221 protein-coding genes and 4 pseudogenes (2 of these 225 cut by a window edge) are annotated in these 224,060 nt (G+C 64.6%); 133 read left to right on the forward strand and 92 right to left on the reverse strand.

Going from position 1 to position 224,060, the window contains the following annotated elements; all coding sequences use genetic code 11:
• The 4 genes in view from QCE83_RS17770 to QCE83_RS17785 are tightly spaced (at most 52 nt apart) and all read left to right on the forward strand, a layout consistent with a single transcriptional unit that may run on beyond the window.
• Positions 1–369: the final stretch of an ABC transporter ATP-binding protein gene (locus QCE83_RS17770; RefSeq protein ID WP_309813530.1), read on the forward strand. 441 nt of this gene lie to the left of the window's left edge; the window shows 369 of its 810 coding nt (coding positions 442–810); the start codon falls outside the window, past its left edge; its stop codon occupies positions 367–369.
• On the forward strand, positions 366–1,436 hold the full coding sequence (locus tag QCE83_RS17775; protein ID WP_309813533.1) for an NAD(P)-dependent oxidoreductase: 1,071 nt from the start codon (positions 366–368) through the stop codon (positions 1,434–1,436). Before QCE83_RS17770 ends, QCE83_RS17775 begins: the two co-directional genes overlap by 4 nt.
• A 37-nt stretch (positions 1,437–1,473) precedes the next feature.
• On the forward strand, positions 1,474–2,949 hold the full coding sequence (locus tag QCE83_RS17780; protein WP_309813536.1) for an aldehyde dehydrogenase: 1,476 nt from the start codon (positions 1,474–1,476) through the stop codon (positions 2,947–2,949).
• A gap of 52 nt (positions 2,950–3,001) precedes the next feature.
• Entirely contained in the window at positions 3,002–4,603 is a 1,602-nt protein-coding gene (locus QCE83_RS17785) for an FAD-dependent oxidoreductase (RefSeq protein WP_309813538.1), read from the forward strand.
• 47 nt (positions 4,604–4,650) lie between these two features.
• Here the strand turns inward: QCE83_RS17785 and QCE83_RS17790 are convergent, their stop codons facing one another.
• The 13 genes from QCE83_RS17790 to QCE83_RS17850 all read right to left on the reverse strand — a co-directional run bounded on the left by QCE83_RS17790 (position 4,651) and on the right by QCE83_RS17850 (position 17,197).
• On the reverse strand, positions 4,651–5,847 hold the full coding sequence (locus QCE83_RS17790) for an ABC transporter substrate-binding protein (RefSeq protein WP_309813541.1): 1,197 nt from the start codon (positions 5,845–5,847) through the stop codon (positions 4,651–4,653).
• A 113-nt stretch (positions 5,848–5,960) separates the two neighbouring features.
• Positions 5,961–6,599 (reverse strand): peroxiredoxin, encoded by a 639-nt coding sequence (locus tag QCE83_RS17795; protein WP_309813543.1) that lies wholly within the window; start codon positions 6,597–6,599, stop codon positions 5,961–5,963.
• A 59-nt stretch (positions 6,600–6,658) separates the two neighbouring features.
• Positions 6,659–7,735 (reverse strand): porin, encoded by a 1,077-nt coding sequence (locus tag QCE83_RS17800; protein ID WP_309813547.1) that lies wholly within the window; start codon positions 7,733–7,735, stop codon positions 6,659–6,661.
• 62 nt (positions 7,736–7,797) lie between these two features.
• Complete coding sequence (locus tag QCE83_RS17805; RefSeq protein ID WP_309813551.1) at positions 7,798–8,625, reverse strand: ATP-binding cassette domain-containing protein; 828 nt, start codon at positions 8,623–8,625, stop codon at positions 7,798–7,800.
• Complete coding sequence (locus QCE83_RS17810) at positions 8,612–9,385, reverse strand: ATP-binding cassette domain-containing protein (RefSeq protein ID WP_309813554.1); 774 nt, start codon at positions 9,383–9,385, stop codon at positions 8,612–8,614. Before QCE83_RS17810 ends, QCE83_RS17805 begins: the two co-directional genes overlap by 14 nt.
• Complete coding sequence (locus tag QCE83_RS17815) at positions 9,382–10,455, reverse strand: branched-chain amino acid ABC transporter permease (RefSeq protein ID WP_309813557.1); 1,074 nt, start codon at positions 10,453–10,455, stop codon at positions 9,382–9,384. Before QCE83_RS17815 ends, QCE83_RS17810 begins: the two co-directional genes overlap by 4 nt.
• 2 nt (positions 10,456–10,457) lie before the next feature.
• Entirely contained in the window at positions 10,458–11,333 is an 876-nt protein-coding gene (locus tag QCE83_RS17820) for a branched-chain amino acid ABC transporter permease (protein WP_309813559.1), read from the reverse strand.
• A gap of 7 nt (positions 11,334–11,340) precedes the next feature.
• Entirely contained in the window at positions 11,341–12,549 is a 1,209-nt protein-coding gene (locus tag QCE83_RS17825) for an ABC transporter substrate-binding protein (protein ID WP_309813561.1), read from the reverse strand.
• A gap of 55 nt (positions 12,550–12,604) precedes the next feature.
• Positions 12,605–13,306, reverse strand: coding sequence for an enoyl-CoA hydratase/isomerase family protein (locus tag QCE83_RS17830; RefSeq protein ID WP_309813564.1), 702 nt, complete (start codon positions 13,304–13,306; stop codon positions 12,605–12,607).
• Positions 13,307–13,314: 8 nt separating this feature from the next.
• Positions 13,315–14,604: an LLM class flavin-dependent oxidoreductase gene (locus tag QCE83_RS17835; protein ID WP_309813566.1), complete on the reverse strand. Its 1,290-nt coding sequence runs from the start codon at positions 14,602–14,604 to the stop codon at positions 13,315–13,317.
• An 8-nt stretch (positions 14,605–14,612) separates the two neighbouring features.
• On the reverse strand, positions 14,613–15,803 hold the full coding sequence (locus QCE83_RS17840; protein ID WP_309813569.1) for an LLM class flavin-dependent oxidoreductase: 1,191 nt from the start codon (positions 15,801–15,803) through the stop codon (positions 14,613–14,615).
• A 46-nt stretch (positions 15,804–15,849) separates the two neighbouring features.
• Positions 15,850–16,332, reverse strand: a complete 483-nt coding sequence (locus QCE83_RS17845) for a heme-binding protein (RefSeq protein ID WP_309813571.1) — start codon at positions 16,330–16,332, stop codon at positions 15,850–15,852.
• Entirely contained in the window at positions 16,277–17,197 is a 921-nt protein-coding gene (locus QCE83_RS17850; RefSeq protein WP_309815468.1) for a dihydrodipicolinate synthase family protein, read from the reverse strand. The genes QCE83_RS17845 and QCE83_RS17850 overlap by 56 nt, the downstream gene beginning before the upstream one ends.
• 174 nt (positions 17,198–17,371) lie before the next feature.
• On the opposite strand from QCE83_RS17850, the gene QCE83_RS17855 reads away from it, so the two are divergent.
• Complete coding sequence (locus tag QCE83_RS17855; RefSeq protein WP_309813574.1) at positions 17,372–18,088, forward strand: peroxiredoxin; 717 nt, start codon at positions 17,372–17,374, stop codon at positions 18,086–18,088.
• On the forward strand, positions 18,085–18,528 hold the full coding sequence (locus QCE83_RS17860; protein ID WP_309813577.1) for a metalloregulator ArsR/SmtB family transcription factor: 444 nt from the start codon (positions 18,085–18,087) through the stop codon (positions 18,526–18,528). Before QCE83_RS17855 ends, QCE83_RS17860 begins: the two co-directional genes overlap by 4 nt.
• A gap of 231 nt (positions 18,529–18,759) precedes the next feature.
• On the opposite strand, the gene QCE83_RS17865 is transcribed toward QCE83_RS17860, so the two are convergent.
• On the reverse strand, positions 18,760–19,338 hold the full coding sequence (locus QCE83_RS17865; RefSeq protein WP_309813579.1) for a DUF4865 family protein: 579 nt from the start codon (positions 19,336–19,338) through the stop codon (positions 18,760–18,762).
• A gap of 116 nt (positions 19,339–19,454) precedes the next feature.
• On the opposite strand from QCE83_RS17865, the gene QCE83_RS17870 reads away from it, so the two are divergent.
• The 7 genes from QCE83_RS17870 to QCE83_RS17900 all read left to right on the forward strand — a co-directional run bounded on the left by QCE83_RS17870 (position 19,455) and on the right by QCE83_RS17900 (position 27,093).
• Positions 19,455–20,300, forward strand: coding sequence for a LysR family transcriptional regulator (locus QCE83_RS17870; RefSeq protein WP_309813583.1), 846 nt, complete (start codon positions 19,455–19,457; stop codon positions 20,298–20,300).
• 322 nt (positions 20,301–20,622) lie between these two features.
• Entirely contained in the window at positions 20,623–21,279 is a 657-nt protein-coding gene (locus QCE83_RS17875) for a peroxiredoxin (RefSeq protein WP_309813586.1), read from the forward strand.
• A 546-nt stretch (positions 21,280–21,825) separates the two neighbouring features.
• Positions 21,826–22,833 (forward strand): methionine ABC transporter ATP-binding protein, encoded by a 1,008-nt coding sequence (locus QCE83_RS17880; protein WP_309813589.1) that lies wholly within the window; start codon positions 21,826–21,828, stop codon positions 22,831–22,833.
• Positions 22,833–23,498, forward strand: coding sequence for a methionine ABC transporter permease (locus QCE83_RS17885; RefSeq protein ID WP_309813592.1), 666 nt, complete (start codon positions 22,833–22,835; stop codon positions 23,496–23,498). The genes QCE83_RS17880 and QCE83_RS17885 overlap by 1 nt, the downstream gene beginning before the upstream one ends.
• A gap of 46 nt (positions 23,499–23,544) precedes the next feature.
• Positions 23,545–24,429, forward strand: a complete 885-nt coding sequence (locus QCE83_RS17890; RefSeq protein ID WP_309813594.1) for a MetQ/NlpA family ABC transporter substrate-binding protein — start codon at positions 23,545–23,547, stop codon at positions 24,427–24,429.
• Positions 24,430–24,436: 7 nt separating this feature from the next.
• Positions 24,437–25,777, forward strand: a complete 1,341-nt coding sequence (locus QCE83_RS17895; protein ID WP_309813600.1) for an LLM class flavin-dependent oxidoreductase — start codon at positions 24,437–24,439, stop codon at positions 25,775–25,777.
• A 38-nt stretch (positions 25,778–25,815) separates the two neighbouring features.
• Complete coding sequence (locus QCE83_RS17900; RefSeq protein ID WP_309813603.1) at positions 25,816–27,093, forward strand: acyl-CoA dehydrogenase family protein; 1,278 nt, start codon at positions 25,816–25,818, stop codon at positions 27,091–27,093.
• Here the strand turns inward: QCE83_RS17900 and QCE83_RS17905 are convergent.
• The 3 genes from QCE83_RS17905 to QCE83_RS17915 all read right to left on the reverse strand — a co-directional run bounded on the left by QCE83_RS17905 (position 27,063) and on the right by QCE83_RS17915 (position 28,429).
• The gene (locus QCE83_RS17905) at positions 27,063–27,230 is read right to left on the reverse strand and encodes a hypothetical protein (RefSeq protein ID WP_404985006.1); all 168 of its coding nucleotides are present in this window, start codon (positions 27,228–27,230) and stop codon (positions 27,063–27,065) included. The genes QCE83_RS17900 and QCE83_RS17905 overlap by 31 nt on opposite strands.
• A gap of 68 nt (positions 27,231–27,298) precedes the next feature.
• Positions 27,299–28,141, reverse strand: a complete 843-nt coding sequence (locus tag QCE83_RS17910) for a CmcJ/NvfI family oxidoreductase (protein WP_309813604.1) — start codon at positions 28,139–28,141, stop codon at positions 27,299–27,301.
• A 51-nt stretch (positions 28,142–28,192) separates the two neighbouring features.
• A complete protein-coding gene (locus QCE83_RS17915; protein ID WP_309813607.1) occupies positions 28,193–28,429 on the reverse strand; it encodes a hypothetical protein in 237 nt (78 codons plus the stop codon).
• An 88-nt stretch (positions 28,430–28,517) separates the two neighbouring features.
• Here QCE83_RS17915 and QCE83_RS17920 point away from each other — a divergent pair.
• A pseudogene (locus tag QCE83_RS17920) lies at positions 28,518–28,721 on the forward strand (metal ABC transporter substrate-binding protein); the annotation flags it as partial.
• 308 nt (positions 28,722–29,029) lie between these two features.
• Here QCE83_RS17920 and QCE83_RS17925 read toward each other — a convergent pair.
• Positions 29,030–29,671 (reverse strand): peroxidase-related enzyme, encoded by a 642-nt coding sequence (locus tag QCE83_RS17925; protein WP_309813611.1) that lies wholly within the window; start codon positions 29,669–29,671, stop codon positions 29,030–29,032.
• 209 nt (positions 29,672–29,880) lie between these two features.
• On the opposite strand from QCE83_RS17925, the gene QCE83_RS17930 reads away from it, so the two are divergent.
• From QCE83_RS17930 to QCE83_RS17950, 5 genes are all read left to right on the forward strand, one after another.
• A complete protein-coding gene (locus QCE83_RS17930; protein WP_309813613.1) occupies positions 29,881–30,468 on the forward strand; it encodes a peroxidase-related enzyme in 588 nt (195 codons plus the stop codon).
• 12 nt (positions 30,469–30,480) lie between these two features.
• Entirely contained in the window at positions 30,481–31,680 is a 1,200-nt protein-coding gene (locus tag QCE83_RS17935; RefSeq protein WP_309813615.1) for an acyl-CoA dehydrogenase family protein, read from the forward strand.
• Positions 31,681–32,054: 374 nt separating this feature from the next.
• On the forward strand, positions 32,055–32,939 hold the full coding sequence (locus tag QCE83_RS17940; RefSeq protein ID WP_309813619.1) for an NAD(P)-dependent oxidoreductase: 885 nt from the start codon (positions 32,055–32,057) through the stop codon (positions 32,937–32,939).
• 170 nt (positions 32,940–33,109) lie between these two features.
• Positions 33,110–35,152 carry a bifunctional 2',3'-cyclic-nucleotide 2'-phosphodiesterase/3'-nucleotidase gene (locus tag QCE83_RS17945; RefSeq protein ID WP_309813624.1) on the forward strand — a complete coding sequence of 681 codons (2,043 nt, stop codon included), beginning with the start codon at positions 33,110–33,112 and terminating at the stop codon, positions 35,150–35,152.
• Positions 35,149–35,964, forward strand: coding sequence for a tetratricopeptide repeat protein (locus tag QCE83_RS17950; RefSeq protein ID WP_309813625.1), 816 nt, complete (start codon positions 35,149–35,151; stop codon positions 35,962–35,964). The genes QCE83_RS17945 and QCE83_RS17950 overlap by 4 nt, the downstream gene beginning before the upstream one ends.
• Before the next feature lie 24 nt (positions 35,965–35,988).
• On the opposite strand, the gene QCE83_RS17955 is transcribed toward QCE83_RS17950, so the two are convergent.
• From QCE83_RS17955 to QCE83_RS17965, 3 genes are all read right to left on the reverse strand, one after another.
• Positions 35,989–36,879: an NAD(P)H-binding protein gene (locus QCE83_RS17955; protein WP_309813628.1), complete on the reverse strand. Its 891-nt coding sequence runs from the start codon at positions 36,877–36,879 to the stop codon at positions 35,989–35,991.
• A 96-nt stretch (positions 36,880–36,975) separates the two neighbouring features.
• Positions 36,976–37,836 (reverse strand): AraC family transcriptional regulator, encoded by an 861-nt coding sequence (locus tag QCE83_RS17960; protein ID WP_309813630.1) that lies wholly within the window; start codon positions 37,834–37,836, stop codon positions 36,976–36,978.
• Positions 37,833–38,777 (reverse strand): LysR family transcriptional regulator, encoded by a 945-nt coding sequence (locus QCE83_RS17965; RefSeq protein ID WP_309813633.1) that lies wholly within the window; start codon positions 38,775–38,777, stop codon positions 37,833–37,835. Before QCE83_RS17965 ends, QCE83_RS17960 begins: the two co-directional genes overlap by 4 nt.
• Before the next feature lie 104 nt (positions 38,778–38,881).
• On the opposite strand from QCE83_RS17965, the gene QCE83_RS17970 reads away from it, so the two are divergent.
• The 5 genes from QCE83_RS17970 to QCE83_RS17990 all read left to right on the forward strand — a co-directional run bounded on the left by QCE83_RS17970 (position 38,882) and on the right by QCE83_RS17990 (position 43,231).
• Positions 38,882–39,616, forward strand: coding sequence for an SDR family oxidoreductase (locus QCE83_RS17970; protein WP_309813637.1), 735 nt, complete (start codon positions 38,882–38,884; stop codon positions 39,614–39,616).
• 23 nt (positions 39,617–39,639) lie between these two features.
• Positions 39,640–40,242 (forward strand): NAD(P)-binding domain-containing protein, encoded by a 603-nt coding sequence (locus QCE83_RS17975; RefSeq protein WP_309813640.1) that lies wholly within the window; start codon positions 39,640–39,642, stop codon positions 40,240–40,242.
• 263 nt (positions 40,243–40,505) lie between these two features.
• A complete protein-coding gene (locus QCE83_RS17980) occupies positions 40,506–41,993 on the forward strand; it encodes an MFS transporter (RefSeq protein ID WP_309813644.1) in 1,488 nt (495 codons plus the stop codon).
• Positions 41,994–42,018: 25 nt separating this feature from the next.
• Positions 42,019–42,342, forward strand: coding sequence for a substrate-binding domain-containing protein (locus QCE83_RS17985; protein WP_309813647.1), 324 nt, complete (start codon positions 42,019–42,021; stop codon positions 42,340–42,342).
• Positions 42,343–42,853: 511 nt separating this feature from the next.
• Positions 42,854–43,231 carry an NUDIX domain-containing protein gene (locus QCE83_RS17990; protein WP_309813651.1) on the forward strand — a complete coding sequence of 126 codons (378 nt, stop codon included), beginning with the start codon at positions 42,854–42,856 and terminating at the stop codon, positions 43,229–43,231.
• Between the two features lie 298 nt (positions 43,232–43,529).
• Here QCE83_RS17990 and QCE83_RS17995 read toward each other — a convergent pair whose 3' ends face one another.
• On the reverse strand, positions 43,530–44,942 hold the full coding sequence (locus tag QCE83_RS17995) for a PLP-dependent aminotransferase family protein (RefSeq protein ID WP_309813653.1): 1,413 nt from the start codon (positions 44,940–44,942) through the stop codon (positions 43,530–43,532).
• Positions 44,943–45,180: 238 nt separating this feature from the next.
• On the opposite strand from QCE83_RS17995, the gene QCE83_RS18000 reads away from it, so the two are divergent.
• From QCE83_RS18000 to QCE83_RS18030, 7 genes and pseudogenes are all read left to right on the forward strand, one after another.
• A complete protein-coding gene (locus QCE83_RS18000; RefSeq protein WP_309815471.1) occupies positions 45,181–45,822 on the forward strand; it encodes an NAD(P)H-dependent oxidoreductase in 642 nt (213 codons plus the stop codon).
• A gap of 12 nt (positions 45,823–45,834) precedes the next feature.
• Positions 45,835–46,107: a DUF3331 domain-containing protein gene (locus tag QCE83_RS18005; RefSeq protein WP_309813655.1), complete on the forward strand. Its 273-nt coding sequence runs from the start codon at positions 45,835–45,837 to the stop codon at positions 46,105–46,107.
• A gap of 124 nt (positions 46,108–46,231) precedes the next feature.
• Positions 46,232–46,420 (forward strand): annotated as a pseudogene (locus QCE83_RS35145) (cupin domain-containing protein); the annotation flags it as partial.
• Between the two features lie 15 nt (positions 46,421–46,435).
• Positions 46,436–46,894 carry a carboxymuconolactone decarboxylase family protein gene (locus QCE83_RS18015; RefSeq protein ID WP_404985223.1) on the forward strand — a complete coding sequence of 153 codons (459 nt, stop codon included), beginning with the start codon at positions 46,436–46,438 and terminating at the stop codon, positions 46,892–46,894.
• A gap of 89 nt (positions 46,895–46,983) precedes the next feature.
• Entirely contained in the window at positions 46,984–47,433 is a 450-nt protein-coding gene (locus tag QCE83_RS18020) for a GNAT family N-acetyltransferase (RefSeq protein WP_309813657.1), read from the forward strand.
• A gap of 22 nt (positions 47,434–47,455) precedes the next feature.
• On the forward strand, positions 47,456–47,977 hold the full coding sequence (locus tag QCE83_RS18025) for a DUF417 family protein (RefSeq protein WP_309813658.1): 522 nt from the start codon (positions 47,456–47,458) through the stop codon (positions 47,975–47,977).
• Positions 47,974–48,429, forward strand: a complete 456-nt coding sequence (locus QCE83_RS18030; protein ID WP_309813660.1) for a DUF3788 domain-containing protein — start codon at positions 47,974–47,976, stop codon at positions 48,427–48,429. Before QCE83_RS18025 ends, QCE83_RS18030 begins: the two co-directional genes overlap by 4 nt.
• Here the strand turns inward: QCE83_RS18030 and QCE83_RS18035 are convergent.
• Positions 48,418–48,897 (reverse strand): hypothetical protein, encoded by a 480-nt coding sequence (locus QCE83_RS18035; protein ID WP_309813662.1) that lies wholly within the window; start codon positions 48,895–48,897, stop codon positions 48,418–48,420. The two genes, QCE83_RS18030 and QCE83_RS18035, sit on opposite strands and share 12 nt — an antisense overlap.
• 272 nt (positions 48,898–49,169) lie before the next feature.
• On the opposite strand from QCE83_RS18035, the gene QCE83_RS18040 reads away from it, so the two are divergent.
• Both QCE83_RS18040 and QCE83_RS18045 read left to right on the forward strand, forming a co-directional pair.
• Positions 49,170–49,505 carry an HdeA/HdeB family chaperone gene (locus QCE83_RS18040; protein WP_309813665.1) on the forward strand — a complete coding sequence of 112 codons (336 nt, stop codon included), beginning with the start codon at positions 49,170–49,172 and terminating at the stop codon, positions 49,503–49,505.
• Positions 49,506–49,536: 31 nt separating this feature from the next.
• A complete protein-coding gene (locus tag QCE83_RS18045; RefSeq protein ID WP_309813668.1) occupies positions 49,537–50,013 on the forward strand; it encodes a cupin domain-containing protein in 477 nt (158 codons plus the stop codon).
• Positions 50,014–50,070: 57 nt separating this feature from the next.
• Here the strand turns inward: QCE83_RS18045 and QCE83_RS18050 are convergent, their stop codons facing one another.
• Together QCE83_RS18050 and QCE83_RS18055 are read right to left on the reverse strand one after the other, a co-directional pair.
• Positions 50,071–51,507 (reverse strand): MFS transporter, encoded by a 1,437-nt coding sequence (locus QCE83_RS18050; protein ID WP_309813671.1) that lies wholly within the window; start codon positions 51,505–51,507, stop codon positions 50,071–50,073.
• Between the two features lie 229 nt (positions 51,508–51,736).
• A complete protein-coding gene (locus QCE83_RS18055; RefSeq protein ID WP_309813674.1) occupies positions 51,737–52,633 on the reverse strand; it encodes a LysR family transcriptional regulator in 897 nt (298 codons plus the stop codon).
• A gap of 105 nt (positions 52,634–52,738) precedes the next feature.
• Here QCE83_RS18055 and QCE83_RS18060 point away from each other — a divergent pair, with 105 nt between their 5' ends.
• Both QCE83_RS18060 and QCE83_RS18065 read left to right on the forward strand, forming a co-directional pair.
• Entirely contained in the window at positions 52,739–53,884 is a 1,146-nt protein-coding gene (locus QCE83_RS18060) for a TauD/TfdA family dioxygenase (protein WP_309813677.1), read from the forward strand.
• Positions 53,871–54,755 (forward strand): isocitrate lyase/phosphoenolpyruvate mutase family protein, encoded by an 885-nt coding sequence (locus tag QCE83_RS18065; RefSeq protein ID WP_309813679.1) that lies wholly within the window; start codon positions 53,871–53,873, stop codon positions 54,753–54,755. The genes QCE83_RS18060 and QCE83_RS18065 overlap by 14 nt, the downstream gene beginning before the upstream one ends.
• Positions 54,756–54,791: 36 nt before the next feature.
• Here the strand turns inward: QCE83_RS18065 and QCE83_RS18070 are convergent, their stop codons facing one another.
• From QCE83_RS18070 to QCE83_RS18100, 7 genes are all read right to left on the reverse strand, one after another.
• On the reverse strand, positions 54,792–55,205 hold the full coding sequence (locus QCE83_RS18070; protein WP_309813682.1) for a VOC family protein: 414 nt from the start codon (positions 55,203–55,205) through the stop codon (positions 54,792–54,794).
• Between the two features lie 28 nt (positions 55,206–55,233).
• Entirely contained in the window at positions 55,234–56,556 is a 1,323-nt protein-coding gene (locus QCE83_RS18075) for a dihydroorotase family protein (protein ID WP_309813686.1), read from the reverse strand.
• A gap of 2 nt (positions 56,557–56,558) precedes the next feature.
• Positions 56,559–57,599 (reverse strand): alpha-hydroxy acid oxidase, encoded by a 1,041-nt coding sequence (locus QCE83_RS18080; RefSeq protein WP_309813689.1) that lies wholly within the window; start codon positions 57,597–57,599, stop codon positions 56,559–56,561.
• Positions 57,596–59,143, reverse strand: a complete 1,548-nt coding sequence (locus QCE83_RS18085) for an amino acid ABC transporter permease/ATP-binding protein (protein WP_309813690.1) — start codon at positions 59,141–59,143, stop codon at positions 57,596–57,598. The genes QCE83_RS18080 and QCE83_RS18085 overlap by 4 nt, the downstream gene beginning before the upstream one ends.
• A gap of 78 nt (positions 59,144–59,221) precedes the next feature.
• Positions 59,222–60,106, reverse strand: coding sequence for a transporter substrate-binding domain-containing protein (locus tag QCE83_RS18090; protein ID WP_309813692.1), 885 nt, complete (start codon positions 60,104–60,106; stop codon positions 59,222–59,224).
• A 2-nt stretch (positions 60,107–60,108) separates the two neighbouring features.
• Complete coding sequence (locus QCE83_RS18095) at positions 60,109–61,218, reverse strand: hypothetical protein (protein WP_309813695.1); 1,110 nt, start codon at positions 61,216–61,218, stop codon at positions 60,109–60,111.
• Positions 61,219–61,284: 66 nt separating this feature from the next.
• Positions 61,285–62,430 (reverse strand): porin, encoded by a 1,146-nt coding sequence (locus tag QCE83_RS18100; protein ID WP_309813698.1) that lies wholly within the window; start codon positions 62,428–62,430, stop codon positions 61,285–61,287.
• Between the two features lie 228 nt (positions 62,431–62,658).
• Between QCE83_RS18100 and QCE83_RS18105 the strand changes: the two genes are divergently transcribed.
• Positions 62,659–63,588, forward strand: a complete 930-nt coding sequence (locus tag QCE83_RS18105) for a glyoxylate/hydroxypyruvate reductase A (RefSeq protein ID WP_309813700.1) — start codon at positions 62,659–62,661, stop codon at positions 63,586–63,588.
• 5 nt (positions 63,589–63,593) lie between these two features.
• Here QCE83_RS18105 and QCE83_RS18110 read toward each other — a convergent pair whose 3' ends face one another.
• Positions 63,594–64,358 (reverse strand): alpha/beta hydrolase, encoded by a 765-nt coding sequence (locus QCE83_RS18110; RefSeq protein WP_309813704.1) that lies wholly within the window; start codon positions 64,356–64,358, stop codon positions 63,594–63,596.
• Between the two features lie 197 nt (positions 64,359–64,555).
• On the opposite strand from QCE83_RS18110, the gene QCE83_RS18115 reads away from it, so the two are divergent.
• Positions 64,556–65,380 carry an aspartate dehydrogenase gene (locus tag QCE83_RS18115; RefSeq protein ID WP_309813706.1) on the forward strand — a complete coding sequence of 275 codons (825 nt, stop codon included), beginning with the start codon at positions 64,556–64,558 and terminating at the stop codon, positions 65,378–65,380.
• A 25-nt stretch (positions 65,381–65,405) separates the two neighbouring features.
• Complete coding sequence (locus QCE83_RS18120) at positions 65,406–66,353, forward strand: VOC family protein (RefSeq protein WP_309813708.1); 948 nt, start codon at positions 65,406–65,408, stop codon at positions 66,351–66,353.
• Between the two features lie 8 nt (positions 66,354–66,361).
• Here QCE83_RS18120 and QCE83_RS18125 read toward each other — a convergent pair whose 3' ends face one another.
• Positions 66,362–67,354 carry a LysR substrate-binding domain-containing protein gene (locus QCE83_RS18125; protein ID WP_309813711.1) on the reverse strand — a complete coding sequence of 331 codons (993 nt, stop codon included), beginning with the start codon at positions 67,352–67,354 and terminating at the stop codon, positions 66,362–66,364.
• A 193-nt stretch (positions 67,355–67,547) separates the two neighbouring features.
• Here QCE83_RS18125 and QCE83_RS18130 point away from each other — a divergent pair, with 193 nt between their 5' ends.
• A complete protein-coding gene (locus tag QCE83_RS18130) occupies positions 67,548–68,168 on the forward strand; it encodes an NAD(P)-binding domain-containing protein (RefSeq protein ID WP_309813713.1) in 621 nt (206 codons plus the stop codon).
• A 61-nt stretch (positions 68,169–68,229) separates the two neighbouring features.
• Here QCE83_RS18130 and QCE83_RS18135 read toward each other — a convergent pair whose 3' ends face one another.
• The 11 genes from QCE83_RS18135 to QCE83_RS18185 all read right to left on the reverse strand — a co-directional run bounded on the left by QCE83_RS18135 (position 68,230) and on the right by QCE83_RS18185 (position 81,059).
• Positions 68,230–69,189, reverse strand: coding sequence for a helix-turn-helix domain-containing protein (locus QCE83_RS18135; protein WP_309813715.1), 960 nt, complete (start codon positions 69,187–69,189; stop codon positions 68,230–68,232).
• Between the two features lie 162 nt (positions 69,190–69,351).
• A complete protein-coding gene (locus tag QCE83_RS18140; RefSeq protein ID WP_309813718.1) occupies positions 69,352–70,275 on the reverse strand; it encodes a LysR family transcriptional regulator in 924 nt (307 codons plus the stop codon).
• Positions 70,272–71,351 carry an acetamidase/formamidase family protein gene (locus QCE83_RS18145; RefSeq protein WP_309813720.1) on the reverse strand — a complete coding sequence of 360 codons (1,080 nt, stop codon included), beginning with the start codon at positions 71,349–71,351 and terminating at the stop codon, positions 70,272–70,274. The genes QCE83_RS18140 and QCE83_RS18145 overlap by 4 nt, the downstream gene beginning before the upstream one ends.
• 18 nt (positions 71,352–71,369) lie before the next feature.
• A complete protein-coding gene (locus tag QCE83_RS18150) occupies positions 71,370–72,359 on the reverse strand; it encodes a PDR/VanB family oxidoreductase (RefSeq protein WP_309813722.1) in 990 nt (329 codons plus the stop codon).
• Positions 72,356–73,174, reverse strand: coding sequence for a 4,5-DOPA dioxygenase extradiol (gene ygiD / locus QCE83_RS18155; RefSeq protein ID WP_309813725.1), 819 nt, complete (start codon positions 73,172–73,174; stop codon positions 72,356–72,358). Before ygiD ends, QCE83_RS18150 begins: the two co-directional genes overlap by 4 nt.
• Before the next feature lie 3 nt (positions 73,175–73,177).
• Complete coding sequence (locus tag QCE83_RS18160) at positions 73,178–75,019, reverse strand: ABC transporter ATP-binding protein (protein WP_309813728.1); 1,842 nt, start codon at positions 75,017–75,019, stop codon at positions 73,178–73,180.
• Positions 75,016–75,912: an ABC transporter permease gene (locus tag QCE83_RS18165; protein ID WP_309813731.1), complete on the reverse strand. Its 897-nt coding sequence runs from the start codon at positions 75,910–75,912 to the stop codon at positions 75,016–75,018. The genes QCE83_RS18160 and QCE83_RS18165 overlap by 4 nt, the downstream gene beginning before the upstream one ends.
• Complete coding sequence (locus QCE83_RS18170; protein ID WP_309813734.1) at positions 75,909–76,958, reverse strand: ABC transporter permease; 1,050 nt, start codon at positions 76,956–76,958, stop codon at positions 75,909–75,911. The genes QCE83_RS18165 and QCE83_RS18170 overlap by 4 nt, the downstream gene beginning before the upstream one ends.
• A 5-nt stretch (positions 76,959–76,963) precedes the next feature.
• Positions 76,964–78,211, reverse strand: coding sequence for an SRPBCC family protein (locus QCE83_RS18175; RefSeq protein WP_309813736.1), 1,248 nt, complete (start codon positions 78,209–78,211; stop codon positions 76,964–76,966).
• Between the two features lie 46 nt (positions 78,212–78,257).
• Positions 78,258–79,814 carry an ABC transporter substrate-binding protein gene (locus tag QCE83_RS18180; protein WP_309813738.1) on the reverse strand — a complete coding sequence of 519 codons (1,557 nt, stop codon included), beginning with the start codon at positions 79,812–79,814 and terminating at the stop codon, positions 78,258–78,260.
• Positions 79,815–79,943: 129 nt separating this feature from the next.
• A complete protein-coding gene (locus tag QCE83_RS18185; protein ID WP_309813740.1) occupies positions 79,944–81,059 on the reverse strand; it encodes a porin in 1,116 nt (371 codons plus the stop codon).
• Between the two features lie 279 nt (positions 81,060–81,338).
• On the opposite strand from QCE83_RS18185, the gene QCE83_RS18190 reads away from it, so the two are divergent.
• The 17 genes from QCE83_RS18190 (at position 81,339) to QCE83_RS18270 (ending at position 99,189) form a co-directional block, all read left to right on the forward strand.
• A complete protein-coding gene (locus QCE83_RS18190; RefSeq protein ID WP_309813743.1) occupies positions 81,339–82,064 on the forward strand; it encodes an SDR family oxidoreductase in 726 nt (241 codons plus the stop codon).
• Positions 82,064–83,266 carry a multidrug effflux MFS transporter gene (locus QCE83_RS18195; protein ID WP_309813747.1) on the forward strand — a complete coding sequence of 401 codons (1,203 nt, stop codon included), beginning with the start codon at positions 82,064–82,066 and terminating at the stop codon, positions 83,264–83,266. The genes QCE83_RS18190 and QCE83_RS18195 overlap by 1 nt, the downstream gene beginning before the upstream one ends.
• Positions 83,267–83,375: 109 nt before the next feature.
• Positions 83,376–84,449 carry a TauD/TfdA family dioxygenase gene (locus tag QCE83_RS18200; protein WP_309813751.1) on the forward strand — a complete coding sequence of 358 codons (1,074 nt, stop codon included), beginning with the start codon at positions 83,376–83,378 and terminating at the stop codon, positions 84,447–84,449.
• Positions 84,449–85,396: a ribokinase gene (gene rbsK / locus QCE83_RS18205; RefSeq protein ID WP_309813753.1), complete on the forward strand. Its 948-nt coding sequence runs from the start codon at positions 84,449–84,451 to the stop codon at positions 85,394–85,396. Before QCE83_RS18200 ends, rbsK begins: the two co-directional genes overlap by 1 nt.
• A gap of 125 nt (positions 85,397–85,521) precedes the next feature.
• Entirely contained in the window at positions 85,522–86,868 is a 1,347-nt protein-coding gene (locus QCE83_RS18210; protein ID WP_309813756.1) for an MFS transporter, read from the forward strand.
• 27 nt (positions 86,869–86,895) lie between these two features.
• The gene (locus QCE83_RS18215) at positions 86,896–87,498 is read left to right on the forward strand and encodes a carboxymuconolactone decarboxylase family protein (protein WP_309813759.1); all 603 of its coding nucleotides are present in this window, start codon (positions 86,896–86,898) and stop codon (positions 87,496–87,498) included.
• Between the two features lie 416 nt (positions 87,499–87,914).
• Positions 87,915–89,006, forward strand: coding sequence for an ABC transporter ATP-binding protein (locus QCE83_RS18220; protein WP_309813761.1), 1,092 nt, complete (start codon positions 87,915–87,917; stop codon positions 89,004–89,006).
• Complete coding sequence (locus tag QCE83_RS18225) at positions 88,993–90,117, forward strand: ABC transporter ATP-binding protein (protein WP_309813765.1); 1,125 nt, start codon at positions 88,993–88,995, stop codon at positions 90,115–90,117. Before QCE83_RS18220 ends, QCE83_RS18225 begins: the two co-directional genes overlap by 14 nt.
• Positions 90,114–91,010, forward strand: a complete 897-nt coding sequence (locus QCE83_RS18230; protein WP_309813770.1) for a sugar ABC transporter permease — start codon at positions 90,114–90,116, stop codon at positions 91,008–91,010. The genes QCE83_RS18225 and QCE83_RS18230 overlap by 4 nt, the downstream gene beginning before the upstream one ends.
• A complete protein-coding gene (locus tag QCE83_RS18235) occupies positions 91,000–91,812 on the forward strand; it encodes a carbohydrate ABC transporter permease (protein ID WP_309813773.1) in 813 nt (270 codons plus the stop codon). The genes QCE83_RS18230 and QCE83_RS18235 overlap by 11 nt, the downstream gene beginning before the upstream one ends.
• Entirely contained in the window at positions 91,812–92,093 is a 282-nt protein-coding gene (locus QCE83_RS18240; protein ID WP_309813777.1) for a DUF2160 domain-containing protein, read from the forward strand. Before QCE83_RS18235 ends, QCE83_RS18240 begins: the two co-directional genes overlap by 1 nt.
• A gap of 100 nt (positions 92,094–92,193) precedes the next feature.
• The gene (locus tag QCE83_RS18245) at positions 92,194–93,933 is read left to right on the forward strand and encodes an ABC transporter substrate-binding protein (protein ID WP_309815474.1); all 1,740 of its coding nucleotides are present in this window, start codon (positions 92,194–92,196) and stop codon (positions 93,931–93,933) included.
• Positions 93,934–94,274: 341 nt separating this feature from the next.
• The gene (locus QCE83_RS18250) at positions 94,275–95,252 is read left to right on the forward strand and encodes a LysR family transcriptional regulator (protein WP_309813779.1); all 978 of its coding nucleotides are present in this window, start codon (positions 94,275–94,277) and stop codon (positions 95,250–95,252) included.
• Positions 95,252–96,724, forward strand: coding sequence for an NAD(P)/FAD-dependent oxidoreductase (locus QCE83_RS18255; RefSeq protein ID WP_309813782.1), 1,473 nt, complete (start codon positions 95,252–95,254; stop codon positions 96,722–96,724). Before QCE83_RS18250 ends, QCE83_RS18255 begins: the two co-directional genes overlap by 1 nt.
• A 2-nt stretch (positions 96,725–96,726) precedes the next feature.
• On the forward strand, positions 96,727–97,242 hold the full coding sequence (locus tag QCE83_RS18260; RefSeq protein WP_309813786.1) for a CMD domain protein: 516 nt from the start codon (positions 96,727–96,729) through the stop codon (positions 97,240–97,242).
• The gene (locus tag QCE83_RS18265; RefSeq protein ID WP_309813790.1) at positions 97,239–97,838 is read left to right on the forward strand and encodes a peroxidase-related enzyme; all 600 of its coding nucleotides are present in this window, start codon (positions 97,239–97,241) and stop codon (positions 97,836–97,838) included. The genes QCE83_RS18260 and QCE83_RS18265 overlap by 4 nt, the downstream gene beginning before the upstream one ends.
• A 46-nt stretch (positions 97,839–97,884) precedes the next feature.
• Complete coding sequence (locus QCE83_RS18270) at positions 97,885–99,189, forward strand: MFS transporter (protein ID WP_309813793.1); 1,305 nt, start codon at positions 97,885–97,887, stop codon at positions 99,187–99,189.
• A 33-nt stretch (positions 99,190–99,222) separates the two neighbouring features.
• On the opposite strand, the gene QCE83_RS18275 is transcribed toward QCE83_RS18270, so the two are convergent.
• The 3 genes from QCE83_RS18275 to QCE83_RS18285 form a co-directional block, all read right to left on the reverse strand.
• Positions 99,223–100,452 carry a multidrug effflux MFS transporter gene (locus tag QCE83_RS18275; protein ID WP_309813796.1) on the reverse strand — a complete coding sequence of 410 codons (1,230 nt, stop codon included), beginning with the start codon at positions 100,450–100,452 and terminating at the stop codon, positions 99,223–99,225.
• 173 nt (positions 100,453–100,625) lie between these two features.
• Positions 100,626–103,796, reverse strand: a complete 3,171-nt coding sequence (locus QCE83_RS18280; RefSeq protein WP_309813798.1) for a PAS domain S-box protein — start codon at positions 103,794–103,796, stop codon at positions 100,626–100,628.
• 176 nt (positions 103,797–103,972) lie between these two features.
• Entirely contained in the window at positions 103,973–104,467 is a 495-nt protein-coding gene (locus QCE83_RS18285) for a VOC family protein (RefSeq protein ID WP_309813800.1), read from the reverse strand.
• On the opposite strand from QCE83_RS18285, the gene QCE83_RS18290 reads away from it, so the two are divergent.
• Positions 104,466–105,167 carry a YafY family protein gene (locus QCE83_RS18290; protein ID WP_309813803.1) on the forward strand — a complete coding sequence of 234 codons (702 nt, stop codon included), beginning with the start codon at positions 104,466–104,468 and terminating at the stop codon, positions 105,165–105,167. The two genes, QCE83_RS18285 and QCE83_RS18290, sit on opposite strands and share 2 nt — an antisense overlap.
• An 86-nt stretch (positions 105,168–105,253) precedes the next feature.
• Here the strand turns inward: QCE83_RS18290 and catA are convergent, their stop codons facing one another.
• Genes catA through QCE83_RS18305 form a run of 3 tightly spaced genes read right to left on the reverse strand, consistent with a single transcriptional unit; the run spans position 105,254 to position 107,718 of the window.
• Positions 105,254–106,207 carry a catechol 1,2-dioxygenase gene (gene catA / locus QCE83_RS18295; protein ID WP_309813807.1) on the reverse strand — a complete coding sequence of 318 codons (954 nt, stop codon included), beginning with the start codon at positions 106,205–106,207 and terminating at the stop codon, positions 105,254–105,256.
• A 55-nt stretch (positions 106,208–106,262) separates the two neighbouring features.
• A complete protein-coding gene (gene catC / locus QCE83_RS18300) occupies positions 106,263–106,553 on the reverse strand; it encodes a muconolactone Delta-isomerase (RefSeq protein ID WP_309813810.1) in 291 nt (96 codons plus the stop codon).
• Between the two features lie 19 nt (positions 106,554–106,572).
• Positions 106,573–107,718, reverse strand: coding sequence for a muconate/chloromuconate family cycloisomerase (locus tag QCE83_RS18305; RefSeq protein WP_309813812.1), 1,146 nt, complete (start codon positions 107,716–107,718; stop codon positions 106,573–106,575).
• A gap of 250 nt (positions 107,719–107,968) precedes the next feature.
• On the opposite strand from QCE83_RS18305, the gene QCE83_RS18310 reads away from it, so the two are divergent.
• The 5 genes from QCE83_RS18310 (at position 107,969) to QCE83_RS18330 (ending at position 113,255) form a co-directional block, all read left to right on the forward strand.
• Complete coding sequence (locus QCE83_RS18310) at positions 107,969–109,159, forward strand: acyl-CoA dehydrogenase family protein (RefSeq protein WP_309813815.1); 1,191 nt, start codon at positions 107,969–107,971, stop codon at positions 109,157–109,159.
• A gap of 21 nt (positions 109,160–109,180) precedes the next feature.
• Positions 109,181–109,684 carry a flavin reductase gene (locus tag QCE83_RS18315; protein WP_309813818.1) on the forward strand — a complete coding sequence of 168 codons (504 nt, stop codon included), beginning with the start codon at positions 109,181–109,183 and terminating at the stop codon, positions 109,682–109,684.
• A 107-nt stretch (positions 109,685–109,791) separates the two neighbouring features.
• A complete protein-coding gene (locus tag QCE83_RS18320) occupies positions 109,792–110,712 on the forward strand; it encodes a LysR family transcriptional regulator (protein ID WP_309813821.1) in 921 nt (306 codons plus the stop codon).
• A 163-nt stretch (positions 110,713–110,875) separates the two neighbouring features.
• Positions 110,876–112,186 carry an MFS transporter gene (locus QCE83_RS18325; RefSeq protein WP_309813823.1) on the forward strand — a complete coding sequence of 437 codons (1,311 nt, stop codon included), beginning with the start codon at positions 110,876–110,878 and terminating at the stop codon, positions 112,184–112,186.
• Between the two features lie 100 nt (positions 112,187–112,286).
• Entirely contained in the window at positions 112,287–113,255 is a 969-nt protein-coding gene (locus QCE83_RS18330; protein ID WP_309813826.1) for a PDR/VanB family oxidoreductase, read from the forward strand.
• Between the two features lie 3 nt (positions 113,256–113,258).
• On the opposite strand, the gene QCE83_RS18335 is transcribed toward QCE83_RS18330, so the two are convergent.
• Positions 113,259–114,179 (reverse strand): LysR family transcriptional regulator, encoded by a 921-nt coding sequence (locus tag QCE83_RS18335; protein WP_309813829.1) that lies wholly within the window; start codon positions 114,177–114,179, stop codon positions 113,259–113,261.
• Positions 114,180–114,334: 155 nt separating this feature from the next.
• On the opposite strand from QCE83_RS18335, the gene QCE83_RS18340 reads away from it, so the two are divergent.
• The 8 genes from QCE83_RS18340 (at position 114,335) to QCE83_RS18375 (ending at position 120,310) form a co-directional block, all read left to right on the forward strand.
• Positions 114,335–115,618 (forward strand): aromatic ring-hydroxylating dioxygenase subunit alpha, encoded by a 1,284-nt coding sequence (locus QCE83_RS18340; RefSeq protein ID WP_309813831.1) that lies wholly within the window; start codon positions 114,335–114,337, stop codon positions 115,616–115,618.
• Positions 115,615–116,115: an aromatic-ring-hydroxylating dioxygenase subunit beta gene (locus QCE83_RS18345; RefSeq protein ID WP_309813834.1), complete on the forward strand. Its 501-nt coding sequence runs from the start codon at positions 115,615–115,617 to the stop codon at positions 116,113–116,115. Before QCE83_RS18340 ends, QCE83_RS18345 begins: the two co-directional genes overlap by 4 nt.
• A gap of 55 nt (positions 116,116–116,170) precedes the next feature.
• Positions 116,171–116,545: a tautomerase family protein gene (locus QCE83_RS18350; protein ID WP_309813836.1), complete on the forward strand. Its 375-nt coding sequence runs from the start codon at positions 116,171–116,173 to the stop codon at positions 116,543–116,545.
• Between the two features lie 73 nt (positions 116,546–116,618).
• Positions 116,619–116,996 (forward strand): hypothetical protein, encoded by a 378-nt coding sequence (locus QCE83_RS18355; protein WP_309813838.1) that lies wholly within the window; start codon positions 116,619–116,621, stop codon positions 116,994–116,996.
• Between the two features lie 4 nt (positions 116,997–117,000).
• Entirely contained in the window at positions 117,001–117,516 is a 516-nt protein-coding gene (locus QCE83_RS18360) for a nuclear transport factor 2 family protein (protein ID WP_309813841.1), read from the forward strand.
• The gene (locus tag QCE83_RS18365; protein ID WP_309813844.1) at positions 117,513–118,664 is read left to right on the forward strand and encodes an amidase; all 1,152 of its coding nucleotides are present in this window, start codon (positions 117,513–117,515) and stop codon (positions 118,662–118,664) included. The genes QCE83_RS18360 and QCE83_RS18365 overlap by 4 nt, the downstream gene beginning before the upstream one ends.
• Positions 118,665–118,677: 13 nt before the next feature.
• A complete protein-coding gene (locus QCE83_RS18370; protein WP_309813847.1) occupies positions 118,678–119,421 on the forward strand; it encodes an SDR family NAD(P)-dependent oxidoreductase in 744 nt (247 codons plus the stop codon).
• Positions 119,422–119,530: 109 nt separating this feature from the next.
• On the forward strand, positions 119,531–120,310 hold the full coding sequence (locus QCE83_RS18375) for a class II aldolase/adducin family protein (protein WP_309813850.1): 780 nt from the start codon (positions 119,531–119,533) through the stop codon (positions 120,308–120,310).
• 17 nt (positions 120,311–120,327) lie between these two features.
• Here the strand turns inward: QCE83_RS18375 and QCE83_RS18380 are convergent, their stop codons facing one another.
• The 3 genes from QCE83_RS18380 to QCE83_RS18390 all read right to left on the reverse strand — a co-directional run bounded on the left by QCE83_RS18380 (position 120,328) and on the right by QCE83_RS18390 (position 123,790).
• Positions 120,328–121,065, reverse strand: coding sequence for an ethyl tert-butyl ether degradation protein EthD (locus QCE83_RS18380; RefSeq protein WP_309813853.1), 738 nt, complete (start codon positions 121,063–121,065; stop codon positions 120,328–120,330).
• A gap of 102 nt (positions 121,066–121,167) precedes the next feature.
• Positions 121,168–122,511: an MFS transporter gene (locus QCE83_RS18385; protein ID WP_309813856.1), complete on the reverse strand. Its 1,344-nt coding sequence runs from the start codon at positions 122,509–122,511 to the stop codon at positions 121,168–121,170.
• A gap of 97 nt (positions 122,512–122,608) precedes the next feature.
• Positions 122,609–123,790 (reverse strand): porin, encoded by a 1,182-nt coding sequence (locus QCE83_RS18390; protein ID WP_309813859.1) that lies wholly within the window; start codon positions 123,788–123,790, stop codon positions 122,609–122,611.
• A gap of 178 nt (positions 123,791–123,968) precedes the next feature.
• Between QCE83_RS18390 and QCE83_RS18395 the strand changes: the two genes are divergently transcribed.
• From QCE83_RS18395 to QCE83_RS18410, 4 genes are all read left to right on the forward strand, one after another.
• Positions 123,969–125,027: a ketopantoate reductase family protein gene (locus tag QCE83_RS18395; protein WP_309813860.1), complete on the forward strand. Its 1,059-nt coding sequence runs from the start codon at positions 123,969–123,971 to the stop codon at positions 125,025–125,027.
• 417 nt (positions 125,028–125,444) lie between these two features.
• A complete protein-coding gene (locus QCE83_RS18400; protein WP_309813861.1) occupies positions 125,445–126,461 on the forward strand; it encodes a porin in 1,017 nt (338 codons plus the stop codon).
• A gap of 27 nt (positions 126,462–126,488) precedes the next feature.
• Positions 126,489–127,814, forward strand: a complete 1,326-nt coding sequence (locus QCE83_RS18405) for an MFS transporter (RefSeq protein WP_309813864.1) — start codon at positions 126,489–126,491, stop codon at positions 127,812–127,814.
• Positions 127,815–127,817: 3 nt separating this feature from the next.
• The gene (locus QCE83_RS18410) at positions 127,818–128,687 is read left to right on the forward strand and encodes an amidohydrolase family protein (RefSeq protein ID WP_309813866.1); all 870 of its coding nucleotides are present in this window, start codon (positions 127,818–127,820) and stop codon (positions 128,685–128,687) included.
• A gap of 19 nt (positions 128,688–128,706) precedes the next feature.
• Here the strand turns inward: QCE83_RS18410 and QCE83_RS18415 are convergent, their stop codons facing one another.
• A complete protein-coding gene (locus QCE83_RS18415; protein WP_309813868.1) occupies positions 128,707–130,518 on the reverse strand; it encodes a diguanylate cyclase in 1,812 nt (603 codons plus the stop codon).
• Between the two features lie 327 nt (positions 130,519–130,845).
• On the opposite strand from QCE83_RS18415, the gene QCE83_RS18420 reads away from it, so the two are divergent.
• The 4 genes from QCE83_RS18420 to QCE83_RS18435 are packed head-to-tail and all read left to right on the forward strand — an operon-like array spanning position 130,846 to position 134,299.
• Positions 130,846–131,661, forward strand: coding sequence for an ABC transporter ATP-binding protein (locus QCE83_RS18420; protein WP_309813870.1), 816 nt, complete (start codon positions 130,846–130,848; stop codon positions 131,659–131,661).
• A complete protein-coding gene (locus QCE83_RS18425; protein ID WP_309813872.1) occupies positions 131,658–132,494 on the forward strand; it encodes an ABC transporter permease in 837 nt (278 codons plus the stop codon). Before QCE83_RS18420 ends, QCE83_RS18425 begins: the two co-directional genes overlap by 4 nt.
• Positions 132,495–132,532: 38 nt before the next feature.
• Complete coding sequence (locus QCE83_RS18430) at positions 132,533–133,408, forward strand: TauD/TfdA family dioxygenase (protein ID WP_309813875.1); 876 nt, start codon at positions 132,533–132,535, stop codon at positions 133,406–133,408.
• A 3-nt stretch (positions 133,409–133,411) separates the two neighbouring features.
• Complete coding sequence (locus QCE83_RS18435; RefSeq protein ID WP_309813878.1) at positions 133,412–134,299, forward strand: MaoC/PaaZ C-terminal domain-containing protein; 888 nt, start codon at positions 133,412–133,414, stop codon at positions 134,297–134,299.
• Positions 134,300–134,309: 10 nt separating this feature from the next.
• On the opposite strand, the gene fabG is transcribed toward QCE83_RS18435, so the two are convergent.
• From fabG to QCE83_RS18470, 7 genes are read right to left on the reverse strand one after another with little or no spacing between them, the layout of a single operon-like run.
• Positions 134,310–135,062: a 3-oxoacyl-ACP reductase FabG gene (gene fabG, locus QCE83_RS18440; RefSeq protein WP_309813881.1), complete on the reverse strand. Its 753-nt coding sequence runs from the start codon at positions 135,060–135,062 to the stop codon at positions 134,310–134,312.
• A gap of 26 nt (positions 135,063–135,088) precedes the next feature.
• The gene (locus tag QCE83_RS18445; RefSeq protein ID WP_309813884.1) at positions 135,089–136,246 is read right to left on the reverse strand and encodes an acyl-CoA dehydrogenase family protein; all 1,158 of its coding nucleotides are present in this window, start codon (positions 136,244–136,246) and stop codon (positions 135,089–135,091) included.
• A gap of 2 nt (positions 136,247–136,248) precedes the next feature.
• Positions 136,249–137,457 carry an acetyl-CoA acetyltransferase gene (locus tag QCE83_RS18450; RefSeq protein ID WP_309813888.1) on the reverse strand — a complete coding sequence of 403 codons (1,209 nt, stop codon included), beginning with the start codon at positions 137,455–137,457 and terminating at the stop codon, positions 136,249–136,251.
• Positions 137,458–137,473: 16 nt separating this feature from the next.
• Positions 137,474–138,925 carry an OB-fold domain-containing protein gene (locus QCE83_RS18455; RefSeq protein WP_309813891.1) on the reverse strand — a complete coding sequence of 484 codons (1,452 nt, stop codon included), beginning with the start codon at positions 138,923–138,925 and terminating at the stop codon, positions 137,474–137,476.
• Positions 138,926–138,950: 25 nt separating this feature from the next.
• Positions 138,951–139,829, reverse strand: coding sequence for a MaoC/PaaZ C-terminal domain-containing protein (locus tag QCE83_RS18460; protein ID WP_309813895.1), 879 nt, complete (start codon positions 139,827–139,829; stop codon positions 138,951–138,953).
• Complete coding sequence (locus tag QCE83_RS18465; protein WP_309813897.1) at positions 139,826–140,725, reverse strand: SDR family NAD(P)-dependent oxidoreductase; 900 nt, start codon at positions 140,723–140,725, stop codon at positions 139,826–139,828. Before QCE83_RS18465 ends, QCE83_RS18460 begins: the two co-directional genes overlap by 4 nt.
• A 22-nt stretch (positions 140,726–140,747) precedes the next feature.
• Entirely contained in the window at positions 140,748–141,530 is a 783-nt protein-coding gene (locus tag QCE83_RS18470; protein ID WP_309813899.1) for a glutaredoxin domain-containing protein, read from the reverse strand.
• A 160-nt stretch (positions 141,531–141,690) separates the two neighbouring features.
• Here QCE83_RS18470 and QCE83_RS18475 point away from each other — a divergent pair, with 160 nt between their 5' ends.
• The 9 genes from QCE83_RS18475 to QCE83_RS18515 are packed head-to-tail and all read left to right on the forward strand — an operon-like array spanning position 141,691 to position 150,390.
• Positions 141,691–142,953 (forward strand): acyl-CoA dehydrogenase family protein, encoded by a 1,263-nt coding sequence (locus QCE83_RS18475; RefSeq protein ID WP_309813902.1) that lies wholly within the window; start codon positions 141,691–141,693, stop codon positions 142,951–142,953.
• Positions 142,950–143,636, forward strand: coding sequence for a TetR/AcrR family transcriptional regulator (locus tag QCE83_RS18480; protein WP_309813904.1), 687 nt, complete (start codon positions 142,950–142,952; stop codon positions 143,634–143,636). Before QCE83_RS18475 ends, QCE83_RS18480 begins: the two co-directional genes overlap by 4 nt.
• On the forward strand, positions 143,626–144,969 hold the full coding sequence (locus QCE83_RS18485; RefSeq protein ID WP_309813905.1) for an AMP-binding protein: 1,344 nt from the start codon (positions 143,626–143,628) through the stop codon (positions 144,967–144,969). Before QCE83_RS18480 ends, QCE83_RS18485 begins: the two co-directional genes overlap by 11 nt.
• Positions 144,966–145,772 carry an SDR family oxidoreductase gene (locus tag QCE83_RS18490; RefSeq protein ID WP_309813907.1) on the forward strand — a complete coding sequence of 269 codons (807 nt, stop codon included), beginning with the start codon at positions 144,966–144,968 and terminating at the stop codon, positions 145,770–145,772. The genes QCE83_RS18485 and QCE83_RS18490 overlap by 4 nt, the downstream gene beginning before the upstream one ends.
• On the forward strand, positions 145,769–146,566 hold the full coding sequence (locus tag QCE83_RS18495) for an enoyl-CoA hydratase-related protein (protein WP_309813912.1): 798 nt from the start codon (positions 145,769–145,771) through the stop codon (positions 146,564–146,566). Before QCE83_RS18490 ends, QCE83_RS18495 begins: the two co-directional genes overlap by 4 nt.
• A gap of 44 nt (positions 146,567–146,610) precedes the next feature.
• Complete coding sequence (locus tag QCE83_RS18500) at positions 146,611–147,696, forward strand: ABC transporter substrate-binding protein (RefSeq protein ID WP_309813914.1); 1,086 nt, start codon at positions 146,611–146,613, stop codon at positions 147,694–147,696.
• Between the two features lie 10 nt (positions 147,697–147,706).
• A complete protein-coding gene (locus QCE83_RS18505) occupies positions 147,707–148,594 on the forward strand; it encodes an isocitrate lyase/phosphoenolpyruvate mutase family protein (protein ID WP_309813918.1) in 888 nt (295 codons plus the stop codon).
• A gap of 3 nt (positions 148,595–148,597) precedes the next feature.
• Positions 148,598–149,863, forward strand: a complete 1,266-nt coding sequence (locus QCE83_RS18510; RefSeq protein WP_309813920.1) for an aconitase/3-isopropylmalate dehydratase large subunit family protein — start codon at positions 148,598–148,600, stop codon at positions 149,861–149,863.
• A complete protein-coding gene (locus tag QCE83_RS18515) occupies positions 149,860–150,390 on the forward strand; it encodes a 3-isopropylmalate dehydratase (protein WP_309813922.1) in 531 nt (176 codons plus the stop codon). The genes QCE83_RS18510 and QCE83_RS18515 overlap by 4 nt, the downstream gene beginning before the upstream one ends.
• A gap of 319 nt (positions 150,391–150,709) precedes the next feature.
• Here the strand turns inward: QCE83_RS18515 and QCE83_RS18520 are convergent.
• Positions 150,710–150,833: pseudogene (locus QCE83_RS18520) on the reverse strand (histone deacetylase family protein); the annotation flags it as partial.
• Positions 150,834–150,946: 113 nt separating this feature from the next.
• Here QCE83_RS18520 and QCE83_RS18525 point away from each other — a divergent pair.
• Both QCE83_RS18525 and QCE83_RS18530 read left to right on the forward strand, forming a co-directional pair.
• Positions 150,947–151,437: pseudogene (locus QCE83_RS18525) on the forward strand (Lrp/AsnC family transcriptional regulator).
• Positions 151,438–151,464: 27 nt separating this feature from the next.
• Positions 151,465–152,205, forward strand: coding sequence for a dienelactone hydrolase family protein (locus tag QCE83_RS18530; RefSeq protein WP_309813926.1), 741 nt, complete (start codon positions 151,465–151,467; stop codon positions 152,203–152,205).
• Positions 152,206–152,212: 7 nt separating this feature from the next.
• Here QCE83_RS18530 and QCE83_RS18535 read toward each other — a convergent pair whose 3' ends face one another.
• The gene (locus QCE83_RS18535) at positions 152,213–153,694 is read right to left on the reverse strand and encodes an HD domain-containing phosphohydrolase (RefSeq protein ID WP_309813929.1); all 1,482 of its coding nucleotides are present in this window, start codon (positions 153,692–153,694) and stop codon (positions 152,213–152,215) included.
• Positions 153,695–153,833: 139 nt separating this feature from the next.
• Here QCE83_RS18535 and QCE83_RS18540 point away from each other — a divergent pair, with 139 nt between their 5' ends.
• The 4 genes from QCE83_RS18540 to QCE83_RS18555 all read left to right on the forward strand — a co-directional run bounded on the left by QCE83_RS18540 (position 153,834) and on the right by QCE83_RS18555 (position 156,134).
• The gene (locus QCE83_RS18540; RefSeq protein ID WP_309813933.1) at positions 153,834–154,421 is read left to right on the forward strand and encodes a DUF308 domain-containing protein; all 588 of its coding nucleotides are present in this window, start codon (positions 153,834–153,836) and stop codon (positions 154,419–154,421) included.
• A complete protein-coding gene (locus tag QCE83_RS18545; protein WP_309813935.1) occupies positions 154,333–155,238 on the forward strand; it encodes an N-acyl homoserine lactonase family protein in 906 nt (301 codons plus the stop codon). Before QCE83_RS18540 ends, QCE83_RS18545 begins: the two co-directional genes overlap by 89 nt.
• Before the next feature lie 152 nt (positions 155,239–155,390).
• A complete protein-coding gene (locus QCE83_RS18550; RefSeq protein WP_309813939.1) occupies positions 155,391–155,708 on the forward strand; it encodes a hypothetical protein in 318 nt (105 codons plus the stop codon).
• A gap of 45 nt (positions 155,709–155,753) precedes the next feature.
• Positions 155,754–156,134, forward strand: coding sequence for a hypothetical protein (locus tag QCE83_RS18555; protein ID WP_309813942.1), 381 nt, complete (start codon positions 155,754–155,756; stop codon positions 156,132–156,134).
• Positions 156,135–156,167: 33 nt separating this feature from the next.
• On the opposite strand, the gene QCE83_RS18560 is transcribed toward QCE83_RS18555, so the two are convergent.
• Both QCE83_RS18560 and QCE83_RS18565 read right to left on the reverse strand, forming a co-directional pair.
• Positions 156,168–156,560 (reverse strand): hypothetical protein, encoded by a 393-nt coding sequence (locus QCE83_RS18560; protein ID WP_309813945.1) that lies wholly within the window; start codon positions 156,558–156,560, stop codon positions 156,168–156,170.
• A gap of 86 nt (positions 156,561–156,646) precedes the next feature.
• Positions 156,647–157,531, reverse strand: a complete 885-nt coding sequence (locus tag QCE83_RS18565; protein ID WP_309813948.1) for a LysR family transcriptional regulator — start codon at positions 157,529–157,531, stop codon at positions 156,647–156,649.
• 123 nt (positions 157,532–157,654) lie between these two features.
• Between QCE83_RS18565 and argC the strand changes: the two genes are divergently transcribed.
• From argC to QCE83_RS18590, 5 genes are all read left to right on the forward strand, one after another.
• Positions 157,655–158,584, forward strand: coding sequence for an N-acetyl-gamma-glutamyl-phosphate reductase (gene argC, locus QCE83_RS18570; protein WP_309813951.1), 930 nt, complete (start codon positions 157,655–157,657; stop codon positions 158,582–158,584).
• A 288-nt stretch (positions 158,585–158,872) separates the two neighbouring features.
• The gene (locus QCE83_RS18575) at positions 158,873–159,433 is read left to right on the forward strand and encodes a hypothetical protein (protein WP_309813954.1); all 561 of its coding nucleotides are present in this window, start codon (positions 158,873–158,875) and stop codon (positions 159,431–159,433) included.
• A 34-nt stretch (positions 159,434–159,467) separates the two neighbouring features.
• Positions 159,468–160,010 carry a hypothetical protein gene (locus QCE83_RS18580; RefSeq protein WP_309813958.1) on the forward strand — a complete coding sequence of 181 codons (543 nt, stop codon included), beginning with the start codon at positions 159,468–159,470 and terminating at the stop codon, positions 160,008–160,010.
• A 38-nt stretch (positions 160,011–160,048) separates the two neighbouring features.
• Positions 160,049–160,627, forward strand: coding sequence for a hypothetical protein (locus QCE83_RS18585; protein WP_309813961.1), 579 nt, complete (start codon positions 160,049–160,051; stop codon positions 160,625–160,627).
• A 69-nt stretch (positions 160,628–160,696) separates the two neighbouring features.
• Positions 160,697–161,260: a hypothetical protein gene (locus tag QCE83_RS18590; protein WP_309813964.1), complete on the forward strand. Its 564-nt coding sequence runs from the start codon at positions 160,697–160,699 to the stop codon at positions 161,258–161,260.
• Between the two features lie 9 nt (positions 161,261–161,269).
• Here the strand turns inward: QCE83_RS18590 and QCE83_RS18595 are convergent, their stop codons facing one another.
• From QCE83_RS18595 to QCE83_RS18620, 6 genes are all read right to left on the reverse strand, one after another.
• Positions 161,270–162,712 (reverse strand): FAD-dependent oxidoreductase, encoded by a 1,443-nt coding sequence (locus QCE83_RS18595; protein WP_309813965.1) that lies wholly within the window; start codon positions 162,710–162,712, stop codon positions 161,270–161,272.
• A 3-nt stretch (positions 162,713–162,715) separates the two neighbouring features.
• Complete coding sequence (locus QCE83_RS18600; protein WP_309813969.1) at positions 162,716–163,585, reverse strand: transporter substrate-binding domain-containing protein; 870 nt, start codon at positions 163,583–163,585, stop codon at positions 162,716–162,718.
• Positions 163,586–163,652: 67 nt separating this feature from the next.
• On the reverse strand, positions 163,653–164,843 hold the full coding sequence (metC, locus tag QCE83_RS18605; RefSeq protein ID WP_309813972.1) for a cystathionine beta-lyase: 1,191 nt from the start codon (positions 164,841–164,843) through the stop codon (positions 163,653–163,655).
• Positions 164,843–165,457 carry a cysteine dioxygenase family protein gene (locus tag QCE83_RS18610; protein ID WP_309813977.1) on the reverse strand — a complete coding sequence of 205 codons (615 nt, stop codon included), beginning with the start codon at positions 165,455–165,457 and terminating at the stop codon, positions 164,843–164,845. Before QCE83_RS18610 ends, metC begins: the two co-directional genes overlap by 1 nt.
• Before the next feature lie 17 nt (positions 165,458–165,474).
• Entirely contained in the window at positions 165,475–166,308 is an 834-nt protein-coding gene (locus QCE83_RS18615) for an amino acid ABC transporter ATP-binding protein (protein ID WP_309813979.1), read from the reverse strand.
• Positions 166,305–167,546, reverse strand: coding sequence for an aminotransferase class I/II-fold pyridoxal phosphate-dependent enzyme (locus tag QCE83_RS18620; RefSeq protein WP_309813981.1), 1,242 nt, complete (start codon positions 167,544–167,546; stop codon positions 166,305–166,307). The genes QCE83_RS18615 and QCE83_RS18620 overlap by 4 nt, the downstream gene beginning before the upstream one ends.
• Positions 167,547–167,751: 205 nt before the next feature.
• Between QCE83_RS18620 and QCE83_RS18625 the strand changes: the two genes are divergently transcribed.
• From QCE83_RS18625 to QCE83_RS18635, 3 genes are read left to right on the forward strand one after another with little or no spacing between them, the layout of a single operon-like run.
• Complete coding sequence (locus tag QCE83_RS18625) at positions 167,752–168,597, forward strand: transporter substrate-binding domain-containing protein (protein ID WP_309813984.1); 846 nt, start codon at positions 167,752–167,754, stop codon at positions 168,595–168,597.
• A gap of 1 nt (position 168,598) precedes the next feature.
• Entirely contained in the window at positions 168,599–169,342 is a 744-nt protein-coding gene (locus QCE83_RS18630) for an amino acid ABC transporter permease (RefSeq protein WP_309813986.1), read from the forward strand.
• Complete coding sequence (locus QCE83_RS18635) at positions 169,332–170,150, forward strand: amino acid ABC transporter permease (RefSeq protein ID WP_309813988.1); 819 nt, start codon at positions 169,332–169,334, stop codon at positions 170,148–170,150. The genes QCE83_RS18630 and QCE83_RS18635 overlap by 11 nt, the downstream gene beginning before the upstream one ends.
• A 36-nt stretch (positions 170,151–170,186) precedes the next feature.
• Here QCE83_RS18635 and QCE83_RS18640 read toward each other — a convergent pair whose 3' ends face one another.
• From QCE83_RS18640 to QCE83_RS18655, 4 genes are all read right to left on the reverse strand, one after another.
• Positions 170,187–171,119 carry an ornithine cyclodeaminase gene (locus QCE83_RS18640; RefSeq protein WP_309813990.1) on the reverse strand — a complete coding sequence of 311 codons (933 nt, stop codon included), beginning with the start codon at positions 171,117–171,119 and terminating at the stop codon, positions 170,187–170,189.
• A 2-nt stretch (positions 171,120–171,121) separates the two neighbouring features.
• Positions 171,122–172,189 (reverse strand): proline racemase family protein, encoded by a 1,068-nt coding sequence (locus QCE83_RS18645; protein ID WP_309813993.1) that lies wholly within the window; start codon positions 172,187–172,189, stop codon positions 171,122–171,124.
• 99 nt (positions 172,190–172,288) lie between these two features.
• A complete protein-coding gene (locus tag QCE83_RS18650; RefSeq protein ID WP_309813996.1) occupies positions 172,289–173,281 on the reverse strand; it encodes a LysR substrate-binding domain-containing protein in 993 nt (330 codons plus the stop codon).
• A gap of 14 nt (positions 173,282–173,295) precedes the next feature.
• Positions 173,296–175,332 carry an NADH:flavin oxidoreductase gene (locus tag QCE83_RS18655; RefSeq protein ID WP_309813999.1) on the reverse strand — a complete coding sequence of 679 codons (2,037 nt, stop codon included), beginning with the start codon at positions 175,330–175,332 and terminating at the stop codon, positions 173,296–173,298.
• Between the two features lie 141 nt (positions 175,333–175,473).
• Here QCE83_RS18655 and QCE83_RS18660 point away from each other — a divergent pair, with 141 nt between their 5' ends.
• The 3 genes from QCE83_RS18660 to QCE83_RS18670 all read left to right on the forward strand — a co-directional run bounded on the left by QCE83_RS18660 (position 175,474) and on the right by QCE83_RS18670 (position 178,085).
• Positions 175,474–176,094 (forward strand): TetR/AcrR family transcriptional regulator, encoded by a 621-nt coding sequence (locus QCE83_RS18660; RefSeq protein ID WP_309814004.1) that lies wholly within the window; start codon positions 175,474–175,476, stop codon positions 176,092–176,094.
• A gap of 196 nt (positions 176,095–176,290) precedes the next feature.
• Positions 176,291–177,166 carry a glycine betaine ABC transporter substrate-binding protein gene (locus tag QCE83_RS18665; RefSeq protein WP_309814007.1) on the forward strand — a complete coding sequence of 292 codons (876 nt, stop codon included), beginning with the start codon at positions 176,291–176,293 and terminating at the stop codon, positions 177,164–177,166.
• A 22-nt stretch (positions 177,167–177,188) separates the two neighbouring features.
• Positions 177,189–178,085, forward strand: coding sequence for a DMT family transporter (locus QCE83_RS18670; protein ID WP_309814009.1), 897 nt, complete (start codon positions 177,189–177,191; stop codon positions 178,083–178,085).
• Here the strand turns inward: QCE83_RS18670 and QCE83_RS18675 are convergent.
• The 3 genes from QCE83_RS18675 to QCE83_RS18685 all read right to left on the reverse strand — a co-directional run bounded on the left by QCE83_RS18675 (position 178,067) and on the right by QCE83_RS18685 (position 181,475).
• On the reverse strand, positions 178,067–179,296 hold the full coding sequence (locus QCE83_RS18675; RefSeq protein ID WP_309814012.1) for an alpha-hydroxy acid oxidase: 1,230 nt from the start codon (positions 179,294–179,296) through the stop codon (positions 178,067–178,069). The two genes, QCE83_RS18670 and QCE83_RS18675, sit on opposite strands and share 19 nt — an antisense overlap.
• Positions 179,297–179,387: 91 nt before the next feature.
• Entirely contained in the window at positions 179,388–180,752 is a 1,365-nt protein-coding gene (locus QCE83_RS18680; protein WP_309814015.1) for an MFS transporter, read from the reverse strand.
• A 72-nt stretch (positions 180,753–180,824) separates the two neighbouring features.
• On the reverse strand, positions 180,825–181,475 hold the full coding sequence (locus tag QCE83_RS18685; protein ID WP_309814018.1) for a 4-carboxy-4-hydroxy-2-oxoadipate aldolase/oxaloacetate decarboxylase: 651 nt from the start codon (positions 181,473–181,475) through the stop codon (positions 180,825–180,827).
• Positions 181,476–181,574: 99 nt separating this feature from the next.
• On the opposite strand from QCE83_RS18685, the gene QCE83_RS18690 reads away from it, so the two are divergent.
• Both QCE83_RS18690 and QCE83_RS18695 read left to right on the forward strand, forming a co-directional pair.
• Complete coding sequence (locus QCE83_RS18690; protein ID WP_309814021.1) at positions 181,575–182,471, forward strand: LysR family transcriptional regulator; 897 nt, start codon at positions 181,575–181,577, stop codon at positions 182,469–182,471.
• A gap of 94 nt (positions 182,472–182,565) precedes the next feature.
• Positions 182,566–183,693, forward strand: coding sequence for an aminotransferase class V-fold PLP-dependent enzyme (locus QCE83_RS18695; protein ID WP_309814026.1), 1,128 nt, complete (start codon positions 182,566–182,568; stop codon positions 183,691–183,693).
• A gap of 32 nt (positions 183,694–183,725) precedes the next feature.
• Here QCE83_RS18695 and QCE83_RS18700 read toward each other — a convergent pair whose 3' ends face one another.
• Positions 183,726–184,442, reverse strand: a complete 717-nt coding sequence (locus QCE83_RS18700; protein ID WP_309814030.1) for a GntR family transcriptional regulator — start codon at positions 184,440–184,442, stop codon at positions 183,726–183,728.
• A gap of 449 nt (positions 184,443–184,891) precedes the next feature.
• On the opposite strand from QCE83_RS18700, the gene QCE83_RS18705 reads away from it, so the two are divergent.
• The 5 genes from QCE83_RS18705 to QCE83_RS18725 are packed head-to-tail and all read left to right on the forward strand — an operon-like array spanning position 184,892 to position 190,787.
• Positions 184,892–186,259, forward strand: coding sequence for a homoserine dehydrogenase (locus QCE83_RS18705; RefSeq protein ID WP_309814032.1), 1,368 nt, complete (start codon positions 184,892–184,894; stop codon positions 186,257–186,259).
• A 38-nt stretch (positions 186,260–186,297) separates the two neighbouring features.
• Positions 186,298–187,599: an MFS transporter gene (locus QCE83_RS18710; RefSeq protein ID WP_309814034.1), complete on the forward strand. Its 1,302-nt coding sequence runs from the start codon at positions 186,298–186,300 to the stop codon at positions 187,597–187,599.
• Positions 187,596–188,501 carry an amidohydrolase family protein gene (locus tag QCE83_RS18715; protein WP_309814037.1) on the forward strand — a complete coding sequence of 302 codons (906 nt, stop codon included), beginning with the start codon at positions 187,596–187,598 and terminating at the stop codon, positions 188,499–188,501. The genes QCE83_RS18710 and QCE83_RS18715 overlap by 4 nt, the downstream gene beginning before the upstream one ends.
• A gap of 19 nt (positions 188,502–188,520) precedes the next feature.
• The gene (locus tag QCE83_RS18720; protein ID WP_309814040.1) at positions 188,521–189,450 is read left to right on the forward strand and encodes an amidohydrolase family protein; all 930 of its coding nucleotides are present in this window, start codon (positions 188,521–188,523) and stop codon (positions 189,448–189,450) included.
• A gap of 38 nt (positions 189,451–189,488) precedes the next feature.
• Entirely contained in the window at positions 189,489–190,787 is a 1,299-nt protein-coding gene (locus QCE83_RS18725) for an MFS transporter (protein ID WP_309814042.1), read from the forward strand.
• A 39-nt stretch (positions 190,788–190,826) separates the two neighbouring features.
• Here QCE83_RS18725 and QCE83_RS18730 read toward each other — a convergent pair whose 3' ends face one another.
• Complete coding sequence (locus QCE83_RS18730; protein WP_309814045.1) at positions 190,827–191,501, reverse strand: GntR family transcriptional regulator; 675 nt, start codon at positions 191,499–191,501, stop codon at positions 190,827–190,829.
• 213 nt (positions 191,502–191,714) lie between these two features.
• Here QCE83_RS18730 and QCE83_RS18735 point away from each other — a divergent pair, with 213 nt between their 5' ends.
• The 14 genes from QCE83_RS18735 (at position 191,715) to QCE83_RS18800 (ending at position 206,938) form a co-directional block, all read left to right on the forward strand.
• Complete coding sequence (locus QCE83_RS18735; protein WP_309814046.1) at positions 191,715–192,467, forward strand: ABC transporter substrate-binding protein; 753 nt, start codon at positions 191,715–191,717, stop codon at positions 192,465–192,467.
• Positions 192,468–192,559: 92 nt separating this feature from the next.
• Positions 192,560–193,219: an amino acid ABC transporter permease gene (locus tag QCE83_RS18740; protein WP_309814048.1), complete on the forward strand. Its 660-nt coding sequence runs from the start codon at positions 192,560–192,562 to the stop codon at positions 193,217–193,219.
• Positions 193,216–193,947: an amino acid ABC transporter ATP-binding protein gene (locus QCE83_RS18745; RefSeq protein ID WP_309814050.1), complete on the forward strand. Its 732-nt coding sequence runs from the start codon at positions 193,216–193,218 to the stop codon at positions 193,945–193,947. The genes QCE83_RS18740 and QCE83_RS18745 overlap by 4 nt, the downstream gene beginning before the upstream one ends.
• Positions 193,940–195,280: an FAD-binding oxidoreductase gene (locus tag QCE83_RS18750; RefSeq protein ID WP_309814053.1), complete on the forward strand. Its 1,341-nt coding sequence runs from the start codon at positions 193,940–193,942 to the stop codon at positions 195,278–195,280. The genes QCE83_RS18745 and QCE83_RS18750 overlap by 8 nt, the downstream gene beginning before the upstream one ends.
• 58 nt (positions 195,281–195,338) lie before the next feature.
• Positions 195,339–195,692, forward strand: a complete 354-nt coding sequence (locus QCE83_RS18755; protein WP_309814059.1) for a cupin domain-containing protein — start codon at positions 195,339–195,341, stop codon at positions 195,690–195,692.
• 166 nt (positions 195,693–195,858) lie between these two features.
• On the forward strand, positions 195,859–197,202 hold the full coding sequence (locus tag QCE83_RS18760; protein WP_309814063.1) for an LLM class flavin-dependent oxidoreductase: 1,344 nt from the start codon (positions 195,859–195,861) through the stop codon (positions 197,200–197,202).
• Positions 197,202–197,744 (forward strand): flavin reductase family protein, encoded by a 543-nt coding sequence (locus QCE83_RS18765; RefSeq protein ID WP_309814066.1) that lies wholly within the window; start codon positions 197,202–197,204, stop codon positions 197,742–197,744. The genes QCE83_RS18760 and QCE83_RS18765 overlap by 1 nt, the downstream gene beginning before the upstream one ends.
• 72 nt (positions 197,745–197,816) lie before the next feature.
• Complete coding sequence (locus QCE83_RS18770) at positions 197,817–199,112, forward strand: MFS transporter (protein ID WP_309814068.1); 1,296 nt, start codon at positions 197,817–197,819, stop codon at positions 199,110–199,112.
• A gap of 40 nt (positions 199,113–199,152) precedes the next feature.
• Positions 199,153–200,418, forward strand: coding sequence for an FAD-binding oxidoreductase (locus QCE83_RS18775; RefSeq protein ID WP_309814072.1), 1,266 nt, complete (start codon positions 199,153–199,155; stop codon positions 200,416–200,418).
• 42 nt (positions 200,419–200,460) lie between these two features.
• A complete protein-coding gene (locus tag QCE83_RS18780) occupies positions 200,461–201,378 on the forward strand; it encodes a LysR substrate-binding domain-containing protein (protein WP_309814076.1) in 918 nt (305 codons plus the stop codon).
• A gap of 52 nt (positions 201,379–201,430) precedes the next feature.
• Entirely contained in the window at positions 201,431–202,369 is a 939-nt protein-coding gene (locus QCE83_RS18785; protein ID WP_309814078.1) for a glyoxylate/hydroxypyruvate reductase A, read from the forward strand.
• Positions 202,370–202,665: 296 nt separating this feature from the next.
• Positions 202,666–205,455: a molybdopterin cofactor-binding domain-containing protein gene (locus QCE83_RS18790; RefSeq protein WP_309814081.1), complete on the forward strand. Its 2,790-nt coding sequence runs from the start codon at positions 202,666–202,668 to the stop codon at positions 205,453–205,455.
• Entirely contained in the window at positions 205,452–205,979 is a 528-nt protein-coding gene (locus QCE83_RS18795; RefSeq protein ID WP_309814085.1) for a 2Fe-2S iron-sulfur cluster-binding protein, read from the forward strand. The genes QCE83_RS18790 and QCE83_RS18795 overlap by 4 nt, the downstream gene beginning before the upstream one ends.
• On the forward strand, positions 205,976–206,938 hold the full coding sequence (locus QCE83_RS18800; RefSeq protein ID WP_309814088.1) for a hypothetical protein: 963 nt from the start codon (positions 205,976–205,978) through the stop codon (positions 206,936–206,938). The genes QCE83_RS18795 and QCE83_RS18800 overlap by 4 nt, the downstream gene beginning before the upstream one ends.
• Positions 206,939–206,956: 18 nt before the next feature.
• On the opposite strand, the gene QCE83_RS18805 is transcribed toward QCE83_RS18800, so the two are convergent.
• From QCE83_RS18805 to QCE83_RS18840, 8 genes are all read right to left on the reverse strand, one after another.
• Entirely contained in the window at positions 206,957–208,114 is a 1,158-nt protein-coding gene (locus QCE83_RS18805) for an epoxide hydrolase (RefSeq protein WP_309814092.1), read from the reverse strand.
• Between the two features lie 196 nt (positions 208,115–208,310).
• Complete coding sequence (locus QCE83_RS18810) at positions 208,311–209,732, reverse strand: M81 family metallopeptidase (protein ID WP_309814095.1); 1,422 nt, start codon at positions 209,730–209,732, stop codon at positions 208,311–208,313.
• An 8-nt stretch (positions 209,733–209,740) separates the two neighbouring features.
• Positions 209,741–210,880 (reverse strand): Xaa-Pro peptidase family protein, encoded by a 1,140-nt coding sequence (locus QCE83_RS18815; RefSeq protein WP_309814098.1) that lies wholly within the window; start codon positions 210,878–210,880, stop codon positions 209,741–209,743.
• 44 nt (positions 210,881–210,924) lie between these two features.
• On the reverse strand, positions 210,925–211,704 hold the full coding sequence (locus tag QCE83_RS18820) for an ABC transporter permease (protein WP_309814100.1): 780 nt from the start codon (positions 211,702–211,704) through the stop codon (positions 210,925–210,927).
• Positions 211,701–212,555, reverse strand: a complete 855-nt coding sequence (locus QCE83_RS18825; protein WP_309814103.1) for an ABC transporter permease — start codon at positions 212,553–212,555, stop codon at positions 211,701–211,703. The genes QCE83_RS18820 and QCE83_RS18825 overlap by 4 nt, the downstream gene beginning before the upstream one ends.
• Positions 212,552–213,691: an ABC transporter ATP-binding protein gene (locus QCE83_RS18830; protein WP_309814106.1), complete on the reverse strand. Its 1,140-nt coding sequence runs from the start codon at positions 213,689–213,691 to the stop codon at positions 212,552–212,554. The genes QCE83_RS18825 and QCE83_RS18830 overlap by 4 nt, the downstream gene beginning before the upstream one ends.
• A 2-nt stretch (positions 213,692–213,693) precedes the next feature.
• A complete protein-coding gene (locus tag QCE83_RS18835) occupies positions 213,694–214,812 on the reverse strand; it encodes an ABC transporter substrate-binding protein (RefSeq protein WP_309814109.1) in 1,119 nt (372 codons plus the stop codon).
• Entirely contained in the window at positions 214,772–215,806 is a 1,035-nt protein-coding gene (locus QCE83_RS18840; RefSeq protein ID WP_309814113.1) for a MurR/RpiR family transcriptional regulator, read from the reverse strand. The genes QCE83_RS18835 and QCE83_RS18840 overlap by 41 nt, the downstream gene beginning before the upstream one ends.
• A 265-nt stretch (positions 215,807–216,071) precedes the next feature.
• Here QCE83_RS18840 and QCE83_RS18845 point away from each other — a divergent pair, with 265 nt between their 5' ends.
• Together QCE83_RS18845 and QCE83_RS18850 are read left to right on the forward strand one after the other, a co-directional pair.
• Positions 216,072–216,881 carry a class II aldolase/adducin family protein gene (locus tag QCE83_RS18845; protein ID WP_309814116.1) on the forward strand — a complete coding sequence of 270 codons (810 nt, stop codon included), beginning with the start codon at positions 216,072–216,074 and terminating at the stop codon, positions 216,879–216,881.
• A 98-nt stretch (positions 216,882–216,979) separates the two neighbouring features.
• Entirely contained in the window at positions 216,980–218,284 is a 1,305-nt protein-coding gene (locus tag QCE83_RS18850) for an MFS transporter (RefSeq protein ID WP_309814122.1), read from the forward strand.
• A gap of 20 nt (positions 218,285–218,304) precedes the next feature.
• Here the strand turns inward: QCE83_RS18850 and QCE83_RS18855 are convergent, their stop codons facing one another.
• Positions 218,305–219,216, reverse strand: a complete 912-nt coding sequence (locus tag QCE83_RS18855; protein ID WP_309814124.1) for a LysR family transcriptional regulator — start codon at positions 219,214–219,216, stop codon at positions 218,305–218,307.
• Positions 219,217–219,346: 130 nt separating this feature from the next.
• Here QCE83_RS18855 and QCE83_RS18860 point away from each other — a divergent pair, with 130 nt between their 5' ends.
• The 6 genes from QCE83_RS18860 to QCE83_RS18885 all read left to right on the forward strand — a co-directional run bounded on the left by QCE83_RS18860 (position 219,347) and on the right by QCE83_RS18885 (position 223,104).
• Positions 219,347–219,568, forward strand: coding sequence for a ParD-like family protein (locus tag QCE83_RS18860; protein ID WP_309814127.1), 222 nt, complete (start codon positions 219,347–219,349; stop codon positions 219,566–219,568).
• Complete coding sequence (gene map / locus QCE83_RS18865) at positions 219,565–220,332, forward strand: type I methionyl aminopeptidase (RefSeq protein WP_309814129.1); 768 nt, start codon at positions 219,565–219,567, stop codon at positions 220,330–220,332. Before QCE83_RS18860 ends, map begins: the two co-directional genes overlap by 4 nt.
• Positions 220,333–220,512: 180 nt before the next feature.
• Entirely contained in the window at positions 220,513–221,181 is a 669-nt protein-coding gene (locus QCE83_RS18870) for an arylsulfatase (RefSeq protein ID WP_309814133.1), read from the forward strand.
• Positions 221,181–221,885, forward strand: a complete 705-nt coding sequence (locus QCE83_RS18875) for a substrate-binding domain-containing protein (protein ID WP_309814136.1) — start codon at positions 221,181–221,183, stop codon at positions 221,883–221,885. The genes QCE83_RS18870 and QCE83_RS18875 overlap by 1 nt, the downstream gene beginning before the upstream one ends.
• Positions 221,886–221,902: 17 nt before the next feature.
• Complete coding sequence (locus tag QCE83_RS18880) at positions 221,903–222,325, forward strand: RidA family protein (RefSeq protein ID WP_309814139.1); 423 nt, start codon at positions 221,903–221,905, stop codon at positions 222,323–222,325.
• Positions 222,322–223,104: a TIM barrel protein gene (locus QCE83_RS18885; protein WP_309814142.1), complete on the forward strand. Its 783-nt coding sequence runs from the start codon at positions 222,322–222,324 to the stop codon at positions 223,102–223,104. Before QCE83_RS18880 ends, QCE83_RS18885 begins: the two co-directional genes overlap by 4 nt.
• A gap of 12 nt (positions 223,105–223,116) precedes the next feature.
• On the opposite strand, the gene QCE83_RS18890 is transcribed toward QCE83_RS18885, so the two are convergent.
• Positions 223,117–224,060: the 3' portion of a LysR substrate-binding domain-containing protein gene (locus QCE83_RS18890; protein ID WP_309814145.1), read on the reverse strand. It continues 19 nt past the right edge of the window; 944 of the gene's 963 nt are visible here — the last part of the coding sequence; its start codon lies beyond the right edge, outside the window; it ends in the stop codon at positions 223,117–223,119.

Here is a 224,060-nt window from a genome sequence, read left to right on the forward strand (position 1 = left end):
GGCGGCATGCGCCAGCGCGTGAACCTCGCGCGAGCGCTCGCCGTCGATCCGGCCGTGCTGCTGATGGACGAACCCTTCTCCGCACTCGACGCGCAGACACGCGAAATCATGCAGCGCGAACTGCTCGCGATCTGGGCGCTGCGACGTCAGACCGTGCTGTTCATCACGCATCAGATCGACGAGGCGCTGTATCTCGCCGATCGCATCATCGTGCTCGGGGCGAACGGCCGCGGCGTGGTGGCGGACCTGCGGGTCGACTTTCCGCGCCCCCGCGCGCTGACCGTCAAGCGCAGCGCGCCCTTTCTCGCGTTCGTCGACCGGCTGTGGAACCTGATCGAAGCGGACGTGGTTCGCGCGGCGAGCCTATGACGCGCGCCGTCGTCTTCATGCACGACGATCCCGTGCTGACCGCGCTCTTCGACGCGCTCGAACATGGGTTGCGCACCCACGGCGTCGAGGTCCGGCGCGACACGCTGGACACGGCGCAACTGGCCGACGCTTGCACCTTGCGGACGATCTTCGCCGATGTGGACGTCGCCGTGTTCTCCTCGCGCTCGCGCTGCCCGCGCGCGCTGATCGATGCCGCGCCGCGTCTGCGCGGCATCGTTGCGCCCACTGTCGGCACCGAGACCATCGATGTCGCCGCCGCAAGCGCGCGCGGCGTGCTCGTCGGACATGGCGCGACGCAGGAAAACGTCGTGTCGATGGCCGAGGCCACCGTCATGCTGATGCTCTCGATGCTGTATCGGCCCGACCACACGCAGCAGGTGCTACGCGGCGAACGGCAACGGCCTGATGGCAAGACGCGCCCGCGCTGGGCGCGCACGCTCGCCGGGCGCACTGTCGGTCTGGTCGGCTTCGGACGCATCGGCCGCGCCGTCGCCGCGCGGCTGCAACCGTTCGGCGCAACGATCCTGGCCGCGCGCCGGTCGCACGCGCCCGATGCACCCGACGCGCCCTACGCGCCCTACGCGCCCTGCGTGGAGTTCGTGCCCCTCGACGTCCTGCTCGAACGCAGCGATGTCGTAAGCCTGCATGCGGACGCGCGCGCGGGCGAGCCGCCGCTCATCGATGCCGCCGCGCTCGCGCGCCTGAAACCGGGCGCCATCATGATCAACACCGCGCGAGGCAGCCTGATCGACGAGAAAGCGCTGCATCGCGCACTGCTGGACGGGCCGCTGGGCGCCGCCGCGCTCGATACCTTCGCCGTCGAACCGCTTCCCGCCGACAGCCCGTTACGCCAACTCGACAACGTCTGGCTCACGCCGCATCTCGTCGGCCACACGGAAGAGATGTTCGCTTCTTTTCTGCCGGTCGCGCTTGACAACGTGCTGCGGCTCATCGCCGGCGATCCACCGTCGATGTGCCGCAATCCGGAGGCGTCGACGGCGTTTTACGCACGGCTCGCCACGCTGCGACGCGCACCTGCCGGCTGACCTTTCGATCTCGTTTCTTCAACTCCCGCCCATCACCATGTCCGATACCTTGCAGCGCTTTCGTCTCTACATCGACGGCCAGTTCACCGACGGATCCGGCACCGAACGCCTGACGAGCCTGAATCCCTATCGCGGCGTGCCGTGGGCCAGCGTGCCCGACGCCACCGATGCCGACGTCGACGCCGCCGTGTCCGCGGCCCGACGCGCTTTCGAGAGCGGCCCGTGGTCGCGCACCACGCCGCAGAAGCGCGCGGCCGTGCTGCGCCGTCTTGCCGCGCTGATCGAGCGCGATGCGGAGAAATTCGCGCGCCTCGAAAGCACCGACAACGGCAAGCTGTATCGCGAGATGCTCGGGCAGTGGCGCTATCTGCCCGAATGGCTTTACTACTACGCAGGCCTCGCGGTGAGCGACATCGGCGCGGTGCTGCCGAGCGACAAACCCAATTTCACCGCAGTAACCCGGCGCGAGCCGATCGGCGTCGTCGCGGCCATCACGCCGTGGAACTCGCCGGGCCTGCTGATGCTGTGGAAGCTCGCACCCGCGCTCGCCGCGGGCTGCACGTTCGTCGTGAAGCCCTCGGAACACACGCCCGTCTCGACGGCCGCCTTCGCCGAACTCGTGCACGAGGCCGGCCTGCCGCCGGGCGTCTTCAATGTCGTCACGGGCGGCAGGCGGGTCGGCGAACGGCTGGCCGGCCATCCGGATATCGACAAGATCGCCTTCACCGGCTCGGACGGCGTGGGGCGCGCGATCGCGCAGAGCGCCGCTCAGCACTTCACGCGCGTTTCGCTGGAGCTCGGCGGCAAGTCGCCGCAGATCGTCTTCGCCGACGCCGACATCGGACTCGCCGCGAATGGCGTGATCTCCGGCATCTTCGCCGCCACCGGCCAGACCTGCATGGCCGGTTCGCGCCTGCTGGTGCAGCGCGAGATCGCAGACACCCTGGTCGATGCGATCGTCGAGCGGGCGCGCGGCATCCGCCTGGGCGACCCGACCGACCCGGACACGCAGATGGGCCCGGTGGCCACGCGTCCGCAGTACGACAAGATTCTGTCGCTGGTCGCCGACGCGACCGCACAGGGCGCGCGCATTGCCCATGGCGGCAAGCCCGCCGCGCTGGGCGGCCTGTTCGTCGAGCCGACTGTGCTGACCGGTGTGGACAACCGCATGCGGATCGCGCAGGAGGAAGTGTTCGGGCCCGTGCTCAGCGTGATCCCGTTCGACGATGAGAAAGAAGCCATCGCGCTCGCCAACGACACGCGTTATGGCCTGGCCGCGGGCATCTGGACCGACGACGTGCGCCGCGCGAACCGCGTCGCGCTCAAGGTGCGGGCCGGCAGCGTGTGGATCAATGCGTACCGGACCGTCGGGCCGTTCGCGCCGTTCGGCGGCTTCGGGCACAGCGGTATCGGACGCGAAAACGGGCTCGCGGGACTGGCCGAGTTCCAGGAAGTCAAGACCATCTGGACCGAACTCGAGGGGCAAGCCCGCGACCCATTCACGCTCGGCTGAACGCGGAACGCCGGCCATCCCCTTCCCGCCCATCGACAGGAACCGTTTCATCTTGCAAGACCACTACGACTACATCATCGTCGGCGCAGGCACGGCGGGCTGCGTGCTGGCCGACCGCCTGAGCGCCGACGGCCGCCACGACGTGCTGCTCGTCGAAGACGGACCCCGCGATTCCCTGCCGCTGCTGCACGTGCCGGCCGGCTTCAATTCGGTGGCGTTCGATCCGCGCGTGATCCATGACTACAAGACCTTGCCTGAACCTGGCCTCGACGGCCGCGTGATCGACTACGTGCGCGGCCGCGTGCTGGGCGGTTCGAGCAGCGTCAACGCGATGGTGCATGTGCGCGGCCATCGCGACGACTACGACGGCTGGGAGGCGTCTGGCTGCGCGGGCTGGGGCTGGAACGACGTGCTGCCCTACTTTCGCCGCAGTGAAACACATCCCGACGGCGGCAGCGCCTGGCGCGGCGACGCGGGTCCGCTGCGGCTATCGCGCGCGCAGCGGCATGCGGCGTCAGATGCGTTCCTGCGCGCGATGGCCGAAACCGGTAGCCCGCTGATCGACGACTTCGACGCCGGCGCGCAGGAAGGCGCCGGCTACTACTTCCAGGCGGTCCATCGCGGCAGACGTCAGAGCGCGGCGACCGCCTATCTGCGGCGCGCCCGGTCGCGCGGCAATCTGCATGTGACGACGGCGACGACCGTGCGGCAACTGAGTTTCGACGGGACCCGCGTGGACGGCATCGTGACGGCCACACGCGACGCGGGCGTGCGGACCGTGCGAGCACGGCGCGAAGTGGTGTTGTGCGCCGGTACGGTGGGCAACGTGCTGGTGCTGGAACGCAGTGGCATCGGCGATGCGAAGCGGCTCGCGCGTCTGGGAATCTCCGCCCGCGTCGACGCGCCGGATGTCGGCGAAAACGTGCAGGATCACTACCAGTCGCCGGTCGTCATGCGCGTGCGGCACGGCAATACCCTGAACCCCCTGGGTCGCGGCTGGCGTCTGCCGCTGCAGATCCTGCGCTATGCGCTGCTGCGTGACGGGCTGCTGTCATTCAATGCGATGCAGGCAGGCGGCTTTGTGCGCTCGTCACCGTCGCTCGCGCGTCCTGATCTGCAGATCCTGTTCGCACCGGGTGCGCTCGACCCCGCCACGCATCCACGCCGCTTCACGCGCGAACCGGGGGTGACGGCGATCGTGTATCCGGTGCAGCCGCAATCGCTCGGCAGCATTCACGCGGGCGGCCTGGGCTTGCAGGACGCGCCGGAGATCGTCGGCAATTATCTGACGCACGAGGACGACCGGCGCACGCTGCTGGCGGGCATTGCTCGCCTGCGGCGCATCTTCGCCTCGCCGGCGCTCGCGTCCTACGGGCTCAGCGAACTCGCGCCCGGTCCGGACCTGCGCGACGACGATGCCGTCCTCGCCTTCTGCAAACGCAAGGGTGACTCAGTGCATCATCCGGTCGGCTCGTGCCGGATGGGCGGCGATGCGCGCTCCGTGGTCGATCCTGCGCTGCGCGTCCGAGGCGTGCCCGGACTGCGTATCGCCGATGCGTCGGTGATGCCGCGCATCGTTTCGGCCAACACCAATCCGGCCACGCTGATGATCGCCGAGAAAGGCGCGGACCTCATCCTCGCCGACGCCCGCTGACGCCCTGAAGCGCAGACATGTTTGCGCGCTTCAGGGCACTCAGGGCGTCACTGCGCGAGACGGCCGTCGCTGCCGATGCGAGTCCAGTCGCCGACGCTCGAAAACCTCCGCGCCACGGCGTCGTAGCGATACAGACGATAGGCGCTCGGCCCGTAGTGATCCGTCGGAGTGAAGCGCACCCGTTCGGCGGTCAGGCCACCCGTGTCTACATCGACTGAGTCGAGCGCCGCGTTGAATTGCTGGCGCGTGCAGTCGCCCGGGCAGCGCCGGAGCGCGTCGCCCAGCACCATGCCCATCACCCAGCCAGCAGCGAGGCTGGAGGTCGGCTGCGGAAAATTCGCGGCCGCGACGGCGCGGCGGTATGCATCGACCTGCGGACCGCTGCCGTCGCCGCCGCTCACGTAGCGGCTGTAGCTGTACACGGTCGTGCCCGATCCGGCCGGCGTGGCGTCGCGCAGCACGTCGTCGCCGATGGCCGAATCCATCGAGAGGAAGATGCCGTGGTAATCCGAATGCGTCAGCGCGGGCAGCAGCGCGGCCACTTGCGCACGCCCGAGGCAGTCGGTCACGACGTCCGGGGACGACGCCCTGATGCGCTCGACGATCGCGCGAAAGTCGTGATGTCCGACCGGTACCGTCAGGGTCTCGACGTCGGTGAACCCTTCAGCGCGCGCGACCTTGCCGAGTGTCGAGCAGGCGAGCATCGAGCCCGCCGATTCGAAGCCGACGCACACGAGCCGCTTTCCCGTGGGACTCACCTTGCGCGCGAGATGACCGGCCACTACCGCCGTGACATTGAACGCGAGTCCGACGCCATATGCGTTGGGCTTCGCGGGCGGCAGCACCACGGGCGTGGTCGCGGGGAACGCGGCGATCACCGGCAGCCCGGCCCGCTGGGCAGCCGCGTAAACCGGACCATGCGTGCTCGACATGCCCATGCCTGCAATTCCCGACACGCCGTCATGCGCAAGACTGACGACGGCATCGAGAGACTGCTGCAGATCGCTGCGCGTGTCGCGCACGACGATCTCGACGGGCCGGCCATTTACGCCGCCTGCACGGTTCAGCTGAGCGATGTAGAGATTCAGGCCGTCGAGCGAAGGCTTGATGGTCTGCTGCTCCGATCCCGAAGCATCGACGAGATAGCCGATCCGGTATGGCGCCGGCGCGGCATGCGCGCACGATACGCCGAGCGCGAACACGAGCGCCGGTAGGGCGGGCAGTGAAAAGCCAGGAAGTTTCATGATGGTGGGGCGGGCCTCAGGTCCCGGCAGGCTGGCACGCGTTGCGAGCCATGCAGAGCGCGACGATGGATCGAAAGCACACTGCGCCGCTCGCGGCGGCGCAGAGCCACGTATTATTTGTTCGGCTGCGGCGTGATGCGCAGATACGGCCGCACCGCCTTGTAACCCTTAGGGAATTTCTGCTTGATGACGGCTTCGTCCTGCAGCGACGGCACGATCACCACATCGTCACCCTGCTTCCAGTTGCCCGGCGTCGCCACCGAGTGGTGATCGGTGAGTTGCAGCGAGTCGATCACGCGCAGCACTTCGTCGAAGTTGCGGCCCGTGCTCGCCGGATACGTGATGATGAGGCGCACTTTCCTCTTCGGATCGATGATGAAGAGCGAGCGCACGGTCAAGGTCTCGTTCGCGTTCGGATGGATCATGTCGTAGAGCGTCGCCACCTTGCGATCGCCATCCGCGAGAATCGGGAAACCGACGCTGGCGGCCTGCGTATCGTTGATGTCCTCGATCCAGGCCTTGTGCGACTCCGCGTCGTCGACCGACAGCGCGATGGTCTTCACCTGGCGCTTCTCGAACTCGCCCGCGAGCTTCGCCGTGAGGCCGAGTTCGGTCGTGCAGACCGGCGTGAAGTCGGCCGGATGCGAGAACAGCACACCCCATTTGTCGCCGAGCCACTCATGGAAGCGGATGCGGCCAATGCTTGAATCCTGTTCGAAATCCGGCGCGGTGTCGCCAAGTCGAAGCGTCATGTCAGTTCCTTGCGTGGTGTGGAGGCGAGCGTCGTCGCCCCGGTGTTGAAATGGGAAGATCAGAAGAAGTGATGCACGCCGATGCGCAGGGCTGTCTGGTTCTGGCTGTCCGATGGCGCCAGCAGCGCCAGCGCCGCATGACCGTTGCCGTCCGCATGCTGATAGACGGCCTGGGCATAGACGATGGTGCGCGGCGACAGCGCGTAGATGTCACCCACGCCGAACGCTGCGTAGCGCGTGCCCGTGAGCCACGATGCGTAACCGCCCAGCGTCACGGTATTGGCCGGCGTGAAGTGGATATCCGCGCCGCCTTCCACATTGCGCATGCGTCCTGCCTGCGTCACGGAACTGAGATTCACCTGGGTCAGTACGGCGTGCACGTCGAGATGCCGGTCGATTGCGTACGACGCCGACAAGCCCGCGATCTTCTGGGTCTTCGCGTTGAAGACCGCCCCGCCCGTGAGCGACGTGCCGAGGAAGCTGCCATAGCCGAGTTGCGAGCCGATATCGATCGCGTGGTTGCGCCAGCTGCTGTACACCGCAGACGCCCGCAGCGGACCGTGCATATACGTCACGTTCGCGGACACCACGTGGCCCGGCTGTGTCGTCGTGTCGTCGAGACCGTACAGCACCGCGCCCTTCAGACCCCGGAAATCCGGCGTCGCGTACTTGATCGAATTGTTGATCGAATCGCCGCGAATGCCGATGTTGTCGAGATTCGCCGGGTGGAACAGATAGAACGTGTATTGCAGCGCGCCGTCGGAGCTGAGGCGCAGGGTTTCGGTCGTGAGATCGAGCTGGCGGCCGAGCGTCAGCGCGCCGTAGGGGCTGGCCAGTCCCACCCAGGCAAAGTGACTGAACGCCTCGCCCGCAATCGTCGTGGCGCCGGTGCTGGAGAGAAAACCGTTCTGCAGCGCGAAGATCGCCTTCCAGTTGCCGCCCAGGTCTTCGGTCCCGCGCAGGCCGAAGAAGTCGGGCACGGCCACCGGGCCGACCGACGCCGTGCCATGCCCCTTGATATTGCTCGTGTAGGTCACGCCTTCGTCGAGGCTGCCGTACAGCGTGACACTGCTTTGCGCGTGGGCGGCGGCCGACAGGAGCGTCAACGCGCCGCAGAACAACTTGGTCTTTTTCATCGTTGGTATGGGCAATCGAAAAGAAGGAACGCTCGGTGCACCGGCGCTCCGGAGTCTTCCGGTCAGGCGGGCCGAGGTGCTTCCCGTCCTGGCCGGGCGTGTGCCGCGCCCAGCCGGTACGCATCAAGCAGCCGGGCGCGGCCGCTTGGCTGCTGCGGATCGTCTATCGCGGCCACGGCGCCGTGATGCAGCACCACGGCGCGTTCCGCCTGCGAGAGCACGAGATCCAGGTCATGCTCGATCCACAGCACCGAGAGTCCCTTGCGGCTGCGCGCGATCCGCACCATCTCGCCGATCAGCGGCCGCTCGTCGTGGCTCAGGCCGGAAGCGGGTTCGTCGAGCAACAGGATGTGCGGCTCGCGGATCAGCGCGCGCGCCAGATCGACACGGCGCAGCACGCCGAGCGGCAAGTCGGCGACCGGCGCGGCGAGCACGTCGGTCAGGCCGCACAACTCGGCCATGGCGTGTGCCCGTTCGCGTGCTTCCCGCTCCTCTCGCCGCACGCGCACCGGTAACAGCAGACTGCCCAGCGCATTGACGCTGAAGCGCGGCGTCCAGCCGAGCAGGATGTTGTCGAGCACGCTTCGTTCGCGCACCAGCTTGAGTCCCTGAAACGTACGCCCTACGCCAAGCTGCGCGATGCGATGCGGCGCGAGTCCGTCGATACGCGTAGCGCCGAGGCTGATCGTGCTGCCGGGTTTCGCCGTGTAGATGCCGCCGATGCAGTTGAGAAGCGCCGATTTGCCGGCCCCGTTCGGTCCGATCAGCGCAAGCACTTCGTCTTCATGCAGGTTCAGCGTGACGTCGCGCAGCACCTCGAGGCCGCCGAACGCCAGATTCACGTCCTCGAGATGCAGCGCCGCGCGCGCCTGCGTGTCATTGCGCGGCATGAGCGCCCTCCTTAGGTTGCGCCGGCGCCGCATCTGGGTCGAGGCCGAGCATCAGGTCGTGAATGGTGTCGAGATCGCCTGAACTCAGCGCGTCGAAGCGGCGCATCAGGCGGCCGCGATCGAGCACCACGGCCCGCCCGGCCAGCGCCGCGAGCCACTGCGAGTCGGACTCCGCGACGATCATCGACAAACTGGTTTCGCTGCGCAGCCGCGCGAGCCGGACGCACAAGTCCTCGATCACCGGCACGGCGAGGCCGAGCGTCGGTTCGTCGAGCAGCAGCAGTTGCGGCGAGGCGAGCAGCGCCATGCCGATGCCGAGCATCTGCTGCTCGCCGCCCGACAGGTTGCCCGCGAGCGAGCGGCTCCGTTCGCCGAGCCGCGGGAACCAGCCGAGCACGTCGTCGAGCTTGATGTCGCGATTGCGCGCACGGGCCGCGCCGATGCGCAAGTTTTCCGCCACCGTCAGCAGCGCAAACACCTTGTCACGGTCAGGCACGAGCCGCACACCCTGCGCGATGCGCGTGCCGATCGCACCCGCCGTCAAGGGGATGCCGCCCAGCACGATATCGCCGGACAAGCGCTGCCGGCCCGGCCGGAGTCCCGCCACGGCGGCGAGCACCGAAGTCTTGCCCGCGCCGTTGCTGCCGGCCAGCACCATGCTGTCGCCTCGCTGCAGGTCGAACGAGACTTCGTGCACCGCAAGATCGACGCCGTACGCGACCGACAGCGCCTTCACCTGAAACCATTCAGGGGCGTTCATGCGTCACTCCCGTTCCGATCGGCAGTCGTAGCGGGTTCCGTGGCCGGAATGGCGGCGGGTCCGCGACGACGTAGCAGCGCACCGCGCACGCGCGCCGGTCCATCGAGCAGCGCGAACACCAGGATGCTGCCGAGCAGCATGTTGTCGATACCGGCGAGACGCGACGTGGCATCGATACCGGCCACGCGCAGCAGCGCGGCGATCGCGTCGGGCAACATCACCACCACGTACGACGCGACGATCGCGCCAATCAGGCGTCCCGCGCCGCCCAGGGCCACCACGGTCAGATAAGTGACGGCGAGATGCAGCGTATAACCCGTCGCTTGTACGTTGCCGAGCCGGTAACCATCCACGGCGCCGGAAGCGGCGATGACGGCGGACGTCAAAGCGAACACCGTCAGGCGCGCCCGTACTGCCGAGATGCCGAGCGCGGCGGCGGCTGTCGGCTCCGCGCGCAGCAGGGCCCACTCGCGTCCCACGTGACCGCGCTGCAGCCACGCGAACAGCATCAGGACCACGGCGATCAGCGCGACCGTGAGCGCCCACCAGCGCCACGGCGAATCGATGGCGATGCCGAAGAGATGCGGCGAATCGAGCATGAAACCGCTTGCGTAAGTCAGCTTCAGGTCGAGATCGGTGGCGACGATGGACACCACATGCTGCAGGGCCAGCGTGCCGACCGCGAGATACAGGCCCGACACGCGCAGCGTCAGCAGCGCGACTCCCGCGCCGGACGCGAAACCGAGCACGATCGCCACGCCGATGGCCGGCAGGATCCCGAGCCCCATTTGAGTGGCCAGGATGCCGGACGAGAACGCCCCGATCGCGAGAAACGCCGCCGTGCCCAGCGACGGCAGACCGGCCGATCCCGACAGCACGGTCAGCGCCATTGCGCCGACGGCCATCAGGCCGCCGCTTGCCGCGACATACAGCCCATAGCCGCCGAAGCCGAACGGCGCGGCCAGTGCGAGCAGCACCAGCGAGGTCCACGCCGCGAGGCGCAGCGGCGAGCGCTGCCCTGCCGCGGGCCTGCTGACAGGCGCGAGGGTCCGCAAAGAGGAACTCGACATGATCAGGTCCTTGAAATGCGCTCGATGCGCCCGCTCAATCCGGCGGGCCGCAGTGCGAGCAGCAGCACCAGTAGCAGCACCGGCACGGCGACGCTGTAGCGAGCGTCGAAATACAGGCTCGTGAGGTTCTCGCCGATGGCGAGCACCAAAGCGCCGGCGAGCGCGCCGAGCGGACTGGTCAGCCCGCCCATGATCGCGGCGACGATGCCGGAGAAGCCCACTTCCGCGCCGGTGATCGACACGGCCGAAATCGCGCCCGAAAAGATCCCGGCTACGGCGCTCAGCATGGCCGCGACGATCCATACCGCCGACAGACGGCTCGACGCGGGAATGCCATTGAGCACCGCGAGTTGCCAGTTGCCCGCGATCGCCTGCAATTCGATACCGATGCGCGAGCGGTAGAACACGAGCAACAGTGCCGCGATCAGCACGCCGCCGGTCACGATGATGCCGATACTCACCTGGGAAATCGACGCACCGGCAAATGCGACGCTGCCATGCGCGAACGGCAGTTGCACCGTCTCGCCCGACCAGACCGCCGACATCAGCCCCTGCAGGAAAATGGACACGGCGATCGTCACCACCGTGCCGATGAAGAAGTCGCCGCTCGCCGACACCTGCCGCAGCAGCGCATACAGCACCCAGCCGAGCAACGCGGCCGCGGCCAGCGCCGCCGCGACCGCCAGAGCGAATCCGGCCGGCGTGCTGCCCGCCCATTGCCAGACATAGCGCAGCACGTAGGCGCTCGTCATGCCGATTTCGCCGACGCAAAACATCAGTACGCGGCTGGTGCGATACGCCAGCACGACCGCCAGCGCGAAAAGCGCATAGGTGATCGCGCTGCTCAACAGATCGACGGAGAAAGACAGGCCGTTCATCGCGGATTCATTTCGCCAGTTCGCCGTTGCTGGCGATGCGCTGCCAGCCGCCGACCGGCACGAACTGCCGCTTGCCGGCATCCACGCGATAGAGGCGGTACGCGGACGGTCCGTAGTGATCGGTCGGCGAGAGCGTGAAACGCGTGCCCGTGAGCCCGCCGCTGTCGATGTCCACCTTCTCCAGCGCGGCGCGCAGCGCATCCGGCGCGCAGGCGCCCGCGCACTGCTTGAGCGCTGCCGTCACGACGAGCCCGAGCGCCCAGCCGCCGGCATGACTGGCGTCGTCGTCGGCAAGCTGCGCGGCTTTGAGCGCATTGCGCAACGCGTCGAGCTGCGGGCCGGCGCCGTCACCCGCCGTAACGAACCGCGTGTAGCTGTACACCTCGAGCTTCGAATCGGCCGGCAGCGCGTTGATCACCGTCTTGTCGCCGATCCCGGTATCCATCGACAGGAACACGCCGCGATACGGCGAACGCGCGAGTACCGGCAGCAACGCGGCGAGATGTTCGCGCCCCAGGCAGTCGGTGATCACGTCGGGATTCAGTGCGACCAGCTTGTCGGCGACCGCGCGGAAATCGCGCTGGCCGATGGGCACGGTGAACAGCTCGCCGCGCTGGTAGCCCTCGGCCTTCGCTTGCGCGAGGATCTTGTTGCAGCTCAGGATCGAGCCGGGCACCTCGAACGCGACACACGCGACAGTCTTGCCTTGAGGCCGCACCTGATGCGCGAAGTGACCGCCCACAGTACCCGCCAGGCTCAGTTCCTGACCCAGCCCGAAAGCGTACGGACGGACCGGCGGCAAGACCAGCGGGATGTTGATGGGCGGCGCGGCCAGCACGGGCAGGCCGAGTTTCTGCGCCGCGGCGTAGACCGCCGCATGGGTGTTGCTCGCGCCGAGGCCGAGGATGCCCGAGACGCCTTCGCCCCTCAGCTGTTCGAGCGCCGTCAGCGAACGCTGTGTGTCGCTCTGGATATCGCGCGTGACGATTTCCACCGGACGGCCATTGATGCCGCCCGCGCGATTGAGTTGCGTCACGTATAACTGGAACGCGTCGTAGGTCGGCTTGATCGTGGTCGCCTGCGGCCCCGATGCGTCGACCAGATAGCCGAGCTTGTAGGGCGCCTCAGCGGCGTGCGCGGCGGGTGCGCCGTGAATCAGGCCCGAGAGCAGCGCCAGGCCCGCGAGCGCCGCTCCAATGTGTTGTTTGAGCTGCATGGTCTTTCGTTATGTGATGTTGTTGTGCGAGAGGCGGTCGATGAATGCCGAATCCTTACGGCTTGCCCTGTTCGATCCACGTGGCGAGTTGCCGGACGGCATCGGCGAGCACGGCGTCCTCCGGATAACGAGCCTGCCTTTCGTGATAGCGACGCAGAAGGCGGAGCGCGGACGGCAGATGCCCCGACAGCCTGTCGATCGCTTCGAGGCCGGCTTTTGCCAGTTCGGCGCGCGGCACGACGCGGCTCAGCAATCCGATCGAGCGCGCTTCTTCAGCCGGCACCGGCCGGCCGGTGATGACGAGCTCCTGCGCGATGCGCGGCGCGATGTAGTACGGCGCATAGGCGGCCACGACCAGCGGCGCGAGACCATGATCGATCTCGTCGAAACCGAGCACGGCATCGTCCGCGCCGATCGAAATCGTGCTGTGCAGCGCGATGCCCGAACCGAATCCAAGCGCACGGCCATTGATGAGCGCAATGCTGACGCCGTCGAACGCGCGCAGCGCGGCGTTGGCCTTCAGGATCAGCGTGAGGCTTTGCTCGCGCGTCAGATTCGGCACGCGCTCCTTCTGGTCGCGGCCCACCGTGAAATCAGCGCCATTCGCGTCGATCAGCAGGAAGCGCGCGCGGCTTTCCTGCGCCGCCTGCAATGCCGCGATGTAGTCGGTCATGATCTGGAACGTGATCGCGTTCGAGGTCGCCGGGCTGTCGAACGTGATCCGCGCGACGTCTTCTGTTTTCGTGTACTTCAGCATGATTGGCCTCACAAACCGAGATTGGATCGCAGCGTCGGGCCGTTCGGCTCGCTGCGAAAAAGATTGCGCCGTTGCAGTAGCGGCACCAGTTGGGCGGTCACGGCGCTCAGGCCTTCGGGCAACACGTCGACCATCAGATTGAAGCCGTCGCACGCGCCTTCCGCATGCCACTGTTGCATCGTGTCCGCGACCTGCTCCGGGCTGCCCACGACTTGCAGGTGCCCGCCGCCATTGCGATAGAGAATCTCCCGCACCGTCAGGTCGGCGCGGATGCCCAGTTCAAGGGCCGCGTTGCGGAATCCTTCGGCGCCCCTGAAGGCGCTGTTCGCGCGAATCCGCTCCACCGGCAGTGGCGCATCGAGGTCGAGTTCGCTGACCGGCACGCCGACACGTAGCGCAAGCTTCTTCAGTTCCGCGTCGCCGCCGAGTTCGTCGAGCGCTTGCTTGCGCGCCCGCGCTTCGGCCTCGCTGCCGCCGATGATCGGCAGCAGGCCCGGCAGCACCTTGATGCTGTCCGGATTGCGCCCGAAGGCCTGCGCGCGTGCCCGGATGTCCGCGCGAAACGCTTTCGCGCCGGCCAGCGTGTTCTGCGCGGTAAACACCACGTCGGCGGTACGGGCGGCGAGCGCACGTCCCGCTTCGGAGGAGCCGGCCTGGAACAGCACCGGTGCGCCCTGCGCGGAGCGCGGCAGGGTCGCCGGCCCGCGTACGTCGAAATGCGCGCCGTGATGGTCGATCGCACGCACCTTGGAACCATCGACGTACACGCCGCTTGCCTTGTTGCCGATCAACGCTTCGGGCGACCAGCTGTGCCACAGCGCGCGCACCACGTCGACGAATTCTTCCGCGCGGGCATAGCGTTCGTGGGCCGGCGGCAGCGGCGCGCGACCGAAGTTCGCCGCGACGTCCGGCACGAAGGTCGTGACGACGTTCCAGCCTGCGCGTCCCGCGCTCAACTGGTCGAGCGTCGACACGCGCCGTGCCAGCGAGAACGGATCGCTGAAGGTGGTCGAAGCGGTCGCCACCAGACCCAGATGCGAAGTTGCGCCCGCTATCGAGGCGAGCGCGAGCAGCGGATCCATGGCGCCGAGGTTCGGGCGCTCGAAGTTCTCCTCGCCCACGGACAGCGTATCCGCGAGAAACAGCGCATGCAGGCAGGCCGCTTCGGCGTCGCGTGCGATCTGTTGATAGAACGGCAGGCCGAGCGACGAGAACGCGGCGTCGCGGCGCAAACGCCAGGCCGCCGGATGCATGCCGACGCCCAGCACGACGGCGTTGAGGATGAGACCGGCCGGCATCGCAAGTCTCAAGCCGCCGGCGCCGGTACCGGCGTGCGCAGACCGCGCGCTTCGAGCAACGGCAACACGTTCCCGGCGAAAAATTCGAGTTCCGGCGCGTAGTCGTAGAAGCCGATCTGCACGCCATCGAAGCCGGCTTCATGCAGACGTTGCAAGGCGTCGGCCACGTCGTTCGGGTCACCCACGATCTGGATATGACCGCCGAGCACGCGATCGGCCGGCACGTGCTGCTTCCAGCCTTGGGCGTCGCCGCCGCTGTGGCGCGCGGTGTACGCGTTGATCGACGCGAGGTCCGCCTGGGCGACGATGGCGTCGCGGTAGGCGAGCGCTTCCTCGCGGGTCGGCTTGCAGATGATCAGCGGGAAGATGATGACCTTGGGCGAACGGCCCGTGCCCGCGTAAGGCGCCCGAATCTTCCGCACGTGCTCGGGCAAGGCCTCGATCGCGCGCTCGAATACCGCGCCCGCGGGGCTCGAGGTGAACACGATGTCCGAGTGTTTCGACGCATACTCGAAACCCGCCTGCGACGCGCTCGCCGACACCATGATGGGTCGCCCGTAGCGGGGACGCGGCGACACATAGGCGCCTTCGAGCTGATAGAAACGGCCTTCGTGCGTGAGATTGTCCTGCCCGTCCCACAACCGTTCCATCACGGCGGAGAACTCGTCCGCGCGCTGATAGCGTTCATCATGGGCGATGCGCTTCATGCCGAACATCAGCGGCTCGGCGGCGTCATAGCCCGTCACGATGTTCAGGCCGAACTTGCCGCCGGAAATGTGGTCGGCGGTGGCCGCGAAACGCGCGAGATACAGCGGATGCAGATCGCCGTACAGCACGTGCACGGTCGAGATGGTGATGAGCCGCCGCGTGAGCGCACTCAGTGCAACCGTCGACATGAACGGGTCGAGAAAATTCTCGCGATATCGGGACTCGCCGCCGAAGCCGCCTTTCGGAATCCATTGCTGCAGGCCGAAGACAAACTCGAAACCATGCGCTTCGGCGCGCAAGGAGAGCGTGCGGTTATAGTCGAACGACCAGTCCGTGCCGCGCGGATAGGTTGATTGCGAAAAGCCTCCCGTCTGCGTCGGCAGGAACAGGCCCAGCATCAGCGGCTGACGCGCGGCCTGGGAGAGCGGGCTATCGGGGAAATCGAGCGGGCCGCGCTGAACGGTGCCCGGTGCATCGGAAACGGTCGACATGGCCGTACGCCTTGAAACGGAATAAGTCATCAGCGAGCCGCGTGGCTCACTCCTTGAACCCGGTCTTTTCCCGGAAAAATTCGATCGCTGCCTGGGCAACCACGAGGTCCTCGTCGGCGGTTCCCGAACTCACGCCGACGCCGCCGACGATCACGCCATCCACCGTCACCGGCAGACCGCCGCCGATGATGCTGAAATGGCCGCCATTGGTGATGTGAATGCCGAACGTGCCCTTGCCCGGCTGACACAGCTGGTTGTAGACGTGGGTGCCCTTGCGCGCGGTGGCCGCTGTGAAGGCTTTATCGACCGCGATGCTGATGCTGCTGACCTTGCCGCCATCCATCCGCTCGAATGTGATGAGATGACCTGCCTCGTCGGTCACGGCGGTGCACATCGGCACGCCCAGTTCGCCGGACTTGAGGCGTGAGCCTTCGATGAGAATGGCCGCTTCGGCAACGGAAAGTCGTTTGATTTCAAGCATGGTGTGAAGTCGCGTGGCTGAGATCGGTGGAAGAAAGGTGGCCGGCAAGTTGCGCGGCTTCGTCGGCGGTGAACGTGCCGAATGGCGGATGCGGCTCGCCGATTCCTCGTCCGAGGGCGGCGAGCGCCGCCTTCATCGTGGGACCGAGGCCGCGATGCATCCAGAGTGCGGGGAACAGCGATAGCTGCTGCTGCAATCGCGCAGCCTCGGGCAAATCGCCCCTGGAAAACGCCGCGATGATCTTGCCGCCCAGCTCCGCCACCGGCGGCGGCATCGTGGCGCCGCTGCCACCGAGTTGAAGCGAGATCAGCAGCATCTGCGCGGTGGTCAGATACTGCGCGTGACCGGCCTTGTCGATCTGCTCGATCAGCCGGCCCACGCGCGCCAGATCCCGCGAGCTCTCCTTCAGGTATTTCACGCGTTCGAGCTTCGCGAGTTCGAGCGTCGCATCGGGAGACAGATCGGCGCCCGGACCGGCGTTCAGATACAGCATCACCGGCAAGCGCGTTTCCTTGCCGATGAGTTCGACGTAACGCACCAGTTCGGCCGTGGTCGGCGCGCCGCCGAACGGCCGCAGCGGTGCGAGCAGCTGGATAGCCGCGGCGCCGATCGACTCCGCCAGCTGAGCGAGTTCGACGGCCGTCCGAAACGACGGATGCGAGACGCCGACCACCACCGGCAGGCGGCCCTCGACGGCATCGGCGGTCGCGCGTATCAACGCCTTGCGCTCGTCGAACGGCAAATAGTGATACTCCTGCGTCTCGACGCCCGCAGCGACGATCATCGTGGCGCCGGTGTACTTCACGACATAGTCGACGTGCTTGCCGAGAAGCGCATGATCTACCTCGAGCGAAGCACTGAACGGAGTGAGCGGCGGAACGACAAGAGCGCGAGGCTGCGGCGGCTTGACCATATTCACTTGCAATAGTTCGTAACTGTAGTTAGATTAGCGACGGCTTCCGCTTGAGAGCGAAGCATGAAGCGGGTATGCGCCGCAGTATCGATTTAACATTTTCGCAAGTCAACGAACGAAAAACACTTTCGTTATTCTTTAAACAGCGTCCTGGCGCTATGACCGAGCATCTGCATGGAAAGCAACGCGGAAGGATTGTCGGGATCACGCCCCCCGTTTCTGTACGAAGCGGCGCCTGACTTCGAAGCGCGCTCGACGATGGGCATGATTTCGTCGGCGTCGTACCGGGGTAAATGGCTTCTGTTCTTCTCACATCCGGCTGATTTCACGCCGGTGTGCACGAGCGAACTGATTGCCTTCGCCCGCATTGCGCCGCAATTCAAGGCGCTCGATTGCGAACTGCTCGCGCTTTCGATCGACGGTCTTTACTCGCATCTCGCCTGGCTGCGCAGCATCCAGGACAACTTCGAGATCGACATACCGTTTCCGGTGATCGAGGACCCGTCGATGGCAGTGGCGAAGGCGTACGGCATGTTGCCGCCGAAGGCCGTGTCGTCGAGTACGGTGCGCGGCATGTTCCTGATCGACCCCGAAGGCATCATCAAGGCCATCAGCTGGTATCCGATCTCGACGGGGCGTTCGGTCGAGGAAGCGTTCCGCCTGTTTCAGGCCGTGCGCATGACCTATCTGGAAAACCTCTACGCGCCCGCGGACTGGCAACCGGGTCTGCCATGCGTGGTGCCTCCGCCGAAGACCATTGGCGACGCCTCCGCGCGACTGTCAGAGGACAACGTTTCTGACTGGTATTACCAGACGCGAACGAGCACGCGCAGCGGCGAGAAGCCGGTCCGCGCAAGAACGCGAAGCGGACGCAAGGAGCCGCGGCGATGAGCATCATCGATCCGAACAACGCTGAACTCGGGGCGGTAGCGAACTGGTTGCGCCTCATCAGTCATCCGAGCCGTCTGGCGATCGTGCTTCTTTTACGGGATGGACCGCGCGCTGTGTCAGAGATCGAGACAATGTTGAATCTGCGTCAGCCGAATCTGTCGCAGCATCTCGGCGTGTTGCGCGACTCGCACATGCTGGCCGCTACCCGGCAAGCAAAATCGGTCGTGTACGAACTGGGCGACGGGCCATCGCTGGCGCTGATCAAGGCTATCGAGACGGCGCTGCAGGCTTCGCAAGAGGCGCCAGCGGACTCGCCCCCTTCGATCGTGGAGCCCGGGCGCGACGCAGCCGCGCAGAGAGTGGACACGCGCAGCGGATCGGCCGAAACCGATGATGCCGCGATGTTTGCGCATGTCGTCATACGGCGCGATAACGCCTGAAGTCGTGCCGGCCTCACCCTGCGCCACTCCGGGTCGCGCGCGCCGTCGAGGCGCGCGGTCTCGTCAAATCGAGTGTGCGTCATCGGCTTGCAACTAGCCCAAGCCGAACGATGGCCGCGACTATCGTGGTCAGGGCAACGAGCAGGCCGATGCCGAGACCAAGCCCGAGCAGGTGCGCCACGCAAGCCTGACGAGCGGATATCCCGCGCCGTCGCCCTTTTAACGCAGACATCATTCGTCACTCCGTGCGAGCAGATGCAGAAGCGGCCGCGAGAGGTAAAGAACGCGATAGGTCGTGCCCGACGCCCGCTCCTCAGGTTCGCGCTCCGTCAGCACGTGGCGCGTCAGCCGCCACGCTGCCGTGTCCACGCTGAGCGTCGCGGCGACGACTCCCGGTTGCGCCGCATAGTCGCGATTACGCGCCACCTCTTCCGTGATGAATGTATCGACGTCGCCGTTGGACGGAAAATCAGACGCTTCGACGCGCGCGAACCCCGCGTGAGTGCCATCGCCTTGGCGTGCATCGAGTGCGATCTGCGTCTGAATGGCCGCGCGACCGAACGTCTTCGTCACGTGCCGATAACGCCCTTCGACCAGAAAGTTGCGAAACGCCGCATCATGGCGCCATAAATACAAGGACGCATAGCGATTGTCGGTCGCGCCATGCTCACCATCCTTGCGAAACAGAAATGCCTTGAAGTGCAATTCGGCCACCTCGTCCCAGAACTTGCCGCGCGCCTGCGCACGTGCGGCGAGTCCATCGGTGTCGTAATCGGCCGGCAGACGATGTTGATAAAGGACCGTGAGCATCGACGCGTTCTCCATGAAGATTGAGTGGACACAGCGTACGGGCAACGCCATCATCGTGGAATGCTACGTTTGCAGTTTCAGTGATTGACGATCTGAATGATTCGCGACGCCCACTCATGAGAACGCTGGATATCGATGCAGTACATGCCTTCGTCCTGACGGCCGATCTGAAAAGTTTCACGCGCGCCGCCGAAGCGCTTGACACCACACAAGCCACGGTCAGTCTGAAGATCGGACGTCTGGAAAAAACGCTCGAACGCCGGCTGCTCGAACGTACACCGCGGCAGGTGCGCCTGTCGGCGGACGGGTCGGCGTTCATTGACCATGCGCGCGCGTTGATCGCCGCACATCAGAGCGCGCTGAATGCGTTCGTGTCGGGGCGTCGGCGGCTGGCGATCGGCGTCAGTCATCACGTCATCGGCAGCGAACTCCCCGCCCTCATCAGGCAACTCAGCGACGAAGATGCGGGCTTGCTGCTGGAAGTCCGCGTCGCCGCTTCACGCGATCTTCTCGATGCCTTCGATCAAGGAACGCTCGATGCCGCCGTGATCCTGCAACATGACAGCCGCCGGCTCGACTGCGAAACGATCGCCACACAATCGTTCGGCTGGATGGGCGCGCCGGACTTCTCGCAGCGACCGCGGGAGCCGCTCCGCGTCGCCACTCAGGCAGCACCTTGCAGTGTGCGCAGCATGGCCGTCGATGCGCTCGACGCCGCAGGCATTGCGTGGACAGAAGTGTTCGTTGGCGGTGGCGTATCGACCATCGGCGCGGCCGTGTCCGCGGGACTCGCCGTCGCGGCGCTGGGCACGCGCGTGTCTCCGGCAGGAACCGTTGATCTCGGGCCGCAATGGGGTCTGCCCGCTCTTCCCGCACGCGACATCGTGCTTTATTCAAATCACACCGATGGTCAGGCGCGTCAGGCGTTGCGCCGCCTGGCGTCGGCCATCCGTGCCGTCTGAGTCCGGTCCATTCTTCCTGCGCCCGCTTCCGCAGTAACAAGATACCGGGCCACCGTCCGAGAAGAGTCAGCCCTCGACACATCCGTAGAAGCGTCGATTGTTGTCATTCGTGTGCGCCGTGTGCCGCGCACGGGAACAGCAAAGCAAATGCTTCGCTCGCATTGCAAAGCATGCTTTCATGAGCATGAAAATCGAGTAGCATCGAACACAACGCTCTTTCCACTGAAAGACGTTGTCGTCAGCAACGCTCGCAGTCACCGCACGCCGAAGCACGCGATATTCCCTGGAAGACTTTGTTTATCTGAAAACGTGGAGAGCACCCATGTCCATCCGTATTGGCGATGAAGCGCCCGATTTCACTGCAGAAACGACCGAAGGCACGATTCACTTTCATGAGTGGATCGGCGATCAATGGGCGATCCTGTTCTCCCATCCGAAGGACTTCACACCCGTCTGCACCACCGAGCTCGGCTATCTCGCGAAGCTCAAGCCCGAGTTCGACAAACGCAACGCGAAGGTGATTGGCTTGTCTGTCGATCCGGTCACGAATCATGCGCAATGGGCGAAGGACATCGAGGAAACGCAGGGCGCCGCGGTCAATTACCCGCTGATCGGCGACGCTGATCTGAACGTGGCGAAGCTCTACGACATGATCCATCCGAACGCGAGCGGCGGCAGCCCGCGCACGGCCAATGACAACGCGACCATCCGCGCGGTCTTCCTCGTCGGGCCGGACAAGAAGGTCAAGGCCACGTTCACTTATCCGATGAGCGCGGGCCGCAACTTCGACGAAGTGCTGCGTCTGCTCGACAGCCTGCAACTGAATGCGAAGCATACGGTTGCGACGCCGGTGAACTGGAAACCCGGCGAGGACGTCATCATTCCAACCTCAGTCTCGGATGAAGACGCAAAGAAGAAATATCCGGAAGGCTTCAAGACACTCAAGCCTTATCTGCGCACAGTGGCACAGCCAAAATAAGTCGAGCCTGGTGGCGCGCCGGAGCGCGGGCCGCATCGCCGGTCAGCGACTCCGCCGCCAATCGGCCCACCCGTCTCGCGCGGCAAATCAACTCGCACATCAAACAAGCCGGCACTGTTGGGGGGCGCAAGGGCGGAAAGGCTGCCCGGCACCGCATCGAGCTTCCGTCTCATTCTCCTTAAGCAATCGCACGCGGCGTTCATATCGATCTCGCAAAAGATTGGTTGTGTACGGCCCGCCGCAAATCTAGGCTCTTCCCGTTTGCGGCTTTCGACGGCACCCGCGTCGCGCGCCATTCAGCTCCTTCCATCCTTCTTCGTATCGATGCCGGGCACTCCATCTGGTTCGCCTCAGCGACGCCGGTAGGGCGAGTTCGTCGACCACGTGGCGCTCGTGCTGCGCGAACGCGGATCTGATGCTGAGGGACAAACGGCTCGGGCGCGGCCCCGCCCTTCCCGATCATCATCCGGGGCGCATGCTGCGGCATCGCGCCCCGGCAATACGTTAGTGAGACGTCCCTTCAACCATCAACACATTTCAGCCCAGATGAGCCACGTATTCCGGCTGGAGCACGTCAGCAAGACCTTCAGCCGCTCCGGTCAAACCTTTCACGCGCTCGACGACGTCACGCTCGACATTCCCGCAGGCTCGTTCTACGGCATCGTCGGCACCTCGGGCGCGGGCAAGAGCACGCTGCTGCGGCTCCTGAACCGGCTCGACACGCCGAGCGCCGGCGAGATCCACTTCCATGACACGCCGCTGTCGACGCTGCAGGGCGCCGCGCTGCGCGACTATCTCAGCAAGGTCGCGACCGTGTTCCAGCACTTCAACCTGTTCCACGGCAAGACCGTCCTGGAGAACATCGAGCTGCCGCTCGCGGTGCGCGGCGTGCCGCGGCAGACACGCCGCAGGAAAGCCGAGGAGCTCGTGCAACTGGTCGGCCTGCAGGGCAAGGAGCACGCCTATCCGTCGCAACTGTCGGGGGGACAGAAGCAGCGTGTCGGCATCGCGCGCGCACTCGTCGCGGACGCGGAGGTATTGCTCTGCGACGAAGCCACCAGTGCCCTCGACTCGGACACCACCACGCTGATCCTCGATCTGCTGCTGGACCTGAGGCAGCGCTTCAACCTCACCATCGTGCTGATCACCCATTCCTGGGAAGTCGTGCGTTATGCCGCCGATTCCGTGACGCTGATCCAGCACGGCAGGATCGTCGAGACGGGCGCGGTGCGCGAACTGCTTCACGACGCCGACTCATGGCTCGGACGCCAGCTCCTGCCGGCGCCCGATCTCGGCCATGCGCCGCCGCATGGCTGGCTGCGCTACGAGCTGATCCTCGCCGATGTGCGCCGGCAGAGCACCTTCTTCTCCGACGTCGCGCGCCGTCTGGGCGTAACCGCCGCGGTCGTGTCGGGCGGCGTCGAGCGGCTCGGCGGCGCGGACGCCGCCCGCTTCAAGGTGGACTTCGATCTGCGCGGCCACGCGCCGTCGATCCGCGAAGCACTCTCCGCACTGTTGCGTCAACAGAGCATCGTGCTCGGCAAGGTGGCCTGATGACGCGCAACTGGGCCCAATACATTCCGGATTTCTGGGAAGCGCTCGGACAGACGCTGTATATGGCGTCGCTCTCGGGCGTGCTGGTGATCACCCTCGGCATCGCAATCGGACTGCTGCTCTATCTGAGCGCGCCCGACTCGTGGCGGCCGCGGCCGGTGCTCTATCACATCGTCAACGGCATCGTGAATGCCGGCCGGTCGATTCCGTTCATCATCATGATCGTGATCCTGATTCCGGTGACGCGCGTGGTGGTCGGCACGCCGCTCGGACCGGTCGCCGCCCTGTTTCCGCTGACGGTCGGCTTCACGCCGTTCTTCTCGCGGCTCATCGAAGCAAACCTGCGCGAGCTCGACCAGGGACGTATCGAAGCGGCCCGCGTGATCGGCGTGACGACCTTCCAGTTCGTGTTCTGGATCCTGTTGCCCGAGTCGCTCTCGGCCATCATCGGCTCGGCCACCATCATCCTCGTCGGTCTCGTGGAGGGCACCGCGGTGGCGGGCGCGATCGGCGCGGGCGGCGTCGGCGATTTCGCGTTGACCTATGGCTATCAGCGCTGGTTCACCCAGTTGATCGTGCTCGCTGTCGTCTCGATGGTCCTGATCGTGCAGTTCATCCAGATCAGCGGCGATACCTGGATCCGCCTGCGCAAGCACAAACGCTAGAAGGCTTCCGGGCCCCGCTTCACTCAATCCCATAAGGAAAACGTTCATGTCTTACGCACCTGATCGCGCCCGTCGGAAGCGCCTGCATGCCGCGCTGGCGCTCGCCCTCGGCATCGTCTTCAGCGGTTTCGCCACGCATGGCGCGCACGCGGCCACCGTATCCGGCGAGCCGCTCAAGGTGTACGTGACGCCGACGCCGCAGGGCGACGTGCTGCGCTACGTGCAGAAACTCGCCGACCAGGACGGCAGCGGCCTGAAACTGAAGGTGATCGAGAGCAGCCAGGGGCTCGATTCCAACGAGCTGCTGTTCAAGGGCGACGTCGACGCCAATCTGATCCAGCACCGGCCCTACTTCAACTCGTGGATCGCCGCGCATCCCGACGCGAAAGGACGCATCGTCAATGTCGCCACCGTGCTCACCAACGTGTTCGGTCTGTACTCGGTCAAATACCATTCGGTGAAGGACATTCCGGACGGCGCGTCCATCCTCGTGCCGAACGAGCAGACCAACCTGCCCCGCGCGCTGTTCATCCTTCAGAACGCGGGCCTCATCAAGCTGAGCTATCCGGGTTCGGATGGCTCCAGCGCCGCCGTGGCGATCGACGAGAAGAACATCACGGCCAATCCGCATCGCCTGAAGTTCGTGCCGACGGAAACCCAGCTGCGCGCGAAGTCGCTCCCCGATGTGCAGGCGTCGTTCATCAACGGCGACATCGCGCTCACCAACGACGTCGATCCCGGCACGGCCCTCGCGATCGAGGAGAAGCAGAACAATCCTTACGCCAATGTGCTGACCACGCGCACGGAACTGGTGAAGGATCCGCGCATCCAGTTGCTGATCGGCTACCTGACGGGCCCGAAGGTCGGGAAGTTCATCGCCGACAACTACAAGGGTTTCGTCGCGCCCGTTCCGCAACGTCTCGTGCAGTGAGGACATCATGACCAGACCGACCCGCCAGTTCGCCCTGGGCGCCTTTCTGATGCAGACGGGCCACCATATTGCCGGCTGGCGCCATCCCGACGCCCAGGCCGATGCCGGCAGCAACTTTCGTCACTACGTCGAACTTGCGCGCATGGCCGAAGCCGCCAGGTTCGACACGGTCTTTCTCGCCGATTCGTCGGGCGTCCGGAGCCGCCATCTGCCGTCACTCGCCCGCACCGCGCGCAGCGACTTCATGGACCCGGTCACGCTTCTTTCGGCGCTCGCCGCCGTCACGGAGCGCATCGGACTGATCGCCACCGTCTCCACCTCGTTTAACGAGCCCTACAACGTCGCACGCCGCTTCGCCACGCTGGACCAGATCTCGGGTGGCCGCGCGGGCTGGAATCTCGTCACGTCGAGCAGCGCCGAGGAAGCGCAGAACTTCAACCGCGATGCGCTGCCGGAACACGCGACGCGCTACGAGCGCGCCGCCGAGTTTCACGACGTCGTGCTGGGCCTCTGGGACTCGTGGGAAGACGACAGCTTCGTGCGCGACAAGGACAGCGGCATCTATCTGGATACGGACAAGCTTCACGCGCTGAATCACCGCGGCAAGCATTTCCAGGTGCGCGGGCCGCTGAACGTCAACCGCTCGCCGCAGGGACGTCCGGTGGTGGTGCAGGCGGGCGCCTCCGAAGACGGCCGCGCGCTCGCCGCCCGCACCGCCGAAGTGATCTTCGTTGCCCATCAGACCTTCGACGAGGCGCGCACGTTCTACGCGGACATCAAGGGCCGCCTGCCGGCCTTCGGCCGCGATCCCGACGACGTGAAGATCATGCCGGGCATCTTTCCGGTGGTAGGCCGCACGCAGGCCGAGGCCGAAGAGAAGTTCGAGGCGCTGCAATCGCGGGTGGATCCGGTGGTCGGCGTCGCGCTGTTGTCGACGGTGATCGGCGGGGTCGATCTGTCGGGCTACGACGTCGATGGTCCGATTCCCGAACTGCCCGAAACCAATGGGCCGAAGAGCCGCCAGCATCTGCTCGTGGAACTCGCGCGACGCGACCGGCTGACGATCCGCCAGCTCTATCTGCGCATTGCCGGCGCGCGCGGGCATCAGCAGGTCGTCGGCACGCCCGCGAGCATCGCGGACCAATTGCAGCAATGGTTCGAGGAAGGCGGCGCGGACGGCTTCAACATCATGGCGCCGTGGTTTCCCGGCGGCCTGCAGGAATTCATCGATCTGGTGCTGCCGGAGCTGCGCCGGCGCGGCCTGTTTCGCACCGAATATACCGGCCGCACGCTGCGCGAGCATCTCGGCCTCGAACGTCCGGCGCACGCGCGCGCGGTACACGGCTGAGCACCCTTCTACCCACTCTCTTCAGGGACACGACCACCATGACCCAGGCAGACCTGCCATCGTCGGCGAAAGCCGCTGTCGCGACCGACCCGCTCGCCGCATGGGGCGCGCCGCCCAGTGCGCGCTACGAGGAACTGGCCGCCGGCTTCCGGCCGCTGTTTGCGCGGATTCGCGCGAGCGCTGTCGAGCGCGAGCTGCAACATCGGCTGCCTCATGAGGAGATCGCGTGGCTGCGCGAAGCCGGCTTCACCCGCGTGCGACTGCCGCGCGAACGCGGCGGCGCCGGCGCGACCTTGCCCGAACTGTTCGGCTTGCTGATCGAACTCGGCGCCGCCGACACCAACGTCGTCAATGCCGTGCGCGCCCACCTCGGCTTCGTGGAAGACGTCCTGACCGCCCATGAGAAAGAGTGGCGGGCACACTGGCTCGGCCTGCTCGCCGACGGCGCGCTGATCGGCGCGGGACTCTCGGAGGCCGGCGGCGCGAAGGTCGGCACGTTTGCGACCGAACTCACGGAGACTTCCCAGGGGCTGCGCCTCAATGGCCGGAAGTTCTACACCACCGGCTCGCTGTTCGCCGACTGGGTCGCGGTGGCAGCCCAGCGCGGCGAGGAAACCGTGTTCCTGCAGGTGCCGCGTCAGGCGCCAGGGGTGGACGTGGTGGACGACTGGGATGGCTTCGGTCAGGCGCTCACGGCAAGCGGCACGGCCATCTTCGAGGACGTCGCCGTGAAAGCGGAGTGGGTCCGTCCGGGCACCGCGCGCTTCCCTTATGCGGTGCCGTTCTATCAGCTCGTGCATCTCGCCTCGCTGGCCGGTATCGGCCGCGCGCTTGCCGACGACGTCGCGCGTCGCGTGCAGCAGCGCGACCGCGTCTACAGTCACGGCAACGCGGCACGGGTCGCCGATGATCCGCAGATTCTCCAGGTGGTCGGACGCGTGCATGGGGCGGCATACGCGGCGCGCGCCATCGTGCTGCAGGCTGCGAACGCGCTGCAGCGCAGCTACGAAACGCAGCTCGACCCGGCGGCCGCCGACCTGCAACGCGACAAGGCCAACGCCGAAGCGCACGTGGAAGTGGATCAGTCGGTGACGGTGATCACACGGCTCGTGCTCGACGCCAGCACCGAACTGTTCGACGCACTGGGTGCATCGGCCACCTTGCGCACCGAAGGACTGGACCGCTACTGGCGCAACGCCCGCACGATCTCGTCGCACAATCCGCGCATTTACCGGGAGCGGCAGGTGGGCGCGTACGTCGTCAACGGGACGGTGCCGCCAGCGTCTTACCGGGTTGGCACGGGCTCGACATCGTGAAGACCCGGCAGCGCCACACCCCAGCGCTGCCGCAGCGTGTCTTCCTCGTAGTCGTGACGGAACAGACCGCGAGCGCATAACAGCGGCACGACTTCATCGACGAACACATCGAGGCCTTCGGGGAACACGTCCGGCATCAGGTCGAATCCATCTGCGGTCCACGCGGCGCGCCTGCGCGGCGGACCCGCGGCCGGCGAGCGCTGAATCAGAAGAACAACAACGTCCTCAGTTCGATGCTGCGACGCGGCTTCGCATCGGGCAGCGAAGAAGGATCTTTGAATGCGGTGTGCGCGGTGAAACGCGCCACGCCGTCGCCGGCGGAATCATGGATCTTGATCAGCAGCGCCTCGTCCGGCGTCATGTCCGGGAAGTAATACCAGCGGTGCGCCGGGTTGTGCACGAAGGCATAGGTCTCGCCGGTCATCGTTGGATAAACCAGGTCCTGCGCCACCGCATCGCGCAAGTCGATGCTGCGCGAGTCGCACAGCGCAAGCGGGGATGACTCCACCGGCTCGCCGACCGGGCGCCAGAGATTGACGATCGCAAAACGCCCGCTCAACAACTGATCGGCCTCTTCAGCCGGAAGATGATCGCGCACCCGGCGCGGTCCGGAGACGAAGGTCTGATCGTTATGGATGCGCAGCACCGGCTCCCGGACGCCCTGCGCCCGATCGGCATGGCCATCCCGCAGCGTGTGATCGAAGATGACGACGCGCCTCGCGCCGGTCCACGTCTTGAGCAGCCGCTCGGACTGCGCATAGTAGACGGAGCGAATCGCCGCATCGTCGGAGAAATCGTTCAACGCCGGCGTCGAACGGTGCAATTCGAAGCCGTTCCGATCGAGCGACAGCCCTCCCGGCGGCGGCCGCAAGCGCGCATTCGAAATTCTGACCGCGTGCGCGCGATACTCACCGGTGCTGCGCGGTACGCCCGCAGGAGGGTCGTACGCATAGGAGACCGGCCGCACGCCCGTGGGCACGAGGTAGTTCAGTTCGGCCTCGACTTCAGCGAGCCGGGCAGCTTCTCTTTCGACGACAACATCGCTCATGATGTGCTCCGCGATCGGTGATCCCGTCCGGGTAGTCCGCTTGCATCCGGGTCAGTGCAATGGCGCTTCCGTATGCAGTTGGAGCCCGTCGGCGGTGTGGCTCATGCCGAAATAGCCGGCGCGCGCATAGAGCGCAATGCATTCGAGCCGGTCTGCGCGCGTTGCTGCCTCCTGCAGCGGGCTTCTCGCCGCCGCGTCCACGCCGGCGGCACGCGTGCCGAAGCGTCCCCGCAGCCGGGTTGCCGGACCCGAGAGCGCGTGCCAGCAGTGCGTCAGGAAATGCGACATGATCCGCATCCAGAAAGGTTTCAATGTCACCAATCTAGGCCGGTGAGAACGGTTCCACAAACAAGCTTTTCTGCAAAGCAATGCATCTGCCGGCATCAGGATTCCGCAAGAACGCATTGCGCAGGAGAGCGTGTCGGACAGCCCGTATCGCAGCTTCATCGCCGTGAATGCGAAGGACGCCAGCGCGCCCTGGGTGAAGACGATCGTGGACAACTATCTGCACGCCCATGTCGCCTCGACGATCCTGAAGGTCTGTCACGGCGCGACGCTGCTGCCCGCGTGGTACGGCTCAGCGGCGCGCCTGCGGCTCGTGTGCCATGAACATCGCGCACTGGTCGCGCGGCATCACGAGCCGGTCGTGAATCAGGCACAGCCGGCTCCGCCCCACGCTTTCACCGTAGGCCGACCCGAATGACGCCAGCCCCGCAATGCGCAACGCCAGCAACGCGCGATCATCGGCCCAATGTGAAGGCGCGTCGTCAGTCCGATGCTCAGGAAGCAGAACGTGAAGGCCCAGGTGCGCAACGCGACGATCGGTGCACGAAAGTGTCTTATGGGTATTCGAGTCAGCCCGGCGGCACCGGAACGAGATGGGCGTGCTTATTCGGTCCGCACATCGCGCCCGGCGAAAAACTCGTTATCTGGCAGGACGTTCAAGGCGATGGTCAGACGATTGGCATAGTTGAAAAACGCCGAGATCTCAAGGACCTCGGTCACGGCCTGCGACGTAAAGCCGAGGGCTCGCAAGTTCTGCAGATCCGCTTCGCCGATGCTGCCCGCGTCGCGTGTCAGGCGCTCCGAAAGCTCGGCGAGCGCCGCCTCCTTGGGCGCGAGCCGCACATGATGGAAGCCTTGCGCGATGCGTTGCGCGCGCACGGTGTCGCCGAGCACCTTGGCCAGGGCCTGCGTGTGATTGAAGACGCAATAGCTGCAGCCGTTCGCCGCGGACGTCACGACCGCGATCAACTCGCGTTCCGCCGCGGTCAGATGACTGCGGTGCGGCTCGAACAGGTGTTCGTAAAACGTGACGAGCCGGTACGCCGTATCGGGGTTGATCGCGAGGGCCGCGAGCCAGTTGGGCACGAAGCCGTACTGGCGGCGAAATTTCGCGTAGATCTCGGCGACGTGCGGCGGCAGCCGGCTTTCATCGGGCGTGCCAAAACGCGAGACTGGTTCGGCATCGATGACAGCGGGATTCAAATGATGAGCGGATACGGTGGCTTCGGGCGCAAGTGTGGACATCGTGGAGCCTCCCTGCGGGATGAAAAGAGGAAGGTGCTCAAATTAGCGCACTCGCCGATGCTTCGTATGGCTGATTTCTCATAAGCATAGCGATCGCGGCCTCATCATCGTCCATCCGGAATAGCAAATCGCAAATCGATATTGGAACCCGCGTACGGCGGCTGCGCATAATGATTCGCACCTGCTTCCCTGAGCGCGAGGAGTCCGACATGGCAGAAGTCCTGACCGAGCACGTGCGCGAGGAACCCCACGTCCTGAGCCGGCTCGCCGTACCCGCACCCGATACGCTGGACGAAGAGATCCGCGCGCTCGTCGAGCGCCACGGCGGTGACAACTGGATACGGGCGCTCGCCCTGAATCCCGCTACCGCGCGCCGCTTCGCGCAGTATTTCGAAGGGCTCTTCGATCCGGCCGGCGGCCGTCTGCCGATCGAGGAACGTGAGCTGATCGCGGTGATCGTGTCGCGCACCAATGGCTGCGGCCTCTGCGCGATCCATCATGCGCATGCGCTCGGCACGGCGCTGGGCGATCGTGCACGGGCGCGCCGCATTGCGCTGGACCATCACCTCGCCGATCTGTCGCCGCGTCAGCTGGCCTTGGCCGAGATCGCGGAGCGCATCACGACGAGCCCGCGCGAAGTCCGTCCCGCCGACTTCGATCGCCTGCGCGCGCTCGGCCTGAGCGATGCGGACATCCTCGAAGCGGTCGAGACCGCGTCCTGGTTCAACCATACGAACCGCATCTTCATCGCGACCGGCGTGGTGCCGGACGAGAAATATTTCACGGCGCTGGCGTAAAGGAGAGCATTCATGAGCGCAGTACTCGAATCCTTGGACACGCCAACTCCGAAGGCCAAGCCACGTCTGTTGTCCGATACCCTGCTGGAGGCCATCGGCGCGCGCGCCGCCGCCTATGATCGCGACAACCAGTTCTTCTCCGAAGACCTGAGCGATCTGCATGACGCCGGCTTCCTGCGAGCCAGCGTGCCGGTCGAATTCGGCGGGCTCGGACTCACGCTGCCGCAGCTTCTGCGTGAGCAGGCGCGGCTCGCGGCGCGCGCTCCCGCCACCGCACTCGCGCTGAACATGCATCTGTACTGGGTCGGTGCGGCGCTGCACCTGCACCGGCTTGGCGACCCCTCCGGACGATGGATCCTCGAAGAGGCCGGCGCGGGCAAAGTGTTCGCGGCGGGTCACGGCGAACCGGGCAACGACCTCGGTCTCGCCTGGTCGTCCGTGAAGGCGACGCCGCTTCCCGACGGCGGCTACCGCTTCGACGGCCGCAAGATCTTCACCTCGCTCGCGCCGGCCTGGGACTGGCTGGGTGTGCACGGCATCGACGAATCTGATCCGGATAATCCGCGGATCGTCCATGCATTCATTCACCGCGACGCGCCGGGTCATCGTACGGTGCAGACATGGGATGCGCTCGGCCTGCGCGCCACCCGCAGCGACGACACCTGGCTCGAAGGCGCGATTGCACCGCGCGACAAGGTGATCCGCATACTGCCCGCCGGCATTCCGAACGATCCGTTCGTCGACGGCATTCTCGGCGCCGTCCTGCCGGGTCTCGCGGCGGTCTATTACGGCACTGCCAAACGCGCGTTCGATATTGCGGTCGAGTCCGCCCGGCACCGCAAGTCGCCTGCCATCGGCGGCAAGACCTATGCGTTCAAGCCGCTCACGCAGCAGGCGGTGGCGCAGGCGGCCATCGAACTGGACAGCATCGAGGCGCTCTTCGAACGCGCCGCGAATCGCTGGTGGGACGGCTACGACGAGGACGAGCCCTGGATCGCCCATCTGCTCGCCGCCAAGCAGCATGCCGTCGACGGCGCATTGCGCGTGGTGAACCTCGCGCTGAAGATCGCCGGTGCGGCATCGCTGTCGCGCAATCACGAACTCGAGCGGCTCTATCGCGATGTGCGCGCCGGCGCGTTCCATCCGCCCAACGCGGACCTGAGTCACGAGGTCATCGGTCAGGCCTGGCTGGGCGTGCTCGGACAGGTCTGAAGGGCACGAAGCGCGCGGCAACCCGCCCTGCGCCGCATACACGGCGCGGGGCGTTCGTCATGGTGGTTCGAAAAGTTACGCTCGACCCGGATGGTGCGCCAGGTCAGCGTTTCGCCACCTGCTGCAAGCGCTCGACAGCCATGAGAAGACAGATCGTCTCGCAAGACATCACTTACGCGCCGCCTTGCTTCACCCGTGCCTGATCGCCACCGTTTTGAGATTAGCCGGGGCTTCCAGGAAAGAGGATGGTTTCGAGTTCTTCGAAGAGACGATTTCAGGAATTCGCATTCACAGCATCGCCGCGGGGCGTTAGATTGCATGCTATCGCGCGCGTGACCGGCAAGCGCGCGCCCATTCCATGCAACGGGACAGACATGAAACAACGAATCGGCATGATCGGCATTGGTTTGATGGGCCACGGCATCGCCCGCAACATCATCAGGCATGGCTATCCGCTGACGGTGGTGGAGCATCCGGGCAACCAGCCGCTCGCTGAACTGATCGCGGGCGGCGTGAAGACCATCGGTTCGGGCGCGGCGCTGGCGGAGCAAGCCGACATCGTCATCCTGTGCGTCACCGGTTCGCCCGAAGTCGAAGCCGTCTTGACGGGCCCGGATGGCGTGCTGGCAGGGCTCAGGCGCGGCGCCATCGTGATCGACTGTTCCACCGCGGTGCCCGGCTCCACGCTGCGCATGGCGGCGCAGGTCGCGGAAGCGGGCGGCCTGCTCGTCGACGCCCCGATGACGCGCAGCGTCAAGGAAGCCCACGAAGGCCGCCTGAATCTGCTGGTCGGCGCGGATGCCGCCACCTTTGAAACGATCCGCCCGCTGCTGACGTGCTTTGCGGAGAACATCGCGCATGTGGGCGGCACGGGCGCGGGCCACACCATGAAGCTGCTGCACAACTACGTGTCGCTCGGATCGGTTGCGCTGATATCGGAAGCGGCGGCGTGCGCGAAACGCGCGGGCGTCGCGCCCGAGGTCTTCGCCGATGTGCTCGCCAAAGGCGGCGGAGGCGGCGCGGCGCTGGAACGCGTCAGGCCGTTCCTGCAAAGCGGCGAGACCTCGGGTTTGACCTTCCATATGTCGAATGCGCTGAAGGACCTGAGTTACTACGTCGATATGACGAAGGACATGACCGCCACGCACGCCATTGCCGACTCGGTGAAGGCGACTTATGCGAGAGGCGTCGAACTGGGCGGCGCGCATTGCCCGGTGCTGCGCCTTTCCGACCTGATGGGCGAGGACTCGTTCCTGTAGCGCTCGCCGGCCAATCAGGCGCTTGCGTCGGCGCCAAACAGACCGTCTACCGAGAATCGGTCAACCGCTAACCCGGGAGCCGCCGCAAAAAATCACCTGAGGCTGTCGGTCTCCTGTCACAAAGCTTTCGTAGTCTCTCTGCTTCGACGATAACGAGTGGAGAACCTGGGATGACGACGGAACGCAACGCGCTGCTGGCTTTGGCCGTGACCTCGACGGCCCTGCTTGCCGCCTGCGGCAGCAATGACGACAACAGCCCGCCCGCCACGCCCGCCGTCGCCGACGGCACGAAGGCAACGCTCGCGATGCTGGAAACGACCGACATCCACACCAACGTGCTGAGCTATGACTACTTCAAGCTCGCCGAGGACAAGTCGATCGGTCTGGAACGCACCGCGACGCTGATCGCCGCGGCGCGCAAGGAATTCCCGAACACCATGCTGCTCGACGACGGCGACACGATCCAGGGCACCGCGCTGTCGGACTATCAGGCGCTGGTCTCGCCGATCGACTGCAAGACCACGCTGGCCGTCTACAAGGTGATGAACGCGCTCAACTACGACGCGGGCACGATCGGCAATCACGAGTTCAACTACGGCTTGCCGTTCCTCGCGCAGGTGACGGGTTCGAAGCTCGACGTGCCGAACCTGCCGCCGGTCGCGCAGCAGCAGGCCTGCTCGGGTCCCGCGTTTCCGCTCGTCCTGTCCAACGTGTTCGGCGCGAAGAGCGCGCAACCGATCTTCAAGCCCTACACCATCGTCACGCGCAACCTGCAAGCCACCGGTCCGGACGGCAAGACCGTCACGGTGCCGGTTAAGGTCGGCGTGATCGGCTTCACGCCGCCCGCGATCATGTCGTGGGACAAGCGCAATCTCGACGGCAACGTCTACACGCAAGGTCTCAAGGAAAGCGCGGAAAAATACGTGCCGCAGATGCGCGCGGAAGGCGCGCAGGTCGTGGTCGCGCTGTCGCATGGCGGGCTGGACAACTCGCCTTATTCGCCTTCGATGGAGAATGGCAGCTACTACCTCTCGACCGTGCCGGGCATCGACGTGCTGATGATCGGTCACTCGCACCAGGTCTTTCCGGACGCGAGCAGCACGGTCGCGCAGTTCAACCTGCCGGGCGTGGACAAGGTCAAGGGCACCGTCAACGGCATTCCGACCGTGATGGCAAACTTCTGGGGCAAGCATCTGGGCGTGATCGCGCTGTCGCTCACCTATTCGAAAGGCGCATGGGCCATCGATAAGAATGCGACCAAGGTCGAAGCGCGTCCGATCCAGAACGCCGACAAGACCTACGTCGCCGCCGATCCGTCCGTATCCGCCGCGATCGCCGCCGAGCACCTCGCGACCATCAACTACGTGAAGACGCCGATCGGCTCGACGGACTTCCGCATGACCACCTACTTCGCCGATGTCGGCGACGTCTCGGCCGTGGAGATCGTCAACCAGGCGCAGGCGCAATACGTGTCGGACTACGTCGCCGCGAACCTGCCAGAATACGCGGGCATTCCGGTGCTTTCGGTGAGCGCGCCCTTCAAGAGCGGTTTCGGCGGCGGCACCGATTTCACGGACGTGTCGGCGGGCAATGTCGCGATCAACAATGCAGCGGACCTGTACCTGTATCCGAACACGGTCTACGCGGTCAAGGTCACGGGCGCCGATCTGAAGGCATGGCTGGAAACGGCGGCGCAGCGCTTCAATCGCATCGATCCGGCGCAGACGGCCGCCCAGGAACTCGTCAGCTCCTATCCGGGCTACAACTTCGACATGATCACGTCGAAGGACTTCAGCTATGAGATCGATGTGACGCAGGCCGTCGGCAGCCGCATCAGGAACCTGAGCTACAAGGGCACGCCGGTGGCGAGCGACCAGGCGTTCATCGTCGCGACGAACAACTATCGCGCGAGCGGCGGCGGCAATTTTCCGGGCCTCGACGGCAGCAAGACGATTTACGCCTCGCCCGATGCGAACCGCGACGTGCTGATCTCGTACATCAAGAAGGTCAAGGCGATGACCTCGGCGACGAACGGCATCGACCGCAGCTGGCGCTTCACCAAGGTCAGCACGCAAGGCCCGGTCACGTTCAAGTCGGCGCCGAACCTGGCCGCGCTCGCGCAGACGCAAGGCATCGCCAACGTCACGCAGACCCAGGCCGACGACGGCACCGGCAAGGGTCTCGCCGTGTACTCGATCAATCTCGCGCAATGAACCGGCGCCTGATGTGGATCGGCGCGTTCGTGCTGGCCGCTTCGGCGGCGTGCAGCGCGATCGCGCTGTCGCGCACGACCGGGCCGCAGGTCGACGAATGGCGCATGCGTGCGCTGTCCGCTCGTGACTGGACCTCGCTCACGAAGCTGCGCGCGGCCTCGTGGAGCGGCAGCGATACAGCGGCGTTCGCTCTCGGCTCCGTGCTCATCGGCGACGGGGATGCGGCGCGTGTGCATGAGGGCATCGGCTGGCTCGAACGCGCGGCAGGCGCAGGCGACGTGCGGGCGCAACTGCTGCTCGGCCGCGTCTTTCTGAACGGCGCATCGGGCGTCGCGACGGATTATGTGCGCAGCCGCCTCTGGTTCGAACGCGCGGCGCGGTCGCTGCCCGCCCTGCCGCCCGCGTCTGCGCTCGCCGTCGAGGACGATCATGCGGATGAGCACGCGGAGGACCACGGAGATGAGCACGCGCCACCCGCCGGCGCACTGGCCGCGTATTCGCTGGCGTCGATCCATCGCAACGGCTACGGCGTCCCGCGCGATGCCGCCGTGGGCTTGCGCTGGCTCACGCTGGCAGCGACATGGGGCGTGCCGCAGGCGCAGTTCCAGCTCGCCAACGTCCACCGCGAACGCGGCGACGAGCGCCAGGCGCTGGTATGGCTGCGCCGTGCGGCGGCTTCCGAAAATCCCGAAGCGAATCTGGCGCTGGCCATCGCGTATCGCAACGGCGAACTCGGCTTGCGCAAGAACGAAGGCGATTACTGGACCTACGTGAAGGAAACCTTGCACGACTACAAGCATCGCGCGCAGTGATATTTGAATCCGATGCCTGTTCAATCACCCTCGGTCATGACGCTGCGGCAGCAGTGGGCGCAGCGCGTCGATCAGTTCCGTGGTGCCGTAGCAGACCTCACCCACGTTCTCCTCGATGTCGACGACACCTCCTTGATTCACGGCGTCAGTGGCCTTGATCAGGAGATCTGCAAGAGTTGCGGGCATGTTGTGCTTCATGATCTCGGCCCACTGCACGCGAGGCACCGATTGAGCATGAACCGGCCGACCCGCAAGTTCGCTGAGCACCGTCGCCACATCGCCGGCACTGTAGCGCCGTGGCCCCTCTGCATGATAAATATCGACGCCTGTCCTTCCCTCTGCCCGTAACAGCAACGCTGCGGTGATCTTGCCGAGGTCCGGAGCCGAGATGGTGGGAACCAGCCTGTTCACGGGGTCGAGGAAGGTCGGAAGGCGGCCCGACTCGATTGCTGCCGGAATTACTCGCGCCCAGTTCTGCATATGTTCCGCCGAACGTACGACGATCGTATGGCCGCCGACTCGAGCAAGCTGCTTCTCGAACTCACGGAACACGCTCGGCATTCCGATGTCATGCGCGACATGCGCGCCATAGTCCGAGACTGCCAGCGTGCGCCCGGGGCGCGCTTGCCTGAGCGCTGCAGCCAGACTCGCGATTGATCTGCGCAGATCTTCGGCCGGATCCTGGGCCTGCGGCGTCAGCGGAGCGACGACTTGGACGGCGTCCGCGTCGGCGATCGCGCTGCCAAGGGCGTCCGCATCCTGCAGATCAGCGAACACGATTTCGCATCCGATCTCGGCCAGACGAGCCGCCTTTGATTCACTGCGCAGGACGGCTCTTACCTCCACGCCAGCCTGGCGCAGTGCCAACGCCGTTGCAAAGCCAACTTTTCCCGCAGCGCCCACGATCGCATACATTGCAAAATCCTCGTTGAGATGAGGCTTCGACAATGCGGGATTCGAAAAGGCAAGTCGCTCAGATTCGGGCAGGCTCTTCCATATTCGGTCAGGTTTTTAATCCGGGCGACGGATTTCGCCGGGATTCAGGCCGAGGACGCGGCGCATCGTCGTGCTCATGTGGCTCTGACTGGCAAAACCTGCGGCAAGCGCGATCTCCCTCGCCGGTGTCCTTGTCGTCGCGATCAGCGCGCGTGCGTACTCGACACGACGGCGAATCACATATTGATGAACAGGCAACCCGGTGCTGTTGCGGAAGAGCGTTTTCAGCCGCGTGACACTGACACCGGCCAAGGTTGCCAACTCGGCAAGACGCAATGGCTGATCGAGATTCTCTTCGATGAACTCATTCAGCAACTTCAACTGGCGCGGAGACAGCTGCGGCTCGCTGTATCCCTTCGAGCGGGGACGACGGTCCGTGGCTGTCTCGATCAACCGGACCGCCAGCGCGCTTGCCAGGTGGTCGATGAAAAGCGAATCGGACGGTGTGTCTGACTCGAGGTCCGCCTTGATGGCGAAGCCGATCGCTTCGATACGCGCATCGCGAAGCTGAATGCGCGGAATGGCATCGATCCTCGATGGATCGCCACCCAGCTCCTCGGCCGCCTGCTCCAGAAGCGACGGATGAAGCCCAAGCCGCAGGATCTGACATTCCGCATCGTCCTCCCACGAAGAATCCAGCCCCGCGGGAACGAATGCCAGGTCGCCGAGCTTTTGAATACGCCGCAATCGCGTGCCGTCACAAGAACAGTCGGCGTTGACCGGCGGACCGAAGTGCATGGCCAACGTGTGAACGTCGACGCCCCGCACGCGCGACAAGCCGCGTGGAATGTGCACCAGCGCGGCTGACAGCGCATTCCATCCCCGATCCGCGCTGGACTGAATGACTTTGGGCACGGGCTGCAGTGTGGTCTTCATGCTTTACCTCTGCGTGAAACGGCGCGCGGGCGGGTCGCCTTCGGCAACCGCCGAGCATCGCCAAGACTCTCGACCAGCCGGATCTCGCATTCGGAAAGCGAGTATCCGCGCCGCTGCGAGACCATGAAAGTGAGCGGACGCATATGCCATGCACGCCGTTGAAGTTCGACGAGTGTTCCATTCGCGAGATCGTCCGCGACCATGTGATGCGGCATGTGTCCCCAGCATAAACTGCCTCGCAACAGATCGTGCTTCGCGCCGAGATCGTTCACCCACCACTGGCGCACGCTCGCAACCCCTTGCTGGCTCTTTTCCGCATCGGGCTGATTGTCGGTGACGACGAGCTGGATGTGCCGGCCGAATTCCTCTCGCGGAATCGGTCCTTCGATTGCAGCCAGCGGATGCGACGGCGCACAGACGGTCATCAGGTGCGTTTCGCATAGGTGCAGCCTTTCGATGCTCTCCGGGCTCAGCTCCGGCACGTCCGCGATCGTCACCGCCAGCCCGCACGTCCCTTCGAGAACCAGACGTTCGCCGCCCTGCATGGTGGTCATGCGCAGGTTGATTGCGACCGTTGGAAAGTCCGCCTGCAAGGTGCGCAGGCATTCGATCAAGTGCGTACGCGGGAAATAAGTATCGACGGCAATCGAGACCTGCGGCACCCCGGCTTCGGCAATCGAGGCCGCGCGCATCTTCATTTCCTCGGTGCGCGAGATCACGGCACGAGCGTCAGGCAGGAGGCTGCGGCCCGCAGCCGTCAGCGTCGCCTTGCGGGCGTTGCGCTCGAACAGCACGCAGTCGAAGGCGCTTTCAAGCGCGCTGATCGCGTGACTGATCGCCGACTGCGCGCGCCTCAGCTCCCGCGCAGCGCCGGAAAAGCTTCCATGGTCACACACGGCAACGAAAGCCCGCAGTTGATTGATGGTGACGTTGTCGAGCATACGCATCCAAAGAGTAGATGGGAATTATAGATATTTAGTGAATTGGATTCATGCATCGGGCGCTTCAGAATGGCGTGGTCGCTTTTCATTGAAGGACGCATGACATGAACAGACTGAAAGGAAAGACCGCCGTGATCACCGGCGGTGCGACCGGCATCGGCCGCGCTGCAGCACAGCGATTCATCGACGAAGGCGCCTTCGTCTTCATCTTCGGCCGCCGGCAGGAAGCGCTCGACACAGCGGTGGCCGACCTCGGGCCCTCTGCCCGCGCGGTGCGGGGCTCGGTTTCCGATCCGGCCGATCTCGACCGCCTCTACGCTGCGGTGAAGGCCGAGCGCGGAACACTCGACATCGTCTTCGCCAATGCCGGGACGGGTAGCCCGCTTCCGCTCGGTGAGATCACGACCCGGCACATCGACGACACGTTCGACACCAATGTGAAAGGGACCATCCGGACGGTCCAGAAGGCGCTGCCGCTGATGGGCGACGGCGGTTCGATCATCCTCACCGGATCGAGCGCAGGCACCACGGGCGCTCCCGCAATGAGCGCTTACAGCGCGAGCAAGGCGGCCGTGCGCAACCTCGCGCGGAGCTGGGCGGAGGATTTGAAGGGCACCGGCATCCGGATCAACGTGCTGTCTCCCGGCGCGACGGCGACCGAACTCGCGAAGCAGGCTCTAGGCGAGGAAGGCCAGAAGGTCTATGCCTCGATGACGCCGCTACAACGTATGGCCGATCCGGCGGAGATTGCCGCGGCGGCTGCCTTTCTCGCGTCGCCGGACAGCAGTTTCATGACTGCCAGCGAAGTCGCCGTCGACGGCGGCCTGGCGCAACTCTGACGCGCAATATCTAAGGAAAAAACATGAGCTACGCAATCGTTGGATTCGGCAAGATCGGCCAGGCCCTCGCCAGGGCGTTCGCCCGAAGCGGCATCGAAGTATCCGTTGCAACCACGCGCGACCCGGAGAGCTTCGCAGCCGATGCCGCCGCGATCGGACCCGGGATCGTTCCCAGGACGCTGGCGGACGCCGTCAAGGCGGACGTCATTTTTCTGGCGGTCCCTTTCAGCTTGCATGCCGACGTCGCGAAGGCGCTTTCCACCTGGCAAGGGAAGACCATCGTCGATGTCACCAATGCCTATGGCGTGCCTCCCGAAACACTCCGAGGACTGCCCCCTTCGAGGTTCGTCGCGCAGGCCTTCACGGGCGGAAAACTCGTCAAAGGCTTCAACCATTTGGGGGCCTCGGTCCTCGCACAGGATCCGGCCGTGCACGGTGGGAGACGAGTCGTGTTCCTGGCAAGCGACGATGACGGCGCAGCAGCTGACATAGCGGCGCTTGCGGAGCGGCTCGGCTTTGCGCCGGTCCAACTCGGCGGGCTTGCAGAAGGCGGACTGCTGGTCCAGGGGCTCGGAGACCGCTGGGGTCCACTGATCTTCAAGGACTTGCACAAGTTCGATCGATGAACATTGAACAGAACAGCAAGTTCGATACATCCGGATCTCCTACGGCTCCGCGATCGAGTAAGCTGAAGTTAAATCACTACGCCAAGGTTAGTAAGGATATTGAATCAATCATGAACATGTGAGCGCTGTTTGCATCGCTGAGGCCTGAGTTCTTCATGCCTGTCATGCGCGCGACATCGGAGCACGTCACTCTGCGGTCACGAAACCGGAGTGCGTGCTGCCCTGCGCAATGCGCCGGCGATCACCGGACAAGGAGCGTGCGGATGCAGACCCAGGCGGCTGTTAGCGATTTGAAAAAGGCGTCGGTCAAATCGGTCCAGGAATACATCGATGAACATCCGATCTGGCCCGACGGCACGCGCCTTCCTTCCATTCCGATGACGACGATGCAGTGGCGCATCTGGTCGCTCGCCGCCGCAGGGAAGTTCTTCGAGGGCTTCGTCGTATTCATGACCGGTGTGGCGTTGCCGCTCATCTCGCGTGAGTTCGGCATCGGCGCCGCGCAGAATGGCTTCATCAGCGCGGCGAGTCTTTGCGGCATCCTTGTAGGCGCCATCGGACTCGGCGGCATGTCCGATCACTTCGGACGCAAGCGGATGTTCATCGCCGAGATGATCATCTTCGTCGCCTTTCTCGTGCTGCTGGTCTTCTGCACCAACTTCATCTCGCTGGTAGTTTGCCTGTTCGGCCTGGGCATCGCACTCGGTTGCGACTATCCGACGGCGCACATGATCATCTCCGAAAGCATTCCGAGCGCGAGCCGCGGCAAGCTGGTGCTCGCGGCGTTTGCGTTCCAGGCGGTCGGAGCGCTGGCCGGAACGGGTGTGGGTTTTCTGGTGCTGACACTCACGCCGACGCTCGATGCATGGCGATGGATGTACGGTACGGCGATCGTCCCTGCAACCCTCGTCACCATCGGGCGCTTCTTCATCACCGAAAGCCCGAACTGGCTGCATATCCATGGCGCAACCGAACGTGCCGAGCTGGCCGCTCGCCGCTTGCTGGTTCGTTCGCCGCAGTATCCGCCCGAGATCGTGCTGGCGCGCGAATTCGTCGCGAATGATCGAGGTGAGCATCAGAAAGGCAGCTTCCTCGCGCTGTTCAAGCGCAAGAACCTGCGCGCAACGATCTTTGCATCGGCGCCCTGGTTCCTTCAGGATCTGGGTACGTACGGTATCGGCATCTTCACGCCGACGATTCTCGCCGCCGCATTCGGCGCCACCTCCGATCATGTGCGCAGTGTCGCGGATCTGATTCTCAACGATATCCTCGCTGCAAAGGGCGCGGCGCTCATCACGACCCTGCTGATCATCGGCATCGTGTTCGCGGTTGCGCTGGCGGACAAGTTCGGGCGCATCTGGCTGCAGGTCATCGGCTTCATCGGATGTGCGGCGGGATTGCTGATCGCGGCACTGTCCGATAGCTTCGACGGCGCGACGAAAACCGCCATGATCTTCACGGGCTTCATGCTGTTCAACTTCATGACGAACCTCGGGCCGAACGCGCAAACCTATCTGCTCGCAGGCGAAGTCTTTCCCACCTCCATACGCGGCACGGGTGCGGGATTCGCTGCCGCTGTCGGCAAGATCGGCGCGGTCGCTACGGCCTTCCTGTTCCCTGTTCTGCTGGGCAGCATCGGCACCGGTCCGGTTCTATACATCCTGGTCGGTACGTCGATTCTGGGTGCGGTGGTCACGTGGATTTTCCGCATCGAGACCAATGGAGTGAACCTCGACGAGATCGGCCGATAAATCCAGGCAATGACGGAGACACCGCATGGTTGGTCCGCTCTTCACCCGGTTCTCAATTTCACAGTGGCACAAGCTCGGCGCAAACCTCTTCAGCATCGCGACGCTGACGCTGTTGTCCAGTGCCGCTTGCCTTACACAGGACATCACACTCAACGAGACCGGCTCGACGCTGTTGTATCCGCTGCTCCCGACATGGGTCACGCATTACACGACATCGCACCCGGCCGTTCATATCAAGACCGGCGCAACCGGTTCAGAAGCGGGAATCCAGCAGGTCGAGGCGGGCAAGGCCGACATCGGTGCATCTGATGCCTATATGTCCGACGAGCAGATCGCGTTCCCGGCCTGAACGACGTTCACCTCAAGCTGGACGGTCCCACGCTCGCGGGCATTCATACAGGCACCGTGCGTTCGTGGAATGCCTCGCAGATCGCAGCGCTCAATCCGGGCGTGAAGCTGCCCGCTCACGCAATCGTCCCGATCCGGCGTGCCGAGGGTTCCGGCGGAACCTTCGTGTTCACGCAGTTCCTGACGTTCTCGACGCCTTCCTGGGAAAACAATCACGGATACGGCACGACGGCGATCGCCCTTGCCGCCCGGCTGAAAATCAGCCGAGGTGTCAAACACATGACAGGGCGAAGGGACCGACCCGGCGCCTCTCACAAATTGATGAACGATTTATGTCAGAGGCATCAATTTGGGTGCCCGTTGGTCGATTTATCCTTGTCGGCCGCGCGAGTTTTTGTAATAGCATTGAACTAGCTACTGCGCGTGAACGGCCCCCAGGATTGCAATGCCGTTAGCGCGCCGCCGGCGAGATTCACGCGGCGACATGGATAGGAACAACGTGGAGATGAGGTTTGAAGAAACGCGCCACAGTCATCTGCCGAAAAGGAAAACGGATCCTGCTCGTTGCACGCGAATCCAAGTGGGCGTTACCGGGTGGCATTCTGAAACGCGGAGAGCAGCTCTCCGACGCCGCGCTTCGGGAACTCAAGGAAGAGACGCGTATCGCGGGCAAATCGGCCAAGTACCTGTTCGACTTCAAGAGCAAGCAGAAGCATCATCATGTCTTCTACTGCGATATCCCCGAGCGCGCGAAGCCGCGGCCGAGCAACGAAATCTCGAAGTGTCGCTGGGTGCAGCCCGAAGAGGTTGCGCGACTGCTGACGAGTACGCCGACGAACAACATCGTGAAGCTGGCCGGACAGAAGCGCAAAGGCAGCCAGGGGAAATAGCGCGCCCGACAGCAGGACCCGGCCGGACCGCGTCAGCTCGCCATCGCCCGAACCCGTCGTGCTGCCGAACGCATTCGACGGTTCTTCTGCTTTGCCAGCCACAGCAGCGATTCGTGAACCACGCCCGCCGGCACTTCGTCGATGAAGCAGACGCGGCATTCTCAAACTTCGCGAAGACGGCGGAAGCCTCGTGCGCCACCGCGACGAAGGCCTGCGTCTCCGCCGGGCTCACTGCCTTGTTCAGCGCATAGGCCAACGGGCCGTTTTCGCCGCGCGAGGTGAAGACCGGCATCGCCATTCAACAGCAATATCGGTCGATGATCTCGAACAGCCGTCGACACGATTCAGCCACGTATTGTTCAGGCGCCGTCGCAACCCCGAGCAGAAGGCCAGGCAACATCCACGCTCGATCGGCGAACCACACCGACAACGGCGATGGCGCCATGTTCATGGTCATCGCTTCCCGAACGATCTGCTCGTCGGGCGCGCCGTCGGGCAGTCGAAGCAGTACCGCCAGTCCGGCATTGACCCATTGCGCGTCCCGCATGCGCAACTGCTCGCATAGCCCGTCACGCTGTGCGGTGTAGAGACGCTTCAGCCGACGCACGCGCCGGATGTAATGGCCGTCGTGCATGAACCGGGCAGTAGCGAGTTGCACGACCGGCGATGGCGCGGGCGCAAGCGTTGCGGCCACCTCCGAGAAGGCGTTGGCCAGTTCGGACGGCACCACGACGAATCCAAGCCGCAGCGCAGGGCTGACCGTCTTGCTGAATGAACCGATGTGGATGACGCGCTTCCCCTCGCCCAGCGACGCCATGGCGGGCGCCGGCCTGCCTTGCAGTTGCAGCTCGCCGAGGTAATCGTCTTCGATGACCCAGGCGCCGCTCGCGGCAGCCCACTCGAGCACCTGAAGACGTCGCCGCAAAGACAAGGTGGAACCCAGCGGAGCCTGCTGGCCGGGTGTCAGGACGGCTAGTGCAGCATCCGGCGCCTTCTCGATGCCATAGTCCACGTTGATGCCGTCCGCATCGACCGGTATAGGCACGACATTCAGGCGCGCGAGTTCCAGACCTTTGCGCGTGACCCTGAAACCCGGTTCTTCCATCCAGACCTTTTTGCCGTCCAGACCCAGCACCCTCAGCGTCAGGCCCAGCCCGGAACTGAATCCCGATGTGATGAACACCTGCTCGGGATGACAGTGGAAGTTTCTCGTGATCGACAGATTGCCCGCGATCTCCTTGCGCTGTTCCAGTTCGCCTCTGGGATCGGGATAGAGCAGCGATGACAGGTACCCGGTCTTCAACAAGTTGCACGAGCGCGCGCGTGAGAACAGTTTCTCAGGAAGTCCTCCAAACGCCGGCACGCCAAGCTGAAAGATGGCCGGCCCGGCGTTCATCTCCTCATAAGCCCGCATGAACGTGCCGAGCCGAGGCGCCGTGGGTTGTTTCGCGGCAACGTAGGGCCGTGGAGCGACGCGGGTTCCCCCTGCTCCGAACGTTTCGATCATCTGGGCATCGAACAACCGTTCGTACGCTGCCTGCACCGTCCCGCGCGCTACGACAAGCTGCGCCGCGAGGTCCTGCCACGAGGGCAGCCGGGTCCCTGAAGCGAGCAGGCCTGACTCGATAGCCCTGCCGATGCTCTCGCGGATCTGTTCCGTGAGGGACAGCCTTGCCGTCCGGTCGAGTTGAATCTGGAAGTCTGGATTCACGGTCTTGGTACACACAAAATCGGGGTTCTTGGTTCTTCTGCCCGCACCATCGATGGTACAGAATTCCCTCACTTTCGTTGACGCATCGATAAGGTCAACGCAGCGCAAGGGAGTCATGGGCACGAAGCGGATTCTGCCTGCATTCTTCAAGAAAGTCCTGATTTCCGTACGAACGGTTGCATCGACAACTATCCGTACACCGCATCAATGCCTTGGTGAATCTGCCGGAGAAAGACGCATGAACATCCTCCATATCGATTGCAGTCCGCGACGGGAATCGCATAGCCGACGGCTGTCGGCGGCGATCGTCGAGAAGCTTCTCACGATGGTCCCTGAAGCCCATGTTTCCCGGCGCGATCTGGGCCGTGAACCGATCCCTCACACCGGCGCCGCCTATGCCGCGGCACTGGCCACGCCGGCGTCGCTGAGCGCGGCCGGGCGCACAGCCGATGCCGTCCTGCCGAGCGAAAAGCTCATCGGGGAAGTCGAGCGTGCGGACGCCATTGTCATCGGCACGCCGATGAACAACTTCACCGTTCCCTCGGTCATGAAGGCATGGATCGATCAGATCCTGCGCGTCGGTCGCACGATCGATTCGACACCCGCGGGCAAGGTCGGCATGCTCGAGGACCGGCCGGTCTTCGTGGCCATCGCATCCGGCGGGGTCTTCATGGGCGATCGGGCGAATCAGCCGGACTTCCTCACGCCTTATCTGACCGCTGCATTCGGGTGCATCGGTTTGCGTTCGGTCCACTATCTGCCGTTGCAGGCGACGGCCTTTATCGATGAAGCGCGCGCGGCCGAACTACGCCGCTCACTCGTCTCGGCGATCCAGCCGGAGATGGCAGGCCTCTTCGCGGCGCAGCGAATCACAAGCTGACCCGCATGCCCCATGCAAAACGAACCTTTCCCCTTGCACGTCTCGGTCGTAGAAAAGTTGTCGCCGACCACGATCAGCATCTGCTGGAGCGATCCCCGTCTGGGTCACTACGCGAGCCAGATATGGGGAATGGCCGTGGCGCGCATCGAGGCCGTCTGCATGTTGTCCGGCAAGCCGATACGCCGGGGAGACTCCATCTTTCGCCCTCGCGCTTACGGCTCGCGAGTGCCCATCAATCGGCATCGAATGATCCTGGCTTCCGCAGTCTCTGATGCTGCTACCTGAGACAGGCCGACGTCGATCAGTAATGGAGGTTCACGTGACTCTCACTCATGCAATGTCTCACTCACGAGCCGACGCTCCACGCCATCCCGAGCCCACGGTCGACTGGCTGACTCACCTGCTGAAAATGATCACGATCAGCGGACAACTCGAGGTCCGTTGCACCTACGGTGCGCCATGGCGTGTGGCGTGGGCGCAGTCCGCCGCGCATGAAATTCCCTATCACATCGTGCTCGAAGGGCGGGCCATCGTCGAGGATCCGGCGACCGGCACGACCCGGACACTGATCAGTGGCGACATCCTGCTCATGCCCCACGGATCGGCTCATGTTCTGCACGACGGCAGCGGACAGTCCTCCGCGCCCGCGCGCGTCCGTGAGAATCCGGCGAACATGATGGCCGCCTTTGCGCAAAGCCCGATTGCCTTCAACGCATGGGCGAATCTGCTCGGCTCCCTGAGCAAGGCGCTCGATGTGAAGACGCGCGACAGCATCGGACTGGCTGTCTCCGAAGTGAACGGCTGCGACTACTGCCTGACGGTTCATAGCTTCACGGCAGAACACATGGCGAAGCTGCCCGCCGATGAAATCATTCTCGCGCGCAAGGTTATCGAAACGCGTGGCAAGGTCAGTAACTCGGATCTGAACGCCGTTCGCGAGGCCGGCCATACGGATGCGAACGTGATGGAGATCGTCGCGTTGGTCGCCATGTACTCGCTGACCAACTTCTTCAACAACGTGTTCGATCCCGAGAAGGACTTTCCGGCCGTTGCGCCCGCCGGATCGATCTGACCGGACAAGCGTTCGCGGGCCGCGACCGGGTGACGTTGACAGCGTCCGGTCGCAAGGCCACGCCGCTCGAATAGCTTCTGGAGCCTGCCATGGTGTCCTTCGAGATCAAACCCGTCGACAACGACGATTTCCATCGCTGGCTTCCGCTGTGGAAGGACTATCAGCGATTCTACAAAGTCGACATTCCCGAGTCGGTGACCCGCGAGACATGGGCGCGCTTTCTCGACCCCGATGAGCCGATGCATGCCGCACTTGCCACGGCGGGCGATCGAGCCTTCGGGCTGGTGCATTCGCTCTACCATCGCTCCACGTGGACGAAAAGCGACTATTGCTATCTCCAGGACCTGTTCGTCGCGGCCGATGCACGCGGCGGCGGCATCGGGCGCGCGTTGATCGAGTACGTCTGTGACGCTGCGGAACAGCGCGGCGTTTCCCGTGTGCACTGGCTGACGCACGAAACGAATCAGGCCGGCATGCGGCTATACGACAGCGTCGCCGAGCGGTCGGGCTTCATCCAGTACCGCAAGTCAATCGCCTGAACTACCCGAACAGGAAAGCCAAATGAGTACTCGACAAAGTCAGTTCCGTTTCCGTATTGCCGAAAAGGGCCCCGGGCTCCTCTCCAGTCTGGCCTTGCTGCGATGGGCGCTGGTGATCGTCTTTCTCTGGTTCGGCGGAATGAAATTCACCGCTTACGAAGCAAACGGCATCGCTCCGTTCATCATCAACAGCCCGGTCATGAGCTGGTTGCACACCCTGTTCGGCGTTCGAGGGGCCAGTTATGTCATCGGCACACTCGAGTTATCGACTGCACTGGCGTTGATCATCGGCGCCTTCCAGCCGATGTTTTCCGCCCTGGGAGCGGCCATGTCCGCTGCGACCTATCTGATTACGCTCACCTTCCTGTTGAGCACGCCCGGTGTAGCGGAAGCGACGGCGGGCGGATTCCCGGCCATCTCAGCCCTGCCTGGCCAGTTCCTTCTCAAGGATGTCGTTCTGCTTGCTGCGTCGCTGTCGCTCCTTCTGGCATCTGTTCCGAAGGCCGCCTTGTCCTTGAACAAAATGACGAGAGAAGCCACATGAACCAGCCCATTCAGATCGGCGACAGGATCGCAGACAAGTCGTCACAGCCCGATGACCGCACTGTCCGCGACTGGATGGGGCAAGAGGCGTTCGAGCATTGGATCGAACTGCGCCACTGGATCGACGCATCCTATCCCGGGGTCTTCGCGCCTGACTGGATACATGGCGGCAAGAAGCGCGGCTGGTCCTTGCGATACAGGAAGACCAAGGCCCTATGCACGCTGCTGCCGGCATACAGGCTGCTGTCGGTCCTCGTAGTGCTGGGCCGTGCCGAACGAGAGCAATTCGAGGCGCGGCGTTATACGTGGAGTCCACAACTCGTAAGGCTCTATGACGAAGCCCGCGCGTATCCCGATGGGAAGTGGCTGACGATCCCGATCCTGTCCGCTGAGGACCGGGATGAGGTGACGGAATTGATGAGCATGAAGCGCCCTGCACTTTCACGCCGTTGACGTGCGTCGCAACGAAGGCGAATCTCGCAGCATCCCGATGCACACGTCGCTCAAATATTCTGCGTCGCGCGGCAGCTCGATCGAATCCTGGTCCATCAGCCAGTCGCGCAGCACACCGCCGAGAAACGCGTGCACGACGCTTGAAGCGCGCGCGGTATCGAGTTCGAGCGGAAGCTGTCCGCGCGCGATTGCATTGATGAGCCCCAGTTCCAGTTGCTTGCGTCCCCTGCGGGCGGCATCGCGCTGACGCTCGAAGACGATATCCATATCGCCCACGTTGTGCGTGTGCTCGTAATTCGTGAACAGCACTTCGAACACATGGCGGCTGTGCGGCTCGATCGCCACCGTGCCCAGGCAATACACGAGCAGCGCGCGTACCTTGCCGAGCGGGTCCGGTTCGGCTGCATCGACGGCGGCTGCGACGAGCAGCTCCAGCGTCGCATGAAACACGCCGCGCTCGGCGAACACGCGCTCGTCCGCATCGAGGATCTGGTCGCGCGTACTCTGGGCCTGTTGCCGCGTTCTCTTCGACGTTCTTACAAATTCCTCGTGCGCCGATTGATCTCGCGGCTAGCGTCGGTACGCGCGTCGCCTCCCGGTCAGGCTCGTCGGAATTCGGCGCTTGAACCCAACTCCATAGGCATCCTCCCTTGATGGTAATTCCGGGCTAAGTCTGCGCCGATACGATGCGCAGGCAGTCTCGAACTTCACCCCCTCAACTGATCATCAAGGATGTCCAAATGAACCTCGCAAAAAGCCTCGCAGCCGCCCTGTGCGCCCTCACCGTCGGCGTGTCCGGCATGGCTCACGCAGCCGAACAGAAGATCTCCCCCGCCAAGATGACGTGCGCCGACTTCGTTCAGGTTGACGAAGCATACAAGCCGGCGCTCGTTTATTGGGTGGCGGGCGTCGACAAGCTCGGCGTGTCGGGCACCGAAACCACGGTCGTCGATACCATGCAGCCGGTCGCCGCGACCGTCGCGCAGGAATGCCAGAAAGACCCGCAGACCAAGTTTATGACCAAGGTCCGCTCGATGATCAAGTCGAAGCAGATCGCCCTGTTCGACCATCATTGAACTCATGCGCTATCGACGAAGGACCGACATCATGAAGCCGCAACTCATCGACGACTATCCGATCGCGGATAGCGCCATTCACATCCCTGCGATCGGGCTGGATCTGTCGGTCTGCATCGAGCCTTCGGAAACGGAAGGGCGCGCGACGCTCATCGAAACACGGGATGCACCGGGCTTCGGCCCACCGCTGCATCGGCACCGGAACGAAAGCGAAATCTTCCATGTGCTGCAAGGGCACTATCTCTTCGAAGTGGACGGCGTGCTGCGCATCCTGCAGGCAGGCGAGACGCTGACGGCGCGGGCGGGCACCACGCATCGCTTCGTCAATATCAGCGATGACACGTCGCACATGCTGGTGCTGATCTCGCCAGGATTCGACGCCTACCGTTTCTTCGGCGAACTGCGCGACGTCATGGCGCGCGGCATTCCGGCCCCGGAGACGCTCGCGAGGCTGGGTGCGAAGTGGGACATCGAGTTTCTCGGACCGCCGTTGACGGTCGAGGCATGATCCGCTGGACCTGGTGTTGGAGAGATGCGCCATCATCGTGATGGCGCATCTCGCTTTTTAATCGGCTTGAGACAGGCTCGCGCTGCGGCCATGCAAGGCCGAAGTCGGTTGCGCGTGAGGCGCATCCTTCGGCTCGATGTCCTCCAGCGTTTGGGCTCGCGTGTTCACGCCGAGCGCGAGCAACGCGAGAACCTGCAACACGATCAGACCGATCAGGAAATTGGTGACGCCGAAGATCCCGCCCATGCCGAAGATCATCACGATGCCGCCCTGCGCACCCGCCGATGCAAGACGCCCCACGGCGGCGGACAGCGACGACCCGCGCATCCGCAACTCGGTCGGAAAGAGTTCCGGGATATAGACCGCGAACGCCAGCGACGTGATGCAGGACGAACACATCATGATGACGGCGCCGGTCGCCATCAGTTCGACCGGCGAGTGAACCATCGGATAGAGCGCCGTGGCCACTGCTTCGAGCACCAGCACGCCGACGATGCTCACGCGGCGTCCGATGCGGTCCGTCAGCGCCATGCCGATCAGGCAGCCGACCGGCGTGCCGATGCCCATGACCGCCGTGTAGCCCAGCGTCGACGTGACCGCGATGCCCTGCTTGACGAGAAAGGTCGGGAACCACGCGATCAGTCCGTAGAGCACCGACATGTTGACCGCCGACATGATCATCGTCAGCACGGTCCGCGACAACAGCGGCTGGCGGAACAGTTCGCGATAGCCGGGCTTTGCCGCGACGGGCGCCGTATCGGCCGCTGCCGCCGTCACGGAAAACGACACGCTGTCCCATGCCGGAAGGTCCGGAAAACGCGCTTCGATGGATCGCAACAACGCGTCCGCTTCTTCGTGACGGCCTTGCGCTTCGAGCCAGCGCGGCGATTCGGGCATCGACTTGCGCATGAACCAGATGCCGATGGCGCCCAGGCCGACGAGCGCGAACATCGAGCGCCAGCCGAGCGCGGGAATGGCCCAGTAGCCGATGATCCCCGTTGCGGTCACGGACAGGTTGGTGAGCAAGGCGAGGATGGCGCCGAAACGCCCGCGCGCGAGACTCGGCACGAATTCGCCGAGCGTCGCATAGCCGATGATCAGCTCGGCGCCGAGGCCGACGCCCATCACGAAGCGCAGCGCGATCAGCACCGTCATGTTCGGCGCGAACACCGCGGCGATCGAGGCCAGCCCGAAGACCGCGAGGTTGAACTGGTAGGCCATGCGCCGCCCATAGCGGTCGCCGATATAGCCGCCGATCAGCGACCCCAGCCACATGCCGATCAACGTGCTGGAGATGAAGGCAGCGTTGCTTTGCAGCGTCGACCAGCCGCCCTTGACGAGCGTCGCCAGCACGCCGCTTTGCAGATAGATGTCGAATGCGTCGAGGAACAGGCCGGCCCCGATCATGCCCACGAGATACCAATGGAACCGGCCGATCGGCAGCCTGTCGAGGCGAGCGCCGGAATGGGCGCGCAGCGTATGGGATTGGCTCAAGAAACGTCTCCTTTTTTGGCCGTCGGAACCTGGCGGGCGTTCTCGTGGAATCGCTCTCTGTGTCGCTCGTCACTGCTACCGTTCAAGACAAACGGCGATGACGAGCGCCCCACCCGGTCCGCTTGCGAGGCTTTCACGCCATATTAAGGTGCTCCCGCAAAAACTTTTATTGAATAATCGTTAGATTTCACGTCAATTTTTTTGACTTAGCGACGGCATCCGGAAGGCGTCATGGCTTGTCCGAAGCGGCGTCCCTGTCGGCTGCGCGCGTAGCCGCAAGCAGGATTTCCTGTAGTGCGATCAACTGCCGGCTCTCGACGTCCGTCTTGCGCGTGACCAGCGAAAACTGCAGCACGGGCGCATCGCGCAACGCGATGACCGTGACGGGATAGAGCGTGCAGATGGCCGGCTCCATCAGCGGCACAAGGGAAATCCCTAGCCCCGCGCTGACCAGCGGCGCAATTGCACGGACGCTGTCGAACTCCAGGTCGCCCGCCGGCTTGCCGCCGAAGCGCTGCTGAATATACTTGGCGGCCATCGCGCCGGAGATGGTGTTGCGGTCGTAGCGGATCCACTCGTAGCGTTTGAGCAATGCGCCCAGCGAGCGCTCGCGTTCCTGCGGCGGCACCATCAGGGTCAGCCCGCGCTTGATCAGCGGTTGCCAGTGCAGACGGGACAAGCCGCGTTCCGGCTGCGCGACTACGGCAGCGTCGAGATCGCCCGCCTTGACTGCATTGGTCAACTCGATGCTTTTGCCGCGCCTCGTCTGAAGATGCAGCAGCGGATAGCGGGTCTTCAGCCGCTTGAGCAACTCCGGCAGCACGACGGGCAGCATCGATTCGAGCATGCCCAGCTGCACGTGGCCTTCAACCTGAAAGCTGGGCTGACGGCGAAACGCATCGAGGCGCGACAGCATGCCGTGCAGCAACTCCGACAACTCGTACGCAGCAGGCAGCGGGCGCACCTCCAGCCCCGAACGATCGAACAGCTGCCGGCCCACGTAGGCCTCCAGCTGCTTCATCTGCATGCTGACCGCGCTCGGTGTCAGATGCAGGTTCTTGGCCGCGCCGGCGAGCGACCCGACGTCCAGCACAGCCTGCAGGGTATTGAAGATTTCGATCTTCATCAGATTTTTTGTCGAGTTTCGTCAGCAAAACTCCATTTTATCTTACGAAGCGTTGCTCTATCCTTGCAGTCAAAGGGAGTCTATCCCTGCGACAAGGAGATAAGCATGAGCGAAGCATCGGTGAAACCCGAAATCTGGTACAGCGCGGACCTCGAACGCGACACGTCGTGGACCCTGCGCATGAGCGACGAAGCCGCGGAGGGCTTCGACCGTGCCATGCGTCATGCCAAGGCGCTCGGCAAGCCGCTGCTCGACATGACGTCGGACGACTTTCCGCTCGAACCCGCATCCGCCGAGATTCTGCATCGCGCGTTCCGTGCCACGCAGCAACGCTTCGGCATGTGCCTGCTCAAAGGCTTCCCGGTCCACAAGTGGTCCGTGGAAGAAGCGAAGCTCGCTTATTGGGGACTCGGCTTGCACGTCGGCGTTGCGCGCACGCAGAACCGCGCCAGCGAAATCATGAACGATGTCCGCGATTCGGGCGCGACCTACAAGTCGAAGAACGGCCGCGGCTACAACACCAACGCGGCGCTCGACTTCCACGCGGATTCTTGCGATGTCGTCGCCCTCCTCTGTCTTCATGAGGCCAAGTCCGGCGGCCAGAGCAAGATCACGAGTTCGTTCGCATTGGTCGAGGAGATTCGCAAGCGTCGGCCGGAATTGATCGACGCGTTGAAGGGACCCGTCTTCCACAGCTATCAGGGCACGCAGGCGCCCGGCCGGCCGGGTTTCTACAACTGCCCGGTGATCGGTTCGCTGACGGATCACTTCGCGTTGCGCGCCAATCGGAAGAACACCAACGCGGCGCAGGCGGATTTTCCGGAAGTGCCGCGCCTCACGCCCGAACTGACCGAGGCGCTCGACTTGCTGGATGAGCTGGCCGCCGATCCGCGCCTGTGCTTTTCCATGTGGCTCGAACAGGGCGATCTGCAATTGCTGAACAACTACGTGATGCTGCATTCGCGTACGGAATTCGAGGACTTCGAAGACGAGGCGCGGCGTCGCCATCTGCTGCGCCTGTGGATGTCGGTGCCCGATTCGGCGCCGCTGCCGCCCGAATGGGAGTATTACTTCGGCGACGCGCGTCCGGGTTCGGTGCGTGGCGGCGTCCGTGGCAGCTATATCACCGAAGCATTCGTGCGCTTCGAGAAACGCCAGGCCGAACGCATGAACATGCTGCTCAAGCCCGGTCTCGACGGATCCGTTGCGGACACGTCGACAGCGGAGGGAGATGCCCATGTCGCCGCATGAGGACGCGTCGCCGTCCGGCGCCTTGAAGCGCCGTCTCGCTGCGGGCGAAACTGTGCTCGCACCCGGTATCTACGATGCGCTCACCGCGCTCATCGCGGAACAGGCCGGATTTCAGGCGCTATATCTTTCAGGCGGAGCGGTCGCGTACACCTCGCTCGGGCGCTCCGATGTCGGCCTCACCACGGCCAAGGAAGCAGTCGACACGCTCTGGCGCATCACCGACCGCGTGCGCACACCGGTCATCGTCGATGGCGATACGGGCTTCGGCAACGCGTTGAACACGCAGCGCACCGTGCGCGATTTCGAGCGTGCGGGCGCAGCCATGATCCAGCTCGAAGACCAGGGTTTTCCCAAGCGCTGCGGTCATCTCGCGGACAAGACGCTGGTGTCGTCCGCCGAGATGTGCGGCAAGCTGCGCGCCGCGCTCGATGCGCGCCACTCTGCGGACACGCTGATCCTCGCGCGCACCGACGCCATCGCAGTCGAAGGCTTCGACGCGGCCATGGAGCGCGCCGAGGCTTACCTTGCGTGCGGCGTCGATGCGCTGTTCGTCGAAGCCGTTCATACGGTGGAGCAGATGGACATCGTGTGCCGGCGCTTCGGCGAACGGGTGCCGCTGCTGGCGAACATGGTGGAAGGCGGCAAGACGCCGGTGCGGAGCGTCGAAGAATTGCGGCAACGGGGCTACCGCATCGTCATTTTTCCGGGCGGTACGGCGCGCTTCGTGGCGTATGGGTTGAAAGGGTACTACGCAAGTCTGCTGAAGCATGGCACGACGGAACCGATGTGGCCGGAGATGCTGACGTTCGACCAGTTGAACGAGCTGATCGGCACGCCGGAGCTGCTCGCGGCGGGGAAGCGGTACGTTTGAGCCCGCGCGGTCTTCGGCACGCTGGAAAGAACGCCATTACCTGGCGTAGAGACTGTCAAGACTCTTGAAACCCTTCACTTCGATCGGATTGCCGCTCGGATCGAGGAAGAACATCGTGGCCTGTTCGCCGGGCTGGCCTTCGAATCGCAGTGTCGGGGCGATCACGAAGTCCACTCCGCCGGCGCGCAGACGGTCGGCGAGCATGCGCCAGTCGGGCATTTCAAGTACGAGTCCGAGATGCGGCATCGGCACCATGTGGTCGCCCACACGGCCCGTGTTGGTGACCGGGAAGGGTTCGCCCAGATGCAGCGAAATCTGATGCCCGAAGAAATCGAAGTCGACCCATGTATCCGTGCTGCGGCCTTCCTCGCAACCGAGTAGTTCGCCGTAGAATGCGCGCGCATCGTCGAGATTGCGCACGTGATAAGCCATGTGAAAAGCACTTCGCATCTTTTTTTCCAGTCTGTTCAGGTAAGAGTCAGGCGCGCGCCGTCACCACCACGCCACGCGCTGCACCTGTTTCCTCCAGCAGCGCGCCCCGGAGATACACCGCCTTCAGCTCCCAGGACACATGCAAGCCATCGAACGGGGTATAGCGCGCTTTTGAGCGCTGATCACCGTCACGCAAGATCATCGAGCCCCTGGGGTCGAGCAGCAGCAGGTCCGCATCATATCCCGGCGCGAGAAGACCCTTCGTCTTCGCAAGACCGAAGCGTTGTGCCGGATTGCAGGCGCAGAGCCTCGCCAGGTCGCGCAAGGTCAGATCGCCCTTGTCAACGAGATGCAGCATCGTCGCAACAAAGGTCTGCACGCCCGGCATGCCGCTCGGCACGTCGCGGAAATCGTCGTAATGCGCGGCTTTCTCCGCATGGGCGTGCGGCGCGTGATCGGTGACGATCATGTCGATCAGCCCTTCCCGCACTGCCTCCAGCAACGCCGCGCGGTCGCCTTCCGGTCGCAGCGGCGGCAGCGCCTTGAAGAAGTTGCGCCGTTCGTCGTAGGCGTCTTCGGTGAGCAGCAAGGCTTGCGGCGTCGTTTCGATGCTCACATCCGCAAGATCACGCAAGCGCCGCCATGTGTCGATGCCGAGCTTCGAATTCCCCTGCCGCAGATGCACGCGCGTGCCGGTCGCCGCAGCCGCCAGGACCGCATGAGCGATTCCCGCCGCTTCCGCGACGGGCGGACGGCTTGCGAGCAAGGCGTCGAGGCCGGCTCTGCCGGTGTGTGTTTGCGGCGCGCTCTGCAACGCGTGATCGCCCGGGGAAATGCACGCCAGCGTGTTCAGCGGTCTCAGCGCCGTGAGCGAATCGACGAGCGTCTTCTGCGTGTCATGCCGATACGCTTCCGGCACGCCCGCCATGAACAGTTCGAACGACACGGGGTCGAGCGCGCGCACTTCGTCGAGCGCCGGATGTTCGCGCAGTTTCGCAACCTGGAAGCCTACATCGACGTGGATACGGCCATTCGCCAGCGCCATCTTCTCGCGCAGTTCGGAGGCGTGCGTCGTGATCGGCGAGTCTGTCGGCATGTCGAGCAGCGTCGTCACACCGCCAAGCGCGGCTGCGCGCGTGCCCGATTCGAAGTCCTCCTTGTGCGTATAGCCGGGATCGCACAGATGAACATGCGTATCGACGAAACCGGGCAGCGCCACGAGTCCGTGCACGTTGCGGGTTGCGCGCGTCTCGGCCGGCGTATCCGGTGCGAGCAATGCGGCGATCCTGTGACCGACGATGGCGATATCCGCATGACGCTCGCCGTTGGCATCGACGAGCATCGCGCCGCGCAGAATGAGATCGAACATGGTCAGTCCATTCGAATGAGTTGATCGCGTGCGATAGCGCCGGGCGACGCCGCCCCCATCCACGCGCAAATGGCCTGCACCTCGCCGATGAGACCGCGCAGCAGCGCGTGCACCGCCTCTTCGCCGCCCGCCGCGAGCGCATGCACGACCGGCCGCACGATGACCGAGAGATGCGCGCCGAGCACGCGCGCGGCGATGATATCGGCGGCCTGGCGGATCCCGCCATCGACGAGCAGCGCCATGCCCTCGTCAAGCACCTCGCCGATGCCTTCGAGCTGCGCCGCCACCGGCGCCCAGCGGTACGACTGGCGCACGCCGATGTTCGACACCATCACGCCGTCGCAACCCGCGGCCTGGGCGGCACGCGCATCGTCGGCATGCATGACGCCCTTGAGCACGAGCCGCATGCCGAGCGCATGCACGGCAGTCAGCAGTTCGCGCATTTCGCTCGAGCCCCACGACGGAAAAGCCGGCAGTTTCGCTACGCCCTCGCTCGCGCCAATGGTCGCCCAGCCGCGTTGCGCGACCTGCGCGGCGACATCGACGCCGCCCGGATGCAGCCCCGGCACCGGATGCACTGGCGCGAGCACCGTCAGCACGATGCCCCGGCAGCCCGCCTGCGCCGCCTCCTGCGTCAGACGGATCGCACGTTCGAGCGGTCCCGCAGCACGCAGTTGCAGCCAGCAATCGGCACGCGTCAGGGTGATCTGGCCGAGCGGCGTCACCGCTTCTTCCGATACCACGAGCGGCAGGCCAAGCGTCGCGCAGACACGCGCAATGGCGGTCACGCCCTGTTCGCCAAACAGGCGATCCGCCGCGAACGCGCCTACGCCGATCGGCGCGGCATAATCTTGACCGAACAGCCGGCAGGTGACATCGACATGATCGTGACCTTGCAACACGCGCGGCACCAGCCGGTAACGCGACCACGCGAGTTCGTTGGGATCGGTATCGTCGGGACGCATGTCATGCGGACGGCCCACGAGATAGCCGTAGAGCTCCGCGCCCAGTGCGGCGCGCGAGGCATCGCGAAAGTCTTTCATCGCGTGGCCTCGAGCATGGCCGGGGGCAACGGCTTCGCATCGGCGGCATCATCTTCCGGATGACGCAGGAACGCTGCGAATTCCGGCGTCTTCGGCGCACGCAGGATATCGGGCGTGCCTTGTTCGATGATTCGTCCGTCGTGCAGGAACACGATGCGGTCCGCGACGCTCGCCGCGAAATCGATATCGTGCGTCGAGAGCAGCATCGTGATGCCGGTGCGCGCGAGACGCCGGATGGTTTCATCGACCTCGCCGACGAGTTCGGGATCGAGCGCGGACGTGGGCTCGTCGAAGAGAATCACGCGCGGATCGCTCGCCAGTGCGCGCGCGATGCCCACGCGCTGTTGCTGCCCGCCCGACAACTCGTGCGGCATGTGTCCCGCGAAGTCCTTCAGGCCGACCTTCAACAGCGCGATGCGCGCTCTGCGCGAGGCCTCGATACGCGGCACGTGCTGCACGCGCACGGGAATCGACGCGGCGTTATCGAGCGCGCTCAGATGATCAAACAACGCGAAGTTCTGGAATACCATGCCGATGCGCGCATCGGCACGCCCTTTCGCCAGACGTCGGCGGGGCATGGGCGATCCTGTCGCAGTCGAGGTCAGCGAACGGCCTTCGATGCGGATGCTGCCCGCTTCGAGCGGATTGAGCGCGAGGATGGTCTTGAGCAAGGTGCTCTTGCCCGATCCCGACTTGCCGAGCAACGCGACCACTTCACCCGGCGCCACCGACAGCGACACATCCTTCAACACCTGCTTGCTGCCGTAACTGACGCGGACCTTGTCGATCTCGAGTTGCGGCATGGTCGGATCGCCCTTCGCCTCGACCGGCGCCATGCGCGCGACGGGACCCGGATCCTCGAGACCATGCTCCGCATGCGTACCTCGACGCACGCGGCGCCCCGTTCCGACATTGCGCTCGCACCAGTTCTGAATCGCCGCGATCACCGCTGAAAGCACGATATACATCACACCCGACGCGAGCAGCACGGGCAGGAACTCGAAGTTCTGCGAGACGATGGTCTGGCTGCGCAAGGTCAGTTCGCTGACGCCGACGACCGAGGCCAGCGACGTCGACTTGAGCAGGCCCACCGCTTCGTTGCCGAGCGCCGGAATGATCGCGCGCAGGCCTTGCGGCACGACGACATACCCGAGTTCGGTCAATGCGGAGAACCCGAACGCCTGCGCCGCGACACGCTGATCGCGGTTCACCGAGCGAATGCCGCCGCGAATGATCTCCGCGCAGAACGCGGTCTCGTTGATGGTCAGCGCCAGCAGCGCGCTCACGAAGGGCGCCAGCGTAATGCCGGCCTGCGGCAGCACGTTGAACAGCAGGATCAGTTGCAGCAGCTGCGGCGTGCCGCGTATCACGTAGATGTAGGCGCGCACCGGATAGCGCAGCCAGAACCAGCGCGCATCGGCGGCGAGCGCGAGCAGGAAGCCGATCACGAGCCCGCCTGCCAGCGCGCCGAACAACAGTCCAAGCGCGGTGATGCAGCCTTGCAGCAGATAAGGGAAAGTCAGGTAATGCAGAAAGTTTTGCATGTCGGGCACGCTTCGTTCACGTCGAAAACAACCAGCGGTGCGGACGCCTTCCGGACCGCGAAGGCATCCGCTGCGCCATTACTCCGCGTCGGCGGCCGTGCGCTGGGACGCTGCATCTTGTCCCCACTTGTCGAGCAGCGACTTCTCGATGCCCTTGTCCTGGATCACCTTCATCGAGGCCAGCACGGCGCCGCGCAGCGTCGTGTTCTCCTTGGCGATCGGGAAGCCATTGAGAATCGGCAGGTCGACGGTGAAGCCGCTTTCCAGCCCCGGCACCGATGCCGCCAGCGCCTTCGCATCCGAATGCGCCGTGAGATAGATGTCCGCGCGGCCGCTCACCACGGCCTGCACGCTCGCGTCGGTCGCTTGCAGAAGCAGCAGGTTCACGTCCGGCTTGTTCGCGGCCTTGCACTTTTCGGTGGCCTGCGGCACGAGCGTTACCGCTTCATACGTGCCTGCCGCGGCCGCGACGGTCGCGCCGCACAAGGTGTCGAGGGATGTCAGCTTCTTCGGATTGCCCTTCTTGATGACCGATCCGTCGATCACCGCGAACGACGACACGAACGCAACCTGCTTGCGGCGGACCTCGGTGACATAGAGATTCGGGCCCATGTCGAAGCGCTTGCCGGTGATGCCCGTCAGCAGCACGTTGAAGGCCACGTTCTGGAATTCGTGCGTGTAGCCGAGGCACGCGCCCATATACGCGATCAGATCGGGGTCGAGTCCTTCGATCTTCGACGGATCATCCTTCGCGGGCGCTTCGAAGCCGGCCGTGTAGCCGCCCAGACCAACCTTCAGATGCTGGCCGACGAGCGTCGGATACTGCTTGCGCAGCGCAACGCATTCGGCGCTCTTGCCGAATGCTTCATAGGTCGGCAGGCTGGCCGCATGGGCCGGCGCGGAAGAAAGCGCGAAGCACGCGGACGCCAGGGATGCCACAGTCATGAATACGGGACGAAACATGCTTACTCCGGATTGAATGAGTCGATGAGGTGACGTGTCGGCCACAACGTATCGCCGTGGACGATCGCCATGACACGCGGCTTGAAAGACGCGGCACTGAACGGATCGCGTTCGGCATCGATGCCGCGCATGACGCCGCCGTGCGGTGAATCGGTTGAGACGAGGGCGACGGCCCAGTCGGTCGGGTCCTGGCCGAAGAGCATTGCCGGACGGCTCGATGCACGGCCGAGCACCGCATGAGCGGGAACGCCCAGCGACTCGGCCAGCGTCAGCAGCGCGGGCAGGAAGTGATGTTGCGATTGCAGTCCCGGACCCGTGGTCGAGCCGTGCGCGACGTGATCGGTGGCGATCAGATCGATCTCGTCGAAGCGGGCAAGCAGCGAATTGCGCGTGGTGTCTTCGGAAACCGGCGGACGCACGATCAGCGACGCGCGCCGCGAAGCGTCCACCGGCAGCAGATACTGCGGCGAACTCGCGACCCAGCGGGACACGTCGAGCGCGGCATCGGCGTGCATGGCGTCGAGATCGGCTGTGCTGGCGGCGTGACGGAACACGACCGCGGACTGCCGCTCCACGGCCTGCGCCAGCACCGCACGAGGGTCGGCGGTAAAGACGACCGGCAGCCAGCCCGCATCCCACACGGCGTCGAGATTGCGCTGGAAGTGCGGCTCGCGTCCATACAGCTTGCAGGCGCGCAACAGCGTGCCGTCTTCCGTCGGCGCATGCAGTGCGAAGTCCGCGAACCATGCGGCAAAGCCCGCGGTATCGTGATCCGGCATGACCGACAGCAGCAGACGCACGCGCGGCATCACGCTGTCCTTCGCCATGCGCAGCAGCGCCGCCGCATCTTCGCGATCCGCCATGCGCTGCCAGCCGATGCTCGCATTCAGCCGCGCCACCCCGCCCACCAGCGCAATGTCGCGGTCGTTCTCGTCGAGACGGGCATCGCGCAACGAGAGCAACGTATCGGCGTCGTACAGCGCCGGATGCAACTGCCAGCGCGCGGCATCCAGCGTCCGCAGGTTCGCCGGCAATGTGCGCGGCACACGAAACACGCGCCGCGCGCCGAGCAGACCGGCGCTGTCGTTCAGATTTTCGAGGACAAGCTGCATGCTGATTCTGAAGCCTTCAAAGTCCAATTAGACCAAGCCAAATTTCGGCTTACCCGTGATCAAAAATCAGAACTTGTGGCGGATGCCGACTACGCCCAGCATCTGCTTGCCGTTCGACGATGCATTGTTGTAGTCACCCACGTTCGCGGTGGCGGCAACCACCGACGTGCCGTCGGCGGACAGCGTGGAGCCGTTTGCCTTGGTGTAGCCGGCAATTGCATAGACGTCGGTGCGCTTCGAGAGGAAGTAATCGACGCCAGCCGATACCTGGTTGTAGTTCGCGGACTGCGCGCCGCTGGCCTTCGTGTAGCCGTAGTTGACGGCGGCCATCAGCGCCGGCGTGAACTGGTAGGCCACATAGCCGCTGACCACGTTGAATTTCTCGGTGTCGTTGAAGACGGCGGTCTGCGTGTAGGTCTTGTATTGCGAGTTCGAATAGCGCGCGCCGACCGTGAACTTGTTGAACGCGTACGAAATGGCCGCATGCGCCGTCTGGAACGAACCGGGCGCAACTCCGTAGCCCGCGGTGACGAGGCTGCCGTCGTTGATGAAGCCGCCCGACGATGCATTCGCGAGCGTGTCATTCTTCGTGTACAGGTAACCGCCCGCGATATTCAGGCCGCCGTTGCTCCAGGCAAGCGCGGCGCCGATCGAATTGCCGCTGGAGATGCTGCCCGCCGTGCCGCCCAAGCCGTACATGGCTTCGAACGTGAAGCCCGCAAGCGTCGGGCTCGTGTACTTGACCGAGTTGTTGACGCGAATGCTGTTGTCGTTGTTGTCGGCGTCGCCCGGCGTGGTGAAGAACGCGCCGAACACGCCGTCGCCGGTGATGCCCTGCACGAGGTCCACGGTCGGATCGTATTGACGTCCGAGCGTGATGGACCCGAGGCGCGCATCCGTCAGACCGACATAGGCCTTGCGGCCGAACATGCGACCGCCCTGTCCGAGCTTGCCGGTGGAGAGATCGTAGCCGTTCTCGAGGTTGAACACCGCCTTCAGGCCGCTGCCCAGGTCTTCCTCGCCGCGCAGGCCGAAGCGGCTGCCCGACATGGTGCCGCTCGCCGCCGCCCATTGCGCGCCGCCGCCGACGTTGTTGCCATAGGTGATGCCTTCATCGGCCACGCCGTACAAGGTGACGGTGCTCTGCGCAAACGCCTGCGACGAAGCGGTGGCCAGCAGTGAAGCGAACAGCGGCAGTGCGAGACGGTTCATGTTTTCGTTCCTTGTGAATGCGCTTTCGATGGGCATGTGGGTTAAGTCGAGGCCATCATAGGAAGGCGAAAAAATGACAACAAACGAGATTTTCGCGAGCATTCGATGAGTTGAGGTCATGCGTCGAGGCATGACCTCAACTCATGCGCGGCGGCAAATTTATTCGTTTGATATCCGTATCAGCAGGCTCTATCGTGCGAGGTTTTCATCGACGAACAGGGCTCATTCATGGATATCCTGGTGGCAATCGGCACGCCGCAGGCTGCGCGCTGGATGCAGGCGATACGGAGCGTTCTGCCCGATGCGAACGTGCGCGAATGGACCGACGGCGATGCCGGCCCTGCTGACTACGCGCTCGTCTGGAAGTGCAGCGCAGAGGCATTGCGGCCGCGTGCCGGTCTCAAAGGCGTCTTCAATCTGGGCGCGGGCGTGGATGCGCTGCTTGCCATGCTCGACGGATCGCCTGTCGATGCGCCGATCTATCGCCTCGAAGATGCCGGCATGGCGCAGCAAATGGCGGATTACGCGCGTTATGGCGTGCTGCATCACATGCGGCGCTTCGAGGCGTACCGGCAGCAGGCGGCGCGGGGCGAATGGCGGCCGCTGGAGGCGATGCATCGGCGGGACATGCGTGTCGGCGTACTGGGACTCGGAAGCCTGGGCGAGCACGTGGCGCGCACGCTGGCGTCGGACGGGTTCATCGTGCGCGGCTATAGCCGCTCGAATAAAACCATCGATGCGGTCGAAACGTTTGCCTCAAGTGATGGAATCGATGCCTTTATCGATGGCCTTCACGTGCTCATCAATCTGCTGCCCGCCACGGCCGATACGCAGGGCATCATCAATCGCCGGACGCTGGCGCGTCTCGCGGATCACGCCTGCGTCATCAATCTCGCACGCGGCGTCCATGTGAACGAAGACGATCTGCTCGAAGCCCTCGACGCGGGCAGGCTCGCCTTCGCGATGCTCGACGTATTCGCACACGAGCCGCTCGATGCGGCGCATCCGTTCTGGCGGCATCCGCGCGTGATGGTCACGCCGCACATTTCCGCCGCGACCCTGATCGACGATTCCGCCCGGCAGGTCGCGGGCAAAATCATCGCGCTCGAAGCGGGACGTGACGTGTCGGGTCGTGTCGATCCGTCACGCGGCTACTGACGCGATCACGGCTGCGCTTGCAGCCATGCGAAGACCTGCTCGTTGAACACGTGCGGGGCTTCGAAATACGCGGAATGACCGGCGGCATCGATTTCCAGAAAATCGGCGTGCGTCATCGTGCGCTGCGCCGCTTCGATTTCCCGCGGGGGAAACAGGACTTCCTCGCTGCCCGCCACGAACAACACCGGCACCTTGCACGCATCGAGTTCGGCGAGCGAGGTCATCGGCTGGACGCCGCGCAGGGTGCGTACATTGGTGTCGTTGAAGCTCGCGAGCGCCGTGTAGAGATACGATTGCGCAGGCTGCGCCCGCATGAACGTAGGCCCGAGCACGCGTTCGAGTTGCGACAGATTCGCGGTGCGTGCAGCAATGGCCTGCATGCGCGCGGCGAGTTCATCGGGCAGCGTCAGGCCGACGAGCGTGTCGGCGAGCACCAGCGCGCGCACGCGTTCGGGATGGCGGACGGTGAAAGGCACGGCCGCACCGCCGCCCATCGACTGGGCAATCAGCGCAACACGCGGGAGTTGCAGATGATCCAGCAACGCTTCCAGATCGTCGGCGAAGGCCGCGCGTCCGAGCCCTTCCACGTCGCTCGAATTGCCGAAGCCACGCGCGTCGAACGTGATGACCTGTCCCTTGTCGCGCCACGCGACCACCTGATGAAACCAGCTTGCATGATTGCCGCCCACGCCATGCAGCAGCACGAGCGGTGCGCCCTCGCCATGGGTTTCGTAATAGAGGCGGCTCGCGCCACGATCGAGATACGGCATCGGCAGATCCTTCTGCAGCGGTAAAGACCCATTATCGCGAGCCAAAAACGCGCCCGGCAAACGACTTTTGTTGCGCCCTTCGATGAGATCCGATCATGGCGACGCATGACGAGACCTCATCCGTGCGCGCAGAAAATCTCGTTTGTTGCGGGGTTTTGGCGCCCCTAAGATGCGTCCATACCCTGGAGAGACATAGCATGAATCAAAAGCAGGACAAGCAAGCGCTGCGTGTCGGGATTGCCGGCCTCGGCACGGTGGGCAAGTCGATTGCCAAGGCGATCGACGCCGGCATCGACGGTCTCGAACTCGCTGCCGTCAGCGTACGCGATGCATCGACCGCCAGCGCCTGGCTCGCGGGACTGAGCCATACGCCGCGCATCGTCTCGTTCGACGAGATGCCGCTCTACGCCGATGTCGTCATCGAATGCGCGCCTTCGCAGCTGTTGCCGAAGATCGCCGAACCCATGCTGCGCGCGGGCAAGACCGTGGTGCCGCTGAGCGTCGGCGCCTTGCTCGATCACATGGAACTCGTCGACCTTGCCCGCGAGAACGGCGGCCAGATCAGCGTGCCGACTGGCGCCCTGCTCGGCCTCGACGCCGTGACCGCTGCGGCGAAAGGCAAGATCCACTCGGCGCGCATGGTCACGCGCAAGCCGGTGACCGGTCTGCTCGGCGCGCCGTTCCTCGAAGAGAACAACATCCGCATCGACGATATCAAGTCGCCCATGCGTATCTTCTCGGGCACGCCGCGTGACGCGGCCAAAGGCTTCCCCGCGAATCTGAACGTGTCCGTGGCGCTGTCGCTCGCGGGCATCGGTCCGGACGACACGCAACTGGAAATCTGGGCCGACCCCGCACTGACGCGCAATACGCACACTATCGAAATTGACTCGGACTCGGCGCGCTTTACGATGACGATCGAAAACATTCCGAGCTCGAATCCGAAGACGGGACTCATCACCGCGTTGAGCGTCATCGCGCTGCTCGAAAAGATGCGCGCGCCGCTGCGCGTGGGCACCTGATGCACTCAATATAAAGGACCTGACCATGACTTCACGCTTCTTTGCCCCGCGCCGGCTCGCCCATGCCAACGTGTTCGTGGGCGACTACCAGCGCGCCAGCGACTATTACCGCGATATCTTCGGTTTCGAAGAGGTCTACAACCAGCCGGACAACAAGGCGAGTTTCATCAGCAACGGCAACACCTATCACGACTTTGCGCTGGTCGATATCGGCAGCCGCTACGCGAAGCCGGGGCAGCAGCCGGGACTGAATCACGTTGCCTTCGAAGTGGAGAGCGAAGCGGCGCTCGTGCAAGGTTATCGCGCGGCGGTGGCCGCGGGCGTGCTGTATCGCTCGACGGAAGACCACGACGTCGCGCACTCGCTCTATCAGAAAGACCCGGACGGCAACGAAGTCGAGATCTATGCGGACGTCGTGGAGGACTGGCGTTCGGCACGCAAGGGCTCGTTCAGCAAGAAAAAGCCGAAGTGGGTGCCGGGCGAAACCAATGTACCGGTTGCCGAACAACTCTTCCCCGTCGATCCCGAGATTCGCGTGATCGACGCCGCGCTCGTCCATGGCCGCCGCGTGTCGCACGTTGCGTTGATCGCGCAGGACTTCGGGGCCATGTTCGATTTCTATACGAACATCGTCGGGCTGAACGCGCTTGCCGGCGGACGCGATCAACCCTTCGCGCTGCTTGCGGGCACGCATAGCATGGGCGACATCGCGCTGTATCGGAACGATGTCGAATCGCACATGCCGATGCATCACATCGGCGTGGAAGTCAGCTCCGAAGCGGATCTGGACGCGGCGATCGAAGGCATCGAGCGTTCGGGCGGCAAACTGATCGCCGCGCACGAGCACGCCGCGCGCCGCGTGGTGTTCGTGCACGATCCGGATGGCCTGCCCATCCAGCTCTACGTGAACCGCGACTGGACCGTGGATACGATCCGCAGCATCGACGCCAGGCTCGCGCCGTTCCTCATCTGATGTAGATCCTAGAGACCGGCTTCGCTCAAGTCGGTCTCCTTCAGCGCCCGCTCTTCGTCGCGCTGCGCGAACAGCCAGTCGCGAAACGCACGCACTGTCGCGGAATCGGCCTGGTGGTCTCGGCACAGGATGTGATACGCGCCCGCGCTTTCATGCTCCAGCGCCAGCGGCACGACAAGACGGCCTGCCTGGATATCCGGCGCCGCCAGCATGCGCGGCACGAGCGCCACGCCGCGCCCCGCCAGCGCCGCATCCAGCACCATGAAGAAGTGCCCGTAAGCCTGGTTGTGCGCGGCGATATCGTATTCGACGCCGCTCGCGCGGAACCAGTCGGGCCAGGCGTGCACGCGCGTCGCCATGTGCAGCAGCGGCAATTGCAGCAGTTCGCGCGCTTCCTGCACTTGCGGCATGCCTTCCATCAGCTCGGGGCTGCACACCGGCACCAGCACATCCGGCATCAGGCGATACGCCCGCACATTGCTCCAGTCATCCGCCATTTGCAGGCTGATGCGCGGACGCGTCTCGGCATCGGGATCCGGATCGCTGTCGGGAATGACGCCGACGCGAATGGCGACATCCAGATCCTCGCGCCAGAAATTGACAGGCCGTATGGACGTGATGAGCCTCACCTCGATATCCGGATGCTCGGTTGCGAAGTGCGGCAGGCGCGGAATGAGCCAGCGCATCGCGAACGTCGGAAGCACGTTGACGTTGAGGATGCGATGACGGTCGCGGTTCACGAGCCGCAGTGTGGCCTGCTCGATGCGGTCGAACGCGTCGCGCACCACGGGCAGGTAATCGCGCCCGTGCTCGGTCAGTTCGATGGTCCGCGTCAGCCGCCTGAACAAGGGCACGCCGAAGGACTCTTCGAGCAGCTTGATCTGCCGGCTGATGGCGCCCTGCGTCACGAAAAGCTCTTCCGCCGCGCGGCTGAAGTTGAGATGCCGCGCCGCCGCTTCGAAGGCGCGCAAGGCGTTCATGCTGGGCAGACGGCGGGACATGGATTCCTCGGCTTCAGTTGCACATGCAAAAGAAGTCATTATTCCGCGCCAAAAATCGTTTCAAAAATCCTCGGCGCATGAGCTGACGCAATGAAGCACCGATCCGGTCGACACTTTGTCAACGCTTTCGATATTTATCGCAGCCCCCGCTTTCCGTACGATCTTCATCACTCAACTCAACCTGGGAAAGACAATGAAGATCACGGTAGTCGGATACGGCAACGTCGGCGCGGCCATGGTGAAGCAGCTCGAGGCAGCCGGTCACGACGTGCAGGTCACGGGCCGCAAGCTGGAAGGCGCAGAGAAAGTCGCGCAGCAATCCGGCGCAACGAGCGCATCGCTGGCAGCGGCGGCAAAGGATGCAGAACTGGTCGTGCTCGCGGTGCCGTATGGCAATGCCGCGGCCGCGCTCGCCGAACTCGGTCCGCTCGATGGCAAAGTGCTCGTCGACGTCACCAATCCCCTCACCGACGACTACATGGGCCTGACCATCGGCCACAGCACGTCGGCGGCCGAAGAAATCGCGAAGCTCACCGGCGCGTCCGTCGTGAAGGCGTTCAACACGCTCTTCGCGCAAGTGCTCGACGGCGGCGCGGCGTATCCGTCGCAGGCGGCCTCGGTGTTCGTCGCGAGCGACGACGCCGGCGCGAAACAAAAGGTCGCGGCCGCGGCGGAATCGATGGGCTTCGATGTCATCGACGCAGGCGGCCTGAAGAACGCTCGCTACCTGGAAGCGGTCGCCGGCCTGAACATCTATCTCGGTTACGGCGCGGGACTCGGCGTGCAGATTGCGCCGACGTGGATCAAGCGCTGAGCGGATCCATCACGCCATTGCAGCACGGAAGACCGCTCTCGAAGCGGTCTTTTTCATTGCATCATTCCTGCTCGCCCATGCCGCCCGCCTTGCGGCATTCGCGCGGCGTCATCGCGAACTTCGCACGGAACGTGCGGCTGAAGTGGGCGGCATCGTTGAAGCCCCAGCGAAAGCAGATCTCCGATACCGACAGGTTACGATGCGCCGCGCTGCTCAGTTCCTGCCGGCAGCGTTCCAGCCGACGGTCCCGCACATAGCCGGTGAAGCTCATCCGCGCTTCCTCGAACAGCTTCTGCACATAACGCGACGAGACGCGCTGCTGGTCCGCAACCGCGTTGATGGACAGTTCGGCGTCGGCCAGTTGCTGGTCGATCGACTGGCAAATGCGCAGGAAGTGCTCCGAGCGCTTGCGGTCGCCGAGTGCGTGCATTGCATGATGTCTTGCGAGACTCGCGATCATGAACTCCGACAAGGCCACTTCGATCGGGTGAATGTCCTCCGCGTTCAATTCCTCGAGTTCGTCGCCGACGGCACGCAGCATGGCGCCCAGCACGCGCGTCAGGCTCGCGTTGCCGGGCAGCACGCCGCACGTCAGGCGGCGCGGATCGACCAGTCCGGGATGCAGCAGCGTGGTCGGCACGCGCACGTACAACAGGCCGAAGTCCGCGCAAAGTTCCAGGGTCGAATCGCGTCCGCAGGGACCGTACAGCATGTCGCCGCGCGCCACTTCGATCCGCTCGCCGGATTCGAGAAACATCGACCGCCCTTCGAGCAGCAGCGCGATCCATAGCGCCGGCTGCTGGTCGCGGAAGCTGCCCGAGATGGTCATCGGCGTGGCCCGCATGCGCGAGAACTCGATGCCCGTGGGCGACACCACGCCATGCACGTCGCCTTCGAACGCGTCGTGCAGCGGCTCGGCGTCGTGCGGCAGACAGGCCGCGTTCATCGCATCGCGCCAGATTTGCGGGCGCAGTTCCGTCGATGTCGATTGCGTCGAAAAGTGCCAGGACCTCAGCGGCATAGCCTGCTCCACCCTACATTGATATCCGTCGAGGCATGCAAGTCCCGCACCATGTCGAGGGGCCGCCACAAGGCCCTGTTCCACGCGCTTCTGCCCCGCCATCGACTGTGCGCGTGTCGAGCCTGGTGCATGCTGCACCGTCCTGACGTTCAGGCGCGACGTTCAGCCGCAACGTTCAGGCATGGCGGCCCAGCGCGCGTCGCGCCATTGTTCGGCGAGATAGTCCACCGTCACGCGCGTCTTGGCGGGCAATTGCGCGCGGCTCGGATAGACCGCGTAGATGCCGATGGGCGGCGGCGTGAAGTCTTCGAGCACGGGTACCAGGCGTCCGCGCGCGAGACTGTCCATCACCAGGAACAGTGGTTGAAGCACCAGGCCGACGCCCGCTTCCGCGGCAGCCACACAGGTCTCACCGTTGTTGGCGCTCATGACCGGACGGGGCCGCCCGATCTGCTCGCGGCCCGTCGCGCCCTCGCGCAGCCGCCATTCATGGCGTTCACTGAAGTAGCCGTAAGCGACCGACTGATGCGCCGACAGATCCGCGGGCGTCAGCGGCATGCCGTGCCGTTCGAGATACGAAGGCGAGGCGCACATCACGAGCGGCGTGCTGGCCAGCCGTCTGTGCACGAGCGACGACTCCGCCGGCCGCGCGATGCGGATCGCCAGATCGAAGCCCTCCGCGACGATATCGACGAGCGCGTCGGACAAGCTGATGATCGGCCGCACCTCCGGCGCACGTGCGAGCAGACCTGCCCACAAGGGTGCGAGATGCGCAATGCCGAAACTGACCGGCGCGCTGATGCGCAACTCGCCGGACGCGCGCACGCGTTCTCCCTGCGCCGTGCGCTCCGCCGAGTCGAGCTGTTCGAGAATCTCGCGGCACGAGCGATAGTAGGCCTCGCCTGCCGCCGTCAGCGCGATCTTGCGCGTGGTCCGATGCAGCAGCCGCGCGCCGAGCCGCGTCTCCAGTTCCTGCACGGTCCGCGACATCAGCGCGCGCGAGACGCCACCCGCTTCCGCCGCCGCCGTGAAACCGCCGGCATCGACCACACTGACGAACGATTCGATCTCGCGCAGACGGTTCACTTCGTGCCGAGCTTCGGGAAAATGCCGCGCGGCAGGCGCACGTGCGCGCCGAGCGTGGCATCCACGACCTGCGTGATACCGACATCGCCCGCCACGCTCATCAGCGAATAGGCGTCGTTGCGCGACAGGCCGACGTGCTCTTCGAGCAGCAGCATCGTATCGAGCGAAGCATGGCGCAACGCGCGGTCGAGTTGCGGGTCGAAGCCATGCACGATCCAGCTGTCCGCCGTTTCGAGCAGCGGCGTCGGGAACGTGAAGTCGCGGCGCAGGATGATCTGCATCGTCACGTTCAATGACGACTCGATTGCCGTGCCGCTGATCTCGCCGTCGCCCTGCGAAACGTGCGGGTCGCCGATGGAGAACAGCGCACCGTCCACCTGCACCGGGTAATACATGGTCGCACCCGCACCGATGCGCCAGTTGTCGATGTTGCCGCCGTGACGGCCCGGCGGAATGGTGCTCACGCGCCCGTCGACGGCCGGCGCCACGCCCGCCGTGCCCAGATGCGGACGCGCCGGAATGCGCACGCCGTCGAGCGCGGGCTGACGGTCGCAGACGGGACAGTCGGTGATCGTGCCTGGCGTCAGATACTTGCCCTTGAACTCGTAGGCATACAGCGCCGAGGCGTGATTCGCGCCCTCGTCCAGTTCGTAGATCGTCACGCGTTCCTTCTCGCCCATCTCCTTGTAGAGGTAGCCCCAGTTGGCGGCGAGATTCGAGCCGTAGCGGCAGCGCGGCGTCATGTTCAGATAGCGCACTTCGAGCATGTCGCCGGGCTTCGCGCCTTCGACGTAGATCGGTCCCGTCATGATGTGGACGCCGGGATTGCGGTCGTCTTCGGGAATGGCGCGCCAGAGCGCGTGCAGCGCATCGTCCATCATCAGGTCGGGGGCATCGCCGGCGTGGTGCGTGACCGCCTCCGCGTAGATCAGGTCGCCGCTGCGCACCGTCAGCGCCGGAGCGAGCGACGCGTCGAAATAGCCCCAGTGAACGTTCTCGCGCGAGGCGCGCAAGGTGTGCAGCGCACCCGGTTCGATGCTGGCGCGCGCGGCGCCTCCGGTCGGAATGAATGCCATGGCAAAGCCCGTGAGAAGTTAGAGATCGAGGACGAGAAGCGCGGTCTTCGCGCGCGAGCAACATGGCGTGAAGAGCGTGCCGGAAGCCTGCTGTTCGGCGCTCAGAATCCAGTCGCGATGATCCGGCGTGCCGTGCAGCACGCCCGTGATGCAGGAGCCGCAGACGCCCTGTTCGCAGGACATCGGCACGTGTACGCCGGCGCCGGCGAGCGCCGCGCAGACGCTTTGCCCCACGGCGACGTGCACCCGCTGCCCCGTGGAGGACAGTTCGACGTCGAACGGCGCATCGGCCTGGCGGGCATCGTCCGGCACAGTAGGCGCCGGCGCCGAAAAGCGCTCGCAATGCAGATGGTCTTCCTGCCAGCCCAGCGCGCGAGCGGTATCGAGCACCGCGTCGATCATCGCCAACGGACCGCATACATAGAGATGGCGCCCCGGCTCGAAGCCTCCGACGATCGGCGCGAAGTCGTCGCACAGACCCAGATGGCGCGTGACATTGCCGTGCCACGGCGCCTGCGCAAGCTCGTCGCGGAACGCCTGGCGCTCAGGGGACGCAGCGAAGTCGTGCAGGTCGAAGCGCACGCCCGACGCATGCAGCGTCCATGCCATCGGGAGCATCGGCGTGATGCCGATTCCGCCCGATACCAGCAGCGCCGAACGCTGTGCCGCGTGCATCGGGAAATGATTGCGCGGCCCGAGCGCATCGAGGGTGTCGCCGGTCTTCAGGCGCTCGCACATGAAGCGTGAGCCGCCGCGCCCGTCGGCTTCGTGCTGTACGGCGATGCGATAACGCATGGGATCGGCGGGATCACCGCACAGCGAATACTGGCGCGCGAGACCATCGCAGTCGATCTCCAGATGCGCGCCCGCTTCGAACGGCGGCAGCGGCAGATAATCCGCGGCTTCCAGTTCGAATGCAACGATGTTCCGTGCGATGTCCTCGCGCTTCGTGACGTGCAGTTTCAGGCGCGCGTCGGCCTGCAGATGCGGCGCGTCGTGCATGTTCATGCCGCCTCCTTCAGCCCGGCGCGCGCGGGCTCGCCGAGGATGAAGCTCAGCATGCTCAGCGAGCCGTATTCGAGGAAGTCGGTGTGGAACGCCAGGCCGTCATCGGCATGACGGGCGCCGAGCGCGTACAGCACGGGCCAATAGTGATCCGGCGTCGGCACCGAGCGCGCTGAGGGCATGCCCGCCTTTTCATGATCGATGACGTCATCGGGCCGGTCTTCTTCAATGGCGCGCTGGATATGATCGTGGAACGTCTGCGCCCAGCCGTAGCCGGACGACGGCGTGGACCAGTCCATCGCCGGCAGGTTGTGAACGATGTTGCCGCTCGCCGCAATCAGCACGCCTTCGTCGCGCAAGGGCCGCAGCGCCCGGCCGATTTCGTAGTGCTGGCGCGCATCGGCATGACGGTCCATGCCCAGCTGCACGACCGGCACGTTCGCGTCCGGAAACGCCTTCACCAGCACGGACCATGTGCCATGGTCGAGGCCCCATTTCTCGTCGAGCGTGACCGGCAAGGGCGCGAGCAGCTCGGCCACGCGCGCGGCCAGCGCCGGGTCGCCGGGCGCGGGGTATTGCTGGGCGAACAGCGCGGGCGGAAACGCGCCGAAATCGTGGATGGTGCGCGGCTTCGGCATGGCGGTCACGGCCGTGCCGCGCGTGAGCCAGTGCGCCGAGATCATCAAAATGGCGCGCGGTGTCCCGGCTGCGGCGCCCATCGCGGCCCAGGCGCGCGTGGCGCGATTGTCGTCGAGGGCGTTCATCGGGCTGCCATGGCCAAAGAACATCACGGGCATGCGTCGGGTACTGGAAGACATGGTCTATGCGGGAGTGTGAAGAGAGGCGGGCTGCCCGACGTGCGGCGCAGCGTCGATCAGGCTCTGGGTGTACGGGTGCCGTGGATGCGCGAGCACGTCTTCGGTCGGCCCCGCCTCGACGACCACGCCGCGCTGCATGACGATCACGCGCGAACACAGGTAGCGGACCACGGCGAGATCGTGCGAAATGAGCATGAGCGCGATCTTGTGCGACTCGCGCAGCGCGAGCAGCAGTTCCATGATCTGCGCCTGGACCGAGACATCGAGACCGGAGACGATTTCATCGGCGACCAGCAGACGCGGCACGTCGCACAACGCCCGCGCGATATTCACGCGCTGCCGTTGCCCGCCCGACAGTTGCGCCGGAAAGCGCTGCGCGTATTCGGGTGCGAGCCCCACTTCGCCCAGCAGATCGAGCGCACGGCGCGCGCGGTCCACATGCAGGTGCGGACGGCTTTCCATCGGCTGGGTGACGATGCCCGACAGACGCCGGCGCGGATTCAGCGCGGCGCGGGCGTCCTGGAAGATCATCTGAATGGCGTCGATCCGCTTGCGCCACATGTCGCGGCTCGCATCGAGCGGTGCGCCGTCGAGCAGGATCTCGCCCTGGCTCGGCGTTTCGAGCCCCATCACGAGACGGCCGAGCGTGCTCTTGCCGCTGCCGCTCTCCCCCACCACGCCGATGAATTCGCCCGGCGCCACCGTGAAATCGAGCGGCTGCAATGCGGCCACACCGCTGGCGCCGTAGCGCTTGGCGACGCCGCGCAGCACCAGGAACGGCGCGTCCGCCATGGCAACCGGCGCGCTGAACGCTGCGCGCGGCGCTGCGTCGGGCAAGGCGTCGGCGCGAATGCAGCGCACCGCGCGCTCATCGTCCTGACGCAGCACGACCGGCGCAGCCTCGCATGCGGCGGTCGAGTCGGAACAGCGCGCAGCGAAGCGGCACCCGCGCAAACCGCCCAGTTCCTCGAAGCCGGGCATGTGGCCGTCGAGCGGCGTCACGCGCACGCGCTCGCCCCTCAACACCGGATTCGCCCGCAGCAACGCACGCGTATAGGGATGACGCGGCGACGCCACCACGTCGCGCACCGGCCCGAACTCGACCAGATCGCCGGCATACAGGACAGCGACGTCATCGCACGCGTGCAGCGCGAGGCCGATATCGTGCGTGACGAACAGCACGCTGGTGCCGCGGCGCGTCTGCATCGCACGCATCAGTTCGACGACATGGCGCTGCGTGGTGACATCAAGCGCGGTGGTCGCTTCGTCGGAAATGACGAGATCCGGATTGCTGGCGAACGCCATCGCAACGCACACGCGCTGGCACATCCCGCCCGACAGTTCAAACGGATAGCGCGCGAGCAGCGTGGCGGGATCGGGCAGCAGCACTTCGGCGAGCGCGTCGATGGAACGCTGCCTGCGCTCCGGCTCCGCGACGCCGAGCCGCGCCAGATGCAAGGCCAGCTGCTTGCCGATGGAAAGCGTCGGGTCGAGCGCGCTCATCGGCTCCTGCGGAATGTAGGCGATGCGCCGGCCCAGCAGCGCGCGTTGCTGCGCGGCGCTCGCATGCAACAGGTCGATGCCCGCGAAACGCAGCGCGTCCGCGCGCAGTTCGAAGCCGCGCGGCAGGCTGCGCGCCAGCACGCGGCCCAGCATGCTCTTGCCCGCGCCCGATTCGCCGACCAGCCCGAGCGTGCGGCCGCGCCGCACGTTCAACGCGATGTCGCGCAGCAACGCGACGCCATCCCGTTCGACGTTGAGCGCGCCGAGCGTGAGCAGCGCGTCGCCCGAAGCATCGGTGGCGGCCGGCGCGGGACGTGCCGAAGTCCTGAAGAAGCCCATCATGCGCGCCGCTCCGAGCGTTCGAGAAGACGCGCATCGGTCGCGCGCCGCAAGCCTTCGCCGAGGAAAGTCGTCGCCAGCACCGAGAGCACCATGCACGCGATCGGCAGGATCAGGCCCCACGGCGAGGTGAAGACATTGGCGAGGCCGTCGGAAATCATGCTGCCCCAGCTCGGCTGGCTCGCGTCCGCGGTCAGCCCGACGAACGACAGGCTGCATTCCGCGACGATCGCAATGCCCACTTCCAGGCTCATCAGCGTGATGAGCGTGGGCAGGAGCGCGGGCACGACGTCCCGCACGATGGTCGCAACCGGTCCCGCTCCGGCAATGCGCGCCGCCGCCACGTAGTCACGCCGGCGGATCACGACGACCTCGGCGCGCAGCACGCGGCAAAAGCGCGTCCAGTCCACGAAGATCAGCGCGACGATCACGTTCGCCACGCTCGGCGACATTGCCACGACGAGCACCAGCGCGAGCACCACGGCGGGAAAGGACATCCACACTTCGACCACGCGCAGCACGAACCAGTCGGCCTTGCCGCCGCACCAGCCGGCCAGCAGCGCCAGCATGCCGCCGATCAGCGCCGTGCCCAGCGGCGCAATGAAGCCGACCAGCACCGCGATGCGCGCGCCGTAGAGCGCGAGACTGAAGACGTCGCGGCCCAGCGAATCCGTGCCGAACCAGTGTCCGGACGAAGGCGGCAGCAGGGTCGAGAGCAGGTCCTGATCGTCGGGCTTGAACGGTGCGATGGCGGGTGCAAACAGCGCGACGATCACCAGCATCAGCAGCACGCCGGCGCCGAACAGCACGCGCGGCTCCCGCACGATGCGCAGCAGCGCGGCACGCCCGGGCGACGGCTGGCGCGCGAACCGCCGCGAAGAGAGAGGTGTACTCATGCCAGCCTCAGACGCGGATTGAGCAGGACTTCGAGGGCATCGGCGGCGGCATTGGCGCACTGCACGACGACCGCATAGATGAGCGCGAGCGCTTCGATCACCGGCAGGTCGCGCGCGCCGATGGCGTTGATCATCAGCGTGCCGATGCCCGGCATGCCGAATACTTTCTCCACGAGCAGCGTGCCGCCGATCAACAGGCTCACCTGCATCGCCAGGATGTTCAGCGTCGGCAGGGCCGCGTTGCGCCAGCCGTGCTGCCACATGATCTGCGCTTCGGAGAGGCCGCGCAGACGCGCAGCGTGGATATAGTCTTCCGCGTAGGTATCGAGCAGACTGGAACGCAGGATGCGCATCAGCGGCGGCGCGATGCCCATGCCCAGCGCGACGCACGGCAGCACGAGATGCAGCAGCGCATTGCCGAACGCCGCGAACTGGCCGTCGATCAGCGTGTCGAGCAACAGGAAGCCCGTATGCCGCACGACGGTGTAGGCGTTGTCGATGGGACCGAGGAACGGCAGCCAGCGCAACGCAATGCCGAACAGCAGGACGAGCAGGATGCCCCACAGGAAATCGGGCACGGCCATGGCCAGTCCGTTGAGCATTTCGCAGAGGCGCTCGGCGAGCGTATCGCGCCGGCTGAACGCATACACCGCGCTGGCGACCCCCGCGAGCACGCCGAGCAGCAGACCGCCCGCGAGCAGTTGCAGCGTGGTCGGCAATGCACTGGCAATCAGCGCACCGGCCGGCTGCCCGTTCTGCAGCGAGTGGCCGAAGTCGCCATGCAGCATGGCCGCGAGCCAGCGCAGATACTGCACGGCGACCGGCTGGTCCAGCCCGAGCGCATGACGCACCTCGGCAATCTGCGCGACGCTCGCGTTCGGCGGCAGCAGCATCGCGGCCGGGTCCGAGCGCAACAGCCGCAGCGCGCCGAAGATCACGACCGACACCGCAAGCAGGATGACGAGGCGCCGTGCCAGGCGCATCGCCACCCTTGCGATGCGACGCTGCCCGGGCGTCGCCGCGCTCAGTTCGATGGGCGTACTCATCGGCGTCATCCGGCGACGACCACGTCGATGGCGGCCAGCCTGCCCTGCGCGCTTGCGGCGGCCTTGCGCATGCGCTGCCAGGTTGCCTGATAGCGCGGCACGAGCCACGCATTGAGCTCCTGCTGCGCGCGTTCCTGCCACGAATAACGCCCGCGCACCGCATAACGCGATTGCAGTCCCACCTGCACCATTTCATCCACATGCAGATCCTGCGCGATGATGTCCGACACCGCGCTCATGCTCATCTCCACGCGCTTGGCGAAGAGCGGGTCTTTCATGGTGCCCGGCGCATACAGCACGCCCTGGTCGAGGTAATGCGTGCCGGCGGAATCCGCGCGCAGGATCATGAAGATCACGCTGTCGACCGAGACGACCAGCGAGAGCGTCGGCGGCAGGTTGGCGAACAGCATGCGGTTGCGTTCCTCGTCGGTCAGCTTCGGGAACACCGGGAACAACGCCTTCTGCGTCGGATTGAACGCGGCGTCCGCATGCAGCGTGCCGTTGGTGCGGTAATAGCCCGCCGTATCCTCGGGCAGTTCCGCCGGAAAGCGCGCCAGCGCGCTCGGCACGAAATCGTGCAGCGGCCCGTGATGCAGCCGGTTGGCGTGGTAGCCGTCGTTGTTGTTCTCGAACATGACCTTCCAGTTCCACTGGAAATGGAACGGCTGCTCGGGGCGCGGACCTTCGGCGTTCTTCAGGTCGAAGTTCTCGAGCACGGCGTCGAGCGCGGTGAGACGCGGCGCGAGCGGCGGCGCGGCATGATCGAAGTTGATGAAGATGAAACCCTGCCAGCATTCCACCTGCATGGTCGGCAGACAGAAGTCCTTCTTGTCGAAGCCCTCGGTCTCTTCCATCGCGGGCGCGGCGATCAGTTCGCCATCGAGCGAATACGCCCAGTGGTGATACGGGCACAGCAGCGCGCGCGCATTGCCGAATCCTTCGGCCACGACCATGGCGCGATGCTGGCATACGGCGGACATCGCCTTGATCTCGCGCTTCGCATTGCGCGTGATGACGAGCGGCTCGCCGACGATCGAGGTCGTGAAGTAGTCGCCCGCCTGCCGGATCCAGTCCTCGCGGCCCACGCACAGCCATTCGTGGTTGAAGAGCGCTTCCTTCTCGAATTCGAAGAAATCCGCGTCCGTGTAGCACGCGGGCGGCAAGGTCTCGGCGCGGCTGACATGCAGTGTCGAGCGGTCGAGGTTGGCGAAGAAGGTATCGTCGAACTTGGGGTGCAGCGGCTTGTTGATCATTGCCATCTCTCGTGATGTCCTGGTCTGAGTACGGACGCTCGGGCGCTCATGCGCTCCAGTAATCGGGCAGCATCCAGCCGCTCAGGAACGGCGTGTACTGCACGCCCTTGCGATACGACGCCGTGGCAATGCCCTGCATCAGCGGCACGGCGTAGCCCTCGCCCACCGCCCAGCGGTGAAAGTCCTTGTAGCCGGCGATGCGCTTCGTTTCGTCGAGTTCGACGAGCAGCGGATCGAGCTTGGGCGTCACATCCGCGCTGCGCCACACGGAGAAGCCCGTCTTCGGATTCAGATACGAGCCCGCCGACAGTTCCGGGTCGCCGCTGCCGTTCTGCCACAGCCACAAGGTCGGCCCGGGCAGCGTGCCCGCGACCGCCTGCGCGAAGAATTGCGCGGTCTCGATGGGACTCAGCTCGGCTTCGATGCCGACCTTCTTCCACATCTGCTGGATGGCGCGCGCCAGGTCGTAGTCGCTCGGATACACGCCATTGGTGGCGAGGAATTTCACGCGCACCGGCTTGTCCGCCGAATAGCCGCTCTGCGCGAGCAGCGCCCTGGCCTGAGCCGGATCAAAGGCGAACTTGAAGTCGGGATCGAACGCCGGGGTGCCGGGCGCGGCCGGCGTGGACATCGGCGCGGGCACGTTGTTGAAGAACGCGCGCACCAGCGCCTGCTTGTCGATGGCGTGATGCATCGCCAGGCGCACGTTCTTGTCCTGCGTCGGGCCGCCGTTGACCATGTGGATCAGATAGGAATCGATGGTCGGCGTGATCTTGCTGTCGTGCGTGCCGCCCTGCGAGAGGCGCAGGGCTTCGCGCAGCGGCAGCATGCCGGAGACGTCAGCCTGCGATGCCTGCACGGCGGCGACGCGCGCGGTCGGATCCTTCACGACCTGGAACACGACATCGCGAATCTTCGGCGTGCCGCGCCAGTGCTTGTCGAAGGCGGTGAGCGTCATGCGCGAGTCGCGTTCATACGCGGTCAGCCTGTACGGACCCGAGCCCACCGGCTTCGCGATGAACCCCTGCGCGCCGACCTGTTCGAAGTACTTGCGCGGCAGGATGTAGCTGCCCATGTAGCCCAGGAAGGCGGGCGCGGTGATCATCGGCGCCTTGAAGTGCATGACGGCGCGCGTCGGCGACGGCGTTTCGATCGCTTCCAGCGCCCACCAGATGCCGCCCAGCTGCAACGACTTGTCTGCCTGCAAGCGGTCGAACAGCGTGAACTTGAAGTCGTCGGACGTGAGCTTGTCGCCGTTGTGGAACAGCACGTCGCTGCGAAAGTCCAGCTCCAGCACCTTGCCCGCATTGTCCTTCCAGCGCCACGCGCTCACCACGCCGGGACCGAGCTTGCCTTTCGCGTCGATGTCGAGCGCCGCGTCAAACACGCTGCGGTAGATGGAGATCGGATTCGGCGCGACGCGCACCAGCGGGTCCCACGAGGGCACGTCGGTCGGGAACGCGATCGTCAGCGGACCGTTCGCGGCGAATGCGCCTTCGCTGACCGCCAGTGCGCCGAGCGAGCCCAGCGCGCCCGTGCCGGGCGTTGCCAGCCCGGCCAGCGCGCCGCCCATCATCTGGATGAAATTTCTTCGATTAGTCATGGGGTTATCCGTTTTTATGCATCCCGTGCCCGGGGCACGGCATGACGTCAGATTAAGAGCGCAAAACCGCGCTGTCTTGTCGGCGCGCGCACGGCTTCCTGCCTTTCCGGCGCGCGCGGCCGCGAAACCTCAGAACGTGTGAATCATGGCGATGCGGGTCGTCACCTGCGTGTTCGAATTGGACGGCAGCGAGTAGAAGCCCGCGCCCTGGTTGGCATCGACGCCCGACTGCGCATGCAGGTAAGAGACGTTCGCGTAGAAGCTGGTGCGCTTGCTCAGGTAGTACTGCGCGCCGAGGGTCGGCTGATGCCAGTGCGTGTGATCCCACGTCGTGTATTGATAGCCGCCGAGCACGGCGATATCCGGTGCGATGAAATACATCGCGCCCGCTTCGTAGACGTTCATGGTGGCGCTGCCGGTGCTGCTCGACAGATGCGTCGACGTGAAATTCGCCGAGAGCGTCAGCTTGTCGCGCGTATAGCTCGCACCGATGCCGTACTCCGTCTGCTTCTCGACGAGGAAAGGCGTCGTATAGAACAGGTCGTTGACGCTGCCGTTCGCGTTGCGCGTGGCGACCGTCTGGCCCAGGAAATTGAACACGCCGAACTGCGCATAAGGATAGATGTCGACGTCGTGAATGCGTTCGTAGATGGCCGCCGTGCTGAAGCCGCCGTTCTTGTAGCTGACGCCCAGGCTATACGCGCTGTCCTGGCCGAAGTTGCCCGCGACGTTGCCGAAGCTCCACATGCCGCCGAAGCTGAAGCCGCCGAAGACCGGGCTTTGATACTTCACCGAATTCGGCAACTGCACGGCGGAAATGCGGTCGATGTCGCCCATGTGGCCGGCGTAGACGCTCGCATAGCCGTTGATGTTGAACGGGGTGATGTAGTCCGCGATGAAGTCGTACTGATTCCCCATCGTCAGCGTGCCGTATGGGCTCGACAGCCCGACGAATGCCTGCCGCCCGAACAGCGCGCCGTTGTTGCGCAACTGGCCCGTGCCCAGCGTAAAGCCGTTTTCCAGCTGGAAGATGGCCTTGAGGCCGCCGCCGAGATCCTCGCTGCCCTTCAAGCCGAAGCGGCTGCCGAAGTTGGCGCCGTCCTGGAACTCGAACAGATGCGAGCCGCCCACGTTGCTGATGTACGTGAGGCCTGCATCGATAAGACCGTACAGGGTGACCGAGCTCTGCGCATGCGCGCCACTCATTGCAACCAGCATGGCAGTGCCCGTCAGATATTTTTTCATTAGCGTGATCCTGGGTAGAGGGGAACGTATTCGTTCGTGTTGGAACCGTTGCCGCTGCGCCCCGCGTGCAGCGAAACTCGGTACGTTCAACGCTATCCAGGCAATTTCGGCAAATCTTGACCCTGCGCGCTCGACGAGTTGTTTAATACCTCGTCAAAAATCCTTCCGTTCCCGCGTCAAAATTCGCGCGCATTTCGACAAGCCTCCGGGCGCGCGCAGACAAGCATCGACGACGGTCGCGCCGTAAGCTCGCCGCGTCCGCTCAACGAAAGAGGAAATATGTCGAAAGGTCTCGTCATCATCACAGGCGCGAGTTCGGGCATCGGCGAGGCCACGGCGCGCCTGTTTGCGCGGCTCGGTTATCCGCTGCTGCTGCTCGCGCGCCGTCTGCCAAGACTCGAAGCGCTCGATCTGCCCGACACGCTGTGCCGCCAGGTCGATGTCTGCGATCGCGACGCGCTGCTCGCCGCCGTCAGGGAAGCGGAAGCGAAGTTCGGCCCCGCCGATGCGCTGATCAACAATGCCGGCGTCATGCTGCTGGGCGACATGCCCGCGCAGGCGCCCGAAGAATGGGACCGCATGATCGACGTCAACGTGAAGGGCGTGCTCAACGGCATTCACGCGGTGCTCGCCGGCATGGTCGAGCGACGGCACGGCACCATCATCAACGTGAGTTCAACGTCGGGGCGCAAGACCTATCCGCAGCACGTCGCCTACGTGGGAACCAAGCACGCCGTGCATGCGCTCTCGGAGAACCTGCGCGAAGAGGTGTCGCCGCATAACGTGCGTGTCGTGCTGATCGCACCGGGCGCATGCAATACCGAGTTGCAGACCATCACCACCAACAATTCCATCAAGGAAGGCTTTGCGGCGTGGAAAGATTCGATCGGCGGCGTGATCCTGCAACCGCAGGAAGTGGCGGACGCGATCCGCTTCGCGTATGAGATGCCGCAAAACGTTTGCATCCGCGAAATCATGCTGGCATCGACCAATCAGCCCGTCTGATGCGTCCGCTCACGCTGCTGCTTGCCGCGCTGTCGATGCTCGGCCCCTTCGCCACCGACAGCTATCTGCCCGCGCTGCCCGGCGTCGGACGGCAGTTCGGCGTGAGCGCCGAAGTGGCGCAGACGACCTTGTCGGTCTACCTGTTCTGCTATGCCGTGATGACGCTGTTCTACGGCATGCTGTCCGACTCCTTCGGACGCCGCCGCGTGCTGCTCGCGGCGCTCGCGCTGTTCGCGGCGGCGTCCGTCGGCGCGACCTTCGCGCCCGACTTCGGCACGCTGCTGGCCTTTCGCGGCGTGCAGGGCTTGTCGGCGGGTGCGGGCATGGTGATCGGCCAGGCCATCGTGCGCGACACGCTCGAAGGCCCGGCCATCCAGCGCACGCTCGCCCATATCATGATGGTGTTCGCGCTGGCGCCCGCCATCGCGCCAGTGCTGGGCGGGCAGTTGAACACGCTGCTCGGCTGGCGTTCGATCTTCGGGCTGCTGGCGCTGTTCGCCATCGGCTTGCTGGCCGTGTGTCTGCGCTGGCTTCCGGAAACCCTGCCGCCTGCGTCGAGGCACGCGTTCCGGCTGAAGCTCATCGTGCGTCATTACGCCGATGCCCTGCGTCACCGGCGCTTCGTTCTCGGCGTGCTCGCCAATGGCTGTGCGTTCGGCGGCTTCGCGCTGTATATCTCCTGCGCGGCCAATTTCGTCATGCATGTCCTGCATCAGCCCGATACCGCGTTCGGCTGGCTGTTCGTGCCGCTGATTGCGGGGGTCATCGCGGGATCGGCGTTGAGCGCCCGGTTCGCCGGCCGCCATGGCAATCGCGTGACGGTGCGCGCGGGCCTGGGCGTGACCGCCTGCGCGGCCGCGCTCAACCTCGTCTACAACGCGTGGTGCGTGGCGGCGCTGCCGTGGGCGGTGCTGCCGCTTGCGCTGTATGCATTCGGCATGGCGCTCGCCATGCCCGCGATGTCCGCCGTGACGCAAGCGTGGTTGCCCTCGATGCGCGGCATGGCCGCATCGTTGCAGAACTTCGTGCAGATGTTCATCTTCGCGCTGATTTCCGGCATCGCGCCGCCCTTCGTCTTCGATGACCCGCAACGCATGGCGCAAGGACTCGCGCTCGCGGTGGCCTGCGGCATTGCCTGCTGGATTGCCGGCAGCGCGCGCGAGGATGAGGCGCTGAACCCGGCGCCGTCCGTCGAACGATAAGGCGTCAAGACGCCATACGCACGCGGTCAAGAAGGCCCGCATGAATTTGGCCATGATACGTTCGTGATCGACGATCACGCTTCTCAGTGACCACTCCCACAAGACCATCATGACGACTTCCGTAGCGCTGTCTCCTGTCACCGGCGCCGCAGCATGGCGCGGCGACCGGCTCCTTGACAAGAACGACTGGATCTATCACCTGAACGAGGAACAGATCGGCGAACTGGAAGCGCTGGGCCGGCGCTTCGTCGAGGACGATCCGGACCTGCGCTTCGTCAAGGCGGCGGATTATCCGTTGACGGCATGCGCGGGGGCTGTCGAGGAATGGTGCCGGGATATCGACGAAGGCACGGGCTTCGTGCTCGCACGCGGACTGCGCACGCATTTGTACTCGGATGCGATGTCGGCCGCGATCTACTACATTCTCGGCCTGCACATGGGCGATCCGATCCGCCAGAACGAACTCGGCGATCTGCTGGATCACGTCTACGCCACGTCCGACAAGTCGCTCGACGACCCCGACGCGCTCTCGGCCAAGATCCGCGACCTGCTGCCCTTCCACTCCGACAGCTCCGATGTGGTCGCGCTGATGTGCCTGCGTCCGGCGCTCGAAGGCGGCGCGTCGATCATCGTGTCGGGCGCGGAGATCTACAACGAGATTCTGAGGCGCCGTCCGGACCTGGCGCCGCTGCTGCTCGAACCGTTCCACTGGGACTGGCGTCGTCAGGATCACAACGCGCCGGCGAATACATATGTGTCGCCCATCGTCAGTTTCGTCGACGGCACCTTCAGCATGTATGCGGGATCGCTGTATATCCTGACCGCGCAGGACTATCCGGAAGTGCCGCGTCTCACGCCCGAACAGCGGGAAGTGCTCGACCTGTTCGAACAGATCACGCACGAACCGGGCATGTCGCTGCCGATGGACTTCCGCCCCGGCGATATCCAGTGGCTGTCCAATTACGCCGCCCTGCATTCGCGCACGCGCTTCAGGGACTTTCCGGAACCGCAGCGCCGCCGTCATCTGCTGCGTCTGTGGCTGCGCCGCAATTCGCCGCGTTCGATGATTCCCGGCTTCGGCAAGAACGGCGTCGTGCAGCAGCGCTACGAAGCGCGCGATCAGGAAAGCGGCGACACGCGCGGCAACTTCCGCATCGGCGTGGCAGCGGTGCCGCGCGTCTGATGCACGCGAAGACCAACGTGACCGCAGCGGGCCAGCCGGGACGCGTGCTCGTGATCGGCAGCATCAACACGGATTTCGTCGCGCGGACGCGGCGTCTGCCGCAGGCGGGCGAGACCGTGTTGTCGCATGCATTCGAAACGGTGCCCGGCGGCAAGGGCGCCAATCAGGCGATCGCGGCGGCGCGCATGGGCGCGCGCGTGGCGATGATCGGCTGCGCCGGGCGCGACGCGTTCGGTGCGCAGCGTGTCAGGGAACTGGCGGCGGAAGGCATCGATTGCGCGGGGATCGAGGTGTCGGAGACGCATCCGACCGGCATCGCGATGATCACCGTGTCGGAGGCGGGCGAGAACAGCATCGTGGTGGCGTCCGGCAGCAACGCGGCGCTGTCGCCTGCCAGCGTGCTCGCGCAGACCGACCGCTTCCGTGCCTGCGATGTCGTCGTGTGCCAGCTCGAAACGCCGCCCGACACGGTCCATGCGGCACTGGCGACGGCGCGGCGGCTCGGCAAGATCACCGTGCTCAACCCGGGACCCGCGACGCAGCCACTGCCCCTGCACTGGATGCCGCTCATCGATTACCTGGTGCCGAACGAGAGCGAAGCGTCGATTCTGGCCGACGGCTTGCCGAACGCCGAGGACGCCGCGCTGGCGCTGCATCGGGCGGGCGCGCGGCATGTCATCGTGACGCTGGGTGCGCGCGGGGTCTATGTGATCGGGGATGCCGTCGAGGGCGCGCATCATCCGGCACTGCCGGTGCGCGCCGTGGATACGACCGCTGCGGGGGACACCTTCGTCGGCGTGCTTGCCGCGCAACTGGCGGCAGGTTGCACGCTCGACGCCGCGATGGCGCACGCTCAGATCGCCGCGAGCGTGTGCGTTCAACATCATGGCGCACAACCCTCGATCCCGCGACGCGACGCCTTGCCGATCTCCGCTTCAGTGAGGTAGCGGCTTGCGGTGCAGCGCGAGCCTTCGCGCTCCCGCGTCTATGCAAAGCACAAACGATTGGTTCGCAGCGCGCCTGATCGATGCTCCAATCTCGCCTTTGCGTTCAAGTCCGTCACCACTGAATCATGTCATCCCCGCACGTTTCAACGACCGCGCGCGCCGGTACCGCGCGCGTCGCTTTTGCCGCCTTCATCGGTACCACCATCGAGTGGTACGACTTCTACATCTACAGCACGGCGTCCGCGCTGATCTTCAGCCACACGTTCTTTCCCCCTGCCACCAACCCGCTTGCCGGCATTCTCGGTTCCTTCGCCGCCTATGGCGTGGGCTTCTTCGCGCGGCCGCTGGGCGCCGTGTTCGCCGGTCATTTCGGCGATCGCATCGGCCGCAAGCGCGTGCTGGTGCTCTCGCTCGTGTTGATGGGCGTCGCCACGGTGCTGACCGGTCTGCTGCCGACCTACGCGAGCGCCGGTCTGCTCGCGACCGCCTTGCTGGTCATCTTGCGCCTGCTGCAAGGCGTCGCGACCGGCGCCGAATGGGGCGGTGCGTCGCTGCTGTCGGTCGAGCACGCGGCGCCGCGCCGGCGCGGGCTGCTCGGCTCGTTCACGCAGGTCGGATCGGCGACGGGCATGCTGCTCGCGTCCGGGACCTTTCTCGCGGTGCGCTCGACGCTCTCCGTCGAAGCGTTCAACGACTGGGGTTGGCGCATCCCCTTCCTGTTCAGCGTCGTGCTGGTGGCGGTCGGCGCGTTCGTTCGATCGCGCATCGACGAACCCGCGCCTTTCGTTGCCCTGCAGAACGAAGGCCGCATTCGCCGCGCACCGGTTGCCGACGTGCTGCGTTACCACCGGCGCGCGTTGCTCGTCACGATAGGCTTGCGTCTGCTGCAACCGGCCATGTATGCGATCGTCACGACCTATGCCATCAGCTATCTGAATCTCAAGCGCGGCGGCGCGTCATATGCGCTGACTGCGGTGATCGTCGGATCGGCGTTCGCAGTGATCGCGACGCCGCTGTGGGCCGCGCTCACGGATCGCATCGGGCGGCGCGGTCCGGCCATCTGGGCCGTGGTGGGCACCAGCCTGCTGGTCTGGCCGTTCTTCTGGTTTCTCGATCATGGCGATCTGCGTTACCTGCCGCTCGTCTTCGCGATCGAACTCGCCGTCTTCGATGCCGCCATCTACGCGCCCGGCGCTGCATGGTTCGCCGAGCAGTTTCCGGTGGAAGTGCGCTATAGCGGCATCTCGCTGGGGTATCAGATCGGCACGTTGCTCTCCGGCGGCCTCACGCCGTTCGTCGCTGCCGCATTGCTGGCCGTGGGCGGCAACACGCCCTGGCTGATCTGTGCTTATATCAGTGCGCTCGGCTTGCTGAGTCTCATCGCGGTGCTGGCCGCCGTCGATCCGGCCGCACGCGGCGCACTGCGCGCTCCAAAGCCGCCTGTCGATCCTGCTGTCGCCAGTCCGGGCTGAGCGCCGTCATTACACGAAAGGAAAGTCATGAGTCACGCACGCTCTCATACGGAAGAAGCACGCATCCTGGCCCGGCTCGAACGCGAACATGTCGCGCCGAAGGCGTTTCGCGCGCTGTCGGCGCCGGTCTGGAAGGCCGGCGCGCTGAGCGAGAAGGACAAGCATCTGGTGGCGGTCGCGATCGCGCAGATCACGCGCTGTGCGTTCTGCATCGAGCATCACGCCGAGCTGGCTCGTCACGGCGGCGCCAGCGCGGCTGAAGCGGTGGCGATCAGCTATCTGAGCGCCGCGCTTGCATCGCTGGGTGATGCAGTCGTGTCCGTTGATGCAGGCACGCTCGTGGTACAGGACGATGACGCGGTCGCGGGTTCAGGCATCGCCGAAGCGAGACGACGGTTCGTGCAACAGGTGTTCGAGACGGATGCGCTGACGCCGGCCTTGGTGTGGGTCACGGCGGCCGCAGCCGCGTACACACAATCGAATGACGCGCGCCGACGGGTCTTTCACGCACAGGCGCTCGAAGCCGGCGCGCCACGCGAGGCGCTTGATGAAGCGTATGCGATTGCCGTGGTGCTGCGCGCGGGTGCTGTCTATGCGCACGTGCTGCATGTGGCGGATGCGTTTGCCTGACGCGGTTGAAGCCCCGGCAATAGCAAGCAGTCACGATGCAGCGTTTGTCCCGTCGACAGGTCAGAGCGATTCCCGCCATGCTCGATAGCGGCGACAGCAAGGCTTCGGCGTTCATCACGCAGGCGCCCTGCCGCGCGTCCGCCGCTGGCTGCCAATACAGCAGCAGCGAGAGGCGATCCGCCTCATCCACCCGCTCCTCAGACTTGAAACGAGAAGCGCGCCGCCTCTCCCCCAGACGCCCAAAATCAGTCTCGCGCCGACCGCTAAAACCTGTCGTAAGGTTTACCCCAATTTAAACGCAAACCAACAAAAGGGACATTTTGGCTGCTGCACGTAATCCATGTGAAACCCAATTGACGCCACCTTGAAGCGCCGCCTCCGCAACTGGCGTCGCGCACGCCGCAAAGGAGAGCGATTTGGTCCTGGAACTGGAGCGGGTCAGTGTCGTTTCCGGCGGGCAACCGCATTTGCACGGCGTGGATTTGCGCCTCGTCCCGGGCGCTGTGAACGTGCTGCTCGGCCCTACGCAGGCCGGCAAAACCACGCTATTGCGCGTGATGGCGGGCCTGGACAGGCCGACTGATGGCCGCGTGCTCGTCGACGGCCAGAACGTGACGGGCGTCAGCGTGCGCCAGCGCAATCTCGCGATGGTCTATCAGCAGTTCATCAACTACCCGGCGATGACGGTCTTCGAGAACATCGCCTCGCCTCTGCGTCTGCAAAAGACCAACCCTGCTGAAATCCGCCGGCGCGTGCGGGAAGTCGCAGCCAAACTGCATATCGATCATTTGCTGGAGCGGCGGCCGGGCGAACTGTCAGGCGGCCAGCAACAGCGCTGCGCGCTCGCGCGTGCGCTCGTCAAGCGTGCGTCGCTGGTCCTGCTCGACGAGCCGCTCGTCAATCTCGACTACAAACTGCGCGAAGAATTGCGCATGGAACTGGCCACGTTCTTCGCTGACGACGCCACCACCGTCGTCTACGCGACCACCGAACCTCTCGAAGCATTACTGCTGGGCGGCCATACGGCGGTTATCGATAAAGGCCGGGTGCTTCAGTTCGGCCCTACGCTCGATGTCTATCACGCACCGGTCAACGTCGCGGCCGCCGCCGTGTTCAACGACCCGCCGATGAACATGCTGACCAGCGACTGCGGCAACGGCCGCGCGCGTCTGCCGATCGGTGTGGAGGTTCCGGTCGGACACGGTCCCGCTCTGAGCGGCACGTGCCGCATCGGCATCCGGCCGGCGCATCTGCGTCTTCAGGCGAAGGCCTCTCAAGCGATTGCGGTTCCGTGCCGGCTCGAACTCGCTGAACTGAGCGGCTCCGAAACCTACCTGCACGTGCGCACACTGACCGGCGCGGTCAACCTGGTTGCGCAGTTGCAGGGCGTGCATCAGATCGAGCTCGGCACGCAGCTCGACGTTTTCATCGACCCCCGAGAACTGTTTGTGTTCGGCGCAGAGACCCAGCTGGTGTCCCGCCCGGAGGCAGCCCATGGCGCGCATTGAATTTGGCAATCTCGCCCACGCGTACAGACCGAACCCCGCGACGGCCGACGACTACGCGCTGCAACCCATGAGCATGGTCTGGGACGATGGCGGCGCATATGCGTTGCTTGGTCCATCGGGTTGCGGCAAGACCACGCTGCTGAACATCGTTTCAGGGCTCGTCAAGCCGTCGGAGGGCAAGGTGCTGTTCGACGGGCGAGACGTGACGGCGCTCAGCGCGCGTCAGCGCAACATCGCCCAGGTGTTCCAGTTTCCGGTGGTCTACGACACGATGACCGTATTCGATAACCTCGCGTTTCCACTTCGCAATCGCAAGTTGTCAGGCGCAGAGGTGACGAAGCGGGTTCATGAGGTCGCGGATATCCTCGACGTGACGCGCGAATTGCCGCTCAAGGCGAGCAATCTGGCCGCCGACGCCAAGCAGAAGATCTCGCTGGGGCGCGGCCTCGTGCGCAAGGACGTCGCGGCAATCCTCTTCGACGAACCCTTGACCGTGATCGACCCCGCGATGAAGTGGATGCTGCGTCGCCAATTGAAGAAAATCCACCAGCAACTCAAGCTCACGCTGATCTACGTGACGCACGATCAGGTAGAAGCGCTCACTTTCGCCGATGAAGTCGTGGTCATGACCAATGGCCGCGTCGTTCAGAAAGGGGGAGCCGATGCGCTGTTTCTGCGGCCGGATCACGCTTTTGTCGGCTACTTCATCGGCAGTCCGGGCATGAACCTGTGTCCGATCGAGCTCGACGCCGATGGCGCGACCATCGGCTCGCAACGCTTGCCGCTCGACCCCGGCACCCTTGCGACGCTACGGAACGCGCAACAACAGGCAAACGGCGCGCTCAAGCTGGGGATTCGCCCGGAATTCGTCCGTCTCTCGCAGGAAGGGGGAACGGGCGCGGTGCACGCGCGCGTGCTGCACGCGCAGCAGCTCGGCAACTATCAACTGGTCACCGCGCAATGCGACGGCCATGTTTTCATTGCGAGGATCGAACCGCATGTGCGGGTTGTCGACGGACCGGTCTGGCTGCATCTCGTTGCGCCTGAAACCGTGTACTTCTGCAACGACGAGAGAATCGAAACCCGCAACGTCGAACGGGCCGCGCGATGAACAAGCCCGTCAATCAGAAAGCATGGTTGCTGGTTATTCCAGTTTTCATTTGCGTCGCGTTCTCCGCGATCCTGCCGCTGATGACGGTGGTGAACTATTCGGTGCAGGACATCATCGGACCGACGCAGCATGTGTTCGTGGGTACGGAATGGTTTCGCAACATCATGACGGATCCGGACTTGCGCGAAGCGCTCGGCAGACAGGTCATCTTCTCCGCGTGCGTCCTGCTGTTCGAGATTCCGTTGGGCGTGGGCCTCGCACTCTCGATGCCGGCTTCGGGATGGCGTGCATCGGCCGCACTCATCGTGCTTGCCATGCCCTTGCTGATTCCGTGGAACGTGGTGGGTACGATCTGGCAGATCTTCGGGCGCCCGGATATCGGACTGCTTGGCTACTGGCTCAATCGTCTTGGCTTCGACTACAACTACACGGCGAGCCCCACGGCCGCATGGGTCACCGTGCTGGTGATGGACATCTGGCACTGGACCCCGCTCGTCGCGTTGTTGTGCTATGCGGGCTTGCGCGCGATTCCGGACGCTTTCTATCAGGCCGCGGAGATAGACGGCGCAAGCCGCTTTGCGGTATTCCGCTACATTGAATTGCCGAAGATGCGCGGCGTGCTGATGATTGCCGTGCTGCTGCGCTTCATGGACAGCTTCATGATCTACACGGAGCCGTTCGTGCTGACAGGCGGCGGCCCCGGTGATTCCACGACATTCCTTAGTCAGTACCTGACGCAGAAAGCGGTGGGCCAGTTCGATCTCGGCCCGGCTGCGGCCTTCTCGCTGATCTATTTCCTGATCATTCTGCTGCTGTGCTTCATTCTCTACAACTGGATGAGCCGCGTAGGCAAAGGCGGACCCGCTGCACAAGGAGACGACCATGCAGGATAAGCGCCGCTGGATGCGGACGTTGATGCTCGTCGCCTATATGCTGTTCGCGCTCATTCCGCTTTACTGGATGTTGTCGATCTCGCTGCGAACCAACGAGGAAACCATGTCGACATTCGCCACGTTGCCCCAGCACGTGACGTTCGATAACTATAAGGTGATCTTCAAGGATCCTTCGTGGTACTGGGGCTATATCAATTCGATCATTTACGTGCTGATGAACACGGTGATGTCGGTGCTGGTCGCGCTGCCTGCCGCCTACGCGTTCTCACGCTATCGCTTTCTCGGTGACAAACACATGTTCTTCTGGCTGCTCACCAACCGCATGACGCCGCCTGCCGTATTCTTGCTGCCGTTTTTCCAGCTCTATTCGAGCGTCGGCCTGACCGATACCTACATTGCCGTCGCACTTGCGCACATGCTGTTCAACGTACCCCTTGCCGTGTGGATTCTCGAAGGCTTCATGTCGGGCGTCTCGCGAGAAATAGACGAAACCGCGTACATAGATGGTTATACCTTCCCCGCTTTCTTCGTGAAGATCTTTCTGCCGCTCATCAAGTCGGGCGTCGGCGTTACGGCTTTTTTCTGCTTCATGTTCAGCTGGGTCGAATTGCTGCTGGCGCGCACGCTGACTTCGGTCAATGCGAAACCTATCGCTGCCGTGATGACGCGGACCGTGTCGGCGGCCGGCATGGACTGGGGCGTGCTGTCGGCGGCGGGCGTGCTGACGATCGTTCCCGGTGCGCTGGTGATCTATTTCGTGCGCAACTACATCGCGAAGGGCTTTGCGATGGGGAGAGTGTGATGTTCACCTGGATGTACTGGACGCCCGAGGTGGCGATTTTCTTTGGGTGCATCGTCGTCATGCTGGGCGGCATGACGGTATGGGAACTGCGCTCGCCCACTCATGAACGCAAGGGCTTTCTGCCTATCGCGACAACCCGTGGTGACCGACTGTTCGTCGGCCTGTTGATGGCCGCGTATGTCAATCTCGCGTGGCTTGGAATCAGCGCCGAGGGCTCGAGTGCGTGGCCGGGCTTCACGGCCTCGGTACTGGTGTTGCTCGCGATCATGTGGAAGGGCTAGCACGCGGACGCATGCAATGAAGACTGGCAAGCCGGTTCCGCTGATGCCCCCGGCGGGCGCTGACACGGTCGAAGGGGCACCGAAGACACAGGAGAAGACCATGCATCAGAGGAGACGGATCGTCGCGCTGGCATCGGCAAGCATCGTGTCAGGCGCCTTCGCGAACCAGGCTCTGGCGGGCACGCCCGAGGCACAGAAATGGGTGGACAGCGAGTTTCAACCCAGCACGCTTTCGAAACAGCAGCAGATGGACGAGATGAAATGGTTCATCGACACCGCGGCGAAACTCAAATCGCAGGGCGTCAAGGAGGTTCATGTCGTGTCTGAGACCATCGACACGCATACCTACGAATCCAAGACGCTTGCCGCAGCGTTCAGTGAAATAACCGGCATCCAGGTGAAGCACGACATCATTCAGGAAGGCGACGTCGTCGAAAAATTGCAGACCTCGATGCAATCCGGGCAAAGCATTTACGACGGCTGGATTTCGGACTCGGACCTGATCGGCACACACTATCGCTATGGCGTGATCGTGCCGCTCTCCGATTACATGGCGGGCGAAGGTAAGGAATATACCAACCCAGGTCTTGATCTGAAGGACTTTATCGGCATCAGTTTTACGACTGCGCCTGACAAGAAGCTCTATCAGCTTCCCGACCAGCAGTTCGCGAATCTTTACTGGTTCCGCGCGGACTGGTTTGCACGCAAGGATTTCCAGGACAAGTTCAAGGCGAAATACGGCTACGATCTGGGCGTGCCGGTCAACTGGTCCGCGTATGAGGACATCGCCGAATTCTTTACGAACGATGTGAAAAACATCGACGGCGAGAAGGTTTACGGTCATATGGATTACGGCAAGAAAGATCCGTCGCTCGGCTGGCGCTTCACGGACGCCTGGCTTTCCATGGCGGGCGAAGCCGACAAGGGGATCCCGAACGGAATGCCCGTCGACGAATGGGGCATTCGCGTGACGCCTGATGGCTGTCATCCGGTGGGCGCGTCGGTGTCGCGTGGCGGCGGCACCAATAGTCCGGCGGCCGTCTACGCGACGACCAAGTACATCGACTGGCTCAAGAAATATGCGCCGCCAGAAGCGTCAGGCATGACCTTCAGCGAAGCTGGTCCCGTGCCTGCGCAAGGACGGATCGCGCAGCAGGTGTTCTGGTACACGGCGTTCACGGCGTCGATGCTCAAGCCCGGCAACGTAACGAATCCGGACGGTACACCGAAGTGGCGCATGGCGCCGTCTCCGCATGGAGCTTACTGGAAGGACGGCATGCAGAACGGTTATCAGGACGTTGGCTCGTGGACGTTCTTCAAGTCGACGCCGCCGAATCAGCGGGCCGCCGCGTGGCTGTATGCGCAGTTCGTGACGTCGAAGAGCGTGTCGCTCAAGAAGTCGATCGTGGGTCTCACGTTCATTCGCGACTCCGATATTCATAGCGACTACTTTACGAAGAACGCGGACAAGTATGGCGGGCTGATCGAGTTTTATCGCAGCCCGGCGCGCGTCGCGTGGACACCGACTGGGAACAACGTGCCTGACTATCCGAAGATGGCGCAACTGTGGTGGAAGAATGTGGGCACTGCTGTCGCGGGCGAGAAGACGCCGCAGGCTGCGATGGACAATCTCGCGAAAGAGATGGATCAGGTGTTGGCGCGGTTGCAGCGGGCCGGGATGAAGGTTTGTGCGCCGGAGCTCAATGCGCAGAGCGATCCGTCGAAGTGGCTGTCCGATCAGCACGCGCCCTGGAAGCGGCTCGCTAATGAGAAACCTAAGGGGGAGACGGTGAAGTATGAGCAGTTGTTGTCGGCCTGGAAGGCGGGGAAGGTGCGGTAGGAGGTTTGATGGCGGTTTGTGGAAGGGGCGGCGCTGGATGGCGCCGCTTTTTTTTTGTGGGTGGGACGGTCTTGGCGAATCGAGTCGTCCGCAGCCTCGGGAGCGCTACGGGGAAGTTCAGCTCTTGATCCAACTCCGCCTCCCAATCTAATGCATGCTCAGCGTCTGGCATGGCGCCGCATTGCGTGCAATCCGACCCCTCACTCAATTCGACCGCCCCGTGACATGCGGCAACTCCCTCGCCGCCTTTGTGATGTCCATATTCCAATTAATTATTTGTAATTCGCATTATTGACGAGCCAGAATGTGAAAACCACATCCTTCCCGCAACCTCGAACCGCATGGACCTACGCCAGCTCGAAGCTTTCGCCGCAGTCGTCACCACCGGCAGCATCACCGCCGCTGGCCGCCTGCTGAACCGCTCCCAGCCTGCCATCACGCGTCTGATCCAGGACCTGGAAGCCGACGTACGCTACGCGCTGTTCACCCGCAACGGCCCCCGCGTCACGCCAACCGAGCAAGGCATCCAGTTCTACGAGGAAGTCGAATCCATCCTTGCAAGCCTGCAAGGAATCCAGAAACGCTCTGACGAAATCGCGCGTGGCGACGGTCGCCCGTTACGCATTGCCGCGACCTCGGCACTCGCTGCGGGCCTCGTCCCGCTCGGACTCGCCCAAGTCCAGATCACCAACGCCGCGCGCAATATCCAGTTACGCAGCGTGACCCCGGAGCAAGTGGTGCACGCCGTCCTCACGGGAGCGGCCGATATCGGCGTAGCCAGCCTGCCACTCGAACATCGCGGCGTGCTCGTGCACTGGATCGGCCAATCGGCGTGCGTAGCGGCGCTGCACAACAACGATCCCCTAGCGCAACACGACCGCCTACCCCTGTCAGCCTGCGAGGGTCGCCCCATCGTCACGATGCAAAACCCGTATCGCCTGCGCCGCCGTCTCGACCACGCATTCGCGCAAGCGTCGGTCAAACCCACAGACCTGATCGAAACAAACTCGTCGCTGAATGCACTGACCGCCGTGCGCGCGGGCCTCGGCATCTCCGTTCTCGAACCGGTCACCGCCTACGGCACGCCCTTAACCGGCATCACAATCCGTCCAATCGACGCCGACATCCCATACTTCTTCGGCGTGATCTCACGCGACGCAGCCCCACTGCCGCCCATAGCCGCAAACCTCGTCGACGCGCTCGCCGACGCCGCCCGCGCCCTGCTTCCCGATTTCACGCTGCGCGCGGGCACCGAGCACGCCCAGGTCCTGCAGTCGCTCTATGGCGACCTGCCCGCCATCAAGGAAAACTTGCTGTGATGAACCCGAGCACTCCATCGACCGCGGGTCTCGCGGCGCTCGAAGCCCGCTTGCGCCAGGATCTCGCCTGGCTCGAACTGCCCGCGAAACGCTGGATCCCCGAGCGGACCGTCGACGGCCACGCGCTCGTCAACGTCGCCATCATCGGCGGCGGCATGGCCGGGCTCGCGGTATCGGCGGCACTGGGCCATCTCGGCATCGATGCCGTCATCTACGATCAATCGCCGCGCGGCTTCGAAGGCCCGTGGGCGACCACGGCACGCATGGAAACCCTCCGCTCGCCGAAGCAGCTCACCGGCCCCGCGCTCGGCCTGCCGTCGCTCACCTTCCGCGCGTGGTTCGAAGCGCAGTTCGGCGCACAGGCCTGGGACGCGCTCGACAAGATCCCCCGCCTGCAATGGATGGACTATCTGCGCTGGTATCGCGATGTGCTGGACATCGACGTGCGCAATGAACACCGCATCACCGCCATCACGCCGCGCGCGGACGGTTGCGTGGCGCTGTCCGTCACGAATGCCGCGGGCAACGAGACGGTCTACGCGCGCCACGTCATCCTCGCGATGGGCCGCGACGGACTGGGCGGCCCCGCCGTGCCCGCGTTCGTGCGCGACCTGCCGCGCCGCTTCTATGCCCATTCCTCCGATGCGCTGGACTACGGCACGCTGCGCGGCAAGCACGTGGGCGTCATCGGTGCGGGCGCATCGGCGATGGACAGCGCGGCGACCGCGCTCGAAGCGGGCGCAGCGTCCGTCGATCTGCTGATTCGCCGGACGGACATTCCCCGCATCAACAAGGGCAAGGGCGCGGGCAATCCGGGCCTCACGCACGGTCATGTCGTGTTGCCCGACGACTGGAAGTGGCGCATCCGCCATTACATCAACGTGCAGCAGGTGCCGCCGCCACGCGGCAGCACGCTGCGTGTAGCGCGTCATGCCAACGCGCGCTTCAATCTCGGTACGCCGATCACCGATGTCGAAGTGACCGGAAACGCGTTGCAGGTCCATACGCCGAAAGGCGACTTCGCGCTCGACTTCCTTCTGTTCGGCACGGGCTTTCGTATCGACTGGACGGCCCGTCCCGAGTTCGCGCCGTTCGCGCGTCATGTCCGCGTATGGAAAGACCGCTACGCGCCGCCTGCCGGTGACGATGACATCGAGCTTGCCGATTCGCCGGATCTCGGACCTGTCTTCGAATTCCAGGAAAAGACCGCGGGCGAATGCCCCGGCCTGGAACTCATCCATTGCTTCTGCGCGCCTGCGACCCTCTCGCATGGCGCGCTCTCGGGCGACATCCCGGCCGTGAGCGACGGAGCGAAGCGGCTTGCCCAGGGGCTCGCGGCGACGTTCTATCGGGAAGATGTCGAATTGCATTACGCCAACATGGAGACGTTCGCGGAGCCTGAAGTCGACGGGACCGAGTGGACGCCCGCGCCACCGCCGCCGGCACTTGCCGGGCAAGCTTTCGGGAGTTGAACATGACACAACACATTGATCAGGACGTGATCGATAGCGTCGCGGGCCTCGCGCCCGACTCGAGCACTTACGCGCTGCGGCACCAGCGGGCGAAGGTCGTCGACGCGACCCAAGGCAGCTACGACGCGCTGTTCGATCCTGCACTCGAAGGTCTCACGCTGGTCGAACGATTGCTCGTCGCGCTCTACGCAAGCCGTCTCACGCCCTCGCCGGCGCTTGCCGCCCATTACCGCGCCGAATTGGCTGCGCACGATGTCGATCAAGCGACGCTCACCACCGTGGAACGCGGCACGCCTGGTGATCTGACCGACCCGCGCCTGCGTGCAATCCTCGCGTTCACGCGTACGTTGATCGAGAATCCGGTCGCCGGCGACGAGGCCGCCCTGCAGACGCTGCCCGCTGCCGGACTCACCACACCCGCTGTCGTCGCGCTTGCGCAATTGATTGCCTTCCTCTCGTACCAGACGCGCCTCGTCGCGGGTCTGCAAGCCTTTGCACAACTGGAGCGCGCAGCATGACCGACTTCATCCGTTCGAACGGCTTCACGAACGAGTCACTGGGATGGCGCGCATGGCTCGACGTCGTGAACCTCGACCAGGCGACCGGGGAACAGATCGCCGTCCTCGAAGAGAGTCACCCCAAGGCAAAGGAGTCGGATTACTACCGCTTCCTGGTGCATCAGCCGGAGATCCTGCGGCAGCGCTCCGCGGCGTTCAACGCGATCATGTACGCGCCCGGCGGCCTGCCTCGCGCGGAGCGGGAACTGTCGACCACCGTGGTATCGCGGATCAATGGCTGTGTGTATTGCGCGTCGGTCCATGCACAGCGTTTCGAACAGCTCGCCAAGCGCAACGACGTCATCCGCCAGGTCTTCGACGATCCCCACAGCGCCGGCACGACGAGCCGTGAACAAGCGATTGCCCGCTTCTCGGCCGCGTTGACCGAGCATCCGGACAACATCGAACCCAGTCATCTGCGCGCGTTGCGCGAGGCCGGTCTCTCTGATGCCGAAATTCTCGATCTCATCCATTCGATCGCCATCTTCGCGTGGGCCAACCGGCTGATGCTCAATCTCGGCGAGCCTGTGTTTCCCGGGCAGACACCGGCCGCATGATCCGACGCAGTCGGACTGTCCTTCCAACCTTGTCCCGAGATAGCCGATGGATACTCAACCTGGCCTGAAGCCCGTCATCGTGGCCGCGGTGCTGGCCAATGCGATGGAGTGGTTCGACTTCACCATCTTCGCCGCGATGACGCCGCTCATCAGCAAGCTGTTCTTTCCCGCCGCACCTGCCGATTCGGGCGCGAGCCTGAATGCCATCCTCCTGACCACCGCGCTGTTCGGCGCGGGATTCTTCATGCGGCCGGTGGGCGGCGTGCTGCTCGGTCTCTATGGCGACAAATACGGCCGCAAGTCGGCCATGACGCTCGGCATGGGCATCATGGCGCTGGCCGCGGCCATCATGACCTTCGCACCGACCTACGCCACGGCGGGCGTCGCCGCGCCGCTGCTGATGCTCGCGGCCCGGCTGCTGCAAGGCTTCTCGATCGGCGGCGAGTTCGGCACCTCGACCGCCTTCCTGATCGAACTCGCACCGCCCAGGCGCTCCGGCTTCTATGGATCGTGGCAGATGAGCGGCCAACTCATGTCGACGATGCTGGGCGCCGCGCTCGGCGTGCTGGTCACCCAGGTGTTCACGCCCGAGCAGCAGATCGCGGGCGGCTGGCGCCTTCCCTTTGCCGTCGGCCTGCTTATCGCGCCGCTGACGGTGTATCTGCGCCGTCACGCCAGCGAAACCTACGCGCGCATCCACGCAACGCCGCATGCGCGCTCGGCGGATGCGAGCGCCGTCAAGCGCGGACTGTCGGACTATCTGATCGGCATGGGCATGGTGGTCGCGAGCACGGTCACGTTCTATGTCACGTTCGGCTATACCGTCACCTATGCGAAGCAGGTGCTCAAGCTGCCCGTTTCCGAGAGCTTCATGGTGCAGATGATCGCGGCCATCGTCATGCTGATCGTCACGCCGATCGCCGGCGCCCTGTCCGATCGTCACGACCGCAAGACCCTGCTGGTCGGCTCGCTGGCCGCCTATCTCGTCGCAATCTATCCGCTCTATGCCTGGGTCGTGGCCGCGCCATCCGTCTCACGGCTGCTGGTCGCGCAGATCGTGATCGGCGTGATAAGCGCCACCTTCCTCGGCGTCTATTGCACGACGCTCGCGGAAATGTTCCCGAGGCGTTCGCGCGCGACGTCGCTCGCCGTGGTCAACAACGTGGTCGTTTTGATTTTCGGCGGCTTTGCGCAGACCTTCGTCACGTGGCTCATCGCGCTCACGGGTTCGCCGTTGGCGCCCGTGCTCTACGTGATGATCGGCATTGCGCTGAGTCTCATCGCGGTGCTGGCGCTCAAGCCGGGCCACTTCGCGCAAGGCCGGGCCCGCGCAGCACAAACCACGGGATGACCGTGCGCGGGTCGAGCGGCGTACGGCCCGCGTTCACGCCGCCTTGACCGCTGCTTCGTCCCGCGCGGCTCGCTCCAGATGCCGCAGCAGCAGGTTCACCATCACGACCACGGTCAGGCCGATCGCGACGAAGAACAGCGCCAGCGGCGCAAGAATCTGCACGGAGACGAAGCCGGCCAGTCCCATCATGACGGACGAAACCAGCAGCAGTGCGCAACCGAGAATCGCGCTCGTCAGACCGGCAATATGCGGAAACAGCGAGTTGCCCTTCGCCATGAAGGTCGGATACATGGCCCCGGCACAAAAGCCCATCACGAGCACGGGCAAGGCAAGCGACCAGACCGTGAGTCCCGCGGTGAGCGAGAAGAGCAGCATCGCGATCGCGGCGCCTGCCATGATTCGCGAGCCCAGGCGCAAGCGCGTTTCGGGGCTCGGAAAGCGCGGCCCGTGCAAACGGTTCGAGAGGCCGCCGAGAAAATACATCATGCCGATGGCCAGCGCGAGATAGCCGAAATAGGTCGGCGGCTTGTGCAGCGTGTTCTGCACCATGAACGGGCCAACGATATTGAACACCAGCAGAATGCTGTAGCACAGGCCTTGCGCCAGGAAACAGCTTTGAAACACGGGGCTTGCCAGGACCTTCCCGGCATTGCTGATCAGCGTGCGCGGCGCCAGATGCACGGGCTTGCGCAAGGTCTCCTGGTATCGCCAGACGAACCCCCACATCACGATCGAATAGATCAGCAGGAACACCAGACAGGCTTTCCAGCCTAGCCATTCCTGCAGGTGCGCCCCGATGACCGGCGCGACGATCGGCGCGAACCCCCAGGCAATCGACATGTAGGTGAACGCGTGCAGCAAGCGCTGGCCACTGAACGAATCGGTGATGATCGCCTTGGCAAGCAGGTTGGTGGCCGCGATGCCGAAGCCCTGCAGGACGCGTGCGAGGATGAAGGTTTCGAGGCTGTTCGCCGTGAGGGAGAGCAGACAGCCGACGGTATAGACCACCAGCCCGAAGGCAAGCACGTGCTTGCGTCCGTAGGCATCGGCGATGGGACCTAGCACGAGCTGGCCGATGGCGTAGGCAGCCATATAGCCGGACACGCTCGACTGAATGGCTTGCGCCGACACGCTGAAATAGCGCGCCATCGCGGGCAGCGCGGGCACATAAATGTCGATGGCGAGTTGCCCGGCGGACGCGAACAGGCACACGAGCAACAGCAGAAAACGCGGCGAATTCTGCCTGGAAGAAGCTTCAGTCATGGATGAGCGGGGACGAGGAACAGGCGGCCGCGCGCGGACAACCCGCAACGGGCGGCGCTGCGTATTGTGCCTGCTATCGTGGGCGTCGTCCCAATACCCCTGCTTCAGCCGATGTCGGCCACCGGCATCGAACGCGCCCATTCCCGTTCATGCAAACGCAACGGCCCTGCGCGTCAGGCCGCCTTTTCCTTCCTCGCCAGCTTCCTGCCCTCTTCAACCCGCGCCTCACCCTTCAGCTTCTTCCTCGTCTCCCGCAGCACGCCCGCCAGCTCCGACGCCTTGGTCGCATCGAGCAGCACGAAGCTCCGCAGCGCCGCCGTGGCGTCGATCTCGAAGCAACGCTTGCCGCTCGTCGTCGCCTTGGCGTCGCCCGCCTCGATCCCGGCGATCTCCTCTGCCAGCGGATGAAGCTGTCTCTTGAGCAAGGCGCCAAGGCGCGCGTCGACCATCACCCGATTCATGCTCCAGGAGCCACGGTTCGACAGCGCGTTTTCGCCGGCCAGCACGCTATCGGCGACGACCTGAAGACCCATCGCCCTGAGTCTGGCGAGATCGGCGCGCAGGCTTTCCGTGTTCACGCGAGCGGTGCCGCGTTCGAGCCGCAGTTCAAGGCGGTTCGCGTCGATGCCGCTCTCGCGCAGCGCCAGTGTCAGCGTCTCGGTGAAGTCGCTCGTCAGAAGCTGCTTGGGGTAGACGGGCACGCAAACCGTCACATCAGGCAGGCGCGTGGCGAGCTTGCAGGCCTCGCGCAAGACCCATTCTCCGAGCGGCACGACAAGCCCGCTCTGCTCCGCAACGCGCAGATAACTTTCCGTACCGAGCCGGCCGAGCGTCGGATGATTCCACCACGGCTGAACCTCGACGGCGATCGCGTTCGTCGCCGAGACGCGCACGCTGCAGGCGAGATCGAATTCACGCGCCTTGATCGCGATCAGCATGTCATGCGCGAGATGCCGTTCGGTCTCGGCGGAGGTTTCCGCATCCTCGGCGTAGAAGGTGTAGGTGCCGCGCTGGTTGCCCTTGGACCGATACAGCGCGACGTCGGCGAAGCGGAACAGCTCGTCTTCTTCGAGCGTATCCTGCGGCGTCAGCGCGATACCGATTGAAAGCCCCACCTCCAGCCACCGTTCGCCATGAGCAATGGGCTGAGACACCGCCTCGATCAGGCGTTCCGCGAGTTCGACGACTTGCGGCCGCGCCAGATTCGAGGCGGCAACAACGAACTCATCGCCACCGATCCGCGCAACCAGTTGCCCTTCCCTCATCTCGCCCGTCAGGCGCGCGGCGACCGTGCGCAGCACGAGATCGCCCACGTCATGCCCGAACGTGTCGTTGATCGGCTTGAAGTGATCGAGGTCGAGATAGAACAGTGCAAGTTCGCTGTCGGTCGCCTTGAGCACCTGACGCATGAACATGCGCAGGCCGAGCCGGTTCGGCAGGCCCGTCGCCGGGTCGTGCTGCACTTCCTTCTGGGCACGCGATAAATCGGCGGCGAGGGACACGTCGGCGGTGATGTCGGCGGCGATCTTGACGATCTTGAAGGGCTTGCCGTTCAGGTCGTAGATCGGGTTGTAGGAGGCCTGGATCCAGACCTCCGCCCCGTTCGCCGCGATGCGCTTGAACTTGGAAGACAGGAACGTGCCCGCGCGCAGTTCGGTCCAGAAGCGTGCGTAATCGGCATGCGCGGCGGTTTCCTTGTCGACGAACATGCGATGGTGCCGGCCCACCACGTCCCGAAGCGTGTAGCCCATCAGCGTCAGGAAGTTGTCGTTCGCTTCGAGCACGTTGCCGTCCATGTCGAACGAGACCACGCTCTGCGACTTGTTGATCGCGGCAATCTGGCCTTCGTAGTCCCCTTGACGCAGCTTCTGCTGGGTCACGTCGACGGCGTTCTTGACGACCTTGAAGGTCCGCCCGTTCATGTCGAGGATCGGATTGTAGGAAGCCTGCAGCCAGATCTCCCGGCCATCGCGGCCAAGGCGCTTGAATTCGCCCGCCTGATACTGGCCTGCGGCGAGCGACTGCCAGAATTTCCCATAGCTTTCGCTGCCCCGCTCCTCGTCCGAAACGAACATCGAATGATGACGACCGATAACCTGTGACAGCCGATAACCCACGAGGTCGAGGAAGTTGTCGTTGGCGTCGAGGATCGTCCCGTCGACATTGAAGGCGACGACGCTCTGCGACTTGTGGATCGCGGCAATCTGGCCTTGATGGTCTGCCTGGCGAAGCTTCTCGCGCGTGACGACCGTCGCGTACTTGACGATCTTGAAGGGCCGGCCGTCCTGGTCGAGCACCGGGCTATAGATGGCCTGCAGCCAGATCTCGCGCTTGTCGCGGCCAATCCGCCGGAACTCGCCGCTGCGATGACGGCCTGCAGCCAGATCGCTCCAGAAGATCTCGTAGTCGAGACTGTGGGCATAGGCCGGATCGACGAACATGCGGTGATGGCGGCCTTCGAGTTCCTCCACCGTATAACCCACCGCTTCGAGGAAGTTGCGGTTGGCATCCAGAATGGTGCCGTCGGGCGCGAAGGTCACGATGCACTGCGACTTGTCGATGGCCGCAATCTGCCCTTCGAAATCGGCGTTCTGCTGCTTCTCCGACGTGACGTCGACTGCATACTTGACGATCTTGAACGGACGCCCTTCGAGGTCGAGGATCGGATTGTAGGTCGCACGCAGCCAGACGGCGCGGCCGTCCTTGCTGAAGCGCCGGTATTCGCCTGAAGCGTGCAGACCCTCGCGCAAGCGTTCCCAGAACGCGGCATACGACGGGTCGCTGGCTTCGTCGGCGGCGACAAACATGCGGTGATGCTGGCCGACGACTTCATCGAGACCATAGCCGGTCGCGTCGAGAAACTTCTCGTTGGCGTGCAGGATGGTGCCGTCCATCGCGAAGTGGATGACGGCCTGCGAGGTATTGATGGCGGCGATCTGGCCGGCGTCGTCCACGGCCGACATCATGCGGGCGGTGACGTCGCGCACCAGCATGACGATCTCGCCGACCGTGCCGTCCGCGGCCGCGAACGGGATGCAGGAAACCTCGGTCCAGAACGACGAGCCGTCGCGTTTAAGCTGCTGCATTTCGCCGAAGAAGGCTTCGGCGGTTTCAAGGACCGTATCGATCTCGTCCCGCACAGCGGCGCCCGCTGCGAGCGGCCGGAAGATGCTGCGATTGCGTCCGACGAGTTCCCATCCCTGGTAATCGAAGAGCTCCAGGAAGCGCTCGTTCACACGAAGAATGCTGCCGTCGGGTGCAAAGGCGATCCGCCCCACGGTTCGCTCCATGGCTTCCGCGTCGGCGGGAGTGAAGGAGGACTTGATCGAATTGTGAAGCATCATCACCCCGCCAAAATGAGTTGCGGCGACATGTGCTGATGACGGGTTGCAACGGCGTTGGCTTATGCACGAACACGATGATCGCTCAACCCCTTCGCTCAGCACGAACTTTCCGCTTATCGGCACTGAACGGGAAAAGTTGAGTGCAATGGCACCAACTATTCGACCAGAGGCAGGAACTACTTCCTCGCAAACCTTTGCGATGCTTCCGGCGTGACCGGCGTGAAGAAGTTGATGAGGTTGCCGTCAGGGTCGCGGAAGAGCAGCGAGCGGTTGCCCCATGGCTGCGTGATCGGCGCCTGCTCGATATGCGCGCCCATTGCCTGCACCCTCTCGTAATCGGCGTCGGCGTCCTCCACGCGGAATTCGATGATGACCGAGCGATTGCTCGCCCCCACCGCAGCGCCGGCAAAGAACTGCTGCATGCTTCGGGTGGTGCCGATCGCAAGCGTGCAGGACGGCGACCTGAGTTCTGCAAACTCGTCGGCCAGCCACGTGGCGGTCAGGCCGAGCTGTTCATAGAAGCGGACGAGTCCGGCAATGTCGTCGGTGATAATGCGGGTTGAAACGAAGTCCATGTTTTCTCCGTGATGGGATCGCACCAGAATGGTGTGCGACGTCACAGCCATCCTACAAAGGTGCTGTTGCCACCGTGTTGTCAGCAGCGAACGCATGCGCCGATCCGACCGCCTCTTCCAGCTCATCCAGATCCTGCGACGCGCACGGCGTCCCGTCATCGCCCGTAGTCTCGCCGAGGAACTCGAGGTGTCGACCCGCACGGTCTATCGCGACATTGCGGACCTGATGGCGCAGCGCGTGCCGATTCGCGGCGAGGCCGGGACAGGATACGTACTCGATCGCCAATACGACATGCCGCCCTTGATGCTGACCGCCGAGGAACTGGAGGCCGCAGTGCTCGGCGCTCAATGGGTTGCGCAGCGTAGCGACGCGGTGCTCTCGCGCGCCGCGAATGACCTCATCGCGAAGATCACGGCCGCGGTGCCCGACCATCTCCGGCCCTTCATCGCGGACCCGACGATCGGCGCGGTGGCGCCGCTCACAGCTTCTGCCGACACGCTCGACATGAGCCGGTTGCGCGAGTGGATCCGTGACGGCCGCAAGCTGCGGATCCGCTATCGCGACGAAACAGATCGCATGAGCGAGCGAACGATCTGGCCCATCCTCATTGGCTATGCGGATGCCGCGCGTCTGCTGGCGGCATGGTGCGAGTTGCGGCAGGCGTTCCGTCACTTCAGGACCGACCGGATCGCGAGCGTCCACTTCCTCGATGAACGGCACGGTGAACGCAGGCTGATGCTGGTCGCGCGCTGGAAGCGGTACATGAAGGAATCGCGTGGCGTGGATCTGTCGTGAGCTTCACGCGGCGTGTGCCTTGGGAAAGCTGAGAGCACATGGCGTGAATCTACGCCACGTGCTTGCCGATACACCCACTTGCCGCATCAGGATGCCTGGAGCGCCGACTCAGTCAGATCGACGCGCGCACGGCTGACCCGCTGGTTATCTACCCCGGCCACCAGCGGTGTCAACGTGAAATTGAATACGATTTCCTTGTAGCCGTCCTCCTTCAATCCAAGCGCCTTGCCGCCGGTCCGCTCGGTCACCGGCGGAATGAGGTCTTCGCGCGTCGCGTAGGCGAAGTCGTCCCAGATCAACGGGTCGCCTTCAATGTTGATCTGCGTCGTCAGCTTGCGCGTGGCCGGATGCGTGACGAAAAAGTGCACATGCGCCGGACGGTTACCGTGACGCGCAAGTGAGTTGAGCAACTGCTGCGTCGCGCCCTGTGGCGGGCAGCCGTAACCCACCGGCATCAGCGTGCGGAATTCATACTTGCCGTCGACGCCGGTCTTCACGGCCCCGCGCAGATTGAAGTCGCTCTGCGCGCCAGTCGGATCGAAATGCGAATAGAAGCCGCTGGAATTGGCATGCCAGCACTCGACCAGCGCATTCGCCAATGGCTTGCCATCCACACCGCTCACCGTGCCGCGGATGACCAGCGGGGCCGCCGCTGCGTCGGCATCGAGATCGATGCGGGACATGCCATCACGCGCCGGCGCGCCCGCCACATACAGCGGCCCTTCGATCGTGCGCGGCGTGCCGCCGTGAATCTCGGCTTCGCGATCCGCCGCATCCATGCGGAGATCGAGAAACTTTTCGAGTCCGAGACCTGCCGCGAGCAGTGCGGCCTCCCCGTCCTGCCCGAGCTTGTTGAGATAGTTCACGCCGGCCCAGATCTCGTCGGGCGTCATGTCGAGTTCGTCGATTGCCCTGAAGAGGTCGCTCAGCAGGCGATGCGTAATGGCCTTGGCCCGTGCATTGCCTCCAGCGGCACCGAGATTGGCGGCCGCCTTGAGCAGGTCCTGCACTTCATTCGTTTCAAATATCTTGACGCTCATGATTCATGTCTCCAGTCTTGTGAGGATGTTCCAACCGCTTCTCAGTCATGCAGGGTCATGCGTCGTCATCGCGAATGGACGACGGATGGCGACACAACGGCGTCACCGAAATCTTCATATAGGGAAACAGCGGCAAGGCGGTCAGGATGTCGTGCAGTTCGGCGTTGCTGGCCACGTCGAATACGCTGTAATTCGCGTATTCGCCCACCAGCCGCCAGATATGGCGCCACTTGCCGCTGCGCTGGAGTTCTTGTGAATAGGCCTTCTCGCGCGCCTTGATTTCGTCAGCGACACTGGCCGGCATATCAGCCGGAATGGTCACGTCCATTCGTACATGAAAAAGCATCGTGCGCTCCTGGTGATTGCTACCGCGCTGCGCGGGTAACTTTGATGAGGCCCTCGCGAGTGAAGCGCTTGATCACCGCTTCGTCGAGCTCGATGCCCAGGCCCGGACCATCCGGCACGGTAAGTTCGAAGTCGCTGTAGTCGAGCGGCCTGGTCAGAATCTCTTCGGTGATCAGCAGCGGCCCGAACAACTCCGTACCCCATTGGAGATTCGCGAAGGTCGAGAACAGATGCGCCGACGCCACCGTGCTGAACGCGCCTTCCAGCATCGTGCCGCCATAGAGTTCGATGCCGGCCGCATCCGCGACGGCAGCCACGCGCTGCGCGGCGAATACGCCTCCGCTCTGCTCGATCTTGATGGCGAACACATCGGCGCCGTGGCATTGCGCGATATCGAACGCGCTTTCCGGGCCTTGCAGGATTTCATCGGCCATCAATGCCACGGGAAAGCGACGCATGAGACGCGCGAGTGCGGCTGCGGACGCAACCGGTTGCTCGACCAGTTCGCAGCCCGCATCGGCCAGCGCGGGAATGGCCCAGGCCGCCTGCGTCTCGCTCCACGCCATATTGACGTCGACGCGCACCGAGCCACGCTCGCCCAGCGCCCGCTTGATCTGCGCGACATGCCCGATATCCTGCCGGATGTCCTTCGCGCCGATCTTCAGCTTGAAGATGCGATGACGGCGCGCGTCCAGCATGCGTTCGGCTTCCGCGATGTCCTTGGCGGTATCGCCGGACGCAAGCGTCCACGCAACCGGCAGACGCTCGCGCCTGCGACCGCCCAGCAACTCGCTGACCGCCATGCCATGGCGTTTGCCCTGGGCATCGAGCAGCGCGGTTTCGAGCGCGCTCTTCGCGAAGTGATTGAGCTTCACCAGCTTGCCAACGTGGGCCATCAAGGCTTGCACACGCGTCGCGTCGCGGCCGATGACCGCGGGCGCGAGATAGGCGTCGATCGCCAGCTTCATCGACTCCGGGCTTTCCGGACCATATGCCATGCCGGCGATCGTCGTGCCCTCGCCCATCCCGACCACGCCGTCGCTGCAGAACACTTTCACGAGCATCAAGGTCTGCCCGTACATCGTGGCGACCGAGAGCTTGTGAGGGCGGATCGTCGGCAGATCGACAAGACGGGTTTCGATGCGTTCGATCGTCGCGGTAGTCATGGGGAAGGGTTCGATTCGTTGTGGGACAGCGTGAAAACGGTAAAGACCACGCTGCCATCCGTCAAATCAATCAAATGTGCCCAATCGAATCCATGGCGCTTATCGAGTCATGCGGGCATGGCTGAACGAAGCCCATGCAGCGAATTCATATCGCGCATTTTTGGCTCGAATTTGACCGGTGCGCGCGCTGCTCATATCGTTCGAAGCACCACGCGAACCATCGAACATCATCGATCAAGAGGTATCACGCATGCATGCTCTTCAGAGCGACTCGCTCATCGACTCGCAAACCGATTACCCGGCTTACGCCGGCCCGCTGACGCTGGATGCGCTGATCGAAGAAGTCGTGCGGCGCCGCGACGAATTCGACACGCTGTCACATGTGCCCCGCGACATGGTCGCGAAAATGAAGCGCGCGGGCATCTTCCGCGCCAGCACGCCGAAGCGCTTCGGCGGCGATGCCCTACCACCGCCGCGTTTTCTGGAAATACTCGAACGCATCGCCGTTGCCGATGGCTCGACAGCATGGGTCGCCGCGTTCGGTTCGGCCAACACCTACCTCGCGTCGCTGCCCGTCGAAACGCAGGCAATCATCTACGCGTCCGGTCCGGATCAGGTGTTTTCCGGCGGCCTCTATCCGCTGCAAACGGCCGCGCGCGCGGACGGCGGGTTCCTCGTCTCGGGACAGTGGCACTTCGCAAGCGGCTGCAAGGGCGCCGACTGGATCGGCGTAGGGATCGGCGGTGCGTCGGCCAGTTCCGACGACAAGAACGCAGGCAAGCCCTTCACCGCGGTATTTCCCGCGAACGAAGTCGAGATCGTCGATAACTGGAACGTTGTCGGCATGCAGGGCACGGGCAGTCATGACCTGCGGCTGAAAGACAAGTATGTCGCCGAACCATGGACCTTCGTGCGCGGCGGCGGCGCGCTGATCGATGAACCGCTTTATCGCTATCCCGCCATCGCCTATCAGGCGCAAGTGCATGCAGCGGTGAACATTGGCCTCGCGCGGGCGGCGCTCGATCTGCTCGCCGGCATGTCCGGCGTCACGAAGACCACGACGGGCGCTCCGCGTCTTGCCGACCGCGCTTACTACCGTTCGGGCATCGCGCAAGCCGAAGCACAATTGCGCAGCGCCCGGGCTTTCTTCTTCGAATCCGCCGAGAACTCGTGGCGCACCGTGCTCGCCGGCGATCCGGTGCTGGCGCCGGAAGCCAATCTGCTTCGGCTCTCCGCCACGCATGCCGCGCACACCTGCGCGGAGATCGTGATGAACGCCTACAAGATGGCGGGCATCGGCGCAATCTACCGCACCAGCAGAATGCAGCGCCTGGTGCGCGATTCGATCGTCGTCACGCAGCATGCCTTTCTCGGCGAAGGCACGTTCGACGCGTCAGGCGCGGTGTTCGTCGGCATTCCGCCGGTCACGCCCTATCCCTGAAGCACCACAGGACCGACAGCCATGACACACGATGAACGACGCATGCACTTCCGCAACGCGATGGCGAGTCTTGCTGCAGCCGTGAACGTCATCACCACCGACGGACCGCGCGGGCGCTGCGGCATCACGGCCAGCGCGGTCTGCTCGGTGACCGATTCGCCACCCACCATGCTTGTCTGCATCAATCAGTCGAGCTTCGTGCATGACGTGCTGCACGACCATGGCAACATCGGCATCAACGTGCTCGGCGGACGTGGCCAGGAGCCGGCCAGCGTATTCGCGGGCATGACGGGCTGCACGATGGAGGAACGCTTCGAGCGCGTGCTATGGCGGCCTGGTCACCTTGGCGTCCCGGTGCTCGACGATGCGCTCGTCACACTGGAAGGCCGCATCGTCGAAAGCAAGACGGTCGGTTCGCACTCGGTGATTTTTGTGCAGATCGAGCACATCGATCTGCGCGGCCAGGCAGGCGGTCTGGTCTACTTCGACAGAAGGTTTCATCACCTCACGTGTGAGACGGCGTGACGCGTCGCGGGGCATTTTGCAACGGGGCGTATCTGCGTTAATCTCGGGGGCACCCTGACCGGCGCGCCGCGCAATGCGCTGTACGCCTTTGTTCGCGAGCGACGTGCATGACCAAGCCTTCATCCGGCATAGCCGATCTGAACCTGCTGCGCGTGTTCCTCGCCATCTGGGACCTGCGGAGCCTGACCGCGGCGGGCGACCGGCTCGGCCTCACGCAACCGGCGGTCAGCCACGCGCTGCGCCGGCTGCGCGGCCTCTTCGATGATCCGCTGTTCCAGCGTACGCCCGGCGGCATGGTGCCCACCGACGCCGCCTTCCGGCTCTATCCGCCGCTCGCGCAGGCCTTCGCGATCATCAACGACGCCATGCAGCAACTCGCGCAGTTCGATCCGGCAACCGCGCAGCGCGTCTTTCGCATCTCAATGTCCGACATGTCGGAGTTCTATTTCCTGCCGCCGCTGGTCGCGATGCTGGATCGCGAGGCGCGCGGCATCCGCATCGAAGTGGCGAACGTGCCGGTGGAGTCAGTGAGCGCGGCCATGCGCGCCGGTGAAATCGATCTTGCGCTGGGCTACGTGCCGGGGCTCGACGCGGGCTGCGTCAGCCAGACACTGTTCGTAGACGAGCACGTGTGCGTGGTGCGCGCCGGTCATCCGCTGCGCAAGACCCGGCCGTCGCGCGAGGACCTGGCGACGCTGCGCTATGTCTATGCGAGCACCAATGCCACGGGCCACCGCATGGTCGAGCAATGGCTCGATGACCTCGAACTCAAACGCGATGTCGTGTTGCGGCTGCCGCATTTCGTGGTTGCGCCTGAGATCGTGATGAACACCGACCTCGCGGTGATCTTCCCGAAGAGCATCGCGCAGCGCTTCAATCGCGGCAAGACATTCCGGATCCTGCCGCTGCCCTTCTCGCTGCCGCCCATCGAAATCAAGGTGCATTCGCACACGCAGTTCGCCTCCGATCCCGGCATCGCATGGCTGCGCGAGTCGCTTCACGCCATGTTCCACCAGCCCGGTGCGTAATGAGGGAAGACATGCGTGTATTTGCGTGACTGATACAGCACGTCGTTTTCTGCCTATTTGACGCCCGTTTCCAATGAATCGACACTGCGCGGCATGCACGGCCCATTGACTGCGTTCACCGCATGGACCGGCCGGCGTCCCTCATTCATTGAAGCGAGCATCCATGTCCACGGTTCAACCCTCGTCCCGCACCCGTTCTGGCACTGCGACGCCTGATCGTTCATTGAACCGCATCGTCGTCGCGTCAGTGGCGGGCAACGCAATGGAGTGGTACGACTTCTTCGTGTACGGCACCGCCGCCGCGCTTGTGTTCGGGCAACTGTTCTTCCCGGCCAACGCCGACCCGCTCATCGGCACGCTCGGCGCATTTGCCGCCTTTGCGATGGGCTTCGTTGCGCGGCCGCTGGGCGGCATCGTATTCGGCCATATCGGCGACCGCTACGGACGGCGCACGTCGCTCGTATGGACGCTGCTCATCATGGGTTTCGCTACTTTCGGCGTCGGTCTGCTGCCCACTTATGACCAGGTTGGCCTGTGGGCGCCCGCCGCGCTCGTCTTCATGCGCCTGCTGCAAGGCATTGCCTCCGGCGGCGAATGGGGCGGCGGCGTGCTGATGATCAGCGAGAACGCGCCACCCGAAAAGCGTGGCTACTACGCCGCGTGGAGCCAGCTGGGCGTGGGCGGAGGCTTCGTGCTGTCTTCGGCGGCCTTCCTCGGCGCGCAGGCGCTGCCGCACGACCAGTTCGTATCGTGGGGCTGGCGCCTGCCGTTTCTCGCGAGCATCGCGATCTTCGCGCTCGGCGTCTATATCCGCCGCAATCTGCCCGAGAGCCAGGACTTCGAGAAGGCCGACCAGGCCGGCAAGACCTCGCACATGCCCGTCATCGAAGTCCTCAGGCGCCATCCGAAGGAAATCCTGATGGCCATGGGCTTGCGTGTCGCCGAGAACGGCGGCGCCTATATCTTTCTCGCGTTCTCGCTGGTCTACGGCAAGTTTGCCGGCATTCCGAGCTCGACCATGCTCACCGGCGTCATGATCGCAATGGTCGTCGAAATGTTCGCGATGCTTCTCTGGGGCAAGCTGTCCGACCGCATCGGCCGCAAGCCGGTGTACCTGATCGGCGCGGTATCGCTCATGGTGATGGCGTTCCCCTTCTTCTGGCTGCTCGATACGCATGTCACGCCGCTCGTCTGGCTCGGGCTCGTGCTCGGCACCTCGCTGTGCCATGGCGCCATGATCGGCACGCTGCCCGCGCTCGTCGGCGAACTGTTCAGCACCGAAGTGCGTTACTCGGGCGTGGCGCTGGGACACGAAGTGGCGTCCATCTTCGCGGGCGGGCTCTCTCCGCTGATCGCCATCGCGCTGCTCTCGCGCTTCCACGCGTACTGGCCGGTTGCCGTGTTCCTGATGCTGCTCGGTCTCGTCACGGTCGTGACGCTCGCCTTCACGCACGAGACTCGCGCCCGAAAATAAGCTCCATTGATGGAGATGCGGCTTTTTAATCTATTTTGCTTATCGGGCGTGGATCGCTAATCTGGACGCATCGCCACTGGAAGAAACATCGGAAGTCATCATGCAAGCACAAGTCCTCAAGGTCCGCGTCGACGCGCTGTGCGAGGAAGCGCACGGCGTACGCTCCTTCAGCATCTCGCGTCTCGACGGATTGCCCTTCGTGCGTTACGAACCCGGCGCGCATATCGACGTCACCGGTCCATCGGGCGTCACGCGGCAATACTCGCTGTGCGGCGATCCCGAATGCGTCGAGACGCACACCTTCGCCGTGAAGAAGGAAGAGCAGTCACGCGGGGGGTCGCGTTCGCTGCATGAGGATGTGAATGTCGGCAGCGAACTGTCGGTAAGCGCGCCGCGCAACCTCTTCAAGCTGGAGGAAGGCGCGGGCGAGCACGTGTTGATCGGCGCCGGCATCGGCATCACCCCCTTGCTCTCAATGGCATACCGGCTCGCCGCACGCCAGGCGCGTTTCACGTTGCACTATTTCGCGCGCAGCGAGGCGCATGCCGCCTTCATGAGCTTGCTCACCCGCGCGCCCTTCGATGCGCACGTGAAACTGCACTTCGGCATCGAGCGCGATGCGCTCCCGGCCGCGCTCGATGCCTGCGTCCGCGAAGCAGGTGCAGATGCGCATGTCTACACCTGCGGTCCGGCGCCCTTCATGGACCTCGTCGTCGAAACGGCGAGCACGCGCTTGCCTGCCGAATCCATCCATCTGGAACGCTTCAAGGCTGAGCCTGCGCCCGTGAGCGACGCGTCGCTCGACAGCTTCGAGGTGCAGATTGCGAGCACGGGACAGACGGTGCACGTGGATGCGGAGACGTCCATCGTAGGCGCGCTTGCAACGCTTGGCATCGAAGTGGATACGTCATGCGGCGAAGGCGTGTGCGGCACCTGCATGGTCGATGTCGTAAGCGGTGAGCCGGAGCATCGCGATCATTGCCTGAGCAAGGCGGAACGCGCGAGCAACAGCGTGATCTGCTGCTGCGTGTCCCGCTCACGAACGCCGGTGCTCGTACTCGATCTGTGAGCGTCACATCGCCGTGAAGCTTGCGAGGATCTCGGTCATCAGGCCGCGCATCCAGGCAATGCCTTCGTCCTCGTGAAAATGCTCATGCCAGTGCATCGTCACGGCCGCTTTCGGCAAATGCACGGGCAACGCATAGATACGGAACGCATCGCCGCGATTGAGAATATGCGCGAGGCGCTCAGGCAACGTGGCGAAGAGATCGGTGGCGGCGAGCACGCCCGGCACCGCGACGAAATGCGGCAGCGCCAGCGCGATATTGCGTCCGACACCTTGCGCGCGCAATGCGTCGTCGAGCGAATGGTGGCTATGTTCGAGCGAGCGCACCTGCACATGCGATGCCGACAGAAACTGTTCGAGCTTGAGCGTGTCCCCCTTCGGCAGATCCTTGCGCTTGCGGGTCATGCATACGTACGACTCCTCGAACAACAGTTCGTGCCGCGTGCGCGGCAGCAGGGACGGCAGGTTGCCGATCGCAAAATCCAGCCGGCTTGAACGCAACGCCTCTTCGATGTCCTCGACCGGCATCGGCTCGACCACCACTTTCACGCGCGGCGCGGCCTCCTGAAGCGCGGCACACAGCGCGGGCAGATACGCCATCTCGCCGGCGTCCGAAAGCGACAGGCGAAACGTGCGCGTGCTGGTCGTGGGATCGAAACGCTCCGCATAACGCAGTGCCTGACGCACGGTGTCGAGCGCGCGCCCGACGATCTCCGCGAGTTCCAGCGCAACCGGCGTAGGCTGCATGCCGGAACGCGTGCGGATGAACAGCGTGTCGTCGAACAGCGTGCGCAAACGGCCCAGCGAGTAACTCACGGCGGGCTGCGAAAGCGCCAGCCGTTCGCCCGCCTTGGTCAGGCTGCGCTCTTCCACGATGGCCTGAAACACGCGCAGCAGATTGAGATCGATGTGGTCGATGGATGTCATGGGGACTCGCGAGATATCGGCCGCACTTATCCGGCGACCTCTTTTTAATCGATTTGACGCATGATCCGTGCAAAGCGAGACTGCTGTCAACGAGAGGATGCGCGGATGTCGAATGGCGCTCCTCGTGTTAGCCACTCAACTTCCCCACGATCACGATGAGTACGCCGACCTACCAAACCATCGACACGAGCGCGCTCGGCAAACGTGCCGAAGCCGATCGCATCGCGCCTTCCCTCTACACCGACCCGCAACTGTTCGAGGAAGAGCTCGAACGCATTTTCTACAGGACCTGGGTCTGGGTCGCGCATGACAGCGAGTTGCCGAAGCCGGGCGACTTCATCACGACGACCATCGGCCGCCAGCCGGTCATCGTGGTGCGCGACAAGGCCGGCACGGTGCATGTGCTGCAGAACCGCTGCCGGCATCGCGGCGCCACCGTGTGCGAGGAACACAAGGGCAACGCCAAGGGCTTCACGTGCCCGTATCACAGCTGGTCCTATGCGCTCGATGGCACATTGCGCGCCCTGCCCTACGGCGACGGCTATGAAGGCGTCTGCGAGAAAGGCGATCTGCCGCTCAAGAAACTGCGCGTCGGAATCTACCAGGGGCTGATCTTCGCGAGCTTCAACGAAGCGATCGAACCGCTCGAAGACTTCCTCGGCGGCGCCAAGCCGTGGATCGACCTGTTCATGAAGCAGGGCGCCGGCTATCCGGTCAAGGCCAACGGCGAGCACAAGTTCAAGTTCAAGGGCAACTGGAAGATCCAGCTCGAGAACACCACCGACCTCTATCACTTCCCGGTCGTGCACAAGTCGTGGATGAAATCCATCGATGAGGAAACCGCCGCGGCCATCACCAGCTTCATGACGAGCGACCAGGCTTTCTGCCGCTCGCTGGGCAACGGTCATAGCCTCGCCGTGCTGGTGCCGGAAATCGTCGATCTCGACAAGGACGACGGCGCGCCGCTGCCGGAGCGCTTCAGCGAACTCGCCGCGCAACTCGCGCAGAAGCATACGCCGGAAGAAGTGCGGCGCATCGTGCGTTCTTTGATGGGCGTGGGCTTCAACCTGAACCTGTTCCCGAACCTCGCGCTCTCGATGGCGTTCTTCCGCGTGCTGCGTCCCATCTCCGTGAATGAAACCGAAATCCGCCACGTTGCGCTGGCGATGGACGGCGGCCCCGACGAAGCGAACCGCGTGCGCCTGCGCATACACGAGCACTTCCAGGGTCCGTTCGGCTTCGGCAGCCCGGACGATGCCGAAGCGTGGGAGCGGGTGCAGCGCGGCTCGCATGCCGGCCCCGATGTACCCATTCTCGTGAACCGCGGCCTCAACCGCGAAACCACCGCTCCAAACGGAGAGAAGACCGCGCACGCCACCGACGAAACAGGCATGCGCGAAGCCTACAAGCAATGGCGCGCAATGATGGAGCAGGCATGATGGACGACCGTAACGCACTCTTGACCAACCAGACCTTCGCGCGCGCGGTCGAATTCATCTGGCGCGAAGCCGAGCTGCTGGATCGCCGCGACTATCACGCATGGCTCGAACTGTGGGACCCCAAGGGTCACTACGTCGTGCCCATCGATCCGGATACGACCGACTTCGCCGCCACGCTGAACTATGCCTACGATGACCAGCACATGCGCGAACTGCGTGTGCAGCGCATGACCTCGGGCTATTCGGCCTCGGCCTCCGATGCGGCGCGCACCGTGCGGACCGTGTCGCGCTTCACGGGTTCAGGCGAGAGCGCGGGGCTCGTGGAAGTGAAATCGTCGCAGGTCATCGTTGCGTACAAGCGCGGCGAGTCGACCCTCTTCGCCGCCAATCTGACCCACAAGCTCAGCATGACGGACGACGAGCCGCGGATTGTGGAGAAGGTCATCCGCCTGATCAATTCGACTGAAGCATTGAACGCCATCGGCTTCCTGCTCTGATTGTCCACCGCGCATCGCGGCAACCGTCGCCCCGATGCGCTTTCGCACGCATGTCATGCCCACACTCGAAGTCTTCCTGCCGCAAGGCCAATCCGACGCACGCAAGGCATCGCTCATTCATGGGCTGACGCAGGCGACCGTCGATGCCATCGGCGCGCCCGCTGAAGCCGTGCGCATTCTGCTGTCGGAGTTGCCTGCATCGCACATCGGGCTGGGCGGCAAGCCCGATTCCGCTGCCCTGCCTGTCATCGTGGCCATCCTGATCGCGGGCCGTACCGAGACGCAGAAACAGGCGCTGATTGCGCATCTGTGCGAAACGAGTGCAGCCCTGCTCGATGTTCCCTTGCTGTCCACCCGTGTCATGATCAAGGACATCCCCAACACGGATTTCGGCATCGGCGGACAGACGGCACGCGCGCTCGGCAGATAGCCTCTGCCCGAGACGGCGCCTCTGCCTGCACGATGACACTCTATTGACTCAAGGAATGAAGGAACCCAGCATCGTGACCGATACCCGACACCTCCCGTTGCGCGTGCTCTTCTGCTGCGGCGTATCGCAGAACTTCTTCGACCTGCCGCGCGAGCAGATTGGCGAAGTGTGGCAGGCCTACGGCAAGATGCTCAACGCCATCGAAGCCATGGACACCGTGCGCGTGCTCGGCATCATGGATGATGACCGCCTGGTGGTCGGTCACGCCGACGGCGCACCCTGGACCTTCTACATCATGGCGGACGTCGCCGACTTCGATACCGCCACCGCCGTGTGCAATCTGTATCGCACGACGCCGGTCGGTGATTACAACCTGTGGCGCTACGGCAAGATCGAGGCGCGTGTGGGCCGTGCGTTGACCGTGCCGCCCGTCGCCACAAGCAACGGATGAACGCATGACGGATACGATCATCGAAGCGCTGCAGGCGCGCCTGCGCGCGCTCGAAGCACACGCGGCCGTGCGCAAGGCCATCGCGCGCTACATGTCCCTGTGCGATGTGCCCGCCCATACGCTGGACGGCGAATCGCTCGCCGCGCTCTTCAGCGAAGACGCCGTATGGGAAGGGATCGGCCCGCAGTATGCGAACAAGTTCGGCCGCCTGCAGGGGCCGGCGGAGATTGTCGCCATGCTGCAGCGCTACCTGCCGCCCACGCCGCATTTCGCCACCAACACCCATTTCCTGACGAGCGAGCACATTGAAGTGAACCGCGACACGGCAAGAGGCCGCTGGATCATGCTGCAGGCGTCCGGCTACGTGGACGGCAAGGCGGAACTCGTCTGCGCGCGCCTCGAAGTGGACTTCGTGCCTTCGCCACGCGACGAGTGTCGCTGGCTGATGCGCCACTTCCGCACCGAACGTCTCTTCGACGCACCCTGGCAAGTCAATCCCGCCAAAGGAATTCCGGCATGAGCGCCTTCCTGCAACAGTTCGATCTCGCCACCCACGCGCGCGCCGATGCGCCGACCATCGCGATCAAGGACAGCATCGATATCGCTGGCTACGCGACAACGGCAGCAAGCCGCGCGCTTGCCGATGCGCCGCCCGCGCCGCGGCATGCCGAGGTCGTGCAGCGTCTGCTCGATGCGGGCTGGCGCATCACGGGCAAGACCAACATGCACGAACTGGCGTTCGGCATGACCGGTATCAATGATTTCCACGGTACGCCGCGCAATCCACAGGATGCGACGCGCATACCCGGCGGCTCGTCGAGCGGCTCGGCATCGGCGGTCGGCTTGCGCCTCGTCGACGCTGCGCTCGGCACCGACACCGGCGGCTCGGTGCGCGGGCCCGCTGCCTGCTGCGGCGTGATCGGCCTGAAGCCGACCTTCGGCCGCGTCTCGCGTGACGGCGTCGCGCCGCGTGAAACCACGCTCGACTGCGTCGGACCGTTCGCGCGAGACATGACGACGATCATCGATGTGATGCTTGCGATCGATCCGTCGTTTCAGGGCGGCCAGGCGCGCCAGCCGGCGAGCAACGCTCGCATCGCCGTGGTCAGCGTGGAAGCCGATGACGACATCCAGAGCGCCGTTGCGACCGCCGTTGCGCGCAGCGGCCTGGCGTCGCACGACATCAGGCTCGAAGCCATGCGCGATGCCTTCGCAGCGGGACTCGCCGTCATCAACGCGGAGACCTGGCGGGCGTTCGGCCATCTGGTCGGCGGCGGCAAGCTCGGCGTCGATATCGAAGCGCGCCTGCAAGCGGCGGCGAATACGAGCGAGGCCGATCTCGCGTCAGCCGAGCAGATCCGCCGCAGGTTTGCAGACGAAGTCGATCGCGCGCTCGCTCAGGCAGACGTGCTCGTCCTGCCGACGATGCCCTCGCTGCCCATCACCCTCGAAGCCGCCCGCAGCGGTACTTCGGTGATCGCCATGTCGTCGCTCATCCGGCCGTTCAATCTCAGCGGACATCCCGCGCTCACGCTCCCCGTCCCGATCGAAGGTTCAGCGCTCAAGGCCGGCTTGCAAGTGATAGGCCGCAAGCGCGAGGACGAAAAGGTGTGCGCCGTCGGCGCACATATCGAGTCCATGCTCGCGCGCGCCACATTGAACGTTTGAGGAGGTCCGCACCATGCCGAACAGAGTCGTACTCGTGACCGGCGCCGCACGCGGCCTCGGTGCCGTCCTCGCACGCCGCTTTCACGAAGCGGGTTACCGGGTCGCCCTGGCGGACATTGCCGTCGCGGCGGCTCGGTCGCTTGCGCAGGACTTGAGCCTCGACGGATCGAGCGCATGCGCCATCAAGCTCGACGTCACGTCGAAAGCGGATTTCGAAGCGGCACGCGATACATTGCTCGACCGCTGGGGCGCCATCGATGCACTGGTCAACAACGCGGGCGCGTCCAAGGTCGTGCCCGTGATGGAGATCACGGCGGAACAGTTCGATGAGGTCATCAACATCAATCTGCGCAGCGTGCTGTTCGGCTGCCAGGTCTTCGGCCAGCATTTTGCGACGCAAGGCGCCGGACGCATTGTGAACATTGCATCGCTCGCGGGGCAGAACGGCGGCTCGGCAACCGGCGCGCACTATGCCGCCGCCAAGGGCGGCGCCATCACGCTAACGAAGGTCTTTGCGCGCGACCTGGCGCCCCATGGCGTAACCGTCAATGCCATCTCGCCCGGACCGCTCGACTTGCCGGTTGTGCACGAGAGCGTGCCGGCTGGGAAGCTGGAGCAGGTCATCGCCAGCATTCCAGTGAAACAACTCGGGTCAGCAGCTTATGTCGCGGACGCGGCCGTGCTGCTCGCTTCCGCCGAGGCCCGGTTCGCCACCGGTGCGTGCTGGGACATCAACGGTGGTCTCTTCATGCGCTGACTCGACGTTCCTGAACCGCCAGACGCCCATTCAATCCCCCAATCCGGCTGCATCGAAGCGCTGCCGCCATCCAGGCCAGCCGGCCACACTCAAACGACGAGGCATTGCAATGAACGAACGACACCTTTCGCCGCCCGGTGCCGCACCGCGCAACTGCAGCGAGGCCGAATGGGAAGCGCGGCTGAAACTCGCGGCGACGTATCGCGTGTTCCACATGATTGGCTGGCACGAACTGATCTTTAATCACATCACGCTGCGGGTGCCGGGCGAGCGCGACCAGTTGCTGATCAATCCGTTCGGGCTGGCGTATGACGAAGTCACTGCTTCGAATCTCGTCAAGATCGATCTGAAGGGCACTATCCTGAGCGAGAGCGCCTATCCGGTGAATCCGGCAGGCCTCACCATTCACAGCGCCCTGCACGAACACGTTGCCGACGCCCATTGCGTGATGCACATCCATACGACCGAAAGTGTCGCGGTGGCGTGCATGGAAGAAGGTCTGGTGGATCACAACATCTATTCGTCGCAGCTCTACGACAAGATCGCGTATCACACCTTCGAAGGCACGACCGTCCATGACGACGAAAAGGACCGCCTGGTCGCCTCCCTGCGCGACAAGAACCTGCTGATCCTGCGCAATCACGGCTTGCTTTCGCATGGCGTGTCGCTCGGCCATGCGTTCGTGCTGATCTGGACGCTGAACCGCGCATGCGAGATTCAAGTGGCGACGCATTCGATGCGTGGCACGATCCTGCCGGTGTCGTCGGCGATCAGCCGGCGTTCGACGAAAGACGCGCTGCAATACGACCCGCGCTTCCGCGGCGGCGATCAGGTGCTCGACGCACTGATCCGCCGTCTGGACCGCTTCGACACCAGCTATAAGCAATAACGCCGTGGCGCGCCGCTTCAGCCGTAGCGGCGCGCCACGCTTGCCATCGGATAGTGCGAACTGCCGCCCGCGAACGGCGGAAACCGCAGGCCGTCTTCCCGCATCTCGTGCCTGATCTCCGAGGCCAGCGCCCGGTGCAGTGCGGCCGGATCGTCGAATACCACTTTATTCCGCTGCATCAGATCGGCCCGCCGCACGTCGAGCGTGTTCGGACTGTCCACGCGCGTAAAAATCTCCGCTTCGCGAATCCCCGGAAATTTCGCCATGATCGGCGGATGGTGGTCGATGTAATGCCGCAACCAGAGATGCAGGTCATCGGCGGGGCCGGGATAGGCGACCAGATAGGTGCAGTGCGGGCCGGCAGCCGGTGCGGCCAGAAGCACATTGGTCTCAGGCACGGCGAAGCTGCGCGCGGCCATGGTCTGCTGTGTCCAGTCATAATCGGCGCGCGTCCGCGACGCCATCGCTGAGAGCAACTCGGCGACCGGACCCTTCGCGCGGCAACTCCGCTCCAGCCCATCCAGTTCCGAAAAATACAGCTGCACCACGCAATCCGGCGACGCCTCACGGCCGTGATAGGGGTCGCTTACTCCGTCCGCGACCGGCGTGTGGACGATGGCCTTGGTCAGCCCGTCGAAAGCGGCGTGGCGCGACGCCAGCCAGGCGTGCATGGCGACGGCGTCCGCAACGGTGGGACGGCTTTCGCCGGCCTGAGCCTTCCGGATGGCGCCTTCGAGATAAAGAGTGAAGCGCATGTAACCAGCTCCTCGAACATGAAAAACGAAATGCGCCTTGCGTCGCTCAGGCTCGATGCCTGCAACGGCGCAAGGCGCATGCATGCAGCAAACCGGACCGCGTCAGTGCGTGAGCGCGCCCGTCTTGTCCGCGGCGCCCGGTTCCTGCGCGCGCTTCGGCACGAGCGCGACGAACACGCCCGCGCACACCGCCGCGGCGGCGAAGACATAGAAGTTCCATCGGACGTCGATGCCGCCGCGCAGGATGAAACCGCCGACGAGCGGACCGGCCATCGCGCCCACGCGGCCGATGCCCACCGCCCAGCCGATCGCGCTCGAACGGACATGCGGCGCGTAGTAGTTGGAGATCAGCCCCAACTGCACCATCGCGACACCGCCCGTGCCCAGTCCGGCCAGTCCGATCAAACAGTAGGTGACCAGCAGCGACGACTTCACGGACAATGCGATGAGGCACGCCGCACCGATCAGATAAGTGAGCAGCACCGACTTGCGCGGGCCGAGCCGGTCCGCGTATCGGCCAATCAGGATGCCGCCGAGCGCCGAGCCCATCATGAAAGTCGCAAGGAACGCGAGACTGGAGCCGAGGTTGTAGCCCATCTGGCGCATGATCTGCGGCAGCCAGGTGCCAATGCCGTACAGGTTCAGCACCGCGGCGACCTGCGCGACCCAGAATGCGATCGTCGCGTAGAGGTTGCGCGACGAGAAGATCTCACGGAACAATTCGCCGATCGACAGCCGGGTCCCGGCCGACCCGCTTTCGGCAAGCAGCGCGTCGAGCGACAGGCCGTGCGATGCGGCGATGGTCCGCGCTTCGGTGCTGCGATCCCGCGACACCAGATATAGCGGCGATTCCGGCATGTACTTCCACAGCAGCGGCACATACAGCAGCGGCAGCGCGCCGACCGCCACCACGAAGCGCCAGGAATACTGCTGCATGAACGCCAGCGCCACCAGGGCTGACAGCAGCGCCCCGACGAAATAGCCCGAGTACATCAGCGCGAAATTGAAGTTCTTGCGCTGCGGGGCCGAGAACTCCACTGTCAGCGCGGCGCTCACGGAGATGACGCCGCCCAGCCCGATACCGCCGATGCCCCGCGCCAACGTGAAGAGAAACGGCGTGGGCGCCACGGCCGAGACGAGCATGGAGATGGAGAACATCGACACGCACGCGAGCAGCAGCGGCTTGCGCCCCATGAAGTCGCTGATAACGCTCATGACATAGCAGCCGACCAGCGTGCCGAGCAAGGCCGCGCTGCTCATCGCGCCGATCTCGGCGGCATTCAGATTCCACGGCGCATAGTTCATCAACGCGGGAACGATAGCGCCCATGATTGCCGCGTCATAGCCTTCCGATACGATCACGAAAAAGCACAGCAGGACGACGGTGTTGATCCTGCCGTCGTATCCGCTCATGTAGCTGCCTGCCTTGCCACTGACGTTTGACATGTGAGTAACCTTGGTTGCTGAAACTGACTGATCGACAGCCCACCTCGTGAGGCGGGCGCACATCGGCGACACTGCGCATTCCATCCCGCGCGCACGCTCAGAACTTGCTGCGAATCCCCACGCGGGCAATCAACTGGTTCTTTCCATCCGACGCGCCGATCACGGGCGCCAGCCCGGCGACGGTCGCGTCGCCGGCTGCGCGCATCCAGGTCGTCTGGAAATAGACGTCGGTGCGTTTGGACAGGAAATAGTCCGCTACGCCGCCGAGAATGTGATACCGCGGCGTCGCACCGGTCGCGGACACTTTCCCCGCCGTATAGCTGTATGCCCCGCCAATCTGAAACGATGGTGTGAAGTTATACGCTGCGACCAGCTCGCCAATATTGAAGGTCACATTTCCGTCGATGCGCGCGCCCAGGCTCGGGTCAAGGGAAGAAAAGCGGGTGTTGGTGTACACCGCCGCGATCTTGGCCTGACCGAACGTGTACTGAGCGGAAATGCCCGTCGAACGATAGTGGCCGGCAGCGATGCCGTAGTTGCCGTCCACTGGATTACTGGCGGTCCAGACGCCTTCCGGCACGGCGGTGGCCGGATGATCGATGGCCGTGTACGCGGCGGCCACGCTCAAGGGTCCACTCGAATAGTTGATGCCGAACGACTCGACCGCATTGAGACCCAACTGTCCCGGCGTGCCGCCGAAGCTATAAAGCGCACCTACCGTCACGCCGGCCAGCGTCGGCGACACGTAGCGCACCGCGTTGCTGACACGAAAATCGATGCCGGTGTTGTCGAGGTCGCCGGCGTGCGGCAGGAGAATGCCCCAGTTGCCGTTCGCCCCATACGCGCCGACGTACTCCCCCATGAATTCGTTCTGGCGTCCCAGCGTGAGCGTTCCGTAGCGCGTATTGCTCAAGCCGACGTAGGCCGCGCGGCCGAACAGGCGAGAGCCTTGCCCGAGCGTTCCGGTGTTGACGTTGAAGCCGTTTTCGAGGCGAAACACCGCCGCTGTGCCGCCGCCCAGGTCTTCCTTGCCGACCATCCCCCAGCGGCTTCCCTGAGCGATACCGTTCTGCATTTGCCACGCGCTCTTGCCGCCGACGTTGGTGGTGTAAGTCAAGCCGTCATCGATGATCCCGAAAAGCGTCACCGCACTCTCTGCATGAGCGACGCCGCAAAGTGCCAGCGGAGCGCTGAGCCACACACACGTCTTTTTTTTCGATATCGCCTTGAGTTTGCTTGTCATGTAGGGGTTCGGTATCTGTTCTTGGTTGAGACTCATTGAGCGCTTGACGCCCGGTCAGACGATGTGGCAACGGCACGAGGAACAACGAGTGGGACGTGACACGAAGGCAAGTCTCGACTCTCATTTTTTTTGACGCAAATCAACCAAAACTCCGAATCAAAATAAACCCGGCTTATTGCCCGCATAACGCTAAGCAGGCTTATCAAGGCGGTTCATGCGGGTCATTAATGGCGTGAATTGGCGACTACGGTTTCAACGCGTTAGGCTTCGTACCCAACCTCCAAAAAACTTCGATCGGTCAACCATGCGGATTCTGATCATCGGCGCGGGTGCGCTCGGCGGCTATTTCGGCGCCCGTCTGATCGACAATGGCGCCGGCGTCACCTTTCTGTTGCGCGACCGGCGCGCGCGGCAAATCCGCGAGCGTGGCCTGACGGTTCTCAGCCCGTTCGGGAACACAACCATTGCGCGGCCCGCAGTCGTGAGCCGGAATGCCCTCGCGCAGGAACCGGTGCACTACGACGCGATCCTCGTCGGCTGCAAGGCTTACGATCTCGATGACACCATGGAGGCCTTTGCTCCGGCAGTCGGCAAGGACACGGCCATCGTCCCGCTGCTCAACGGCATCGCGCATCTGGAGCGATTGAAGACACGCTTCAGCGAAGCAAACGTTCTGGGCGGGTTCTGCCTCATCTCGGCCGCACTCGACGACGAGGGCACAGTCCAGCATCTCAACGACACGCATCAGCTGTATTTCGGCGAACTCGACGGACGCGTCTCGACCCGCGTCAGGCAACTCGAAGCCTGTTTCGAGGGTGCGCGATGTGAGGCGATTGCCAGCGGGCGCATCGTCAGTCAGATGTGGGAGAAGTGGGTGCAGATCGCCACCGCGGCCGGCATGACGACCTCGATGCGCGCCTCCATCGGAACAGTCATCGCTGCGGGCGGCCTGGCGTTCGCGAACGCCCTGTTCGACGAATGCGCGGATGTCGCGCGCAAAGCCGGTTATCCGCTCAGTGACGCCGCCGAGGTGCGCATCCGGTCGGTTGTGACGGACGCGGCTTCCGGAGTAACGGCATCGATGATGAAAGACATCGAGCGCGGCGAGCAGATCGAGGCGGATCACCTGATCGGCGAGATGATCCGGGTTCGCGACGCCGAGATCTTGATCGGGCAGGCAGAGGCAACACAGCACTTTGCGTTGCTCGATCTCGTATCGCTTCATCTTGCGAGCTACGGACTTCGGCAATCTGCCGAAGCCGGCTTGCAGTGATCGACTGAGAAGACGAAGGCGGCCACCGACAATCCGCCGTGGCCGCTCGCGCCGGGACAAACCAAGGCATGCACGGTCCGTTCGCATGAAGGGCAGCGATTCGTCCTGCCCGGCCGTGCCGCCTGACCCTTCCTTTCACAGCGCCACCGCGCTCCCCTGATGCCGGATACCCGCGCACAGTCGCCCCGCTCTTCCTCCCAACCTGCGCTTCAGCCTTTACGCCCCAGTTAACGGACCCACGCGAATATTCAATGGACGCGCGTCTTTCAAGGGTTCATCGTTGCGCTCGTCTGAACGGAGCCCCATCCATTCAGCGCAAGCACGCGTTGCCCAATGCTTTCGCACGCGTCGGTCGTATCAAGGAGACATCCCTGCGCCCATGCATGGTGCACGGAACAAAAAAACGAGATCAACTGGATGAACAGGAAATGGCATGTCTGTACCATCGCAATGGGAGCATTGGCTTGCAGCGCGCATGCGCAATCGTCGGTGAGTCTGGCGGGTAATGTCGACGGCGGAGTGCGCTACATCAGCAACGGCAAGACGCATGACGTCACGATGAGCTCATACGGCTGGTACACGGCCAACCGGCTCGACTTCACGGGCCAGGAGATGATTGGCGACGGTTGGAACGTCCATTTCCAGCTCGAATCCGGCTTCAACACGGCGACCGGCGCGTTCGACAACACGAGCGGCCTGCTTTTCAATCGCATGTCATACGTGGGCGTCGCAAGCCCATATGGGTCGCTCGACCTGGGTCGTCAGTACACCCTCGGTCACGACGTGCTGCACGACTTCGATCCGTTCTTCTTCGCCTATCCGGCCATCATTCCGCTTACGCCCGCCGTGGATGGCACGCACTTCAGCAACGACATCAAGTATTCGGGCACGTGGGGGCCGTTCCGGATCGGCGCCGAACTCGCCCCCGGCGGTGTGGCCGGCGACTTCAACGACGGCACCGCGCGCGGCATCGGCCTGCAATACAAGGTCGGGTTCTTCAATGTAGGCGGAACCTATATTCATCGGACGGTGCTGGCAGGCGCAGCCTATGAACCGGACGATTACGTGGCATTCGGCTCCGAACTGAAATTCGGCGCCTTGCGTTTCGCCGGCGGTTACATGAACGAAACCACGGCAAACGCCGCACCGGCGACCGCCTCGCGCACCGAGAACTACTGGGGCGGCATGACGTACAACGTCAGCTACGACATCAATCTCGGCGCCGGATATTACGTGACGAATCTGCCCACCGCCAAGGGACGCAAGAACCTGGCGATCCTGAGCGCGGTCTATGTGTTGTCGAAGCGCACGCGCCTGTACCTCGAAAGCGATTACACGACCTATCACGGAACTTACATCAGCAACGCCACGCTGAATGCGGCCCACGCTTCGCATCAACTGGCTGTCACCACCGGCCTCAACATCCTCTTCTGACGCACACGACTTGCGGAGACTTGCAGCTTGGAACACTCACAGCGCGACAACGAAACGGCCGGCGTTGCGGCGACGCGGGCATCTCCATGGACCGAGCTACGCACGCACTGGCAGGTGATCGCCGCCGCCACTGCCGGTTGGGCACTCGACGCATTCGACTTCGCGATGCTGCTGTTCCTGCTGCCTCATCTGCAAAAGGTATTCGATGTGGGCCTGCCGGCCATGACCCTGATCGTCACCGCCACGGGCCTCGCCAAGATCGTCGGCACGATAGGCTGGGGCATGGCGGCCGACCGCTTCGGCCGCAAGCTCGTGTTCATGGCCGCGGTGCTGTGGTTCTCCTGCGCGGCAGGCCTGAGCGGTCTCGCCTGGAGCTATGCGTCGTTCATGGTCATGCGGGTTCTGTTCGGTGTCGGCTTCGGCGGGGAATGGACCGTGTCGGTTTCCCTCATGATGGAGACCGTGCCCGAATCGATCCGGCCTTATGCCTCGGGCATCATGGTTTCAGGCTATGAGATCGGCTACATGGTCGCGGCGGGCGTGTTCCATCTGCTGTTCCCGCTGCTCGGATGGCGCTGGATGTTCGTGGTCGGCGCGCTGCCCGCCTTGCTGACGATCTTCATCCGCAAGAACATCGCTGAATCGCCGGAGTGGTTGCGCGAGCGGCGGGAGCGTCCGCAGCGCACGCGCTTCGACGCCTTCGAGTTCAATCCCGCCGCCGTCCAGGCGTGGCTGTTCTCGGGTGCGATCAACTTCATGCTATGGTCGGTGCAGGTGCTGTATCCCACGTTCCTGATGTCGGCGCGGCATATCGATTCGAGCCGCATCTATCCGTTTCTCGCGGCGTATTCGGTCGGGTCCATCAGCGGCAAGCCGATCTGCGGTTATGTCGCCGCGCGCCTGGGCGAACGCCGGACCATCGTGCTGTTCCTTTGCATGGTGATTCCGCTCACCGTTCTCTACACGCTGGTGTCGAACCTCTGGCTGCTGGCGCTTGGCGCCATCCTGATGGGACTGTTCGCGAGCGGACTCTTCGGCATCCTGCCGCTTTACCAGTCCATGCGTTTCTCGGTCCGCGGCCGCGCAACCGGCATCGGCATCAGCTATGCAATGACCGCGGCGAGCTCGGTCGCGCCCTACGCAATCGCCCGCCTCGCACCGTCGATGGGTCTGAGCGTCGCTATCGCCGCGTTCATCGCAGGCAGCGCTGTGCTGCTGATGGCGATCGCGTCATGGAACACGAACCGCTGGCAGCCGGCCCGCGTGGAGTTCAGCGACGATGACGTCAACCGCGAACCCGACACGGCTGCTCGCATCACGCATGAGGCAAGCGCGCCTCTTCAGGGAGCTTGAAACGTGACTGATTTCATCGAAGCAACGCTTTCGCCCCGGCGGCCCCGCTTCACGTTGCCACGCGGTGCGTGCGATACGCACTGTCACGTGATCGGACCTGCTCGCAGCTTTCCGTATGCGGCGTCACGGCCCTATACACCGGAGGAAGAGACCGACAAAACCGTCCTGAGCGCGCTGCATGAACGGCTGGGCGTCGATCGTGCCGTGATCGTCCAGGCCACCGTCTACGCGACGGATAACCGCATCGTGCTGGACGCCATCGCCGACCGGCCGCACGCGCGGCGCGGCGTCGCGCTGGTCGACACATCCATCTCCGATGCTGCATTGCAGGCGCTTCACGATGGCGGCATCCGGGCCGTGCGCTTCGGCTTCGTGAGGCAGCTCTGGACGCCTCCCGATCCGGCTGAATTCCAGGCACTGATGCACCGGATAGCCGGCCTGGGCTGGCACGTGCTGTTGCATCTGGACGCTACGGCGCTCGTCGAACTACAGACGATGCTGGACGCCTTGCCTGTCCCCTTCCTGATCGATCATATGGGCCGGATCGACGCCGGCGCCGGGCTGGACCAGCCGGGCTTCGCGCAGCTGCTCGAATGGGCGCAACGCGATCACTGCTGGATCAAGCTTTCGGCACTCGACCGCATCTCGGCAACGGGCGCGCCGTTCGTCGATGCTGCGCCGTTCGCGCGCGCCTTGCTGGAGGCTTCGCCTGAACGCGTCCTGTGGGGCACGGACTATCCGCATCCGAATCCGCGCCATCCGGTGTTGCACGATGCCACCCTCGTCGACGTGCTGCCTCTGTGCGGCGATGCCCGCGCGCTGCACAAGTTGCTGGTGGCGAACCCGGCACGCCTGTATGGCTTCGTCGACTGACCCTGCAAAGCGCCGCTACCTACGCCACGTGCGCTCCACGCCGCACTTCCGCTGAATGTCGCTCGACCCGGTTCCTGCCCTTGCGCTTCGCTTCCAGCAGCGCCGCGTCGGCGCACTGGATGAGCGACGTCCTCGCGCATTCCGCAGGCGCGCTCGCTACACCAATGGATGCCGTGACCGGACCCAGCGGCTGACCGTCGTGATCGACCACCAGCGCGGCGATGCCGGCGCGCAGCGCTTCCGCCCGCCGCACGGCTTCTGCGGCGTTCACCCCGACCATCAGAACGGCGAACTCCTCGCCCCCATAGCGGAACACGAGGTCGGCGTCATCCGTCGCCTGCCGCAGCACGCTGCCCACCGCACGCAGGACGGCATCGCCCGCGTCGTGTCCGTGGTCGTCGTTGAACTGCTTGAAGAAATCGATATCGACCATCGCGCACGCTGTCTCCTGCCCCGTGCGCTCCGTCTTCGCGAGTTCATCCTGCGTCCACAGATCCAGTTGCCGGCGATTGCGCAAGCCCGTCAGCGGATCCGCCATCGCCAGTTCGCGCAGCGTGTCGCGCAGATGCAGATTGTCCAGCGCAAGACCGATGTTCTCCGCCAGCATGCGCAGATATTCGTCGAGCGAGCCATCGTGCGGCGTGCCTTCGCTGAACTCCAGGTACAACATGCCCAGCGCACCATGCTGTCCTGCAAGCAGCAGGCAGCAGGTATCGGGTACGGCGCCGTCGGCAAGCTGCAAATGTGCGCACGGCACATCCACTTGCTTGCCCGCGGGACGATGCAGGCTGCCGCGCCGGATGCCCCAGCACGCATCCGGCGAGAACGTCTCCGCGGTGTGCCTGGGCGACTTCCACGAACAGGCGGCGTGCATCGCAGCGCGTTCGGCGTCCAGCAGATAGAGTTGTCCGCGCGTATCCGGCAGAAGCTCAGGCGTGAAGCGTTCGACTACATCGATCAGATCCTGAGTGTCGTTGCAGCCGTGAAGCCGCTGCGTCATGCGCGACAGCGAATCGCGCAAGACACGGTCTGCTTCCCGTTCGCGTTCGAGACGCTGGCGCACCAGTCCGTTTTCACGAAAGACGCGTAGCGCTTGCGCCATGTCGCCGATCTCGTCGATGCGGTCGTAGCGCGGCGGCTCGACAGCGAAGTCCTGTGCGGCCAGACGGCTCACCACGTCGCTTAACTTGACGACAGGATGCAGGACTCGCCGGCGGAAGATGAAGTACAGCACGAACAGGAAGACCAGCCCGGTGACGACGAGCATCGACTCCGCCACCGTGCGCCATACCCTGGAGACTTCCTCCGCCCGTTGCACGGCGAGGTCGGTGCGTTGATCGAGGCGATACTGGAATCGTTCGACATCCACCCGCGCGCGTTCGAGCGAACGTCCGAAGTCGGCGGAGAAGGCGATATCGATTGCTTTTGCGCGGTCGCCCGCCTTCGCGGCAGCCAGCGCGGCTGCTTCGATGTCACGCATGCCGTCCGCCAGACGCAGGGCATCGTGCAACGCGTCGAGTTCATCGGCGAGCGCGCCGGCATCGCGGATATGACGCGTGCGCTCCTCGACCGCACCGAGCGACGCCAGTTCCCTTTGATAAGCGGCGAGATCGGCGACACTTCCGCTCACCACATATTGCCGCGCAAGCGAACCCAGCGCGTTGACCTCGGTGTCGAGGTTCGACGTGGCCTGATCGAGCGCGTGGCGTTGCGCCACCGCTTCCCGCTCCGTTTCCTGGGCGTTCGATGCCAGCAGCATGGCGGCGCCCGAGGCAAGCGTGAGCGTCACGGTGACCGCATAGGCCCAGTTCGTTATCGTCGATAGACGCATGCTGCTCCTGCTGTTTGACGGCCGGCTCAATGCATATTTCCGCCTGACTTCGCGGAACGCCGGCCAAGCGGATAGATAACGCCATTATCCGCGCATTTCTCATACCTTACGGGATCAGCGGGTCCAGCACTCGCCGCGCGTTGCCCCTATGCGCCGAGCGCCGCCCACGTAAACACCTACCCGCTTCTATTGACGCCCAACATACGCGTCAGTATGATTTCCTCCACGACATACTCATGAGTATGTCTCTGCAAATGCCACTTCGCCCGCCAGCCGGGCTTCCTCGTTGTCTGATGTTCAAGGAGAGCTTCCGCCGTCATGGATCGCATGCCCACAATGTCGCTCTCCGGCAGCGAGCCGCGTGCGCCGCTCCCCGCCCTCATCCAGATCGACGGTCTGCAAAAGCATTACCGCACCCGCAGCGGCGAATCGGTGCAAGCCCTCGGTCCCATCGACCTGACCATCGACCGGGGTGAATTCATTACCGTCGTCGGTCCCTCGGGATGCGGCAAGTCCACGCTTCTCAAGATGCTGGCCGGTCTCATCCCGCGTACCTCCGGCACCATTCGCGTCAATGGACAGGCCATCGACGGTCCGCAGCGCGATATCGGCGTCGTGTTCCAGAGTCCGGTGCTGTTGCCGTGGAAAACCACCTTCGACAACGTCATGCTGCCCGCCACGGTGCTCAAGCTCGATCGTGAGGCGACCGGCGCGCGCGCCAGGCAATTGCTCGACATGGTCGGTCTGGCAGATTTCGCGAACCGCTATCCGAACGAACTGTCGGGCGGCATGCAGCAGCGCGTCGCAATTGCCCGCGCGTTGGTGCACGACCCGGCCGTGCTGCTGATGGACGAGCCCTTCGGCGCGCTCGACGCCATGACGCGCGAAACCATGAACGTCGAAATCCGGCGCATCTGGCGCGAATCCGGGAAGACGGTGCTGTTCGTCACGCACTCGATTCCCGAAGCGGTGTTTCTCGGCAGCCGCGTGCTCGTGCTGTCGAGCCGTCCGGGCTGCATCGCTGAAATCGTCGATGTCGAGCTGCCCGCGCAACGCGATCTCGATGTCATGACCACCGAACGCTTCGGCTCGTACACGCGCCGCATCCGTCAACACTTCCAGGCCAGGGGATTCATAGAATGAGCGCCGAACTCGCGATTCCGCATTCGCCGCCGACGCCGCGCCGTCAGGCATTCGCCATGTTGAAGCAACATCCGGAATGGATCTGCGTGCCGGCGCTGTTCGTGCTGGTCGTCGCCGTGTGGGAAATCGGCTTCATGCTGGCAGCGGTGCCCATCTACATTGCGCCGGCGCCTTCCGACATCTTTCATGCGCTCGTCAACGGCCTTTCATCCGGACTCTTCATCAGCAACGGCCTGACCACGCTCGCTGAAGCACTGCTCGGCTTCCTGCTGGCGACGATCCTCGGCATCATGCTCGGCGCGGTCATCGCGCAATCGCGCTTCGTCGAGAAGACGCTCTACCCCTATCTGATTGCCATCCAGACCACGCCGAAGGTGGCGATCGCGCCGCTCTTCATCATCTGGTTCGGCTTCGGCATGACGTCGAAGGTCATCATGGCGGCGGTCGTCGCGTTCTTTCCGATTCTGGTCAACGTGATCGTCGGGCTGCGCTCCACCGATATCTCCCGCATCGAGCTGATGCGTTCCCTGCAGGCGAGCCGCTGGCAGATCTTCACGATGGTGCGCCTGCCGAGCGCCGCGCCGATGATCTTCGCCGGCCTGCACATCGCGGTCATCTTCAGCGTGCTGGGTGCGATCGTCGGGGAGTTCGTCGGCTCGCGCAAAGGGCTGGGCAATCTCATCATGCAGCTGAACAACAATCTCGACACCGCCGGCGTGTTCGCTGCGCTCGTCGTGCTGTCCGGGATGGGCATCGTGCTGCATCTGCTGATGCACATGCTGCAGAAGAAGCTGTTGTTCTGGTCCGAGCAGCAGCAGATCGCGCAGGTCTGATCGCACCCGGTCCAACGTCACATCACACGGATTCCATCATGACGTTCACGTTGAAACCTCTTGCGTCGGCGATCGGCGCGGAAGTGGTCGGGCTCGATCTGCGCGCAGCAATCGACGACGACACCATCGCCGCGCTGCGCGACGCCTGGCATCGTCATACGATCCTGCTGTTTCGCGGCCAGTCGCTCGATCATGCGCAGCATGTTGCATTCAGCCGCCGCTTCGGCGCGCTCGACGACCACGCTTCCATTCCGCGCTTCCGGCATCCGGAGCATCCGGAAATCCTGCTGGTGACCAATCACGAAGCGGGCGGCAAGCGGCTCGCGGTGGGCCGGCAATGGCACTCCGATCTGTCGACCACCACGCGTCCCGCCAAGGGCTCGCTGCTGTATTGCTCGGTGCTGCCGCCGGTCGGCGGCGACACCATGTTCTGCAACATGGTGCGGGCGTGGGAGACGCTTTCGCCTGGCCTTCAGTCGATGCTTGACGGCCGCTGGGCGCTGCATGACATGACCGTCGCGCGCGAGACGCGGGCCAACCGCACGCCGGAAGATCTCGCCGACATTCGCCGGCGCAACCCGCCCGTGTTTCAGCCGGTCGCGCGCGTGCACGATGAGGCAGGTCACAAGGCGCTCTACGTGAGCGAGATGACGACAATTTCCTTCGAGGACATGACGCGCGCCGAAAGCCGGCCATTGCTCGAATACTTGTATCAGCACAGCGTGCAGCCGGAGAATGTCTATCGGCACCGCTGGCAGGTCGGCGATCTGATGATGTGGGACAACCGCAGCGCCATGCATATCGCGCTCTCCGACTACGACCAGACGCAGCCGCGCATGATGTATCGCACCACGCTGCTCGGCAATCCGAGCGGACGCGTCGCCGAGGAAGCGGCGCTCGCCCTCACCGCCTGACGCATGTCCGCACACGCGCCGCTGGATCCGGCGCAACTGCAGAACTGGCCGATCGATACCCTCTCGCAGCGCTACACCGCCCGTGACGTCATGTTCTATGCGCTGTCACTGGGCATCGGCCAGGCGCCGCTGGACCCGGCACAACTCGCGTACGTCTATGAGGAAGGCCTCGCTGTATTGCCGGCCTTCGCCACCGTCCTCGCCGATCCCGGCCCCTGGCTCGGCGATCCGCGTCTCGGGCTCGACTGGCCCGGCATGCTGCATGGTGCGCAGCGCATCGAGCTTCATCGTCCGCTTGCAACCGCTGCACATGTGCGCAGTGAAAGCCATGTGATGGCCGTGGAGGATCTCGGCCGCGAGCGCGGTGCGCGCGTCGTGACGAGACGCAAGCTGTTTGATGCCGACGATGGCGCGCCCATCGCCACGCTCGACATGACTTCGATCCTCCGCAGCCATGGAGGATTCGACTCCACACCTCGCGTGCGTGAATCAGCGCAACGCGATGAGCGAAGAGCCGCAAGCCGTCATGCATTCGACTACACCGTGCCGCCGCAAACCGCGCTTCTGTTTCGCCTGAACGGCGACATGAACGGCCTGCATGCCGATCCCGCCATCGCCCGCGCGGCAGGATTCCCGCAACCCATCCTGCACGGCATGGCGAGCTTCGGCATCGCGGGCTACATGCTGTTGCGCGCGCTGGAACGGCGCGCCGTCGAACTCCGCGAAATGGAAGCGCGTTTCAGCGTGCCCGTGTTTCCAGGCGACACGCTGCGCATCGAAGCATCCAGCCTGACCTCCGTTGAAGGCGAGCAGCTCTCTTTCGACGTGTTCGCCCTCGAACGCAACGTGAAGGTCATGACGCGCGGGGCCGCGCGCTTCGGCCCCGCCTGACGCCTGAGTTTCAGTACCGGCCGCCGGAGACGTGCAGGAGATCGCCGCTCACATAGCTCGCGCGCTCGGACAGCAGGAACGCCACCGCGTCCGCGACATCGGACGGATTGCCCATGCGCGGCACCGGCGTGGTCTTCTCCGCAGCTTCGCGCACCTTGTCGTAGTGAGGCAGATCGCGCACCGCCTGCGTGTCGATGATGCCCGGCGCAATCGCATTCACGGTCACGCCAAAGCGCCCGTTCTCCAGCGACATCGCCCGCGTGAAACCGATCAAACCCGCCTTGGCCGCCGAGTAGTTCGCCTGCCCCGGATTGCCCAGATGCGCACGCGACGAGATATTGACGATGCGTCCCCAGCGCTGGCTTTCCGCCGTCATGTGCGGCAACACGGCGCGCGTACACAGAAAGGCGCCCTTCAGGATGACATCCACAACGCTGTCCCAGTCGCCGACGCCCATCTTCGTGATGCGCATGTCGCGGGTGAATCCCGCGTTGTTCACGAGCAGGTGCACGCTGCCCCATGTGTCCGCCACCGCCTCGACCATGTCGTTGACCGATGCTTCGTCGGTGACATCGACGGCATACGCGCGCGCCTCCACGCCCATCGTCTGGAGCTTGTCCGCTTGTGCTCGCGCACCGGCTCCATCGCGATCGACCACCGCGACGCGCGCGCCCTCCATCGCCAGACGCTCGCCGATTGCCGCGCCGATGCCGCGCGCGCCGCCGGTGACGATCGCCACCTTGTCCCTGAGTCCGAGATCCATTCCGCCGTTTCCCTGTTTTTATGAAGTCATGACGCCGCGGCACGCCGGGCGAGTTCCTTGCCGATGATGATCTGCTGAATCTGCGTCGTGCCTTCGTAGATGCGGAACAGCCGGACGTCGCGGTAGAAGCGCTCCACGGCGCTGTCGCGCATGTAGCCCGCGCCGCCGTGAATCTGCACGGCGCGATCCGCGATGCGGCCGACCATCTCCGAACAGAACAGCTTGCAGCACGACGCTTCGAGCGAGACACGCTCGCCCGCGTCATGGCGCCGGGCGACGTCGCGCAGCATGCATTCGGCGGCGTAGAGATCGGTCTGGCTGTCGGCGAGCATGGCCTGGATCAGCTGGAAGCTGGCGAGCGGCTCGCCGAACTGCGTCCGTCCGACCGCATACTGCGTGGCCTCGTGAAGAATGCGCCGCGCCTGCCCGACGCATACCGAGGCAACATTGATGCGGCCGCGATCGAGCGACTTCATGGCCGTCACGAATCCCCGGCCCGGTTCGCCACCGATGATCGCGCTCTGCGGCACCCGCACGTTTTCGAAGTACACGTCCGCCGACCAGGCGCCTGCCTGACCCATCTTCTTGTCCTTCGGGCCGACCGTCACGCCCGGCGTGTCCGCCGGCACGAGGAACGCGGTGACGTGCGCATTCTTCGGCAGCCGTTCCGGATGCGTGCGGGCCATGACGAGGAACAGCCCCGCGACCGGTGCGTTGGTGATGTAGCGCTTGCTGCCGTCGATGACCCAGCTGTCGCCGTCGAGCACGGCGCGCGTGCGCAGCGCGGCGCTGTCCGAGCCCGAATCGGGTTCGGTCAGGCAGAAGCTCGTGATGACTTCGCCGCTCGCGATCTTCGGCAGCCAGTGATCCTTCTGCGCCTGGGTGCCGTCCATCAGAATGCCTTGCGAGCCGAGCCCGAGATTGATGCCCACCGCCGAGCGGAAGGCCGCCGAGGCCCACGTCAGCTCGATGATGATCTCGATCTCTTCCGCGCAGACGAGCCCGAGGCCGCCGTACGCTTCGGGCGTCGAGAGTCCGAACAGGCCCATCTGGCGAAAGTCGTCGATGATGCCGGGCGGGATGCGGTCTTCTTCGGCGACCTGCTGCTCCAGCGGCACCAGTTTCTCGCGCACGTAACGGCGCACGGAGTCTTTCAGTTGTTCGAGGGTTTCGCGGTCGAGCATCGTCAGGCTCCGGCCAGGCCGACAATCGCGACCGCACTGACGTTCTGGTTCGGCATGCCGCCGAGGTTGTGCGACAGCGCGAACACCGGCGGCGTGCGCACCTGCCGCTTGCCCGCGCGGCCCAGCAATTGCAGATAGTTCTCGTAGATCATGCGCAGTCCCGATGCGCCGATAGGATGCCCGAAGCATTTCAGGCCGCCGTCGATCTGGCACGGATTGGCGCCGTCCGCGTCGAAGCGGCCGTCGAGCACGTCGCGCCAGCCTTCGCCGGGCTCGCTCACGTGCAGGTCTTCCATCGTCACGAGTTCGGTGACGGAGAAACAGTCGTGGACTTCCATCAGGCTCAGTTGCTCGCGCGGCTTCGTGATGCCCGCTTCGTCGTAGGCGCGTTGTGCGGCAATACGTGTGGTATGGAAATAACTGCCGTCCCAGCCCGCGCCCTGCAGTTCCCAGCCGTTCGATACCGCCAGTTGCAGCGCCTTCACCGTCACGAGTTCGCCGCCCTTGCCGAGCGCGCGGGCAATCTCCGGCGTCGTGACGATCGCGCAGGCCGCGCCATCCGAGACGCCGCAGCAGTCGTACAGGCCGAGCGGCTCGGCCACCATCGGCGCGTTCAGCACGGTGTCCATGTCCACGGCACGGCGCAGATGCGCCTTCGGATTGTTGACGCCGTTCGCATGGCTCTTGACCGAGACGTGCGCCATCGCGCGTTTGAGATCGTCACGCGAGACGCCGTGCCGCGCGCGATACGCACCGGCAAGCTGGGCGAAGTTGCCGGGCGCCGATCCCACCACGCCGATCATGTCGAACGTGGTGCCGCGCGTGCGCACCGGCAGGCCGCCGTAACCCGTGTCCTTCAGTTTCTCGACTCCCAGCGCGAGCGCGATGTCCGCCGCGCCGGAGGCCACCGCATAGACCGCGCCGCGAAAGGCCTCGGTGCCCGACGCGCAATAGTTCTCCACTTTCGTGACCGCAATGTCGTGCAGCCGCAGCGCCATGGCGAGCGGAATGCCCGACGGCCCGATGTTCATCGCGTCGAAGCCCACCGACAGCCACGCCGCGTCGATCTGCGCGGTCTCGACGCCCGCATCGGCAAGCGCCTCCGTATAGGCTTCGACCATGAGATCGTCGGCATCGTCGTTCCAGCGCTCGCCGAAGCGCGCGCAGCCCATGCCGAGTATCGCTACCTTGTCCCGAATGCCTTTGGGCATGTTGATTCGCTCCTTGTCAGGCGGGCATCGCCTTCCAGAAATATTTGACGAAGCCGCGCCGCTCATCGACGGACTTGATTCGAAAGCTCATGCGCATGGCCCGGCCGACTTCGATCTGATCCGCATCGGCGTCCGTGAACTCCGCCAGCATGCGGCCGCCGCCGTCGAACTCGACCATGCCGTAGCAACCCGGCGGATCCGGCGTGAAGGCCAGCCGATCCGCCGTGAAGGTCAGCACGCGCGCGGTGCGTTCGGCGAGCGGATAGGGTTCGAGCGTCGCGCTGCGCGCATCGTGCGATCCCACGGCGATGCCGGTCGGCGGGTATTGCACCGCGCCGCTTTCCGGATCGCGCCCGCCGACCAGACCGAGCACCGCCGACCGGTTGCGATACAGCGCCGTGAGCGGCTGCTTCTGCTCGAACTCGGCGCGCATGCCCGTGTCCAGGCCGATGCCGCCCGTGAAGAACAGATACTTGAGGTAGTTCGCTTCGGGCTTGCCGCGCGCGAGCCAGCCCGACACGCCGCGTTTCGTCGCGTGCGCCTGGGTGGCGATGGCGGGCGTGGTCTCGAAGATCAGCACGTCCGCGCCCTGTCCGAAGCCGAGCAGCACGATCCGCTCGCCCGGCTGCGCGCGTTCGAGCGCATGCGCCAGCAACACGAGCGGCTGCGCGCAGCCGGCATGGCCGAGCGTGGCGCCGAGCGTGTCCACGATGGCGCTCGCCGGCACGCCGCAGGTCCGGGCCAGCGCTTCGGCGACGCCACGCACCGGAATCGGCACGATCAGGCGATGCACGTCCTCGCCGGCCAGGCCGAACTTTGCGAGCGCCTGCGTCAGCGCGTCGCCGGCAATGCGGCCGTAGCCTTCATCGCGCACCCAGCGCGCTTCCCAGCCGTAGTCGAAACTGGCGTCGCTGCCGCGAAAATGATCGACGAAATCGATCGAGACCGAATGGCTGCCGATGAAACGCGCAATCGGTTCGCCGCGGCCCAGCACGAACGCGGCGGCGGCATCGCCGTTGATCAGTTCCGCCTCCGAGGCAGGCTTCGCGGCCGCGCGCTCGGATGCGATGCAGAGCGTGTGCGCGGCATCGGCCGAGGCTGCCCCGCGCAAAGCCTGGATCAGCGCGCCCGTGCCCGCTTTCTGGCTGCCGGTGATGTCCTGGGTGAACACGTCGTCGGCGAGATTGAGTGCTTCCTTCACGATGCCGGCGTTCTGCCGGTCCGCGAACGGCAGACTCGTCGAGGCGAGCATCAGCGTGCCGATTTCCCCGCGCGCCGCTTCGGGTGCGGCGTCGCGCGCGGCTTCCACCGCGAGCGTGAGCGCGTCTTCGTCCCAGTTCGCCATCGCCCGCTCGCCTTTGCCATGCGCCTTCAATGCCGGCGCGAACCACGCGTGCGCCGCGCTCACCGACGCGCGCTGCAGGCGCAGACGCGGAACATACGCGCCGCAAGCCAAGATTCCAATCATTGCTGTATCCGTCAGGTTGAAGGCTTCAATGCCATTGAAAGCGGCCATTGCCGAGGACGACCGCATCGCGTTCCGCGACGCGCGCGACGAACGACGCCTCGCCAGCGCCGGTGACCCAGATGTCGGTGACGATCGTCTCGCCCGGATAGACCGGCTTCGAGAAGCGGCAGTCCATGCGCGAGAAGCGCGCGGCATCGCCGTCGCACAAGGCGTCGGTCAGCGCGCGTGCCGCCACGCCATAGGTGCACAGGCCATGCAGGATCGGCCGCGCAAAGCCCGCCGATTCGGCGATATGCGGATCGATATGCAACGGATTGCGATCGCCGCTCAGCCGGTACAGCAACGCCTGATCGTCCCGGGTGGCGAGCGCGACCGACTTGTCCGGCGCGCGTTCCGGCAGCGCGTGGGGCGTCGGCGCTGCATCGTCATGCGGGCCCGCCGAGCCGCGTCCGCCGTCGCCACGCAGAAAGGTGGCGCGACGTTCGGTCGCGAGCAACTGGCCGCTCTCGCTCGCATACAGGTCGCGCCGCGAGTACAGCAGCGCACCCTTGTCGGCGCCCTTGTCGACGATGCGCTCGACCCTCAGCACGCTGCGGATGCTGCCTTCGCAAGGCAAGGGCGCGAACACTTCCAGCGACTGCTCCGCATGCAGCACCTTGCGCCAGTTCACGCCATATTGCGGCTCCTTCAACCAGAAGCCGGGCCAGGCGAGCACCACGGCCATCGTCGGGCAGACCTGCAGCCGGTCTTCGTAGACGTATCGCAAGGTGGAAGCCGAGGTCGCCGCATCGCTGCCGACACCGATGCCCAGCGCATACAGCATCACGTCGCGCACATCGTGCGTCGCGACGGTCTCGCGCGGCGGCGCTGCCACCAGGCGCGCCGGTTCGAACGCGGCGTTCATGCCGGATCCCACGCGAACACATCCGATGAGCGCTGCAAGGGCTGCAAGGTCGGGCGGAAAGCGGGCAGCAGGTCCGAGGCGAGCGTATCGACACTCCAGCCTTCGGCGCGCTGCATCGAACGCACGGGGCGCGGCAGGGAAAACAGGAAGATTTCGTTCTTGCGCGCGCAGAACACCTGCCCCGTGACGTCCTTCGAAAGGTCGGAGCACAGGAACGCGGCAAGCGGCGCCACCTTGTCGGCGGACATGGTCTTGAGCCGCTCCACGCGCGCCTTGTCCGCTTCGGTTTCCGCCGGAATCGATGCCGTCATGCGGCTCCACGCGAACGGCGCGATGCAGTTGGAACGCACGTTGTAGCGCTGCATGTCCAAGGCAATCGACGTCGAGAGGCCGACGATGCCCATCTTCGCCGCCGCATAGTTCGCCTGGCCCAGGTTGCCGACCAGTCCTGACGTCGACGTGAAATGAACGAACGCGCCGCTGCCCTGTTCCTTGAAATGAACGGCCGCCGCTTTCGATACATAGAAATAGCCGTTCAAATGCACATCGACGACGTCGCGCCATTCGGCATGGCTCATCTTGTGGAACATGCGGTCGCGCAGAATGCCGGCATTGTTGACCACGGCGTCGATGCGGCCGAAGTGCTGCACCGCATCCTCGACGATGGACGTCGCGCCCTGCTCGTCGGCGATGCTCGCCGTGTTCAACACCGCGCGCCCGCCGGCCTTCACGATCTCCTCGACCACCTCCGCACCGGGATTCGGCTCGTTGCCGTCCGCACCGCCATAGTCGTTCACGACCACCGCCGCGCCCTCGCGCGTGCACAGCAGCGCAATCTCCCGGCCAATCCCGCGTCCCGCCCCCGTTACCGCCACTACCTTGTCGATCAGCTTCACGTCGTCTCCGTTGTTGAAAGCATTATTTGTCGTCGTCCCACGCTTTTTCGGGCAGCGGCAGGCCGGCCAGGTCGGCGGGCGTGAACGGCTCGCGGACCGCATGGCCTTGCGCCTCGATCACCGCCGTCAGTTGCCGCGCATGTTGCATCGCATGCCAGGTCGTGCGTTCGAGCACTTCGTGCAGGGATTGCTCGCCCCAGTAGGTGGGCTGCATGGCAGAGAAGTCGTCGTCGCGATGCATCTGCCACCAGCGGTTGAAGCGCGCGAGCACCGCTTCCCCGTAGGTCAGTACGTCCTGACCCGGCACCACTTCATGCGTGCCGCGCATCGTCATTTCGTACGTGAGTTCACGCTGTTCCTCGACCGCTTCGAGATACGCCTCGACCACGCGGAACACGTGATGAGCCAGTCCGCGCGGCGGCGCCCAGCTGTTGCGGAACGGACCGTCGAGCACGTCGTCCGGCAACTGCTTCACGAAGCCACGCGCCTTTGTAATGGTGAGGTTGACCCGCTCCGCCAGCGTGGCCGGCGTCAGCCGCGTGTCGTCGGGGATATCGAGTTCGAGGAAGGTCTTTATGTCCGCAAGCGACTGGCAATACACATAGCGCGTCCCGATGGCGAGCACCGGCACGCTGCGGGCGCCGAGACTGCGCAACTCCTCCATGGCGCCCGCCTGCGCCGCCACGTTCACCGATTCGAACGCGATGCCATGCCGCGTCAGAAACTCCTTGGTACGCAGACAGCTTGAACAACCCGGCGCCCAGAACACCCTGAGCGGCTGTGCAGCCGTTTCCTGTGCGTGCATCGCGTGTCTCCTGTTGATCGGTTTGCAGCCTTTGGGGCGGGCTTTCCCTGCCCTGCGCGCTGTTGACCGAAAACATACTCGTTAGTATGATGCGCTGACCGAGCATACTACACAGTATTTTTTTGGGTCAACCGTTTCGAACCTGGCAGGGTCCTGGCGAATGAATATTTCCGAACGCGCAGCCGTTGCAGCACAGAGTGAAGAGAGGGCGCATGAAGGGCCCGCAAACGGCGCCACGCGCGGCATCCGTCCGACGCGCGAAGTCGTGTGGCAGCCACAGCTGAACGCTGCGGAAACGCATTGGCGCGATCTTGCCGCTGAGTTGTCCGCCACCTACTTCGCACCGCTTGCGGCCGAGATCGACGCGAGTCAGCGCTATCCGCTCGAGACCGTGCAGCGCCTGCGCGACAGCGGCATCGCCAGCATGGTGCTGCCCGCGCGCCACGGCGGCGGCGGCGCGAGCCTGGTCGCGTATTGCGCGGTGGTGGAAGAGATCGCGCAGACCTGTGCTTCGACGAGCGGCATCGTCGCCACCATCCAGCTCGGCGCGGCGCCTCTTCTGCTGCTGCGCGACGAGGCGCTCAAGAGCGAACTGCTGCGCGGCCTCATCGAGCGCGGCGAAGCCATTTCGTTCGCGTTGAGCGAACGCCACGCGGGCTCCGATCCCGCGTCGATGCAGACCCTGGCGACACCTGAAGACGGCGGCTGGCGCATTCGCGGCGAGAAGTGCTGGATCGGCGGCGGGGGCGCTGCGCACTGGTACGTCGTGTTCGCGCAGACCGAGGCGGGCGCGGGCAAGCACGGCATCGCCGCGTTTCTCGTCGATGCAAAGGCGCCCGGCGTCGACGACAGCCAGCTCGAAGACAAAATGGGCATGCGCGGCACCCGCACCGCGACGATCGAACTCGATACCTGGGTCGCACAGGCGCGCATGCTCGCGCCGCCGGGCGATGGCTTGCGCATGGCGTTCGGCTCGCTCGATGTGGGCCGCATCGGCGTGGCCGCACAGGCTTGCGGCATGGCGCTGGCCGCTTTCCGCCTGGCCGTGGAGTATGCTGCGAAGCGGCGCACGTTCGGTCAGTTGCTGATCGATCATCAGGCGCTCGGTTTCAATCTCGCCGATCTCGCGGCCCGCCTGTCCGCAGCCCGCGCTCTCACCTACGAAGCGGCGCGCGCCCATGACAACGGCCTCGACGTTTCCGTGCTGGCCGCCCAGGCCAAGCTGATCGCGAGCGAAACGAGTCACGACGTGATCGATGCCGCGCTGCAGATCTTCGGCGGCGCGGGTTACGTGAAGCCGAATCCGGTGGAACGTCTGTACCGCGACCAGCGTGTCACTGAAATCTACGAGGGCACTTCCGAGATCCAGCGCCTGCTCATCGCGCGCGCGATCCGTGCCCAGGCAACAGGAGAATCCGCATGACGGTCGAAGTCGAATCCCGCCCGGCGCGCAGCCGCGCGGCTCAGCCGAAAGCATCGAAGTCCGCCGACGACGACAGCAGCAGCGTCGCCCAGATCCTGCACGCGGCGGCGAGCGCGTTCATGCTCAAGGGCTACGCCGCCACCAGCATCGACGATGTCGCCGAGGTGCTCGGCTGTACCAAGGGCCGCATCTATCACCACTTCAAGAGCAAGGCCGACCTGTTCTTCCAGGTGCATGGCGCGGCCATGCAGATGGTCACGAACGCGGTTGCCACGGCGGCGGAAGGCGTTGCCGATCCCATCGCCCGCATTGCCGCGATGTCCCGCGCGCATGTGCTGATCATCATGAGCAACATCGAGTTCCAGTGCGTGGTCGTGCAGGGTCTCGACATGCATCTGCACGGCCAGACCACGCCGGCGCAGCGCAAGGTGCTCAAGGAATTCCTGGCCATGCGCGACCGGTATCAGGCCTTGTTCGTCGGCGCGATCGAAGAGGCGATGGCGGCGGGGTCGCTGCCGCAGCAGGACACGCACGTGGTCGTGAAGGCGCTGCTCGGCGCGCTCAACTGGACGACAATCTGGTATCGCCCGCGTCGCACTGAAACGGTCGCGGAACGCAACGCCACCGCCGACAGCGTGGCCGCGTTCTGCGTGCGCGGATTGGGAGCGACGTATGCAGGCTGACACGCTCACGCCGGCGGATACGCCGCGCGACGCCTGCGAGACCTGGACGCGTGAAGCAATCAGCGCCTATCAGCTCGGGCGCCTGCGCGAGCAGCTCGACTACGTCGGCGAGCACAGTGTCTACTACCGTCGCCTGTTTGCGGAACACGGCTTTCGCGCCGCGCAGCTGACGAGCCTCGACGATTTGCGCGCGCTGCCGTTCACCCGCAAGCGTGACTATGTGGATTCGATCGGCCGCGTGCCGCCTTATGGCGAGTTCCAGGCCGCCGCGCCCGCCGACGTGCGGCGCATCCACTTTTCCTCGGGCACCAGCGGTGCGCCTGCGCCGCAATACTGGACCGAGGCCGACCTGGATCGCTGGGCCGGACTCTACGCACGTTACGCCCATGCGCAAGGCGTGCGGCCCGGCGACGTCTACCAGTGCCTGTTCGGCTATGCATGGTTCGTTGGCGGTCTTGGCGCGACGGCGGGCTATCAGAAGCTGGGCGCGACCTGCATTCCCGGCGGCAGCGCCGACTCCGAGAGGCAGATCCGCTCGATCTTCGAATACGGCGTCAGCGTGATCACCGCGACGCCATCCTTCGTCGCGCATCTGGCCCAGACCGCGCGTTCGATGGGCCTCGACGCACGCGAGTCTCCGGTCCGGCACATCATGCTCGGCGGCGAGACCGGTGCGAGCGTGCCGGCTACGCGCGAGCGTCTCGAAGCCGAATGGAACGCGAAATGTTTCGATGCGTACGGCAGCCTCGAATTCCAGACCATCGGCCAGGACTGCCATGCGCAGAGCGGCCCGCATCTGGCGGAAGACTTCGCCTACGCGGAAATCGTCGATGACGAGGGTCAACCGGTTGCCGACGGCACGCCGGGCGTGCTGGTGCTCACGCATCTGGACAAGCAGGCGGGTCCGCTCGTGCGCTGGTGGACCGGCGATGTCGTCGTACGCGACAGCAGCCGCTGCGCCTGTGGACGTACGCACGCGCGTCTGCCGGGCGGCGTGCGCGGCCGTGCCGACGACATGTTGGTCATTCGCGGCGTGAACGTGTTTCCCTCATCGGTCGAGCAAATCGTGCGCGGCTTCGAGGGACTCAGCAGCGAGTATCAGATCGTGCTCGATCCCTCTGTATGCGATGCCCGCACCGGCTTCCTGACCGGCTTCCGCTTGCGCGTCGAACTGGAAGGCGCGGCACTCGGCGCGGACGTGGCAGAAAGGCTCGCGCATGAGATCCGCGAGAAGCTGCAAGTCCGCGCGACCGTCGATATCGTGCCGGCCGGAAGCTTGCCGCGCAGCACGCACAAATCGAAGCGCGTGGTCCGCGAAGGACTCGACACGTGAATGCGTCCGCACCGGTCCTCGCCCCGTCCGCACTGCGCGGCAAACGCATCTATGTGACCGGAGCGGGCTCGGGCATCGGACGCGCCATTGCGTGCCGGGCCGCGGCGCTGGGCGCCACGGTCGGCGGTTGTGGCCGGCATGCCGAAGGCCTTGCCGAGACCGGACGCATGATCGCGGACGCGGACGGTGCGTTTCTTTACGACATCTGCGACGTGCGCGACGCCGGGGCCCTGCGTTCCGTGTTGCATGCCTTCGCGGGCGACCACGGCCTGGACGGCCTCGTCAACAATGCGGGCGGCCAGTTTGCCGCGCGCGCCGAACAGATCTCGCCCAAGGGCTTCGCGGCAGTTGTCGATCTCAACCTCAATGCAGTGTTCGCCGCGTCGCGTGCCGCGCACGACGCGATGCCGCACGGCGGCGCCATCGTCAACTTGTCGATCTGTCCCGCCGAGCGCGGCGGTCTCGGACTGGCGCATGCGGTAGCGGCGCGCAGCGGCGTGGCCGGACTGACGCGTGCGCTCGCGCTGGAATGGGGTGGACGCGGCATTCGCGTGAACAGCGTGGCTCCGGCGGCGGTGGAAACAGACGCGTTCGTCGCGTCCTATGGCGCCGATGCAAAGGCGCTCGGCGCTAAGACGCCGCTCGGCCGCAATGCGAGCGTCGGCGAGATTGCCGAACTCGTGTCGTTCCTGCTGAGCGATGCGGCAGCGCTCATCACCGGACAACTGCTGCGCATCGATGGCGGCGCGTTTCTCGGCGCGCCGATCGACCTTCGCCCCGTGCACGAGGAGACACTGGCATGAGCGATGAAACTGCAAGCGACACAAGCGCTCCCGTGCGCTGCGAAACGCATGGCGCCGTCCTGCTGATCCGGCTGAACCTGCCGGACAAGCGCAATGCGCTCGTGGCCGAACTGCGTGAAGGCCTGATCGCGGCGCTCGAGTCCGCGCAGCAGGACGAGGCGTGCCGCGCGATCGTCGTCACCGGCAACGGTACGAGCTTCTGTGCGGGCGGCGATCTCGACGGCCTGCGCGATCACGATCCCCTCAACGTGCGTGCGCGCATGCGGCGCGGCCAGCAGCTCATCCGCCTGATCGCGGCCGGCGACAAGCCCGTGATCGCCGCCGTCAACGGCGCAGCGCACGGCGCGGGACTGTCGATCGCGGCGGCGTGCGATTTCGTCGTCGCAAGCCAGACGGCGAAGTTCGGCGCCGTGTTCGGCAAGCTCGGCCTGATGGCGGACTTCGGTCTGCTGTGGACGCTGCCGCGTCGCATCGGCATGGCGCAGACCCGGCGCGTGCTGTTCGCGAGCCGCGTGCTCGATGCCCGGGAAGCAGCCACGCTCGGCCTCGTGGATCAGCTTGCCGAACCCGCTGCGTTGCTCGCCGATGCCCTCGCGCTCGCCGAGTCGTTCAGCGACGCCGCACCCGTCGCCGTGGCGATGACGAAGGCCGCGCTCGCCAAGCCCATCGAGTCCCTGGACGCCGCACTCGCGCTCGAACTCGAAGGCCAGACCCTGCTCTTTTCCACCGAGGATTTCGTCGAAGGCCGCAGCGCATTTCGTGAGCGCAGAACGCCGCAATTCAAAGGCCGATAACAGACACCACGGCCCCATTCATAAAAAGCAAGGAGACACGCATCATGACCCGTTCGACCCGCGCCCGCCTGACGCTGTGCGCCCTCGCCGCTTCACTCCCGCTCGTCGCGGCGCCGGGCATCGCTCTCGCGCAGGACATGCAGAAGATCACGATGGCGGTGGGCACCACGGTCATCGATGCATCGCAGGCCAACAACACGTCCATCCCGCTCTACACCAAGTGCTGGCAGAAGCAAGGTCTCGACGTCACCATCCAGCCGATCAACTCGACCGCCGGCATGCAGGCGGTGCTCTCGGGTCAGGCGCAGTTCGTCAACATGGCGCCCGGCGCGGCGATCGTTGCGCGGTCCAAAGGCGCGCCGATCAAGGCGGTCTATCTGAACATCCGCCACAACTTCCAGTTTCCGGTCGTGCTGGATTCGAGTCCGATCAAGAGCATCAAGGACTTCAAGGGCAAGACGATCGGCGTGATTTCCTATGGCGCGGTGCTCGTCAACATCATCAAAGGACAGATCGCCGAGGCGGGTCTCGATCCGGACAAGGACGTGACCTTCGTCGAGACCGGCACCGGCGCGCAAGCCATTACGGCGCTGCGCAGCGGCAAGGTCGATATCTGGGGAACCTGGGACTCGCAGATCGCGCTCGCAGAAGACATGGGCCTCAAGCTGCGTGTGTTCAAGTCGCCTTCCGCGGAGAAGCTCACGTTCGGCAGCGCCTATTTCGTGCGCGACGACTACACGAAGTCGCACCCGGAAGTGATCGAAAAGCTGCTGCGCTGCGTCGTGCAGGGCACGCAGATCACGATGGCCGATCCGCAGGGCGCCATTCGTGCGCACTGGGAAGAGTTTCCCGCCAGCAAGCCGACGGGTCTTTCGGACGCGGCCGCGATGAAACAGGCACTGGCGCTCGTCAACATGCGCATGAACTACCTGAAGACCGACTCGGGCGAAAAGATGGGCGAGACGCCTTCAGCATCGGCCGCCGCCATGGTCGATTTTCTGAAGGCGAACAAGCAGCTCGCCGGGCCGCTCGATCCGAAGGACGTGTACACCAACCAGTTCATTCCCGCCGCCAACCAGTTCGACGCGCAAGCGGTCAAACAGGCAGTGGCGACGCTGCCGAAGTCGTGAGGCCAGTCATATGAGTTCTTCTTTGTCGCAGGATGCAAGCAAGGGGGCGCGCGTGCGCGCGATGCTCGCGAGACGCGAGGCGGTGGCGGTGCCGGGAACGCACGACGCACTCGGCGCGATGCTCATCGAGGCCGCGGGCTTCGAGGCCGTGTACATGTCGGGCTATTGCGTGGCGGCGAGCCGTGGCAAGCCGGACATCGGCCTCATCAGCGGATCGGAGATGATCGCGCAGGCGGCGCAGATTGTCGCGGCAGTGAATGTGCCGGTAATCGCCGATGCGGACACCGGTTACGGCGATGTGTCCAACATCGCGGAAACCGTTCGCGCGCTCGAACGCGCGGGCGTAGCGGCGATGCACCTCGAAGACCAGATGTCGCCGAAGCGTTGCGGCGCGATGTCAGGCAAGGCGCTCGTCGACGATGCTGAGATGGCCGGCCGGCTGCGCGCCGCGTTGCTCGCACGCCGTTCCCCGGATTTCCTCGTCATCGGACGCACGGACGCGGTGGCGCTGCACGGCATCGGCGAGGCGATCCGCCGTCTGAAGGCCATGGCCGCGCTCGGCGTCGATGCGGTGATGGTCCCGTCGCTGTCGTCGCTGGACGAGTGCCGCGCGGTGGCCGAGGCGGTGAATATCCCGGTCATCCACACGGTCGCTGAAACCATCCGGCCGCTGCAGCCGCAGCGCGAACTGGCGCAGACGGGACTGGGCATGTCGCTCTATCCGATCACGCTCATTCAGGGCATCGTCGGCTGGCAGCGCACGCTGCTGCAACGCTTGAAAGAGGAAGGCAGCACGGCCGCGATGGTGCCGGACATGGCGCCGCTCGCGCAGATCACCGAGATGCTCGGCGCGTCGCACTATGCGGCGTTCGAGCGCCAGGTCGTGAAGGGAGCATGATTCATGGTCGCGACGCTGCTACAAAAAATCCTGGCGCGTGCAAGCGGGCGCGCGCACGTCGAACCGGGCGAGGTGATCTGGGCAACGCCCGATCTGACGACGATGCCCGAGGTGTCGTATCCCGCGTATGTGAAGCGGCTCGCGGATATCGGCATCGACACGCTTGCGCATCCCGAGCGCCTCGTCGTTGCCATCGACCACGAGACGCCGGCCCACAGCGTGGCCGCCGCCGATCGCAACCGTCTCACGCGGCAACTCGCCGTGAAGATGCAGGTCGGCCATCTCTTCGACAGCGAAGGCATTACGCATCCGCTGACCATCGAACGCGGGCTGGTGGCGCCCGGCATGTTCGTCGCGGGCGCGGATACGCATACGCCGGGACTCGGCGGCGTCGGCGCGCTGGCGATTCCTTTCGGCATCGAAGTGACCATGATCATGGCGACCGGCCGCATCTGGCTCAAGGTGCCCCGGACGATTCGCGTGCGCGTGCACGGCGTGCTGCCTGCGGGCGTCACGGCGCGGGATGTCGTGCTGCATGCGATGCGGCTCATCGACGCAGACGAGGCGAACGAGAGCGTCATCGAATACAGCGGGAACGCTATCGAAAGGCTTTCCGTGCCGGAGCGCTGCACGATCTCCGGCCTGAGTGTCGATATGGGCGCCGATGCGGGCGTGGTACCCGCGGATGCACGCACGCTCGACTATCTGCGCGAAGCGGGCATGCAAGCACCCTCACTCCTGCGCGGCGATGATGACGCGCCCTGCCTGCGCACGATCGATATCGATGCCGGCACGCTCGAACCGCTCGTCAGCATTCCGCCCTCGCCGACGCACGTGCGCACGGCGGCGGAACTGGGCGGTGTCGAGATTCAGCATGCGTATATCGGTTCCTGTGCATCCGGGAGTCTCGCGGAACTGCGCGCGGCGGCTGATGTATTGAAGGGCCGAAAAGTCCACGACAACGTGAAGCTGCTGGTCATTCCCGCGACGCGGCGCGTGCATGAACAGGCGATGGCCGAAGGCGTGCTGGGCGTGCTGATGTCGGCCGGCGCGCAGATCGCGCCATCGACGTGCGGACCTTGCTTCGGCGGCCTTGCGCAACTCGCGGCGGGCGAGGTGCGCATCAGTACCAGCACGCGCAACGACCCTGGCCGCATGGGCAGCCCCGATGCGCATATCTATCTGGCGAGCGCGCTGACGGTCGCCGCTTCGGCGCTTGCGGGCCGGGTAGCCGATCCGCGAGCCTTCCTGCAGGAGACGGTTGCATGACTGCCCCGCTGACGACGACAGGCCGAGTCTGGAAACTGCCCGACGATGTGTCGAGCGACGCGCTCATCCCCGCGAATCATGTTTTCAACTACGACCCGCGCGTGCTGCGCAAGCACCTGCTGCATGAGGTGCGTCCCGAGATCGCCGATGAAGCCCGGCCCGGCGACATGCTGATGGCCGGAAGACGCTTCGCTCACGGCAGTCAGCATAGCCATCCGTTTCTTGCCATGAAGGAGATCGGCCTGGGATTGCTGGCGATGCAGCTGACCCGTGCGCCGTACCGCATCTCGGTCTACATGGGCGTGCCCTTCCTCGAGATATCGGCGGCTGAATACGATGCCATCGCCGATGGCGAGACGCTCGAAATCGACTATCGAAACGGCGTGATCCGGCAGACCGCGAACGGCGTCGTGCATCGCGTGCCGACCTTGCCGCCGTTCGTGATGGACATCGTGTCGGCGGGCGGCGGGCTGGCTTATTTGCAGGCCCAGGCGTCGCCGGTGGGTAACGGGGTGCGTGGTGCCTGAGCGCACCGGCTCGTAGCGACGCATGTACTCATACCGTGGAAGATGCCGAAACAACGAAACCCGTTTGCTGTATTACCGGCTTGCTATAGCGCGAAGGCGCGCTCAACGCGAAGACCAGCCTGGATGCGTTCTGCATGGCGGCATGGCTCAGGCCGAACGCGTCCATGCCATTGGCGAAGTGTTCGCGCCAGAGAGATACCCAGCCCGGTTCCTATGCTCACCTTTTGCCATGCGCTCGCGGGAAGCACACGACTTCACGCGCGCCCTTCGAAGCCCAGAAGTACGTTCACCGCATTGACCTCGATCTCGTCGACTATGTAGCCGCCTTGACCTGACGGAGTATCGCTTGCACGGACGGGTTGTTCGAAGGATTCGGAGATTGCACCGTCCTTCAGTTCCACACCTTGACGAAGACTGTGATCGCTGCTGTAGATGGTAAGCATGGTGACTGCCGCGCTGGGACGGCCTAGGTCTAGTCACGCGTAGACGCACTCATTTTGCTTTTGGATGCGCGAAAGCCTACACTATTAGAAGGTTTGTCTAAGGATCGGGCCCAATGAGCACAAACCGCTCAAGACCTGTCATGGATCTGGTCGACCGGTCCATGCTGCGCCTCCTTCAGAATGACGGCACGCTTTCCAATGCCGCGCTTGGCGAACAGCTTTCCTTGAGCGTCACGCCGTGCTGGCGGCGACGCAAGCACCTCGAAGACAAGGGGTGATCACAGGCTATCAGGCCAACCTCAATCGACGCGCCATTGGCCTCGACCTGCTGGCCTTCGTGCATATCCGCATCAATATCCATTCCGACAAGACCGCCGATAACTTCGAGGCCGTCATGCGCGGCCGGCCGGAAGTGTTGTCGTGCCACAAGATCACCGGCGACGCAGACTACATTCTTCAGGTGGTGACGCCCGATCTCGACGCATACGGCGACTTCATCGAGCGTGTGTTGCGCAAGCAGGCGGGCATTGCCTCGATACAGTCGAGCGTCGCGCTGCGTGAGGTCAAGTCATCGTGGAAATACCCGATACCCGACGAGTCGTGATGGCTCGTTCATCGCAGGAGAAACAGCTTGCCTACGGAAAAAGTCACCATCGCGACCGCTGATGGAATGTGTCCCGCGTATGTCCTGTCGCCGGACGGCGTCGGACCCTGGCCTGCCGTGATCTTCTACGGCGATGCCGGCGGCATCCGGCCCGCCATGCTGGAGATGGCCACGAAGCTCGCGGACGCAGGCTATGTCGTCTTGTTGCCGGACCTTTACTATCGGTTTGGTCCTTATGAGCCGCTTGTACCGAAAGAAGTGTTCAAGGGCGATGTAATGGCCATCCTCGGCCCTCTCATGGCGACGACAGGAATCGACAAGATCACCCGCGATACCGGCGACTTCCTCGCCTGGCTCGACACGCGCAAGGACATTACGCACGGCAAGCTGGGCGCGGTGGGGTTCTGCATGGGCGGCGGCATGGCCATCGCGGCGGCGGCCACCTTCCCTGAGCGCTTCGCAGCGGTCGCCAGCTTCCACGGCGGCAATCTCGCGACCGACGCGCCAACGAGCCCGCATTTGCTCGTGGCCAATCTCAACGCGCAGGTGTATATCGCGAGTGCCGACAACGACGACAGCTATCCACCGGCGATGGCTGCCCGTCTCGAAGAGTCGTTGATCCATGCAGGCGTCGACTATCGCGCCGAGACCTACCCTGGCGCCTTGCACGGCTGGATGGTCCCGGACTTTCCCGTGTATGACCCGGACGCGGCTGAGCGAGGCTGGCAGGCGCTGTTCGACTTGTTCAAGCAGACGCTGCGAGCTTGAATCGGCATCAAAGCCAGCCCATCGCCGATGCCTTCAGCGTCGCGGCCGCGCGGGTCGAACATTCGAGCTTGCGAAAGATATTCTCGATATGTGTTCGCACCGTGCTCGGACTCAACGTGAGCTCGCGTGCGGCTTCCTTGTTGCTCGCGCCCCGCGAGATGGATCGCAGGACTTCGATCTCCCGTACCGAGAGCAGCACGCGCGCAGGCGCTTCGTTGACGGGCCGTCGGATCGGGCTGTCGGCGTCGGCGAGGAGCGCATCGACTGCGTCGCCATCCAGACGGCCGCCGGCCACGTCTTCGAGCAACTGCCGCGCGGCCTCGTCGGACGATAACGCGGGACGCCAGGGACGCGGCAAGCGCAGCGCAACCCAAGCCACCGACGCCGCCAGAACGCGTGCCTCCATGCTGATCGCCCGGTCGCGCACGCCGCGAAAATAGCCGGAGCCGTCGAGCCTTTCATAGGCATACGATGCGAGCTCGGCCGCTTCGCCGATCGCGCCCGCCAGACGTCCCGCACGCGAGGTCCAGTACGGCACCAGACGCACTTTCTCCCAGGCGCTTTCAGTGAGGCGCTCGCGCTGATTCCATACGGCATTGGGCACCGATGCCCGTCCGATCCCATGGATCAATCCGGCGTGATACACGCGCGCATGCGCCTCCGTATCCGGCGTGAGGCGACTACACGCCGCTGCCGCGGTGGCCGCAACCGTGCGCGAGAAGCCGGTCATCCACGGCAGTTTCAGATCGATGACATCCGCGACCAAAGCCGGCGACGTGCTGTGCTGCATGTGCCGGGTCAGCAATGCGGCATCGACCTCGGCGGATGACAGTTCGCTCAGTTGCTTCAGCCATTGCCGCGCATGCGTTGTCGCACGCTTCACGAGATCGGCGGGATAGCGCATGTCCGAGCGTTGCGCCAGTCGGGCCAGCGCGCCCTCCACGCCGAACACGCGGCTGTAGATCTCGAGATCGCCCGCCAGCGCGACGATGAAGACCGCCGCGGGCACAGCGTCGCCCGCGAGATGCGCAGGCAGGCCGCGGCCATCCCACGTCTCGAAGACATGGCGCAGCGCGGTCTCCGTGGATGCACTCAATCCGAGCATGCGCGCCACTTCGCCCGCGACCTCGCAGTGAATCACGGCGAGCGGCGTCAGCGCCGCGCCCGCGTCGCCGAGCGCTTCGAGCGGCTCTGCCCAGTCCGGGTGCTCTTCGAGCATGGCCTGGCGAAACGCCACGTCATCACCGAAGACCTGCGCGAAGCCTGCCGCGTTTGCCGTACACCCCGACCAGCGCAGCAAGGCCGCTTCACGAACCGCATCGCGATCCGCCGCAGGCAGCCCGGCCGCATCGGCGAGACGCGCGGCGAGCCATGCGGTGCGAGGCGAATGATCGGTGGGCTGGCCCATGCTCAGATCGCCGATGAAAGCCAGCGCCTTCACGCAATCGAACACGAGCAAGGGGAGACGGCTGGCTTCCGGAGGGGTCATGGATGTCAGCGAGGAAAGGGGCATCGGAAAGGCCCCACTATACGCGACAACGGTTTCCGGCCGCCTCGGTCATTCGACCGATGGCCGCGCGGCGCCATAACTGAGAACCTCTCGATCATCATCTTCAAGGGAGTTTCACATGTCGGAGCATCGAGTCACACAGGGACTGCAAGCCGCGGCTGAGCAATGGCTCAAACACTATTACTTCACTCGCGCGGCGGTTTCGATCATATGGGTAGGACTGGCGTTCGCAGCGGGCATGCATTCCACACTGGGCGCGGCGATCCTGCTGGTCCTTTACCCCGCATGGGACGCACTCGCCAACTATCTCGACCTCTCGCGCAGCGGCGGCAAGACGGACAACCGCACGCAGGCCATCAATGTAGCGATCAGCGCAGCCACCACCGCCGCCGTGATCATTGCATTGAAGACCGATCCGGCCTGGGTGCTCGGCGTCTTCGGCGTCTGGGCCATCCTGTCCGGTCTGCTGCAACTGGCTACAGCGCTGCGTCGCTGGAAGGAAACGGGTGCGCAATGGGCGATGATCCTGAGCGGCGCGCAATCCGCAGTCGCCGGGTGCCTGTTCCTCACGCTCGCGCCTACGCCGCTTCTTGCGGCCATTGCGAGAATCGCCGGCTATGCGGGCGTGGGAGCGGCGTACTTCCTCATCTCGGCGGTATGGCTCTCGGTCGGGCAGTTTCGACGCAGCCGGGCAAGGGTCTCGTGAACGAGCGGTCCAAACCTATACCGGAAGCTTCGCCATGCATGAACACGCCACCGTCGAGAAGATCTGCATTCTGGATGGAGGGATAGCGCGCGTCGAAGACGGCTCGATCTATTCGCCGGGCGTGAATGCCGGCGTGCCCGTGACGCTAAGTTGCAATGCCTATCTCATCCGCCACAGGAACAAGTGGCTGATGTGGGATACGGGCACGCCGGACCGCATCTACGCGGAGCCCGGCGGCGCGATCATGGCGCACGGCATTCGCGGCATCGTGACCCGGACGATCGCCTCGCAATTCGAAGTCATAGGCGTGTCCCCCGATGACATCGACATCATTCTGTTCTCGCATGCGCACTATGATCACGTGGGCAATGCGAAGCTGTTCAGGAATGCCCGATGGATCGTCCAGCGCGCGGAACACGATGCCATGTTCGGACCGCATCCCGAAGCATGGGGCTATCTTCCGGAGCTATACGATACGATGCGTCAGACCGACATCGAGATCGTGGAAGGCGATTGCGATGTGTTCGATGACGGCGCCATCCGCCTGCTTCATACTCCTGGACACACGCCGGGACATGGCTCCTTGCTGATACGCCTTCCGCAAACGGGCCCGGTTATCCTGAGCGGCGACGTCGCGCATAGCTGTTGCAACTTGAAGCATCGCAGGATTCCGCAATTCAATGCCGCGCCCCACGCCTCGCTCGAGTCAATGAGAAGAATCGAGGCAATCGCTGCAAAGGAAGGCGCTCGCATCTGGATCAATCACGATATCGCGCAGAGCGCCACGCTGCCCCACGCACCTGCTTGGATTGTTTGATCGCGCGTCAATTCCCTTCAAGATATGACAGCATTTTTTCAACCCTCCTTGAGCGGGGTGCAATTCACCACGCGAAAAGCTTGCAGCGCATGAGAGACCTGTTTATATTACGTAACGCTCTGTAAGCACTTACCAAGAAAAGGAAGTTAAACATGTTCAAGAGAGTTATGTTTTATGGCGCGGCTGCTTCTGCAATGTGTCTTGTTCTTTCAGCCTGCGGGGGCACACAGCTGAACATGACGGAGATGCAGACCACGACAGCAAAGACCTTGGGTCTTGCGTCTTCTGACGAGATCACGGTCACCAATGTCCAATACGTGAAGAAAAACGCGATTGGCGGCAGCAAGATCAGCTACGACGCCACCACGGCGCGCGGCCGCAAGTTCACCTGCACGGCTTTTGTGATTCCGGGGCTGACGCCTCTGGACAAGGCAACGTACACGGACGGCGAATGCCATCCGAGAACGTAACGCGAAGGTTGCGATTGTCCCGAGTCCATTTTCAGCGCCGCTAACATGAAAAAAATCTTTCTGATCGCCCTGCTTTTCTCTCTGGCTGCGTGCTCCACGGGTGGCGCAATGGGAGTGGGCAACGAGAAATTCGATCCGGTCTGGATCAAGCAGCATGTCGTGATCGGTAAATCGACGCAGCAGGATATCTATTCGCTGTATGGAGAACCCGAGAGCAAGCAGACCAGCGCGAATAACTCGGATACATGGATTTACTCCAAGAACCGCTCGGGGAATAACCTGCTTTCGATGGCCTCAGGAATGATTCCGGGCATGTCGACGGTGAATCAGGCCACCACGGTTGCCGACGTCCACACGAAAGAAGGCTATGGCAATACGCTCTGGTTCTGGTTCAAGAACGGAACCGTGACGAACTGGCATAACTGATCATCGCTGGCCGGTTGCGCGCAAGTCTCGGGATTAGCGATAAAGCTGAGACTTCGCGCCATTGCCGGCGCGGCTCCAGATCTCTGCATTGGTCAGGCTCGTCTGAATCAATTCAATCGGCATTCCGCCGTTGTCGATGACGGCAACGCGGAAATCGTCGAGCGGCTCGTAGGGTCCAAGAATGACAATATGCCCTTCAATCGCCGCTTCAAGATTGTCCACCTTGTAGGCAATGTGCGGCTGACTGCGCATGGGCTCGGCCAGCGTGCAGTTCGGGCCGAAGCGGTGCCATTGAATCGGCAGCGGGCTGGTGAGATCGTCCGACGTGTACATGTCGATGCTGGCCGCGTAGCGCTCGCCGGGCCGGTGTTCGCCGGTCGGGATGCCGATGTGATGCAGTTCGTAGGTCACGCCTTCGCGTCGCATGATTCTTCCCTTCTTGTCGCCGATGAGCGCAGTAAGCGAAGCTTACGCAGTGAGAATTAGCCAGGGATTACCGCCGTCACGCGCCCTCACACCGAGCGCAGATTCCACACGACATCCAGCACGTGCTGTGTTGCGCGCTCGACGTGCCCCGCACGGTGCGCCACGCCGAGCCGACGCCACAACGCCGGCCGCAGCGGTCGCATGACGATGCGTTTCTCCGGCAAGGGCGTCGCGGCCTCATGAGGCAGCAGCGCCGCGCCATAACCCGCCGCCACCAGACTCTTGATCGCGTCGTTGTAGTTGAGCTGAATGCGCGGCGCGGGATGATGCCCTGCCGCCGCGAACCATTCCGTCGTCAGGCGCGAGAGGCGCGTGGTCGTGTCATTGAGGATGAGCGGCTGGGCGGCCAGCCATGCCGGCATGACGCGCGCGGGGCACGGCCAGTGCGCCGGCACGAAGGCCATCACCGGATCGCGGCGCCAGGGCTTGATGACGAGTCCCGCCACGGGCGGCTGAGGCAACGCGACGAGCCCGACATCCAGCGTTCCGTCCGCCAACCGGGACAGCGTCTCCTGCGACGTCAGCACGGCAAGCTGGATATCGATGGCGGGATGATGCTGGCGCAATGTGTCGAGCGCTTGCGGCAACAAGTATGCAATCACGCCCGTGGATGCGCCGATCCGCACGCGCCCTTCGAGCCCCTGCACCTGACGCTGGATATCGTCGAGCGCCTGCTCGGCATCGGCCAGCAGCCGACGCGCACGCTCCACCAGCACCTCTCCTATCGCCGACGGCCTGACCTGTCCACGCTTGCGTGACAGAAGCGCCGCGCCAATGCGGTCTTCGAGCTCGGCGATATGAAGGCTGACGGTTGGAGGCGCAAGGTTCAGGGCACGAGCTGCATCGGCGAACGAACCGCGCTCGGCGATGGCAACCAGCGTGCGCAGGCGGTCCAGACTGATCTCTCGCATGGCGGCGTCCTGATTCAGGAAAAGTGAACGACTTAGTCATGAAATTCAACTTTTCCTATTCTAGCGATTCGGTGAACATGAGCGCTCGTTCCGCCTCTTCCCTCTACTCCGAGTCTTCCGCATATGAGCGCACCCATTGTCTTTATCGACGGCGACCAGGGCACCACCGGACTGCAAATCCACGAACGCTTGCGTAACCGGACCGATATCACGCTGTCCACGCTTCCCGCCGCCGAACGCAAGGATCCGCGCCGTCGCGCGGAAGCGATCAATGCCTGCGACATCGCCATTCTTTGCCTGCCCGATGCCGCCGCGCGCGACGCGGTGGAGGCTATCGTCAATCCTGCGGTGAGGGTCATCGATGCCAGTTCGGCCCATCGCATACAGCCGGGCTGGACCTACGGCTTTCCGGAAATGACGCCGGGCCAGGCCGCACGTATTGCCGACGCGCATCGCGTCAGCAATCCCGGCTGCTATCCGACGGGCGCCATCGGCTTGCTGCGGCCCTTGTTGCAGGCCGGGCTCATTCCGGAGAGCTACCCGGTCAGCATTCATGCGGTGTCCGGCTACTCCGGACGCGGTCGCGCGGGCGTCGAGGAACACGAGGGACAGGATGCCGTCAACGCGCGCTCGTTCCAGGTCTATGGCCTGGGGCTCGCGCACAAGCACACGCCCGAGATCCAAACGCACGCGGGACTCGCGCAGCGGCCGCTTTTCATCCCGGCCTATGGCTCCTATCGCCAGGGCATTGTGTTGACGGTGCCGCTGGAATTGCGACTGCTCGCACCCGGCGTGGACGGCGCCACGCTGCATGATTGCCTCGCGCGTCATTACGAGGATGCGGCGCATGTGCGCGTCCTGCCGTCCGATGAATCCGCAGCGCTGACGCATCTGGATCCTCAAGCTCTGAACGGTACGAATGACATGCAATTGAGCGTGCTGTCCAATGCGGAACATGGGCAAGTGCTGTTATCCGCCGTGTTCGACAATCTCGGCAAAGGCGCGTCAGGAGCGGCGGTTCAGAATCTGGACCTGATGCTGGCGCGTGAATAAAAGACCTACCTTCACTGCCACTTTCAACACGGCGAGTCGGGGGTCAGAAAGAGGCTTTGACTCGCTGTCAGACATCGCTATGCCTGCGCAAAGCATGCCGATGTTACCCACCCTCCCACGTCGTGATATCGGCTTCGGAAGATATTCCACAGTATTAAGTGTTCACTTGAAAAATCGAAAGGCTTTCTCTATCCTCGGCGCTGGCGATAAACAGAAGCGATAACCAGGACACGTCGAAGGCACGCGAAGGCACACACGCGCGGCCCCGACGACTCGAGGAGACAGCTCATGCGTTGGGTCAGCGTTGCCACAACTCTGATGCTTGCCATCACGGCCGCCCATGCGGACGAATCCAGCGTGCCTGCCACGCCCGCGCAAGGCGCGCAGAAGCCGGCTCTCAAGGTCTATGACGCCAATCACAAGGCTATCGGACTGCTGGCTTCCTACAACGGCGCAGACGGCGTTTATATCGCGATCAACGGCGCCACGACCTTCGTGCGCATCGCCCGCCCGATGGATGCGGCCGGCACCAGCACCCGCATTGGCGCGCCGGCGAATGCATTCGCCTGGTCGACACTCAACGCCGCCTACTTCGACAGCGCGGATTGCAGCGGACAGCCCGTCATCAACTACGACTCGAACTGGCCGCGCTCGTCAGTCGCCGTCCGTCAGGGCGACGATGTCGTGGTCTACGTCGGCAGCGATACGAACACGACGCCCATCTCCTCTGCTTCCATCCTGAACGGCACCTCCTGCGTCGTACAGAAATCGACCATGCAGAGCGTCAGGCCGGAGTCGAGCTTCGACGTGTCGCAGCGCTATCCCGAACCGCTGACGATCGACTACTGAGTCACTCCCGCATAACGACATCGAGGAGCCACTGATGCGCCGCATAACCTTGCCCGCCCTGCTGCTTCTGAGCGCGACGGCCGCGCATGCGCAAGTCGCAACGCCCGCCTTGAACCCGCCCGGACAGACAAGAGTACTGAAAGTATTCGATGCGCAAGGCAAGCCGGTGGGTCCGGTCGAAAGCTATGAACGCACGCAAGGCGTCTATATGAAATTTGGACGCACACCCGTGTTCATGCCGGTGCGTCACAAGAAGGTCTCCGCCACGCAGTTCTCGGAGTCGCAGTTCGAATGGGCCGATGACACCGGCGCCACTTTTCCGTCTGCGAATTGCAGCGGTGCGCCGCTCATCATGATGGGATCGTCGCCGCGGCCCGTCGACCTCGTTAGAACAGGCGCGGACGTGACCGCGTATATCGCGGGTCCGGGTTATGGCAGTCCGCTCACCGCGAACTCTTATATCTCGTATGACGGCTCGTGCGTGACGGCCACCCGCTCGGTGCCTTCGTACTGGACGCCGGAGACAACCTACTCGCTCACGCAGCACTATCCCGAGCCGCTGACGGTTCGTTACTGAGCCGGATCACCGTGATTCATGCTTCGAGGAGACTGACCATGCACAAGGCGTTTATCGCGATGCTGACCGTGCTCGGCGCGAGCCTCGCTCACGCGCAGACGTCGCCGGAGACCGTTGCGCCGACTACACCGGATACACCGGATATGCCGCCCAATGTGCTCGATGCAGCCGGCCACCCTGTCGGCGCACTTTCTCACTTCCAGTACAACTATGGGCCGATGATCACGCGGGGCAACACGCGCTTCGTCGTCCCCTTGCAGCGCAAGACGACGACTGACGATCCCAGCGATATCAAGGCGCCGTCATCGGCATCGCTATTTCTTTATCACACCGTTGACTCGCTGCTCTACTACACGTCCGCCGATTGCAGCGGCGACCCCGTCGTGATTCCCTCCGAAGGTCCGGCGCCCGCCGTGGTGGTGCGCGAAGGCGCGACCGTCACCGCCTATGTCGCAGGCAACACGGCTTCGCAGTCGTTCAGCATCGCATCGCAATGGAGCACGCAGACCGAAGCCTGCACGCCGCTGTCCACACCGTCGCAACGCACGGGATGGCCCATGGGAAGCAAGATCGTGTTGACCCGCGAGCATCCGGAATCCTTGACGGTCAGTTACTGACGTACCGGCGCGCCTTTCGAGGCGCTTATTTTTTATATTGCGACGCACCTTCCAACCAACCAGTCGAACATGCGCACACGTCATCTGTCTTCCCTGACTCTCGCCGGCATCGCCATTCTCATGAGCGGATGTGCCGCTACGCTGCAAACCCAGGACGCCGCATCGCCGACCGCGAAGACCACGCAAGCGGGCGTCGTGGTGCCGGCAGCGTCCACGCATACCATCGTGCTGCGCATGAACGGATCGTCGGTTGCCACGTCCGCATCCGACTGGCCGCGTGTGCAGACGGAATGGCGCGAAGCCATGGAAGGCGCATCCAAGGACGCCAGTTCGACCTTCTTCGACGAAACCGTCAAACGCACCGCGCGTCAGGGCGCGGGCACGGTGGTCGATGTCTACGTGGAAGACTTCCACTTCGTCGCGCCCGGTGCGCGCTACACGCTGGGCATCATGACGGGCAATGCGTTCATGCAGGCCCGCGTCACCTTCCGCGATCTGCAAAGCGGGCGGGTGTTCGGTGAACGCAACTACAACACTTCGTCGTCGGCGTGGCAGGGCATCTTTGCGCCGACGTCGGACAAGCAGGCGCGTGCCATCGCCGCCGATATCGTCAAGCAGATCAATCCGCGCTAGGCACTCCTCTCACGCGTCGGCGATCTGCGCTTCCCCTGCTCGCCACACGTTCGCTGCATAGAACGATGAGTCGAAGTCCGCGGGCACGTCCGCGTTCAGGCGCGCGGCGTGTGCATCGAGATCGGCGTGGAACAGATCCCGGCTGATCCGCCGCACCACGGCGGGAATGTCGCGCCGCATGCTCGGCACGTCGCCCACCGGCACGCCCGCACTGACGAAGGCCGCCGGATTGTAGACATGGATGTCGCGCAGCCAGGGCGCCGCGCCTGGCTTCTTCTCCAGATATTCGAGCGCCTCGCCGAGATAGGGATGCGCGCCGAGGGCGGCGTCGGCTTCGGCGGGCGGCGGCGTGTACTGATCGCGCCACAGGCGCACGTGCGGCGCAAGCCCCGCGAGTTCGGGCCGCGCGGACAGGTCGATGGCGTAGCCGGTCCCGGCGATGACGAACTCGACTGCGAACGACTCGTTACGCGTTCGCAGCGCAACGCGTAACGAGTCGATGTGCGCCGCCTCGATCTCCGCCCCCGGATGCAGATGGAAGTTCGCGAAGCGCGTCACGCGCTCGACCGAGTCGCGCGGCGGCGTCGAACCTTCGTTGCGAAAACGCCGCGCCTGCGACCAGCGCAGCGCGTCGGGCAAGCCCGGATAGTTGTCGTACGCGCCGGGGTAGCCACGCGTGCGCGAGACCGGCTTCGCGGCGAGCACGGCGCGTCGCGCGAACAGATGCACGTTCGCAGCGCCTGCTTCGAGCGCCGTGGCGGCCGCATCGAACGCCGAGGCCGCCGCGCCGATCACGGCCACCGAGCGGCCTCGCAGCGCGTCGAAGTCGATGGCCTGCGACGTGTGCGCAAGATAACTCGAAGGGAGTTGCGCGAGCGCCTCGGGCACGAAAGCCTTGCCATTGCCCGCAACGCCGTTGCACAGCACGATCTTGCGCGCGGTTTCGATGCGCGCCTCGCCATCGACATCGAGATGCAAACGGAAGTGCGCTTGCGCCGGCTCGATGCGCACGAGACGCACGCCATAGCGCACCGGAATGTCGAGGAACGTGCGATACCACGCGAGATACTCGGCCCACAGTGTGCGCGGCGCGCGTTCGATCGACTCGTATGCCGTGCCGCCGAAACGCGCCTCATACCAGACCCGGAAGCTCAGGCCCGCGACATCGCCTTCGGGACCGACGAGTGTTTTCGGCGTGCGCAGCGTGTTCATCCGCGCGCGATTGAGCCATACGCCCGCACCCGCCGCATCAGCGGCCGCATCGATGACGCTCACGCGCCCGATGCCCGCGCGCCGCAGCGCGAACGCCATCGCGCAACCGGTCTGTCCGCCGCCCACGACGAACACATCATGGTCGATGCCTTCGCGAACGGGCACCCAGTTATCAGGAAACGGCCCGAGGAGATCCAGCGCGCGACGCGCTTCGGTGTCCACGTCGAGAGCATCGTTCATGTGTCAGTCCTGTTTTGCGCTGGTCTGCGCGGCGGCAGCCTGCTTGCCTGCGTATTGCTGATGCCACGCGAGCAGTTGCTTCGAGGGCGGCATATGCCACTTGTTGCCTTCGTCGATCAGAAAGCCGCTGCGATGCCAGTCCTTCACGATGCCGTCGAACGCCGCGACCGTATCGCCCTGTCCCTTGCGCACCCAGATCACCGAGGGCGACGGAATCAGTTGCGTGCTGATCGGCGCTTCATAGTCCTTCCATTCGCCGGGCTCGTTCAGCAGCCGCGCCTGGATGCCCGGCGTCACATGCACCGACGCGACACACGCGCCGCCGCGCAACGCCAGCAGTGCTTCCGGCATGCCCTTGAAGCCCTTGACCTCGGCGCCGTACTGCTCGATCAGAGGCTTCGTGTAGTTGCTGCCCTGCGAGACGCACACCGGCTTGCCGCGCAGATCGGCCCAGTCGTGAATGCCCGCGCCCTTGCGCACCATCGCCGAACCGCCGATCTCCTCGAACGGCGTCGGCACATAGCTCAGAATCTCGTCGCGCTCCTTCGTGTACTGCATGCTGGCGATGAGCGCATCGACCTTGCCTTGCTGGAGGAACTGCACGCGGTTCGGCGGCGTCACTTCGACAGCTTCGAACTTCACGCCGAGATGCTGCGCGAGGCTCTGTCCGAGTTCGACGTTGTAGCCGACGGGCCGGCGCGTCACGGGATCGAGCGAGCCATAGGTGCCGTCGAGCACCACGCCGACGACCAGCACGCCACGCGCCTTGATGCGGTCCAGCGTGGCATCGGCATGCGCCGGGCTGGCGGCGAGCGCAACCGTGAGAGATGCGATGAACAGCGCGGCAGCGCGCGCGCGTAAGCGATGCTTCATAAAGTGGTCCAGTCAGGAAGCCGGCGGCCGTTCTTCACGAACAGGACGTCCGGCGATGAAGAGAGAGTCAGCGTGCGATGCGCGAGAAAGCTTGTGCGAGATCGTCGATCAGATCGCCCGGATCTTCGAGCCCGACGTGCAGCCGCACCACCGGCGCAGCGCTGCGCCATGAGCCGTGCATCGCGAGCCGCGAGGCGGGCGCGATCAGCGCGAGGCTCTCATAACCCCCCCATGAGGCGCCGATGCCGAACAGCCGGAGCGCATCGACGAAGGCGACCGCATCGGCGTGCACGGCATCGCGCAATGCAAACGACACCAGCCCGTTCGCGCCATGGAAGTCGCGCTGCCATAGCCCATGACCCGGATCTTCCGGCAGCGCCGGATAGAACACGCGGGCGACGTAGCCAGTGGTATCGGCGAGATAGCGCGCCACGTGCAGCGCATGCCGCTGATGCTGCGCGAGCCGCACGGCCAGCGTGCGCACGCCGCGCAACGCGAGCCAGGCATCGTCCGCGCCGACTGACAAGCCCAGCGCCTCATGCGTATCCCGCAGGCGCCGTGCGACCTCGCGATCCTTCACGGCGACCGCGCCCTGCATCAGGTCCGAGTGGCCGCTCACGTATTTGGTGATGGCCTGGATCGAGATATCCGCGCCCAGTTCGAGCGGCCGAACCAGCACGCCCGCGCCCCAGGTGTTGTCCGCCGCGAGCAGCGCGCCATGCTGCCGCGCGAAGGCGGCGAGCGCGGGCAGGTCGATCACTTCGTATAGAAACGACGACGGCGATTCCGCGTATATCAGCCGCGTGTTGGCGCGCACCGCATCATGCGGCAGGCCCGCGCTCGCATTGAAGTACGAGAACGCGACGCCCAGCCGTTGCAGCAAGGGCTCGATGCGCTCGCGCACCGGCCCGTACACGCTGTCCTGAACCAGCACGTGATCGCCCGGCGAGAGCAGCGCGAGGAACGTCAGCGTGATGGCCGCGAGCCCGGACGGCGCGAGCAGGACATGCTCCGTGCCTTCCAGTTCGCCGAGGGCCGCTTCGAGCGCGCGATGCGTTGCCGTGCCGTGACGTCCATAGGTCGCGACCGCTTCGCCGGCCTCCCGCCGATGATGCAACGCGGCGCGCACGGCATCGTTCTCGAAGCGGACCGTGCTCGTGCGCACGAGCGGTGCGTTGACGGGCGCAGCGCCGCCGTCGAAAGCGGGTGCGCCCACATGCAGCACGCGCGTATGCAGATGATCGCGGCGCTCCGGCATCAGCCCACCGCCTGCGTTGCGCGCTTCATGTGCTCGGCGTTGTAGCGCACGACGCGGCCCGTGTCCGGCTCGAAGCCGAGACGGCCCGTCAGCGTTTCGAGCGGCCTGCCATAGAGATGGAAGTGCAGCGTGGGCGCGCTGCCGTTCACATGGATGCTGTGAATGTCCTCGGGCAGGAACGCGATGGGCGTACCCGGACGCACCAGCACCTCGTGCGCCACTTCGAGCTGCGCGCGGTCGGGATCGGCGCCGTCATCCACGCGCCGATACACACGGTTCAACTCTTCGCCCTCGACCGCGACGATGACCGCCCACGTATCGTGGTTGTGCGGGATCGTGGTCTTGCCCGGCAACAGCGAGTTGAGATAGAGCGCGAAGCCCTCTTCACCCGGGTTCAGCCGGTAACGCACCGAGGTATCGCCGCTGTTGAGCTGCGGAGGCGGGAAGTCGGCGGCATCGAAGAGACCGGCTTGTGTGGCGAGCGTCGCGAGACGCGCGCTCAGGCGTTCGAGCGCGGCGCGCGTCAGCCCGTCTTCCTCGACGATGCCGCGGGCATCGGCAAGCAGCGCCTGCACCGCTGCGCGGCGGTGTTGTTCTTTCTGCGTGGATGTCATGTTTCGTGGGGAAAGGTTTAGACGGCGCGCAACGGTGAACGGCTCCGGTCTTCGCCGCGCGCACGCTGGAGAAACAGCCGCGTGCGCTCGTGGCGCGGCTGGCCGAACAGTTGCGCAGCGGGACCGTGCTCGACGATCACGCCGCGTTCCGTGAAGAAGACTTCATCGCTGATCTCGGCGGCGAAGCGCATCTCGTGCGTGACGAGCACGCAGGTCTGGCCTTCGTCTGCCAGTTCGCCGATCACGTTCAGCACTTCGCCGACGGTCTCGGGATCGAGCGCCGACGTCACTTCGTCGAACAGGATCAGATCGGGACGCATGGCCAGCGTGCGGGCAATCGCGACGCGCTGCTGCTGTCCGCCCGACAACTCGCCCGGATACACGCGCGCCTTGTCGGCGAGCCGCACCTTGGCGAGCAGCGCGTGCGCTTCGCTTTCGGCTTGCGCGCGGCTCTGGCCCAGGACGCGGCGCGGCGCGATGGTCAGGTTGTCGAGCACGCTCAGATGCGGAAACAGGTTGTACTGCTGGAACACGAAGCCCACGCGCTTGCGCAGAGCCAGGCGCTGGTCCTCGGTCTGCTGCGCGCATACGTCGATGCCGTCGATATGGATCGCGCCGCGCTGGGGCGTCGCGAGGCCGTTGATGCAGCGCAGGATCGTCGATTTGCCGGAGCCCGATGGTCCGATGATCGATACGGCCTGACCGCGCTTCACCGTCAGGTCGATGCCGTTGAGCACCGGCACGCCGTCATAGGCGAGATGCAGGTCGCGGATCGACACCAGCGCTTCATCGGCGCGCGGTGCGGCGGCGGGTGCTTCGTCGAACGTCGATGCAAATGCGGCGCGGTTCATGCAGCCTCCTGTCGCAACGTGAGATGCGAACGCCGCAAGGCCGCGACAGCCGTGGCGAGACGTGCGACGCCTTCGGTCAGTTGCGCGGGGTCCGCGACCATCGACAGGCGAATGTGATCCGGCGTGCCGAACGAGGTGCCGTCCACCACCGCAAGACCGTGTTCATGCAGAAGGTAAGCGACCAGATCGATGTCGCTGGCGATGGTCTCGCCGTTCGGCGTCACGGCGCCGATCAGCTCACGCACATCGACGAACGCGAAGAACGCGCCTTGCGGCGGCACGCAGCGCACGCCTTCGATCTTCGCGAAGGCGGCCAGCAACAGGTCGCGCCGCTCGCGATACGCCGCTACCGAGGTCGCGACGAATGCCTGGTCGCCGCGCAGCGCGGCAGCGAGCGCCGCCTGTCCGATGGAGGACGGCGACGAAGTCGATTGCGACTGCACGACCGTCATCGCGGCGATCAGCTCGGCCGGACCGGCGCCATAGCCGACACGCCAGCCGGTCATCGCATAGGGTTTGGATGCGCCGTTGACGATCAGGGTGCGGTCCGCGAGATCCGGCGCAATGCGCAGGAAGTGATCGCGCGCATGGTCGTCGAAACGAATGTGTTCGTAGATCTCGTCAAGCAGCACCCAGACGTGCGGATGACGCCGCAGCACAACAGCGAGCGCGGCGAGTTCGTCGGGGTCGTACACCGCGCCGCCCGGGTTCGACGGCGTGTTCAGGATCAGCCAGCGCGTGCGCGGCGTGATGGCCGCTTCCAGCGTGGCGGGCGTGAGCTTGTAATCCTCTTCGGGCCGCGACGCGACGATCACCGGCGTGCCGTCGTTGATCGACACCATCGCCGGAAACGACTGCCAGTAGGGCGCGGGCACGATGACCTCGTCGCCTTCGCTCAGCGTCGCGGCGAACGCGTTGTAGATGACATGCTTGCCGCCGCCGCTGACGATGATCCGCTCCGGCGCATAGTCCAGCGCGTTCTCGCGTGCGAGCTTGTCGCGGATGGCGGCGCGCAGGTCGGCGGTGCCGGCCGGCGGCGTGTATTTCGTGTCGCCGGCCGCCAGGGCTGCGATGGCGGCTTGCTTGATGGACTCCGGCGTGTCGAAGTCGGGTTCGCCGGCAGTCAGTTCGACGATGGAACGCCCGCTGGCCGCAAGCGCTTGCGCCCGGGCCTTGGCCGCTGCATTCGGCGCAAGGCCGATGCGCGCGGCGCGGCGGGAAAGAATCAGTTGAGCCATCGGCGGGTCCTGTGCAAGTCGGTCATGAATTCTATGAACCGGCCGTGTGGCGGCGAACCATCGATTGCGCACATGCTTATCGCGATTTTTTCGATGCCCATCTGCAGGCCGGCGCCATTTGCTTAGCAGATTCGCTTCGTTGGCCAGGCACGGGCATGCCGCTATCGTCGGGTGCTGCCCTGCTCCGCATCCATCAACGTCTCGCATGATTACAACTTCCCTTCTTGTTCGCGCAAACCGCGCAACCCGCGCCACCGCAAGCGCGCTGCTTGGTTCGCTCAGCCTTGCCGCCCACGCGGACGCTACCCTCGACCGCATCGCATCGCGTCATCAGATCGATGTCGGCGTGATGATCGCGGGCAGTCCGTTCGGCTCGCTCGATCCGCAGACGCAGCAGCCACGCGGCATCAACGTCGATCTGGCGAATGACATCGGCCAGAAGCTCGGCGTCAAGGTGAATCTCGTGTCCGTGCAGCCTTCGACGCGCGTGCAGTTCCTTCAGCAAGGCAAGGCCGACATCCTGATCGCCAACATGGAGTACACGCCGCAACGCGCGGAGATACTCGACTTCGTGCCGACGCCGTATTACCGCGTCGGCGGCACCGCCATCACGCCCAACAACAGCGGCATCACGCGCTGGGAAGACCTGCGCGGCAAGCCTGTCTGCATCTCGCAAGGCAGCAGCTATATCCGTCCCGTGGTGGAGCGCTACGGCGCCGTGCCGCGCGCGTTTCCGGGCGCGTCGCAGTCCTTGCTCGCGCTGCGCGGCGGCAGTTGCGTCGCGGCCGTACACGACGCGGCGCCCCTGCTCTATCCGTTGCAGCAACACGATCCCGAATGGCGCGACTACCGCACGTTGCAACCCGAACTGATTCCGGCATCGTCGGTCATCTGGGTGCGCCAGGGCGAGAAGGACACGGCGGCGAAGCTCAATGGCATCGTCGAGGCGTGGCATCGCAGCGGCTTTCTGATTGCGTCGGAGGCGAAGGCCGGATTGCCGCCTTCCGCAGCGCTCGCCGAATGGCACGCGAATCCGCCGAAGGGACCGTGAGATGAGCGCATCGTTACATCCGGTTCTCGACTGGGCCGCGCGCGGCGGCTTCGACTTTCGCTTCCTGCTCGATGCCTATGAACGCGATCCGTTCCTGCAAGGCATCGGCGTGAGCATCGGGATCATCGTTGCGACGATGATCGGCAGCGCCATCGCGGGACTCGCGCTGCTGCTCGCGGTGCGCGGCCGGCGCGCGTGGCTCGCGAACGCGGCGCGCGCGTTCATCGAACTGACGCGCGCCACGCCGACGCTGGTGCAGCTGTATTGCGCGTTTCTCGTCGTCAACATGCTCATCACGCAATGGTTGCAGATGCATCATGTCGACAATCCCTTCAAGCCGTTCTTCTGGATCGTGCTGGTGCTGTCGCTGCACAAGGGCGCGTTCCATGCGGAAGCGCTGCGCGCCGGATTCGATGCCGTGCCGGCGCAGACCATCGAAGGCGCACTGTCGCTCGGGCTGGACCGCACCGAGCGCTTCTGGCGCATCGAACTGCCGCTCGCGCTGCGCACCGCGCTGCCCACACTCGTCAACAACGCGGTGGAACTGGTGAAGGCATCGGCACTGGCGTCGGCGATCGCGGTCGGCGACATCACCTATCAATCGATCATGATCTGGACGCAACGCGACAACGTGCTTGCGCTCATGGTGCTGATTCTTCTGTTCTACGGCGCGCTGACGTGGCTCGTGAGCCGCGCGGGCCGCTGGCTGGAACGCCGTTTGTGGATCCCCGGCTATGGCGCATGACGCACTCGTTTCTCCTTCGGCACGGCCTGTCTCGCGCGGCGGGACGCGTCCGCTGACCGGCTTCGCGTCGGGCACGGCAGCGATCCTCGGCGTGCTGGCGTTCGGCGCGCTGTTATGGGCGATCGCGCCCGAAGCCGGGTCGCGCATCGACACGCTCGGGCAACTGGTCCAGTGGGCGCCCGCCCTCGCGCACGGCTTCTCGCTCAACATCCTCATCAGCCTGGGCGCGGTGGCGCTCGGCACGATCGGCGGCGTGCTGGCGGGCGCCATCGCGTTGTCGGGTTCGCTTGCGGGACGCATCGCGCGCGGGCTGATCCAGGCCTTTCGCAACGCGCCTTGGCTCGTGCTGATCTATTTCACGACCTATGTGTTTCCGTTCGAATTCACGGTGTTCGGCACGACGCTGCCGTTCCCGGACTGGCTCAAGGTAACGTTCGCGCTGGCGCTGCCGGCGAGCGCGAACATCGCGGAGATCTTTCGCGGCGCGATCGCCTCGACACCGACCGCGCAGTGGGAAGCCGCGCAATCGCTGGCCTTCACGCGGCGCCAGGTGCTCGTGCATATCATCCTGCCGCAATGCGTGCGCCGCATGCTGCCGCCGTGGACGAACGTCTACGCGATCATCACGATGGGCACGGCGTTGTCGTCGCTGGTCGGGATTCACGATCTGATCGATACCGCGCAGATCGCCAGCAGCACGGTCGCGCGATCGAGCTTCACGGTGCTCACGTATGTCGCGACGCTGGTGGTGTTCTTTGCCTACTGCTATCCGATCTCGCGCTTCACGCGCTGGCTGGAGCGGCGGTAGCGTGCTCTTGCGAGATGCGGCAACGCGCAGCCGCGCTCAGGACGACTTCAATCGCTCCACGACATACTGGCTGACGAGCAGATCGAGATACGCGCCGCCGGCGTTTTTATAGACCGTGCGGTCACCGGCGCCGCGATGAAAACCCGTGTCCTGACACAGCTCGAACAGATCGGCCTCGATCTGCTGCGCTTGAATGACCTGCGCCTGCATCGGAATCAGGATGTCGCCTGAAACGCTCGCATTCTCGCGATCGTCGACGAAGATGCGCGCACCCTTGAGCGCATCGCAATCGGCTTCCTGCATGTCCGGGCGATAGCCGCCCACCAGATCCACATGCGTGCCCGGACGAACGAGCTTTCCCCGAATCACGGGTGTGGCTGCGCCGGTGGCTGCCGTCACGATATCGGCGCGAGCAACGGCGTCATCCAGATCCTCGACTACGCGCACCCGAACGTCTCTGCGCTCCAGCGCCACACGCATCTCATCCAGCTTCGACAACGTGCGATTCCACAGCAGCACCTCGCGCAGCGACGGCCGAATGTGCAGATAAGCCTCCGCCAAGGCGAGCGCAACCGGCCCCGCACCCAGCACGAGCAGCACCTCGCTGTCTTCCCGGCTCAACTTCGTGGCGGCCAGCGCGGAATCGGCGGCGGTCTTCCAGCGCGTGATCTCCGGACCGTCCAGCATCGCGACGATGTTCCTGCTGTGCTCGTCCACCACCAGGAAGGCGGACTGCTCGGTGGGCCGCGGCGGACTGGCGAACTGATTGGCCGGACAGAGCGACGCAACCTTGAACCCCGCGCCCTTGCCTGGCAGGATCACGCCCCGGCTGAACAGACCAAACCCGGCATCGCCGACGAAATAGCTGTCCCCGATCGGCCGCGCCCCCGCATGTCCTTCGCGCAATGCGTCGAGCACGCCGGCCCAGTCCAGCACTGACCTGATCTGCTGCGCCGTCACGATCTGCATCTTCAATGTTCCTGTTGGTGCGGCCAGATATCGCCGACGATATAGCCCTCGGGGAAGGGATCATCGTGATCCAGCACGATGGTGTTGATGCCGTGAATCCAGCTGGTGCCCGACAGCGTCGGAATGACCGCCTCGTACCCGCCGATGCGCGCCTGCTCGACCAGCCGTCCTGTAAACACGGTGCCCAGGATGCCCTGGTGCCGGAAGTCCTGATGCAACGGCAACTCGCCCTTCGCGTGCAGCACGGCCATCTTCGCGCAGGTGCCGGTGCCGCAAGGACAACGGTCGATCGCGCCGGTCCAGGTCGAGGGATCGTCCCAGGAGAGCGGACCGGTCGGCATGGTGACGGCGTTCTTCCAGTCCGCGCGTGGATCATCCGACGGACCCGAAAGCTGCGAGATGGTGATGCCCACGCCCGGATAATCCGGATGTGCGACCGGCAATTGCTCGATGGCCGCCTGCCGGATCATCGCCGACACCCGCGCAATCTCCTTGCCATGTTCCGGCTTGAGTTCGAGCCCCTTGAACTGCCGCACATCCGCGATGACATAGAACATGCCGCCCCAGCCGACATCCACGCGCACCTTCCCCAGATCCGGCACGTCGATGACGGCGTCCAGATGCGCGGCGAACGCCGGCACGTTCCTGAAGGTCACTCGTTTGACCTTGCCGCGCTCGCATTCGGCGACGACCCGGATCAGTCCTGCGGGCGCTTCCAGCGTGAGCTCGGTGACCGGCTCGCGCATCGGCAGCATGCCCATTTCCAGCAGCACCGTGACGACGGAGATGGTGTTGCCGCCGGACATCATCGGATACTCGACCTGTTCGAGGATGATGAAGCCCGCGTCCGCCTCCGGATGACACGGCGGCACGACGATGTTGCAGCAATGCGCCGGATAGCCTCGCGGTTCGCGCAGCAGCAGCTTGCGCAAGCCATCGTCGTTCGCGGCCAGCCAGTGCATCTTGGCCCGGACCGTGTCGCCGGGAATGTGGGGAAGTCCGCCTGTGACCACGCGCATCGGTATGCCCGAATGCGTCTCCACCGCGTGCAGGGTTCGCTTGAAGCCCATCGATGTTGTCCTCGTTCATGCCGCACGACAGGCGCGGCGCATGAGGCAATCTATGCGAGTTCGCGGCGCAACCCAAACGACGTTTTCTCCGGCCTTGCTTCAACTTTTGGTTGAAGCGGCATCGTTGGTGTTTGCCAAAAGCGCAAGCTGCGGCCTGAGCCACTCGCAGAACTTTCTGCATACGACGGCATCGGTCTTGTCGCGGCGCACGGAAAGATAATGGCCGCGATTCTTCATCACCGTCTTGTGCGGCAGCGGACGCACGAGGTCGCCGCTTGCAACCAGATGTCCGACCAGGTGATGCCAGCCAAGCACGATGCCCTGATGCGCCAGCGCCATCTGCACGATCGCGGGGTAATCGTTGCTGGTGAAAAGCTGACGCGGAATGTCGGCGCGCCAGACCGTGTCGACGTCATGCAGCGCCAGCCAGACCTTCCAGTCGATATGCTCGGAAATCTGCGACCGGCCATAGGCGCTGATATCCAGCAGCGACATGCCCAGCAGCGCTTCCGGCGTATCGATCGGGCCATGGCACTGCAAGTACTGCGGCGTGCAGACGGGATACACCTCGTCGTCGAAGAGGTGCTCGGTATCGTAGCCGTCGCGCATGCTCGCGAGCTTCGCGATGTAGACGTCCGGCTGCACGCCCGCTTCCATCGCGATGAAGTTCTGCGTCGCCAGCACCGTGAGTTCGATGTCCGGATGCGCCTGGATGAACTCCGGCAAGCGCCTATGCAGCCACAGCGCAGAGAACGCCGGCGAACAGCACACGATGAGCGTCTCTCGCGCGGAGATCTTCCTGCGCAGGCGCTCGGCCGCCTGATGAATGTTGATGAGTGAAAGCTGGGCGGCATCCTTGAACATCTCGCCGTCGGAAGTGAGCGTGACCGCCCTGCCCGTCCGCACGAAGAGCGTCGTGCCCAGATAGTCTTCGAGTTCCCTCACCTGCTTGCTGATGGCCGCGGGCGTCACGCACAGCACGTCCGCGGCCGCCGTGAAGCTTCTGCATTTCGCGGCCGCGAGAAAGGCCTTGATCGCTTTCAGCGAGAGCGCACCGGACAGGCTGTCGCTGACATCGAAACGCGCCGTCATCGCCGTGGGCCCATTCAGATGTCCTTCATCAGCCGCAGCGCGTCGTAGATCGCCGCATGCGTGTTGCGCGCGGAGACCGCATCGCCGATGCGGAAAAGCTGGAAGCGTCCTTCGGGATTGCGCTCGACAACCTGCGCCTTGCCGTCGATCAGGTCCTCGTAATCGACCGCGCCGAGATTGCGCGACAAAGGCTTCAGCTCGAAGTACAGCTCGTCCATCGGAATGGTGCCGTGATTGACGACGATCTGGTCATAGCGCTGTTCCTTCGTCACGCCGCCATAGTCGCTGCCGATGGTCGCCACCAGTTCCTTGCCTTCGCGGCGCACGGCCTCGAGCCGGAAGGTCACGGTAAAGGTCGCCGCGAGCTTCTGCAACGCGCGCATGTAGGGCACCAGATTCATGCTCATGACTTCCGGCGAGAAGGAGCGGTCGGGCGTCATCACCTCGACCTTGCCGCCGGCCTGCGCAATGGTTTCCGCCGCCTGGAGCGCAGCATGATCGCCGGCATCGTCGAAGACGAGGACATTGGCGCCCGGCTTCACGTCGCCCGAAATGATGTCCCACGACGACACGACATGCTCGTTGCCCGTGCTGCAGACTTCGGTATGCGGCATGCCGCCCGTCGCGACGATCACCACATCGGGACTGTACGACAGCACCGTCTCCGTATCCGCCCACGTATTGAATGCAAAACGCACGCCGAGCTTCTCGCACTGCGTCATGCGCCAGTCGACGATGCCCATCATCTCCTTGCGGCGCACGTTCTGCGCGGTCAGGCGAATCTGCCCGCCCGGATCGTTCATGGCTTCGAGCACGGTCACGTCGTGTCCACGCTCGCCCGCCACGCGCGCCGCTTCGAGTCCCGCCGGCCCCGCGCCGACGATCACGATCCTGCGCTTCGTCTGCGCCGGTGCGATCCGGTGGGGCATCTCCAGCTCGCGCCCGGTCGCGGCATTATGAATGCATAACGCCATGCCGCCCTGATAGATGCGATCCAGGCAGTAGTTCGCGCCGACGCAAGGCCGGATATCGTCTTCCCGCTTCTCGATGATCTTGCGCACAATATGCGGATCGGTCATGTGCGCGCGCGTCATGCCGACCATGTCGATCCTGCCCGACTCGATCGCGAAGCGCGCCGTCGCCACGTCCTGGATGCGTGCGCCATGGAACGTCGGAAAGTCGGTCGCCTGGCGAATCTCGCCCGCGAAGTCCAGTTGCGGCGCACTGCGCATGCCCATGATCGGGATGACATCGGTGAGGCCGGCATCGGTATCGATATGACCGCGCACGATGTTGAGAAAATCGACCAGCCCGCTGTTCTTCAGCCGTTTCGAAATCTCGACGCCCTCTTCCTTCGTGATGCCGCCCGCCATCATTTCGTCGGCGGTATAACGAATGCCAAGCAGAAAGCGTTCGCCGACCCGTTCACGCATCGCGCGCATCACGTCGAAGGTGAAGCGCAGGCGGTGATCGAGCGACCCGCCGTACGGACCCTCGAGCGTGTTCGTCAACGGCGACCAGAACTGGTCCATCAGATGCCCGTACGACTCGATCTCCAGGCCATCGAGACCCGCGGCCTTCATGCGTTCGGCGGCATCGGCGAAATCCTTCACGATGCGCTCGATGTCCCACTCTTCCAGCTTCTTCGGAAACGCGCGATGCGAAGGCTCGCGCTGATGCGAAGGCGACACCGCCGGCAGCCAGTCGCCCTTGTCCCAGCGCGTGCGCCGGCCCAGATGCGTGAGCTGGATCATCACCTTCGCGCCGTGCTCGTGGCATTCGTCGACGAGATCCTTCATCCACGGCACCACTTCATCCCGGTACGCGAGGATGTTGTTGAACACGGGCGGACTGTCCTTCGACACCGCCGCGGAACCCGCCGTCATCGTCAGCGCGATGCCCGCGCGAGCCCGCTCGACGTGATACGCGCGATACCGCTCCTTCGGCATGCCGTCCTCGGCATACGCGGGCTCGTGCGACGTCGTCATGATGCGATTGCGAAACGTGAGGTGTTTGAGCGTGTACGGCTGGAGCAGCGGGTCCGTGGACATGAGCGCCTCGTGGGGGACGATTGGGGGATTCGAAAGAGGTTTCGTGCGCTCATATTAGGTCGCATGTACACTGGTTTAAAGTGAAACGACAGTGGTGTACATTACGGGTATCGCACGCAAGCAAGAATGAAAGGGAATGCCATGGATCAGACCGTCGATACCGTGCGCGGCTCGGCCGACATGTGGCTCGATTGCGCCTACGAAAGCCTGCTGGAAGGCGGAGTGGAAGCCGTGCGCATCCTGCCGCTGGCCAAGAAGCTGAATCTCGCGCGCACGAGCTTCTACTGGTTCTTCCGCGACCGCGACGAATTGCTGAACGCGCTGGTCGCGCGCTGGGAAGAGAAGAACACGGGCAACTGGGTCACGCGCAACGAGGCCTATGCGGACAGCATCTGCGAGGCGATGCTGAACATCTTCGACTGCTGGTTCGACGACTCCTTGTTCGACACCCGCTTTGAAGCCGCCATCCGCAACTGGGCGCAGCAATCGCCCGAGATCACACGGCTCATTCAGAAAGACGATGCGCTGCGCATCGACGTCCTGACCGCGACCTTCGTGCGCTTCGGCTATGACGCCGACGTCGCCGACGTGCGCGCCCGCACCACGTATCTCACGCAAGTGGGCTATGCCGCGATGCGGGCGGAGGAATCGTTCGAGACGCGCATGAAACGCATCCCTGCATTCGTCGAAGTATTCACCGGCGTCCGTCCACAAGAACACGAAATGCAGCGCTTCTATGCGCGCAGAAACTTCGAGGGCTGAAGCGTCCTCCAGCGCGTTTCGCATAACCTGAAGTAATGGCGTCACAACTTCAAATCACGTTGACAGCCCTTTAATGCACTCGAATACTCAAGCCCCATTGCGTTGCCAAGCGTTTTTGAAGCACTAATCAGGGTATTCCATCAATCAGCAGATCGATGCAGTTTCTTCGTCGCGGCAAGAACTCCGGGAGCCTCACATGAAGAAGTCCACGCTCGTACGTTTCGTTCTCCAGGCTGGCATCGCGGTCTCCACCGCCGCATTCGCACTGACCGCCAGCGCCGCCGATCCGCTCAAGATCTCACTGGCCAACTGGGCCGACACCCAGGCGGTGACCTATACCGCCAAGTACGTGCTCGAAACCAAGCTGAATCAGCCGGTAACGTTGATCGTCGCCGATCTGGGCATTCAGTTTCAGGGCGTGGCGCGCGGCGACGTCGACCTGATGCTGGGCGCGTGGCTCCCCGTGACGCACGCGGCCTATTACGCGCGCTTCAAGGACGAGATGGACGATCTCGGCGTGATCTACACGGGCGCGAAGATCGGCTGGGCGGTGCCCGACTATGTGCCCGAAAGCGAAGTGGCCTCCATCGCCGATTTGAACAAGCCGGAAGTCAAGACCAAGCTGAACAGCACGATCCAGGGCATCGAACCGGGTGCGGGCGAGATGGTGGCGTCGGAGAAGGCGCTCAAGGAATACGATCTCGCGGGCTATAACCTGATTCGCGCCAGCGAGGCCGGCATGCTCACGGCAATCTCGCGTGCTTATCCGGCGAAGAACTGGATCGTCGCGACGGTATGGAGCCCGCACTGGTTATGGCAGAAGTACAAGATGCGCTATCTGAAGGATCCCAAGGGCGTGCTGGGCGGCGACGAACAGATTCGCGGCTTCGGTTCGAAACAGTTCGCGACGAAGTATCCGCGCGCCTACACCTTCATCAAGCATTACAAGCTGACGCTGGCCGAGGTCGAACAGATCGAACTCGACGGCAATGCATCGAACGACTGGAATGCCGCCGCGAAGAAGTTCGTCGACGCGCATCCGGAGAAGCTCAAGGAATGGCTCCAGCAATGACGGCTTCAGCGAACCAGCCATCATGAGAATGGCGCGGCTTGCGTTTGTCTTGCTGGGTCTGTTCTGGGGCTCCAACTTCATCTACATGAAGTGGGCTGCGTCATCCATCACGCCGATGCAGATTGCCTTCGTGCGCGTGCTGTTCGGCTTTCTGCCGCTGGCGTTCGTCGCGTGGCGCACGAAGGTCATCGAGCGGCGCCAGTTGCGTCATCTGCATCACTTCTGCGTGATGGGCGTGCTCGCCACGGCGTTCTACTATGTCGCGATCACGCGCGGCACGGCGCTGGTTCCCTCCGGCATGGCGGCGATGCTGGCGAACGCCGCCACGCTGTTCACCGCGATCTTCTCCGCGCTGTTCCTCAGAAGCGAGAAGCTCAACAGCACGATGACCTTCGGCGTGCTGCTGGGCTTCCTCGGCATCACGCTGATCGCGCGGCCCTGGGAAGGCGCCGGTGGAGCGATCGACCTGACGGGCGTGCTGTGGCTCCTGACGAGTTCGATGGTGCTCGGACTCTCCTACGTCTATGTGCGCGTCTTCCTGACGCCGCTGGGCCTGCCGCCGCTCGCACTCGCGACCTGGCAGATGGGCATCGCCGTACTCGTGCTCGCAGCCGTGACGGATTTCAACGGCGTGAGCCATCTGCTCAACGATCCATTCGCCGCGGTGGCGCTCGTGATCGGAGGCGGCGTGCTGGGGACCGGCGTGTCGTTCTTCCTCTACTACTACCTGCTGGAGCGCTTCGGCGCCGTTGCTTCGTCCGCCGCGACCTATCTCGCGCCGGCGGTTGCGCTGGTGATCGGCTGGGCGGTCGGCGAACGCTTCGGCTGGCTCGAGTTGACGGCGTTCGTGCTCGTCATCCTGAGCGTGGTGACCCTGCATCTCGGCCGACAACGAACCGTTCAGCGCGCTGCCGCCTGATCAGTCGGATGCCGCCCGGGCACGGACACGGGCATCGTGAACGACTTCTGCATCAGGAACGAGGCATCCAGCTGATCGAGCGACGTGATGCCGAGCATGCCCATGTCGCGCGACACTTCATCGGCGAGCAACCGGATGCCATGCTGCACGCCCGCCTCGCCCGCAATCGCCGACGCATACGCGAAGGGCCGCCCCACGAAGGCCAGCTTCGCGCCGAGCGCGAGGCACTTCAGCACATCGGTGCCACGCCGCACGCCGCTGTCGATCATCACCGGCACGTCCCGGCACGCGTCCACGATGCCCGGCAGCACACGCAACGGCGCCACGCTGCCGTCGAGTTGCCGTCCGCCATGATTGGACACGATGATGCCGTCCGCGCCGGTCTGGCAGGCCTTCGCGGCATCGTGCCGGTTGAGGATGCCCTTCACCACCAGCGGCCCCTTCCACATCTGCCGGATCATCGCGAGGTGATCCCACGTGAAATGTCCGCGATCGGAGAAGTCGCGCAACACGCTCGGCGACAGAATGGGCGCGCCGCGCTTGGCGTAGTTGTTCTCGAAGTGCGGCATGCCGTGCTTCAGCACCGTCTTCAGGAAGGTGCCCAGCAGCCACGCGGGATGCGTCACGCCATCCCACGCGAGACGCAAGGTGGGCCGCAAGGGCGTCGAGAAACCGGTGCGGATGTTGTTCTCGCGATTGGCCGCCACGGGCGTATCCACCGTGATGACGAGGGTCCCGAAGCCCGCCGCGCGCACGCGGTCGATCAGTTGCGTGATCTGCGCGGTCTGTCCCGGCAGATAGGCCTGCAACCAGGTTCCTTGCGCCACGCTTGCGACGTCTTCCAGACGGATCAGCGACGACCCGCTCATGATCATCGGCACATTCGCTTGCTGCGCCGCGCGCGCGAGCACGATATCGCCCCGGTACGCGGACAACGCAGCCAGCCCGAACGGCGCAATGCCGAATGGCGATGCATACCGGACGCCGAAGAGCTCGACCTGCGATGAGCGCTTCGATACATCGACGAGCACGTTCGGCACGAAGTCATAGTCCTGAAAGCTCAGGCGGTTCTGTGCGAGCGATGCGTTGGTTTCCGCCGCCCCGGCGATATAGCCGAACACCGGCCGCGGCAGGAAGCGCTGGGCGGCGGGCTCGAAGTCATCGAGGCTGAGGATGGGCTTGAGTCTTCGTGATGGTTTGCGTGCTTGCATGCCGTGAGCGGTTCAACGCGATATCGATTTCTGATGTCCGGCACATGTTAGGCGCGGCATGACAGTCAGTCCAATCAATTGGCGATGCCTTTCATCGAGTTTGACGCGCGGGCTCGACGTCGAGCGGTTCCGAGATCGTCAGCAGGATGATGAAGGTTAGCGCCGAAATCGCCGACATGAAGCCGAACACGTAGTTCCAGCCGAAGTGATCGAGCAGCAGGCCCGCGATGAACGGCGTCGCCGCGCCGCCGAGTTGTCCGCCCATGTTGACGATAGCATTCGCCAACGGAAACTTCTCCCGCGATACGAACGAAGTCGGATACACCATGTACGCCGAAAAGCCGATGCTCAGCGTGACGCCGGTCATGAAGATCAGGAAGCCGTACACGACGGGCGATGCCGGCGACTTGATGAGCGCAACCATCATGACGGCGGTCGCGATGGCGGAGAACATCATGCCGGGCTTGCGCCGCTTGCCGAGCGCGCGGTCCGAGAGCAGCCCGCCCGCGATGTTGCCGAACACTGCGCCCACCCACGGCGCGGCGGCCACGAAGCCCATCCCTGCGACGCTGAAGTGCTTCACGTTGAGCAGATAGGTGGGGATCCACGCGAGCAGCACGCTCGAAATGCCGAGCTGGCAGCAGTAGCCCAGCGCACAGCCGTAGATGTTCCACGAGGTGGCCACGGCGCGGCTCGTCTCCAGCGGCTTCTCGCTGCGCACGCGTGTCAGGCGGTCGAGTAAGGGCATCGCGCGGGTGCGTTCGATCTGCGTCGCGGACGGCGTGCCGGGTTTGGCCGTATCGATCAGATCGCGTTCGGCCTGATTGACCGCGCGGCTGTCGGACGGACGGTCGGCCACCATGAGCCACCACACCAGCGAGAACAGCACGCCCGGCACCGCGAACACGATGAAGATGGCCTGCCAGCCCCACAACGAGATGACCGCCGCGCCGATGATCGGCGTGATGACCGGGCCGAACTTCACCGCTGAAAGAAACAGGCCGGATGCCGTGCCCTTCTCCTTCGCCGGGAACCAGCGGTTGATCGTCGCGGCAATGCCGAGCGGCAACGGGCCTTCCGCGAAACCGAGCGCGAGCCGGCACATCTTGAGCGCGAACAGCGAGCCCACCACGCCGGTGAGCGCGGTGGCGACTGACGTGAGGATCATCGAGATGGGCAGCGTGCGGCGCACGCCGAAACGCGACACGATCCACGCCGAAGGCAACTGCGCGCACGCATAGGCAATGAGGAACACGCTGACGAGCGCGCCGGCTTCCGCGTTGCTCATCGCGAACTCGCGCCGCAGGAAGGGCAACGCGATGCCGAGGTTCGCGCGATCGGCGGCGGCTACCGTGTAGATCAGGAAGAACAGCGTGGCGACGACCCAGCGATAACGCGTCGGACGTGCGGTGGCGGCCACGGTGTTCATCGCGGGCATTCCGGTTGATTCTTTCATGTTGTCTCGCTCCATACTGGCGGCTTTTATGCGGTTCTTGTCGGGTTCATCTACAAACAGGCGCGCTTGAACTCAATCCAGGCCGAGCCGCTCCAGCGTGTCCTGCAATCCCAGCAGTTCGACGGTGCTCGCGCCCTCGCGGATCCGTTGCCGGAACACGCTCTCCTTCTCCTCGCGCGCGCGGCTGACCTGCACCACGCGTTCGACGTCATGCTTCGGCACGATGACCACGCCATCGATGTCGCCCACGACGATATCGCCCGGCTGAATCGCCACATCGCCGATGCACACCGGCACGTTCACGCGGCCCGGCTGGTTCTTGCCCGTGCCCTTGATGCTCAAGCCACGGCTGAACACCGGAAACCCCATGTCGATGATGCTGCGCGCGTCGCGCACCGCACCGTGGATCACGAGTCCCGCGAGGCCCTTTTGCAGCGCGAGTTCGGTGAACACGTCGCCCCACGGACCCGCTTCGAGAAAACCCTTGGCGTCGACCACGAGCACGTCGCCGGGTTTCACCTTCAGCATCGCGTAATGCAGCATGAGGTTGTCGCCGGGACGGGTATCGACGGTCACGGCCGGGCCGGCCATGCACATCGACGGATGAATGGGCTTGATGCCGCTGTCGAGCGCGCCATGGGCGCCCTGGGCTTCGTAGACGGTGGCGCTGCCGAGTGCGCGCAGCGCCGCGATGAGATCGGCGGATGTCTCTTGACTGCTCATGTCGCTTGATTGGAAGTTCGGAAGTTTGATGCCAGCGACAGTTTTAGATAAAGTTTCTCCGCTATCAAACATCGATTTCTGAGCTTAGGCTCAATAAAAATGAATCTACGTCAGGTCCGGTACTTCTGCGCGGTGGTCGAAGCCGGCAGCGCGACGAGCGCCGCGGACGCGCTCCACGTCGCGCCGACGGCCATCAGCATGCAGCTTGCGCAACTCGAAGCGCATCTCGGCGGCGAACTGTTCGACCGCTCGCGCCGCCCGATGGAACTCACCTCGCTCGGCAAATACTTTTATCCGCGTGCGAAGGAATTGCTGTCCCACGCCGGCAGGCTCGACGACGAAGCGCGCGGCATTGCATCGGGGCAGCGCGGCTGGCTGGGTATCGGTTTCGTGCGCTCGGTCTCGTACTCAGTGCTGCCGGCTGCGGTGCGGCGCTTTCGCCAGAGCTGCCCGGACGTGCATCTCGATCTGGTCGAGGCGCTGTCCGAATACCAGCCCGAGCGCTTGCGTCAGGGGCGTATCGATGTCGGCATCTCGCGCTTCATCGGGCCGCTGGAACCGAGTCTGGATCTCGACTGCGCCTTGGTGCTCGACGAACCGTTCGTCGCGGCAGTGCCGGCCGGCGATCCGCTGGCGAAACAGCGCTCGGTGACGGCGGCGGAGCTGTCCCGCCTGCCGTTCATCCACTATCCCAAGGATGAGCGCAGTCCGTTCGGCCAGCAGTTGCTGACCGCGCTCAAGCGCGCGGGCGGCGCGCCGCGCGTGGCCCACGAAGCCATCGAGATTCATACGGCGCTCGCACTGGTGGGTGCGGGACTGGGCGCGACGCTCGTCGGCCGTTCGACTTCGAAGAACAACCGGCGCGACGTGCGCTTCATTCCCGTCGCCGATCTCGATCTGCGGACCAAGCTCGTCATGCTCACGCGCGCGGGCGAGGACAACCGGCTGGTCGAAACCTTTCGCGAGGCGCTGTCGAAGTCGAGTGGACGGCGCTGAACGGCAAGGAGCGACACGGAGCGCGCGACGCGTCATCGGGCGGCTTTCGTTAGAATCGTTCTTCACCCCTTTTCCCCAAGTGCAGGAGGCGAGCGTGCCAGCGTTACTCCCTGATGTCGACCGCGAGGGGCTCCTCGAATATTCGGTCGTCTACACCGACCGGTCGATCAACCACATGTCGCAGCTGTTCCAGGGCGTCATGCGCGATCTCTCCGCCGGTCTGAAGAAAGTCTATAACGCGCATGCCGTCGCGATCGTTCCCGGCAGCGGCACGTTCGGCATGGAAGCCGTGGCCCGGCAGTTCGCCACGAACCAGAAATGTCTCGTCATCCGCAACGGCTGGTTCAGCTTCCGCTGGACGCAGATCTTCGACATGGGCGGCATTCCGTCCGAATCCGTGGTGCTGAAAGCGCGTCCGGTTGAAGCCGGAAGGCAGGCCGCCTACGCACCCGCGCCCATCGAAGAAGTGGTCGCGGCGATCCGCGAACACAAGCCGGATCTGGTCTTCGCGCCGCACGTGGAAACCGCCGCCGGGATCATCCTGCCCGATGACTATCTGCGCGCCGTCGCGGACGCGGTGCACGAAGTGGGCGGCATGTTCGTGCTGGACTGCATCGCCTCGGGCACGGTCTGGGTGGACATGCAGGCAAGCGGCGTCGACGTGCTCATCAGCGCGCCGCAGAAAGGCTGGAGCGCGTCGCCGTGCTGCGGGCTGGTCATGCTGAGCGCGCTGGCTCGCGAGCGTATCGACGGGACGACCAGCACCAGCTTCGCCTGCGATCTCCGCAAGTGGCTGCAGATCATGGAAGCCTACGAGAACAACGGCTTCGCGTATCACGCCACGATGCCCACCGACAGCCTCGCGATCCTGCGCGACGTCATCAAGGAAACCGAGGCCTACGGCTTCGACAAGGTGAAGGCCGAACAGCTGGAACTGGGCCGGCGCATCCGGGCCGTGCTGGCCGACAAGGGTTTCAGGAGCGTGGCGGCGAAGGATTTCGAAGCGCCGGGCGTCGTGGTCTGCTACACGGACGACGACGGCATTCGTTCCGGCAAGAAGTTCGCCGACGCGGGCGTGCAGATCGCGGCGGGCGTGCCGCTCCAGTGCGACGAGCCGGCGGATTTCAAGACCTTCCGCATCGGCCTGTTCGGCCTCGACAAGCTGCATGATGTGGCGGGCGCCGTGGCCCGCTTCGAGAAGGCGCTGAACGAAGTCGTCTGACGCACGACAGAACGACAGCACGCAGGAGCCGATTACTGCGCCTCGTGTTCCGCGGCGGGGGCCGGCTCCGTATCGTGCGGCGACAGCTGCTCCCACGTGCTGTGCACATGCCGGCGCAGGAACTCGCCGAGCTTCGCGCCATCGCGGGCCGTCAGCAGGCGAATGATGACCTCGTGCTCGTCGATGGCGGTATGCCACGTCTCCGACGTCACGCTGCCCTGAAACCGGTAGCGATACAGCTGCCGGTTCAGGCGCTCGTGCACCTCCTTGAGCGTCGCGTTTTTCGCGGCCGCGATGATGCTCGTATGGATCGCCTGATTGAGCCGGAAGTAGTTCATCCGGTCGCGCCGCTCGTATGCCGCATGCATCTCGTGATGCAGCGCGCGGATTTCGGCGATCTCCTCGCCGCTCGCCATCCGGCAGGCCGCCTCGCCGCCGAACGCCTCGATCACCCCCAACACATCCAGCTTCTCGGCGATTTCCGCCGCGCCGAGATCCGCCACGATCGCGCCGCGTTTCGGCAGCACGACCACTAATCCATCGCTCGCCAGCTCCTTCAGCGCCTCGCGCAGCGGCGTGCGCGATACGTCGAGCCGCTCGGCCAGCGTGCGCTCGCGCAGGCGCTCGCCGGGCTTGAGTTCGTCGGTGGCGATGAGCGTGCGCAGACGCTGCGCGATCTGCATCGACAGCAGTTCGTCGGGCGCTTCGCCGTTATCTGAAGCTTCGGTGTCGTCTTCGGAATCCATCATGGGGGCGATCCTTCTTGGCCGAAACGCATCGTCGGCGCTTTCGGTATGCCACTTTACCAGCGCGGGATGGGCGACGACAGCCGCGCAGGCCTTTTGTCTTCCATGGTGTTATCCCGCACTTGACCGGACCGTGACCTCCGGATAAATTTTGGTATACCAAACCGACCGTTTCATCATGCAAAAGCGGATGAAGCGCTATCGCGAACAAGAATGAAACAGGGATGAAGCCACGCCCGGAGACCTCTGAAAGCCTTATCTGATATGGCTTTCCGCCCGATTTCAGGGTGCCTCGACAGAAGGTCTCCATCAGGCCGCCACGCCCGCTCATTGGTATACCGCGCCAGATCGCAAGGCAGACCGCTCAACCGGAAACCGGCCGCCGCTTCAGGCCGTCATCCGCCGGAATGTGCGGCACAGCACACTTCCCGCTCGCCCAAGGACGAACACACATGAATTACGAACATCTCTTCCAGTCGCTCGGCAGCCGCACGATCCGCATGGCGCTCGTCGGGCCGAAGGGCGGCTTTGGCCGCTCGCTGCTGGTGCAATGCCGCGTGCTGCCGGGCATCGAGATCGCCGCGCTGTGCGACCTGGACGTGGACGGCACGCTCGCCACCCTCGCCTCGCTCGGCTACGACGCCGGCGCGGTCGCCGTCTGCAACGACGCCGCCGATGTCCGCACCGCGCGCGCCGCAAGCCGCATGGCGCTCGTCGCCGATTACCGGCTGCTCGACGGCGTGGAACTCGACATCGTCGTCGAGGCGACCGGCCATCCCGAAGTGAGCGTGCAGATCGCGGAGAACGCGTTGCGGCGCGGGGTGCACGTCGCGATGGCGACCAAGGAAACCGATTCGGTCGTCGGACCGTATCTGAACCAGCTGGCGCTGGAGAACAAGGTGGTCTACACGACGCCCGACGGCGACCAGCCGAGCAACCTGATCGGCCTCGTCACATGGGCGCGGGTGCTCGGCTTCGAGGTCGTGGCGGCAGGCAAGTCGAGCGAATACGACTACATCTACGATCCGGCCGCGCACAGCGTCGACTATCTGGAGCAGCGTCACGGGGTGTCGCTGGATGCGTGCTGGACGCTCGGCGACGACATCGCCGCGACGCTCGCCGCACGCAGCCAGGCGCTTGCGATGCTGCCGCAGAGCGCGACGCCCGACTATTGCGAGCTGAACGTGGTCGCGAATTCCACCGGCCTGCTGCCCGCCGCCGACGCGCTGAACTATCCGCTCGCGCGCATCAGCGAACTGGCGGACATCTTCGTGCCGAAGGAAGACGGCGGCATCCTGGAGCGCACCGGCGTGGTCGATGTCTTCAACTGCCTGCGCCGTCCGGACGATGTCAGCTTCGGCGGCGGCGTGTTCGTCATCGTGCGCTGCAAGGACGACGAAACCTGGCAATTGCTGAAGCAGAAGGGCCACGTGGTCGGCAAGAACGGACGTTACGCGTGCATCTACCTGCCCTATCACCTGATGGGCCTCGAAACCCCGATGAGCGTCTTCTCCGCCGTGCTGCTCGGCCAGCCGACGGGCAGCGCCGCGCAACGCCCGCACGCGCGCATGGTGGCGCGCGTGGAACGCGACTTCAAGGCCGGCGAGACGCTGGCGATGGGCGGCCATCACCACACCATCGAGGGCGCGACGCCGCTGCTCGTCGATACGGCCAAGGCCGGCGGCGCCGCGCCGTTCTATCTGGCGGCCAACAAGCGCCTGCTCGCCGATGTCGGGAAGGGCGAACAGGTGCCGCTCGCCGCGCTGGATCTCGACGGCTCCGCGCTCTACGCGGCCTGGCAGCGCAACTCGGCGCACTGAGCGTTGGTGCACTCGAATCAGAAATAGAGAGAAGAGACATGCAAACCGAAAGTCCCGTCGCGGCTTCGTCCGGATCGATCCGTTCGCTCGCGTCCACCACGCGCTGGCGCATGGTGCTGCTGCTGTTCGTGCTGTACACGATCAATTGCGTCGACCGGATGTCGCTGTCCATCGCGATGCCGACCATCGTGCACGAGTTCCATCTGGCGGCGACCATGCAGGGGCTGATCCTGTCGGCGTTCTTCTGGACCTACAGCACGTTCCAGATTCCCGCCGGCTGGGCCGCCGACCGCTTCGGCGGACGTCGCATGATCGGCATTGCGGCGGTGCTGTGGGGCGGCTTTCAGTGTCTCGCAGCCTTCGCGGTGAACGGCGTGACGCTGCTGCTGTCGCGCATCGGCCTCGGCGTGTTCGAAGCGCCGTACATGCCGGCCGCGACCAAACTCACGGCTGCATGGCTGCCGCCCGCGGAACGCGCGCGCGGCGTCACGCTGATCGACAGCGGCGCGCCGCTCGGCTCGGCCATCGGCGGGCTGGCCATCAGCGCGCTGCTCGCGTTCACGGGCTCGTGGCGCACGGCGTTCCTGATCGTCGGCGGGCTGACCATCGTGTTCGGCCTGGTGGTGTATCGGCTGCTGCGCGAGACGCCGGAGCAGCATCCCGGACTCGATGAAAGCGAAGCCGCCTATATCCGCGCGCAGAAACTCGCCGCCGGCGAAGCGCCCCGCGCGAAGAAGGCGCCGCTCTCGCGCGGCACGATCGCGGCGATGGTGGTCGGCCGGATCGGCTGGGCGATGGTGTTCTTCGGCCTCGTGACCTGGGGACCGAATTACCTCTCCGCCGGACGCGGTCTCGATATCCGCAGCATGGGCTTCGCCACCTTCCTGATCTTCCTGGCAGGCGCCATCGGCGAAGTGCTGTCGGGCGTGACCGCCGACTGGCTGCAAAAGCGCTTCTCGCGCAAGGTGGCGTTCCGGATTCTGTTCGGTCTGTCGGGCGGCATGTCGCTCGTCTGTCTGCTCGCGCTGCCGTTCGTGTCGGATATCCGCTATGCGGTCGCGCTGCTGTCGCTCGGCGTGTTCTTCCATCTGTGGGGCGGCCTCTACTGGCTGATTCCCGCAATGCTCGCGCCGCGCGAACAGGTCGGCCTCGTCGGCGGCGTGATGAACTTTGCGGGCACGGGCGGCGCCATCGTGGTGCCGATCGTCGTCGGCGTGCTCGTCGATGCCACCGGCGGCTTCAACGCCGTCATCCTGTTCTTCGCCGCCGCGGCGTTCGCGTATCTGGTCGGCTCGCTGCTGATTGACTTCGGCGGCGGCAAAGCCGGAGAGCGCGCATGACGACGCTCTACGACGGCCCGATCATCGACGCCCATCAGCACTTCTGGGATCTCGAAGCGAATCACTATCCGTGGCTCGCGGGCGACACGCTGGTGCCGCACCGCTATGGCGACTATTCGGCGATCAAGCGCACCTATCTGCCGGCCGACTATCTGCGCGATGCCGCCGGTCACGACGTGGTCGGCAGCGTGTATGTCGAAGCGGAATGGGACCCGGCCGATCCGCTCGGCGAGACGCGCTATGTGTCGCAACTGGCGGCATCGAGCGGACGGCCCAATGCGATCGCCGCGCAGGCGTGGCTCGATCGCGACGACACCGAAACCCTGCTCGCCGCGCAGGCCGCGTTCGAGCGCGTGCGCAGCGTGCGCCACAAGCCCGGCGCGCCGGATGACGCCGGCCGTACGCTGATGTCCGACGCACGCTGGCGGCGCGGCTATGCGCAACTCGCGCAACACGGATTGCATTTTGAATTGCAGGCGCCGTGGACCCAGATGCACGAGGCCGCGCGCCTCGCCCGCGACTTTCCCGAAACGCTGCTGATCGTGAATCACTCGGGCGTGCCGGGCGACCGCTCGGCGGACACGCTGCGCGGCTGGGGCGACGCGATGGTTGGGCTCGCCGCGCTGCCGAACGTCGCCGTGAAGGTGTCGGGCTTGTGCGAGCGCGGCCAGCCGTGGAGCGTGGCGGCGAACCAGCCGGTCATCGATACGCTGCACGCGCTGTTCGGCGCGGAGCGGCTCATGTTCGGCAGCAACTTTCCGGTCGATGGCATGTTCATCACGCTCGACGGCCTGCTGAACGGCTTCAGGCAACTCGTGCGCGCGTGGCCGCAGGCGCAGCAGCGGGCGTTTTTCCATGACACGGCCGAGCGTGTGTATCGCCCGCTCGGACTGGCTTCCTGATCACTCAAAGGACTTCCGCATGACCACCCGGACCGACAACGCGCTCGGCTTCACATTGCCGATCTTCGACGCGCATCATCATTTCTGGGATCTGTCGGACGGCACGTTCCCGTGGCTCACCGACGAATACGACGACAGCTTCTTCCTCGGCGATTACCGCCAGATGTGCAGCGACTTCCTGCCCGAGCAATATCGCCGCGCGACGGCGGGCTTCGACGTGATCGGCACCGTGCACGTGGAAGCGGAACGCTCGCGTAAGGAACAGGTGCGCGAAACCGATTGGCTCACGCAACTGAACGTCAAAACGGGGCTGCCGAGTGGGATCGTCGGCCATGTGTTTTTCGTGCAGCCCGATTGCGATGCGATTCTCGCGGGCCACGCAAAAAGCCCGCTGATGCGCGGCGTGCGCTCGAAGCCGGAGATCTCGGCGGGCCCGCGCGATTCGGTGCAAGGCCGCCCCGGCACGATGCAGGACGACGCCTGGCTGCGCGGCCTCGCCCTGCTCGGCAAGTACGGCTTCTCGTGGGATTTGCGCGTGCCGTACTGGCATCTGGAGGAAGCGGCGGCAGTGGCGCGGGCGTTTCCCGACACGCCGATCGTCACGAATCACCTGGGCCTGCCGCTCGACCGTTCGGAGGAAGGCATCGCGATCTGGCGCACGGGGATGGAAGCGCTCGCGGCCTGCCCGAACGTGTTCCTGAAGGTGTCGGAACTCGGCCTGCCGAACGGCACGTGGGACAGCGCGAGCAATCGCCGCGTGATCCGCGAAGCCGTGGAGCTGTTCGGCTATGACCGCTCGATGTTCGCGAGCAACCTGCCGGTGGGCAATCTGTCGGCGACGATGACGGAGATCGTCGCCGATGTGCTCGCCGCCGTGCCGCAAGCCGACGAAACGCAACTGCGCCAGCTGTTCGCCGGCACGGCGAAACGCTTTTACCGCATCGATTGACCTGGGCTCGACCCAATAAAACCATTACGAGACAAGCAATGCAGACCATCGACGAAAACGCGCTGTTCCGGAAAATATCGATACGGATCCTTCCGGTTTTAATGCTCGGGTTTTTCTTTTCTTATCTGAACCGCGTGAACGTGGGCTTCGCCAAGCTGCAAATGGCGAGCGACCTGAGCTTCAGCGACGCCGTCTATGGCTTCGGCGCGGGCATCTTCTTCGTCGGCTATTTCCTGCTTGAAGTGCCGAGCAACGTGATCCTGCACAAGGTGGGCGCGCGGCGCTGGATCTCGCGCATCATGGTGACGTGGGGATTGCTGTCCTGCGCATCGATCTTCGTGCGCACGCCCACGCAGTTCTACATCATGCGTTTCCTGCTCGGGCTCGCCGAAGCGGGCTTCATTCCGGGCGCGATCTACTACATGAGCCAGTGGTATCCGTCCGCGCGACGCGGCCGCGCCTGGGGCGTGTTCTATATCGCGCTGGCTTCGTCGGGGGTGATCGGCGGGCTGGTGTCGGGGTCGATTCTCGGCTTCATGTCGGGACTCGGCGGCCTGCGCGGCTGGCAATGGCTGATCCTCGTCGAAGGCTTGCCCACCGTGCTGCTCGGCATCTATATCTTCTTCCGCATGAGCGAGGACATTGGCCGGGTGAAGTGGCTGTCGGACCCGGAGAAGGCGCACCTGACGAGCCTGCTCGCCGCGGAGAACCGCGACAAGCTCGGCCACGGTTTCGCCGCGCTGCTCGGCAACGGGCGCATCTGGGCGCTGGTCGTCATCTACTTCGTCTACAACATGGGGCTGTATGCCATCAGCTTCTGGATGCCGACGCTGGTGCAGAAGATGGGCGTGAAGGATGCGTTCACGATCGGCGTGATGACGGCGATTCCGGGCGTGTGCGCCATCGTCAGCATGCTGGCCTTCGGCTACAGCGCGGACCGGCACAACGAACGCAAGTGGCATCTGATCGTGGCGTTCGCAATGGCGGCGGTCGGCTTCTCGCTGTGCGTGCTGTGGCAGACGCAGCCGGTCCTGGGCCTCGTTGCACTGTGTATCGCCAACATGGGCGTGCTGTCGATTCCGGCGCTGTTCTGGAGCCTGCCGACCGCGTTCCTGACCGGCGTCACGGCGGCGGCGGGTATCGCAATGATCAACTCGATCGGCAATCTCGCGGGCTTCGTCTCGCCGTACATGATCGGTTATCTGAAGGACCTCACCGGACGCACCGATACCGCGTTGTTCGTCGTGGCGGGCGGACTCGTGCTGGGTGCCCTGCTGGTGGCGGCGATCGTGCGCTCGCGTTCGCATGCGCCGCAGGTGAGCGTGGAAGCGCGTTGAGGCATGGACTCACTGCCGCGCACTGCGCGGCAGTTGCGTTCAATCCTTGCGCCGCCTTGTCCCGAAGTGCAGATCGACCACGCTGCGAATGTGATACGTCATCTCCGCGATGCCGATGGTGGCATCGCGACGTTCCAGCGCGCTCAGCACGCGCGAGTGTTCGTCGATCGAATACTTGAGCCAGTTGGGCACGTCGTATTCGCGGCCGCGCGTCAGGCGGATCTTTTCGTGGATGGCCGTCAACTGCTGCAACAGCAACCCGTTGCCCGCGCCTTCCGCGAGCGTCAGATGGAAGGCCGAGTCGAATACCGAGAAGCGTTGCCGGTCATTTGCCGCCAGCGCCTCCACCTGCCCCGCGATGGTTTCCCGCAGCCGGTCGAGGATGGAATCGTCGGCGCGCTCGACGCATAGCCGCACCGCCGTCGTTTCCAGACTCTCGCGCACCTCGTACAGGTCGCGGACGTCGCTGGGCGTCAGATCCTTCACCTGATAGAAACGCCCCTTGCGCTCGACGAAGCCTTCGTCGAGCAACTGCCGCAAGGCCTCGCGCACCGGCGTGCGGCTCACGCCGTAGTGCGAGGCCAGCTCCACTTCCTGCAGCGGCGCGCCGGCCAGCAGGCGCATCTCCAGGATCCCGGCCTTGATGCTGCCGTACACGCTGCCGCGCAAGGGCCCATTGCCCGCGCCTTCGGCAATCACGTCGTCGTCCGACATCTTCTTCCTCTCTGTCGCTCGGGCCGCCAGTCGGCGTTACCCATCGGTTCAGCATACCGAAAATCTGTCCAAACGGGAAACTACCCACCAAAAACCCGCAATTTAAGCTTGTTATGCTTTTTTGACGTGGTTAATGTATACCGAAAGCCGCATGAAATCTGGATACGGCAAGCGACATCACGGTAACGACGACTTCAAAAGGGGAGCTTCGCAATGAGGAACTGGCTTGGATTTTTCGCGGGTATCGCGATGGTAGCGGGGGTCACGCTGAGCGGCACGGCAGGCGCCGAAACGCTGAAAGTGGGCTCCACTCCCACGGGCGTGCCGTTCACGTTCCTCGACACGAAGACCGACACCATCACCGGCGTCATGGTGGACAACATGAGCCTGGTCGGCAAGGAAGCGGGCGATAACGTCACCACCGTGCCGCTGGCGTGGTCGGCACTGATTCCGTCGCTCACCACCGGCAAGATCGATGCGGTCGCCGCCGCGATGTTCATCACGCCGGACCGCCAGAAAGTGGTCGATTTCACCGACCCCGTCTACCAGTACGGCGAAGGCCTGATCGTGCCGAAGTCCGACACGAAGAACTACGTGAGCTTCGCGGACCTGAAGGGCAAGGTGGTGGGCGCGCAGATCGGCACGCCGTTTTTGAAGGCGATGCAGGACTCCGGCCTGTTCGCCGAAGTGAAGGTCTATGAAACGCTCCAGGATCTGCTGCGCGACACCAACACCGGCCGCGTGGATGCCGCCGTCGCCGACTATCCGATCCTCGCCTACCAGGTCTCGCACGGCGGTTTCAACAACACGCGTCTCGTGACCAGCTACAAGCCCGTGATGCCGGGGCAGATCGGCATTGCGGTGCAGAAGGGTCATCCGGAGCGCATCGCGAAGCTCAACGCCGCCATTGCCAAGGTCAAGGCCGATGGCCGGATCGACGCCGTCGTGAAGAAGTGGGGTCTCTGATCTCCATCTGGCCGGGGCCTGTCCGGCTCCGGCGCGCCGTAGATGTTCGAGCAACCCTGCTCTGGCCGGCAACGGCCAGGAGAAGCTGATTCATGCAAGACTTTTTCCAGCACTCGGCCGAGTATCTGCCGATCCTTCTACGCGGCGTCAAGCTGACGATCGTCGTCACGATCGGCTCGCTGCTGCTCTCGACCGTGCTCGGCATGGTATGGGCGCTGATGCGGGTGTCGGGCGTGCGCTCGCTCGACCTGATTGCGCGCGGCGTCATCAACTTCATTCGCGGCGTGCCGATCATCGTGCAGCTGTTCGTGATCTATTTCGTGCTGCCGGACTTCGGCATCTCGATCACGGCCTTGCAGGCGGCGATCATCGGTCTGGGCGTCGCGTATTCGGCGTATCAGGCGGAGAACTTCCGCGCTGGTATCCAGGCCATCGACAAGGGGCAAATCGAGGCGGCGCATTCCATCGGCATGCGCGGCGCGATGACCATGCGCCGCGTGATCCTGCCGCAGGCCTTCCGGATCGCGCTGCCGCCCTACGGCAACACGATGATCATGATGCTGAAGGACAGCTCACAGGCATCGACCATCACGGTGGCCGAACTCGCGCTGCAAGGCAAGCTGATCGCGTCGTCCACCTTCCAGAACACGACGGTGTTCACGCTGGTCGCCGCGCTCTATCTGGTGATGTGCATTCCGCTGTTCCTGCTCGTGGGCCAGCTTGAAAAGAGACTCGGGAGCGGACGCAAATGATCGAACTGCACGACATTCACAAGAGCTACGGTTCGCTCGAAGTCATCAAGGGCGTGTCGGCCACGGTATCGAAGGGCGAAGTGGTGTGCCTCATCGGTCCTTCGGGGTCGGGCAAGTCCACCATCCTGCGCTGCATCAACGGGCTGGAGAACTATCAGTCGGGCACCATCACCGTCGAGGGGCGCAAGGTGGACGCCGCGCACCGCTCGATCGCCGAGCTGCGCGCGAGCGTGTCGATGGTGTTCCAGCGCTTCAACCTGTTTCCGCACCGGACGGTGCTCGAGAACGTGATCGAAGGGCCGATCTTCGTCAGGCGCGAGCCGCGCAAGGAAGCCATGGAACGCGGCCGCAGCCTGCTGGCGCGCGTCGGCCTGTCGGCCAAGGAGCACGCGTATCCGGCGCAACTGTCGGGCGGCCAGCAGCAGCGCGTGGCAATTGCCCGGGCGCTGGCCATGCAGCCGAAGGCCATTCTCTTCGACGAACCGACCTCCGCGCTCGACCCCGAACTCGTCGGCGAAGTCCTCGCGGTGATGCGCAGCCTCGCCGACGAGCAGATGACGATGATCGTCGTCACGCACGAAATGGGCTTCGCGCGCGATGTCGCGGACCGCGTGCTGTTTCTGGACCGCGGCACGATCGTCGAACAAGGCGCGGCCAAGGAGGTGCTCGGCAACCCGCAGCATCCGCGAACCCAGGACTTTTTGAAGCGAGTCATCGAGCATGTCTGATTCCACGCTGACGCCCGCCGCGCAATTCCGCGCCACCGCGCCCGGCGAACTCTTCCCGCTGGCCCCGTCGCTGTGGGCTCACACGGCTGTTCCCGCCGTCTCCACGCCCGCGCTCGGCGCAAGCTGCACGGCGGATGTCGTGATCGTCGGCGCGGGCTATGCGGGCCTGTCGACGGCTTGCCATCTCGCGAAGAACGGCGTGAATGTCGTCGTGCTGGAAGCGCGCGAACCGGGCTGGGGCGGCTCGGGCCGCAACGGCGGGCAGATCATTCCGGGCCTCAAGTACGACCCGGACGAACTCGAAGCGCGCTTCGGCCCCGACGCGGGCCGCGCGGTGGCGGCCTTCGCCGGCTCCACGACCGAGCACGTCTTCAGGATGATCGACACCGAAAAGCTCGCGGTGCCGCACGTGCGCCACGGCTGGGTGCAGGGCGCGCACAACGACGCCGCGCTGCATACGGTCGAGTCGCGCATGCGTCAATGGGAGCGGCGCGGCCTGAAAGGCGCGCAACTGCTGGACGCCGCGCAGGTGCGCAACCTGCTCGGCACGCAGGCGTACAAGGGCGGCTGGCTCGACCCGCGCGCGGGCGGCCTGCAACCGCTGACGTATGCGCGTGAACTCGCCCGCGTGGCGATGGCCTCGGGCGCGCGCATCTTCGGCCAGACGCCCGTGACGGGCTGGCAGCGGGAAGGCAATGCGTGGAAGGTGAACACGGCATTGGGGCCGCATGTGACGGCCAGGACGGTCATCGTGTGCACCAATGCCTACACGCGCGAACTGTCCTCGAAGCTGTCGAGCACGGTGATCACGCCGAACTCGTATCAACTCTCCACGGCGCCGCTGACCGCGCAACAGGCCGAGAGCGTCATGCCGGGCGGACAGGTGTCGTCGGACACGCGCAACCTGCTGCTGTATTTCCGCAAGGACCACACGGGCCGCCTGCTGATGGGCGGACGCGGGCCGTTCCGCCAGCCTGCATCGAACAACGACTGGGCGCATCTCGAACGCGCCGTCGTGAAGATGTTCCCGCAGCTCGCGGGCATTGCATTCGATCATCGCTGGTGCGGCCATGTTTCGGTCACGCGCGATTTCCTGCCGCATGTGCATGAACCCGAACCCGGCTTGCTCATCAATATCGGCTGCATGGGCCGCGGCGTCGCGCTGGAAACCGCGATGGGCGATGCGCTCGCCCGCTACACCCTGACCCGCGATGCGCGCGCCCTGCCCTTCCCGCTGACCCGCATCTCGCCGATCCCGTTCCACGGCTTGCAGCGGCTCTATCTCGCGGCGGTGGTGAGCTGGTATCGCATGCGCGACGCCGGATTGCTGTGATCGCGGTTATCGCTCCCGGTTATCGCTCTTTCTGACACGACCTTTTAAAACGAAGCCCATGTCCCTGCTCGTCTCCCTCGACACCGCGCCCGATTTCGCCCCGCAACCCGGCGCGCCGCTGCCCGAACGCCTGATCTCGGGCAATCCGCAGAACCAGACCTGGCTGCTCGACGAAGCCTTCGACGGCAAGATCCAGACCGGCATCTGGGAATCGACGCCGGGCGCGAACCGCTCGATCCGCGGCGAGATGTTCGAGTTCTGCCACATCCTGTCGGGTGTCGTGGAAATCACCGAGGATGGCGGCTCGCCCGTCCGCTACGGCCCCGGCGACAGCTTCCTGATCAAGCCCGGTTTCACCGGCGTGTGGCGCAACATCGAGACGGTACGAAAGATTTTCGTCATCTACGAGTAGTCCCGGAGGCCCGCTGCACCGCACTGACGCCGCCCTATTCGCTTTCCGGATAGCCGACCAATTTTGACAGCGTTGAGTCGCCCGATTTCGCGACTCACCATGCTCTACACGACGCCGCTTCACACCGGAGCGGCGAGATGAACGGCAGCACATGGAGGTGTCGGAAATGACGAAGGACGGCAAACTCAGACTCGGTCTCTCGATGCGGTATCTCGGCTATCACGTGGCCGCGTGGCGGCATCCGTCGGTGCCCGCCGATGGCGCGCTCAGCTTCGAGCATTTCCTGAACACGGCGCGCAAGGCGGAAGCCGCGCACTTCGACATGATTTTCTTCGCGGATGGCCTCGGCATCCGCGCCAACGACAATCCCAAGGGCTCGCTCGCCCGCGACATGCGCAACGCGGAACTCGAACCGCTGACGCTGCTGGCGGCGCTCGCGGCCACGACGCGCAACATCGGCCTGGTGGCGACGGCATCGACCACGTATAACGAGCCGTTCCATATCGCGCGCAAGTACGCATCGATCGATCACATCAGCGGCGGGCGCGCGGGCTGGAACGTGGTGACGTCGTGGTCGGACGAAGAGGCGCAGAACTTCAGCCGCACCGAGAACCTCGCCTACGCGGACCGCTACGAACGCGCCGACGAATTCGTCGACGTCGTGCGCTCGCTGTGGAACAGCTGGGAAGACGATGCCTTCGTGCGCGACAAGGACTCCGGCCTGTTCTACGACGAAGCGAAGCTGCACACGCCGAACCACAAGGGCAAGCACTTCCAGGTGCGCGGGCCGTTGAACTCGGCGCGCACGCCGCAGGGACAGCCGGTCATCGTGCAGGCGGGCGCGTCCGAAGCAGGCCGCCGGCTTGCGGCGCGCTGTGCGGAAGTGGTGTACAGCAACTCGCACGATCTCAGCAGCGCGCAAGCCTATTACGCCGACCTCAAAGGCCGGCTCGCCGCTCATGGCCGGCAGCCGGACGACCTGCTCATCATGCCGGGCATCGCGCCCTTCGTCGCGGCGACGCGCGAGGAAGCGCGCGACAAGTACGAGGAACTCCAGGCGCTGATCCATCCGCTGAGCGGACTGGCGGCGCTGTACGGCCAGCTGGGCGACCTGTCGGCCTATCCGCTGGATGGCCCGGTGCCCGATCTGAATACGGCGAACACGAAGAACATCGGCAGCATCGCGCAGAACCTGGTCGAGGTCGCGCATGCCGAGAACCTGTCGATCCGCCAACTCGGTCAGCGCGTGGCGTCGACGTTCGGCGTGCGTTTGCTGATCGGCACGGCGGCGGATATCGCCGACGAAATGGAGCACTGGTTCCGCAACGACGCCGCCGACGGCTTCAATATCTGCCCGCCGATTCTTCCCACCGGCATGGACGACATGAGCGACTTCCTCGTGCCCGAGTTGCGTCGGCGCGGGCTGTTCCGCTCGCGCTACGAGGGCACGACCTTGCGCGCGAATCTCGGCCTTGCGCCGAGCGTCTTCCAGCGCATCGGAGGCGCGTGATGATGCCGACCGCAACCGCAACCGATTCGGAACACAGCTTCCAGGACGCCATGGCGCTGTTCGCGGCGGGCGTGACGGCCGTCACCACCTTGCGCGACGGCAAGCCCGCGGGACTGATCGCGACGTCGGTGTGCAGCCTGTCGTCGGATCCGCCTTCACTCGTCGTGTGCGTGAACAAGAACGCCTCCGCGCACGATGCCATCGTTAAGCACGGCACGTTCGCGGTGAACCTGCTGTCGGTGGAACAGAGCGACATCGTCGACCGCTTTCGCGCGGCGAAGGGCGATGCGCGCTTCGAGCCCGGCCAGTGGACCACGCTCGAAACCGGCGCGCCCGTGCTCGCCGATGCCGCTGTCGTGCTCGATTGCCGGCTCGACAAGTGTCACGACGGCTACACGCATTCGATTTTTGTCGGCGTGATCGAGCGGATTTCGTCACGCCGCGATGTCGATTCCGCTTGTCTGCTCTGGCATGGCCGGAGCTTCGCGCGCAGCACGCCATTGGGTGCGGCGCAACGCGTTTCAAAGGCAGTTGAGGTCTGAACCAGCACTATCGCTATGAACGTTGGCACCACGGCATCCGGCGGCCGCTCCGCCTGCTCAAGACTGCAAAGGATGAATATGTTGAACAAGGCCAGCACCCTCGACGCCCCCGTCGTGGACCAACCCGCTCCAAACCGCGTGCGGGACGTCATCGCCGCGAACTTCGGCACGTTCTTCGAATGGTTCGACCTGCTCGTGTACGCGATGTTCGCGATCACCGTGTCGAAGCTCTTCTTCCCGACCGGCGACGGGCAATCCGCGCTGCTGCTCAGTCTGCTCACCTTCGGCAGTTCCTTCGTCATCCGTCCGGTGGGCGCGATCGTGCTCGGCGTCATCGCGGACCGGCGCGGGCGGCGCTTCGCCCTCAGTCTGGCCGCCTTGCTGATGCTGCTCGGGACGGCGTCGATCGCCGTCGTGCCGACTTATGACAGCATCGGCGTGCTCGCGCCGGTGATTCTCGTTGCCGGACGCCTGCTGCAAGGCTTTTCGGCGGGCGGGGAATTCGGCGCCGCGAACTCGTTCCTGACCGAACAGGACAAGCGCCGCATGGCCTTCTTCGGCAGCCTGCAGTTTTCGGCGTCGGGCCTCGCGGTGCTGACGTCGTCGCTGTTCGCCTACTGCATCAACCACTTCCTGACCGCCGAGCAGGTCAATTCGTGGGGCTGGCGCCTGCCCTTCGTGTTCGGCTGCCTGATCGGGCCGGTCGGGCTGTATATCCGCCGCAAGGTGAGCGAGACCGCCGACTTCGAACAGGTGAAGAAGACCGAGCATTCGCCGCTGCGTGAAACCGCGCGCTCCCACAAGTCGGCCGTGCTGATTGGCGCGATCGTCGCGGGTGCGGGCGGGCTGGCGAGCTTCATCAACATCTACATGCCGACCTTCGCGATCAACAATCTCGGCGTCAGCAAGGATGCGGCGTTTTCGTCGTCGATCGCGAGCGGTCTCGTGTGCGTGCTGCTGCCGCTGGTCGGCGGCATGGCGGCGGACCGCTTCGGCACGGTAAAGGTGATGCGCGCCGCGCTCCTCACCGGCATGGTGCTGATCCTGCCGCTGTTCTATATGCTGACGCGCGCGCCGGGCCCGGTCACGCTCGTCGCGTTCCAGTGCATTCTTTCGCTGGTGTTCTACAGCTTCTATTACTCGCCGGTCGGTTCGCTGCTGTCGCAGCTGTTCCCGGCAAGCTGCCGCACGACGGGCGTGTCGCTGGCCTATGTGATCGCGATGACGCTGTTCGGCGGCCTTACGCCGCTGGTGACGAGCCTGCTGGTCAAGACGACCGGCAGCATCATGTCGCCTGCGTGGTATCTGATCGCCGTCTCGGCGCTCGCGCTCTGCGGCCTGGCCGCGAGCCGGAAGCGCCTGGCCTGACGTCCGGGCCGCATCACTGACTCATTTCGGAGCACGCGAGTTGAAACCGGATCTGCCCAAGCAAGTGTCCGTCGCCATTGTCGGCGGCGGGATCATCGGCGTGAGTTGCGCGCTGGCGCTGGCCCGCAAGGGCATCGACGTCGCGGTGTTCGAAAAGGGCACGGTGGCCGGCGAGCAATCGTCGCGCAACTGGGGCTGGATTCGCAGCGTGGGCCGCGATGTGCGTGAGTTGCCCTTGTCGATGCTCGCGAACGAACTCTGGCAAGAGATCCAGTCGCAGGTCGATGTCGGCTATCGCACCACCGGCCTCGCCTATCTCGCCGCCTCCGATGCCGACATGGCCGCGCACGAGAAGTGGCTCGGCGCCGCGCAGACGAAGGGTGCGCACGCGCGGCTCATGGACCGCGCCGCGCTGGCGAAACTGATCCCGCCTTCGCAGCGGCCGTGGGCAGGCGCGCTGTACAGCGATTCCGACGGCGTCGCCGAGCCGCTCGCGGCCACGCGCGGCATCGCTGATCTGGCGCGAGCGCACGGCGCGCGCATCATCGAACACTGCGCAGTGCGCGGACTCGACGTGGCCGCCGGACGCGTCGCGGGCATCGTGACCGAGCACGGGCGCGTGCAATGCGCGGACGTCGTGCTGGCGGGCGGCGCGTGGTCGCGGCTGTTCTGCGGCAATCACGCCATCGACTTTCCGCAGCTCAAGGTGCATGCCTCGGTGATGCAGACCGCGCCCATCGACGCCGGCCTCGACGTCACCATCAACGGCGGCGACTTCACCTGCCGCAAGCGCAGCGACGGCGGCTATACGGTGTCGAAGCTCGGCGCATCCGTCGCGGACCTCACGCCCGACAGCATCCGTCTCAGCACGAAGTTCATGCGCGCGTGGCTCAGCGAGCGCAAGTACCTGAAGCTGCGCCTGGGCCGGCGCTTCTTCGAGGAGATGATGATTCCGCGCCGCTTCGGCCTCGACCGTCCGTCGCCGTTCGAAGCGTGCAGGACGCTCGACCCGGCCGCCAACCTGCCGATGCTGCACGACGCGCTCGCGCGGCTCAAGGCTGCGTTCCCGAGCTTTGCGGGCGCGACGATCCAGCGCGCGTGGGCCGGCATGATCGACGTGACGCCGGACGCCATCCCGGTCATCTCGAAGGTCAAGGCGCTGCCCGGCTTTCATCTCGGCTCGGGCTTCTCAGGACACGGCTTCGGCATCGGGCCGGCCGCCGGGCAAGTGCTGGCGGATCTGGTGACGGGCGACCGACCGCGCGTCGATCCGCGTGACTTTGCTCTCGAACGGTTTTCCTCCTAGGATGGGGGCTTTCGTTTGCAGGGCGGTTGCGCCGTCGTCATCATGAACATCCGGCAACTCGAAGCATTCCAGGCCACGATGAAAGTCGGCACGATGATCGGCGCTGCCGAACTGCTCGGGCTGTCGCAGCCGTCGGTCAGCAGGCTCATCAGCGACTTCGAACGCGCGCTGGGCGTCACGCTGTTCGACCGCGCCAACGGCAGGCTCGTGCCGACGCCGGAAGCCCGCATGATCCGCGAGCAGGTCGAGGCGACCATCCGCTCGCACGAACGCATTGCCGAGCTCGCCGCCGACGTGCGCAAGCTGCGCGTCGGAAGCATTGCGATTGCCTGCATGCCCGCGCTCGGCATCACCTTCATGCCCACCGTGATCGCGCGCTTTCGCGAGGCGCATCCGGAAGTGGACGTGTCGCTCGACGTGCAGATGTCCTCGAAGATCGAGGACTGGATCGCGGCGCAGCAGATCGATTTCGGGCTCGCCGAACTGCCGGCCGTCGCGGATGACCTGACCGTCGACGAGTTCTGCAACGTGCCCTACTACGCGGTGATGAAGAAGCAGCACGAGCTGTCGGCGAAGGACGTGCTCGCGCCGCAGGACTTCGAAGGACGCACCTTCATCTCGATGACCGGCCATTACCAGCCGCGCGGCCACGTGGACCGTTTCTTCGACAGTCACGACGTGAGCCGGATCACGCGCATCGATACGTCGCTGTCGCATGCCACGTGCGAGATGGCGGCGCTGGACCTGGGCATCGGCTTCGTCGATCCGTTCAGCGTGCATGGCTATCTGGATCGCGTCGATGCCCGGCCGGTCGATCCCTGCATTCGCTTTCGCGTCGGGCTGATGTATCCGACGCACCGTCCGCTGTCGAAGCTCGGGCGCACGTTCGTCGCGTTCATGAAGGAGTTTCGCGACGAATGGCTCGCCGACGTGGCCGCCCGATGCCGTCCGGCCGCCTGACGCGGCTTCTTGTTTTCACGATTGCATCGCACTATCGAGGAGAGGCGTTTTCATGTTGTTACTGGTCAATTCGGGCGGACCCGGCGCGGTCGGCGAGTGGCAGGATCATTTTGCGAAGTGGCTGCCCGAACTCGAGGTGCGCGGCTGGAACGATCCCGAAGTCGACGATGCCCAGGTGGACTTCGTCCTCGTCTGGGAACCGACGCCGGGACGTCTGGCGCGCATGCCGGCGCTGAAGATCGTGTTCAGCGCGGCGGCGGGCGTCGATCACATCATGGCCGACCGTTCCGTGCCCGCGCATCTGCCCATCGTGCGGATGGTCACGCCGGAGACCACCGAACGCATGTCGGACTACGTGATGGCCGCGTGCTTCGGCATCACGCGGGACTTCGCTGCGCTTCATGATGCGCAGCGCCGGCGTAGCTGGAAGGACGAGCTGATCGGCAGGCGCTCGGGCGAGACCAACGTGGCCGTGCTCGGTCTCGGCGAACTCGGCGCGGCCTGCGCGCAACGGCTCGCGCTGAACGGCTTTCAAGTCCGGGGCTGGTCGCGTTCACCGAGGAATCTGCCCGGCGTGACGTGCTTCAGCGGCAATGAAGCCCTCGATGCCCTGCTCGACAACGCGCACATCGTGGTCAATCTGCTGCCCGACACGGCGCAGACGCGCGGCATGATCGACGCGGCCTTGCTCGCGAAACTGCCGGTGGGCGCGTCCATCGTGAACGCGGGCCGCGGTCCGCAAGTCGTGCTCGACGACGTGCTCGCCGCACTCGACGAAGGCCGCCTGCGCAGCGCGTGGCTCGATGTCTTCGAACAGGAGCCGCTCGATCCCGAGAGCCGCCTGTGGTCGCATCCGGGCGTGGTCGTCACGCCGCATGTGGCTTCGCTGCCTTCTCGCGGCGCACGCGCGGAACAAGTCGCGCGAGCGCTGCGCGAGCATCTCGAAGGCAAGCCCTTGCAGCATGTGTATGACCGGGTGCTGGGATATTGAGTCCACCGAAGTCCGGAAGCGGCTGAACCGAACGACTGAACACTTCCTCTGCAGCGCGTTTTCGCCACAAACGCGAACAACGAGCGGAAACGCGCTGCATTTTGACCTTGTTTAGAGACAGGTCATCGCCTAGTTTCATATCTAACCGACGTCCATCCCGATACCGCGCGCATCGTTCTCTTTCCTTCACCTGTGCGTTTCTTGCATGAGCAGTAGAAGCTGAAGTCGCCGCTGCACGAACGGCTATCGTGCAGGGCCATCCTTGCGGTTGCGAAGAACCCTGAGTCGAGGGCAGCATGGACGGTCGATTTCCGGTTACACGGCGGGTCTTCCTCAAGGCTGTCGGCGGCGGCGCCGCGACGGTCACGGTCAGCGGAATCGCGTCGCTGATGAACGGTTGCGCGACGCATGCCGTCGATGACGCGTCGCCACGCACCGCCGACAACACGTTGCCGACGCATGCCGGCAACCCCGACTGGGCGCCTGAACCCGGCAAGGCGCGCTGGCGGATCGAGGGCGTGAGCAAGGTCACCGGCGCGAAGGTCTATGCGCGCGACTTCAAGGCCGCCGACTTCGACGGCTGGCCGAAAGAAGAAAACTGGCTGTACGCGCTGCGCTGCGACCGCGTCGATCAGGTCATCGACGATATCGACCTGAGCATGTTGCCTCGCGCGCTGAAGCCGCTCGTGGTCATCACCAGCGAGACGCTTGCGGAACACAAGATCCCTTCTTCCGCCGACAGCAGCGGCGTCGGCCATCCAGCCGCCGAGTTGTTCGCGCGACGATCCGCGCCGGCAGGATGCTACGGTCAGCCGGTCGCATTGCTGATCTTCGAGAACTTCGATATCTATCGCCGGGCGAAGAAGATCCTCGACTTCAATCCGGCCGTCATCCGCTACGGCGCCGTGCAATCCGACGCCGTCAAGCCGTATCCCACGCTGGATTCGAATGTCTTCGACAACAGCAAGATCTACGTCCGGAACGACCAACGCGGCTTCTGGAACACCAACATGGAGCCCAACGATCAAGGCAATCCCACGGACGAATTCAAGCAGCGCGCGCGTGCCGAACGCCAGCGCATCCTCGATCTGACCCGCGATCAGGTCAGCAAAGGGAAATGGCTGCAATTCGGCACCGCGGACGGACACATCTTCCAGACGCCCGCGATGGACCCGGTGTTCATGGAACCGGAATCGGGCCTCGCGTGGTTCGACCCGGACACGCGCGTCATGAAGATGGTGCTGGGCACGCAATCGCCGCGCGACGATGGTTTCAGCGTCGCCAATCTGCTGACCCCGAGCGATCTCCCACTCGACCACGTCGACATCATTGCCTGCTATCCCGGCGGCAGCTTCGGCGGGCGCGACAAGTCGCCTTTTCCTGCCTACCTTGGGCTGGCCGCGCGCTTCGCAAAAGCGCCGTTGCGCTGGCAGTTGTCGCGTTACGAACAGTTCCAGGTGGGCCTGAAGCGCACCGAGTCGAGATTCGAGGAATCGATCTGGCTCGATCACGGCGGCAAGATCCAGGCGCTCAGCAGCCGGTTTTTGCTCAACTCCGGCGGCAGGCAGAACCTGACGGGCGCGGTCGGCGATCTCGCGGCAATGAGCGCGATGAGCTGCTATGACATTCCGCGCGCCAGCGCCGAAGGCGCCACCTTCTTCTCACCGGAAATCTATGGCGGCTCGCAGCGTGGCTTCGGCGGCCCGCAAGCTTTCATGGCCATCGAGACCCTGCTCGACGAAGCAGCTCACGCGCTTCGCAAGTCCCCGTTCGAGATCCGGCGCATGAACCTGCTCGGCACGCCGGGCAGCCGGACCATCACGGGCGGAAAGATCCTGTTCGATCTTCAGCTGAACCAGCATCTGAAGCGGCTGGAAACGCATCCGCTCTGGACCGGACGCGCGCGGACACGCAGCGAGCGCGCGAAAGACGGGTTGCGCTACGGCGTCGGCTTCGCCATGTCCAATCAGGCTTATGGCACGGCGAAGGATGGCGTGTTCGCGCTGGTGGAAATCGGCCAGACGGGCGTGCGCGTGATGACGCACTACACCGACATGGGCAACGGCGCGGCCACCACGCTCGCGCTCGCGCCGGCCCGGCAACTCGGCCGCAACGCGCAGCAGATCAGGATGAGCGACGCGGCCGTCTTCACGGCCATCAAGGATTTCGATGCCACCCAATCCGGCCTCTGGAGCAAGTTCCGCAACGCCAAAGGGCTGTCCAGCGCGTTCGGTTCGTCGAGCGCGTGTCTCGGCGCGTTTCATCACGTTCAGGCAGTGGATCGCGCAGCGTTGACGCTGATGCTTCAGAGCATCCTGCCGGCCGCCCGTTCGATCTGGCGCGATGACAAGGTCCAGTCCGGCGACCTGAAATGGATCGACGGGAATCTCACCGCTCCGGGACACGAGCCGCTGACCTGGTCCAGGCTGCTCGACGCCATCAACCGCCAGGGCCTGCACACCGTTGCCGCTGCCCACCTCACCTATGCGGGCGACTTCTGGAAGAGCAACTATGTCTTCAAGTCGGGCGTGACCATGATGGACTGCGATTTCATCGCAACGGGGCCGAGCGTGAAGGAACTGCGCCCCGTGACGCACGGCGTCCTGCGCGAGCCGAAGGAGATCATCGTCGGCTATGGGCGCACCAACTATGCGCCGGCGGCGGCGCTGGTGTCCGTTGCGGTGGATGCGCAAACGGGCCGCGTGACCGTCGAGCAGGTCGTGAGCACGCTGAGCGCCGCGCGTCTGTTGTGTCCGGAGATCGTCAGCGGGCAGTCGCACGGCGCGGTGGCGATGGCGCTCAGCAACGTGCTGAGCGAAGCGTGCCCTCCCGGACCGCGCGGCCCGGGCAACGGCAGATGGAATCTGGACCAGTACCGGATCATGAGCATGCAGGAGGCGCCCAGGCAGGAACTCCATACACTCGATCCGCCCGACGACGGCCAGCAACACGCGGCGCGCGGCATCGGCGAAGCGGTCATGTGTCCGATCGCGCCCGCCCTGCTCAATGCGCTCGCCATGGCGACGGGACACCGCTTCAGGCAGACGCCGGTGACGCCGGCAGTGATCCGCGAGGCGCTCAAGTGAACGGCGCGGTAATCAGGCTGCACGTCAACGGCCAGCCGCTCACCGTCAGCGCCGACGATGCCGACATGAGCCTCGCCGATTATCTGCACGAGCGCCTCGACCTGACGGGCACGAAGGTCTGCTGTGGGATCGGCGTGTGCCGCGCGTGTACGGTCGGCATTCGCAACCGGCCCGATGCTCTGCTGGAGAAGACGCTTGCGTGCGTCACCACCGTCAGCACGCTGGCGAACCAGCACGTCTATACGGTCGAGAGCCTGGCGCAGGGCAGCCGGCTTGCGCCGCTTCAGCAGAGTTTTCTGGAGGCGTTCGCGTTCCAGTGCGGCTACTGCACGCCCGGCTTCCTGATGGCCGCGACGGCCATGCTGGAGCATCTCGGCCAGTACGGCGCGTCCGCCGAACGGATCGACGACGCAATCGATACCTGGGTCGGCGGCAACCTGTGCCGCTGCACCGGCTACGTCAGGTACAAGGAAGCGATCCGCCGGGTCGCGCAGGCGAAGATCAAGGGCGGAGCGGGATCATGAGACGCGCGCTTGTCATTGCTGCGGTGACTGTGGTGGCCATGGTGCTTGCTGCTGAAGCGGCTCCGCCGCAGCAGGGCATCCTCGACTATGGTGCGCAGTGTTCGCGGGAAATCGGCGAGATTCCGCCATTCGATTGCGCCAGCGGCACCGAGATACCCGTCACTGTTGACGGCAGGCGGATCGGGCTGGACGAGCATCCCGACCGTTGCGACCGGCCGTCGCTGCTTTATCCTCGGGATGACAAAGTGCAGCAGTGCATGCCTGGCGCGAGGATTCTCGATCTCTCGCGCGGGGCGACGCAGATTTCCGCCTATTGCCGCAAGAACGATCCGGGCAATACGGTCGCGGCGCATTTCGACGAGGTCGTGATCGTGCTGCACCACACGGGGAACGGCAAGACGTGCTGGTTTGCATCGAAGAATCCGCCTGATCCGAAGATGGGCTGGGACACGTCGCGCGTGCCGCCGCCCGACGAGAAGACGCCGCCCGCGGCGAAGCTCGCGGCGGTCGAGTTCTGGCAGACGCCGGGCATCCTGGCCGGCAAGAATCCCAACTGCATCAAATGTCACGATGCCGGGCCGTTCATCATGAGCCCGTTCATCGCGCAGGTGTGGGACAAGGTGCCGACCGATCCCTGGGGCAAGTATTCGAGCATCGGACCGGCCTTCCAGATGGAGCGTCTGAAGACGATGAGCACGCCGGGCAATACGTGTGTCGGCTGCCATCGGGTGGGCACGAAGCAGACTTGCGAGGTCTTTCTCGGGCTTTCAGCAGGCGGGCACGCGCCGGGTAACGATCCGCTTGCCGATCGCTTTCCGCTAAGCCACTGGATGCCCACGGACACCAACCTGAGCGAAGCACAGTGGAATGCGGTGCATCGCGACTCGATAGCCGCGTTGAAGGCCTGCTGCAGTGATCGGAGCACGCCTGGCTGCACCTTCACGCCGATGCCGAGATGACTATGCGCAAGCGCCCGCTCACTTCGCGCGCAACGGCCTGAAGAATGCGCGGATCTCTTCCGCAAGCAAGGCCGGCTGTTCGAGCGCCGCGAAGTGTCCGCCGCGCGGCATCGCGTTCCAGCGCTGCACATCGAAGACGCGTTCGAGCCACGAACGCGGCGGCATCGGCAACTCGCGCGGAAACAGCGCCACGCCGAGCGGTGTCGCCACGCGTTCCGCGGGATCGAAGCTCAGCGGCTGACGACGGTTCTCCTTGTAGATGCGATACGACGCGTCGAGCATGTGGCCGAACCAGTAGATGGACACGTCGGTCAGCACGTCGTCGAGCGTGAACGCGCGTTCGATGTCGCCGTCGCAATCGCTCCAGGTGCGGAACTTCTCCACGATCCACGCGGCGAGGCCGACGGGAGAGTCGGTCATCGCATAGGCGAGCGTGAGCGGCTTCGTGCTCTGCAAGGCGGCATACGCGCCTTCGGCTGAGGCCCATGCGGCTACGGTGTCGAGATAGGCCTGTTCGTCTGCGCTTGGAGGGGGCAGGTCTGCTGCGAGTGCCGGACGATAACTGGCGGGGATGTAGTTGACATGCGCGCCGATGACCTCTTCCGGGAAACGGCGCGCCAGCCACAGGGAAACCGTGGCGCCGATGTCGCCGCCCTGCGTGCCGAAGCGTTCGTAGCCGAGGCCGTGCATCAGCCCGCGCCACAGTCCGGCGATGTGGCGCGCACTGCAGCCGGGGCTGGCCGGTGGCGCTGAGAAACCGAAACCCGGCAGCGACGGCACGACGACGTGGAACGCATCGGCTGCCTCTCCGCCGTGCGCGGCGGGATCGGTCAGCAGCGGAATGATCCGCTCCATTTCGATGAAGGAACCCGGCCAGCCATGCGTCAGGATCAGCGGCATAGGCGCGGGGCCTTGGCCGGCTTGGTGGATGAAGTGGATGTCCTGGCCGTCGATGGTTGCGTGGAACTGCGGCAGACGGTTCAGGCGGGCTTCCTGGGCGCGCCAGTCGAAATGGTTGAGCCAGTGGGTGCAGAGGCGTTGCAGGTAGGTGAGGCTCGTGCCGTCTTCCCAGTCGTCTGCATCGAGCGAAGATGGCCAGCGGGTCTGGTGGAGGCGCTGTCTGAGGTCGTCGAGCTGGGCGTCGGGGATGGCGATGGTGAAGGGGCGCGGGTTCATGGCGCGGTGCGGGCGTGGGCTGGAGAGGAGGTCAGCTTAGAACATTTCGGACGCGAGAGCAGGGTCGCCATGATTCAGCACAGTCCGCTTCGCCAAACATCCGGCCAGAAAAAAAGGCCGCCTTGCGGCAGCCTTGAAAAGCTCTGGTCGAGGGCAACCAGAACCTGAGAGAACAGTCACGGAACACGCAACAGCGCTAGCGCACCACGATCACCGACGATGTGATCGCATTGAAATCCGCGCGAAAATGCACCGAGCTCTTCAGCGCGAGGACGCTCATCGTCGCCGGTTCAATACCGACATGACGGAAGATGGACTGGTCCGCAGCCTGCATCGTGCGTGTCGAGACGATCACGCGCACATCGGTATGTTCAACGAGCAGCAGCGCCATCGGACCGAGATCGATAGGCGAGTCGCGCCACATCGGACCCGTTCCGGTGAAGCGCCCGTCGGTCGTGCGTTCGACAATAAATGCCGCCTCATAAGGCGTATTGTCCGGTGCGTCCGCACGGCCGCCCAGCGCCAGTTCAATGCGTCCGCCCACGCCCGCGGCATGCGCGGCGCTTGCCGCCTGCGCGTCGCACAGCACCGCAACCACCGCGCGAGACGCCGCCCGCTCGACCAGCGCGCGCAGAATGCCCGGGTTGTCCGATGCCGCGCCCGCGCCCGGATTGTCCTCGGTATCGCAAAGCACCACCGGCAAGCCCGCCTGCGCGGCCACGCGGCGCAGCGCTTCGTTCACTGCATCGCCGGCGGACAAAGGCGCTTCCGTGAACCGATCGCGCTCCGCTTCTATCGCTGCCGCAAAGGCCAGCGAAACGCGCCCCGCCGCTTTCGCATCGTCGCCATAGACGAGCACGGTCTGCTGCCGGCACGAGACCTCGGCCAGCGGGAAGCCGCTCGCCCATGACATCGATGCCAGCCCCTCTTCAACTTCCAGGCGCTCTAGCCGCGCCATCAGCGATTGCGCCGGCTCCGCGAGCGTGCATTGCGCCGTGAGCGGCGCGACGAACGCGACTTCCGCCATCGCCTTCTTCCACGGCCTGCCGCGCACGATACGCTCGATCAGCAGACGCGCCGCCCGCGCCCCGCTCTCGTCCATATCGACGTGCGGATAGCTGCGATAGACGACCATCGCGTCGCACAGCTCGAACGAACGGCGGCTCACGTTCGCGTGCAGATCCAGACTCACGACGAGCGGCAGCGCATCGCCCACCCGCGCCCGAATGCGCGCGAGCAGTTCGCCCTCGGCGTCGTCGTGCGAGACCGTCGCCATTGCGCCGTGCAGGTCGAGATACACGCCGTCGAGCGGACCGGCAGCCTCAATACGCTCGATGAGTTCATCAGCGAGCGCATCGAAGGCAGCATCAGCGACGCGTCCCGACGGCGTCGCCGCCGCCCACATCAGCGGCAGGACATTCGCCGCGCCGACGCGTGCATCCGCGCTCAACGCGGCGATCGCACCGCTCACCGGCAGGTTCATTGCCCCGAGCGTCGCGGCAATCTGCGCGCCCTTCTGCCAGCCCGGCCAGCCGCCGCCGAGGATGAAGGCATCGAGCGGCGTGATGGCGGCGCGCGTGTTGGTCTCGTGCTGGATCCCGCCGACAGCGATTCTCATCAATGCGCTCACACCACGACGAGACGGCGCGGACTGCGCGTCAGCAGGTCGATGCCGTCGTCCGTGACGAGCACGGTCTCGCTGAACGCGATCCCGTTCGCCGACACGTACATATGGAAAATCATGCCCTGCTCCAGCACCCACTCCGCGTTGTTGAGGAACACGCGCGTGAAGTCGCTCGTATGCGGCGTCGATTGCGGGTAATAGCCGAGCGTGTAGCCGGTGATGTTCGGGAAGGTGCTGCGCAAGCCGGCAGCCAGGATCGCATCACGGGCGATGGCGTCAATGTCCTTCGCCACCGCACCGGGACGCATCGCCGCAAACTGGCTGTCCTGGATCTCCAGCAGTTGCGCCGCGATGCGCTGCTGGGCGTCGCTCGCCTCGCCCATCACCGCCGGACGCATGATGCGCGCACTGTAGCCGTTCACGAACGGCAGCAGTTCCATGTGCAGAATCTCGCCGCGCTCGAGCGGACGGCTGTGCAGATTGCCGTGCAGGAAGGCATCGCCGACGCCGTTCGTAATCGGGCCCGCGCGGCCGGAATCCGCGCCGTGGCGCATGAACGCATAGCTCACGGCGGCCGCCGCATCGCGCTCCGACTTGCCGACGCCCGACACCGCCAGCGCCTCGCTGATCGCGATGTCGCCGATGGCCGCCGCACGCCGCACATACTCGATCTCGGCAGGCGACTTGCGCGCGCGCAACACTTCGAGCACGCCGGAGAAATCACCGAACCGCGCCTGCGGCAACGCGCCCTTCAGGCGGTTGAAACGGTTGAGCGTCATGCAGTACGAGTCGCCGTCCAGGCCGATATGGCTCGCGTCCCAGCCGCGTTCGCGCAGCAGTTGCGCGAGCACTTCGATCGGATCCTGCCAGTCGGAGAAGCCGACATGCTGCGTGAGCCACGTGGTTTCGGTATAGGGCAACTCGTCCATCGAGCGCAGCATGAACACCGGCTCGCCTTCGAGCGGCACCACGCACGCGCGGTACATGTTCTCCGAAATGCCGAAACCGCTGATGTAGAACAGGAAGTCGGTCTGGTCGATGATGAGCGTGTCGAGCTGCCGCACACGCATGGCGGCGCGCACTTTCTCCAGGCGGTCGCGATACTCGTCGAGGGAAAACAGCAGGTTCTTGTCGATAGTCATGGAAAAGAGCGCGGGTCGCGCAAAATGAACGTCATGCAGTGGAATCAGGCGCGGCGGCCGGCCAGCGCGCTCAGGCCGAGCGTCACCGCCGACACGATCACGAGCAGCGCACTGACCGCGGCGATCTTCGGGTCGAGCTGGAACAGCACGGCGTTCCAGATGCGCACCGGCAGGGTTTGCGACAACGTGCCGGCCATGAACAGCGCGATCAGCAATTCGTCGAACGAGGTCAGGAACGCAAAGATCGCGGCGGACATCACACCGGGCGCGATCATCGGCAGCGATATGCGGCGGAATGCGGTCATGCGGCTTGCGCCGAGGCTCATCGCGGCGTCTTCGAGACGGCCGTCGAACGCCTGCAACGTGGACGACAGGATGATCACCGCGATCGGCGACGACACCACCGCGTGGCCAATCACGATCGAGCCGATATTGCCGAACACCGCGACGTCCGAGAAGAAGAAGAACATCGCGATGGCCGCGATGACGTTGGGCACGATCATCGGCAGCAGGATCAGCGCATACACCGCGCGCTTGAGCGGAAAGCGGTGCCGCACCAGCGCGAGCGATGCCAGCAGCGCCAGGGTCAGCGTGATGAGCGTCGAGACGAAGGCAATGCGCACGCTCAGCCAGATGGACGCGAGCCAGTCGGGATCGGTCAGCACCGAGACGAACCAGCGCATCGAGAGCGTCTTGGGCGGAAAGGACAGATAGCCGGCGTCATTGAGCGCAAGGGGAAAGACCAGCACGATGGGCGCGGCCATGAAGATGAGCACGGCGATCGCGAAGATCGCGAGCGGCAGGCTGGTTCCACGCGGTTTCACAGTTTTGCCTCGAAAAGCCGGTTGAGTCCGATCAGACGCTCGTACAGCGCGAACAGCACCAGCGTGCTCGCCAGCAGCACGGCGGCGAGCGCCGACGCGAAGTTCCAGTCGAAGTAGGTTTCGATCTGCGCCTCGACGACCATGGAGATGAGGCTGTCCTGCTGGCTGCCCATCAGCGCGGGCGTGATGAAATAGCCGAGCGACAGGATGAAGACCAGCAGCCCGCCCGAGGCCACGCCGGGCATCGACAGCGGAAAGAAGATGCGCCAGAACGCCCGCGTACGGCCCGCGCCGAGACTCTCGGCGGCCAGCAGCAGGCGCGCGTCGACCGAACGCATCACGCTGTAGAGCGCCAGCACCATGTACGGCAGCAGCATGTAGGTCATGCCGATCAGCACGCCGGTGCGGTTGTACAGCAGCTTGACCGGCGCATCGATCAGACCCAGGTGCATCAGCAGGTCGTTGATGATGCCGTGACTGCCCAGCAGCACCATCCACGCGTAGGTGCGCACCAGCACGCTCGTGAAGTACGGAATGACGACGAGGATCATCAGCAGCGTCGCCGTGCGCGGCTTGCGCTGCGACAGGAAGTACGCAAGCGGATAGCCGATCAGGAGCGTCAGGACCGTGACCAGCGCGGCGATTACGAAGGTCGTGCGCAGCACGATCAGATAAGCCGGCTCGTGCAGGATGCGCAGCATGTAGACCGGCGTGAAACCGGTCTTGTCGTAAATGGCGCGTACCAGCATTGCGCCAAGCGGATAGATGAAGAACACCGCGACGAACGCGATCAGCGGCAGCAGGAGCCAGAAGGCGGGCGCGCGCGGGCGGCGCATCGGCATCGCACTCATGCTGCCTGCTCCGCCTGTGCCACCTGTGCCGCAGCCGTGGGCATCAGCCATGCGCTCTGCGCGTTGGTATGCAGCGTGACGGCGTCGCCTGCCACGGGCATGCTCGCCGCGCCCGTGTTCGGCAACTGCACCGCGAGGCGCTGGCCGTCCGCCAGCGCCACCGTGTACTTCACCGTGTGACCGAGGTACAGGGAATCGATCACGGTGGCGTCGAGCGTCGCGCCCTGGCCTTCATGCGCCGCGCCGCGACGGCTCAACACGATGCGCTCCGGCCGCACCAACGCACTCGCGCGCGCACCCTGACGCAGCGACGGCGCGCATGCGCCATCGAGCGCGGCGCCATTGGCGAGCCGCAGCACCGCGCGCCCCGCCTGCACGGATTCGACGGTGCCATCGAGCAGGTTCGACTGCCCGACGAACTCCGCGACCCAGCGCGTGAGCGGCCGCTCGTAGAGATCGGCGGGCGAGCCGATCTGCGCGATCGCGCCGTCATGCATCACCGCGATGCGGTCCGACAGCGTCAGCGCTTCTTCCTGGTCGTGCGTGACCAGCACCATCGTCGTGCCGAGCGACGTATGCAGCGCCTTGATCTCATGCTGCATGTGTTCGCGCAGATTCTTGTCGAGCGCGCCGAGCGGTTCGTCGAGCAGCAAGGCGCGTGGGTCAAAGATCAGCGCGCGCGCCAGGGCGACGCGCTGCTGCTGTCCGCCCGACAGTTCGCGCGGGTAGCGCTGGCCCTTGTCCGCGAGCTGCACCGTCTCGAGCAGCTGCGTCACCTTGGCGGCAATCTGCTTCTTGCCAAGGCGGCGCATCTGCAACGGAAACGCGAGATTCTGCGCGACCGTCAGATGCGGAAACAGCGCGTAGTTCTGGAACACGACGCCGAGATTGCGCTGTGCGGGCGCAAGGCCCGTCACGGTCTCGCCGCCAATCATCACTTGCCCCGAGGTCGGCTCGACAAAGCCCGCGAGCATCATCAGCGAGGTGGTCTTGCCCGAGCCGCTCGCACCCAGCAGCGTGACGAACTCGCCTGCCTCGATTTTCAGATCGAGGTCGCGCACGGCCGCGGCTCGGCCATAGGTCTTGGTGATGCCGCGCAGTTCGAGACTGGCGCCGCCGCTCATCGACTTGCTCATGCTCACCCCTGAAGCACCCACGACTGCCATTGCTGCCCGACCGACGCCAGGTTGTCCGCCCACCATTGCGGGTCCTGCTGGAACGACTGCGCGAAGTGCTCCTTCGAACTCGGCAGGCGCGACAGCTCTTCGGGCTTCAGCAGCGCGAGCGCGGCGCGGTTGGTCGGACCGTAGGCGAGATGGCGCGCGATTTCCGCCTGCACCGAAGGCTGCAGCGCGAAGTCGACGAACTTCTGCGCGTTCGCGGCGTTCGGCGCGTTCTTGATGACGCTCAGACACTGCGTCTGACGCTTGGCCTCGTTCCATTCGATGGCGAGCGGCGCGCCCTTGTCGATCAGATCCTGCGCGCGGCCGTTCCACAGCCCGCCGAGCACGGCGTCCTTGCGCTCCAGCAATTGCGCCGAGGCAGCGCCGGTGGTCCACCACGTGGTGATCTGCGGCTTGACGCGCGAGAGCGCCTTGAGCGCGCGCGGGATGTCGAGCGGATAGAGCTTGTCCATCGGCACGCCGTCGGCGAGCAGCGCGAATTCGATCTCGGCGGAACCGGATTGCTGGTCCGCCAGGGTGCGCGCGCCGGGGAATTTCTTCAGGTCCCAGAACTCGGCCCACGACTTCGGATGCGCGCCGTTCTTGAAGACGTCCTTGTTGTAGACCATCACGGTCGAGAAGAACAGGCTGCCGGCGTAGTTCGGCTTGCGCACGATGGGCTGGATGTCGTCCGGGTGCGTGAACTTCATCTTCGCGTAGTCGATGGGCGCGAGCGCGCCGATCTTGTCCAGCGCGACCTGCGCGATATCGGTCAGGTCCACCACGTCGATCGACACGCGGCCGGCCTGCACCATCGCGCGGATCTGCGCGGCGGTGGCGGGCTGCACGACCACCTCGATGCCGGTCGCGGCCGTGAACGGCTTGTGCACGGCCGCGGCCATGACGTCCTGATAGGCGCCGCCCAGGCCGCGCACGACGACCTTGCCGGCGTCGGCTGCGCGCGCAATCGACGGTACGGCGAACGGCAACGCGCTCGCGGCGGCGAGGCCCGCGCTGGTGGCCAGGAAGCGGCGCCGGCCGGTATCGGGCAGATCAGCGGCGTTTGCGCCGTTTCGGTTCTTGGTCGGTTTCATGGGTTGGTCTCTCTTTCGCGGATGTTCGGACGGGTTTGACGGACGGGTCTGGAGTGTCGGCTGCTTGCGCGGACGTGCGCGTCTGACGCAGACGGTCATCCAGTTGCGCGGCAAGGGATGGCGTGTCGCGGGGGTCGTCGTTGGCGTTCCAGTGCGACAGCAGGCGCCAGGCATCGTCGGAGCGCTGCAGCAGCGCGGTGGCCTTCTCGCCGTTGCGGGTCATCGTGAGCGCGACCAGCCAGTTGATCAGGCCCAGCGTGCCGGCCTGCGACCACCAGCCGAACGACGTGCCCTCGCGTCCCACGAGGAAGGTGTCGGCGGCAATCTGCGCAAGCGGCGAAGACGGCTTGTCCGTGATGGCGACGACATGCGCGCCATAGCTGCGCGCGATCTTCATCAGTTCGATGGTGTAGGGCAGATAACGCGCGTAGCCGATGCCGATGAGCACGTCCTCCGGCGCCACCTGGCGAATCCGGTCGGCGATGTCGCCGTGACCCACGGTCAGCGTTTCGCAGGTGCCGAGCGTCTGGTTGAGATGCATCGAGAGGAGCAGCGCCAGCGGATACGTGGTGCCGTGTCCCGTCACCCAGATGCGCCGTGCGCCGATCAGGCGGTCGGCCACGGCTTCGCCGGAGGCCACGCGGTTGAGGCGTGCGGTGGCGTCGAGCAGCGCGGCGTCGGACGAGAACACTTCGTTGCGCAGATCCTCGCCCGCGGCCGTTCCTTCCGCCGCCGCGCGCATGCCGCCCGCGCCGACGCGCTCCAGCAAGCCTTCACGCAAGGCGCTGCGCATTTGCGGAAAGCCCGGATAACCGATGGCGCGCGCGAAGCGCACGACAGCGGCGTCGCTCTGTCCGGTGGCATCGCCGAGCTGGCGTGCGGTCATGAACGCGGCCTGTTCGGTGTGGTCCGCGATGTGCCGCGCCAGCGCCTGCTGGGCCCGCGTCAGCGAGTCGAAGTGCAGGCGGATCGCTTCGAGAAAAGTTGCCGGCATGGCCGTGTCAGGATCCATATGTCGCATTTGCTACAATCAATGTGCGTAATGTAGTGATTGCGACAGGCGGTGTCAAGCGTTCAAAAATTCCGCTTTTCAAGCACGCCAGTGAGACGGGAATCGCTCGCCGGAAGCGTCCTGTCCGGCGCCTGTTCAGGGTTTTCCACCCCCACCCCACTGCATAGAACCTATTCCTCCCGCCCCCTGAATCCCTCGAAACTCCGCTCCTATACTGGCTCCTCACCCCACACGAGGAGACGTATCGATGCTGATGGACGCCAAGGATTCGATCTACAGTCCCACGCAAAACGGCCTGATCTTCCCGCAGGAACCCAGCTTCGCCAGTTCCGCCGAAGAACGTCGTTATCGCAAGGAACATCTCGCCGCCGCATGCCGGATCTTCGCCCGGCACGGCTTCAGCTTCGGCTTCGGCGGCCACCTGACGGTGCGTGATCCCGAACACCCCGAACTCTTCTGGACCAATCCGATGTGCGTGCCGTGGTCGCGCACGAAGACCTCGCAACTCGTCCTGGTCGATCATTCGGGCACCGTGATCGAAGGCCAATACGCGGTGAATCGCGCGGGCTACGTGCTGCATTCCGCGATCCACGCCGATAACCCGGACATCATCGGCTCATGCCATGCGCACACCGTGCACGGCGATGCATGGGCCGCGATGGGCAAGCCGCTCGACTACGTGACCCAGGATGCCTGCATGTTCTACGGCAGCCATGCCGTGGTCCGCGACGGCGCGGGCAAGGTGCCGGTGGCGGACGAATCGGGCAATCCGATCGCGCGCGCCTTCCACGATCACAAGGCCATCATTCACCAGAACCATGGCCTGCTGACGGCGAGCCGCCACAGCATCGACGACGCCGTGTGGACCTTCATCGCGCTCGATCACTGCTGCAGGATGCAGTTGCTGATGGACGCGACCGAATCGCGCCCGGTCGAGATCGACCCGACCTTCGCGGAGTATTCGCATCAGCATCTGGGCAATTCGTTCATCAGCTGGCTGCACTTCCAGACCATGCTGTACGAGATCAACGAACAGGAGCCCGATTACCTCGACTGACGCACCGGCGTTCCCCCAGTACATCGGCGGCATGAGCGATCCTGCACGTCGCGCATGCCGCACGAAAGCGCTCGAGAATACTTATATCGGAGACATGCATGGAAGCGCTCTATGGTGAAGACACCGTCCGGCAGACAGACACGAGCCGCACGTATTACCGCGCCTACTGGCGGCTCCTGCCGCTGCTGCTGATCTGTTATCTGGTCGCCTATCTGGACCGCGTCAACGTCGGCTTCGCGAAGCTGCAGATGCTCGATGCGCTGCACTTCGACGACGCCATCTACGGCCTCGGCTCGGGCATCTTCTTCGCGGGCTATTTCTTCTTCGAGGTGCCCAGCAATCTCGTCATGCGCAAGGTGGGCGCGCGAAGGTGGATCGCGCGCATTATGCTGACCTGGGGCGTGATCTCGGCGGCGATGATCTTCGTCAGGACGCCCACCATGTTCTACGTCGCGCGCTTTCTGCTCGGCGCCGCGGAGGCCGGCTTCGCGCCCGCCATCATGTATCTGCTCACGCTCTGGTTCCCGGCGCGCTATCGCGGCCGCGCCATGTCCATCTACGTGATGGGCGCACCGCTCGCGTTCGTCGTCGGCGGGCCGATCTCCGGCTATATCCTGCACGCGTTCTCCGGCAACGAGCACCTCGCGGCATGGCAATGGCTGTTCCTGATCGAAGCCATTCCGGCTGTCGCGCTGGCGTTCATCGTGCTCGCCTTCCTCGATGACGATCCCGCGCACTCGCGCTGGATCAGCGAAGAAGAACGCCAGAACGTGCTCGCCGAACTGCGCGCGGAAAACGCCGGCAAGGTCGATCATTCGAGCGTGCGCGCGTTCCTCGCCAACCGCAAGCTGTGGGAGTTCTGCGGCATCTACTTCTGCCTCATCATGGGCCTCTACGCGCTGGGCTTCTGGATGCCCTCGCTCATCAAGCGCAGCGGCGTGATCGATCCCTTCGCCATCGGGCTCTACTCGGCCGTGCCCAACATCTTCGCTGCCATCGCGCTGTATGTGTCGAACCGCAGCGCCGATCGCACCGGCGGACGCCGCGTGCACTTCGCGCTGTTCATGCTGATCGGCGCCGCGGGACTCGCGGCCAGCATGTGGTTCTCGGCAGGTCCGCTCGTGACGACAGCCTGTCTCTCCGTCGCCGCCGCAGGCGTCTACTCGTGCATCGCGCTGTTCTGGGCCCTGCCGACGAGTCTCTTCGTCGGAGCATCGGTAGCCGCCGCGCTCGCGTTCATCAATTCGGTGGGGAACATCGCCGGCTTCATGTCGCCGTATCTCGTCGGCATGCTCAATGTCATGGCCGGGCACGCAGAAGTTGGCATGTACGTGATCTCCGCGTTTCTCGTGCTCGGCGGAGCGATGACCATGCGCCTGCCGAAGACGCTCGACGACCGCTGACCACTGATGTCATCTCGCGCTCAGGCGGCCCATGGCGGCCGCCTGAGCCGCTCCGCCACATGGTCGATGAACGCGCGCACCCGTGGATGCAGCGACGCATCGCGCGGATACAGCGCATAGATGGCGGTCTCGTCGCTGGGCTGGAAGTCGGTGAGGAGCGGCACGAGCATCTTGCTGCGGATCGACGGCAGCACCATGTGCTCCGCCATGCGCGTGATGCCGACGCCCGCCAGGCACATGTTCACCGAACTCACGCCGCTGCTCGTCTGGAAGTTGCCGCTGATGAGCATGGAAGTGCGCTCGCCGTCGATCATGAACGGCCAGTGGTTCAGATGATCCATCGGCGGTTCCCACATCAGGCAGTTGTGCCGGGCGAGATCGGCGGGCACCGAAGGCACGCCGTGCCGCGCAATGTACAAGGGCGACGCGGTGACCACGCGTTGCAGATGACACAGCTTGCGGCTCACGAGGTTCGAGTCCTGCAGGCTGCCCATGCGTATCGCGACATCGAAGCCTTCGCCGATGATGTCCGCCAGCGTGTCCGATAAGGAGAGCCGCACGCGCAGCCCCGGATAACGTTCGAGAAAACCGGGAATGAGCGGCACGATCTGGTCCATGCCGAACGACGTCGCCACCGTCACGCGGATGCCGCCTGTCATGTCCTGACTGGCGCGCGCAAGCTGCGCCTCGGCGGTATCGATGTCATCGAGCACGCGCCGGCACAGCGCGAGGTACTGGTGCCCTTCCTGCGTCACCTGAAGACTGCGCGTGGAGCGCCGCAACAGCGCGACGCCGAGACGCTTCTCCAGCGCCGACACGGCGCGGCTGACATACGGCTGCTGGAGATCGAGCAGGAGCGCCGCGGCGGTGAATCCGCCGCTTTCCGCGACGGCCTTGAAGATCTTCATTTCGACGAGACGTTCGTCCTTCATGTTCGCTATGCGCGCTGGAGCGGGATCAAAGCGAGCATCTTAGCCAGCGGTCGCATGCCGTCCTACCGGGACTTGCACTGCCCTCTGCTTCAATATACGATTCATATATGTTTCATATAAGGAGAAGAGCATGGGCATCGTCAATATCGACGACGATCTGCACGACCAGATCCGCAAGGCCAGCGCCGTGTCGTGCCGGTCCATCAATGCGCAAGCGGCTTTCTGGATCAAGGCCGGCATGTTGTGCGAGATGAATCCGGGCATGACGCTCAACGAGATCGTCGCGCGGGAACTGCGCGCCGCGGGCGTGGCGACCGATGCGGCTGGGCTTGCCGGAGTCGCGTCAGCGTGACCAAGCGTCCCGAGGAAATCGCCTTGCTCGCCGAGTCGGGCAGGCTGCTGGCGCAGGTGTTCGGTCATCTGGACCGCCTGGATCTGATCGGCATGTCGACGATGCAGGTCAACGATCTGGTGGACAGCCTCATCGTCGATGAACTGAGCGCGCGCCCCGCAAGCAAGGGGCAGTATGGTTATGCCTACGCGCTCAACGCATCCCGCAACGACGTGGTATGCCATGGCGTCCCGTCGCACGCGGAGATTCTGCAAAGCGGCGACATCGTCAACTTCGACATCACGCTCGAGAAGAACGGCTATATCGCGGATTCGAGCAAGACCTATCTGATCGGCGACGTTGCTGCGCCCGCCAGGCGGCTCGTGCAGGTGACCTATGAAGCCATGTGGAAAGGCATCAAGGCGGTGCGTCCCGGCGCCACGCTCGGCGACATAGGTCATGCCATCGAGCGGCATGCCCGCAGGAACGGCTATTCGGTGGTCAGGGAGTATTGCGGGCACGGCATCGGCCGCGAGATGCATGAAGATCCGCAAGTGCTGCACTGGGGCCGGCCGCGAACCGGCCTGCGCTTGCAGGAAGGCATGGTGTTCACCATCGAACCCATGCTCAACCAGGGGCGGTCCGCCGTGTGGACCGAGAAGGATGGCTGGACCGTGCTCACCCGCGACGGCCAGCTCTCCGCGCAGTTCGAGCATACCGTTGCGGTGACGCGCAATGGCGTGCGCGTCCTGACCTTGCGTGCTGATGAGACGCGCGTGAACTGATCGGGACCTCGCGTAACACAACGCCTCGGCATGGCGGTCGGGCACGGACGCATTCGCGCCGGTGACATCGACTCAACACCTGTTGCGTTTTTTGAGTTTGAGCGGCCACACGCGGGCCGGTACGCTGGGATGAGTTGCCGGACGCTCGATCCGGCGCCCGCACACGGCGCACCGACCTCCATGAAACTCGACCATTCCATCGTGCTTCTGCACGCGACGCCCGTCGCGATCGCGCCGATTCAGGCCGCGTTCGCCACCGACTGGCCCGAAGCGAAACTGAGCAATCTGCTCGACGACGGCCTGACGGCCGCCCGCGGCAAGAGCCGGGACCTGGACGACGCGCTGCGGCAGCGCTTCGTCCGCCTCGCGCGCTATGGCAGTGAGACCGGCGCCAATGCCGTGCTTGCCACCTGCTCGGCCTTCGGTCCTGCCATCGAGGCCGCGGATGAAGCGTTGCCCATACCGGTCTGCAAGCCGAACACGGCGATGTTCGCCGACGCGCTGGCGCAAGGTCAAAGCATCGCGATGCTCGCGACCTTCGCGCCCGCCTTGCCGACGATGGTCACGGAGTTCTTCGAGGAAGCCGAGCGCAGCAATCCGGGCGCGACGCTTTCGACGTTCTTGGTGGACGATGCGATCGATCATCTGCGCGCTGGCGATGCCGCGACACACAATCGTCTGGTCGCCGACAAGGCCGCGAGCCTGCACGGCTACGACGCGATCATGCTCGCGCATTTCTCGACGGCGCAGGCCCTCGATGCCGTCACGGCCGTGGCGGCGTGTCCGGTGTTTTCGGCGCCGCGCAGTGCGATCGCGCATTTGAAAAGACGGCTTGGCGTGTCCTGCTGATGCGTCCGATCCCCGACTCTTCCTTTTCGCTGATGAGCACGCTGGCCGTGAAACGCGCGCTCGTCGATACGGTGATCCCTTCCTTCGAGACTGAACACGGAATCGAAGTGCAGACGCTCTTCGATCCCACCAACGTGCTGCAACAGCGCATCTCGGGCGGCACACGGGCGGACGCGCTGATCGCGACGCACGCCTGCGTGCAGCGCCTCGCGGAAGAAGGCATCGTTGCAGCGCCGAGCGTGCGTGCGCTGGTCAGGACGGGCGTCGGCGTTGCAGTCGCCGGAGATATGGCCCTACCGTCCCTGCACGACGTCGATGCGTTGCGCACGCTGCTCCTCGACGCCCGCTCGGTCGCCTACTCACAAACAGGCGCGAGCGGTGTGTATTTCGCGTCGCTGCTTCAGAGACTGGGCATCGCGGAACAGGTCGAGGCGCGCGCAACCATCATCGATAAAGGCCTGACGGGCGAGTGCATCCTGCGCGGCGAGGCCGATGTCGCGATCCAGCAGATGAGCGAACTGGCGATGGTGGACGGCATCGCGCTCGCCGGTCCCTTGCCTGAAGAGATACAGCACTACACCGATTTCGATGTCGCCATGTTCGACGCAAGCGCCCGTGTGCCCGCCAGCGCCGCATTCGTCGAAGCCTTGTTTTCCGCTACGGCCCGTCACGCCTACGCGCGATTCGGCCTCACCGTCTTCTGACTCGCGAGCACGATCCAATGGACCCCAATCAGCACACGCCCAGTTCACTCATCACGCCCGTCACCGTGTTCGGCAATCTGGCGTTCGTGAGCGGCCAGTTGCCGCGCCAGAATGGCGCCGTGATGTATTCGGGCAAGGTCGGCGCAGACCTGTCCGTCGACGACGCCCGCCACGCCGCCGTACTGTGCGCGCAGGCTTGTCTCGATGCCCTCGCCCGCGCACTCGATGGCCACGCGCGCGTTGCACGGATCGTCAAGATCACGGGATTCGTCGCGTCCGCGCCGGATTTCACGCAGCAAGGCGCGGTGATCGACGGCGCGTCGCGTGTGCTGATCGATGCCCTCGGAGAGCGCGGACGGCATGCGCGCAGTGCGATCGGCGTGCAGCAGTTGCCGCATGGCGCGGCGGTGGAAGTCGAGATGATCGTGGGGCTGACATGAAGCGCCGCTTCGCCGCGAATCTCAAATGGCTGTTCACCGAACTGCCGTTAATGGAACGCTTCGAAGCGGCTGCTCGGCAAGGCTTCGAAGCGGTCGAGTACGCCTCGCCCTATGAGTACGACCCGACCGAGCTTCGACGCGAACTCGATCGCTGGAATCTGACCCATCTGCTGATCAACACGCCCGCCGCGCAGCCGGGCACGGCTGGCGCGAACGGTCATGCGTGCCTGCCGGGCCATGTCGATACGTTCCGCGAAGGCATCGATCAGGCGCTCGATTACGCCAGCGCCCTCGGCTGCGGCCTCATTCATCTTCTCGCCGGAAAGCGGCCGGATGCGTGCCCGCAAGAAGAAGCCGAAGCGGTCTTCCGCGACAACCTCGCATGGGCGGCCGAGCGGGCATCGGGAAAAAACGTGACCTTCGTGCTCGAATGCCTGAATCAGCAGGACGTGCCTGGCTACTTCCTCCGCAGCCTCGACCACGCGAGCACCTTCCTGCAACGCAATGTGAGACTGCTGTTCGATTGCTATCACGCCGGCATGAGCGGTGTGGACGTGGCACGCGAGTTCACCGCTCATCAGGAAGCAATCGCGCATATCCAGATAGCCGATCCGCCGGGCCGCCATGAACCCGGATCAGGCCGTCTGCCGTGGCACGCGATCCTGCGCGCCATCGACGACAGTGCCTATGCCGGATGGATCGGCTGCGAATATCGTCCGCGTACGACGACGCTCGCAGGCCTCGACTGGCGCAACGACTTTCCGGCTACAGCACGCTGAGCAGCGCGGCGCTCAGAACATCGTCCGCAGGTGCGCCGTCTCGAGTTCCGCGCGCAACCACTTCTCGAACACGGCGGCCTCGGCCGAGTTGCGCAGGCTCGAAGACCGCAGCAGGTAGTACGAGATATTGTCGACGTGGTACTTCGGGTCCGGGAAGGGCTCGATCAGACGTCCGTCGCGCAACTCCTCTTCCGCGAGAATCTCGCTCTCCAGCACCACGCCCAGTCCCTCGACCGCGGCTTCGATCGCCATGGCCGAACGGTCGAGCCACAGGTCGTGCGCCGGCTTGACGACCAGGTTGCCCACGCGGCGAAAGTAGTCTACCCAGTTCAGCGGATTGTTCGAATGGATCAGCGTCGCCCTGGCGAGGTCGCGCGGGCTTTCCAGCGCGAGCTCGCGGGCCAGCTGCGGACTGCACAGCGGCCTCAGCCGTTCGACCAGTAGCGGCTCGGCCAGCTTGAGACCGGGTGTCTGCGGACCATGCGCGATGGCGATGTCGTAACGGTTGGAATCGAGTTCGTGGGTATGCAGCGTGGCGAGGCGCACGCGGAACAGCGGATTGGCCTTCAGGAAGGTTTGCAGGCGCGGCTGCAGCCACTTGACCGAAAAGCTGTTCGGCACGGCAATCGCCAGATAGCCGCCCCAGGACTGCGGCGCCAGCGCATTGGTCGCGTTCGCGATCAGGCCGAACGCCTTCTCGAGTTCGCGCGCATACGAGCGGCCGGCGACCGTCAGCACCGCGCGGCCCGCATGGCGCTGGAACAGCGGCACGCCGAGGAAGTCTTCGAGTTGCTGGATATGGTGGCTGACGGCGGACGTGGTGATGCCGATCTCGTCCGCGCCCTGCGTGAAGCTGCCGTGACGCGCGGCGGCCTCGAAGGCGATCAGGGACTTGAGCGGCGGAAAGCGCACGCGGCGCGCATCGGCGGCCGCATCCGCCGGTTCGCCGTTCTTCT

The organism is Caballeronia sp. LZ034LL, from assembly GCF_031451215.1.
In the GTDB taxonomy this organism is placed as follows: domain Bacteria; phylum Pseudomonadota; class Gammaproteobacteria; order Burkholderiales; family Burkholderiaceae; genus Caballeronia.

What these genes read in the sequence shown, in the direction of transcription:
- QCE83_RS17775 (WP_309813533.1), top strand. Translation starts at nt 366, where the DNA reads ATGACGCGCGCCGTCGTCTTCATGCACGACGATCCCGTGCTGACCGCG.
- QCE83_RS17780 (WP_309813536.1), top strand. Translation starts at nt 1,474, where the DNA reads ATGTCCGATACCTTGCAGCGCTTTCGTCTCTACATCGACGGCCAGTTC.
- QCE83_RS17790 (WP_309813541.1), bottom strand. Translation starts at nt 5,847, where the DNA reads ATGAAACTTCCTGGCTTTTCACTGCCCGCCCTACCGGCGCTCGTGTTC.
- QCE83_RS17795 (WP_309813543.1), bottom strand. Translation starts at nt 6,599, where the DNA reads ATGACGCTTCGACTTGGCGACACCGCGCCGGATTTCGAACAGGATTCA.
- QCE83_RS17800 (WP_309813547.1), bottom strand. Translation starts at nt 7,735, where the DNA reads ATGAAAAAGACCAAGTTGTTCTGCGGCGCGTTGACGCTCCTGTCGGCC.
- QCE83_RS17805 (WP_309813551.1), bottom strand. Translation starts at nt 8,625, where the DNA reads ATGCCGCGCAATGACACGCAGGCGCGCGCGGCGCTGCATCTCGAGGAC.
- QCE83_RS17810 (WP_309813554.1), bottom strand. Translation starts at nt 9,385, where the DNA reads ATGAACGCCCCTGAATGGTTTCAGGTGAAGGCGCTGTCGGTCGCGTAC.
- QCE83_RS17815 (WP_309813557.1), bottom strand. Translation starts at nt 10,455, where the DNA reads ATGTCGAGTTCCTCTTTGCGGACCCTCGCGCCTGTCAGCAGGCCCGCG.
- QCE83_RS17820 (WP_309813559.1), bottom strand. Translation starts at nt 11,333, where the DNA reads ATGAACGGCCTGTCTTTCTCCGTCGATCTGTTGAGCAGCGCGATCACC.
- QCE83_RS17825 (WP_309813561.1), bottom strand. Translation starts at nt 12,549, where the DNA reads ATGCAGCTCAAACAACACATTGGAGCGGCGCTCGCGGGCCTGGCGCTG.
- QCE83_RS17830 (WP_309813564.1), bottom strand. Translation starts at nt 13,306, where the DNA reads ATGCTGAAGTACACGAAAACAGAAGACGTCGCGCGGATCACGTTCGAC.
- QCE83_RS17835 (WP_309813566.1), bottom strand. Translation starts at nt 14,604, where the DNA reads ATGCCGGCCGGTCTCATCCTCAACGCCGTCGTGCTGGGCGTCGGCATG.
- QCE83_RS17840 (WP_309813569.1), bottom strand. Translation starts at nt 15,803, where the DNA reads ATGTCGACCGTTTCCGATGCACCGGGCACCGTTCAGCGCGGCCCGCTC.
- QCE83_RS17850 (WP_309815468.1), bottom strand. Translation starts at nt 17,197, where the DNA reads ATGGTCAAGCCGCCGCAGCCTCGCGCTCTTGTCGTTCCGCCGCTCACT.
- QCE83_RS17855 (WP_309813574.1), top strand. Translation starts at nt 17,372, where the DNA reads ATGGAAAGCAACGCGGAAGGATTGTCGGGATCACGCCCCCCGTTTCTG.
- QCE83_RS17860 (WP_309813577.1), top strand. Translation starts at nt 18,085, where the DNA reads ATGAGCATCATCGATCCGAACAACGCTGAACTCGGGGCGGTAGCGAAC.
- QCE83_RS17865 (WP_309813579.1), bottom strand. Translation starts at nt 19,338, where the DNA reads ATGCTCACGGTCCTTTATCAACATCGTCTGCCGGCCGATTACGACACC.
- QCE83_RS17870 (WP_309813583.1), top strand. Translation starts at nt 19,455, where the DNA reads ATGAGAACGCTGGATATCGATGCAGTACATGCCTTCGTCCTGACGGCC.
- QCE83_RS17875 (WP_309813586.1), top strand. Translation starts at nt 20,623, where the DNA reads ATGTCCATCCGTATTGGCGATGAAGCGCCCGATTTCACTGCAGAAACG.
- QCE83_RS17880 (WP_309813589.1), top strand. Translation starts at nt 21,826, where the DNA reads ATGAGCCACGTATTCCGGCTGGAGCACGTCAGCAAGACCTTCAGCCGC.
- QCE83_RS17885 (WP_309813592.1), top strand. Translation starts at nt 22,833, where the DNA reads ATGACGCGCAACTGGGCCCAATACATTCCGGATTTCTGGGAAGCGCTC.
- QCE83_RS17890 (WP_309813594.1), top strand. Translation starts at nt 23,545, where the DNA reads ATGTCTTACGCACCTGATCGCGCCCGTCGGAAGCGCCTGCATGCCGCG.
- QCE83_RS17895 (WP_309813600.1), top strand. Translation starts at nt 24,437, where the DNA reads ATGACCAGACCGACCCGCCAGTTCGCCCTGGGCGCCTTTCTGATGCAG.
- QCE83_RS17900 (WP_309813603.1), top strand. Translation starts at nt 25,816, where the DNA reads ATGACCCAGGCAGACCTGCCATCGTCGGCGAAAGCCGCTGTCGCGACC.
- QCE83_RS17905 (WP_404985006.1), bottom strand. Translation starts at nt 27,230, where the DNA reads ATGCCGGACGTGTTCCCCGAAGGCCTCGATGTGTTCGTCGATGAAGTC.
- QCE83_RS17910 (WP_309813604.1), bottom strand. Translation starts at nt 28,141, where the DNA reads ATGAGCGATGTTGTCGTCGAAAGAGAAGCTGCCCGGCTCGCTGAAGTC.
- QCE83_RS17915 (WP_309813607.1), bottom strand. Translation starts at nt 28,429, where the DNA reads ATGTCGCATTTCCTGACGCACTGCTGGCACGCGCTCTCGGGTCCGGCA.
- QCE83_RS17925 (WP_309813611.1), bottom strand. Translation starts at nt 29,671, where the DNA reads ATGTCCACACTTGCGCCCGAAGCCACCGTATCCGCTCATCATTTGAAT.
- QCE83_RS17930 (WP_309813613.1), top strand. Translation starts at nt 29,881, where the DNA reads ATGGCAGAAGTCCTGACCGAGCACGTGCGCGAGGAACCCCACGTCCTG.
- QCE83_RS17935 (WP_309813615.1), top strand. Translation starts at nt 30,481, where the DNA reads ATGAGCGCAGTACTCGAATCCTTGGACACGCCAACTCCGAAGGCCAAG.
- QCE83_RS17940 (WP_309813619.1), top strand. Translation starts at nt 32,055, where the DNA reads ATGAAACAACGAATCGGCATGATCGGCATTGGTTTGATGGGCCACGGC.
- QCE83_RS17945 (WP_309813624.1), top strand. Translation starts at nt 33,110, where the DNA reads ATGACGACGGAACGCAACGCGCTGCTGGCTTTGGCCGTGACCTCGACG.
- QCE83_RS17950 (WP_309813625.1), top strand. Translation starts at nt 35,149, where the DNA reads ATGAACCGGCGCCTGATGTGGATCGGCGCGTTCGTGCTGGCCGCTTCG.
- QCE83_RS17955 (WP_309813628.1), bottom strand. Translation starts at nt 36,879, where the DNA reads ATGTATGCGATCGTGGGCGCTGCGGGAAAAGTTGGCTTTGCAACGGCG.
- QCE83_RS17960 (WP_309813630.1), bottom strand. Translation starts at nt 37,836, where the DNA reads ATGAAGACCACACTGCAGCCCGTGCCCAAAGTCATTCAGTCCAGCGCG.
- QCE83_RS17965 (WP_309813633.1), bottom strand. Translation starts at nt 38,777, where the DNA reads ATGCTCGACAACGTCACCATCAATCAACTGCGGGCTTTCGTTGCCGTG.
- QCE83_RS17970 (WP_309813637.1), top strand. Translation starts at nt 38,882, where the DNA reads ATGAACAGACTGAAAGGAAAGACCGCCGTGATCACCGGCGGTGCGACC.
- QCE83_RS17975 (WP_309813640.1), top strand. Translation starts at nt 39,640, where the DNA reads ATGAGCTACGCAATCGTTGGATTCGGCAAGATCGGCCAGGCCCTCGCC.
- QCE83_RS17980 (WP_309813644.1), top strand. Translation starts at nt 40,506, where the DNA reads ATGCAGACCCAGGCGGCTGTTAGCGATTTGAAAAAGGCGTCGGTCAAA.
- QCE83_RS17985 (WP_309813647.1), top strand. Translation starts at nt 42,019, where the DNA reads ATGGTTGGTCCGCTCTTCACCCGGTTCTCAATTTCACAGTGGCACAAG.
- QCE83_RS18000 (WP_309815471.1), top strand. Translation starts at nt 45,181, where the DNA reads ATGAACATCCTCCATATCGATTGCAGTCCGCGACGGGAATCGCATAGC.
- QCE83_RS18005 (WP_309813655.1), top strand. Translation starts at nt 45,835, where the DNA reads ATGCAAAACGAACCTTTCCCCTTGCACGTCTCGGTCGTAGAAAAGTTG.
- QCE83_RS18020 (WP_309813657.1), top strand. Translation starts at nt 46,984, where the DNA reads ATGGTGTCCTTCGAGATCAAACCCGTCGACAACGACGATTTCCATCGC.
- QCE83_RS18025 (WP_309813658.1), top strand. Translation starts at nt 47,456, where the DNA reads ATGAGTACTCGACAAAGTCAGTTCCGTTTCCGTATTGCCGAAAAGGGC.
- QCE83_RS18030 (WP_309813660.1), top strand. Translation starts at nt 47,974, where the DNA reads ATGAACCAGCCCATTCAGATCGGCGACAGGATCGCAGACAAGTCGTCA.
- QCE83_RS18040 (WP_309813665.1), top strand. Translation starts at nt 49,170, where the DNA reads ATGAACCTCGCAAAAAGCCTCGCAGCCGCCCTGTGCGCCCTCACCGTC.
- QCE83_RS18045 (WP_309813668.1), top strand. Translation starts at nt 49,537, where the DNA reads ATGAAGCCGCAACTCATCGACGACTATCCGATCGCGGATAGCGCCATT.
- QCE83_RS18055 (WP_309813674.1), bottom strand. Translation starts at nt 52,633, where the DNA reads ATGAAGATCGAAATCTTCAATACCCTGCAGGCTGTGCTGGACGTCGGG.
- QCE83_RS18060 (WP_309813677.1), top strand. Translation starts at nt 52,739, where the DNA reads ATGAGCGAAGCATCGGTGAAACCCGAAATCTGGTACAGCGCGGACCTC.
- QCE83_RS18065 (WP_309813679.1), top strand. Translation starts at nt 53,871, where the DNA reads ATGTCGCCGCATGAGGACGCGTCGCCGTCCGGCGCCTTGAAGCGCCGT.
- QCE83_RS18070 (WP_309813682.1), bottom strand. Translation starts at nt 55,205, where the DNA reads ATGCGAAGTGCTTTTCACATGGCTTATCACGTGCGCAATCTCGACGAT.
- QCE83_RS18075 (WP_309813686.1), bottom strand. Translation starts at nt 56,556, where the DNA reads ATGTTCGATCTCATTCTGCGCGGCGCGATGCTCGTCGATGCCAACGGC.
- QCE83_RS18080 (WP_309813689.1), bottom strand. Translation starts at nt 57,599, where the DNA reads ATGAAAGACTTTCGCGATGCCTCGCGCGCCGCACTGGGCGCGGAGCTC.
- QCE83_RS18085 (WP_309813690.1), bottom strand. Translation starts at nt 59,143, where the DNA reads ATGCAAAACTTTCTGCATTACCTGACTTTCCCTTATCTGCTGCAAGGC.
- QCE83_RS18090 (WP_309813692.1), bottom strand. Translation starts at nt 60,106, where the DNA reads ATGTTTCGTCCCGTATTCATGACTGTGGCATCCCTGGCGTCCGCGTGC.
- QCE83_RS18095 (WP_309813695.1), bottom strand. Translation starts at nt 61,218, where the DNA reads ATGCAGCTTGTCCTCGAAAATCTGAACGACAGCGCCGGTCTGCTCGGC.
- QCE83_RS18100 (WP_309813698.1), bottom strand. Translation starts at nt 62,430, where the DNA reads ATGAACCGTCTCGCACTGCCGCTGTTCGCTTCACTGCTGGCCACCGCT.
- QCE83_RS18105 (WP_309813700.1), top strand. Translation starts at nt 62,659, where the DNA reads ATGGATATCCTGGTGGCAATCGGCACGCCGCAGGCTGCGCGCTGGATG.
- QCE83_RS18110 (WP_309813704.1), bottom strand. Translation starts at nt 64,358, where the DNA reads ATGCCGTATCTCGATCGTGGCGCGAGCCGCCTCTATTACGAAACCCAT.
- QCE83_RS18115 (WP_309813706.1), top strand. Translation starts at nt 64,556, where the DNA reads ATGAATCAAAAGCAGGACAAGCAAGCGCTGCGTGTCGGGATTGCCGGC.
- QCE83_RS18120 (WP_309813708.1), top strand. Translation starts at nt 65,406, where the DNA reads ATGACTTCACGCTTCTTTGCCCCGCGCCGGCTCGCCCATGCCAACGTG.
- QCE83_RS18125 (WP_309813711.1), bottom strand. Translation starts at nt 67,354, where the DNA reads ATGTCCCGCCGTCTGCCCAGCATGAACGCCTTGCGCGCCTTCGAAGCG.
- QCE83_RS18130 (WP_309813713.1), top strand. Translation starts at nt 67,548, where the DNA reads ATGAAGATCACGGTAGTCGGATACGGCAACGTCGGCGCGGCCATGGTG.
- QCE83_RS18135 (WP_309813715.1), bottom strand. Translation starts at nt 69,189, where the DNA reads ATGCCGCTGAGGTCCTGGCACTTTTCGACGCAATCGACATCGACGGAA.
- QCE83_RS18145 (WP_309813720.1), bottom strand. Translation starts at nt 71,351, where the DNA reads ATGGCATTCATTCCGACCGGAGGCGCCGCGCGCGCCAGCATCGAACCG.
- QCE83_RS18150 (WP_309813722.1), bottom strand. Translation starts at nt 72,359, where the DNA reads ATGAACATGCACGACGCGCCGCATCTGCAGGCCGACGCGCGCCTGAAA.
- ygiD (WP_309813725.1), bottom strand. Translation starts at nt 73,174, where the DNA reads ATGTCTTCCAGTACCCGACGCATGCCCGTGATGTTCTTTGGCCATGGC.
- QCE83_RS18160 (WP_309813728.1), bottom strand. Translation starts at nt 75,019, where the DNA reads ATGATGGGCTTCTTCAGGACTTCGGCACGTCCCGCGCCGGCCGCCACC.
- QCE83_RS18165 (WP_309813731.1), bottom strand. Translation starts at nt 75,912, where the DNA reads ATGAGTACACCTCTCTCTTCGCGGCGGTTCGCGCGCCAGCCGTCGCCC.
- QCE83_RS18170 (WP_309813734.1), bottom strand. Translation starts at nt 76,958, where the DNA reads ATGAGTACGCCCATCGAACTGAGCGCGGCGACGCCCGGGCAGCGTCGC.
- QCE83_RS18175 (WP_309813736.1), bottom strand. Translation starts at nt 78,211, where the DNA reads ATGATCAACAAGCCGCTGCACCCCAAGTTCGACGATACCTTCTTCGCC.
- QCE83_RS18180 (WP_309813738.1), bottom strand. Translation starts at nt 79,814, where the DNA reads ATGACTAATCGAAGAAATTTCATCCAGATGATGGGCGGCGCGCTGGCC.
- QCE83_RS18185 (WP_309813740.1), bottom strand. Translation starts at nt 81,059, where the DNA reads ATGAAAAAATATCTGACGGGCACTGCCATGCTGGTTGCAATGAGTGGC.
- QCE83_RS18190 (WP_309813743.1), top strand. Translation starts at nt 81,339, where the DNA reads ATGTCGAAAGGTCTCGTCATCATCACAGGCGCGAGTTCGGGCATCGGC.
- QCE83_RS18195 (WP_309813747.1), top strand. Translation starts at nt 82,064, where the DNA reads ATGCGTCCGCTCACGCTGCTGCTTGCCGCGCTGTCGATGCTCGGCCCC.
- QCE83_RS18200 (WP_309813751.1), top strand. Translation starts at nt 83,376, where the DNA reads ATGACGACTTCCGTAGCGCTGTCTCCTGTCACCGGCGCCGCAGCATGG.
- rbsK (WP_309813753.1), top strand. Translation starts at nt 84,449, where the DNA reads ATGCACGCGAAGACCAACGTGACCGCAGCGGGCCAGCCGGGACGCGTG.
- QCE83_RS18210 (WP_309813756.1), top strand. Translation starts at nt 85,522, where the DNA reads ATGTCATCCCCGCACGTTTCAACGACCGCGCGCGCCGGTACCGCGCGC.
- QCE83_RS18215 (WP_309813759.1), top strand. Translation starts at nt 86,896, where the DNA reads ATGAGTCACGCACGCTCTCATACGGAAGAAGCACGCATCCTGGCCCGG.
- QCE83_RS18225 (WP_309813765.1), top strand. Translation starts at nt 88,993, where the DNA reads ATGGCGCGCATTGAATTTGGCAATCTCGCCCACGCGTACAGACCGAAC.
- QCE83_RS18230 (WP_309813770.1), top strand. Translation starts at nt 90,114, where the DNA reads ATGAACAAGCCCGTCAATCAGAAAGCATGGTTGCTGGTTATTCCAGTT.
- QCE83_RS18235 (WP_309813773.1), top strand. Translation starts at nt 91,000, where the DNA reads ATGCAGGATAAGCGCCGCTGGATGCGGACGTTGATGCTCGTCGCCTAT.
- QCE83_RS18240 (WP_309813777.1), top strand. Translation starts at nt 91,812, where the DNA reads ATGTTCACCTGGATGTACTGGACGCCCGAGGTGGCGATTTTCTTTGGG.
- QCE83_RS18245 (WP_309815474.1), top strand. Translation starts at nt 92,194, where the DNA reads ATGCATCAGAGGAGACGGATCGTCGCGCTGGCATCGGCAAGCATCGTG.
- QCE83_RS18250 (WP_309813779.1), top strand. Translation starts at nt 94,275, where the DNA reads ATGGACCTACGCCAGCTCGAAGCTTTCGCCGCAGTCGTCACCACCGGC.
- QCE83_RS18255 (WP_309813782.1), top strand. Translation starts at nt 95,252, where the DNA reads ATGAACCCGAGCACTCCATCGACCGCGGGTCTCGCGGCGCTCGAAGCC.
- QCE83_RS18260 (WP_309813786.1), top strand. Translation starts at nt 96,727, where the DNA reads ATGACACAACACATTGATCAGGACGTGATCGATAGCGTCGCGGGCCTC.
- QCE83_RS18265 (WP_309813790.1), top strand. Translation starts at nt 97,239, where the DNA reads ATGACCGACTTCATCCGTTCGAACGGCTTCACGAACGAGTCACTGGGA.
- QCE83_RS18270 (WP_309813793.1), top strand. Translation starts at nt 97,885, where the DNA reads ATGGATACTCAACCTGGCCTGAAGCCCGTCATCGTGGCCGCGGTGCTG.
- QCE83_RS18275 (WP_309813796.1), bottom strand. Translation starts at nt 100,452, where the DNA reads ATGACTGAAGCTTCTTCCAGGCAGAATTCGCCGCGTTTTCTGCTGTTG.
- QCE83_RS18280 (WP_309813798.1), bottom strand. Translation starts at nt 103,796, where the DNA reads ATGATGCTTCACAATTCGATCAAGTCCTCCTTCACTCCCGCCGACGCG.
- QCE83_RS18290 (WP_309813803.1), top strand. Translation starts at nt 104,466, where the DNA reads ATGCGCCGATCCGACCGCCTCTTCCAGCTCATCCAGATCCTGCGACGC.
- QCE83_RS18285 (WP_309813800.1), bottom strand. Translation starts at nt 104,467, where the DNA reads ATGCGTTCGCTGCTGACAACACGGTGGCAACAGCACCTTTGTAGGATG.
- catA (WP_309813807.1), bottom strand. Translation starts at nt 106,207, where the DNA reads ATGAGCGTCAAGATATTTGAAACGAATGAAGTGCAGGACCTGCTCAAG.
- catC (WP_309813810.1), bottom strand. Translation starts at nt 106,553, where the DNA reads ATGCTTTTTCATGTACGAATGGACGTGACCATTCCGGCTGATATGCCG.
- QCE83_RS18305 (WP_309813812.1), bottom strand. Translation starts at nt 107,718, where the DNA reads ATGACTACCGCGACGATCGAACGCATCGAAACCCGTCTTGTCGATCTG.
- QCE83_RS18310 (WP_309813815.1), top strand. Translation starts at nt 107,969, where the DNA reads ATGCATGCTCTTCAGAGCGACTCGCTCATCGACTCGCAAACCGATTAC.
- QCE83_RS18315 (WP_309813818.1), top strand. Translation starts at nt 109,181, where the DNA reads ATGACACACGATGAACGACGCATGCACTTCCGCAACGCGATGGCGAGT.
- QCE83_RS18320 (WP_309813821.1), top strand. Translation starts at nt 109,792, where the DNA reads ATGACCAAGCCTTCATCCGGCATAGCCGATCTGAACCTGCTGCGCGTG.
- QCE83_RS18325 (WP_309813823.1), top strand. Translation starts at nt 110,876, where the DNA reads ATGTCCACGGTTCAACCCTCGTCCCGCACCCGTTCTGGCACTGCGACG.
- QCE83_RS18330 (WP_309813826.1), top strand. Translation starts at nt 112,287, where the DNA reads ATGCAAGCACAAGTCCTCAAGGTCCGCGTCGACGCGCTGTGCGAGGAA.
- QCE83_RS18335 (WP_309813829.1), bottom strand. Translation starts at nt 114,179, where the DNA reads ATGACATCCATCGACCACATCGATCTCAATCTGCTGCGCGTGTTTCAG.
- QCE83_RS18340 (WP_309813831.1), top strand. Translation starts at nt 114,335, where the DNA reads ATGAGTACGCCGACCTACCAAACCATCGACACGAGCGCGCTCGGCAAA.
- QCE83_RS18345 (WP_309813834.1), top strand. Translation starts at nt 115,615, where the DNA reads ATGATGGACGACCGTAACGCACTCTTGACCAACCAGACCTTCGCGCGC.
- QCE83_RS18350 (WP_309813836.1), top strand. Translation starts at nt 116,171, where the DNA reads ATGCCCACACTCGAAGTCTTCCTGCCGCAAGGCCAATCCGACGCACGC.
- QCE83_RS18360 (WP_309813841.1), top strand. Translation starts at nt 117,001, where the DNA reads ATGACGGATACGATCATCGAAGCGCTGCAGGCGCGCCTGCGCGCGCTC.
- QCE83_RS18365 (WP_309813844.1), top strand. Translation starts at nt 117,513, where the DNA reads ATGAGCGCCTTCCTGCAACAGTTCGATCTCGCCACCCACGCGCGCGCC.
- QCE83_RS18370 (WP_309813847.1), top strand. Translation starts at nt 118,678, where the DNA reads ATGCCGAACAGAGTCGTACTCGTGACCGGCGCCGCACGCGGCCTCGGT.
- QCE83_RS18375 (WP_309813850.1), top strand. Translation starts at nt 119,531, where the DNA reads ATGAACGAACGACACCTTTCGCCGCCCGGTGCCGCACCGCGCAACTGC.
- QCE83_RS18380 (WP_309813853.1), bottom strand. Translation starts at nt 121,065, where the DNA reads ATGCGCTTCACTCTTTATCTCGAAGGCGCCATCCGGAAGGCTCAGGCC.
- QCE83_RS18385 (WP_309813856.1), bottom strand. Translation starts at nt 122,511, where the DNA reads ATGTCAAACGTCAGTGGCAAGGCAGGCAGCTACATGAGCGGATACGAC.
- QCE83_RS18390 (WP_309813859.1), bottom strand. Translation starts at nt 123,790, where the DNA reads ATGAGTCTCAACCAAGAACAGATACCGAACCCCTACATGACAAGCAAA.
- QCE83_RS18395 (WP_309813860.1), top strand. Translation starts at nt 123,969, where the DNA reads ATGCGGGTCATTAATGGCGTGAATTGGCGACTACGGTTTCAACGCGTT.
- QCE83_RS18400 (WP_309813861.1), top strand. Translation starts at nt 125,445, where the DNA reads ATGAACAGGAAATGGCATGTCTGTACCATCGCAATGGGAGCATTGGCT.
- QCE83_RS18415 (WP_309813868.1), bottom strand. Translation starts at nt 130,518, where the DNA reads ATGCGTCTATCGACGATAACGAACTGGGCCTATGCGGTCACCGTGACG.
- QCE83_RS18420 (WP_309813870.1), top strand. Translation starts at nt 130,846, where the DNA reads ATGCCCACAATGTCGCTCTCCGGCAGCGAGCCGCGTGCGCCGCTCCCC.
- QCE83_RS18425 (WP_309813872.1), top strand. Translation starts at nt 131,658, where the DNA reads ATGAGCGCCGAACTCGCGATTCCGCATTCGCCGCCGACGCCGCGCCGT.
- QCE83_RS18430 (WP_309813875.1), top strand. Translation starts at nt 132,533, where the DNA reads ATGACGTTCACGTTGAAACCTCTTGCGTCGGCGATCGGCGCGGAAGTG.
- QCE83_RS18435 (WP_309813878.1), top strand. Translation starts at nt 133,412, where the DNA reads ATGTCCGCACACGCGCCGCTGGATCCGGCGCAACTGCAGAACTGGCCG.
- fabG (WP_309813881.1), bottom strand. Translation starts at nt 135,062, where the DNA reads ATGGATCTCGGACTCAGGGACAAGGTGGCGATCGTCACCGGCGGCGCG.
- QCE83_RS18445 (WP_309813884.1), bottom strand. Translation starts at nt 136,246, where the DNA reads ATGCTCGACCGCGAAACCCTCGAACAACTGAAAGACTCCGTGCGCCGT.
- QCE83_RS18450 (WP_309813888.1), bottom strand. Translation starts at nt 137,457, where the DNA reads ATGCCCAAAGGCATTCGGGACAAGGTAGCGATACTCGGCATGGGCTGC.
- QCE83_RS18455 (WP_309813891.1), bottom strand. Translation starts at nt 138,925, where the DNA reads ATGATTGGAATCTTGGCTTGCGGCGCGTATGTTCCGCGTCTGCGCCTG.
- QCE83_RS18460 (WP_309813895.1), bottom strand. Translation starts at nt 139,829, where the DNA reads ATGAACGCCGCGTTCGAACCGGCGCGCCTGGTGGCAGCGCCGCCGCGC.
- QCE83_RS18470 (WP_309813899.1), bottom strand. Translation starts at nt 141,530, where the DNA reads ATGCACGCACAGGAAACGGCTGCACAGCCGCTCAGGGTGTTCTGGGCG.
- QCE83_RS18475 (WP_309813902.1), top strand. Translation starts at nt 141,691, where the DNA reads ATGAATATTTCCGAACGCGCAGCCGTTGCAGCACAGAGTGAAGAGAGG.
- QCE83_RS18480 (WP_309813904.1), top strand. Translation starts at nt 142,950, where the DNA reads ATGACGGTCGAAGTCGAATCCCGCCCGGCGCGCAGCCGCGCGGCTCAG.
- QCE83_RS18485 (WP_309813905.1), top strand. Translation starts at nt 143,626, where the DNA reads ATGCAGGCTGACACGCTCACGCCGGCGGATACGCCGCGCGACGCCTGC.
- QCE83_RS18495 (WP_309813912.1), top strand. Translation starts at nt 145,769, where the DNA reads ATGAGCGATGAAACTGCAAGCGACACAAGCGCTCCCGTGCGCTGCGAA.
- QCE83_RS18500 (WP_309813914.1), top strand. Translation starts at nt 146,611, where the DNA reads ATGACCCGTTCGACCCGCGCCCGCCTGACGCTGTGCGCCCTCGCCGCT.
- QCE83_RS18505 (WP_309813918.1), top strand. Translation starts at nt 147,707, where the DNA reads ATGAGTTCTTCTTTGTCGCAGGATGCAAGCAAGGGGGCGCGCGTGCGC.
- QCE83_RS18510 (WP_309813920.1), top strand. Translation starts at nt 148,598, where the DNA reads ATGGTCGCGACGCTGCTACAAAAAATCCTGGCGCGTGCAAGCGGGCGC.
- QCE83_RS18515 (WP_309813922.1), top strand. Translation starts at nt 149,860, where the DNA reads ATGACTGCCCCGCTGACGACGACAGGCCGAGTCTGGAAACTGCCCGAC.
- QCE83_RS18535 (WP_309813929.1), bottom strand. Translation starts at nt 153,694, where the DNA reads ATGACCCCTCCGGAAGCCAGCCGTCTCCCCTTGCTCGTGTTCGATTGC.
- QCE83_RS18540 (WP_309813933.1), top strand. Translation starts at nt 153,834, where the DNA reads ATGTCGGAGCATCGAGTCACACAGGGACTGCAAGCCGCGGCTGAGCAA.
- QCE83_RS18545 (WP_309813935.1), top strand. Translation starts at nt 154,333, where the DNA reads ATGCGGGCGTGGGAGCGGCGTACTTCCTCATCTCGGCGGTATGGCTCT.
- QCE83_RS18550 (WP_309813939.1), top strand. Translation starts at nt 155,391, where the DNA reads ATGTTCAAGAGAGTTATGTTTTATGGCGCGGCTGCTTCTGCAATGTGT.
- QCE83_RS18555 (WP_309813942.1), top strand. Translation starts at nt 155,754, where the DNA reads ATGAAAAAAATCTTTCTGATCGCCCTGCTTTTCTCTCTGGCTGCGTGC.
- QCE83_RS18560 (WP_309813945.1), bottom strand. Translation starts at nt 156,560, where the DNA reads ATGCGACGCGAAGGCGTGACCTACGAACTGCATCACATCGGCATCCCG.
- QCE83_RS18565 (WP_309813948.1), bottom strand. Translation starts at nt 157,531, where the DNA reads ATGCGAGAGATCAGTCTGGACCGCCTGCGCACGCTGGTTGCCATCGCC.
- argC (WP_309813951.1), top strand. Translation starts at nt 157,655, where the DNA reads ATGAGCGCACCCATTGTCTTTATCGACGGCGACCAGGGCACCACCGGA.
- QCE83_RS18575 (WP_309813954.1), top strand. Translation starts at nt 158,873, where the DNA reads ATGCGTTGGGTCAGCGTTGCCACAACTCTGATGCTTGCCATCACGGCC.
- QCE83_RS18580 (WP_309813958.1), top strand. Translation starts at nt 159,468, where the DNA reads ATGCGCCGCATAACCTTGCCCGCCCTGCTGCTTCTGAGCGCGACGGCC.
- QCE83_RS18585 (WP_309813961.1), top strand. Translation starts at nt 160,049, where the DNA reads ATGCACAAGGCGTTTATCGCGATGCTGACCGTGCTCGGCGCGAGCCTC.
- QCE83_RS18590 (WP_309813964.1), top strand. Translation starts at nt 160,697, where the DNA reads ATGCGCACACGTCATCTGTCTTCCCTGACTCTCGCCGGCATCGCCATT.
- QCE83_RS18595 (WP_309813965.1), bottom strand. Translation starts at nt 162,712, where the DNA reads ATGAACGATGCTCTCGACGTGGACACCGAAGCGCGTCGCGCGCTGGAT.
- QCE83_RS18600 (WP_309813969.1), bottom strand. Translation starts at nt 163,585, where the DNA reads ATGAAGCATCGCTTACGCGCGCGCGCTGCCGCGCTGTTCATCGCATCT.
- metC (WP_309813972.1), bottom strand. Translation starts at nt 164,843, where the DNA reads ATGCCGGAGCGCCGCGATCATCTGCATACGCGCGTGCTGCATGTGGGC.
- QCE83_RS18610 (WP_309813977.1), bottom strand. Translation starts at nt 165,457, where the DNA reads ATGACATCCACGCAGAAAGAACAACACCGCCGCGCAGCGGTGCAGGCG.
- QCE83_RS18615 (WP_309813979.1), bottom strand. Translation starts at nt 166,308, where the DNA reads ATGAACCGCGCCGCATTTGCATCGACGTTCGACGAAGCACCCGCCGCC.
- QCE83_RS18620 (WP_309813981.1), bottom strand. Translation starts at nt 167,546, where the DNA reads ATGGCTCAACTGATTCTTTCCCGCCGCGCCGCGCGCATCGGCCTTGCG.
- QCE83_RS18625 (WP_309813984.1), top strand. Translation starts at nt 167,752, where the DNA reads ATGATTACAACTTCCCTTCTTGTTCGCGCAAACCGCGCAACCCGCGCC.
- QCE83_RS18630 (WP_309813986.1), top strand. Translation starts at nt 168,599, where the DNA reads ATGAGCGCATCGTTACATCCGGTTCTCGACTGGGCCGCGCGCGGCGGC.
- QCE83_RS18635 (WP_309813988.1), top strand. Translation starts at nt 169,332, where the DNA reads ATGGCGCATGACGCACTCGTTTCTCCTTCGGCACGGCCTGTCTCGCGC.
- QCE83_RS18640 (WP_309813990.1), bottom strand. Translation starts at nt 171,119, where the DNA reads ATGCAGATCGTGACGGCGCAGCAGATCAGGTCAGTGCTGGACTGGGCC.
- QCE83_RS18645 (WP_309813993.1), bottom strand. Translation starts at nt 172,189, where the DNA reads ATGGGCTTCAAGCGAACCCTGCACGCGGTGGAGACGCATTCGGGCATA.
- QCE83_RS18650 (WP_309813996.1), bottom strand. Translation starts at nt 173,281, where the DNA reads ATGACGGCGCGTTTCGATGTCAGCGACAGCCTGTCCGGTGCGCTCTCG.
- QCE83_RS18655 (WP_309813999.1), bottom strand. Translation starts at nt 175,332, where the DNA reads ATGTCCACGGACCCGCTGCTCCAGCCGTACACGCTCAAACACCTCACG.
- QCE83_RS18660 (WP_309814004.1), top strand. Translation starts at nt 175,474, where the DNA reads ATGGATCAGACCGTCGATACCGTGCGCGGCTCGGCCGACATGTGGCTC.
- QCE83_RS18665 (WP_309814007.1), top strand. Translation starts at nt 176,291, where the DNA reads ATGAAGAAGTCCACGCTCGTACGTTTCGTTCTCCAGGCTGGCATCGCG.
- QCE83_RS18670 (WP_309814009.1), top strand. Translation starts at nt 177,189, where the DNA reads ATGAGAATGGCGCGGCTTGCGTTTGTCTTGCTGGGTCTGTTCTGGGGC.
- QCE83_RS18675 (WP_309814012.1), bottom strand. Translation starts at nt 179,296, where the DNA reads ATGCAAGCACGCAAACCATCACGAAGACTCAAGCCCATCCTCAGCCTC.
- QCE83_RS18680 (WP_309814015.1), bottom strand. Translation starts at nt 180,752, where the DNA reads ATGAAAGAATCAACCGGAATGCCCGCGATGAACACCGTGGCCGCCACC.
- QCE83_RS18685 (WP_309814018.1), bottom strand. Translation starts at nt 181,475, where the DNA reads ATGAGCAGTCAAGAGACATCCGCCGATCTCATCGCGGCGCTGCGCGCA.
- QCE83_RS18690 (WP_309814021.1), top strand. Translation starts at nt 181,575, where the DNA reads ATGAATCTACGTCAGGTCCGGTACTTCTGCGCGGTGGTCGAAGCCGGC.
- QCE83_RS18700 (WP_309814030.1), bottom strand. Translation starts at nt 184,442, where the DNA reads ATGATGGATTCCGAAGACGACACCGAAGCTTCAGATAACGGCGAAGCG.
- QCE83_RS18705 (WP_309814032.1), top strand. Translation starts at nt 184,892, where the DNA reads ATGAATTACGAACATCTCTTCCAGTCGCTCGGCAGCCGCACGATCCGC.
- QCE83_RS18710 (WP_309814034.1), top strand. Translation starts at nt 186,298, where the DNA reads ATGCAAACCGAAAGTCCCGTCGCGGCTTCGTCCGGATCGATCCGTTCG.
- QCE83_RS18715 (WP_309814037.1), top strand. Translation starts at nt 187,596, where the DNA reads ATGACGACGCTCTACGACGGCCCGATCATCGACGCCCATCAGCACTTC.
- QCE83_RS18720 (WP_309814040.1), top strand. Translation starts at nt 188,521, where the DNA reads ATGACCACCCGGACCGACAACGCGCTCGGCTTCACATTGCCGATCTTC.
- QCE83_RS18725 (WP_309814042.1), top strand. Translation starts at nt 189,489, where the DNA reads ATGCAGACCATCGACGAAAACGCGCTGTTCCGGAAAATATCGATACGG.
- QCE83_RS18730 (WP_309814045.1), bottom strand. Translation starts at nt 191,501, where the DNA reads ATGTCGGACGACGACGTGATTGCCGAAGGCGCGGGCAATGGGCCCTTG.
- QCE83_RS18735 (WP_309814046.1), top strand. Translation starts at nt 191,715, where the DNA reads ATGAGGAACTGGCTTGGATTTTTCGCGGGTATCGCGATGGTAGCGGGG.
- QCE83_RS18740 (WP_309814048.1), top strand. Translation starts at nt 192,560, where the DNA reads ATGCAAGACTTTTTCCAGCACTCGGCCGAGTATCTGCCGATCCTTCTA.
- QCE83_RS18745 (WP_309814050.1), top strand. Translation starts at nt 193,216, where the DNA reads ATGATCGAACTGCACGACATTCACAAGAGCTACGGTTCGCTCGAAGTC.
- QCE83_RS18750 (WP_309814053.1), top strand. Translation starts at nt 193,940, where the DNA reads ATGTCTGATTCCACGCTGACGCCCGCCGCGCAATTCCGCGCCACCGCG.
- QCE83_RS18755 (WP_309814059.1), top strand. Translation starts at nt 195,339, where the DNA reads ATGTCCCTGCTCGTCTCCCTCGACACCGCGCCCGATTTCGCCCCGCAA.
- QCE83_RS18760 (WP_309814063.1), top strand. Translation starts at nt 195,859, where the DNA reads ATGACGAAGGACGGCAAACTCAGACTCGGTCTCTCGATGCGGTATCTC.
- QCE83_RS18765 (WP_309814066.1), top strand. Translation starts at nt 197,202, where the DNA reads ATGATGCCGACCGCAACCGCAACCGATTCGGAACACAGCTTCCAGGAC.
- QCE83_RS18770 (WP_309814068.1), top strand. Translation starts at nt 197,817, where the DNA reads ATGAATATGTTGAACAAGGCCAGCACCCTCGACGCCCCCGTCGTGGAC.
- QCE83_RS18780 (WP_309814076.1), top strand. Translation starts at nt 200,461, where the DNA reads ATGAACATCCGGCAACTCGAAGCATTCCAGGCCACGATGAAAGTCGGC.
- QCE83_RS18785 (WP_309814078.1), top strand. Translation starts at nt 201,431, where the DNA reads ATGTTGTTACTGGTCAATTCGGGCGGACCCGGCGCGGTCGGCGAGTGG.
- QCE83_RS18790 (WP_309814081.1), top strand. Translation starts at nt 202,666, where the DNA reads ATGGACGGTCGATTTCCGGTTACACGGCGGGTCTTCCTCAAGGCTGTC.
- QCE83_RS18800 (WP_309814088.1), top strand. Translation starts at nt 205,976, where the DNA reads ATGAGACGCGCGCTTGTCATTGCTGCGGTGACTGTGGTGGCCATGGTG.
- QCE83_RS18805 (WP_309814092.1), bottom strand. Translation starts at nt 208,114, where the DNA reads ATGAACCCGCGCCCCTTCACCATCGCCATCCCCGACGCCCAGCTCGAC.
- QCE83_RS18810 (WP_309814095.1), bottom strand. Translation starts at nt 209,732, where the DNA reads ATGAGAATCGCTGTCGGCGGGATCCAGCACGAGACCAACACGCGCGCC.
- QCE83_RS18815 (WP_309814098.1), bottom strand. Translation starts at nt 210,880, where the DNA reads ATGACTATCGACAAGAACCTGCTGTTTTCCCTCGACGAGTATCGCGAC.
- QCE83_RS18825 (WP_309814103.1), bottom strand. Translation starts at nt 212,555, where the DNA reads ATGAGTGCGATGCCGATGCGCCGCCCGCGCGCGCCCGCCTTCTGGCTC.
- QCE83_RS18830 (WP_309814106.1), bottom strand. Translation starts at nt 213,691, where the DNA reads ATGAGCAAGTCGATGAGCGGCGGCGCCAGTCTCGAACTGCGCGGCATC.
- QCE83_RS18835 (WP_309814109.1), bottom strand. Translation starts at nt 214,812, where the DNA reads ATGAAACCGACCAAGAACCGAAACGGCGCAAACGCCGCTGATCTGCCC.
- QCE83_RS18840 (WP_309814113.1), bottom strand. Translation starts at nt 215,806, where the DNA reads ATGCCGGCAACTTTTCTCGAAGCGATCCGCCTGCACTTCGACTCGCTG.
- QCE83_RS18845 (WP_309814116.1), top strand. Translation starts at nt 216,072, where the DNA reads ATGCTGATGGACGCCAAGGATTCGATCTACAGTCCCACGCAAAACGGC.
- QCE83_RS18850 (WP_309814122.1), top strand. Translation starts at nt 216,980, where the DNA reads ATGGAAGCGCTCTATGGTGAAGACACCGTCCGGCAGACAGACACGAGC.
- QCE83_RS18855 (WP_309814124.1), bottom strand. Translation starts at nt 219,216, where the DNA reads ATGAAGGACGAACGTCTCGTCGAAATGAAGATCTTCAAGGCCGTCGCG.
- QCE83_RS18860 (WP_309814127.1), top strand. Translation starts at nt 219,347, where the DNA reads ATGGGCATCGTCAATATCGACGACGATCTGCACGACCAGATCCGCAAG.
- QCE83_RS18870 (WP_309814133.1), top strand. Translation starts at nt 220,513, where the DNA reads ATGAAACTCGACCATTCCATCGTGCTTCTGCACGCGACGCCCGTCGCG.
- QCE83_RS18875 (WP_309814136.1), top strand. Translation starts at nt 221,181, where the DNA reads ATGCGTCCGATCCCCGACTCTTCCTTTTCGCTGATGAGCACGCTGGCC.
- QCE83_RS18880 (WP_309814139.1), top strand. Translation starts at nt 221,903, where the DNA reads ATGGACCCCAATCAGCACACGCCCAGTTCACTCATCACGCCCGTCACC.
- QCE83_RS18885 (WP_309814142.1), top strand. Translation starts at nt 222,322, where the DNA reads ATGAAGCGCCGCTTCGCCGCGAATCTCAAATGGCTGTTCACCGAACTG.